Genomic DNA, 227484 nt, shown 5'->3' on the forward strand with positions numbered 1-227484 from the left:
TGCGCCTGCGTCCACGGCCGTGCGGCATGGCCGAGCGTATTGAGCGGCGGCGCTTCCCAGCCGTCGACGATGCCGCCGTCGAATGCGCGGCCGCTTTGCTCGCCGCCGATCGCGTTCAGCGGCGAATGGCACGACGCGCAATGGCCGAGCCCGTCGACGAGCATCCTGCCGCGGTTCCATTGCGCGGACTGCGCGGGGTCGGGTTGAGACGCGCCTTCGCGCAGGAACAGCACGTTCCAGAACGCGACCAGCGGCCGGAAGTTCAGCGGAAACATCAGGTCGTTGGCGGGTGTCGTCGCGCGAACCGGCGTGCGGGTCATCAGGTACGCATACGCGGCGGCGATGTCGTCATCCGACATCTTCGTGAAATGAATGTACGGAAACGCCGGGTACAGCGGCTGGCCGTTACGCCCGATCCCGGTGCGCAGCGCACGGGCGAACGCGTCGCGCGACCAGCGGCCGATGCCGGTTTCCGGATCCGGCGTGATGTTGGTCGCATAGATCGTGCCGAACGGCGTCGCCAGCGGCAGGCCGCCGGCGAACGGCTTGCCGTCCTTCGCGGTATGGCACACGACGCAGTCGCCGAGCGCGACGACGCGCGCGCCGGCGCGCACCAGCTGCGGATCGAACGAAGCAGGGGCGGGCGGATCGATCGGCGCGATCGACGGCCGGATCATGATGCCGATCGCGACGGCGATGCCCGCGATCGCGATGCCGGCCGCGCCGATCCAGAGTCGTTTGTGCTTCATGCGCGCTCCAGGCGAAGTGGTGCGGCGCAAGTGATGCGATGCGCGGCAACACCGGACGATGCGCATCGGCCGTGCGTGGCCGTCCGATGCGGCCGCGACCGTCTTGCGGCGCGGCGTTGATTGGCGACGGGAATCAAGTTGTCACTCCAGCAGTCGATAACGGGCGCCGAGCGCCGTCCTGCGCGGCAGCTCGTGACCGCAGTCTACGCAGAGGCCGCGATCATGGCCTGAAGCGGCGCTGAAACGTTCTGAACGGTGTCTGGCCCCGGATCAGCCGGGCCGCGGCGCGCGGGCGGATGACGGGCGCGCTGTGTCGCGGCGGCCCCGCGCGTCGCGTCAAGACGGAATCTCGCCGGCGACGACTTCGTCCGCGTAGCACCAGATCCAGCGCTCGCCGGGTTCGATCGAGCGAACGAGCCGGTGGCCGGTGTCACGGAAATGCCGGCTCGCATGGCGATTCGGCGACGAGTCGCAGCAACCGACGTGCCCGCAGCTCAGGCACATCCGCAGATGCACCCAGCCGCTGCCCGATCTAACGCATTCCTCACAGTAGTCCTTGTCGGTGTCGAACACGCGTGCTTCGTCGAGATGCGTACAGTCGTTGGCCATCTTGCGCTCCGATGCCGGCGCGGGAGCGACGCTCGCGGCGTGGCCGGCACGCGGCCGCAAGCGGGAGGGATACGCGGCATTGTGCAGCGTCGCGTCGCGGCCGGACCTTAATTGTCATGAAGCGGCCCGCGCGGCGCGCGGCGGCGGCGTACAGTCGCGAATGCGTTCGGCCACGCCGCGGCACCGGCCGAACCGCATCCGACATCGACATCGACATCATCGGGAGGCGCTCATGGATCAACCGCAACACGTGCGGATCGTCGGTCTGCCGCGCAGCAGGGACGCGTACGCGATCCGCGATTTCCTGCAGCGGCGCATGATTGCGTACGACTGGTGCGAGCTGACCTCCGACGCCGACTGCGCGCAGGTGCTCGGCATCGCGCCGCTGCGCGACATCCGGCTGCCGGTCGTGATCTTTCCGGACGGCTCGCGCCTGTACCAGCCGACCCTGGCCGAGATCGCCGCGCGGCTCGGCTGGGTCGCGCGCCCGCGCTTCGTCGAATACGACGTGTCGATCTACGGCGCGGGGCCGGCCGGGCTGTCGGCGGCGGTCTACGCGGCGTCCGAAGGGCTGCGCGCGGTCGTGATCGAGCGCGGCGCGATAGGCGGGCAGGCCGGCACGAGTTCGCTGATCGAGAACTACATGGGCTTCCCCGACGGCATCCCGGGCGCGGCGCTCGCGGAACGCGCGCGCGAGCAGGCGGTGAAGTTCGGCGTCGAACTGCTGACGATGCGCGAGGGCGTGCATGCGACGTTCGTCGACGGCAAGATCCGCGTCGAGCTCGCCGACGGGTCGATCCTGGTCGCGCGCGCGAACATCTGCGCGACCGGCATCGAATATCGCAGCCTCGGGCTGCCCGAGGAGCCGGCGTTTCTGAATGCGGGGCTGTTCTACGGCGCCGGGTCGAGCGAAGCGCCGATGTGCGCGGGCGAGCAGGTGTTCATCGTCGGCGGCGGCAATTCGGCCGGCCAGGCCGCGATGAATTTCTCGCGGCATGCGCGCCAGGTGACGATGCTCGTGCGCGGTGCGTCGCTCGCGGACACGCTGTCGCGCTACCTGATCGACCGGATCGAGCGCACGCCGAACATCGAGGTCCGCTACCGGTCGAGCGTCGCCGCGCTGCACGGCGACGGCTGGCTCGACGCGATCGAGCTTCGCTCGGCGGATGGCACGCGCGAACGGCTGCCGGCCACGCGCCTGTTCGTGTGCATCGGCGGCGCGCCGAATACCGACTGGGCGAAGGACACCGACATCATTCGCAATCCGGACGGTTATCTCGTCACCGGCGGCGACCTGTACGACTGTCCGGCGTTCGAGCGCGTGTGGCCGCTCGAGCGACGGCCGTACCACCTGGAAACCAGCGTGCCGGGATCGTTCGCGGCCGGTGACGTGCGATCGGGATCGGTCAAGCGCGTCGCGTCGGCGGTCGGCGAAGGCGCGATGGCGGTGACCTTCGTGCACCGGTTTCTCGGCGAGGATGCGCATCGGCTCGCGAGCGCGTGACGCAGGTGCGGGCCGCTCGATGGATTCATCGTGCGTCCGCCTGCGTCGCGTCGCGCAATCCGTCCCGGGCGGCGCGCGCCGGCGGTGTCCAGCCGCCGCCCAACGCACGCACGAGACTCACCGTCGCGACGGCCAGTGCCTGCCGGCAGTGAATCAGCTGGCGTCGCGCATTCAGTGCATCGCGATCGGCGTCGATGACTTCCAGATAGCTGACGTACCCATGCGCATAACGGCTCAGCGACAGCCGCGCCGCCGCATCCGTCGCGCGCGCCGCGTCGTCGTAGCGCACGATCCGCTCCTTTTGCGCGGCGATGTCGTTGAGCGCGTCCTGCACGTCGCGCAACGCGCCGATCGCGGTGGCGCGATAGTTCGCGTCGGCTGCGTCCATGCCGGCCCGCGCGGCGGCCACCATCGCCTCGCGCTTGCCGCCGTCGAACAGCGTCAGCGCGACGTTCGCGCCGAGACTCCACAGCGAGCTGTTGCGGTCGAGAAACGACCGCAGGTCGCGGGTGGCGAAACCGCCGTCGGCGGTCAGCGTCAGTGTCGGCAGCCACGCGGTGCGCGCGATGCCCAGTTCGAGCGACGCCGCATCGGCGCGCCGTGCCGCCGCGAATACGTCCGGGCGTTGGGCGAGCAGCGCAGACGGCAGCCCGGCCGGCACGTCGGGCACTTGCACGGGCACGGGGCGCGCGTCGACGTCGAACGCGGTCGGCGACACGCCGGTCAGCACCGCGACGGCGTCGACGAGGTTCTCGCGCAGCCGGCGGCTCTCCGCGAGATCGGCATGCGCGGTGTCGAGATCGGCCGACGCGCGCAGTCCGTCGAGATCGCTCGCCGCGCCGGCCCGCACGCGGGCGGCGATCACGTCGAGCGCGGTGTGCCGCAGCCCGATCGCGCGCGTGAGCGTCTCGAGATCGTCGTCGACGTAACGCAGCGTCAGGTAGTCGACGGCCACTTCGGTCGCCACCCGCAGACGCACCGCATCGCGATCGGCCGCCGCCTGCAGCACGTTCTGTTCGCCGATGTCGGCGCCGCCGCGCAAACGGCCCCATAGATCGACTTCGTAGCTCGCGGCGACGGGAACCGACCAGTTGTGCATCGTGCGCTTCGGCAGCGCGTTGTCGACCGTGCCGGATACGCGCGTGCGGCTGAACGACGGGTCGACGCGCACGGTCGGCGCCAGCGCGGCATCGCGCACGCCGAGCAGCGCCTGCGCCTGGTCGACGCGTGCGGCCGCCGCGCGGATATCGAGGTTGTGCGCGAGCGCGGCGTCGACGAGGGTGCCGAGCTGCGGGTCGCCGAACCACGCGGGCCACGCAGCGAGCGATGGCGCGCGCGCATCGGTCGACGTATTGGTCGACGGATCGGCATGGCGGAACCCGTCGTGTCCGACCGGCACGGGCGCGAGCGGCTGCGGCGCGATCGAGCACGCGGCGAGCAGGCAGGCGGCGAGTACGGCGGCGGCGCGCTTCATCGCGATTCGCCGCCGGGTTGCAGCGTGACGACGACCGATAGCCCGGGCCGGATGCGCGGCTCCGTCGCGGCCGGGCCGTCGAGCAGGATCTTCACGGGCACGCGCTGCGTGACCTTCGTGAAATTGCCGGTCGCATTGTCGGGCGGCAGCAATGCGAACTGGGCGCCCGTCGCGGGCGACAGGCTGTCGATGCGGCCGGTGAACACACGCTGCGGCAGCGCATCGAAGCGCAATTGCACGGCATCGCCGGCGCGCACGCGGCGAAGCTGCGTTTCGCGGAAATTCGCGACGATCCACGGGTGCGGCTCGACCAGCGTGAGCAGCGCCTGGCCGGGCGCGACATGTTCGCCCGTCTCGACGGTCTTCTTGCCGACGTAGCCGTCCGACGGCGCGACGACCGCCGTGTAGCCGAGCTGCAGCAGCGCGTCGCGCAACTCGGCATCGTTCTGGCTCGCCGCGGCATCGGCGGCCTCGGCGGCGGCGACGGCGCTGCGCCGTTGCGCATCGGCCGCCGCGACGCGCGCGCGGGCCGACTTGCGGGCGGCATCGGCCGCATCGAACTCCTGCTTCGACAGCCCGCGCGGCGTCTCGCGGGTCAGTTCGCGTGCACGCGCGTAGTCGAGTTCGGCCTTGTCGGCATCGGCGTGTGCGGACACGAGCGTCGCGTCCGCCTGCTCGATCAGCGCGTGTGCGCGGCTCGCATCGGCATGTGCCTGGGCGACGCGTGCGCGCTGCGCGGCGACCCGCACGTCGAAATCGCGCCGGTCGATCTGCACGAGCGCGTCGCCCGCGTGCACGAACTGGTTGTCGTCGACGAGCACGCGTTCGACGGTGCCGGCCACGCGCGGCGAGATCACGTGCAGGTGGCCGGTCACATATGCGTCGTCGGTGCCGCGATCGCGCGCGTCGAACTCGTACACGAGCAATCCGACGAGCAGCAGCGCGATCGCGGCGATCGCCACGATCGCGGGCCGGCGCGAGCGAACGGGCGCGGCGGTCGGCGGCGCCGAAGCGGCCGGCGTATCGGCAGAAGGTGAGGTCATGGTCGACAAACTCCATCGTACGGGCAGGGTTCGATGCATCGCGTTATGCTTGCGCCAGCTTGACAGCGGGGAGCCGCTTGACGATGAACACCACGTTTGCAACCGGTCGTGCCGCGCCGGCGGCGGCGCCGGACATCCCGACGTTCCGCTCGATCGCCGCGATCGCGGCAGTCTTGCTCGGCGCGATCATCGCGACGCTGACCTCGCGCATCACGTCGCTCGGGCTCGCCGACGTGCGCGGCGCGCTCGGCGTCGGCGTCGACGAAGGCGCGTGGATCAACACCGCGTTTACCGCGTCGCAGATGTTCGTCGGGCCGCTGGCGATCGCCGCGGCGTTCATGTTCGGCACGCGCCGCGTACTGGTCGCGGGCGCCGTCGTGTTTCTCGGCGCCGAAACCGTGCTGCCGCTCTGCACGCAGTTCGGCGCGTTCGTCGTGTTCCAGGCGATCGCGGGGCTCGCGTCCGGCGTGTTCGTCCCGCTGACGGTCGGCTTCGTCGTCCGGACGCTGCCGCCGCGCCTCATTGCGTTCGGCATCGCCGCGTATGCGATGAATCTCGAGATGTCGCTGAACCTGTCGGCCACGCTCGAGGGCTGGTACAGCGAACACCTGAGCTGGCGCTGGCTGTTCTGGCAGAACGCGGTGCTGACGGTGCCGTTCATCGCGTGCCTGCTGCTGTCGCTGGCGGACGAGCCGGTCAAGCGCTTCGCGTCCGGCCTCGATGCACGCGGGATGCTGCTCGGCGCCGGCGGCTTCGCGTGCCTGTGCGTCGCGCTCGACCAGGGTGAACGGCTGTTCTGGCTGCAGTCGCCGCTGATCGTCGCGCTGCTTGCGCTCGGCATCCTGATGGTCGCCGCGTTCCTGATCCATGAGCTCGCATCGCCGCGAGCGGGCCTCGACCTCGGCTATCTCGCGCGGCCGAACATCGCGCTGCTGATCGTGCTCGTCGGCCTCGTGCGCTTCACCGTGCTCAATACGAGCTTCATCCCGTCGCTGTTCCTCGCCAGCACCTACGGCCTGCGGCCGTTGCAGATCGGCGATACGCTGCGCTGGATCGCGATCCCGCAGCTGCTGTTCGCGCCGTGCGTCGCACTGCTGCTGCAGCGCGTCGATCCGCGCCGGCTGATCGTGGCCGGCTTCGTGACGGTGGCGTTCGCCTTCGCACTCGGTGCGCGCCTCACGTCCGCGTGGGCCGAACCCGACTTCATTCCGTCGCAACTGCTGCAGGCGCTCGGGCAGACGATGGCGCTGACGTCGGTGATCTTCTTTTTCGGCAAGCACGTGACGGCGGAACACGCGTTGACGTTCGGTGCGGTCGTGCAGACGACGCGCCTGCTGAGCGGGCAGCTCGGCACGACGTCGATCGCGGTGATTCAGCGGATCAGGGAGGGTACCCATTCGAATCTCGTCGGTCTGCATGTGTCGCTGTCGGATCCCGAGACGCTCGAGCGGCTGCGCGCCGGCGCGGCGTCGCTGGTTGCGCACGGCGCCACGGTCGCGACCGGCAACCAGGCCGCCTACGCGCTCGTCGATCGGGCGGTGCGCGTGCAGGCGACCACGCTCGCGCTGGCCGACAATTTCCGCGTGGCGATGGCGTGCGCGCTCGCCGGTGCGCTGATCGGCATCCTGCTGCGGCCGGTGCGCTCGCCGTGAGCGCGGCGCGGCTGAATTTTTCTGAAAAATCCTGAACGGCACGTCTGCCGCTGCGGCATGCGCGCCGCGACGGCAGACGGCGCGCTTACGCCTGCAGGAACGCGAGCAGCTCGGCGTTGATGCGATCGGCGTTCACGACGCACATGCCGTGCGAGCCGCCTTCGATCACCTTCAACTGCGCGTGCTTGACGATCTTCGACGACAGCCGGGCCGAATCGTCGATCGGCACGATCTGGTCGTCATCGCCGTGCAGCACGAGCGTCGGCACGTCGATCTTCTTGAGATCGTCCGTGTAGTCGACTTCGGAAAACTCCTTCACGCACAGATACTGGCCGTGAATGCCGCCCATCATGCCCTGCGACCAGAACGCGTCGATCGTGCCCTGCGACGGCTTGGCGTTCGGGCGGTTGAACCCGAAGAACGGCACCGCGAGGTCCTTGTAGAACTGCGAACGGTTCTCGGCGACGTTCTTGCGGATGCCGTCGAACACCTCCATCGGCAGGCCGCCGGGGTTGGTCGGCGACTTCACCATCTGCGGCGGCACCGCGCCGATCAGCACGGCCTTCGCCACGCGCTTCGTACCGTGGCGGCCGATGTAGCGCGCCACTTCGCCACCGCCCGTCGAGTGGCCGACGAGCGTGGCTTCGCGCACGTCCAGGGCGTCGAGCAGGGCGGCCAGATCGTCCGCGTACGTGTTCATGTCGTTGCCGCGCGACGGCTGGCTCGACCGGCCGTGGCCACGACGGTCGTGCGCGATCACGCGATAGCCGTGCTGCACGAGGAACAGCATCTGCGCGTCCCACGCGTCCGCACACAGCGGCCAGCCGTGCGAGAACACGACCGGGCGGCCGGTGCCCCAGTCCTTGAAGTAGATCTGCGTGCCGTCCTGGGTGGTGATCGTGTTCATCGAATGGGCTCCTGGGTGGGCTGAAGAGGCGCTGCGGGCGGGGGTGCCGGCCGCGGCCGCCATCGCGGGCAGCGCGGCGGCCGCGACGGCCGTCGCGCCGGCAAGCAGCATGTCGCGGCGGCGCGCCGACGAAACGGCGTCGGTCTGTACGGGGTGCATCTGGACTCCTGAAATATGCGGCGCAACGATGCCGCGCGGGAGGGTGGATCGGTGACGACCGGCCGCGGCCATCCCGCCGGCAGCCGGTCCGCTTGCGTCGTCGCACGTCGGTTCGTGCCGCGTGGGCGAACGAATGCCGTCGGGAGCGTATCGCGGTGCGCCGCGCGCCGTACTGAAATCCGGCTGAATTTTCTTGAACGCGCCGCGCCACGGACGGAAATTCGCCGGGCTGCAGAAAAATTAAGCGCGCGACCGGGACTCTTCAGCGCGCGGCGACTATCGTCGACATCGGATCATCCGCGCACCTTTCGCGCCGCGCGCACGGATCCGATACCCGCACCGCCCGTCACTCGCCTGGATATGCCGCCATGGATGCCTTCAATCGCTGGGAGCACATGATCACGTTGCTCGGGCCGCCTTCCGTGGCGGGCCTCCGGTCGATGCCGATGCCGCGCGCGCGACAGGCGGACGGCCCGCGCCGCGGCCATCGCGGCGACGCGCCGACGCCGTCGAGCGGCGACATCCGCCGCCGCAGCGCGATCGTCACCGCCGAGCGGCAGACCGATTCGTCGATGCTGGTGTCGTGGAGCGACCCGACGCACTGCCGCTACGACGAGCAGCGCTGGATCAGCGCGAAGGCGCGCGGGATTGGGCGGTGCGCGCTCACCGGCGGGCCGATCCGGGTCGGCGATGCCATCTACAAGCCCCAGTGGCGCGGTGCGAAACGGCCGGCGAACTGCCGCGAGATGATTCTGGCGTCGGCGCTCGACGTGTTCGCCGCGCGACAGTCCCGGCCATGACGCCGGCAGCGCGGCGTGGCATCGGTTGCGACCGGCGCGGTACGTCGTGACGCCATCAATCTCGGAACGGAGGCGACTGCGACACGCTTGCCGATACCGCGACGAATGGCCGCAGTTTGCACCTGCCCGATCGCACGGCTGCTCGAAGCGGGAATCATTCCGCTATCGAAACGGAGCAATGATCTACTGGCGCGATAGGTGGAGCCCGCGCGCATTCGATCGACCGGCCGAATCAAACGGAAAATACGTCGAATTTTCCCGAACCGGCAAGCATATCGTCTGATATATGAAAATCATATTTACGAGCGAATCGGCAATTCGCACATGAATCGTGCGCCGCCGTGCTTCTCTTGCCGCATTCGGGTGCATAGGGCCACACGCTTGCCACACGATGTCGTCACGGCGTTTTTCGTCATTTCAAAAAATTCGATCGCTTCATTCTGATAATTTGAATCATTCTGCTACGTAAATACCGTAGCATTGACGCGAAACCGGCGCGCGGTTTAAACCGTGCGCCGTTGAATGTCACCATCAAGAAATTGCGATGATCCGAATTGGAACACTTCACGTTTTTCTCGACAGACGTGAAATTCGTTCGAACGGCAAGCTGTTGCGCATCGGTAGCCGCGCATTCGAGATTCTCGAGCTGTTGATTCGGGCGAACGGCGCACTGGTATCGAAAGACGAAATCATGCAGCGCGTGTGGCCGCACACCGTGGTGGAAGAAAACAACCTGCAGGTGCACATCGCGTCGCTGCGCAAGGCGCTGGCCGACGACCGGAACCTGATCGTGACGGTGCCGGGCCGCGGCTATCGGCTCGTCATCGAGCAACATGACGACGGCGGCGCGCCCGTGCGCCCCGCGATGTCGCGGCCGTCCGCCGCGCCCGGCGCGCTGTTCGGCCGCGAACGCATGGTCGGCGAGGTGCTGGCCGCGTTGCAGGACGCACGCATCGTGACGCTGGTCGGCGCGGGCGGCATCGGCAAGACGCGAATCGCGATCGAGGCGGCCGCGCGCGCGGATGCGCGTTTTCCCGAAGGCACCGTGTTCGTGTCGCTCGCGACGGTCGCGTGCCCACGCTTCGTGCCGGATGCGCTCGCGGGCGCGTTCGGCATCGCGCAGCCGACCGGCGCGCTGACCCTCGAAGCCGTGCTCGCCGCGGTCGCACGGCGCCGGATGCTGCTCGTGCTCGACAATTGCGAGCACCTGCTCGATGCCGCGGCGCGGATCGCGAGCGCGCTGACCGATGCGGACGACGGGCTGTGCGTGCTCGCGACGAGCCGGGAATCGCTGCGCATCCACGGCGAGCGCGTGTGCCCGGTGTTGCCGCTCGACGTGCCGGACGAAGGCGCGGCCGAACACGATGCGATGCGCGCGAGCGCCGTGCAGTTGTTCGCCGCACGCGCCCGCGCGGCCGATCCGCGTTTTCCGCTCGATGCGCGCAGCCTGTCGCTGATGGCGTCGGTCTGCCGCCGGCTCGATGGTCTGCCGCTTGCGATCGAACTGGCCGCGGCGCGTGCCGCCGTGCTCGGCATCGACGTGCTGGCGGCCCATCTCGACGATCATTTCCGGCTGCTGACGGGCGGTTTCCGCACCGCGCTCCCGCGCCATCAGACATTGCAGGCGATGTACGACTGGAGCGACCGGCTGCTGGGCGATGCCGAGCGCCTGCTGTTGCGCTGGCTCGGCGTGTTCCGCGACGGTTTCTCGATCGAGGCCGTGCGCGCGGTGGTCGGCCCGAACGGGCTGGCCGGCGCCGACCTGCTCGATACGATCGCGGGCCTCGTGTCGAAATCGCTGCTGATCCTCGAGACCGCGCACGGCGCGCCGCGCTACCGGTTGCTGACGACCACGCGCGCGTATGCGCAGCAGCAGCTCGACGCGCACGGCGACGGCGCGGCGGCCGCGCGGGCGCACGCCGGCTATTTCCTCGAGTTGTTCCGGCAAGCGGCGCATGGCGGCGGCGCGCGGGGCAGCGATCATGGCGGCTCCACGCAACTCGAGGCGGTGCGGCGTGAGCTCGGCAACCTGCGTGCCGCGCTCGACTGGGCATTCTCGGCGAACGGCGATGCGGCGCTCGGCGTCGCGCTCGCGGCCGTCGCGGTGCCTTGCCTGTTCGACCTGTCGCTCGTCGACGAATGCCGCGAACGGGCGCGCGTGGCGCTCGATGCGATGCGCGACGCCGACACCACGGCAGAGGCCGCCGATGCGCGCGTGCGCTTGCTCGCCGCCTATGCGGCGGCGCTCGCGCATACGGCCGGATCGACGCAGGCGGTGCACGACGCGTGGTCGGAAGTGCACGCGCTCGGCTTCGATGCGGCCGAGGCGGAGCTGCCGGCGCGCGACGGCTGACGGCGGATGGGCGGTGTGCCTGCCGCGCTTCAGAACGTTTCAGCGCGGCTCAAGGACACGGGCACGCGGCACGCGTAGATTGCGTGCGTAAGGCGCGGCCATTCCGGCACGCTTGCGTGGCGACCCTGTGCGCGCGCCGAGATATCGCGACGCCATTCGCCACGCGGGCGTCGCGACGCGTGCGGTGCCACCTGCGCCGCCGCGTACCCGCCCAACCGGACGAACCGCCGCATGAAACTTCCCGAATCCGACCTTTCCCGCCACGCGGCCGACCTCGGCCTGCTGTTCCTGCGCGTCACCGCCAGCGTGCTGCTGCTCGTGGTTCACGGCTTGCCCAAAGTGTTTCACTACACGTCGGAAGCCGCCGCCATCGAGGATCCGTTCCATCTCGGCCGCACGCTGTCGATCCTGTTTGCGATCTTCGCGGAAGTCGTGTGCCCGGTCTTCATGATCGTCGGCGTATGGCCGCGCCTGGCCGCGCTGCCGGTGATGATCATCACGCTCGTCGCGCTGGTGTTCGTCCATCCCGACTGGTCGCTGCGCGATGCGCAGTTCGCGTGGATGCTGCTGATCCTGTTCGGCACGATCGCGATCGCGGGGGCCGGCCGCTATGCGTTGCCGGGCGTGGTGCGCCGGCGCGAGTAACGTGGCGGCGGGCGTCGCCCGCGCCCATCATCCCGTCGCAGCGACGGCGGACCGACCGTCACGCTGCCGTCGCCATCGTTCCGTTCCGTTTCGTTCCGATATGCTGAATCTCTCCGACACGGCGCTCTACGGCGCGCCGATCGTGCTGGCCGATCTCGTCGCGTGGCGCCTGTTCGGACGCGGTCGCGGCGCGACGCGGGCGGTGTGGCGCTGCGCGGCGTTCGCCGCACTGACCGCCGTGCTGTTCGCGCACGGCGTGAGCCCGCTCGCCGTTCCCGCGTCGGCCACCGGCCTCGATCGCGTCGCGCTCCAGGCCATCTGCATCGCGTGGTGGCTGCAATGCGCGATCGTCTTCAGCCTGCTGCTCGATCATCTGCTGTTGCCGCCCGCGTGGCGCAGCCAGCGGCTCTTTCACGACATCGCCGCGGGCGTCGTGTTCGGCGCGGCCGTGGTCGCCGCGCTGGGCTACGTGCTCGGCCTGCCGTTGAGCGGCGTCGTCGCGACGTCCGGCGCCGTGGCGGTGATCCTCGGTCTCGCGCTGCAGAACACGCTGAACGACGTATTCTCCGGGCTCGTGCTGAACACCACGCAGCCGTTTCGGCTGAACGACACCGTGTCGATCGGCGAAATCGAAGGGCGGATCGTCGAAAGCAACTGGCGGGCGACGAAGCTGATCGACAGCCTCGGCAACCTGGTCGTCGTGCCGAACAGCGCCGCGGCCCGTGCCACCATCGTGAACCTCAGCGAACCGTCCGGCCTGCACGGCGTGACGCTCACGCTCGACGTCGATCCCGCGGTGCGGCCGGCGGTCGTGGTCGGCGCGCTCGAGCGCGCGGCGGCCAGTTCGCTCGACGTGCTCGCGCGCCCCGCGCCGGTTGCCGTCGTGAAGGCGTTCGGCACCAACGCGATCCGCTACGAGCTCCTCGGCTACGTCGACGCGCTGCAGAAGACGACGGCCGTGCGCAACGCGCTGTACGATCTCGCGCATCGGCATCTGGCCGCGGCAGGCACCGCGTGGCGGCCGCTCGCGAGCGCCGCGCCGGCAGCGGCGCCGGACGGGCGCGACGGGCACGATCGACGTGACGTGTCGCGCCGGTTGCTGCTGTTGCGTGCGGTGGACCTGTTCGCGCGCGTCGACGGCGACGATCTCGCCGCGCTGGCCGATGCGCTGGTCCCGCGTTCATTCGGCCAGGGTGACGTGATCTATGCGTCGAATTCGGATACGCGCGTGCTGACGATCGTCGAATCCGGCGTCGCGGCCGTATTCGTGCCGGGCCCGGCGGGCGACGTCGAGGTGCGGCGCATGGCGCCCGGCGATGCGATCGGGCAATCGGTCGTGCTGGCCGGCACGCGCCTGCATGCGACCGTGCATGCGGTGACCGCGATGACCGTGCTGCAGCTGCGCAGCGACGACCTGTCGGCGCTGATCCGCAGGAAGCCGGAGCTCGGCAGGCTGATGTGCGAATCGGTGACCGAGCACATCGCGGCCGAGGAAAGGATGATGATCCCGCCGGTCGAGAAGGCGCACGCGTCATTCAGCCTGATCGCGTGGCTCGAGAAGGAAATGAAGCGCGTGCACGATTCGATCGTCTGACGCGGGGCAGTGACCTTCGCGGGCGCCGAACGCGATCACGCGAGCTGCAAAAGGCGATCGACGAGGTCGGGGCGATCGAGTTGCTCGACCCACCACAGGAGTGCACGGCCGGCCTCGTCGCTGCGCCAGGCGAGATAGCAATGCGTGGTGTCGCGCATGCCGGTCACGCTGCGGGCGACGAGCTTGCCGTCGGCGATCGCGCGGGCGGCGATGCATTCCGGCAGCGTGCCCACCGCCAGCCCTTCGCATTGCGCATCGAGCTTGGCCGCGAGCGTCGGCACCGCGAGCGTCGGCTGGCCCGCGTCGATCGCAACCGATTGCGGCGGCAGTTCGCGCGACGTATCGCTGATCACCGCGCCGCGATACCGGACGACCGTTGCCATCGACAGCGGCTCGGGAAGCGCGGCGAGCGGGTGGGTCGGCGCAACGGCGAACACGTGTTTCAGCGCGCCGATCGGGCGCGCGATGATGTTCGGCAGTTCGGGCGGCGCGCCGGCGGCGCCGACGACGAGATCCGCGCGGCGCGAGATCAGCGCGTCCCAGGCCCCGCCGAGCACTTCGGTCGACAGCCGCAGCCGCGTGTCCATCTCGAGCGCATAGAACCGGTGCACGAACGGCCACATCGCATCGAACGGCAGGATCTCGTCGATACAGATGCGGACCTCGGTTTCCCAGCCTTCCTGCGCGCGCTGCGCCTTCATCTCCAGCTGTTCGGCCGCATGCAGGAGCCGCCGGCCTTCCTCGACGACGATGCGGCCCGCGTGCGTGAGCTTCGCGCGTCGCCCGCTGCGGTCGAACAGCATGACGCCGAGATCACTCTCGAGTTTTTGTACCAGGTAGGTCAGGGCGGACGGCACGCGATGCAGCAGTTCCGCGGCTTCGGCGAACGTTCCGGTACGGTCGATCGCATCCAGTGCTTCGAGCGCTTCGAATGACAGCTTCATCGCGAGTTCCGGGTGGAGGAGGCTGGCGCATCATACCAGCGCGTGCCGCACGAAGGGCAGCGCGCGTCATGGTGGTTTGCTAGACTGACACGCCTCGTCATTCACTTGCTTGTCTCCACTCATGACTGCGCGTCAGGCGGACAACGCTTCTTCCGATTTCATCCCGGCCGACGTCAGGCAGACCGTCGTCGCGCAGGCGCTGCCGAAGGGACAGGTCAGCATCGTCCGGCTGAAGACGCTGCGCCGCAACAGCGGGCTCACCGCGCCCTATCAACTGGAGAATTCGGATCTCATCGTGTTGCAGTTGCGCCCGTTCGGCGAACAGGATCTGTGGCTCGACGGCCGCCGCGCGCCGTTCGTGCCCTACGGCGCGGGCACGGTCACGGTTTACGATCTCGATCGCGACTGGGTAGCCGATCTGAAGGGCGCGTTCGACTGCCTGCATTTCCACATGCCGCGTCCGCTGCTCGAGGAAACGGTGGACGACCTCGGCGGCCGGCAGCGGCCGCGGCTTTACCTGCCGCCTCACCTGAGCGCGCACGATCCGATCATCCACTCGCTCGGCCAGTCGCTGCTGCCCGCGCTCGCGCGGCCGGGCGAGGCGTCGCAGATGTTCATCGATCACGTCGGCCTCGCGTTCCAGGCGCACGTGGCCCACCGTTATGGCGGCGTCAGCGAGCGACGGGAAAAGACGTACGGGAAACTCACGCCGTCGCAGGCGCGCCGTGCGAAGGAATTGCTGCTCGAGCATCTCGACGGCAACCTCGGGCTGGCCGACGTGGCGAGCGCATGCGGGCTGTCTCGCAGCTATTTCGTGAAGGCGTTTCACCAGACCACCGGGCTGCCGCCGCATCGCTGGCTCATCGTGCAGCGCGTCGAACGGGCGAAGGAGTGGATGCGCAATCCGAGCCTGCCGTTGAGCATGATCGCCGACGCGTGCGGCTTTGCCGATCAGAGCCACTTCTCGCGGACCTTCACGCGCCTGACCGGCGTCAGCCCTCGCCGCTGGCGCGCGGACCATACCTGAGCGTCGTGATGCGGGGCGGGCAAGCGAGGTCCGCTTCGTCATCCGGTATCGGAACGTGTGCATCCTGCGCGGCTCGATTCGGCCGGGTGCGGGGCGGGCGCGGTAGCGGCGATCGCACGTGCGGCGCGCGGCTTGCGCCACGCCGGCCGGATTAGCGCGCGCCTGTAGCGGTGTGCGCAGGGTGCTTATGCGTAGAAGCCGATCAGCATGTCGAGATTGCGTTGCGCGTGCGGCTCGAGCGGCGCGAATTCCGCCGATCGAAACAACGGGGCCTGCGCGCGCAGATGCTCGAGCGCCTGCTTCCGGCCGGCGCGGAAGGCTGCCGACGGTGCATCGGGATCCTGCGCCCACTCGCACGCGATTGCGCGGTCGTACTCGCGCAGCCGGTCGGGTGCGGCCGCGAGGATCGCGAGATCGGCATCGAGAAAAATTTGCGCGGCGCGCTGCAATTCCGGATCGGCGGCGAACCCGTCAGGCAGTCGGTGCGACTTCGTCGCCAGCACCAGGTCGCGGGCAACGGACACGTGCGATGCATGCGCATGCAACCAGGCTGCGTCGCAACGCGCGTGCGTGACCTGCGCGAGCCATTGCGCGCTGAGCGCTTCGTTGTCCGCATACGCCGGCAGGGTCGTCGCGTAGACGATATCGTGCGCCCACACGGCCAGCTCGATGGCCGGCCACAGCGGGTTCGCACGATACGGCGCGAGGTGAGCGAACAGTTCCGCCAGATGGGCGAGCGTGTGATAGAAGCGCTGCGGCTCGCCGTACGCGCGCTCGACGAGCGGCCACACGGCCGTCGTGCCGAAGCAGGCGTCGCAGGCGGCGCGCAGCGTGCGCGCGATATCGGGATCGCGGGCGTTCATGGCGGCGATCGGCTCGGGCGGGCGATGCGCGCAGCATAGCAAACGTGGCCGCGAGCAGGCATGCCGCTTGCGCACGCGCACGGATTGCACCGTATCGGAGGTTGCCATGAAACGAATCTGGCCGCGCTTCCCGCTGCTCGCGATCTGGGCGGTCGGGGCGCTCGCGCTGTACGCAGACCTCGCCTCGGCGGCGCCCGATGTATCGATCAGCCGCGCGGATGACGGAACGACCGCGTCCGGGCAGCGGGTGAGCCAGTACACGCTGGCGAACCAGCGCGGCGTGACGCTGAAAGTCATCACGTACGGCGCTATCGTGACCGCGCTCGACGTGCCGGATCGAACCGGCCACGTTGCCGACATCGTGCTCGGCTTCGATTCGCTGCACGACTACGAAGCGCACAACGGCAACATCCATTTCGGCGCACTGATCGGCCGGTATGCGAACCGCATTGCCGGCGGCCGGTTCCCGCTCGATGGCCGGACGTGGACGCTGCCGGTCAACGACGGGCCGAACACGCTGCATGGCGGCCCCGGCAGTTTCGACGCGAAGGTATGGACGGTCACCGGTACGCACAGCGACGCGAGCGGTTCGAGCGTCACGCTGCGCTACGTGAGCCCCGACGGCGAGAACGGCTTTCCCGGCACGTTGACGACTGACGTCACCTACACGCTGACGCGCGACAACCAGATCCGTATCGACTACCGCGCGACGACCGACAGGGACACGGTCGTCAACCTGACCAACCACAGCTATTTCAATCTGGCCGGGCAGGCGGGCGGCAGCGTCGAGCGGCAACTGATCGAGATCGCCGCCTCGCGCTTCACGCCGACCGACGAGACGTCGATTCCGACCGGGCAACTGGCGAGCGTCGCGGGTACGCCGATGGATCTGCGCCAGCTGACGCCGATCGGTGCGCATTTGCGCGACGCCTATCCGCAACTCGTCATCGCGCATGGGTACGACCAGAACTGGGTGCTCGACCAGGGCGGCCAGCCGGCGCCGGCGTTTGCCGCGCGCGCTTACGACCCGGCGTCGGGGCGTTTCCTCGAGGTGTACACGACGCAGCCGGGGCTGCAGTTCTATACGGCCAACGGATTGAACGGCAGCGTCGCGGGCAAGGGCGGGACGGTCTATCGGCAAACCGATGCGTTTGCGCTGGAGGCCGAGCATTTTCCCGATTCGCCGAATCATCCGGCATTCCCGACGACGGTGCTCAAGCCCGGCGAGACGCTGCACGAAGTGACGGTGTGGCGGGTGGGGGCGCGATGAGCCGGGGCGCGGCCCGGATCGTCTCCGCTACAGGTTGACCACGCCGCGCCCGAGTTCGATCACGCGGCCGCCCACGCCGATTTCGCCGCTCGCATTGACCGACAACCGCAACCGGCAAGGCCGGCCGACAGCGTCGCCCTGTTCGACCTGAAACGCGGCCGGCAGGTCGCGCTTCATCGCAAGCAGCCACCCGCCCAGATTCGCGCAGGCCGACCCGGTGCCCGGGTCTTCCGAGACGCTGCCTTGCTTCACGAAGAAGTAGCGCGACACCACCGTCCCCGGACGCTCGGCATCGAACGCGAAGACGTAGGCGGTCTTGCGGCCGAGGCTGCTGGTCGGCCAGATATCGAGGCAGGCGCTGTCGGGCTGCGCGCGGCGCACGGCGGCGGGATCCTTGAGCGCGACCAGCAACTGGTCGGCGCCGGTGTCGACCCAGATCGGCGACGTGAGCAGATCGTCTTCCGTGAGCCCCAGCAGCGCCGCCATCCGGGCGTCCGACAATTCGCACGGCGCCGTCTTCGGCATGCCTGCGTGCGGCGCGGTGAACGTCCACACGTCGTCATGCGCGCTCACGTCGACCACGCCGGCCTTGAATTCGAGCGCGAGATCGCCGCCGGCGCCCAGCAAGTCGCGCACGACATGCGCGGTGCCGAGCGTCGGATGGCCCGCGAAGGCCATTTCATAACCGGGCGTGAAGATGCGAACCCGCGCATGGGCGCGCTCCGACGGCAGCACGAAGGTCGTTTCGGACAGGTTGAACTGCACCGCGAGCGCCCGCATGGTCGCGTCGTCCATGCCGCGCGCATCGTCGAATACGCAAAGCGGGTTGCCGCCGAAAGTCGATTCGGCGAATACGTTCAGCAGGCGGAAGGCGTAGGCAGGCATTTGAATCTCGTGTGGGTGCGGCAATCGACGGACCGAGGGGCACGTTTGTCGGCGGCTTGCGGCAGAGCGGCGGCGACATCGCGTCGCAATGCGGTGCGTCATTGTGCCCGCAAGATGCGATGAAAGGGCGCCATCCGGGCTGGCCGTTTTTCATGCATGATCGGGGTCTCCGGTTTGCGGATGGAGATCCGGTTCGATCATTCGACTATCCGCAACGTGCAGGTTCGAGCGTGCAGGGGGACGACATGGGATCTGACGGAAGCGCCCCGGACACCGGCGGCGACCAAGCGAATGCCGGCTCGCCGCAAACGCTCCTGGACGCGATCGTCCGTGGCGTCGAAGGCCACGGCATCCCTGCCGGCACCGATTGGCCGACCGCGAAGCAACTCCTCGCGGACAACGATGGCCAGTGGAAATTCTCGGCGGTGCTGGTCCCAATCGTCGCGCGGCGCGAGCCGACGATCCTGCTGACCCGACGCGCGTCGGACCTCAGCGAATACTCGTCGCATGTGAGTTTTCCGGGCGGACGCCCGGCCGAGTCCGACCGCGATATCGGTACGACCGCTTTGCGCGAGGCATTCGAGGAAATCCGTCTCGCGCCTGATGCGGTCCGCGTGGCCGGCAGCTTGCCGATCCACAAAACCAGAAAACGCAATCACGCGATCTTTCCCGTGGTCGGCATCGTGCCGGAAACGGCGATATGGGAGGCGGCGCCCGCGGAAGTCGCGGAGATCTTCGAGTTTCCGTTCGCCGTGCTGCTGAATCCGGATCTGCTGCGGCAATACACGGACGGCGAACGCACGGGCGCATGGTACTGGGCGGAGCAGGCGCAGGACATCTGGGGCGTGACGGCGCTCATCCTGAGATCGCTCGCCGGTCTGGTGCGCGATGCCATGCGTTGACGGCATGCGTCGACGGTCGCATGCCGACGCACGTCAATGCGACGACACGAATTGCGCATCCTCGAAGGCTTCCGGAATCGCGAAGCTGTCGCGCATGCGCTGCGTTTCCTTCGCCGGCGTCAGGCCGAACAGGCGCTTGAATTCGCGGCTGAACTGCGACGGGCTCGCATAGCCGACCGCGTAGCCGGCCGCCTCCGCCGTCAGGTCCTCACGCACCATCAGCAGGCGCGCCTGATGCAGCCGTGTCGACTTCAGGTACTGCATCGGCGACACCTGCGTGATCGCCTTGAAGTGGCTGTGAAAGCTCGGCACGCTCATGCCGGCTGCGTCGGCCAGTTGCGGCACGTCGAGCGGCTGCGCGTAATCGGCATGGATCACGCGCAGTGACCGGCCGATCCGGCCGAACTGCCCGCGCATCGCCAGCGCGCTGCGCATCGCGCTGCCCTGCGCGCCGGTGAGCACGCGGAAATACAGCTCGCGCAGCAGTGCCGGGCCGAGCACCGCGGCGTCGAGCGGCCGGTGCATCGCCTCGACGAAACGCAGCACCGACGCGTGCATCGTCGCATCCATCGGCGTCGACATCATGCTCCTGGGCGCCTGCACCGGCTCCGCCGTCCCTTCGCGGTCGATCTGCGCGGCGAGTTCGGCGGCCATCGTGAAATCGAGGTGCAGGTACAGCGCGAGCAGCGGGCGCTCGGGCGTGGCGTCGGTTTCCATGCTGAACGGCACGGGCACGGACACCGCCAGGTAGTGATGTTCGTCGTACAGATAGCGCTCGCCGCCGAAGTAGCCGCGCTTGCAGCCCTGGCACACGATCACGATGCCCGGGTCGTACAGCACCGGCGTGCGCGACAGCGCGCGGTTCGAACGCAGGATGCGCACGCTCGGCAGCGCCGTCAGGTTGTAGCCTTCGTCGGGCGCCAGCGTGCGCAGCAGCGCCACCAGGCGCTTCCGGTCGCGCGGCGGCAGCGTCGGGGATCGGGCGGGGACGGGATCGGCGCTCATAGTTTTGTGCAAGAAAATCAGCGGAATCGGGCTTATTCGACGTGGATCGTCAGACTAGTATGCATGCTCCAATCGACATTCGGGAGAAGCTCACATGGCATCCGGCAAGCTCATGCTCATTACCGGCGTCAGCAGCGGCTTTGGCCGCGCGCTCGCGCAGGAGGCCCTCGCGGCGGGTTACACGGTGGTCGGCACCGTGCGAAGCGCGCAAGCGGCGCAGGATTTCGACGCACTGTCCGCGCAGGCGTTCGCGCGGGTGCTCGACGTGACCGACTTCGACCGCATCGACGGCGTCGTGGCGGACATCGAGGCGAACGTAGGGCCCGTCGACGTCCTGGTGAACAACGCCGGCTTCGGGCACGAAGGGATCATGGAAGAGGCGCCGCTCGCGGAGATGCGCCGGCAGTTCGACGTGAACGTGTTCGGCGCGGTCGCGATGATGAAGGCGGTCATGCCTTACATGCGCGAACGGCGGCGTGGCTACATCCTGAACATCACGTCGATGGGCGGCCACATCACGATGCCGGGCATCGCGTACTACTGCGGCAGCAAGTTCGCGCTGGAAGGTATTACCGAAACCGTCGGCAAGGAGCTGGCGCCGTTCGGCATCGCGGTGACGGCCGTGGCGCCGGGGTCGTTCCGCACCGACTGGGCCGGCCGCTCGATGGCGCGCACGCCGCGCTCGATCGCCGATTACGACGCGCTGTTCGACCCGATCCGCCAGGCGCGCGAAGAGAAGAGCGGCAAGCAGCTGGGCGATCCGGCGAAGGCCGCGCGGGCAATGCTCGCGGCGATCGCGGCGGACCACCCGCCCGCGCACCTGCTGCTCGGCAGCGACGCGCTGCGGCTGGTACGCGGCAAGCTGGCGGCGCTGGACGCGGAAATCCGGGCATGGGAGGCCGTGACGGTGTCGACGGACGGTTGACGTGCCGTGCCGCACGATCGTTCGCCCGTAGCGGGTTCGTCCGCGTTGTCGACATCGTCGACGGTCATTCGCAACTTGGCATCCTCGTTTAACAAACCTGTCCGATAATGGCCGCCGGCCAGTGCGCCGTTCATCCACCTCACAGGAGTCATCGCGATGCCATACGTCACAACGAAGGATCACGTCGAGATCTTTTACAAGGACTGGGGCCCGAAGGACGCGCAGCCCATCGTCTTCCATCATGGCTGGCCGTTGTCCGCGGACGACTGGGATGCGCAGATGCTCTTCTTCGTCCAGAAGGGCTATCGCGTGGTGGCGCACGACCGGCGCGGCCACGGCCGGTCGGCGCAGGTGTCGGACGGCCACGACATGGATCATTACGCGGCGGACGCGTTCGCGGTCGTCGAGGCGCTCGACCTGCGCAATGCGGTGCACATCGGCCACTCGACCGGTGGCGGCGAAGTCGCGCGCTACGTCGCGAAGCACGGCGAGCCGGCCGGCCGCGTCGCGAAGGCGGTGCTGGTCAGCGCGGTGCCGCCGCTGATGGTGAAAACCGCATCGAACCCGGAAGGCTTGCCGATCGAGGTGTTCGACGGCTTCCGCAAGGCGCTCGCCGACAATCGCGCGCAGTTTTTCCTCGATGTGCCGAGCGGCCCGTTCTACGGGTTCAACCGCGAAGGTGCAACCGTGCATCAGGGCGTGATCCGCAACTGGTGGCGACAAGGGATGGAAGGCAGCGCGAAGGCGCATTACGAAGGCATCAAGGCATTTTCGGAAACGGATCAGACCGAAGACCTGAAGTCGATCTCCGTCCCGACGCTCGTGCTGCATGGCGAAGACGACCAGATCGTGCCGATCGCGGATGCTGCGCTGAAGTCGATCAAGCTGCTGAAGAACGGCACGTTGAAGACGTACCCGGGCTACTCGCACGGGATGCTGACGATCAACGCGGACGTCCTCAACGCCGACCTGCTGGCTTTCGTGCAGGCGTAACAGTGTGAGCGCAGGCCCGCTTCGGCGGGCTGCGCTGCCATTGCGGGCCGGCGGCGCGCGGTCGCGCCCGTCGCGCTGCCGGCCACGCGGCCGGATCACCGGCCGCTGCGGTTCAGCCCGGGCCGTTGAAGCGGATGCCCGGAAACGTCAGGCGCGGCAGCCGGCTTTCCAGAAACGCGAGCAGTTCGCGCACCTGCGCGGCCTTGGCGGAATCGTCCGGCCAGACGAGGTAGTACGCGTCCCCCGTATTGACGGCGGTCTTGAACGGCAGCACGAGCTGCTTCTCGTCGATGGCCGTCGCGCACAGCGCGAGATCGCCGATCGAAATGCCGTGGCCGGCAATCGCCGCCGCGATCCCCTGTTCGAGCATGTCGAACACCTGCCCGCGCGTGATGTCCACCTCGAGATCATGGCCGCTGCCCTTGAGCCAGCGGCGCCAGTCGCGCCGGTCGGGCGACGGGTGGATCAGCTCGCACGCCGCCGGATTCGTGCGTGCGACCGTCGCGGTCGCTCGCGAGCACACCGGAATCAGCCATTCGTCGAACAGCTTCACGCACTGCGTGGCCTCGCCGAACTTGCCCGCGCCGAGCAGGATCGCGCAATCGTAGGATTCGCTGAAGAAATCGACGGTATCGACGTCCATCCACACGCTCGCGATCTGCACCTCGAACGCGGGCCGCGTGGCGCGAAACGCGGCCAGGGCGTCGAGCAGCCAGCGCATCGTGAGCGTGGACGGCGCCTTGAGCCGCAGCACGTCGCGTTGCGACTGGAACAGCACGCACGCTTCCTCGATCTGCCGGAAGCCGCGCCGCAGGCCCGACGCGAAGATGTGCGCTTCCGCCGTCACGGTCATTTTCGGGCCGTGCCGGACGAACAGCTTCCGCCCGAAGTACGCCTCGAGTGTCCTCACGTGCTTGCTCACCGCGCTTTGCGTGAGGCTCAGTTCCTCGGCGGCCAGCGTAAACGAGCCGGTGCGCGCGGCGCTTTCGAACGCGCGCAGCGCGTAGACAGGCGGGAGCGGTTTGGCCTTCATGGGTTTAGAACAGGAATAAAACTCATGTCATCCGGCAGGATTTTCCGTTTTTCAACAGCAGGCCGGGTACACAATACTTCAGAAAACCGTGCAATCCGGTGCGCTGAAGCACGATGATGCCACCGTGGCGGGCACGCGCGTCCATTCACCCCACAACTTTTTTTCATGGCACTTCATTACCCGCTGCTGTTCGCCTATCTCGCCGCGATCGTGCTGCTCATCGCGACGCCCGGCCCGGTCGTCATGCTCGTGGTCGGCACCGTCGCGCGGCGCGGCTTCCGCCAGGGGATGCTGACCGCGGTGGGCGCGAATGCCGCGAGCCTCGTGATGATCGCGGGGGCGATGCTCATGGTGTTCGGCGTCGTGCTCGTCAGCGAGCGTCTGTTGACCGGGTTGCATGTGGCCGGTTGCGTGTTCATCGCGGTGCTGGCCGTGCGGACGCTGCTCGGCGAATGGCGCGCCGGCCGCACGCGTAACGGCAACGGCGCGCGGGAAGGAGAACCGGCAGCGCAGGCGCGCGGCTTGCCGGGCGTCGTGCGCGGCTTTCTCGTCGGCATCGCGAATCCGAAGGACCTGCTGTTCTTCGTCGCGTTCTTTCCGCAGTTCGTCGGCATCACGCCGGATTCGCGCGTGAGCCTGGCCATCCTGGCCGCACTGTGGATCGCGGTCGATTTCACGATCCTGACCAGCTACATGGCCGCGATCAACCATCCGCTGATTCAGCGCAAGCAGCGCTGGATCACGGCGTCGTCGGCGAGCGCGCTGCTCGTGATTGCGCTCGCCGGGCTCGGCAGCACGATCGCGGGCGCCGCGTAAGCCCGCCGGCGATCTGCGTGACGCTTCGTTCGCTCCCACTCCTTGACCGATTTCGATCATGTCCAGCACCCGTCCGGCTTTCTCCGAACACCTCTTTTCCTATGGCACGCTGCAACTCGAACCCGTGCAGCTCGCGACCTTCGGCCGCAAGCTCGACGGTCGCGAGGATGCGATGCCCGGTTACGCGATGACGATGCTGAAGATCGACGATCCGGAAGTGGTGGCGACGAGCGGGAAGACGCATCATCCGGTGGTGGCTTATACCGGCCGGTCCGGTGACCGTGTCACGGGCACCGTGTTCGCGATCACGCCGGCAGAACTGCAGCACGCGGACGACTACGAAGTCGACGCGTATCGCCGCGATCGCGTGGTGCTCGAATCGGGCGTCGCCGCGTGGGTGTACGTGGACGCGACTTCGCCGCGACCGGCCTGAATCCGGCGCGTGGACAGGCGCGTGGCTGTCGCGCCTGCGCCTGCTAGTCGTTGCGCAGGAACACGACGTAGCCGCGGAACCACGGATTCGTCGCGAGGTACGGCGGCGCGTCCCATTCGCCGCCCTGGAGGATGCCGATGCGAAACGGCAACTGCAGCCGCGCGACGCGCGGCAGGTAGTCCGCATAGTCGGGGATCGTGCGGCGGCCCTGGTAGGTCTGCACGACCACCTCGTCGACGATCCCCCTGAGCTGGTTGACCTGGTCGGTATCGATGCGGCTGCTCCAGTCGAGCAGCCCGGTGATGCTCAGCCGGCAATCGGCGGGCAGCGTGTCGCGCAGCGACCGCAGGAATTCGAGGTACTCCTGCAGGTGGCGCGTGCGCGCATCGAAGTCGATCTGGATGCCGGTGATCGTGCGGCCCGACGCGCGCCAGCGCGTGAGCTGCGCGAGCATGATCTGCGTGACGCGCGGCGTCCAGCGCAGCGTATGCGCGCGATAGACGAGCCACACGCGCGCCTGCGGCGCGGGCGGTAGCGCCACGCCCTGCGCGATCACGCGGACCTGCGACTCGTCCCGCGGCGACGCCTCGATCTGCCCTTGCAGCACGTAGACGGCACGTGCGCCGTGCACGACCGCCTGCGGCTTCACGCCTGCCCACAGCCAGAACGCGTCGTACCGCGCGGCGTCGACGGTGCCGGCCAGTGCGACGCGTCCGGCCAGCAGCAGTGCGAGGCACGCCAGGCATGCGATGCGCGTCACGCGGCGCTTACCAGTAGTAGCGAAGCTTCTGCGCCCACGGGCTCCCCGCGTAGCTGGCCTTCAGCGTATCGAACCAGCGCTTGCGCACGTTCTTCGGTACTTCCTTGCCGCCGCATTCGTTGGAGCCGCCCGGTGCATAGCACTTGATCGCGCGGTAGTACGCGTAGGCGCGGTCGTTCGGGTTCGCCTGCGCATCGGCCATCACCGTCACGTAGCTCGACATCCGCTCGAACGGCTTGCCCGCGAACTGGGACGGCGCGGCGCCGAGCGTCGGCGGGATGCGCGTGGCGGCCGTCGTCGACGCGTTGCGCATCCACAGCGGCACCGGATCGTTTTCGAGGCCGGCCGCGGGCGGGTGCAGGCGCACGAAATCGGCGAGACAGTTCAGCCCTTTCGCATCGGCGGGATTCTGCTGGAGCACCGTGGCGATGTCGTGCGCGGACGGGCACGTATAACCGTCTTCGTTCCTGGCGCCGGCCGCGATGAACGGCTTCAGCGGATCGGCCGGCTTGCCGGACACCAGCGCGGCATCGGCGATGAATTCGGCGTAATGCGAACGCGTGAGCTCCTTGTACAGCAGCGTGTACAGCGCGGTGTCGCGCAGCGCGCCGCCGGTCGCCTGGTTTTGCGCCTGGGCGCGCAGCAGGTCCGCATTGGCCGAGCGTTGCAGCAGCACGGCGCGGATCGCGGCGTTCTGCACGGGCGAATCGTCGGCGAACGCGTCGTTGACGAGTCCGGCCTGCTCCAGGTTGATCGCGAGCGCGAGTTCCAGCGCTTCGCGCTGGAAGCGGAATGTCGCGAGCGGGATCAGGTCGCGCCACAGCTGGCGCGCCTTGTCGGACTGGCCGCTATCCTCCAGCGCGAACCCGCGCAGCGCCTGCTGGCTCAGGCCGAAGTAGTCGAGCGGCTCCGCGGGCGTCTGCGGCAGCAACGCGAGCGCGGCGTCCGGCTTGTGCCCGATCTGGACGTGCCAGGTCGCGAGCAGGTAGTCGTACAGTGCGGGCGCGTTCGCGAAGCGCGGCTTCTGCGCCTGCAGGTCGTCCAGCGTCAGCGGCTTGGCGCGGCTCGAGTCGCTGTTTTCCGACGTGCGCATGCGCAGCAGGTCGACGGTCGCGAGCACGGTCGGCGACTGGATCTGACTCGCGTCGAATTCCGACCCGAACAGCAGCTTGCTGTCGAGTTCGTTCGCGAGCTGGATCAGCGGCACGTTCGACGTCGCCGGCGACCAGCGCGCGAGCGCGTGGCCGTACAGGTCGGCCTGCTGCGTGACGTTGCCGCCAAGCCACGCGACCCGCCGCAACAGCCCGTTTGCGGAGGTCGCATAGCGCCCCTGCGGGTACACCTTCAGGTAAGTGCGAAACACCGTGTTCGCGGCGTCGAGCGACACCTTCGTCACGCGGCCGCGCGTCGGCGTGGGGCTGTCGTGGTCGAACACGTTGGCCTGCGCGGCGTTCAGCTGCGCGCGCCCGGTCATGTAGAGTCCGGTTTCCTTCAGCCACGGGTTCGCGCTGTGCGACGCGCTCGCGAACGCACGGGTCGCGGTGAGGAAGTCGGCGCGGTAGAACGCGTTCGTGCCGTCGAGGTACGCGGCGAACTGCTGGCCGAGCGGCGACTTGACCGGCGGTTTCGTCCACGCGGCGCTCGCGCCGCCGGCGGCGCAGGTCTTCTGCGCGATGTCGGCACGCGCTGCGCGCAGGCGCGCGGCTTCGTCGGCGGGGAGGCCGCCGGCACTGCCCAGTGCGTCGTTGAATGCGTCGGCGCCCGAGGTCATGCTGCGGCAGATGCTGCCTTCGCCGTCGGCGTACTGGTTCGACGGTGTTTCGGTCTGCGCCGCGCCGCCGGTCTTGTCGGGCGTCTTCTGCCCGATAGAGATCCATCCGGAAAAGTCCATCGGAAACGGCACGATGATCTGGTGGATCCGGTCTTTCGCCGGGATCGTCTTCGGGTCGGGAAACGCCTGCGCGACCTTGGTGCTGTCGACCATCATCAGCATCGCGTTGATACGCGTGTCGTTGGCGGGGCTCAGTATCGGCAGGTTGCCGCAGAAGTACGCGTTCTGCCGGAGCGTGACCGGCGCTTCGCAGCTATCGTCCGAGCTGGCATGGGCCGCCGGAATCCAGAACAGGCTGACCGCCAGCGCGGCGAACAGGTTTCGATGCAGCAATGGGCTTTTAGGCATTTTTTCTTGTGCCGGGTGTGGGGCCGCAGCGGCCGGGTCTCTCAGGTGAGGCGTTTCGCCCCGGCGCGTATCGTACCGCACTGGTCGCTTCGGCCGCGAGCGCGCGCAGGCCGGCCGATCGCCGCATCGAATGCGGGCCGGCGAAATGGAAGTCCACTCACTGTAGACGCAACGCCACCTTGAATCCGGACCGCCTGAATTAAGATGCAGCCGGCAGTGACGGACATCCGACGATAGACGACCCGTCGTCGTCGCTGCCTGACGGGGGCGGTCTGCCGGAAGCGGCGTTCGCATCGATCCGCACGACGGGGTCGATCATGATTGAGGGTGAGCGGACGCCGGTTTCCATGCCTGTTCAATAGTATTGCTTATCAATAGGCCGATCGATGCGAGGCATCGTGAGGCGAACGGCAGACGAGAGTGCGCCGGCACACGAAAAGAAGAGGATTCCGATGAAACCCATTACATGGATGGTCATGGCAGTCGCGCTCGCGCTGTCCGCCTGCGGCGGCGACGACGTCGCCACGAACGGCGGCGCGTCGTCGTCGTCGCCGAACACGCCCGGTACGCCTTCCGGCCCGACCTCGCCCGGTGGCGGCTCGAACGGCGGCTCGAACGGCGGGCCGACGGGCGGCGGCGGGACGACGCAACCGCAGGCCGGCTGGTCGAAGGCTGCCGCCGTGGACGGCAACGGGCCGGAGGGCCAGCCCAGCGTGACCATCGACGCGAGCGGCAACGCGCTCGCCACCTGGATGACCAATGGCCCGGCCGGCACGAACGGCAACGAAATGTGGGGCGCGCGCCGTGTGGCGGGCTCGGGCTGGGGCAGCGCGACGCGGCTCGACACGGGCGACGGTTCGCATGCGATGAACACGCTGACCGGCGTGCAGCCGAAACTGGTCGGCAATGCGAGCGGGCAGGCGGTCGCGTTCTGGACCGAATGGACGCCGGGCGCCAACACGTACGCGTTGTGGGCGCGCCCGTACAGCCCGGGTAGCGGCTGGGGCACGCCGGTCACGCTCGCGCCGGACATGGCCGGGTCGTCCTATTCGGCCGGCATGGACAACCAGGGCAACGCGCTCGTCACCTGGACGCAGTCGATCAGCCTGCTCGATACGCGCATCGCGTGGACGCGCTATACGCAGGCCGGGCAGTGGTCGCCGACGGCGCTGGTCCAGATGCCGGTGCAGAGCGGCCCGGACGCCGTGACCGGCGACACCGACAACGTGCGGCCGATGCTGTCGGTCCTGTCGTCCGGCCGGGCGGTGCTCGCGTGGCGGCAGACCAACCATACGAAATCGGCGCTGTGGACGGCCACGTACGACGCGACCAACGGCTGGACCAACGTCAACCCGGTCGTCTCGAACTCGAGCCTGTTCACGACGATCATCTCGCCGGTCGCCGGCATGGACGCGAAGGGCAACATCACGCTGGTCTGGGGGCAACTCGACGTGACGGGCGGCAAGCTCTACAACGCCACGATGTCGCAGCGCTATGTGTCCGGAACCGGGTGGCAGCCCGCGCAGCCGGTCGCCCCGGCGATCGTGGTGCCCACGGGCTTCATCGCGACGCCGATGCTGACCGTCAACGAAAACGGCGTGGCCGCCGCGATGTGGGCGGAAGGCGGCGCGGTGCTGCAGGCGAGCGTGTCGGACGCCAGCGGAAACTGGGGGCCGCTGCAGAAGCTGACGGAACACCTGAACGGGGCGGCGCTCCAGTACCCGCCGCTGGTGATCGACCCGGCCGGCAACGTGACGGTCGCCTGGGAGGACACGGGCACGCCGAACGCGTCGGTTCTCCTCGTGGCCGGCTACCGGAACGGCGCGTGGAGCACGTCGACGGCGGATCCGCAGGATGGAACGTGGCCGGCGCTGGCCGTCAACGCTGCGGGGGCGATGGCGCTCGTCTGGCAGGGGTTTGCCGCGAACATCGGCAGCCAGATCCAGTCCAGTTTTTATACGCCGGGCTCGTAATCGTGTCGCGTCGGGCATTCGAAGGAGAAGCCATGAAGCAAGTCTTGCAGTGCACCGTTGCTACCTTGCGGACCGCGCTGGGCGCGGCGGCCGCCGGCCTCGTGTTGTCCGCGTGCGGTTCGACGCAGATGAACATGGTCGACGTGCAGACGTCGACCGCGAAGACGCTCGGCCTCGCGTCGTCGGACGAGATCACGATTGCCAACGTGCAGTACGGGAAGAAGGACGGGCTGGGTGGCCAGAAGGTGGGTTACGACGCGACGACCGGCAAGGGGCGGCGTTTCGGCTGTACGGTGTTCATGATTCCGGGGCTCACGCCGATCGATCGGCCGACGTACAACAACTGGGAATGCCATCCGCAACGCTGATGGCCGCGAGATCGACGGCGCCCGTTGCAGGGCGCCGGTCGGCCGCTTGTGTGGACGACATGCCGCGCCGGCCTTGCGCCGGCGCAATTTGGTCCGATAATCGACGAACCGATCTATCCTCCCGTGTCGGCTCGATAAAAAAACTGTCATGGATCAAGCGGCATTCGTCCCTGTTTTCAAGTTTCGCACGATCGACTACCCCGAACAGGACCGGTTCCACGTCTGGGTCAAGGACATGCTGTGCGACTACCGTCTCGATGACGACGGCGGCCACGGCGCGTTCGACGCGGAAGCGAGCGGCGCGGCGCTCGGCCCGCTGATCCTGTCGGGCCGGCAATGGCGGTCGCGCGCACCGGCCTATCGGGTCAATCGCACCACACGGCGAATCCGGCTCGACGGCCAGGATTCGATCCGCTTCACGCTGCTGCTCGGCGGTCGGCTGGCCAGCTACACCGGCGGGCCCGAACTGGTCAAGCGCGCCGGCGACGTGTTCGTCTACGACGTCGCGCAGGTCAACGACTGCCGGGTCGAGGCCGGCGACGTGATCAGCCTGGTCGTGCCGAGGTACCTGCTGCCGAGCCATGCCGCACAGGCGCACGGCCAGACGCTGACGAGCGGCGTGGGGCGGCTGCTGGGCGACCACCTGCTGTCGCTGTTCCGCAACCTGCCGACTCTGCGCACGCAAGAGATCCCGGGCATCGTGCAATCGATGTTGCTGCTGCTGGCCGCGGCCGTTTCACCCACCACGCAGGCGCTGCACGACGCACGCGGCCCGATCGACGGGGCGCTGGCCGAGCGGGTCCGGCGCTACATCGACGTGCATCTGCTGGAGCCCGACCTCGATCCCGACCGGATCTGCCGCGACATCGGCGTGTCGAGAGCGCGGCTCTACCAGCTGTTCAAGGAGGACGGCGGCGTGATGCGGCAGATCACGCGCCGGCGGCTGCGCCATGCGTACCACGTGCTGGGCGACCCGCAGCGCCGGCATCAGCGCATCGCGGAAATCGCGTGGGCGCACGGCTTTCCCGACGAGAAGTATTTCCACCGGCTGTTCAAGGCGGAGTTCGGCCACACGCCGAAGGAAACGCTCGAGTGCGCGACCGCGCCGGTTCTGCTGCCATGCGATGCGACCGAGGATCGATGGGCGGACGGCGGCCGCCTGACGGGGTGGACGTTGCCGTTCGGCGTGCTCACCAACTGAGCGGGCGGGGCACGCCGGCCGTCGCACGGCGGTTCGTGTCGTGCGTCACGCGTACGCGCTGCTCGCCACACCGCCTTCATCGACATCGTCGATCGCGGCCCGCAAGTCGTCGATCGCCACCATCAGCTCGCGGACCTGCTGCAACGACGGGTACTGGTGCAGCACCGCATGCCATTGCGGCAGCGTCAGCAGCGCGTGCCAGACCACACCGAGGCCGTCCGGATCGGCATCCGGCCGCTGCGCGAGCGCGCTCGCGTATTCGAGGCTCGCCTGCGCCGACAGCAGCTGCATCCGGCTGGCGGCGCCCAGCAGGCGCGGCGTCGTGTCGGCGGACGCATCGCAGCAATAGAGCACTTCGCGTGGCAGCGTCGCTTCGTCGGTCGTCAGCGCCCGCAGCGACGCGCCGTGCACGCGCACCGTGCCCTGGTGCGTCTCGAACGCATAGAGCGTGTCCGGGTCGGCCTGCGCGAGCAGGTTCAGGCCGCGCAGCAGCCGCGGCAGATCGGTCGTCGCGGCATCCGCGGATGCTTTCGCTTCGACGAGGAAGCGCACGTTCCAGGCGGGCGCCGGGTCATCGCCGCGCGGGCGTTCGAGCAGGATCGCGTCCCATTCGGTTTTCGCGCGATCGTGGCGGCCCGGAATCGATGACGGCACGCGCATCGACGTCACCACCCGGTACGTGCGGCGTGCGTCGACGGCGTCGAGCCGGCGCGCCAGCGCGTCGAGCGCCTGCGCGGCCAGCGCTTCGACGGCCGCGCCGCGCTGCTGCGACGCGACGCCCTGCGCGACGGCGACGGTGCTGCCTTCGAGCGGGCCCTGGCGCACCCACAGCGCCCGGTAGCGCCGCACGTGCTCGTCCGATGCCAGTGCGGCGACGCGCAGCATGCGTTCGAGCGCGGGGCTGTCTTTCAGCTTGACGATGTCCTGCTCGAACGCGGCGTCGGTCGCCATGTCGGGCAGCGCGAGCAGGTGCAGCAGCGTGTCGTGCAGTTCCGCCCACGACGCGGCGGTGGCGGCCGCATGCAGCCGCGCGAGGCCGTCGCGTTGCCAGGGGCGGGCGCTGCGCTCGAGCTTGGCCGGGTGCGCGATCGCGTTGACGGCCGAGTGCAGCGCGCGACGGTCCTGCTCGGCGTGCGCGGACAACGACGCGTATTCGCGCACGCTCGGCGCATCGTGCCGCAGCACCGCGGCCTGAAAGGCGGGATCGCCGGCGTGCGTGTCCATTGCATCGCGGATCATCCGCGCGAGGGCGTCGATGAAGCGCTGCCGTAGCGCCGCGTCGGGCGTCCGTCCGTCGCTTCGCATCCGGCGCGCTTCCTCGATCACGATCGCGAGCGTGGCGGCCGGGTTCGCGGCGTCGGCCGGCGACAGCGTGCTGTCGAGCGGCGGCAGCCGGTAGCGGCGCGCGACGGTGCGCAGGGTTTCGTCGAGCAGGGCGGGAAGCGGTGTCAGCGACATGGTCGGTATCGGCTTGAAGGCGATGCGCGGGCCCGGGGGTAGGGTGTGGTGGACGCGATGATGATGTGCAACGTTATCACGCCGGGTCGGTCGGCACGACGGCGCAGGCGTACCTGCGCGTCAGCGATCGGCGCAACCACTCCCGCACACCCCACGCATCACGCCGTCAACGTCACCGACAGGCTGCCGAGTTCGCCGAAGCGCACCGTCAGCGCATCGCCGAGCGGCACGTCGATCGCGCCCGCGTACGAACCGGTCGTCACGATCTGTCCGGCGCGCAGGGGATCGCCGCGCGACGCGAGGAAATTGACGAGCCATACCAGCGGCTTCAGCGGATCGCCGTCCGGATGGCGGCCGTCGATCGTGCGGTTCAGCGCGCCTTCGAACGACAGCGCCAGCGTCTCGAGCGGCACGTTCAGCCCGTCGGGCACGACCGGGCCGACGCACAGCCCCTGGTTGAATTGCCCGTCGGCCAGCAGCTCGAACTTCGACGCGCGCGTGGGCTCCGCATAGCGGCAACCGAGCACTTCGAGCACGATGCGCACTTCGCGGATCGCGGCGCGCACGTCCTGTTCGTCGTACGGCTGTTCGCGTGCAGGCAGGTCGCGATCGAGCACGAACGCGATTTCCGGTTCGATCCGCACGATCGGGCCGCCGACGACGCGGTACGGCGCATCGGCCTCGCGGATCGTCGACGCGAAGATCGGCGCGAGGATCACGCGGTCGGGCGGCGGCAGCGCGCATTTCCAGCCGCCGACGGGTTCGCCGAGCAGGTCGGCCACGCGCTGCTGGATCGCGAGCGCAGTCTCGACGTCCTCGGGGCGCAGCGCATCGGGCAGCAGCGGGCCGGGCGAGCCGGCATGGCGGGCGGCGACGAGATGCTGGGCGGCGCCGTCCACGCGTTCGGTAGTCGTTGTCATGTCGGTTGAGCGAGTTGAATGTGGGCCGGCAAATAAGGGCCGGACGAAAGTCGCACATTCGATGATAGCGCTTTCGGCACGATGACCGCTCGATCCCGCTGCGTCGGCTTTCGTGTCAGCCGGGTTTGCGACCTGGCCGCAAGCGAGCGGTAGCGGCATCACGTCGCGACGCTTTGCCGCACGGACGGTGTCCGGTCGACCTTGATCGCCATCAACATTCGAACCTGCCATCCGCCGATGATGGTGACAAGGCCGCGCGATCGGAACGCGTGGCAACTCACCCCAGCGAGGTTCGCATGTACGAGAAGATCATGGTGGCCGTCGACGGCAGCGCTTCGTCGAAGCAGGCGCTTGCCGAGGCAGTGAAGGTCGCGCTGGCAGGCGACGCACACGTCAGCGTCGTGTATGTGGTGGACAAGTCGGTGCTGTTCACTTACGCGGGCCGTTTCGATCCGCACGCACTGGTCGAGGAGATCCGCGACGACGGGCGCAAGGTGCTGCGCGAAGCCGAGCAGATCATCGCGCTGGCCGGCGCGAAGGGCGAGGCCGAACTCATCGAGACCGAAAGCATCGGCGAGGACATCGCGGAGCGCCTGCAGCGCTATGTGAAGGAAGGCGGGTTCGATCTCGCGGTGGTCGGCACGCATGGGCGGCGCGGGATCCGGCGCGTGCTGCTCGGCAGCGTCGCGGAGCGCTTCGTGCGCGGCTCGAAGTGCCCGGTGCTGCTGATTCGCGGCGACGATGACGACGTCGCGGCTACCGTCGCGGCTGCCTGACGCGGCGCGCGATGATCCGCCGCCAGTCCCGCGTCGTCGTCGCGGCGATCGCCGTGTTCGTGTCGCTCGCGGGGATGATGGCCGTCGTGTCGGGGCTGCTGTTCGACAACGCGATGGCGCTGCACGGCGGCGCGATCGCGCTGGTCGTCGGCGTGGCCGGCTTCGTCGTAATGCTCAACCCGGGCGCGAAGGGCGAAGAGTGAGGCGGGCAGGCCCGCACGGCTGCTTGCGTCCGAGCGGGCGGGAGGCAGCCGGCAACCGCTTTCCGCAAGACCGGCGGCAGTCGCTGCCGCGCGGCTTTTCCACTTATTCGCTGGCGGTACCCGGCGCGTTCGTGTCGTCCTGCCCGATCCGTATCGCCAGCCGCTTCAACGTTTCCGCCAGCTCGTCGTTCTTCGGCTGAGTCTTCCGCGCCTGCGCGAACGCTTCGCGCGCTTCATCCTGGCGGCCCAGTTTCCACAGCACTTCGCCCTTGTGCGTCAGCCCGGTCGCATGGGCTTCGCTTGCGTCCTTGTCCGTGTCGCCGCCCTTCGCGAAGATCGCAATCGAGCGGTCGAACCACGTCAGCGCCTCGTCGTTGCGGCCGAGGCGATACAGCGCCCAGCCCTTGCTGTCGAGCGCATACGCATCGTCCGGCGATTCCGCGAGATGCGCGTCGATCATCGCGAGCCCGCGCTCGACTGCGACGCCGGCGTCGGCGAGCCGATAGCCGATGTCGTTCCGGCGATCGTCGGGAATCCTGTCGAGATCGAGCGCGGCGGCCACGCGCCCCTCATCGCGTTCGGCGATCGCGAGCGACAGCAGCTTGGCGACGATCTGCTGCCGCAACTCGCTGCTGATCCGGTCGCGGTTGGCGACCAGGCTGCCGAGGTATTGCGTGTAGAGGTCAGGCGCGCCCGGCGCATTCGCGCTGTTCGCGATCGTCAAGCCCGCGCCCGCGCACCAGTCGGTGTCGGCCGACCCGGCCAGCGTGCCGGCGTAAAGATTGACGTTGCGCGGCGTGCGCGATTGCGCGTAGTAGGTGTAGCCGTTCGCATCCGAATAGCCGCACGCCAGGTATTCGTTCTCCACGTCCAGCACGTACGGGAAATGGCCGATCGGTGCCGAGCCGCCCGGCTCGACCAGCCGGAACGATTCGCCGAGATCGCCGTCGCCGACGATCGGGTTGAACACCCATTGCTTCTCCGGATGCAGCTTCGGCAGTCGGATCCGGACGGTGCGCCCGGCCGCGTCGGTCGTGCCGAAGATCACGCTGTCATGCTCCTCCGGCTTGACGGGTAGCCCCGCGATGACCTGACCGGGCAGGAACAGCCGGTAGCGCGCATTCGGCAGCGGCTGGTGCGTGACGGGGTCCCGCAGCACGAACTGGTGAACGTAAGCCCCTTTTCCGAGCGACGCGGTCGGTGCGATGTAGGTGCGTGCGTACGCGGCGGGCAGGGCGGTGCAGCTCAAGGCCGCGGCAACGAGCGCGGCGAGAAGGCGGGATGTCATGAAATGGCGGTTCTTGTTGGTAAAAGTGTGATTGACCGACGGCCGGAATTGCATTGGACGACCCACGCAGCCTTTGATATCCGGCTGCGCATTCCGATACGGATGGCCGGATCGTCCAGCGCAGTTCAACGCGGAACCCGCCCGTCGCAACGTGATGCGAAGAAGCGGCGGGCGGATGACGCGGGAATGCAGCGCGCAGCATAGCAGGCCACGTTGAGCGTCCTGCGTGTGAACGCGTATCTCGCCCGGAACCCCACGCGCGACGTATCCGGCCGCGCGCGCTTCTGTCAAACTCGCGGTCATGAAACCGCGCCTCGCCTCACCGTCTTCCTCCGATTCCGCGCCTGCGCCCGCAGGCTTTCCCGACGCCGACGAACTGGCCGCGCTGCGTGCGTGGTACGCGGGCATGACCGTGCGCCAGGCCGTCGAGCGCTACCTGCCCGATCGGCTCGGCGAAGGGCGGTCGGCGCGCGGCGTGATCGGCGGCATTCGCCGCCGCCTCGTGCGCGTCGCGCGGCAGGTGGGCCGGCCCGATCTCGCGGAGCGGCTCGGTCATGCCGACGGTGAGCGTAGGCAGGAAGCGAAGGCGGCCGCCGAAGCGATCGGCCTGCTGCGTCATGCGCGTGCGCCGGTTCCGCAGATCAGCGACGACGTCGGCCTGTGGCTGCCCGCGCGTGCGGTCGGCGCGCTGCGTGCGCACGGGATCGCGACGCTGGCCGATCTCACGGTGCGGATTCCGCGCCGGCGCCAGTGGTGGCGTGCGATCGCGGGCCTCGGCATGGCCGGTGCGCGGCACATCGAGGCGTTTTTCACCGCGCATCCGGCGTTGACCGAACGGGCGCGCGCACTGATCGCGGCGACGCCGCGCGGCGCCATCGTGCCGTGGGAGCAACTGAAGCTGCCGCACGAGGTCGACGGCTCCGCCGGCACCTTCCGCGCGCCGCGCGCGACCAGCACGCTCGATGCGGACAACGATTACGCGGCCGTGCACGCGTGGCTGTCGCTGCACGAATCGGCCGCGACGCGGCGGGCGTACCGGAAGGAGGCCGAGCGGCTGATCCTGTGGGCGATCGTCGAGCGCGGCCGCGCGCTGTCCTCGCTGACGACCGAGGATGCGGTCGCGTATCGCGCGTTCGTGCGGCGCCCGACACCGCACGAGCGCTGGGTCGGGCCCGTGCGGCCGCGCAGCGCGCCCGACTGGCGGCCGTTCTCCGGTGCGCTGTCCGCGCGCTCGGCCGCCTACACGCTGTCGGTGCTCGGCGCGCTGTTCCGCTGGCTGATCGAGCAGCGCTACCTGCTCGCGAATCCGTTCGCGGGCGTCAAGGTGCGCGACACGCGCGGCCCGAACGCACTCGACACGTCGCATGCGTTCACCGAGGGCGAGTGGCTGCTCGTGCGCACGATCGCCGACGGGCTCGAGTTCCGCAAGGGCACGCCGGCCGCGCCGCAGTCGGGCTGGACGCCGGCCGCCGCGCAACGGCTGCGCTTCATTCTCGATTTCGGCTATGCGACCGGGCTGCGCGCGAGCGAGCTGGTCGGCGCGACGCTCGGCGACATCGAGACCGATGCGCACGGCGACGCGTGGCTGAAGGTGATCGGCAAGGGCAGCAAGGCCGCGCGCGTCGCGCTGCCGCCGCTTGCGCGCACGGGGCTCGACCGTTTCCTGGTCGCACGCCGGCTGCCGGTCACGCCGTCGCGCTGGCGGCCCGACACGCCGCTGATCCCGAGCCTCGCGGAAGACGGTGCGGCCGCGATCACGAGCGTGCGGCTGTGGAAGGTGATGCAGCGCTTCTTCGCGCAGACGGCCGATCAGGTCGATGCCGACAACCCCGCGCTCGCGCAGAAGTTGCGGCAGGCCAGCCCGCACTGGATGCGTCATACGCATGCGACGCACGCGTTGGCGCGCGGCGCGGAGTTGACGACCGTGCGCGACAACCTGCGCCATGCGTCGATCTCGACGACGTCGATTTACCTGCATGGCGACGACGTGAAGCGGGCGCGGCAGATGTCGAGCGCGTTCGCGGCCGACAAGTAACGGCGTCGTGCCGATCGGGCGGAAGCTGGCCGCGCGTCGTGAGCCGGAAAGGCTCGCAGCCCGTGCCTGAATGCGCGTTCCGCAGACGAATGGATGACGCACGGCCACCTCTCTGCCAATCAGGCGGAACGGTCGGCCACCCACTGCGGTCATAAACTTTTTCAAAGGAACAGCGATGGCATCGAGCCAAGGCACGGTCGATTTCATCGTCGAGCAGATGGCGGCGGCCGGTACGGTATCGGCACGCAAGATGTTCGGCGAATACGGCATTTATTGCGACGGCAAGATGGTCGCGCTCGTCTGCGACGATCGGCTGTTCGTCAAGCCGACGGCAGAAGGCCGCGCGTTTCTCGGCACGTGCGAAGAAGGTTCGCCGTATCCGGCCGCGAAGCCGCACCTCGTCATCGCCGGCGAGCGCTGGGACGATCGCGAATGGCTGTCGGCATTGATCCGTATCACCGCCGCGCAGTTGCCGGTGCCGGTGAGGCGGCGCCGATAAGGGTTCGTTCGCGTGCCATGTTGCGCTGCGGCCAGGCGTATTCTGTGTCACATGTGCGCGACCATCGCGCATCCGGTGGGAGCACAAGAATGAAGACATCCGGACATCCGCGCGGCACGTGGCTTGCTCGCCGCGCCCGGCACGCGCTCGTCGCGGCCCTGTGCGTGGGCTGGAGCGCGCTGTCGTTCGGCGCGGACGATGCGGCGACCCTGCTCGAACGTTACCGCAGCCTCGGCCCGCAACTGAAGGACAACGCGTTTCACCGGCCGCTGGTGCTCGAATCGGCGGAAGCGTCGTCGTCGCTGAAGGGCGACATCTACGCGGTGGTCGACTATCCGTATGCGGTCGTGAGCGGCCAGCTCGACGATCCCGCGCAGGGCCCCGCGAACTGGTGCGCGGTGCTGATCCTGCACTTGAACACGAAGTATTGCCACGCGTCGACCGGCGGCAACGGCCCGGTGCTCGACGTGAACCTTGGCCGCAAGATCCAGCAGAAGCTGCCGGACACCTACCGCGTGCAGTTCCGCTATCGCGTGGCGGCCGCGACGCCCGACTATTTCCAGGTCGACCTGACCGCCGACAGCGGCCCGATGGGCACGAAGGATTACCGGATCGCGCTGGAGGCCGTGCCGGTCGGCGCGTCGCGCACGTTCCTGCATCTGACGTATTCGTATGGCTTCGGCACGGTGGGCCGCATGGCGATGAAGACCTACCTCGCGACCGTCGGCAGCGACAAGGTCGGCTTCACGACCGTCAGCGGCGGATCGGCCGCGCAGCCGCAGTACGTCGGCGGCGTGCGCGGGCTGCTGGAGCGCAACACGATGCGCTACTACCTCGCGATCGACACGTATCTCGCGACGCTCGACAAGCCGCTCGACCAGCGCCTCGCGCGCTGGTTCGATGCGACCGAGCAGTATCCGCAGCAATTGCACGAGGTCGAGCGCGGCGCCTATCTGCAGATGAAAGCGCAGGAGGTGCAGCGGCAGCAGGCGGCGCGGTAGGCGGTGCATGCGTGACGGCGCGCGGCCTACCGCGCCCGGAAAATGCTCTCCAGCACGACTTACTTCAGTGTGCGCACGGCTGCTTCCGTGCCGGAAGTAGGGGCCAGTTCGGCAACCACCTTGAGCGGTACCTCGCCCACCCCCATCGCACGGTCGATCAGCAAGTCGTCACCATGTTGGGCCAGCAACGCCTGCAATCGGCCGAACTCGCCACACCAGAGCGTTTCGACATCCTTGTCGCGGGCCACGTCGCGATTCGCGACGAGGGAGACGGCCCGAACCTGCAGGCGACCGGCTTGCGCCTGACCGCCGACTTCGACGCCATAATCCGGCAGCGAAGCTTTCTTGACGACGACCCGGCCGTCCTTCGCCCATGCGGTCGCCATGCCCTCATGCACTTCGTAGCCGAGTCGCGCCAGACCGTTCAGGATCGCGTTGCGCCGCGCCTCCGCTGCCTGTTGCTGCCGCACCTGCGTGATCAGGTCCTGTCCGGTTCGGGTCAACTCGGCCACGATGTCCGGCGCGGTGGCGAGATCGCACTGTCGAGCGCGTTCGACAAAAATCGTCGCGTCTGCCGTGTGGCAAGCCCGAATCTCCGCCGTCAGTTCTTCCAGTGCCGCGATCGCCGCACGACGTGCACGGGCGGCCTCGATTGCACTCGACAGGTCGAGGATCAGGCTGTCGAGCAACAGGTTCTTGCGCGCGTCGTTCAGCTCGTCTTCGAGCGCATCCAGTCTCGACGAAAACCCCGCAACGGCTTGCGGATCCAGAAATACCCGTGCCTCCCCGATCTGTCGATCGACACGGTCGATGGACGGATCACGAGACGCCGCTCGTTGCGCGGCCTTCCAGGTCTCGAAGTCCGCCGATGCTTCGGCGGGCATCAGTCGATTCGCCAGCGCCCGTTGCGCATCGGTGAGTGTGCGTCCAACAGCCGGCGTCAGAAGGGCGAACCCTTGCGCCAGCAGCGCATCGGCCTGCTCGAGCAGGTCGCCCGAGCGCAGGCGATCAAGCTGGCCGCGGAGTTCGGCCGGAATTTCGATCCCTTTCGCTTCCAGCGCGCCGAGCAAGGTCGTCGCGCCGTGCCGTCCTTGCCGCCGGCGTTTCGCTGCTTGCTCGGCCTGCTCGACTGCCACCTGTTGACGCCGGGCGAGATCCGCCTTCAGGAAAGCCATCTCGTCGGGCACTTTCTTCTGTAATTCCACGAACGCGTCGGCGGCGATCATTGCGGCCAGCGCTTCACGTCGAGCCCGGGTTGCCGCGATCTCGTCGTCCGATAGCACGCCGGTACGTCGGCCTTCGGCAATCCAGGTGGCAATGGCCTGGTCGAGGCGCTGCAGATGTCCTTCGCAGATCGCGACGATTTCCTCCCGCGTCACGATCCTGACGACTTTCGGGCCGCTCATGCCATCACCTCCTGGTTCAGTGCCTGCGCTACGGCTGCTTTCAGGCGAGCCTTCTCTGTCTCCGGTTCGTGGTACCAGGCTTGCGACGAGACGCGATGCAGCGTCGGAATGGCGCGCCCCAGCACGGACGGCCGCCAGATTTCCCGCGCACGCGCATGTTCGAGCAGGGGATGACGCGGCGCATCGCACTCGATGCCGATCGCATAAAGGCCGGTTTCCGGATCGGCGATCGCAAAATCGAGCCCGAAGGCGTCGCCTTCCTGGGCGGGCACCGGCGACAGGCCGAGTTCCTGCAGATAAGCCAGCACATCTTCCGCGAAGCCGTCGACGCCACCGGTCTGCCGCAACTTCGCATGCGCGCGCTCGCTGCTCATGCGGCCAAGCAACGCGCGGCCGGCGGGCAGTTCGCCGTTCGACATCGCGCGTGCGTATTCCATATAGCCTTGAAGATAATCGCGCGGAATCGCCGGCTTGCGCTGCGTCGTGAGCATGTCGGAGATCTCGCGGATCGGCATCGACGTGATGAGCACGACCTTGTGGCGCGCACGCGTCACGGCCACATTGAGGCGCCGCTCGCCGCCGCTCTGGCCCAGCACGCCAAACATGCGCCGGAAGGTGCCCTGGCCGTTGCGCCCGAAGGTCGTGGAGAAGACGATGATGTCGCGTTCGTCCCCCTGGACGTTCTCGACGTTCTTCACGAACACGGCCATGTCCTCGCCGCGATCGGTTCGCTCGAGTTCCTCGCGATACGCGTCGCGGAATGCTTCATCCTCTTCCGCGCGCTGCTCCAGGCGCTCCAGAATGAGGTCGGCTTGCTTGCGGTTGAACGTGACCACGCCGACGGACGGACGCTGCGCGTAAGGCTGTTGCCACAGTTGCGCCAGATAGGCGACCACGCGATCCGCTTCGTCGCTGTTGGTCTGCTGCTCGTAAAGGCCATTCACCTGGATGAGTTCGAGCGGCTTGACCTCGCGCACCGTGGCATCCGGATGGCGAACCGGCACGCTGAGGTTGTTCTCGTAGAACGCGGCGTTGGAATAGCCGATCAGCTCTCGATACGCCGAACGATAGTGAATCTGCAGCGTCGACACGGGCAGTGCGCTCCGTGCCAGTTGCAGCACGTCAGGGCAGTCCTTGATTTCGCGCCGGTTCCAGGTGTCCTCGAAGCGCTCGCGTTCGTCTTCCGTCGCGCCCTCGTCGGGTTGCTCGCCGTCGAAGATGTCCGTCTCGTCGCTGTCCGCCCGGCTCGAAAAGAACGCCGTCGGCGGCATTTGCTTCTCGTCGCCGCTGACGATCGACAGGTTGCCGCGGAACAGCGTCGGAATCGCGTATTCCACCGGCATCTGCGAGGCCTCGTCGTAGACGACGGAATCGAACAGCCCGGATTTCAGCGGCAGTACGCGGCTCGCGACGTCGGGGTTCATCAGCCAGACCGGCCGCAGCGCCATCAGGCCCAGCCCCGTCCCGAGTTCGATGAATTCGCGCAGACGCCGGGAGCGCCTGCCGGTCAAGCGCGTCACGTCTTCCCAATCGCGCGCCGAACCCAGTCGGCCGTGGTCGATGCCGTTGCGAAGCATCTCGCGGTTCAGGCGCCGCATTTCCGCGTCGGCGGCCGCGAGTGCTTCGATCTTGGCGGCCGTTTCGCTCTGGTCGAGCAGCAACTCGGGATGGTCCTGCTCCATGCGCCGCTTCCATCCGAGCCGCGCCTCGCGGTTGATCATGCGCCGCACGGCGTCGTCGAGGCGTTCAGGCGGCAGACGTGTCAGCGCGTCTTCGTGGTCGCGCATGATCGCAAATACGTCGAGTGCGTCGGCGCTGACATGCCGTGCCCGGGTGCGGAATTGCTGGTACGCGGCCAGCGTCGGCAACGCATCGCCGATTCGGTTCAACGGCGCCTGATAACTGATGTTGTCGGCGATGGCCTGCCGACACGCAGTGACGAGTTCTGCCGAGAGCCACTCGTCGAGCAACCTCAGCGCCCGCAGACTATGCTGGCGCGCGTTGTGCCGCACGAACGCGGTCTCGAAGCCGTCGAGCAATTGTTCGACGGGCGCCCGGTCGCCCGTCATCACGGCCGAGTCGAATTCGTCGCCGCGGGGCGCGATCGCCAGATGCTGCGCGAGTTCGCGGATCTCCTCGAGCTGGCGCAGGCGGGTCAGGCAGGCATCGGCGAGCGCAGGCCCGCAGGCGGGTTCGACCGTCTCGAGATGCAAGGCCCGGCTGATCGTGTTCAATGTGTCGCGCAGCGGCCGCCAGGTCTGTTCGAGCCGGCTGGCGGCCAGCAGCTTGCGGAGCGTCTCGTCGGTTGCGGGCGCGCCGCAGCCGGTGACGAATTTCATCAGGCGGCCACGCCGCAGATACGTGACCGGGTTAAGGCGGCGCAAGAGCGACGGGGCGCGAGTCGCCAACGTCGCCTGGGCCTCGAGCTTGCGGAGCGCGGGATCCGGCAGGTGCGCGACGGCAGCCGACAGCACCGCGTCGAAGCCGCTGGTGTCGACGGCCAACAGATCGCGATGCAATGCACCGAGCGCCGTGTAATACCGATGGCCTTCCGCATCGGCATTGTCGGCCGGTCGGAACAAGGGCAGCCATTGAGCCAGCCGTTTGCGTTGCGTCTCGTCCAGCGCGACGAGGCGGCCGGCGTTGGCATCGAGCCACGCCCGATACGGGGCGGGGTCGTCGACATCGAAGCGCGCGGGATGCGCGGCGAGCGTCTCGATCCGCAGGCGCTCCGCTTCGCGGAAATCAGCGAAGGCCGCGTTGAACGCGTCGAGCGTGGCGGCATCGGTCGCGAACGATTTCAATTGCGCCAGCGGGCTGCCTTCGAACTTCGACGGTAGCCAGTAGCGGGCGAGCGGTGCGCAGTGTTCTTCCAGCGTGGTCAGTGCCGAAATATCCAGCGTGGCAAGCCGGGTACGCAACTGCGGCACGCTGACGGGCGGCGTGCCGGCCTCGAGTCGGATCAATTCGCCGAGCAGCCCCCGATAGCTGAGGCCGGTCGATTCGTCGACGCGATGCAGCGCGGCATGCTGGCGATCGAGTTCGCCCTCGAGGGCCTCGATTCTCGCGGCCATGCGTTCACGCTGGCGTATCGAACCGTGGTCGAACACGGCACCGTGAAAGATCGCATCCAGTTGCTCGCGGACGGCTCGAATCGTCGGCTCGCGATCCTTGTTGACGTCGTTGAGCATCACGATGCGATCGCCCAGGCCTTCCGCGACGAGACGCTTGCGAACGACTTCCAGTGCCGCATGCTTCTGGCAGACGATCAGCAGGCTCCGGCCTTGTCCGATCGCGTCGGCGACCATGTTGACGATCGTCTGGCTCTTGCCGGTACCCGGCGGCCCTTCGACCAGCAGGCCGGGGCCCTGACGCGCCTGCAGGATGGCCGCTTCCTGCGACGGATCGCTCGCCACCGTCAGGAATCGGTCGAGCTCGGTCGACTTGGCCTCGGACGCATCGTAGTCGGATTTGTCCTTGAGCCGCAGCATCGATTCGAGCGCCGTGCCGGACGGCGACAATTGCTTGAGCTGACGCAGATCCTCGCCGATGGCCTGGCCGGCGAAGTCGACGTGAAAGAGCACGCCGGCGCAGGCGAGACGCGTCGCGCCGGCGGGCAGGTCGAGGGTCGGCGGCGGCAGCGCGCCGAGTTTGCGGCTTTCCACGTCGGCCAGCAGGCCGAACGCATCGACCACGTCGGCTGCTTTCAACGCGGAACGTCCGAGCACCTCGTCGGCTGCGACACGCCACGCCTTGACGGCTTCGCGTCCCAGCAGGCCCTCGAGTGCGGGATTCAGGCGAACCTCTTCGCGCTCGCCGTCAAAAGCCATCGCCACCTGGCGTCGCGTGCCGAGTTCCATCAACAGTTTGACCGGCCACAACAGCACGGGGGCGATACGAGGGCGCGTCGTGCTGCGATGATCCTTGTAAAGCAGGAACGGGAAACCGAGATAGAGGCCGTCGATGCCGGTATCCCGCTTGTAGAGCGAGGTCTGCCGGTACAGCGTGTTCAACCGGCCCTCGAGCGTTCCGTTTGCACCGAACACGGCCGGGTCCACCGATACCGTCTGGACATTGCGCTGGAGCAGATGGTCGAGCAGTGCGGTGCTGGCGAATCGCTCGCCGTTCAGTTCGTGAAGATCGACGCGCCCCGTGGTCTTGCCGATGGTCATCCGTACCAATGGGCCGCGCAAGACGGTCGTGGCGACTTTTTTCTCGAAGAAGTCGAGGATCTGCGACACGTATTGCTGCTTCTGCGGCTCCAGCCACTGCTCGGCGGGCACCGACAGCAGAACGACCACTTCGTGCAGCGGCAAGCGACGTTCCAGCCGGAACTGCTCCGCCCATTCATCGACTGTCGGGTTGCCGGTGCGCGCGAATCCGGCGATGCGGTCGTCGACGGCATGGAACAGGTCAACGCGCGGCAGCGCAAGCGCGGTCCGGGCAGCCTGGCGATCGAAGACCAGAATCTGCTCTCGTTCCGCGATGGCCGCCGCCTGGTCGAGGATCTCGTCGACCGAGCGAAACTGCGAAATGGCCGCGCTCAGCAGAACGATCAGGTCTTCCTCGCTGAGAACGCGGCGTTCCGACAGCGACAGCAGGCCGTGATGATCGGAATCCGGCAACAACAGGCGTCGCTCTTCCCATTGCGCGCCCAATTGGGCACGCGACGTGGAAAGCAGCGCGATGCGCACCAGGTCCTCGTTCAGTTCGATGCCAAGCTGCGCGGCCCGGTGTCGTACTTCATCGGCTCGAGCGCGTAGCCTGGACAGCCAGCTTTCCGTGCCCAGCCGCGCCAGGAACGTCGGCACCGGCCCGGTCACCAGGTCGTAACCCTCCAACGGGTTGTGCAGCAACCAGCCGGGCGTGACGATGTCGCCGCGCAGAATGAGCGGCATGTCGGGATTCAGCAGCTTGAGCGCGATCATCAGGCGGCCATCGTCATCGACGCCGTCGAGTTGCGCAACCTGGCGCAGGCCGGCCAGCACTTTCGCATCGGCACCGGCTTGTTCCGCCCAGGTCAGGACGACGCCGCGATTCAGGTGATCGCGTGCCGCTTCCCAGTTCTCGCGCTCCGCCGCGGCGAGCGCGAAGATCGCCGGCTTGCGATATTGGCGGGCGCCCAATGCGATGCTGGCGCCTTCGTCGCCATCGGCATCGATCGTCGCCGCCGATGGTGCATCGACCGGTTTGCCGTCCAGCCAGGCCTTGACTTGCGGCCATTGCCAGCGTTGATGTCGATCGCGCGCGAGCAGGCCGCGCAGCAGCAGGTGAAGCGACGGATCCAGGTCGTCCGGCAGCGTGACGCCGTTGGCCAGCACGTGAATCAGAAACGCGCGCGGGTTGATGCCCTCGAAGCAGCGTCCGTCGGTCAGTTGCTCGAGCAGGATCATGCCGAGGCTCCACCAGTCGGACGCCGCGGCGACACCGCCGGCAATGGCCTCGGGCGCCATGTAGCGCGTCGTTTCGAGCGGCGAGACGATATCGAGATCGAATTCGGACAGCCGTGCCGAACCGAAGCCGCTGATGACGAGATCCAGCGGTTCGCGGCTGCGCACCAGCAGCGTGCCGGGCCGCAGGTCCCGATGCCGCAGCCCCACGTCCGAAAACGCCTGCAAGGCCTGGCCCAGTTCATCGACGACATGGCGGATCGTCGCGCTATCGCGGACGGCCATGCCGAGATCCGCCAGCGTCCCGCCGCTCATCTCCTCGGCGACTTCGTACGCACGTTGATCCCAGCGTCCGGTAGCGATGATCTCCGGCACATGCTCGCGCGGCAGGCGGCGCACCACGTCGTAGACCGCCGGATCCGGTTCCGCGCCCGGTCGATACAGCGTCAGGACGGCTTGCCGGCCGGTCCCGTCCTGCTGGGCCACGTAGCGTTCGCGCACGCCATCCGTGCTGGAAATCTGGCGCAACAACCGCCAGCCGTCGATCCGCGTTTCTTCGACGGGCGGCGGCGCGTCCTCTGCCGAGCGGCCGGCAGGACCCTCGTCGCCGGCGCCGAGCGGCTGGGCGGCGGCGGGCATGGCCGGATCCGCGCCGCATTCGAGGCACATGAGGTCGCCGTCGTTCATCGGATGGCCGTTCGTGCACGACAACGAGGGCGGCAGGGCAGACCCGGGCACGTCCGCAGCCACTTGCTGGCTAACCGTCTCGACCGTGACCACATCCTGGGGGCGCCAGCCGTTTGCCCGGATCGGTACGCCTGACAAATCCCAGTTGCAAACGGCATCGCCGACCGTGCCGGCACAGTACCACTCGTCCACCGACCGCTCGGTTCGGCAATTCGGGCAAAAACGCATCATGGCTGACATTTCCTGTCTTATCTGTTTCTCGCCTTGTCGGCACTGATCCGGACGTGATGCCCCTGATCGGTCAAAAGGTCTCTCAATCGATGAAAATCGTCCCGGCCCGGTATCCCCGCGAACCAGACGCTACCGTCCTCGTCGAACATGACATCCAGCGCCTTGCCGCTGTGCGGCGGCGCGCGCTCGTACTGCGCAAAGCGCGCGTGGCCGAGGGCCGTCAGGCAATGCAATCGCTGGTTGTCGCTGCCGCGCAGCGCGCGTGTCTGCGGCGCGTCGATGTCGAACGGATCGGAGATCAGCGCATCGATCAGGCCGTCGGCGCGGGCCAGCGTATCGGCCAGGGATTCGATCGGGTAGCCGCTGTAGACGAGGATGTCGCCCGCCGACAGTTGCCGCAGGCCATGCAGGAGCGCAATCAGCGCATCGGCCTGCTCGAACGGCTCGCCGCCCGAGATCGTGATGCCGGTGGCGTCAGGCAGCCAGGCTCGGACCTGGGCCAACAGCGCATCGACGGTGGTTTCGCCCCCGGCATGTGCCCAGGTATCCATCGAAATACAGCCCGGGCATCGGACCGCGCAACCCTGAAACCAGATGCCGATCCGCTGCCCCGGCCCGAGCGTCGTCACGGGAAAGTGCAGGCGCGAAACACGGATGTCCATGGCCTACTGCTTTTGCAACTGGAACGAACCCGAGTCGATGCCCGAGATGACGAATCGATCGCCGGCGGCCGCGTCCTGATCGAACAGGCCGCGTGCCAGCGGGTTGAGCAGGTGCGCTTCGATCTGGTTGCGGATGCCGCGCCCGCCGTTGGACAGATCGCCGAGGCATTGCGCCTGGAGCGCGATCCTGGAACTGGCGTCCAGGTCGACGGCGATCCCCTGGGACGCGACGTCGTCGAGCACGGCACGCACCATCTGCTCGAAGATCTCCGTCGCGACATCGTCGCGGATGAAGTCGAATACGATGATGTTTTCGCCGATGCGGTTCAGGATTTCAGGCCGGTTCAGGACCAACTTGAAATGCTGCTGGATTTCCCCGAGTACCTTTTTCTGGATGTCCGCAAAGGCGTTTCCTGGATGGATATTCGCGACGCGCTGACCCGATTCGTCCTGGCGGTAAATGCCGAGATTCGACGTGAAAACGATCAGCGCTTCGGAAAAATACACGCGGTCGCCGCGCCCTGACGTCAGCACGCCGTCATCGAGGATTTGCAGAAATTTGTCGAGAATGCGCGGATGCGCTTTTTCGATTTCGTCGAAGAGCACCACGCTGAACGGGCGTTCGCGAATCGCATTCGTCAATTCTCCGCCGACGTCGTAGCCGACGTAGCCGGGCGGCGCGCCGATGAGTCGCTGGTCGGCGTGTTCCGCGCTGAATTCCGACATGTCGAAGCGGATGTAGGCGCTTTCGTCGCCGAACAGCAGGCTCGTGATCGTTTTGGCGAGTTCGGTTTTCCCGACGCCGGTCGGACCGGCGAGGAAGGCGACACCGCGCGGCCGGTTGCCTTTCCGTTGAGAACCCACCCCCGTCATGGCGCGCTTGACGAGATCGAGCATGTGCGTGACTGCATGCGCTTGGCCTTTGACGCGGCGGCGAATGAATGCGTCGGCGTGACGGATCTTGTCGCGGTCGATTTGCTGCCACGGATCCTCGGTGACGCCCACTTTATAACGTCGCACGGCGTCGGCAATTTTATCGAGGGGCACCTGCTCGACGCGGGCGAGCGTGGCGATCGCATTCATGTCGGCGAGCAGCAATCCCTCGGAGCCGTCGACGAAGGCGGATGCCGCCTCGGCCAGATGATCCGGCGTAGCGGCCTGCGCACCGGGTACGCCGCGCAGCAATGCACCGGCCAACGCGCGACGGGCGGCACTGTCGGGTTTCGACACGGGAATATGCCGGATGCGCGGATTGTCGATCAGCAACCAGTCCGGCAGATCGCCTTCCTTGTCGACGATCCAGATCACGGTATTGAAAAACGGACGTCGCAGTTCTCCCGCGGGGCGGGGGGCCGCCATATGTGCCAGCACCAGGGCGCGTGTGAACAGCGTGTGCTCGGCCGGGTTCAGCGTTTCGGCGCGAATCGCCAGTCGAGAAGCAAAATCGACGACGAGGGCAACCGGCGGGCCGGGCAGCGCGACCAGGCGTTCAATGCATGCGGTGAGTACATCGATGCCGCCCGGCGCCGTGCCATCGACCGGTGTCAGGCCGAGACGTCGCAGGGTTTCATCGGGAGGCTCCGTGGGCGATACCCGGCTATCGGGCACCGTGAAGCCTGAAACCGGATTCCAGACGACCAGCTGCGCATAACCCGCCTCGCGGAGATTGTCGCCGAGCGTATTCACCAGCGACTGCGCCGTCACCACGTCGGGGGCCACTTCACAGGCCTGCAAATCGCGGACGTTTCCCGAGAGCACGAACTGGCTTTTCAACGGGAGGAAACGCAGCAGATCCCGTAACCATCTGGGTTTGACGTAGGCAGGCATGTCGTGATGGTGCGCAAAGAAAGCGAAAGCAAAACGTTATCATAGCCGCCCGACCGATATATACCGAATGAATAGGGCGATCGGAAACGCGTCGATCGTTTTATCGGCGTCGAGAAATGAATCTCGACGGCGCTATTCATTTTCCGGTTTAGCCCAGCAACCCCGCGACCACATCGACGATCCGCTGCAGCAGCGCTTCGTCATAAGGCAGCCACGGCACCGCGCGCAGCGGCGACGGCGGCGGTTCGATCGCGGGTTCGACGGGTTCGCCGTCGCGCGTCACGCGCCCGGTCGCGCAATGCACCGACCACGCGCCGACGCGCACATGGCGTTCGTCGAGCGTCACCCGGCCTTGCGCGATCGGCTCCGCGAACACGAGCGCGAGCACCTGCTTGCGATGCCGCGCCATCGCGCCGAGCGGCAGGTCGGACAGCCGGTGCAGGCGCTGCTCGCGCGCGTTCCGCGCGGCGCGCTGGCGCACCGGGTCCGCCGGCGTGTCGGCCGCGCGCGGCGCTTCATCGTCGAGCGCGAAGGCGGCGACGCTGACGAGCAGGTCGACCGCGCGTGCCACTTCCGAGAACACGACGGGATCGATTTCACCGATCGGCGCGGCCATCCAGCGCCGCTCGTGCCTGCGTTCGACGTGCAGCCGGCCCGATGTGCCCTGGCCGTCCGTGCCGGGAAAGAGCCGCGCGGCGACGCTGAAGGTCGCGCGCACGTCGCCGAACTCGCGTGCCAGGCCGTCGTCGTACGCGCGGATCGACCAGCCTTCGCGGCGCGCGACGCCGAGCAGCCGGCGGCTTGCGAGGACATGACCTTCGAACATCGCGGAATGACTGGTCGCGGTGTCTTCGTCGGCCGGCACGTAGAACTCGCGGAACGCCTGCCGAACGGGCTGCCGGATCGCACGGCCGACGATCGCGCGCTGCCACGCGAGCCGCTCGTCAGCATCGGCCAGCAGCGGATGCCAGAGCCGGATCTCGCTGTCGACGTCGAGTTTGCACGCCACGCCGGCGGCGTCGCGCAGTACGACCTTGCCCTTCGCGATATCGGGCATGAACGAGACCGTCGCGCCGTCGCGCGCGCGTGCCTGCCAGATCGTGCGGGTCGAGAACGCGGCGCCGGCCGGCGCATCGACGAGGCGCTCGCGCCATTCGGCATGGCCGAGCGTCATCGACTGCCAGAAACCCGCTTCCATGCAGGTGGCGAGCATCGTGAGCTGCTTCTTGTCGGGTTTCGCGTCGAGCGTCATGCGCAGCGCGGTGTGCGGTCGTTCGCCGAGCGCGCGTTCAGCGGGCTTCAGGTTACGCGCGAGCTTCTTCTGCACGCCCGCGTGGCGCACGGCGGCCAGCGCATCGCGCAGCGCACGCACGCTCTCGGGTGTCGGGATCGTCTCGACCGCATGGCCGAGCGCGATCGCGAGCGATTGCGACGGCGCGGTTTTCGCGGCGGTCGGCGCGACGCACACGCCGGTCAGCAGCGGCCCGATCAGCGGCGGGAGCCACGGCGCGTCGCGATAGGCCGCGACGCGCGCCGCGCGCGCGACGACCTGCGCGTCGTCGGTCGTGAACGCGCGATCGGCCTGATAGGGGACGTCACCCGCGTGAATCGCGGCGACGTGCCGCGCGGCGTCGGTCAGCGTGTCGCGCGCGAAGTCGACGTAAGCGGGCTCTTCCGCGAGCGTGGCGGCCGGATCGTCGGCGTTGAACCACAGCCGTTTCGGCGCGAAATAGCCGTCGTTCGTCGCGGCCAGCGCGAGCAGCGCCGCCGGCCCGAGTTCGGGCAGCACGTCGAGCTCGCGCACGCGCGCCGGTGAATCGGCGTTCAACTGCGCATACGCGTCGCGCAAGGCCGTGATGTCGCGCTGGCCGGCGAACGCGTGCAGGGCATATTTCCCGTACACGGAGAGTCTTTGCAGGCCGTCGTTCTGCGGTTCGCCGAGGATGCGCGCGAGTTCGGCCTGCAGTGCGGGCGCGGGCAGCGCGTCGAGACACGACAGTTCCTGTAACGCGCGCTGCCACGCGCCGGCCGGAATGTCGCGGAACAGTTCGAGCGCGGCTTCGGCGTCGACGAGCGGCGCGAGCTCGAGCGCGTCGATCTGGGTGCGCAGCCAGCGCGCGAACTCGGCGCGCGGATCGTCGTACGCGTAGTCGTGTTGCGCGACGTATTCCTCGGTGCGGCGCAGCGCGGGCCACACCGCGCCGAGCGCGTGCGCGTCGAGCGTCGACAGGTCGAGCGGCGCGCCGGTGAAGCGCGGGTGGTCGGCAGTGCCGGTCAGCCGCGCGACGAGCTGGTCGACGAGGGGCGGGTGGACGGATTCGGTCATGAGGTTGGGCGGCCCTCGCGTGGCGGGATCGGATCGGCTTGGGTGGTGTCGTGGCGTCAGCGCGGCCGCAGGCGCTCGACCATCTCGTGGATGACGATATGGCGGATCGCGCGCAGCAGGTGCATCTCACCGCCGAGCGTCGCCGTGAGTTCGGGGCGGGCAGTCTTCATCGCGTCGTTGTCGGCGGCGATCTCGAGCAGCAGCGCGTCGGCCTGCACCGGAATGCGCGCGAGCAGTTCGTCGATGTGGCGCTGCGCGGTCGCGCGCGTCAGCCCGAGCGTCGCGCCGGCCTGGTCGAGCACGTCGCGCGTGAAATCCGCATAGCGCTGCACACCCGCGACGGGCCGCGTGAATTCCGTCAGGTCCGGCCAGCGGCTGCGCGCGCTGTAAGTCGCGGTTTCGTAGACACCGTCGCACAGCAGGTCGTAGTGCGGTGCCAGCGCGAGCCCGCTGTCGGTGACGAGGAAGCTCAGATTCTTCAGGTGTGAATCGCCGTTGCCGACGACGATGCAGAACACGAGCCAGCGGAACAGGCGCAGGCGAACCGGTGCGGGCGCGCGGCACGCGTTGGCGAGCGTTGCGAGCGCGTCGAGCGACCAGCCCGTGTATTTCATCGTCGCGGGCAGGTTGAGCGCCTGGCAACCGTCGATCGCGTGGCGTCGTTCGACGCCGGTATCCGTCTGCGCGCGGTCGAAGCGGCGGATCACGTACACGGGCGCCGGCACGTAGCGGCGCTCGACCTCGGGCACGTCGAGGCCGACGCGGCGCGCGAGCGTCATCACGAACCACTCGTTGATGACCGAATGCGGATAGTCGTGCGCGTGCGGATGATTCGGCTTCAGGATGTGCGTCGACACCGCCTGGCCGCTCGGCTCGAACAGCGCGCCGTCGCGCAGCACGACCGGCAGCTTGTGCTGCGCGCCGGCGAGCGACATCTTCTTCGGCGCGTCGTGCGTCAGCGGCACGGCAGGCAGGTGGCGGATGCGCGCGTCGAGTTCGGTATCGTCGAGCGGGCGCAGGCGCGTGTCCTCGTCGGCCGTGTCCACCGGCAGGCGCAACGTCACCGAGCCGGCCGATTCGCGTCCGTAGTGCTCGAGCAGCGCGAACGCGTCGCCGATGTCGGGCAGGCCCGCGTCACGCGCCAGCAGCGCCCGCACCGATTCTTCCGGCAGCAGGTTGTCGAAATACCACTGGACGGGGCGGGTGGTCGCGCCGTCGCGCAGCACGCCGGCCTGCAGCGGGAGATGCGGGCTCAGCGCGAAGCGGGACGCCTGCGCGAGCCACGACGGCGCGTATTCGAACGCCCACAGATTGCGGTTTTCATGCAGCGTGCCGATTGATTGGCCGTCGATGGCGGCGACGAGGGTGCGCTCAGTCATGCGACACGTCCTCGCCGGCGGGGCGCGCGTGGTCGGGTACGGCTTCACCGGCGTCTGTCAGCACGCGGCGCGCGATCTCGATTGCACGGGCCGAGGCCTGACGGCCGGCGTCGGTCGTCCTGATCCGCGGGCGGCGCGTGTCGTCCGTCCCCACGCCGAACGCTTCGACAGGCGACAGCACGAGACGTGCGGCCGAGAGCACGCGTGCGGCCGCGCGGGTGGGCGGCGCGGATTCGCCGGCCGGGGCCGGGTGCGCGGCGTCCGCGCGCAGCAGCAGGCGCTCGGCCGCGCGCCGTGCACGCACGCCGGCCCGATGGCTCGCGCGCGCCGACTGGCGTTCGAGCAGTTCCTCGCTGGCGTCGGGAATGTCGACGACGACCCGAACGCCGAGCCCCTGCAGGATCTGGAACACCTTGGCCCACTGGATGGTGTCCGCGCCGCGCTCGGCCTTGACCATGAACGACTCGCTGACGCCGACGCTGCCGGCCGCGTCGTCCTGGCGCAGTTGCTGCACTTTCCGCGCGGCGCGGATCACGCCGCCGATGTCGGATGCCTGTTCGATCGTGTATCGCATGGTGGGCCCTGCTACCGTTGCCGGCTCGGCAGGATAAAAACTGTGAGATCAAACAGTATTGCATCTCAATGGAAGAATTCAAGCGTAAACCGTGCGATCGACGAGTTTTGGCTCATAAGCGACGATGTTGAGAGAAAAACTGTTAGATCGAACAGTTTTTACTTCCGAATGACCGGCAACGTGTACCGGCCGCCCCGCGGCCGCAGGGAGGCATCTGCGGTTCGTTGTCATGCCCTGAAAGCCACGCGCGCCGTCCGGCGTCGCTGCGCGCGATTTGCCGGCATCGCGGCCCATTTCATAAGACGTACAGTTCTCCCGCGATGCGCGATGCGCGCCGAACTGTACTCTTGTTCGCGCGATCGATGTGTGTACTCGTCGCCAACTGTTCTGCTCTTAAGATTCCATCATCAAGTGCACAGTGCCGCAGATCCAGTCGTACCGGAACCCTGTCGGCGCATCTTCAAGAGAGAGCCAGTGCGATGGAAAAGGCAAAACCGGAGGGAAAGATCAGGAATCACGACGGCCCGGCCGGCGGGCGAAACACGGGCGTGTCGGACGCAAACGGCGGGGCAGCCCAGCTGCGCGAGCCGGCGGGAGGCACGCGATGAAACTCTATGAAAAACTCGCGGACGACATCGAGCGCCTGATCCGCCAGGGCGTGTACCGGCACGGCGACCGGATTCCTTCGGTGCGGCAGGCGAGCCAGCAGCACCGGATCAGCATCACGACCGTGCTGCATGCGTATCTGTTGCTGGAAAGCCGCGGGCTGCTCGAAAGCCGGCCGCAGTCGGGCTATTTCGTGAACCTGCGACGCGACGACAGCCATGCGCCGGTGCGCGAGCTGCGGCCGTCGAAGCCGATCGCGATCTCGTCGTCGGTCGACGTGAGCCGGCTGGTGCTGTCGACGCTGCGCTCGATCGGTACCGACGACGCGGTGCCGCTCGGCTCGCCGTATCCGGACCCGAGCCTGTTTCCGTTCGAGAAGCTGAACCGCTATGCGTATGCGGCCGGCCGTGACAAATCGCTGTGGGGCGTGACGGACGGCTTGCCGCCGGGGCATCCGCGGCTGATCCGCCAGATTGCACGCCGCTACCTGGAAAACGGGATGTCGGTGGACCCGAACGAGATCATCGTGACGGTCGGCGCGACGGAGGCGATCAACCTGTGCCTGCAGGCCGTTGCGAAACCGGGCGACACGATCGCGGTGGAGTCGCCGACGTTCTACGCGATGCTGCACGCGATCGAGCGGATGGGAATGAAGGCGATCGAGGTCGCGACACATCCGGAATACGGAATCGACATCGCGGCGCTGGCCGCGATCGCGAAGTCGCAGCCGATCGCCGCGTGCATGGTGATGCCGAACTTCCAGAACCCGCTCGGCTTCCAGATGCCGGACGAACGCAAGCGCGAGCTGGTCGAATTCGCGACGAAGACCGGGATGCCGCTGATCGAGAACGGCGTGTACAACGAACTGTATTTCGGCGATGCGCATCCGAGTTCGCTGAAGTCGTATGACCGCAGCGGGATCGTGCTGCACTGCTCGTCGTTCTCGAAGAGCCTGACGGCCGCATACCGGATCGGCTGGGCGTTGCCGGGCCGCTATCGTGACCAGGTCGAGAAGCTGAAATTCCTGAACACGCTCGCGACGCCGTCGCTGCCGCAGCTCGCGATCGCTGAGTTTCTCGAACGCGACGGCTACGAGCATCACCTGCGGCGCCTGCGCAAGGCGTATGCGCAGCAGGCGAACCTGATGCGCGCGATGGTGTCGCGGTTCTTTCCGGAAGGCACGCGCATCTCGAGCCCGGCGGGCGGGTACGTGCTGTGGGTCGAGCTGCCCGCGCAGATCGACGCGATGCGGCTGTACCAGCTCGCGCTGGAGCAGGGGATCACGATCGGGCCCGGCTACATGTTCTCGATCACGGACAGCTACCGGAACTTCATCCGGTTGAACTACAGCAGCCCGTGGTCGCCGGAAATCGAGCAGGCGGTGATCACGGTCGGGAAGCTGGCGGCGGCGTGCATGCGGTGAGCGGGCACGCGCGGTATCGTGTGCTTCAACGACGAAGCCGGCCTGGTGCCGGCTTTGTCATTTCGACGGCATGCAGCGGTGGCCGCGCAGAAGCCATCGCCGGCCGGGCGCTCGCAATCGGGTGCCCCGGAGGCTTGCGTGACCGAGGTTAACCCCCCGTCACCGGCGGGAAAAACGCCACCTCGCTGTCCTCCCGCACGACGAAGCCCCCCGTCACCATCTCGAGATTCACGGCGGCCCGCACGGGCCGGTCCATCCGCAGCGCTTCCGCGCTGCGCGCGTCGCGTGCGGCCAGCGTGTCGCGCAGCGCGTCGACGGTGAGTTCGCGCGCATCGATCTCGACGGTTTCTTCATCGATTGCCAGTTGTTCGCGAATGCTTGCGAAGTATTTGATCGTCAGTTTCATTGCGTTGTCTTCAGAAGGAGCGGCGGAATCGGAAACACGAAGCGAACGCAATCAGCCCCAGCGCCGCATCGCCTGGTCGTCGTGCGCTTTCGCCTCGACCCAGCCGGACACACCGTCGTGGCGGATCTCCTTCTTCCAGAACGGCGCATGGGTCTTCAGGAAGTCCATCAGGAATTCGCACGCGTCGAACGCGGCGCCGCGATGCGCGGCGGCCACCACGACCAGCACGACCGTCTGGCCGAGCGGAATGCGCCCGACGCGATGCACGATCTTGATCGTTTCGAGCTGCCAGCGCGCGCTGGCTTCCTCGACGATGCTCCATAGCGCCTGTTCGGTCATCGTCGGATAGTGCTCGACCTCGAGCGCGATCACGTCATCGACGTCGCCTTCGTTGCGCACCACGCCGAGGAAATTCACGACCGCGCCGACATTCGGATTGCGAACGATCGGCGCGAGCTCGGCGCCGGCATCGATCGACGCGTACTGGACGCGCACTTCGAAGCCCGCGGCAATCGACGGTGGCGGTTCGGGATGCGGGTCGGTCGCGTTGTCGGGCGCGGGGCTGCCCGCGTGCAACGGATCGTCCGGCAGACCGGCACGGGATTCGGTGAAGCTCGTCATGACGATTCTCCTGTAGGCGGTGCGGCCTGGGGCGCGCGGCGGCCCCTCAGCCGCCGACCAGCGACATGCGCACGGTCGGATAGGTCTTGCCCGGCGCGCGGGCAGGCCGTGCGGCCCGGCGCTCGGAATAGCGGTCGTCGCGGTGCGTCCAGCGTTCGCGCACGGCGGCGGCGAGGTCGGCGCTCGACGCTGCGTCGTCGAGCCATGGCCGCAGATCGGTGCCTTGCGTCGCGAACAGGCACGTGTAGAGCTGCCCGTCGGCCGACACGCGGGCGCGCGAGCAGGTGCCGCAGAACGGATGCGACACGCTCGCGATGAAGCCGACTTCGCCCGCGCCGTCGATGTGCGCGCAACGGATCGCGGTCGCATCGTGCGCCGGTTCGCCGACGAGCACGAGCGGATAGTGTTCGTCGATCAGCTCGCGCATTCGCGCGGCCGGCACGACCTTGTCGCCGGACCAGAAGCTCGCGCCGCCGACGTCCATGTATTCGATGAAGCGCACGGCCACGCCGGTGTGCCGGAAGTGCCGCACGAGCGGGAGGATCTGGTCGTCGTTCGCGCCGCGCTCGATCACCGCGTTGACCTTGACCGGCGCGAGCCCCGCCGCCTGCGCGGCCTCGATGCCGGCCAGCACGCGCGACACGGGCACGTCGGTGTCGCTCATCCGGCGGAACACCGCGTCGTCGAGCGCATCGAGGCTGACCGTCACGCGCGACAGGCCCGCGTCGCGCAGCGTGCGCGCCTTCGCGGCCAGCAGCGAGCCGTTGGTCGTCAGCGCGATCTCGACGGGCTTGCCGTCGACGGTCGTCAGCGCGGCGAGACGTTCGATCAGCGCTTCGAGGTTGCGGCGCAGCAGCGGCTCGCCGCCCGTGATGCGGATCTTTTCGACGCCGAGCGACGTGAACGCACGGGCGATCTTTTCGAGTTGCGCGAACGACAGCCGCTCGGACGACGGCATGAACGCATAGTCGGCGCCGAAGCTTTCGCGCGGCATGCAGTAGCCGCAGCGGAAGTTGCATTGATCGATTACGGACAGGCGCAGGTCGCGCAGCGGGCGGCCGAGCGTGTCGGTCGTGCGGGGGAATGCGCCGGGCGATGCGCCGCCGGATAGTGCGGCAGCGGCCGGCGCGGCGGAAACGATGGCATTCACGATCGGTTCGTCGGCCTGCAAGAAGTAAGCGGTGGGGCGTCGCCGGTCGGCCGTGCGTGTGCGGATGGGCAGGCGCACGGCGCGTGACGAGCCTCATCGTGAGGATAGTCCGCGGGGTTTTCGCGGCAGGGACACAATCGCGCCCGAATTGCAGGGATACAGTTCGTCGTACGACCTGCGCGACGGCGAAGGCCGTGAATCGGGCGGGTGAGGGTCATCGCGCTCATGCAAGCCAGTGCGCGAATTCGTAATACGGTACCGCGTCGCCGCACGCGATGCGCTGCCCGGCCGGCAGCCGCGCGAGCCCGCTCGCCTGCACGAGCGACTGCAGCGTGCCGGCGCCTTGCTGGCGCAGCGTGTCGAGCGCGGGCGTGCCGTCGAGGCCGACGGTGCAGTGCACGCGCACGAAGCGTTCGCGCTGCGGATCCGGTTCGAAGTCGGCGTCGATCGGCAGCGACGGCACGATCGGCAGGCGTGCGCTGCGCCCCTGCAGGCGGCGGATCAGCGGCGCGACGAACAGCGCGAACGCGGTCATCGCGGCCCCCGGATTGCCGGGCAGCAACACCACCGGCCGCGTGTCGAGCCGGGCGAGTGCAACCGGCTTGCCCGGCTTCATGCGCACGCCGGCGACGATGAACGACGCGCCGAGCGCGTCCAGCGCGGGGCGCAGCAGATCCTTGTCGCCGACCGATGCGCCACCGACGCAGATCACCAGGTCGCAACCCGCGTGCAGATCGCGCAGCGCACGATCGACGGCGGCCGCGGTGTCGGCCGCATGCAGGCGCATCGCGACTTCGGCACCGGTTCCCGAAACGAGCGCGGCGAGCATCGGCGCATTGCTGTTGTAAATCTGTTGCGGCGCACGCGGCTGCCCGCACGCGACGAGCTCGTCGCCGGTCGTCAGGATGCCGACGCGCAGCGCCGGGCGCACGTCGACGCGCGCGAACCCCTGCGCGGCGGCCACGCCGACGTGCATCGGGCCCATGCGCACGCCGGCCGGCACGAGCCGGTCGCCGGCGCGCACTTCCTCGCCCTGGCGGCGGATGTGCGAGCCGCTGCGCTGCGGCGCGTCGAACGCGACCCAGCCGTCCTGCTCGCGTGCGTGTTCCTGCATCACGACGGTGTCCGCGCCGGGCGGAATCACGCTGCCGGTGAAGATGCGTGCGGCCGTGCGCGGGGCCAGCGGCGCCGGCGTGTCGCCTGCGTAGCAGCGCTGCGCGACGTGCAGCGGCTCGCCGTGCGCGAGATCCGCGTGACGCACGGCGTAGCCGTCCATCGCACTCTGGTCGGCCGGCGGCTGGTCGAGCACGGCGATGAGCGGCGCGGCCAGCACGTGGCCGGCGGCTTCCGCGACCGGGACGGACGTGGTGGCGCCGAGCGGCGCGAACGCAGTGGCGAAATGCTGCTGCGCGGTGTCGAAATCGGTCAGGGGTTTCATCAGGAGCGCGCCGGATGCGCTTGAGCGAGCGCGGGTTGATCGGGTTGAGAGGGCTGAGCGGCGTCGGGCGACACGTACTCGACGAAGCCGTCGTTGCGGCAGAAGCCGACCAGCCGGACGCCGGCTTCGCGGGCGACGTCGATCGCGAGCGAGGTCGGCGCCGAGATCGTCGCGATCATCGGGATGCCGACCCGCGCGGCCTTGCGCACCAGTTCGTAGCTTGCGCGGCTGGACAGGAACACGAAGCCGTCATGCAGGTTCGCGCGGCGCCGCGCGAGCCGGCCGATCAGCTTGTCGAGCGCGTTGTGGCGGCCGACGTCCTCGAACACGTCGAGCACGTCGCCGTCGCGGTTGCACCACGCGGCCGCATGGATGCCGCCCGTCTCGCGCATCAGCGTCTGGTGGGCCGGCAACGCGCGCGCGGCACGTTCGATCGCTGCCGCGCCGATACCGGCGGCCGTGCCGGCGGCGGCGATGCGCGGCGGGTGCAGGTCGAGCTGCGCGATGCTTTCGATCCCGCAGACGCCGCAGCCGGTGCGGCCGGCCAGTGCGCGCCGGTGCGCCTTCATCGCCATGAATGCCTGCTGCGACACGGTCAGCCGCACTTCGGCGCTGCCCGCACGGCATTCGCTTTCGAGGTCGAACACGTCCGATGCGCGCTCAACGATGCCTTCGCTCAGCGCGAAGCCGAGGCCGAACACGTCGAGGTCGATCGGGGTCGCCATCATGACCGTGTGCGCAATGTCGTTGAACACGAGTGCAACCGGCGTTTCCTCGACGACGCTGTCGACGGTGTCGCGCGCTTCGCCGGCACGGTGGCGCGTCACCTGACACGCGGTGCTGCCGGTCGGCTCGTCGCGGCGGATGCAGGACTCCATGCGGTTTTCTCCAGGCGGATCGGCCGGTGGGCCGGCCGGGTCGGGCAGGTACGCCGGACCAGGGGAATCGGGATGCTGCCGGGCGGGCGCGGCCGAGGGGGCGCGCCGTCGCTTCCGGCAGGCGTTTCATGGGATGTTAAGGGGGGTGACAGGCACGCCGGATATACAGCGCTGCAACGCCGAAAGCAGTACAGCTGACCCTCCCGCAGGCACGAAATGTGTTTTCCGTGCACACATCTTCGGCGGCGTAAGCAGCACAGTTTCAACGCACGTTCGAACGATTGCGAGTATCGTTGCAAACGCGATATCGTCATTCACGCTTCGATGCCATGCGAGTGACCGTTTGTGTTCGCATGTGTTGTCGCCAAGCCGTCGCGCGATTTCCTGCTTCGAGCGTACGTCCTCACAACCACGAGCAAATTACGGTCATGGAAATCTTCGATGCGTTCCATCTCGCCCGCTTGCAATTCGCGTTCACGGTGTCGTTCCACATCGTGTTTCCCGCGATCAGCATCGGTATGGCGAGCTTCCTGGCAGTGCTGGAATGGCGCTACCTCGTCACCGGCGATGCCGCCTACAAATCCATGTTCCAGTTCTGGTCGAAGATCTTCGCGATCGGCTTCGGGATGGGCGTGGTCTCCGGCGTCGTGATGGCGTACGAGTTCGGCACCAACTGGGCCGGCTTCTCGCGCGTCGCCGGCAACATCACGGGCCCGCTCCTCACGTATGAAGTGCTGACGGCGTTCTTCCTCGAAGCCGGCTTCCTCGGCGTGATGCTGTTCGGCTGGCAGCGCGTGAGCCCCCGCGCACACTTCTTCGCGACGCTGATGGTCGCGGTCGGCACGCTGATCTCGACGTTCTGGATCCTCGCATCGAACAGCTTCATGCAGACGCCGCAGGGCTACAAGATCGAGAACGGCCTCGTCGTGCCGGTCGACTGGTTCAAGGTCGTCTTCAACCCGTCGTTCCCGTACCGTCTCGTGCACATGACGATCGCGGCGTTCATCGTCGCGGGCTTCATCGTCGCCGCGTGCGGCGCGTGGCACCTGCTCAAGGGGCGCCGCGACGAGCCGGTGAAGCGCAGCTTCTCGATGGCGCTGTGGATGCTGCTGATCCTCGCGCCGATCCAGATCGTCGTCGGCGATGCGCACGGGCTGAACACCCGCGAATACCAGCCGGCCAAGATCGCGGCGATCGAGGGGCTGTGGGAAACCGAGAAGGGCGGCACCGCGCTGAACCTCTTCGGGTTGCCCGACATGCAGGCCGAAACCACGCGCTATGCGATCCAGGTGCCGCACCTCGGCAGCCTGATCCTCACGCACAGCTGGGACGGCGAGATTCGCGGGCTGAAGGAATTCCCGCCGCAGGACCGCCCGTATTCGCCGATCGTGTTCTGGACGTTCCGGATCATGGCGGGCCTCGGGATGCTGATGCTGCTCACCGCGCTGCTCGGGCTGCTGCTGAGAAAGGGCGGGCGCCTGTATGAAACGCGCTGGTTCCAGTGGTTCGTCGTATGCATGGGGCCGTCGGGCATCCTCGCGCTGCTGGCCGGCTGGATCACGACCGAGGTCGGGCGTCAGCCGTGGACCGTGTACGGCGTGCTGCGCACCATCGATTCGGTCGCGCCGCTGAGCGCGCAGCAGGTCGGCGTGTCGCTGCTGATCTTCGTGGTCGTGTATTTCCTGGTGTTCGGAACGGGTATCTATTACATGATGAAACTGATGAAGCGCGGGCCGGCTGCCCAGGCCGGGTATATCGAGCTGCACCGGCATCCGGGGCTGCGCAAGAGCGCGCTGTCCACGCCGCTGAACGTCACCGAAGCGGAGTAAGCCATGCACATCGATCTTCCTGTCATTTGGGCCGCGATCATCGGCCTCGGCGTGTTCATCTACGTGATGCTGGACGGCTTCGATCTCGGCATCGGCCTGCTGTTTCCGTTCTTCGACGCGAAGGCCGAGCGCCAGGTGATGCTCGACACTGTCGCACCGGTGTGGGACGGCAACGAGACGTTCCTGGTGCTCGGCGGCGCGGGGCTCTACGGCGCGTTCCCGGTCGTGTATTCGACGCTGCTGCCGGCGAACTACCTGCCGCTGGTGCTGATGCTGGTCGGGCTGATCTTCCGCGGGGCGGCGTTCGAGCTGCGCGCGAAGGCCACGCGCACGCAACACATGTGGGATCTCGCGTTCATCGGCGGCTCGGCGCTGGCCGCGTTCTGCCAGGGGATCGTGCTCGGTTCGCTGCTGCAGGGCATCAAGATCGAGAACAACCAGTTCGCGGGCGGGCCGTTCGACTGGCTGTCGCCGTTCAGCCTGCTGTGCGGGATCGGCGTGCTCGTCACGTATGCGACGCTCGGCTGCGGCTGGCTGATCCTGAAGGTCGACGGCGAGCTGCAGCGCAAGATGCGGTTGCTGATGAAGCCGCTCGCGGGCGTGCTGCTCGCCGTGATGGGCGTGGTCAGCCTGTGGACCGTGATCGGGCTGCCGGCCGTCGCGCACCGCTGGTTCGGCAGCGGCAACCTCGGCTGGTTCCTGCCGGTGCCGGTGCTCGTCGTCGCCTGCGTGTGGGGCATCTTCCACACCGTGAAGCGCGAGCACGAGGCCACGCCGTTCCTGCTGACGCTCGCGCTCGTGTTCCTCGGCTACACGGGGCTCGTGATCAGCATCTGGCCGAACATCGTGCCGCCGTCGCTGTCGATCTGGGACGCGTCGTCGAGCCACTCGAGCCAGCTGTTCGCGCTCGTCGGCACCGTGATCGTGCTGCCGATCATCCTCGTGTACAACGCGATGCAGTACCGCGTGTTCCGCGGCAAGGTGCGCGAGGGCGACATCGGTTATCACTGAGCGGCCATCACTGAGCGGCCATCGATGAACGCCGCATGATGTGACGGGCGCGGCGGGCGCTGGCGTGGGCGTATCATCACGCGCAGCGCGGCACACGTGCCCGGCATTCACCCGACAGCGGCCCGCCACGCGCGGGCCGTTGCGCATCGGGCGCAGGCGCGCCGTACGATGCATCCCTTGGCAGTCGAGAAAACACCATGATCGTCCGACCACAACAAAACTGGCTCAGGATGCTGTTCGTCTGGAACGGCTCCGTGCTGCAATCGATCATTCCGCAGCTCGTGTTCATGGCGATCGTCAGCACGCTGGCGGTCTTCACGAACGGGCGCATCTTCGGCGAGAAGATCCCGCTCAACACCGCGCCGTTCACGCTGTTCGGGCTCGCGCTCGCGATCTTTCTCGGGTTTCGCAACAGCGCGAGCTTCGAGCGCTTCAAGGAGGCGCGGCATCTGTGGGGCAACCTGCTGATCGCGGCGCGTACGCTGACGTCGCAGTTCAATCGCTACCTGCCCGACAGCGTGAGCGACGCCGAGCGCAATCGGCTGGCCGACCTGCTGATCGCGCTCACCTATGCGCTGAAGCATCAGCTTCGTCATACCGATCCGACCGCAGACCTGCAGCGCATTCTCGGTGCGGAGCGCACGGCCGAGCTGGGAGGCAAATGCTTCAAGCCCGTCGCGATCCTCGACGAGCTGCGCGGCGGCATCGTCCGCGCGCTGGGCCGTGCGCCCGGCAGCGACGCGACCTGCTGGATGTTCGAGACGCAACTCGACGAGGTCGGCAAATCGGTCGGCGGTTGCGAACGCATCCTGTCGACGCCGATCCCGTTCTCGTACAGCGTGCTGCTGCATCGCACGGTGTATGCGTATTGCGTGCTGCTGCCGTTCGGCCTTGTCGATTCGACGGAGTTCTTCACGCCGTTGATCTGCGTGTTCATCTCGTACACGCTGATCGCGCTCGAGGCGATCGCGAGCGAGGTGGCCGAGCCGTTCGGCCTCGCGCCGAATGCGCTGGCGCTCGATGCGATCACGCGCACGATCGAGCGGTCGGTGCTCGAACTGGGCGATCGCCCGCTGCCGGAGGAATTCGTGCCGGCGTCGACGTACCAGATCACGTAGGCGGGGGCGCGCAAGCGCGAAAGTGGCGGATCGCGTCGGGCGCTAGAATGGCGCTTGCCTGTTCTTCGGACCTGACGCAATGACCCTCGTCGATACCTATCTCGCCGGCCTGCGCGCGGCGCTGCCCGACACCGACAACGCCGCGCTTGCCGCCGCCAGGGGCGCGACGCCCGCGCAACTCGACGCGCTGCGCGCCGTGTATCCGCAGTGCCCGGCGAGCCTGATCGAACTGCTCGGCAAGCTCGACGGGACCTACCGGCGCGACTACGACGGCACGACGGTCAAGGTGCTGGTGCTGGGCTCCGACGTCGACGAATACCCGTATTTCCTGCTGTCGGCCGCGCAGATGCTCGAGAAAGGGGCGAAGTACCGCGACAGCATCGCGGAGATGTATGGCGACGACGCAAACGACGACGGCGAACTCGTCGATCCGCGCATCGACATCGCGCTGCCGCTGGGCCGGCGGCTGTGCTTCTCGCATTGCGTGAACAACGGCGGCACGTCGCAGCTCTACCTCGACTTCGACCCGGCGCCGGGCGGCAAGGTCGGGCAGGTCGTGCGCTTCCTGCACGATCCCGACAACTATGCGGTGATCGCCGACGACTTCGACGGCTATTTGCGCAAGCTGATCGACGGCGGTTATGCGTTTGTCCTCGATTGCGACGAAGAATAGCGGCGGGGCGTGGCTGCCCGTTCAGGAGAGGTTGAAATGCGCATCTACGTGACGAGTATTTTTGTCGACGACCAGGACAAGGCGTTGACGTTCTATACCGACAAGCTCGGGTTCAAGCTGAAGAACAACGTGCCGGTGGGCGAGTACCGCTGGCTGACCGTGGTGTCGAAGGACCAGCCCGAGGGCACCGAACTGCTGCTCGAGCCGAGCCACCATCGCGCGGTCGGGCCTTACAAGCAGGCGCTGTACGAGGACGGCATTCCGGCGGCATCGTTCCAGGTCGACGATCTCGATGCGGAGTTCGCGCGGCTCAAGGCGCTCGATGTCCGCTTCACGCTGGAGCCGATGGACGCCGGGCCCGTGCGCGTCGCGGTCGTCGACGATACGTGCGGGAACCTGATTCAGTTGATGCAGATGAAGTGAAGTACGGCGCCGCCGCGCGGGGCATTCACGCGGTTGCGACCGGCGGCGCATCGTGCATCCAGCTGCGCTCCTGCGTGCGGCTCCGGATGCGCCACCCGCATTCGGTTCGCACCAGCAGGTCGCGATACCAGAGCCCGACGAAGCACACGCGATCGTCGCCGGCATCGTCGGCCGAGATCATCACCGCCTGGCCGGCCGTTCGCGCGGTCGCGGCGTCGCCGTCGACGACCAGCAGCGACGTCGAGATCGTGTGCTGCGTGCCGCGCATCGCCGACGTCACCTGTTCCAGATAGGCGGCAACCTCCGCGCGATGGCCGACCGGGCCGCCGAACGCCGAGTAATCGAGTGTCGCGTTGGCCGCGAAGAGGCGCTCGAATTCGCGCCAGTCGTGGCGGTCGACGGCGTGGCAGTAGCGGGTCAGCAGATCCTGGATCTCCATCCGGTCGATCGTTTCCTGTGGCGTCATGGTGTCGTGGGTGGGTGGATGACGGGGAAACGATAGCGGGGGCGAGTGGGTGCGGCATCGGCGGAGTGGACTAAGGCGACTAGGGACTCACGATCGGTCGAGCAAGTGTAGGGGGCTGCCGGCGCCGATCATTCGTTGATTGCCTCCGAGTCCCACTTGCCCAGTGAGATCGCCTTGTACAGCATGTTGACGGTCAATGCTTCCCGTTTGAACGTATGGGGTTTCCTGAGCAGGTACTTGCGCACAACGTGATACAGGATCCCTTCACCTTCCATCAGGAAGTACCGTCCGAAATCGTAGTCGCCGCGATCCACCTCGAATCGCGTGAAGAATCGATCCATGAAGATGTCGGCATCGTCGCCGGTTTGTCCGAGATCGTCGGATACGGAGGTATTCCCGGTAATCTGGCGTTTGCCCGATACGGCGGTTTCCTCACGAACGAATGCTTCCAGTTTTTCCCACAATTGATGGTCGTCCATTACAGAATCCTGTCCTCCGGTTTTGCAATCTGGTTGTACCGGGAAACGGTGTTCCGGACAATATGGAAGGCATCTTTGGCGAGCAGGACCCAGCCAACGCCTGGCACAGTCCGGCCAACGAATACCGCGAGGCGATGAGTCAGGATCACGCGCAGATTCTTGATGCTTTGTAGCGTGACGGTCGGAAGTACCTTGCGTTTGAATTCATGCCGGAATACCGACCGTGCCATCACCGATGCAACGGAGGTACCTCGGGTTGCCCCGAGCGGCTTGGCGCGAGTCGGAAGGATCGGCAGGCCGGAGAGAATCAGAATAACGGCTTCTACATCGTCGATTCCGGCCTGATTGCACGTTTCATCGATGGCGATCAAGAAGAATAGTTCGGTCGGACTCAGGTTTTGCTGGTTCTGGTAGCGATAGGTATTCACTTGGTGCCCTCGGGGCGCAGGCGAAACAAGCCACATGTGCTGCACGCTTCGCTGGCCGTCTTTGTAATTGGTGGGCCACGTTAGCGAGACCGTCATTGCAGGTCAATTTCGGACTGAGGGCATGCGTGTGGCTTGCGATGGCTCGAGCGCTCGGGTGCGAACTGCCCGAAGCCTGCAGTTGCTGCGCTGTTGCCGGTGAGCGGCGAGGAAACGATCTCGGCCGGTGCGGTTCCCGATGCGACGGAAGGCTTGAACCGAAAGGTTTCCAAGTGTCGCTGGCCGTGCTCAGGGCCAATGCCCGTCTTGACAGCGGTTTCGTGCTGCATCCGTATGGGCGCGCAGCGAGCCGAGGTGCTGACCGAATGTCGCGCCCCGGTCGCACGGACGCTGGCGGGGAGGGTCGGTCGAGGCGAAACAGGCATGAGTGTGTAGACTCACGCTTATTCAATGGAGCAAACCCCATGCAATTGCTTGATCACGTATCCATTGGCGTGCCGGATATTGACGTTGCGCGCCCGTTCTACGACGCCATCATGGCCGCGCTGGGCGCAGCCAAGGTCTATGACCGGCCGACCGCGCTCGGCTATGGCGAACGCTGCAATGCGAACGACACCGCGTCGACTTTTCTGGCGGTCTATCTGGATTCCGCCGAAGTCGGCATGAGCAAGCGGCACTGGTGCTTCAAGGCCGCGAGCCGCGAGCAGGTGGATGCGTTTTTCAATGCCGGCCTGGCGACGGGCGGGCAGTCCGACGGGGAGCCCGGCTTGAGGCCGCATTACCACGGCGATTACTACGGCGCGTTTCTCGTCGACCCGGCCGGTAACAGGGTGGAAGCGGTGTGCCACGCGGCCGTGCCGACGCACGCATCGTGATGAGGTTGCGGTGGCATCGACGCTCGCTTGCGCATGTGACGCGGTGCTGACCGCCGCGCACCGGGCCGATACCGTCCGGCGCGCGAAGCGGGTTCGCACTGCCTGCGCCGCTCAATCGAAGTAGTTCAACCCCATCGCGCCCTTCACTTCCGCGAGCGTCGCGCCGGCGACGTCCCGCGCGTGCATCGTGCCGCGCTTCAGGATCGCCATCACTTCGGCCTTGTCGGCCTCGAATTCGCGGCGGCGTGCGCGGATCGGCTCGATCAGCGCCTGCAGCCGCTCGTTCAGCACGCGCTTGACGACGCTGTCGCCGAGCCCGCCACGACGATAGTGGGCCTTCAATTCGTCGACTTTCTGCTCGTCGGGCTCGAACGCGTCGAGGAACGTGAACACGACGTTGCCCTCGACCTGGCCGGGATCGCTCACGCGCAGGTGGTTCGGGTCCGTGTACATGTCCTTCACGGCCTGCGTGATCTCGTCCGGCGTCGAGCCGAGCGTGATCGCGTTGCCGAGCGACTTGCTCATCTTCGCCTTGCCGTCGATCCCCGGCAGCCGCGTGACCGGCGACAGCACGGCCTCGCATTCGACCAGCACGGGCTGCTCGACGGTCGCGTTGAAGCGGCGCACGAGTTCGTTGGTCTGCTCGATCATCGGCAACTGGTCGTCGCCGACGGGTACGTGGGTTGCCTTGAACGCGGTGATGTCGGCCGCCTGGCTCACCGGGTAGGTCAGGAAGCCGGCCGGGATGTCGCGCTCGAAGCCGCGCAGGCGGATCTCTTCCTTGATGGTCGGGTTGCGTTCGAGGCGCGCGACCGTGACGAGGTTGAGCAGGTACTGCGACAGCTCGGCGAGCTCGGGCACCTGCGACTGCACGACGATCGTCGAGATCGCCGGGTCGATGCCGACCGCGAGATAGTCGAGCGCGACCTCGATCACGTTCTCGGTGACGCGCTGGCTGCGGCCCATGTTGTCGGTCAGCGCCTGCGTGTCGGCGAGCAGCAGGAACTGCTTCGCTTCATGCTGCATCTGCACGCGGGCGCGCAGCGAGCCGATGTAGTGGCCGAGGTGCAGCGGGCCGGTCGTGCGGTCGCCGGTGAGGATGGTCGGTCGGGTCGGGTGGGTCATGTTGGTCGTGGCTCCAGGTTATCGAAGCCGCCAGCCATGGTGTCTGCGCAGAAACGCAAATGCCGCCATCGCTGGCGGCATCACGTTTGGGACATGCAAAAGGAAACGGGCCGCCTGGGTCAGGCGCGCCACCAGCAATGCACGTTCGGCGAGGCGGGTCGGGTTTCCATTGCGTGAGTATAGCGTAGTGCGGGGACGGATGGCCGGGCGCGTCAGCGGATCACCGACTCCATCGCGAGGTACGCGGTTTCGGCCGACGGCCACAGCAGATATAGCAGGCCGGCCATCAGCAGCAGCGCGCCGGCGCGCGCCAGCGGCGTGCGGTCTTTGTGCTGCGGGGGGCGGGGGGGCTGCTTCGAGTTCTTCATGCTTTCAGACTTGCCGGCGCGAAAGGCGCCGCTCCAACGGTTGCTGCAACGGGTCGGGTAGGGCGACGCCGGGTGTTGCGGATTTGACGGGGGCTGTGGGGCACCGTGTTGCCTGGGCTGGACGGCACGGATGGCGGGTCGAGGTCCATTAAAAGGGATCGATCGGGTATCCTGTGCTCGCTTTCCATGCCGAGGCGACCGGCATCCTACCAGTTTGGCGATGTGTGCATAGTCAAGAATTGTCGGAGAGGCGTGCGGCCGGAGGCGACACCTCCGACTCGCTGTGGTCCACAACGCTTGCGGCGCGTAGTGCGCGGAGCCATTGCCGGTGATTGCGACGACTGGCTCCCGTCCTGGCCTCGGCGATAGGCCGACCGCCGTTCCCTGACCCGATCCGAGGATGGGGCCCGAGCTACATCGAAAGTAAACTGCTGCTGATGATGATCGACGACAGTTTCTTCACGTTCGGGAGCGCCGACCGGCTTCCTGCATCCGTCCCATGATGAGCGTGCGACAGGCGTTCGCTTTTCCTGAGTAGGCTTCCCAAATCGTGCTAAATCAATTGCGTTCGACTCCCGCCAACCGTATCGGCTTGACCCGGTTGGTTTCGGCTTTCCTGTTCATTGCATGCGCAGCCTGCTCAATGAACGATTCTCTTCCTCGCAACATGTCGTTGACCGCCTTCAACCCTCATCGCACAGCGTTTGAGTGCAAGCACGAGGTTGACGTGGCGCCCCCGCTCGATCCCGAGGCCGATCGATGGAACCAGCAGGCAATGGTGCAGACCAGCGCGCTGTTGTGGCCGAACCAACGCGATTACAAGGGCGCTGTCGATTTGTGGGCGAAGGCGGCCGAGCGCAAGCACTGGAAGGCAATGCTGAATCTGGCGAACGCCTACGCCCAGGGGGAGGGGGTGGATCGTGATTCCGAACATGCCCTGCAGATCACCGAACAGGCGATGAAACTGGGTATTCCGGCGGCCTACGATCTGATGGGTACGTATTACATGGACGGGATGGGCGTAAAACAGGATGCCAGCCGCGCCTATGCATTCTGGCAATTGGCCGCCGATAAGGGCAGTCCGAGTGCGATGGCGTATCTGGGTGGCAAGATGGACGCGCTCTACGACGACCCCAAGGCGGGGTTCTGGGGCAACCGCAAGATCGCACTCCAGATGCTTGAATGTGCGGTCGCGCAGGGCAACGGGCGTGCGGCGTATGTGTTGGGAACGACGATCGCGGGCGATCGAGCCGAGTTGGGCGAGAACAACGAACGTGCGCTCAAGACGTTGCATGCGGGCGTGAAATTCGGTAGCGCCGAGAGTGCGGGATATTTGTTCGGTGCGTTCGATGATGGCGATCCGGTAGCCGGTGGCGTGAAGGATCGCGCTCGCGCCGAGCGTTACAGCGTCCTTGCCGATCGCCTGGAACGCGACCCCGACCTGCGTCTGCCGAACCTTGACAAGATGGTGCCGCTGCCGCCCGCCAAACTGCCCAAATGGGACGGCAAAAAGGAGACGTTGATCGACGCGGCGAAGGCGGTGACGTCTGCGCCGGCGTCGCCGGCCAAGGCCGCCGTGCCTCCCGTGTCGCTGCGTACGGGGCGCGCGCACGTGCCCGATGGCTAACTGCTGCCGGAGAAGCCGCAGGTCACCGTGCCTCCGCAGGCGGAAACGACTGCCGCTCCTGACGGTGGTTACTGGCTGGCACAACTGAAATATCCGATCGCCGAACGTCGCTTCGCCTCCGGCGATCCGGTGTCGCGGCACGCGCGCGTGCCTGGTGGCGGGCATCTGGCAGGCCGATGTGGCGGACGATCATCCGTTGGCGGTCACGTTCAACCCGTAGTATCGCCAGGCCTACGTCATGCAGAGCGACACGTTCCCCGATCTGCGAGGCGGGCCGCTGACCAACGAACTAGGCAGGGACATCCGGAAGATCGGGGCGCAACTCGGCCTCGATCTGATCGATGGTCGGGAGGCCAGTCTCAAGTGAGGGGGGAACCTCACGCATAAGCTGATATTCAGCCACGCCCATCGGTTGAGTCACGCCGCGGAGCGCATATTCCGCGACAAGCCGATTCTTCTCCTTGCACAGAAGCAAGCCGATGGTTGGCTGGTCTTCCGGCGCCTTGACCTGCGCGTCGAGCGCGGAAAGGTAGAAGTTCAGTTGTCCCGCATACTCCGGCTTGAACGGCGGCGTTTTCAGTTCGACGACGACATAGCAGCGAAGCTTGAGATGGTAGAAAAGCAGATCGATGAAAAACTCGTCGCCGCCAACCTCCAGCCGGTACTGACGCCCGACGAATGCGAACCCGGCGCCCAGTTCGAGCAAAAAACGAGTGATGTGCTGCGTGAGCGCACGTTCGATATTGCGCTCTTGTGCGTTCTCGGTCAGGCCGAGGAAGTCGAGGATATAAGGATCCTTGAGCGCGTCGCGGGCGAGATCCGACTGCGGAGGCGGCAGCCGGTCGGCGAAATTCGTCACGGCGTTGCCGGCGCGCGCATGGGCGGCCGTCTCGATCTGCATGGTCAACACGCTGCGCGACCATCCGTGCTCGAGCGACTTTTCCGCGTACCAAAGCCGCTGCGGGGCGTCATCAAGCTTGTCGAGCAATGTCACAACGTGAGACCACGGTAATTGTGCAACGGGCTGTTGCACAAATTCCGGCCGCGGAAAAGCTTGTGCGAGGGCGCGCATGTACTTGAGGTTGCGCGGAGAAAACCCGCGCATGTCAGGAAACGCTGCCTTGAGATCACGCGCAAGTTGGTCGACGACGCCGGCCCCCCAGCCCTGTTTTTGCTGCCGATCGAGAATATCGCGACCGATCTGCCAGTACAGTGAGACCAACTCGCGATTTGCGCTGGCGACGGCCCGCTGCCGAGCGCGCTCGACGCGCTGCTTGAGCTCGGTGAACCAGTGACGATAATCCTCAGCCCATCCAAGTGTGCTGAGTTTCAGACATGCAGCGACAAAATGCGCTCATGCTATTGACGCTCGCGGCTCCTTCACGAGGTGCAGCCGAAGTCGCGGATGGTGGGCCGACGATCAGCCTCACCGAACCTTCTTGTGGCCGGTCTAAGGATGATCGGTTGTTCATCTGACCGAGGCGTTGTATGCCAACGTTCCCCTCCGCTTGATAACCGAATACGATTGAGGCAAATCAAGCAGATTTCGCATTGCTGCTAGACACGCCAATTGCTTCTCGTGAGCGTGCGAGAAAGCCACCCGCACCGCTCGCCACCCCCACTACCCCCAGCTTTTTGTTCGTCAACACCAACAAAAATCATCATTTCGCGCCTGCCTGCGCATCAGCAGAATGTCTCCATTCCAACTCACGCGACAACCCGAACGTCGCGCCGAGCCGCACTTCCGAAGGAGACAGCCGTGGCAGTCGAAACAACCTCAATCGATACGCTCGTCGTCGGCGCCGGTCAGGCCGGCGTGGCCATGAGCGAGCACCTGGGCAAGCTGGGCGTACCGCATCTCGTGCTGGAGCGCAGCCGCATCGCCGAACGCTGGCGCACCGGGCGCTGGGATTCGCTGGTCGCGAACGGCCCCGCATGGCATGACCGCTTCCCCGGCCTCGAATTCGACGGCCTCGATCCCGATGCGTTCGCAACGAAAGACCAGGTCGCCGACTACTTCGAAGCGTATGCGCGCAAGTTCAACGCGCCGATCCGCACCGGCGTCGAGGTGAAGCAGGTCGTGCGCAATGCCGGCAAGCCGGGTTTCATCGTCGAGACGTCCGACGGCACGATCGAGGCGAACCGCGTGGTCGTCGCGACCGGGCCGTTCCAGCGCCCGGTGATTCCGCCGATCGCCCCGGACGACGCCCGCCTCGTGCAGATTCATTCCGCCGACTATCGCAACCCGGCGCAGCTTCCGGAAGGGGCGGTGCTGGTGGTCGGCGCGGGGTCGTCGGGCGTGCAGATCGCCGACGAGCTGCAGCGCGCGGGCCGGCAGGTCTACCTGTCGGTCGGCCCGCACGATCGGCCGCCGCGTGCGTATCGCGGCCGCGATTTCTGCTGGTGGCTCGGCGTGCTCGGCGAATGGGACAAGGAAGTCGCGACGCCCGGCCGTGAGCACGTGACGATCGCGGTGAGCGGCGCGCGCGGCGGCCACACGGTGGATTTCCGCAAGCTCGCGAACCAGGGCGTGACGCTCGTCGGGCTGACGAAGTCGTTCGACGGCGGCGTGGCCGTGTTCGAACGCGATCTGGCGATCAATCTCGCACGCGGCGACGAGAACTACCTGTCGCTGCTCGACGCGGCCGACGCCTATGCGGCGCGCAACGGCCTCGACCTGCCGGAAGAGCCGGAAGCCCGCCGCATCCTGCCGAACCCCGACTGCGTTGCGCATCCGATCCTCGCGCTCGACCTTGCCGGCGCGGGTGTCACGTCGATCATCTGGGCGACCGGCTATGCGGTCGACTACGGCTGGCTGAAGGTCGACGCGTTCGCCGACAACGGCAAGCCGCAGCACCAGCGCGGCGTGTCGAAGGAGCCGGGCATCTATTTCCTCGGGCTGCCGTGGCTGTCGCGGCGCGGCTCCAGCTTCATCTGGGGCGTGTGGCACGACGCGCGGCACATCGCCGACCACATCGCGATCCAGCGCACCTACCTCGAGTACCACGACGCATCGCAGCGCCGCTCGACCGCGCACGCGGAACAGGACGGCGCCGCGCCGCATGCCGACGCGCAGCCGCACGCCGATACGCAGCCGCTCGCCGATACGGTGAACTGACCGAACCCCCGCCGCCTGACGCACCGCGTCTGCTTCCGGTGCGGCGGCGTGACCCCTGACGACTGAAGGATTCCGATGAGCCAACCCACCCACACCCGTATCCGCATGTTCAACACGAAGGATACCTACCCGAACCAGACGCTCGACAACGACCTGTGCCAGGCCGTGCGAGCCGGCAACACCGTCTACGTGCGCGGCCAGGTCGGCACCGATTTCGACGGCACGCTGATCGGTCTCGGCGATCCGCGCGTGCAGGCCGAGCAGGCGATGAAGAACGTCAAGCAACTGCTGGAGGAAGCCGGCAGCGACCTCACGCACATCGTGAAGACGACGACTTACCTGATCGACCCGCGCTATCGCGAGCCGGTGTACCAGGAAGTCGGCAAGTGGCTGAAGGGCGTGTATCCGATCTCGACGGGGCTCGTCGTGTCGGCGCTCGGCCAGCCGCAGTGGCTGATGGAAATCGACGTGATCGCCGTGATCCCGGACAACTGGCAACCGAACCGCGCGTAGGAGGCGACATGACTTTCTCCATCGTCGGGCGTTGCCCGGAGACGGGCCAGCTCGGCATCGCGATCAGCTCGTCGAGCATCGCGGTGGGCGCGCGCTGCCCGTGGGTGCGCGCGGGCGTCGGCGCCGTCGCGACGCAGAACATCACGCTGCCGGCGCTTGGGCCCCAGATCCTCGACCTGATCGAGCACGAGCAGCTCGCGCCCGCCGCGGCGCTCGATCGCGCGCTCAGCGCGAACGGCTGGAGCCAGTACCGGCAGGTCACGGTGATCGACGGGCAGGGGCAGACGGCGTGCTTCACCGGCAAGGAAGCGCTCGGCACGCATCACGCGGTGCAGGGCGAGCAATGCGTGGCGGCGGGCAACCTGCTGGCCGCGCCGGCCGTGATCGACGCGATGGCGCGTGCCTTCGAACAGGCGCCCGGCCTGCTCGCCGATCGCCTGCTGGCCGCGATGCACGCGGCGATGGCGGCCGGCGGCGAGGCGGGGCCGGTGCATTCGGCCGCGCTGAAGGTGGCCGGTGACGTGACCTGGCCGATCGTCGACCTGCGTGTCGACTGGGCCGACACCGATCCGATCGGGCAGCTCGATGCGCTGTGGCAGGCGTATCGGCCGCAGATGCAGGACTACCAGACGCGCGCGCTGAACCCCACCGCCGCGCCGAGCTACGGAGTGCCGGGCGATGAATGACACGTCGAGCCGCGCATTGCTGGAACGGCTGATCGGTTTCGCGACGGTCAGCCGCGAGTCGAACCTCGAGATGGTCGCGTTCATCCACGACTATCTCGCGGGCTTCGGCGTCGAGAGCGAATTGTTCTACAACGCGGAACGGACGAAGGCGAGCCTGTACGCGACGATCGGGCCGCGCGATCGCGGCGGCATCGCGCTGTCGGGCCATACCGACGTGGTGCCGGTCGACGGGCAGGCGTGGACGGTCGAGCCGTTCCGGCTGACCGAGCGCGACGGCCGCCTGTACGGCCGCGGCACGGCCGACATGAAGGGCTTCATCGCTTCGGTGCTCGCGGCCGTGCCGGCGTTCGTCGCCCGGCCGCTGGGCATGCCCGTGCATCTCGCGTTCTCGTACGACGAGGAAGTCGGCTGCCTCGGCGTGCGGCCGATGCTCGATGCACTGGCCGCACGCGCGCACCGGCCGCGCCTGTGCCTGATCGGCGAGCCGACCGAGCTGAAGCCGGTGCTCGGTCACAAGGGCAAGCTCGCGATGCGCTGCCACGTGAAAGGTGCCGCGTGCCACTCGGCGTACGCGCCGTCGGGCGTCAACGCGATCGACTATGCGGCGAAGCTGATCGGCCGGCTCGGCGAGATCGGCGCAGCGCTCGCGCGGCCGGAACGGCACGACGAACGATTCGATCCGCCGTTCTCGACCGTGCAGACGGGGCTGATCAAGGGCGGCCGCGCGCTGAACATCGTGCCGGCCGAATGCGAGTTCGATTTCGAGGTGCGGGCGCTGCCGGATTTCGATGCGCACGACGTGCCGAGGAAGCTGCAGGACTATGCGGAATCCGAACTGTTGCCGAGAATGCGTGCGGTGCAGCCCGATACCGACATTCAACTGCAGCCGCTGGGCGCGTATCCGGGCCTTGCGACCGCGCCGGACAGCGAGGCCGCGCGTCTGCTCGCGATGCTGAGCGGCTCCGATGCGTTCGGCACGGTGGCGTTCGGCACCGAGGGCGGGCTATTCGGGCAAGCCGGCATTCCGACCGTGGTGTGCGGGCCCGGCAGCATGGACCAGGGGCACAAGCCCGACGAGTTCGTCACGCTCGACCAGCTCCACGGCTGCGACGCGATGCTGGCGCGGCTGGCCGCCCATCTTTCCGCAGCCGCCTGACGCGGCACGCCTGACCGACGCGCACGCACCGCCTCCCGCGGCGCGGGCGCTTTCGTGTTCCTTCCGGTTCCTTCAGGTTCCTTATCGCACCGTTTCCGCGACGATCTGCGCGAGCCGCTCGCGGCAAAAATCGACGAACGACTGCGCCTGCTTCGTGAGTTGCCCGCGCTTCAGCCGTGCACTCACGAGCCCCGACGGGCTCACCGTCTCGCTGAGGCCGATCGTCACGACGCGCTGGCCGTCGTACGTGTATTCGGAATGCGGGCGCGTGACGAGCAGCGAGAAGCCGAACCCCTGGCCGACCATCCCGCGCACCATCTCGATCGACGGCGATCCGAACACGATGTTCGGCGTGAGCCCGAGTTCGTGAAAGAGGCTGACGAAATACGTGCGGCTCGGCTGCACGTCGAGCAGGATCATCGGCTCGACACAGAGGTCGCGCAACGACACGTGCGTCTGGCCCGCGAACCGGTGATTTTCCGGCAGCAGCACGTACGGCTGCTGCGGCGGCATCAGCGGCTCGGTCTCGATCGTGCCGTCGAGATCGTGGTCGTACATCAGCGCGAGATCGAACGTGCCGGACGTCAGGCCCTGCACGAGTTCCTGCTGGTCGCCGTCGCGCAGCCGGATGTTCACGCCCGGGTAGCGCTCGCGAAAGCCCGCGATCAGTTGCGGCAGATAGAGCGGCGCGACCGTCTCGAAGCAGCCGATGTCGATCTGCCCGGTGACCACGTCGTTGTCGGCGAGCGCGTTCTGTTCGAATTCGTGCGCGATGCGCAGCAGCTCCTGCGCCTTCCGGTAGAAGCGCGTGCCGCTCGGCGTCAGCGACACGCCCTGCGCGTGATGGCGGATGAACAGCTTCACGCCGAAGCTTTCCTCCAGACCCTTGATCGCGCTGGAGATCGACGGCTGCGCGATGAACAGCTGGCGCGACGCCTCGGCGACGCTGCCGGATTCCACCGTCGTCACGAAGTATTTCAGTTGCCGCAAAGTGTAGTGAGCCACAAGCACCTCTGATGCACGGCCCCGGCGTGCCGCCGCGGGCGCAATCTGTCCATGGTTTGCGTAGCACCTTACCTGAAAGCCCCCCGGCGCCGAAATGTCCGCTGCAGAGCTTTTTCGTATGTCCCGGAAATATTTTTAGTATTTTCCGGTCGCGCGGGTCGTGGCGCACCATCGTCTCCAACCTGGATCAAGAAGCAAACGAAGCGGCCGCGCACGCACCGGCGGGACATGGCATCCGCCCCCGCCCCCGCATGCGCATCGTCCGCTTCGCTCGACCCGCCGCGCGTGCACGCGGCGCGTCGTCGCTCGCGTATCCGGACCCGATTGCCGGCGCGCCCCCCAACGCGCGCCGGCTGACACGGCAAGCGCGCATCGCCGCGCAGGACAGGAGACATCACCATGACGAACGTGGACCGCAACGCGTCCCCGATGATAGAGAAGCACACGATCGGCTACGTGCCGCCCGCGGAGCGCCACGGCAAGGTGCGCGACCTGTTCACGCTCTGGTTCGGCGGCAACATCGCGCCGCTGCCGATCGTGACCGGCGCGCTCGGCGTGCAGCTCTTCCACCTGAACCTGATGTGGGGCATCGTCGCGATCGTCGTCGGCCAGGCGGTCGGCGGCGTGCTGATGGCGCTGCATTCGGCGCAGGGGCCGCAGATGGGCATCCCGCAGATGATCCAGAGCCGCGCGCAGTTCGGCTCGTGGGGCGCGCTGCTCGTGACCGTGATCGCGGCCGTGATGTACGTCGGCTTCTTCGCGTCGAACATCGTGCTGGCCGGCAAGTCGGTGCACGGCATCGCGTCGTCGGTGCCGGTGCCCGTCGGCATCGTGATCGGCGCGGTGGGCTCGGGGCTGATCGGGATCGTCGGCTACCGGTTCATCCACATCCTGAACCGGATCGGCACGTGGGTGCTCGGCATCGGCATCCTGGTCGGCTTCTGGATGATCCTCACGCACGTGACGACCGACGATTTCCTGACGCGCGGCGGCTTCAACTTCGCCGGCTGGCTCGCGACGGTGTCGCTGTCGGCGTTGTGGCAGATCGCGTTCGCGCCGTACGTGTCGGACTATTCGCGCTATCTGCCGGAAAATGTCGGCGTGGCGTCGACGTTCTGGGCGACCTATCTCGGCTGCACGATCGGCTCGACGCTCGCGTTCATCTTCGGCGCGGTCGCGGTGCTCGCGGTGCCGGCCGGCGCGGACGCGATGGATGCGGTCAAGCAGGCCACGGGCCCGCTCGGCCCGCTGATGCTCGTGCTGTTCCTGCTCAGCGTGATCAGCCACAACGCGCTGAACCTGTACGGCGCGGTGCTCGCGGTGATCACGTCGGTGCAGACGTTCGCATACAAGTGGATTCCGACCGCGAAGGCACGCGCGGTGGTGTCGGTCGTGATTTTCGTCGCGTGCTGCTACGCGGCGATCGGTGCGTCGACGAACTTCGTCGGCAACCTCGTCGATCTCGTGCTCGCGCTGCTCGTCGTGCTGGTGCCGTGGACGGCGATCAACCTGATCGACTTCTACGTGATCCACAAGGGCAAGTACGACATCAAGTCGATCTTCATGGTCGATGGCGGGATCTACGGCCGCTTCAACCCGCAGGCGCTGCTCGCGTATGCGATCGGCATCCTCGTGCAGATTCCGTTCATGAACACGCCGATGTATGCGGGCCCGATTCCCGCGCATCTCGGTGGCGCGGACCTGTCGTGGCTGGTGGGGCTCGTGCTGACGTCGCCGCTGTACTACTGGCTCGCGACGCGCGACAGCGCGTACCGGCGCCGGCAGACGGGCGCGACGATGCCGCCGACGGCGGCGCGGTAACGACGGGGAAGGAAGGGGGCCATCGCATCCGTTCAGACACGGTGGCCCGTTAGTACGTCAGACCACCGCCGAGCGCGCGACGCGCACCGGCACCGACTTGTACGACGGCGTGCCGCTTTCCTTGTCGATGTAGTCGAGCGGCACGAGCACGTTCGCTTCCGGGTAGTACGCGCCGACCGACCCCGGCGCGATGTCGTACTCGATCGCGGTGATCTTCTCGAGGCGCAGCGCGCGACCCGATGCGGTGACCGTCTCGATGTCGACGAGGTCGCCGTGTTCGAGCCCGTACTTCGCGAGATCGGCAGGGTTCATGAACAGCACGTCGCGCCGGCCGAACACGCCGCGATAGCGGTCGTCGAGCCCGTAGATCGTCGTGTTGTACTGGTCGTGGCTGCGCAGCGTGATCAGCCGCAGCACCTGCTCGGCGCCGAGCACGTCGGCGTCCTCCTTTACGCCCTTGTAGACCGAGAACATCGCCTTGCCGGTCGGCGTCGGCCACACGCGCTCGGTGGGCGGCAGCGGCAGGCGGAAGCCGCCCGGCGTGCGGATGCGCTCGTTGAACGCCTCGAAGCCGGATACCGTTTTGTCGATCAGGTCGCGGATGCGGTCGTAGTCGGCGATCAGGTCGAGCCACGCGACCTTGCTGGCCGGCAGCGTCGCATGCGCGATGCCCGCGACGATCGCCGGCTCCGAGCGCAGCTGGTCGGACGCAGGCTTGAGCTTGCCGGCCGACGCGTGAACCATCGACATCGAATCCTCGACGGTGATCGACTGCCGGCCGGTGGCCTGCATGTCGAGCTCGGTGCGGCCGAGCACCGGCAGGACGAACGTTTCCTTCGCGACCAGCAGGTGCGAGCGGTTCAGCTTGGTGCCGAGATGCACGCTCAGGTCGAGCTTCGCCATCGCCGGGAACGACTGTTCCGGATCGGGCAGCGCGACCGCGAAGTTGCCGCCGAGGCACAGCAGCGCCTTCGCGGTGCCGTCGATCATTGCCTGCATCGCCTGCACGGCGTCATGCCCGTGATGCGCGGGCGGCGTGAAGCCGCACACGTCCTCGATCTTCTTCAGGAACTCGGCCGACGGCTTCTCGGTGATGCCGACCGTGCGGTTGCCCTGCACGTTCGAGTGGCCGCGCAGCGGGCACACGCCGGCGCCGGGCTTGCCGATGTTGCCGCGCATCAGCAGCAGGTCGGCGATCAGGCGGACGGTTGCGGTGCCCTTGTTGTGCTGCGTGACGCCCATCCCGTACGTGACGATCGTCGCGTTCGACTTCGCGTACGCGAGCGCGACCTGTTCGAGCTGCGCCTGGCTGAGCCCGCTCGCGCGCTCGATGTCGTCCCACGACGTGGCTTCGAGGTCGGCCGAGAACGCGTCGAAGCCGTTGGTGTGCTGCGCGATGAAGTCGCGGTCGAGCACGTTGCCGCGCTCGGCTTCGAGCTGCAGCAGCGCCTTCATGATGCCCTTCAGCGCGGCCGCGTCGCCGCCGGCGTCGACCTGGTAGTACGTCGATGCGATGCGGGTCGAGCCGAACGACGCCATCTCGATCATGTCCTGCGGATCGGCGAAGCGTTCGAGCGCGCGCTCGCGCAGCGGGTTGAACACGATGATCGGCACGTTGCGGCGCGCGCACTCGTGCAGCGTGCCCATCATCCGCGGGTGGTTCGTGCCGGGGTTGTGGCCGATCGAGATGATCAGCTCGCAGTGGTCGAAATCCTCCAGCGATACGGTGCCCTTGCCGATGCCGATCGACTGCGGCAGGCCGACGCTGGTCGGCTCGTGGCACATGTTCGAGCAGTCGGGGAAGTTGTTGGTGCCGAGTTCGCGCGCGAACAGCTGGTACAGGTACGCGGCTTCGTTCGACGCGCGGCCGGACGTATAGAACTCGACCTGGTCGGGCGGCAGCGCGCGCAGCACTTCGCCGATGCGCGCGAACGCGTCGTCCCATTCGATCGCGCGGAACGTGTCGGTCGCGCGATCGTAGACGAGCGGATGCGTGAGCCGGCCCATGTTCTCCAGTTCGTAGTCCGACATGCGCAGCAGCGACGACACGGTGTTCGCCGCGAAGAACTCGGGCGTCACGCGCTTGGTCGTCGCTTCCCACGTGACGGCCTTCGCGCCGTTCTCGCAGAACTGGAACGTCGACTTGTGTTCCTTGTCGGGCCAGGCGCAGCCGGGGCAGTCGAAGCCGTCGGGCTGGTTGGTCCGCATCAGCACGATCGGCGCCTCGATGGTTTCCATTTGCGTGCGCACCGCATCGGCTGTCGCGCGAAGCGCGCCCCAACCACCGGCGGGCCCGTCGTACTTCCTGATGCCTGGCACTTCGCGTCGATTTGTCATGTTGAATCTCCATCAGCCTTACCCGGTGCGGGCGGCTCGGTTTGCGCCGTGTCGCGGCGTGGGGCGGCTCCGTCCGGTGGACGGAGCCGGTCATGCATGCCCCGGGCGTGCGGGGCATGCTGTTTTTCAGTGCGCGTCCTTCTTCGCGCCCGACGACTTCTTGCCGGACGCTTTCGCGGCAGGCGCGGGCGGCGGGGCGTCGGCGGGCGTGTCACCCGTCTTCACATCGTCGCTGGCCTTGGCCGCCTTGCCGTTCGGTTTCGCCTTGCCGTCGGCGTCCTTCTTCGCGTCCCTGGTCTCCTTCGCTTCAGGCGCGGCGAGCTTGGTGAACTTCACTTCGTCGCTGGCCTTGTCGTAGTCGACCTCGCACCGGTCGCCCGACTTCAGCCGGTCGGCGAGGATCTCCTTCGCGAGCCGGGTCTCGATGGTCTGGCGGATCTGGCGCTTCAGCTCGCGTGCGCCGAACTCCGGCTGGTAGCCGGCTTCGGTCAGGTGCTCGACGAGCGAATCGCCCATCACGAGCGTGATGTCCTGCGCGGCGGCGGTGCGCACCACGCGGTCGAGCTGGATCTGCACGATCGCGCGGATGTTCTCCTTCGACAGCGCGTGGAAGACGATCACCTCGTCGATCCGGTTCAGGAACTCGGGGCGGAAATGGCCCTTCAGCACCTGCATCAGTTCCTCGCGGATCGCCTTGTCGGTCTTGCGCGCGGCTTCCGGCTGCGTGAGGTTGTCCATGATGATCGCGGCGCCGAGGTTGCTCGTCGCGATGATGATCGTGTTGCTGAAGTCGACCACGCGGCCCTTGCCGTCGGTCAGGCGGCCGTCGTCGAACACCTGCAGCAGCACGTTGTAGACGTCCGGATGCGCCTTCTCGATCTCGTCGAGCAGGATCACGCTGTATGGGCGGCGCCGCACGCGCTCGGTGAGCTGGCCGCCTTCGTCGTAGCCGACGTAGCCGGGCGGCGCGCCGATCAGCCGCGCGACCGCGTGCCGCTCCATGTACTCGGACATGTCGATGCGGATGATCGCCTGCTCGTCGCCGAACACGGTCTCGGCCAGCGCCTTCGCGAGCTCGGTCTTGCCGACGCCCGTCGGCCCGAGGAACAGGAACGTCGCGATCGGACGGTGCGTCTGGCCGAGCCCCGCGCGCGACAGCCGCACGGCATCGCTGACGGCCACCACCGCGTCGCTCTGGCCGACCACGCGCTCGCGCAGCTGCTCTTCCATCTTCAGCAGCTTCTGGCGTTCTTCCTGCGTGAGTTCGGAAACCGGGATGCCGGTGAGCCGCGACACGACCTCGGCCACCGATTCGACGGTGACCTCGAGCGTTTCGGAGCCCGTCTTGCGCTGCCACGCCTCCATCTTCTCGTCGACGGATTTCTGCTTCGCGTTGATCTGCTCCTCGAACTGCTTCGCTTCGTCGAAGCGCTTGCGCGACGTGGCGTAGTCCTGCTCGCGCTTCAGTTGCGCGATCTGCGCTTCGCCTTCCTGGATGTCGACCGGGCGCGAGGTCGCGCCGATCCGCACGCGCGCGGCGGCCTGGTCGATCAGGTCGATCGCCTTGTCGGGCAGGAAGCGCGACGTGATGTAGCGATCGGCGAATTCCGCGGCCGCGACGAACGCGTCGTCGGCGAACGTCACCTGGTGGTGCGCCTCGAGGCTGTCGCGCAACCCGCGCAGGATCACGATCGTCTGCTCGACGCTCGGCTCCGGCACGAACACCGGCTGGAAGCGCCGTTCGAGCGCGGCATCCTTCTCGATGTACTTCTGGTATTCGTTGAGCGTCGTCGCGCCGATCAGGCTCAGCTCGCCGCGTGCGAGCGCGGGTTTCAGCACGTTCGCGATGTCGAGGCCGCCTTCGCCGCCGCCCTGGCCGGCACCGACGATCGTGTGCAGCTCGTCGATGAACAGGATCAGTTCGTCCTGCTTCGCAGTGACTTCGTCGATCAGCTGCTTCGCGCGCTCCTCGAACTCGCCGCGATACTTCGCGCCGGCCACCATCGAGTTGATGTTGACTTCGACGAGCCGCTTGTCGCGCAGCACCTCGGGCACGTCGCCGTTGACGATCCGCTGCGCGAGCCCTTCGACGATCGCCGTCTTGCCGACGCCCGGCTCGCCGATCAGCACCGGGTTGTTCTTCTTGCGACGTGCGAGCACCTCGATCGTGCTCTCGATTTCCTGCGCACGGCCGAGCACCGGGTCGAGCTTGCCCTGGCGCGCGATCGCGGTGAGGTCGCGGCCGAACTTGTCGAGGTTCGGCGTGCCGGTCGGCGCATCGACGCGGCCGTCCTCGGCGCCTTTGCCGACCACCTTCACGACCTTCTGGCGCAGCGCCTCGGGCGTCACGCCGTATTTCTTCAGCAGCGTGCCGGCGACGCTGTCCGGCACCGACGCGAGCCCGATCAGCAGGTGCTCGGGGCCGATGTACGAGTGGCCGAGATCGCGCGACGCCTGGAATGCGTACTGCACGGCCTTCTTCACGCGCGGCGAGATCGACAGCTTGTCGAGCGGCGCATCGGGATCGGCCGTGCCGGTGTGCGCATGCGCGTCGATGTACGACTTGATGTCCTCCGGCGACAGCTTCAGTTCCTTCAGCAGCGCGGCGCACACGTCGGTGTCCGCGAGCGCGTACAGCAGGTGTTCGGAATCGAGCTCGCTGCGGCGCAGCTCGTGCGCCTTCTCGGCCGCGCGTTGCAGCAGCTCCAGCGTCTGCTCGCTGAACGCGTCGGTCGGGTCGACCGATTCGCGCGGAATCTCGGCGGCGAGCGGCGATTCGTCGTCGAGCCCGCCGAACAGCGACGACGAGCCGCCACCGCCGAGCAGCGAATCGAACGGGTTCAGCATGCTCTGATGCCGCATCAGCTGACGGAAGTGGTAATCGCAGATCGAGATCGTCTTGCGCTCGCCGTCCTGCATCACGGTTGCGCGCGCGACGGCGGGCCGCGCGTGGCAGATATCGCAAAGTGCGGGCATGGTGGTCTGGCTCCTGTCGGTGAAAGTGGGTCGAAGGGTGAAGTCCCGATGCGGTGCGGCGCTTGGGCGCTTCCGACCGCGAACGCACGACACGCGGCACGGCGGCGCGCGGGCGGCACCGGTGCGGTCACGCAGCGCGCGTCGGCGTCGTGCACGGTCGCGGTCAGGGCGGCAAGCGTGCGTGCCGGGAGGAGCCCACGGCATCGCTTCGACTGCGTTCAAAATAGCGAATCGGCGGAGGCTATCCAAGGCACAGTTCTGCACCGGCCCGGCCGTGAATTGCACCCTCGCATGCGCGCGCGCACGGGCGGCAAGGAGTACAGACGGGCGGGCGCACGGCGCCACGGGCGTGCGCGGCGTGCGCGGCGTGTGATGACAGGAAGCGGAAGCGGGCGGCGCGCGAACGGATCGCGGTGCGACATCGGCGCGCAGGGCGCCGGTTATCGGGGGATCAAAGGCAGCACGGATGGGGCGGCGCGACGGAAGCGCGGCAGGGGGCGCGGCACGGGGCGCGTGCCGCGAGCGGCCAAGCGCCACCACGCACGCACCGCAGACGATGCGTGTGGGGCGGCCGCTGGCGAGGGCGGGTTGCACGGTCCGGGCCGGACACGTCGCAACCGTGGCGTGCCGCGGTCAGTCCGGGAGGGGCATCGCCAGCCGCTGCCGGGCGATCCGCTTCACGTCCTTCGACAGTGCCGCATCCGGCAGGCCATTGGCCCAGACGGAGAACGAATCCTCGATCAGGTTGCGCGTGTCGGGCGGCAACTCCGCCAGGACCAGCGACAAGACGGTGAACAGCACGGCGGTGTCGCCGGCCTGGCTGCTCGCGTTCGCGTCGACCGCCTGCTTCAGGTGGTCGACCGACGCCTGCAGCGCCTGCAATGCCTCATTCGACTCGCTCATCACACACTCCATGCAAGATGGGTTTGATCGGCGACGAACATGCGGCCGGCGGGGCGGCCGCTCGCGCGCGACACCCGGCGGGCATCGCGCGCGGGCAACCGCGGTCAGGCCGCCGTGCCGGCCTGCGGCGCCACGGCCACCGATGCTTCGCTCGTGAGCATCAGGAACGTGAACGTTTCGCGCAGGTACAGGCGGACGACCTTGTCGGTATGGCTCGTGTAGCCGATCGATACGTCTTCCCCGAGGTGCAGCTCGTAATCGCCGCCGCGCGTGGACAGCACGCAGCCGCCGCTGATCGCCGGCGCCCAGATGATCTCGCCGCTGACGATTCGCTTGATATGGCCGAGGACCGGATAGCCCTGGTCGCGCGCTTCGCTGAGCGCCGTGTACGCATCCGAGCCGAGCACGACCGAGTACGGGCCGTCGACGCCGGCAAGCCGCAATGCCTCGAGCGCGTCGCTGATCGCGTCGGGGTAGGCGGCGACGTCCGCCGGCAGCGTGAGCTTGCGGTTCGACGTGCCTTCGCGGATGCCGAGAATGCCGGCGGCCGGGTAGCCGTCGAAAATCGCGCCGTCTTCGGCGAACGCGAGCCGCTGCGCGGCGTCCTTCGCCGGTTGCCAGTCGGCGTCGCGCGCGCCGCGCTCGACGCTGTCGATCGCATCGCGGCTCAACTCGAACGGCACCGTCAGCTCGACGATCGTGCGGACTTCGCGCAGCCGCGCATTCACCAGCTCGCGCGGGGCGGCGACGTCGACGAGGTGCCCGGTGCCGACGGCCGACAGCTCGGGGCCTTCGGGGCCGTCGACATCGACGACGCGGCGGCCGGCCACCGATCGTTTGAACGTGCGTGCCACTTCCTCCTCGATTTGCTCCCAGGCGGAGGACGAGATCGGGGCGAGTTCGCGGTGCAGGTTATTCATGGGTTTGGGTTGCCTCACGTCAGCGAAAACACTTCATGGTGGCCGATCGGCTGACGGACTGCGTCTGGGCCCGGCAGGCCGATCGAGGACGAAATGCATATTAGCAGGCTCTATTGACACCGCTGCAGCACAAATCGAAACGACACGCTGCGGTGGCGCAACTGTTCTGCAATTCACGTGCGGGGAGAGGGTGTGCGCTTGTGCTGCACGCCGCGACGGATGGCGATACCCGGGGGCGCGCCGGCGCCCGCGTCGCTCGGGCCGGGCTCGACGGCGTGCCGAACCCTTGGCGGCCGACGGCCGATCGCGTGTCGTGCATTCTTACGAACATTCATCCGGCAGGGGTTCCGGACGCCGGGGCTCGGCCGCGTTCAGTTGCCGGGGCCGAGCCCGGATGAATCATAGGCGCAGTCTATTGAAGCTTCGCAACGAGTGAAGGGCGTGCATGGCGCCACCATGCGTCTCGTCCGGCGCGGGGTAGGCGCGCCGGACTGCCCTTGGTGATGATGTGCGTTACGACGGCACGCCTTTCAGCGAGCCGATCGTCAGCGAGCCGTCGCGATGCGGCGCGGAGGATGCCGGTTCCGGTTCCGGCTCCACGGCGTCGGCGGCCGGCGCCGCGCGATCGGCGAGCGCTTCGAGCAGGTCGGCGGACGGCACGAAGAACAGCGAGCCGGTGACCGCGCGGCTGTAGTCGAGCAGGCGGTCGTAGTTGCCGGGCGGGCGGCCGACGAACATGTTCTCGAGCATCTGCTCGATCGGCGCCGGCGAACGGGCATAGCCGATGAAGTAGGTGCCGAATTCGCCCGCACCCGGGCGCCCGAACGGCATGTTGTCGCGCAGGATCTTCACTTCCTGGCCGCCCTCGTCGAGCGTGGTCAGCGAGCTGTGCGAGCACGACGGCTTCACGTCCGGCGCGAGCTCGATGTCGGCGAGCTTGGTGCGGCCGATGATGCGCTCCTGCGTCTCGACCGCGAGCGCGTTCCAGCCGGCCATGTCGTGCAGGTACTTCTGCACGATCACGTAGCTGCCGCCGGCGAATTCCGCGTCCTCGTCGCCGATCACCGTGAAGTCGACCGCCGCGCGGCCTTCCGGGTTCTCGGTGCCGTCGACGAAGCCGATCATCGCGCGCTGGTCGAAATTGCGGAAGCCGTGCACCTCGTCGACGACCGTGACGGCATCGCCGAGCGCGCCGAGCAGCTGCGTCGCGAGTTCGAAGCACAGGTCCATCGCTTCCGCGCGAATGTGCAGCAGGATGTCGCCCGGCGTCGCGACCGCGACGCGCTGGCCCGCGCCGAATTCACGGAACGGATGCAGCGCGGCGGGGCGCGGGTTGCCGAACAACGCATCCCACGCGTCGGCGCCGAAGCCGCACACGCAGGTGAGGTTGCCGCCCGGCACGCGCTTGCCGACCGAGCGCACGAGCGCGGCGATGTCGCCGCACCATGAGCGGATCGTGTCGGCGTGATCGGCGCCGGGATTGATCGTCGCCACGAGGAAGATCGCGCTGCGCGTGATCGTGCTGTGAACGTTTTGGGGGAGCGGGGGAGGTGTCTGCATCGTGGGCTGCCGGTCAGTCATGTCGGGACGGAAGTGCCGTGGCGCGCGAGGGCGAACGGTTGAACTGTGTCATGCGACTGTTCTCTTTGTGTCACGCGGATGAAGGACGCAGTGCGGGCATCCCGCAACGGGCCGCAGCGGTGGCGGCCGCACGGGGCGCGCGACCTGCCTGCCCCGCGTGACGTCGTCGAGCAAGCAATCTAGCAGCTTCGACCGGTCTTTGGAACACGAATCGCCAAACTGTCATGCGAATCCGTCAAACAGGGCCGGATTTTGGCCGGCGCCCGCTCAGCTGTACTCCTGGCCCATGCGGCGCTGTGCTCTTGAGCGTGCGTGCGGCGTGCAGTAGATTAGGTCCCGCTGCGCCGCCACGAGGAGCGTCATCATGAACCTGCTGGAAGCGATGCGTGTGTATGTCGCGGTGGTCGAGCATGGCGGCCTGTCCGGTGCGGCGTCCGAGCTGCAACTCGACGAAGCGCAGGTGAGCGAACGGATCGACGGCCTCGAACGGTATCTCGGCTGCCGCCTGCTGCTGTGCCGCGACCACGACGACGTCGCCTGCACCGATGCGGGTGACGCGTTCCACGTGTGCTGCCGCCGGACGCTGTCCGCGGTCGAGCAGGCGACCGGCGCGGCCGGCCCGCGTGTGCAGGACAGGCCGGATCGGCCCGACGCGCACGATGCCGTGCATGCCGCCGCGCGCGACGCGACGTTCCCGCCGCCGCCCGGCGCCGCTCATGCCTCAACCCAGCGACTGTCACCTTGAATACGACCTCCATTCCCTGCTCGCCCGCCGAGCGCATCCGCCGCCGCTTCGGCCATTTCCTTCACGCGGCCGAACTGGCCGGACTGATCGTGATCGGGCTCGCGACCGCGTTCGCGATGGCGCAGGAAGCGTGGAAGGTCGTGCTCGCGGGCGAGGTGTCGCTGACCGACCTGCTGCTGATGTTCCTGTATCTCGAAGTGCTCGCGATGGACGTGCGCTACCTGCGGCTCGGCCGCTTGCCCGTGCGGTTTCCGCTGTTCATTGCGATGACGTCGCTCGCGCGCGACCTGATACTGCGCGGCGCAACCGACAGCCCCGAGCGGATGCTGATGACGACGGTCGGGATCGTGCTGCTCGCCGTCGGCGTGCTGATCCTGAGTTTCGGCCAGCACCGCTTCCCGGCCGACGTCGCCGATGTCGAGGACGATGCGCAGGCGCGCCGGTAACGCGCGGCCGGCCGCATGCATTTTCGCTGTCCCTGCAAGGAGGGAGCCGGATGAGCACACATTCCGTTGAATCGAAGCGGGCGATCGAGCTGCAGCACGCGGCGTCGGACGCCTACCGGCTGGCGCGCGACACGCGCGACGCCGATCCGGCGCTCGCCCGCGCGCCCACCGTCACCGGGTTGCAGCGAGAAGCTGCGTACGCCTATGCCGACGCGGCACGTGCACGCGAGGCGGCCATCGGCATCTGAATCGAACCTTGGCGTGCCGCATCGGTTGCGGCGCTGCCACTGACCCTCCCACCGAGCGAGGTATCGCATGACCAAGCAACTGATCGTCGCCGTGTTCGGCACCGTCGACACGGCCCGCCAGGCCGCGAACGATTTCGAGGCGCTGTCGGAGAAGGACGAAGGATTCCACATCGAGAACGGCGGCGTCGTCGAGAAGGACGCGACCGGCAAGCTCGCGGTCCTCCACGCGGAATCGCGGCCGTTCAAGGGCGGCTTGCTCGGCCTGCTCGCCGGGCCGCTCGGCGTGGTCACCGGCATGGCGGCCGGTGCGGGCGCCGGCATTCTCGCGGAAGCGGCCGGCAACGCGCTGCTCGACGGCACGTTCGTCGAGACGGTGGCGGCGCGGCTCGTGCCCGGCAGCGTCGCGATCATCCTGGAAGCGAAGGAGGACACGCCGTTCTCGGTCGACAACGTCGTGACCGGATTCGGCGGCAAGGTGTTTCGCCAGTCGCTCGACTGAGCGTGTCGTCGTCGAACCGTAAAGGGAGAACCGCATGCACATCGAACAATCGTACCGGCGCTTCGACATCACGGCGACGCTGTCGCCGCTGCCCGGCCACGGCAACCGCGCGATCGCGAGCGTCGAGGTGACGACCGACGATCCGGCCCGCCTCGCCGATCTCGGCACCGGGCAATTCCTGCAGATCCGCAAGTGGGTCGAGTCGAACGACATCGCGTTGCTGACGGTGGTGTTCGACGAGTGCAAGGTCGCGATCGATCACTACGCGGACAACGTCGACGACGCTTGAGCGCACGCGGGGCCGGCGCATCAGCCGGCTTCACGTGACTGGCCGCCCGACGGCCGCCGGCAAACCGCGACGACGCACGCCGGCACCGCGCCCGGCGAATGCTTGCCACGCGATCGCGCGGGGCCGTTTGCGGTCGCGTTCGAATCTGTTCACCACGCCGGCCGGATTTCACGTTTCCTCGCCAAACTGTCACTTACATTCGTCGAAATGACGCAGTAGGATGCCGAACCTTGTCTTGATGAGATTCGCATTGCTATCCGCCTTCAATTTCGATAACGGACGAGGTTCGCACCGGGACGCCCGCGCCCGGGCACGGCTATCCGGCTTCGTGCACCGGCGCGGCCATGCCGCCCGTGCATCGCACGCCGGTTCACCGCTGGCGGGGCGAGGCGGATGAAGCTCTACGAGAAATTTGCAAACGACATAGAGAGACTCATCCGGCAGGGCGTATATCGACACGGCGATCGTGTTCCTTCGGTGCGGCAGGCGAGCCAGCAGCACCGGATCAGCATCACGACCGTGCTGCATGCGTATCTGTTGCTGGAAAGCCGCGGGCTGCTGGAGAGCCGGCCGCAGTCGGGCTATTTCGTGAACCTGCGACGCGACGACAGCCATGCGCCGGTGCGCGAGCTGCGGCCGTCGAAGCCGATCGCGATCTCGTCGTCGGTCGACGTGAGCCGGCTCGTGCTGTCGACGCTGCGCTCGATCGGCACCGACGACGCGGTGCCGCTCGGTTCGCCGTACCCGGACCCGAGCCTGTTTCCGTTCGAGAAGCTGAACCGCTACGCGTATGCGGCCGGCCGCGACAAGTCGCTGTGGGGCGTGACGGACGGCTTGCCGCCGGGGCATCCGCGGCTGATCCGGCAGATCGCGCGCCGCTACCTGGAAAACGGGATGTCGGTGGATCCGAACGAGATCATCGTGACGGTCGGCGCGACGGAGGCGATCAACCTGTGCCTGCAGGCGGTCGCGAAACCGGGCGACACGATTGCAGTGGAGTCGCCGACGTTCTACGCGATGCTGCACGCGATCGAGCGGATGGGAATGAAGGCGATCGAGGTCGCGACACATCCGGAATACGGGATCGACATCGCGGCGCTGGCCGCGATCGCGAAGTCGCAGCCGATCGCCGCGTGCATGGTGATGCCGAACTTCCAGAACCCGCTCGGCTTCCAGATGCCGGACGAGCGCAAGCGCGAGCTGGTCGAGTTCGCCGCGAAAGCCGACCTGCCGATCATCGAGAACGGCGTGTACAACGAACTGTACTTCGGCAACATGCATCCGAGCACGCTGAAGTCGTTCGACCGGCACGACATCGTGCTGCATTGCTCGTCGTTTTCGAAGAGCCTGACGGCCGCGTACCGGATCGGCTGGGCGCTGCCGGGCCGCTATCGCGAGCAGGTCGAGAAGCTGAAATTCCTGAACACGCTCGCGACGCCGTCGCTGCCGCAGCTCGCGATTGCCGAGTTTCTCGAACGCGACGGCTACGAGCATCACCTGCGGCGGATTCGCAAGGCCTATGCGCAGCAGGCGAACCTGATGCGCACGATGGTGTCGCGATTCTTTCCGGAGGGCACGCGCATCTCGAGCCCGGCGGGCGGGTACGTGCTGTGGATCGAACTGCCTGCGCAGATCGACGCGATGCGGCTGTACCAGCTTGCGCTGGAGCAGGGGATCACGATCGGGCCCGGCTACATGTTCTCGATCACGGACAGCTACCGGAACTTCATCCGGCTGAACTACAGCAGCCCGTGGTCGCCGGAGATCGAACAGGCGGTGATCGCGGTCGGCAAGCTCGCCGCCTACTGCCTCGACTGAGTGAGCCGCCGCGCGTCGCGTGTCATGCGGCACGCGCGCGGCGTCACGTCAGCCGGTACGACTGCGCGCCCGTTCCCGCGAGCGTGCCGCCGTCGACGATCAGGTATTCGTTGCGGATCGGCTTGCCGTCGAACCAGCACTGCAGGATCTCCAGCGTGCCGGCCGCGTAGCGCGCCTGCGCGGACAGCGACGTGCCCGAGATATGCGGAGTCATCCCGTTGAACGGCATCGTGCGCCACGGGTGATCGGCCGGCGCCGGCTGCGGAAACCACACGTCGCCGCCGTAGCCCGCGAGATGTCCGGACGTGACGGCATTCACGACCGCGTCGCGGTCGACCAGCTTGGCGCGCGCGGTGTTGATCAGGTACGCGCCGCGCTTCATGCGCGCGATCATCGCCGCGTCGAACAGGTGCTCGGTCGACGGGTACAGCGGAATCTGCAGGTTGACGATGTCGACGGCGCTCGCGAGTGACGCGGCATCGGCGTGATACGTGAGCCCGAGTGCCTGCTCGATCGATGCATCGAGCCGGTGGCGTTGCGTGTAGTGCAGCTGCAGCCCGAACGGCTGCAGCCGGCGCAGCACGGCGAGCCCGATGCGCCCCGCGCCGACCGTGCCGAAATGCATCCCTTCGACGTCGTAGCTGCGCGACACGCAATCGGCGATGTTCCAGCCGCCTTGCTGCGCGATCGCATGCGACGGCAAGTAGTTGCGCACCAGCGCGAGCGTCGTCATCACCACGTGCTCGGCCACGCTGATGCTGTTCGAGCCGGTGACTTCGGCGACGGTGATGTGCGCGCGCGCGGCGGCGTCGAGATCGACGTGATCGGAGCCGATGCCGGCCGTCAGCGCGAGCTTCAGCTTCGGCGCGCGGGCGATCCGTTCGGCCGTCAGGTACGCGGGCCAGAACGGCTGCGAGATCACGATGTCCGCTTCGGGCAGCCGGCGCTCGAATTCGGAGTCGGGGCCGTCCTTGTCGCTCGTGACGATCAGCGTGTGGCCGTGCGCTTCCAGATAGGCGCGCAAGCCGAGCGCGCCGGACACCGAGCCGACGAGTTCGCCGGGACGAAAGCCGGGCGGGCCGGCCGGCGTCGGCGCGGTCTGCCCGTCCGCGTAGTGCGTGATGACCGGAATCGCATCGCGCACGTAGCGCGGCGGATAGCCGTCCACGGGATCGGGGTAGAGCACGCACAGGACGGTGGCCATCGGGTAGTACTCCTGGTGACGGGGAGAAGGCGGCACGCGGCTTGCGCGGGAGGCGCGGCGTGCGTCGCGGGCCGCTGCCGTGTTGCGCCGCAACGTTGATGACGTTCTACGCCCGTCATGGATCTCGTACAAGCTACAGTGCGTGTTTGCGTGCGCTGCGGGGACGTCTGTACCTGTTCTTTTCAGGAGGGATGTCGATAATGGGATCGTTACCTGACTTTTCGGGAGCCACGTCATGACTGCAAGCGACGATTCGTCGTCACGCCCCGATCTCACGCAAGGCATCGCGCTCGACGAGCTCGCCGACGGCGCAATGATCGAGGGCCATGTCGGCGATGCAGCGGTGCTGCTCGTGCGCCGCGCCGATGAACTGTTTGCCGTGGGCGCGCAGTGCCCGCACTACGGCGCGCCGTTGGCCGACGGCCTGCTGGAAGGCGACACGATCCACTGCCCGTGGCATCACGCGGCGTTCTGCCTGCGCACCGGCGCGCTGCTGCGCGCGTCCGCGCTCGACGGGCTGCCGTGCTGGCGCGTCGAACGCCGCGACGGCCGCGCCGTCGTGCTCGATGAGCGGCCGGCCGCCGCACCGCCCGGGTTGAATGCCGCCGGACTGCCCGCGTCGGTGGTAATCGTCGGCGGTGGCGCGGCTGCCATCGCGGCCGCGGTGACGCTGCGGCAGGAAGGCTATCCGCATCCCGTCACGCTGCTCACGGCCGATGCCGATCCGCCGTACGACCGGCCGAACCTGTCGAAAGACTATCTCGCCGGCACGGCCGATGCCGACTGGCTGCCGCTGCGTGCGCCGTCGTTCTATGCGGACCATCACATCGACGTGCGGTGCGGCACACGCGTCGTACGCATCGACCCAGCGCAGCAGGCGGTCGAACTGGCCGACGGCAGCCGCGTCGGCTACGGCGCGCTGCTACTTGCAACGGGTGCCGAGCCGAACCGGCTGACCGTGCCCGGCGCGGATCTGCCGCACGTGTGCGTGCTGCGCTCGCGCGCCGATTGCGACGCGCTGATCGGCAAGCTGAAAACGGCGCGTCGCTGCGTCGTGGTCGGCGCGAGCTTCATCGGGCTCGAAGCGGCCGCCGCGCTGCGCACGCGCGGGCTCGACGTGCAGGTCGTCGCGCCCGATGCGCATCCGATGGCGCGCGTGCTCGGCGAAGCGCTCGGCAGCACGATCCAGGCACTGCACGAGTCGCACGGCGTCGTGTTCCATCTCGGTGCGACGCCCGCGCGGATCACGCCGGACAGCGTGACGCTGTCGACCGGCGCCGTGCTGCCGGCCGATCTCGTGGTGGTCGGCATCGGCGTGCATCCGAACGTGGCCCTCGCGCAGGACGCGGGGCTGGCCGTCGACCGAGGCGTGACGGTCGACCGCTTCCTTCAGACGAGTGCGCCCGGCATCTACGCGGCCGGCGACATCGCGCGCTGGCCCGATCCGCTGACGGGCGAGCGGATTCGCGTCGAGCACTGGGTCGTCGCCGAGCGGCAGGGCATCGTCGCCGCGCACAACATGCTCGGGCAGCAGCGGCCGTTCGACGCGGTGCCGTTCTTCTGGAGCCAGCATTACGACCTGACGGTCAACTATGTCGGGCATGCAGAGCAATTCGATCGTGTCGAGATCGATGGCGACCTCGCCGCGCACGATTGCTCGATCGCGTACTGGCGCGGCAACACACGGCTCGCGGTCGCGACGGTTGGCCGCGATCTCGACAGCCTGAAGGCGGAAGCAGCATTCGAGCGGCAGATTGCAGCCGCGTGACAACGGTATGACGACACGATTCGAACCTGGAGGCGCGATGAATCCCGATGTGCGTGCACGTTTCGAAACCGAGTTTGCGCCGCGCATCGCGGCGCGCGTGCTCGGCCTGTATCAGCCTGGCGAAGTGAGAGTGGACGTCGTGCCGCACGACGGGCAGGGCAGCCCGACCTGTGTCGACGTGATCGGCCTCACGTCGACGGTCGGCTTGCCGAACCGGCTGAACGCGCGGCTCGCGTGGCGTGACGATGCGATCGATGCGTTGCTGGCCGAGCCCGACCGCAGCCGCTTCGACCGCTACCTCGCGGCGCTGCCGGTCACGATCGAACGCTGGCAGATGGAGTTGCCGGTCGATTTCAGCACGCGCACCCAGCGCGATCGCGAGATCCTGATCGGCGATCTGGATTTCGATGCGTGAAACGCGCCGTGCGATGCATGCGGATGAGCCGGTTGCCGCTAGCGGTCGCGTGTCTTGATGATCACGCGGCCCTGGTCGATGCCGCCGCGCAGGGCTTCGTCGCACGTGAGCCATTCGGGTGTGACGAGCTCGGGCGCGGGCAGGTCGACCGGCGCGCCGTCGCGGAAGATCCGCACCTGCGCGACCCACGCGCCGTTCGCGTTGCGCGTCGCATCGACGCGAATCTCGTGATCCATGAAGGTGTCGGTGGCTTGCATCGGTCGGGGCCCTCCGTCGTGCGTGAACGCGGTGCGTCGATCGTAGCAGCATGGCGTGCGCCGTGCATCCGGAACGAAACGGAACCTGCGCGCGATTCGACGCACGTGTCGACGCGCGAGACGGGAGCGAACCTGTGGCCTTCGACCTGACGTTTTCCATCAAGGTGTTCGCGGCGCTGTTCGCGATCATGAACCCGATCGCGAACATTCCGGTGTTCCTGTCGCTGACCGAAGGCGCGGCGGACGGCGTGCGCCGCAAGGTCGCGCTGACGGCCGCGATCGGCGTGACGGTCGGCTGCATCGTGTCGGCGGTGGCAGGCGGCGCGATCCTGCATGTGTTCGGCCTGACGATCGACGATTTCCGCCTCGCGGGCGGGCTGCTGGTGCTGCTGATCGCGCTGTCGATGCTGCACGGCGCGCCGAGCCGGCAGCATTCGCCGGGCGACGACGAAGGCGCCGATCCGGCCGCGGCCGAGAGCGTCGCGATCTATCCGCTGACGATCCCGTTGCTCGTCGGCCCCGGCACGATCGCGACGATGATCGTGCTCGGGCATGGCGCGTTCTCGACCGGGCAGGAATTCGCGTTCGCGCTCGGGCTCGCCGCGTTTCTCGTGTTGCTGGCCGTCTCGCTGCTGTCGGCACCGCTGATCGGCCATTACCTGTCGCCGCGCGTGACGGCGGTGACGCAACGGCTGATGGGGATGATTCTCGCGGCGATCGCGATGCAGATGATCGTCGCGAGCCTGAAGGCCGCATTCGGGCTGCCGCACTGAGTGCCGCCCATCTCGAACCGGCCGCCTGATTTCATGGAGTCGTTGATGAATACGTTGATCGTGTTGTCCTATCCCGACCTCGCGGCCGCCCATCGCGCGCTCGCCGAACTCGATACGTTGCGCGACCGGCACGTCGTCGCGCTGTCGGGAGTGGCGATCGTCGAGTGCACGGCCGATGGACAGTTGCGCGCGCATGCGGTCGACCCCGATCGCACGCCGCCCGCGTCGCTGCTCGACAGCGTGGTCGAACATATCGAATCGTCGCTCGACGCATGGCGCGAGAAGCCGGTGGACGACGCACTGATCGACCGCGTCGCGCGCAAGGCGCGCCCCGGCACCGTGTCGCTCGGGCTGGCCGCGACGCAACTCGATATCTACGCGCTGAGCACGGCGCTCGCACCGTTCGGCGGAGACGTGATCGACACGACGCTGTCGATCGACGACGAACTGAAGCTCGTCGAAGCGATCTCGAAAGCGCGCGACGGCGGCAGTCAGGCCTCAACCGACTGACGGTTCGACGAAGCGGATAGAGCGCTCGATGGTCGGCAAGTCACGCGCCAGGGTCTGAATCGAACGCACGCTATCAAGCGGCCACTCTCGTCATCCGAGAATTCCGACATGCGAAAAATCAGATCGGAAAGTTTGACCGCATGGCGCGTCAACGTGCACAAAAGACGGGATCCGGGCGACTTCACGCTACATGATCGCCTTGAAGCGATGGCATTCTTACCGATTGCCGCGCATTGAATCTGGCAATGCAGGTCACGAGGGCGGATAGATTTATTCGATGACCGGCGAAAGCGCGACATGCCTCTCCTATACTCACAGAGACGCTTTTCACGGGAGGACAGCCCATCCGCACGAGTGCATCGATCAAGCCATATCGTCGTGCGACCGACGGCCGGACCTCGCTACAATCCGCCGCGGTCCCGGCAGGCAAGCACGCCGGGCCGCCTCACAAGGAGCCACGATGCCCTACGTCCTGATCGTCGAAGATGACGCCGACACGCGGACGATGCTCGCGGCGCTCGCGCGCACGCAGCAGCTTGCATGCGACACGGCCGCGACGCTCGAGGAAGCGCGCACGCTCGTGTCGACGCATCCCCCCGATCTCGTGCTGTGCGATCTCGTGCTGCCGGACGGCAACGGGATGGATCTGTTCGATGCGTTGCCGAAGCATTCGCACTGCGAAATGGTGCTGACCACCGGCCACGCAAGCCTCGAAACCGCGATCGACGCACTGCGGCGCGGCGCGACCGACTACCTGGTGAAGCCGCTCAACATGCAGCGGCTGAACAGCATCTTCGCGCGCGTGCCGCGCACCACCGCACTGCATGAAGAGATTGCCGAACTGCGTTCGGAGCTGCAGCGCCTCGGCCGTTTCGGCCGCATGCTCGGTAGCTCACCCGCGATGCAGACCGTCTACGACGCGATCGGCCGCGTGGCGCGCACCGAGGCATCGGTCCTGCTGACGGGCGAATCGGGCACCGGCAAGGAGCTCGCCGCGCAGACGGTGCACGACCTGAGCCTGCGCCGCCGCGGCCCGTTCCTCGCGGTGAACTGCGGCGCGATTGCCGCGAACCTCGTCGAGAGCGAGATGTTCGGTCACGACCGCGGCAGCTTCACGGGCGCGGAGCGCCAGCACAAGGGCTTCTTCGAACGCGCAGACGGCGGCACGCTGTTTCTCGACGAGATCACCGAGATGCCGCTCGAGTCACAGGTCAAGCTGCTGCGCGTGCTCGAGACCGGGCGCCTCACGCGGCTCGGCTCGACGCGCGAGATCGATGTCGACGTGCGCATCGTCGCGGCGACCAACCGCGATCCGGAAGCCGCGATGGCCGACGGCAAGCTGCGGCCCGACCTGTTCCACCGGATCAACGTGTTCCCGATCCCGCTGCCGTCGCTGCGCGAGCGCGGCGACGACATCCCGATGCTGGCCGACGCATTCCTGCAGCAGTTCAACGCCGAAAGCGGCCGGAACCTGCGCTTCGCACCGGCCGCGCGCGATGCGCTGAAGACCTATGCGTGGCCCGGCAACGTACGCGAGCTGCGCAACTTCGTGCAGCGCGCGAGCATCTTCTGCGACGCGGACGTGATCGATACGCTGCCGCCGCCGATCATGGACGAACTGTCGAACCTGGCCGATTCGCACGAGGATCGTGTGACCGTGCCGTTCGGCACGTCGCTCGAGGAAGCCGACCGCAAGCTGATCCTCGGCACGATCGCGCAATGCGGGGGCGTGAAGGCGCAGGCGGCCGAGGTGCTCGACGTCAGCCTGAAGACGATCTACAACCGGCTCGCGCAGCTCGAAGACGAAGTGGACAAGCCTGAATCCTGATGCCGCCGCGACCGACCCGCCGGCAGGAGTGTGATCGATGATCGACATTTCGCGGACCCGCGCCGGCAACTACGTCACGGCCGTGATGCTGGTTGCGATCGCCACCGTGCTGCAGGCGCTCGCGATCCGCTTCGGCGGCGTGAACCTGCCGCTCGTCCTCTACTATCCGCTGCTCGCGGGCGCCGCGTGGGCGACGTCGTTCCTGTTCGGGATGGCCTCGACGGTCGTCAGCGGCCTGCTCGTATGGACGCTGTTCCTCTCGGATCCCGCGGCCTATACGCAGCCGCTGCCCGATCGGCTCGTGCGGCTCGGCACCTTCGTGCTGATCTGCGCGCTCGTCTGCGCGATCGCGTCGATGCTGCGCCACGCGCGCTTCACGAGCGATGCGGCGCTACGGCGTGAAGCGGCCGCGCGCCGGCGGCTCGAAGCCGTGCTGCAGGCGTTGCCGCATGGCGTGATCGCCACCGACACGAACGGGCGGCTCACTTACCTCAACGCCGCCGCGGCCGCGCTCGTCGGCTGCCGGCCCGACGATGCGATGGGCCGCGCCGCGCGCGACGTGCTGCGGATCGCCGATCGCGACGGCCGGCGCGTTCAATCGACACCGCTCGATCTCGCGCTCGGCGGCGAGGGTGTCACATCGGATCGCCACTGGCTGCAGGCGGAAGGGAGCGAGCCGGTGCCGATCGTCGAGGTGGCCGCGCCGCTCGGCGATGCGGACGGCAACGTCGACGGCGCCGTGCTGCTGCTGCGCGACGCCGGTGCCGACCGTTCGCGGGCCGATGCGTCGCGGTTGCAGCGCGCGGTCGTCGACGCGTCGCCCGACGCGATCGTCGGCATCGATGGCGACGGCCGCATCGTCAGCTGGAACCCGGCCGCGCAACGCATGTTCGGCTACGACGAAAGCCAGGCGCATGGGCGCATGTTCGAATCGCTGGTGGCGATGCGCTGGCTGAAACGCAAGCCGCTCGTGCAGTCGTTCGACGACATGCACGCGGCGGTCGGGCCGATCGACCTGCTGTGCGTGCGGCGCGACGGCCGGCGCTTCCGGGCGACCGTGTCGGCGGGCCCGGTACGCGGCGACGTGCGTGCCTCCGTCGCGTTGTCGCTGACGCTGCGCGAAGCCGGCGCGCAGCGCCGCCGCGACCTGCGCGCGCAGCGGTCGCTGCAGGGCGCACGCGATGCGCGCGATCAGGCCGATACGTCGAACCGGCTGAAGGACGAACTGCTCGCGACGGTGTCGCACGAGCTGCGCACGCCGCTGAACGTGATCTACGGCTGGGTCGAGGTGCTGCGCAATTCGGGCGACAGCGCGCTGCAGCAGCAGGCGGTCGACGCGATCGACCGCAGCGCGCGTTCGCTCACGCGGATGGTCGGCGACATCCTCGACGCGTCGTCGCTCGCGACCGGCAAGCTGCAGCTCGACGCGCGGCCGGTGGACGTCGTGCGGCTGTTCTCCGATTCGGTCGGCGCGTTCCAGACGGCCGCGTCGTCGGCCGGCATCGTGCTCGAATTCGACTGTGCGGCGTCGACCTGCGTGGTGTCGGGCGATGCCGAGCGTTTGCGGCAGATGCTGTCGAACCTCGTGTCGAACGCGCTCAAGTTCACGCCGTCCGGCGGCAGCGTGACGGTCGGGCTCGCCCGCAACGATGCGCGGGTGGTGCTGACCGTGAGCGACACGGGGCAGGGCATCGTGCCGGCGTTCCTGCCGTACGTGTTCGACATGTTCCGCCGCGCGGAGGATTCGCCGGCGTCGTCGCGGCGCGGGCTTGGCCTCGGCTTGTCGATCGTGCGGCATATCGCCGAGCTGCACGGCGGCGGCGTGACGGTCGAGAGCGCGGGCCGCAATCGCGGCGCGACGTTTACGGTGACGCTGCCGGCCGGCTGGCAACCGGTCGGCGCGATGGCGTGGGGGAATGCGCACGTGGACGGCCATCGCGCCCCGTTGACGCTCGATACGCAACGCATCCTGATCGTCGACGACGATCCGACGACGCGCGAGAGCCTCACCGCCGCGCTGACGACGTTCGGCGCGGCCGTCGCGATCGCGTCGACGGGGCGCGAAGCGCTCGCGGTGGCCGCCGACCTGCGGCCGACCGTCGTGCTGTCCGATCTCGCGATGCCCGACGGCGACGGCTTCTGGCTGCTCGACGCGTTGCGGCGCGCCGTCATGAACGGCGGCGGCGGGCCGCCCGCCATGCGGGTGCTCGCCGTGACCGCGCATGCGGGCGTGGCCGACGAACGCCGCGCGCTCGAGGCCGGGTTCGACGGCTATCTGTGCAAGCCGGTCGACGTGCGCGAACTGGCGGACAAGATCGTGCGCGTGACGAAGCAGGACGGCTGACGCGGCGGCCGTCCGTCATTGCCCTGTTGCGACGGCCCGTTTCGGTGATGCGGGGCCGGCCTCGACCGGCGGCCGGCAGGCTGCATCGCGCGCGGCATGCGATGCGCCATCACGTCCGCTTCGGCTGCGACACGCCTTCGAGCGTGTTCGCGACGTCGTCGCGCGCCGGGCCGGTCGAGCGCGTCGCGATGTCCGCGAGCGACAGCATCCCGACCAGCCGCTTGTCGTGATCGACGACCGGCAGGCGCCGCAACTGCGCATCGGCCATGTAATGCTGGATCTCGTCCAGCGAATCGTCCTCGAAACACCATTCGATCGGGCCCGACGCGACTTCCTGGATCCGCGTCTCCGGCGGCTTGCCGACCGAGATCGCGCGCACCGCGAGGTCGCGGTCCGTCACCATCCCCACCAGCCGGTTGTTGTCGCATACGGGGAGCGCGCCGATGTCGTAGCGCTCCATCAACTGCGCGGCATGGCGGATCGAATCGGTCGGCGCGATGCGCACGACGTCCTGCGACATGATTTCGTTGACGCGATGCATGACGACCTCCTGGCGGGTTGGATGGGGTGATTCCTCTGCGGATTCGGCAAACCGCATGCCGTGCGGCACGCTCGGCTCGTGATTCGCCGGCGCATTTGCGCGGGTTCTGATGCGGCCTTTCGTCATGCGTATCGCGTAATGCCGCCCGTCGCGCGGAACATGTCCTCGAGCGGCGGGGCGATAGGGCATTCCGAATGACGAATGGCGCGTGCGCCTGTGATCCCGGTGCTTTCGCGGCGGCGACGGATCGGTGCGTCGTTCGTGCATTGGCGCGTCATGGCCGGGCCGGGTCGCATCCTTCATGGCAACGCGCCCGCGGACGACGAAGACGCGAACGTTTCCGCAACGACCATGCCCGCGCTCGGCACGCGGCACGCGACTTGCCGTATCGACGGGGAACACGACGAAGATGACGACGACCACGTGCGGCGCGACCCGTGCCGGCTGCGCACACACCACACGGAGGCACGATGACGATTCCAAAACGGCGAGAGGGCGTGCGCTACGAGCTCAACGTTTGCGGTGGCGGGTTCGATTCGGTGAAGAGCCACTTCCAGGAATGGAAGAGCGAACCGCTGATCTACCGGCCCGAGCGCCGGATGTTCGAGGGCAAGGCGGACGTACGGCCGCTCGGGGAGGAGACGTTCGGCTCGACCGAGCCGGCGCGATTCGCGCTGCAGCGTGCGTGCGAGCCCACCGACACGTATGCGCTCGCGGCACGCGTGCGCGACGACGGCCGCGAGCTGTGGCTCGTGATGGCCGCGTACGACGCATAGCGGCGCGCAGGCAGGCATCGCGGCGACCGACGGTGGTCCCAAACGCGCGGCACACCGCGGGACGATGTGCTTGACGCGTGAACGGACGGCACGTGGATTGCGAATTGGCGGGGACCTGCCCAACCGATTCCGCGGCTGCCGCGGATGTCAGGAGGTGTTCGATGAAACCGATCCGCACGATCCGCACGGGCGCATGCCTGCTGGCCGCCGCGTGCGCGCTGGCTGCATGCACGCAACCTGGCCCCTACGGCGCGCGAGGCGCGCCGCCCGCGCCGCCGGGCGCCCACCCGCCGTCGCCGGGCACGACGATGCCCGACGCCAATACGCGTTACGAGACACGGCCGTCGCCGGGCAACACGTTGCCGCCGGGTGCGACCGGTGGCGACCCGGTCGACGTGCCGCCACCGGGCCCGAACGGCACGCCGGGCGACCCGACGCTGCCGGGCACGCCGCCGCCGACGCAGTACTGATACATCCCACAGCCGGCGCGACGCGGGACGGTGCGCGAAACGCGTGCCCAAAACTTGCCGACAGCTTGTAAAAAAGCGGCCCCCGACGCGCTGCAAGACGGGGTACGAACCTGCGCGAGCCGCGACGCGGTGCGATCGCGCCCTCTGGCATGGAAGCTGCATCAATCCTGACCGAATACGAAACGAAACCCGTGAAACGTCAGGAGGACCATCGATGTCCGTCTCGCTTGCGCTGCAGATGCGACAGCATCTGGCACTTACGCCGAGGCTTCAGCAGTCGCTGCGGTTGCTGCAGTTGTCCTCGCTCGAATTTCAACAGGAATTGCGGCAGGCGCTCGATCAGAATCCGTTCCTCGAGGATGGCCAGGGAGACGAGGAGGCTGCCGCCGATGCCCCCGGCCAACCGGCGGAAGCCGCCGCGCCCGAAGCGGCCCCCCAGCCTGACGACGCTCGCCCGCAGGACGGCGAAGCCCCCGAAGTGCCGGAGGTGTCCGAGGTGTCGTTGACGGCCGCGCCCACGCCGCGCGGCACGAGCCGCCAGGGCGACGATGCGGGCGGCCAGTCGCCCGGCGAGTGGCTGGCCGCGGAACCGTCGCTGAATCAGCAGCTGCACGATGCGTTGCGGCTCTATCCGTTGAACCGGCGTGACCGTGAAGCCGCGCGCCTCGTGATCGACGCGCTCGACGACGACGGCTACCTGCGCCAGGAACTGGGCGAACTGCTGGTCGCGGCCGACCCCGCGCTGCTGCTCTCCGAGCAGGATCTCGCGATCGCACTGCGGCTCGTGCAGATGCTCGACCGCCCGGGCCTGGCCGCGCGCTCGCTGTCCGAGTGTCTCGTGCTGCAACTCGACGCGATTCCGGCCGGCACGCCGGCGCTCGCGGAAGCGAAGGCAATCGCGCGCGAGCATCTCGAGCGTCTGGCCCGCCGCGAGACGGCCGAGATCCAGCGGCGGCTCGGCTGCGACGCGCCGACGCTGCAGGCGGCCTGCGCGCTGGTGCGCGGGCTCGATCCGCGCCCCGGCAATCATTACGGCAGCACGCGCGGCGACTACGTGGTGCCCGACGTGATCGTGCGCCAGGTGCGCGACGAGTGGATCGTGACGATCAACCCGGCCGTGCTGCCGCGCGCGCGGCTGCATGAACGCTATGCGACGCTGTTCGCGCAGTCGAGCGGCGAACGCGATTCGCCGCTCGGCCAGCAGCTGCAGGAAGCGCGCTGGCTGATCCGCAACGTGCAGAAGCGCTTCGAGACGATCCAGCGCGTCGGCGAATGCATCGTCGCGCGGCAGCGCGATTTCTTCCGCTACGGCGAGATCGCGATGAAGCCGCTCGTGTTGCGCGACATCGCCGAGGAACTCGACCTGCACGAATCGACCGTGTCGCGCGCGACGGGCAACAAGTACATGGCCACGCCGCACGGCACGTTCGAGTTCAAGCATTTCTTCCCGCGCAAGCTCGAGGCGGCCGGCAAGGGCGTGTGCTCGGCGGCGGCCGCGAAGGTGCTGATCCGCGACATGATCGCGGCCGAGCGGCACACCGATCCGCTGTCCGACGTCACGCTCGCGCAGAACCTCGCGGGCCGCGGCATCCTGCTCGCGCGTCGCACGGTGACGAAGTATCGCCAGGCGATGAAGATTCCGCCGGCTGACCTGCGCCGCCGCGACGCCGCATGACGGCGGCCCGGGCGAGCCTGTCGCGTGCACGTGCCGACCGTCGCGTCGACGCGTGCGCCCACGACAGGCGCGCAACCATGCCGGCAAAGTCTCAAGCCCGGCAGAGCGCGGCGGGCGCCGTGCTGTCGGCCGGGCGCGGCAACACGAAAATGCGGGACCTCATGCCGTCGGCGAAGCCGATGGCCAGGTCGATGAGCGAAAAGGAACGTGAAAAAATGGCGTCCACGCCGCGATGCGGCAAACCGGAGCACAAGCACGATGCGTGACCGGCGACGACGTGTATTGACCACTGCTGCCATCCAGGAGGTATCCATGCTGCGATACGCGGTCATCTTCTTCATCATCGCGATCGTCGCGGCCGTGTTCGGCTTCGGCGGGATCGCGGCCGGCGCGGCCGAGATCGCGAAGATCCTGTTCTACATCTTCGTCGTGATCTTCCTCGTCACGCTGCTGCTGGGCGTCGTGCGACGATGAGCGGCGCACCCATCCGGTCGCAGCGCATCGCGGAACTCGAGCATGCGCTCGCGATCGGCTTTCCGTCGGAATCGACCGTCGTCGTGCACGCGGACGACGCGTCCGGGCGGCTGACGATCCAGGTCTCGTGGGTGCGTGTGCCGTCCGACGAGGACGCGCGCGAATGGCGTTGCACGGTCGACCTGCGGTTCGAGCCGGACGTGATCACGCGCTATGCGTCGCTCGGCGCGGCCGACCGGCTGCGCGTGCGCACGGTTCTGTGCGACCGCGCGCGGCGCGCGGTGGACGAGCGCAAGCCGCGCGTCGAGGAGGCGGTGATCGAATGCAACGTCGCGCTCGACGTGACGCGCGCCGAACTCGACGCGGCGCTGCGCGCGCCCTGACGCCGCTGCCGCTCGCGGGGCGGCGGCGCGGCGATCCGCGTGGCTGCTGCATCCCGAACGCGGCGAGCGCATGTCGATGTCGATGCTTCCCTCACACCCCTGCGGCGCCACCGCCCGCGTGGCGGCCTGATTGCGTGGCAGCGCGCATCGTCGTGCACGCGTCAGCGCCGATGCTGCAGCCGGTGATACCAGTTCATCAGCGGCGTCGCGGTGATCCCGTGCGCGATCACCGATGCCGACACGACGGCCAGCACGGGGGCCGAGAGCGGACGCACCGCGGCGGAGGGCCCATGTTCGAGCGCGAACAGCAGATAGTAGAACGAGCCGATTCCGCGGATGCCGAACCATGCCATCAGCCGTCGCTGCGCATGCGTCGCGCGCGAACCGGTGAGCGTGACCAGCACCGCCAGCGGGCGCACGGCGACGAACAGCACGACGGCCAGCGAGGCCGCGCGCCACGTCAGCAGCGGGCCCGGCAGCGTCATGAGCACGCTGCCGATCATCGTCATCACGAGGGCTTCGGCGATCCGTTCGAGCTCGATCGTGAAGCCGAGCACCGATTCGGCCATGAACGCGTGCGCTTTGTCCGGATGCTTCTCGGTGGCGACGACGTCGGACGAATCGATCTGGCCGATCACGTCGCGCGGCGCGCGATCGCCGCTCGCGCGGTGCTCGACCCGGCGCATCGCGACCCCGGCCGCGAACGTCGCGATGAACCCGAATGCATGCGCGAACTGCGCGGCGCCGAACGACAGCACGATCAGCGCGAGCGCGAAGAAGCCTTCGAGGCCGAGCGCCTGCGCGTGGCGCGTGCGCAGCCAGCCGATCGTCTTCGTCGTGATCCAGCCGAGGCCGCCGCCGATCGCGGCCCCACCGGCGATGCCCCACAGCGCGGTGAGCGCGAACGCGCCCGACAGCGGCGGCAGCCCGTGCGTCGTGCCGGGTGCGCCGCACAGCGCGAGCCCGGCCAGCGCGAACGGCAGTGCGATCCCGTCGTTCAGGCCGCCTTCGCCCGACAGCGCGAAGCGTACGAGATCTCGATCGCCCGGGTCGTGCACCTGCACGTCGTGCGCGAGCACCGGGTCGGTCGGCGCGAGGATCGCCGCGAGCAGCAGCGCGGGGCCCCAGTCGAGCCCGAGGGCGAGCATCGCGCACGCGGCCAGCAGCGGCACGGTGAGGCCCATCGCGAGCAGGCCGAGGCGGCACGGCACGTGCCACAGCCGGTCGGTGAGCGGCACGCGCAGCCGCAGCCCGATCGCGAACAGCGAGACGAGCAGCGCGATCTCGACGATTTCACGCAGCAGCCGTGCATCGCGTTCGAGATCGAGATCCAGCAGGCCGGCGCCGGCCGGGCCGAGCACGACGCCGAGCACGAGATAGATCATCGCGGTGCTGACGGGCAGGTGGCGCAGCGCGGACGTCGCGACGCCCATGCCCATCAGCACCGCGCCGACGATCAGGTACCAGAGCGTCTCGTGCATGTGTGCCGTGGCAGGCCGATCAGGGGGGCGCGCGCCGTCAGGGCTTGCGGCCGAACGCCTCGCGCAGCTTCCGCTTCGCGCGTTCGAGCGTGGCGCGGCGCGTTTTCGGCAGGTTGCGGCCCGCGCGGTTCACGTAGAAGTTCAGCATCGACATCGCCGACTGGAATGGCGACCCGTGGCGGCGGCGGCTGTGTTCGGCCGAATGCTTCAGCGACGCGGCGATCGCGGCCGGGTCATCGGACTTGAAAATATTGGGTTCGATGTCGAGCGCATCGCTTTTTTGCGTGACGTCGGCGGACCAGCGCTTGCGGTGGTGCGGGTCGGTGCCGCGGGCGCGGCCCGGGCGTCGCGTCAGGTGCTTGCCATGCGCGTGGGTAGCGGTAGCGGAAGGCATTAAGTCGGCTCCATTGGGGTGACAGGGACGTAGTGACGGTGGCGGCGCAAACCGCGTGCCGCGCGGCGCGCGTGATCCGGACGACGAACCCGTGCCGGCCGCGGCACGGGTGTTGCTGCACAAGACGGGCTGGACGTGCCATCCCGCCAACACGCAGGAGGACATCATGCAATCGCATTCCCGGATCTGGCTGGAAAACGACGAGATCGACAACGATGCCGATGGCGACATGATCGACGCCGACGATCTCGATACGACGGTCCATGTCGACGTCTCGACGGGCAGGATCATGTTTCAGGCGGCGTGGGCGGAGGCGGCCGACCCGCCGCCCGAGACCGCGCGGCATTCGGTCGTGCTCGTGCTCGACTGCGACACGATGGAGCGCTATGCGGATCTCGACGAAAGCACGCGGATGCGCGTGCACGCGATCCTGCACGCCACGGTGGAGGACCTGCTCGAGCGCCTGCCCGACGAACACGTGACACTGACGGTCGAGCTGACCGATGCGATGCTCGACGCCGCGCGCCGGCTGCAGTAGCCGCGCCGATCGGCCTTTCGATACTTGATTTGCGCGCGCGGACGGGTTGGCAGGCACGCCGCTTGCTGCGCGACTGGCACGGCACGACACGTGCCACCACGTGGACGGAGGGGCTCATGAGCGGCAGATTCGGGCATTGCAGGCTAGCCATTCTCGCGATCGGGGATGCGCCGGTCGATCGCCTTTCGGCGCGGGGCGCCTGAGACGATGGCCGCCGATTCCGCCCGCCGCGTGACGCTGGTCGACGAGCCGCCCGTGTTCGACGGGGCGGCGCTGCAGTTGCGTTTCGTCGTCGATGTCGATGGCGAGCTGCAAACCTGCGCCATCACGGTCGAAGCGCTGGAAGATCATTTCGGCGCACGCTCCGCGCTGGAGGCCGACTTGCGCGATGCGTTCGAACAGGGCCGCGCGCGCATCGCAGCCGCCTGCGCCGACGTGCTGGGCGACAGCAGCGGCGGCGGCAACGGTGACGGTAACGGTAACGGCGGCGTGGTGCTGCACAGCGGCTATTTCCGTGCGCCGGCCGGTCGTGCGCGAGCGAGCCTGTTCCGGTCGCGGCGATCCTGACCCTGCTGGCGTTCCCGGCATGGGGTGCGCCGGTTTGCCTCCCGCTGGTTTGTCTCCCGCATTACACGCCGTTGAAAACTTTGCACCGCGCACGGGCCGCCGTGTGGTGCCACATCGTGCCGCGCGCAAGCGGCACGGATAACGAGGGCGCCACGCAACCCGGCATGGTCCCTGCATGCATTGCTGCTCGCCGGCGCGCATCTCGCGCAGCCGCCAACGGGGAACGAGCATGCTGACCGCCCATGAATTCGCCACGCTGCTCCTGGTGCATCGCGCACCGGAGCAGATCCAGATCGACCGCGAGGATGTCCTTGCGCTGGTCGAACAGCACCTGATCGTGATGCAGCACGACGACGCGTCCGGCGAGCGCCGGCCCGCGTTGACGGCCGACGGCCTGTCGGTCGTGCAGTGCGTGCAGCGCAACGACGCGCGAGAGCCCGATGTCACCGACGCGTGACGGGTGGATGCGGGGTTTCCGGTGAGCGGCTAGCTGCGGATTGCCGGCGGGCGTGTTGTCGTGAGGCTTGCTTTATTGTCCGGCCGGTCGTTCAGGGCGGTATCGATCAACGATCGCGGCATCCGTGGAGTCGCCGTCGCGAAAGGCCGAGAATACTGCTTCGACGATCGCGGGCCAGATACCCGGCTGCTGCAAGACGGGCATTTCCTTCGGCCCAGCCAATGCGCAAAACCGATTATGGAAGCTCGTTTCGGGCGTAAATCGATTTTGGATGTACAAAAACGATTACACGCAGGCTGTCTTGCACAAATTTGATTTTCCCTGGCAACTGGGGGTACGAGCAAATGCGCGATGCTCGTGACTAAAGACAAACGCCACGACTTCCCGGAATTTCATCGGCGGAAACGAGCGTGCGCTGGACGATCACGATTCGCTCGTTGGACGCGTAGCCACCAGCACGGCAACCGGTAGCGCGGCCAGCCAGTCACCGAGCTTGATCAACCCTCCCGGCACGTCGACCGCATCCCCCGCCTCCAGTCCATCCATCCACGGCCCGTCGATATCGCGTGGCAGCACGACCGCCGTATCGCCCCATTGCGCCGGTTCCACGCGCGGCAATTCCGGTGGTTCGCCGAGCAACCGGCCCGCAAGCCGTGTCGCGACCACCACCACGGTGGCCTCGTCGCTGCAGCGCGCGAACGCCACCGCATGACGCCCGAGCCGGCCGCGTACGCGCAGCGGCACGTACGCGCCGTCCGCGAACGTCGCCGGCCATCGCGCGCGCAGCGCCAGCATGCGCTCGACCAGCGCCCGCTTCACGCGCGCATCGGGCCACGTCGCCAGATACGACGCGACCGGCCCGTCGACCCGCTCGGCCGCGAGCGCGGCGAACGGCACGTCGCGGCGGTTGTCCGGATCGACGAGCGAGTGATCCCATGCTTCAGATCCTTGATACAGGTCGGGCACGCCGGGCGATGCCATTCGCAGCATGGCCTGCGTCAGGCTGTTGACGACGCCGGCCGGCGCGATCCGCGCGACGAACGCATGGAGCCGATGGACGAAGTCGCCGGCGCCACGCGGCTTCAGGATCGCGCGGACGAACGCTTCGCAATCGCGCTCGTAGCGAATATCGGGCGCGAGCCAGTCGGTGTGACGCTTCGCCTCGCGCAGCGCTTTCGTCTGCCACTGCACGACGCGTTCGGTGAGCGCCGTGAGCCCCGCCGCGTCGTCGGGCGCGAGTTCGGGCGGCCAGCAGCCGACGAGCGTCTGGTACAGCATCGCCTCGGCGGCCGGCCCGGGTGCCCATGCGAGGTCGCGATGCGCGCCGCCGCGATGCGGCCGGTTGAGCGCGGACCAGTCGAGCGATACCGCGCGCCACGCGTCGGGCATTTCGCTGAGCACGGCGAGCCGCGCACGCGCGTCTTCGCCGCGCTTGTGGTCGTGCGTGGCGGTGGCGACGAGCCCGTGCGGCACGGTGCGCGCGCGGCGCCGGTTGCGCGCATGGAACGCGCCGCGCGACAGGCTGAAGTCGCCCGCGTCGGCACCGACTTCATTGCGCGACAAGAGCCGGCCGTAACGATAGTGAGCCGTATCCTCGACACCCTTCGCGGCCAGCGGCGCGGTGAGCTGCGCGAACGCGACGCGCGCCGCGTGCAACGCGGCGGCATCCGCGCGCGGCACGCGTGCGACCGGCAACCCGAGCCAGGTGGCGACGTGATCGAGTGCGAACCGGTCGGCAGGATCGACGGCCTCGACCGCCCGTTCGTACGCTTGCGCGAGCACGCGACGGTCGGCGTCGGCGGGTTCTTCGTCCTGCACCGGATACATCCGGTACACGGGCAACTGCACCGCGAGTTCCCCCAGTACGCGCCGAATCGCGATCCGGCTCACGTCGCGCGTCGCGGGTGCCGCACGCGCCACGCCGTGCAACGCCCGCGCGGCGCGCGCATGCTCGACGGCGAGCTGGCGCATCAGCACGCGCCGCTTGCCGTCGAGCGCTTCCTGCGCGAACGTGCGCGACGAACCCGACACGTGCGCCCAGTGCGCGGCGAGCGGCGCGGCGCCGGCCGGATCGTGCAGCAGCGCGCCGACATCGTTCATGAAGTCGTAGCCGGTCGTGCCGTCGACAGCCCAGTCGGCGCGCAGCGATTCGCCGGGCGCGAGGATCTTCTCGACGACGATGTACGGCCGCGCGTCGCGTTGCGCGGCCAGCCGCTGATGCAGCCGCCGGCCATACGCGCGCGGATCGGCGAGGCCGTCGACGTGATCGACGCGCAGGCCGTCGATGTAGCCGGCCGCATGAAGCCGCAGCGGCAGCGCATGGACGGCATCGAACACCGCATCGTCGTCGACGCGGACGGCCGCGAGCGTCGCGATGTCGAAGAAGCGCCGCCAGTTCAGCTCGTCGGCGGCCGTGCGCCACCACGCGAGCCGGTAGTGCTGGCGTTCGAGCACCTGGTGCAGGCAGGCACGCGAGCGCGCGCGGCGCGGATCGGCGCCGCGCAGCACCGCGTCGAGCGCATTCGGGCCGTGCGCGGCCGCGTGATCGCGCAGCGCCGCATGCGCGGCGGCCAGTCGCGTGCTGTCGCGCGGCGGCGCGGCGTCGAAGCGTTCGGCGAGCGCGTTCAGGTCCGCGCGGTTCGCGAGGCGCAGGAGCTCCGCGTAGGTGGCCGCGGCCACCGGCAGCCGTCGCCCGGGACACGACACGAAGAAGCGCCCGGTGGCCGGATCGGCGTCGAGCGTGATGTCGCCGGCCGCGAGCGCTTCACCATACGGCGTGCCGAGGCAGGGCAGCAGCACCTTGCCGTCGAGCGCCGCGTCGGGCGGATGCCAGTCGATGTCGAAGTGGTGCGCGTACGGGCTCGCGGGGCCCCATTCGAGCACGTCGTTCCACCAGCCGTTCGACGAACCGCCGACGCCCATGTGGTTCGGCACGATGTCGACGATCACGCCCAGCCCGTGCGCGCGCAACGCATCGACGAGCCGGACGAAACCGGCTTCGCCGCCGAGCTCGGGGTTGAGCGTGCCGTAATCGACGGTGTCGTAGCCGTGCCGCGAACCGGGTTCGGCCGTCGCGACCGGCGACAGGTACAGGTGGCTCACGCCGAGCCGCGCGAAATAGCCGGCGTGCGCGGCCGCGTCGTCGAACGTGAAGCCCGCATGCAGCTGCAGTCGCAGCGTCGCGCGTGGCGTCATGGGCCGGGCTCCCGCGAACCGCGTGCGCGCACCACGGCCGCGATGCGGTCGCGCACGTCGGCGTCGAACAGCGTGTCGATCGCGCGCGGCAGGCGCTGCCGCCAGTTCGGGTGCCCGCAGGGCGGCCCCGGCAGGTTCGGCTGCGTGTCCAGCGCCAGCAGGTCCTCGAGCGGCAGGATCGCGAGCGGCGACGGGCTGCGCGCGACGTACGCGAGTATCTCGGCGACAGGCGGCGCGTCGGCCTGCGGGGCGGCGTCACCGGCCGGCGCGCAGCCTGCTTCCTGCAACGCTCGCCACAGCGCCGCGCGTTCGGTGGCGCGTGCAGCATGCGCGGCGACGACGTCGGGGTCGACGGCGGGCGGCGGGGGGGCGGGGCCGGCTTCCGGAGGCGGCGTGGTGTCCGCGGTGTCGGGCGGGGCGGCGGCGCCGGGCACGGTCGTGTGCCGATCATCCGCGCTCGCTTCATCCGGCGGTGTGGGCGGCGCTGCGTCACGCGCCTCCGCGTCGTCGGACTGCTGCGCCGCCTCGGCCGCGATTCGACGCCAGGCCAGATCGACTCCGCGCCACCAGCCGGCCACGGTCGGCAGATCGTGCGTCGAGGGCATCGCGATCGCGTCGCGATCCCATGCGGACGGCGGCCGGAAGGCGCCGCCGGCGTCGCGCTCGAACCACAGCACGCGCATCCCGGCGATGCCCTGCGCGCCGAGCCGTTCGCGGAAGCCGGGCGGCACCGTGCCGAGATCCTCGCCGATCGCGAGCGCGCGATAACGGGCCGCCTCGAGCGCGACGAGCCGCACGAGATCGTCGACCGGATAACGCAGGTACGCGCCGTCGCGCGGCGAGCCGCCGTCCGGCACGATCCACATCCGCGCGAAGCCGAGCACGTGATCGATGCGGATGCCGCCCGCATGGGCGAACGCCGCGCGCAACAGCTCGACGAACGGCACGAAGCCTTCCGCCCGCAGCGCGGCGGGCGTCCAGGTCGTCACGCCCCACGCCTGGCCGGCCGCATTGAACAGGTCGGGCGGCGCCCCGAGCGACACGCCGCGCAGCAGCGTCGCGCCGTGCGCCCACGCGTCGCTGCCCGCGCGATCGGAGCCGACCGCGAGATCGGCGATCAGCCCGGTGGCCATGCCCGCGCCGCGTGCCGCGTGCTGCGCGTCGCCGAGCGCGCGCGACGCGCACCATTGCAGGTACGTGTGGAACGCGACCGTGTCGGCATGGGCGTGCGCGAACGCATCGACTTCAGCCGATCCCGGTTCTCGCCACGGCGCCGGCCATTTCCGCCAGTCAAAGCCCGCCCCGTGCTCGAGGCAGAACGCCTGCAATGCGTCGAAGCGCGCGTGCGCCTCGAGCGCCGCACCGCCCGCGGCGCGAAACCGCTGGAAGGTGTCACGCGACGGGTCGTCGCTGGCGCGCCATGCGTCGAAGCACGCACGCAGGCGCCGCAGTTTCAGCGGCAGCACGTGCGGCCAGTCGATCAGTGGTGCGTCGGCCGCGGCGCCGGTTGCGTGAGGCACGGCCGCGGCGCCCGGCACCGCGTCGCAGTCGAGATACGCGACGTTGTGCCAGCGCCGCGACGACGGCGAATACGGGCTGTCGTGCGCGGGCAGTGCCGGAAAGCCGGCGTGGGTCGGGCTGATCGCCACCGCCTGCGCGCCGTGCCGCGCCGCATGCGCGGCCAGCCGCGCGAGCGCGGTGTAGTCGCCCGCGCCGTCGTCGCCGGCGCGGCGCAGGCTGTAGAGCTGCGCCGCGATGCCCCAGCGGCCGCCCGCATCCGCCGCGCGCGGGTCGACCGGTTGCGGGCGCGGCGGCGCGATCGTGAGCCCGATGCGCTGGTCGCCGACGTCGAGCGCGTGATAGCCGGGGATCGCGAGCGGCGGCAGCGTGCCGTGTTCGCCTTCGCCGCCGACGCGCCCGTCGACATGCCCGCCCGCTTCGAGCGTGATCCGGAAGCGCGCGCCGGGCGGCGCGATCGCGGCCGGCAGGGTGGGCGGCAGGCCCGCGTCGCCGGTGACGATGCGCGGGGCCGCCGCGTTCGCGTCGGCGAGCGCGGCGGCGCTTTCCACCCGCTGGGCCGCCGTGCCGCACGGCCAGCCGAGCGCGTCGACGAGCCTGACGAGGGCGTCATCGTCCACCCGCCGCGCGATGCCGCCCGCATCGGTCCAGTCGGTTTCCAGGCCGGCCGTGCGCGCGAGTTCGGTGATCGACACGTCGGCCGTCATGATCGGCCCTGCCCGTTCATGCGGTGCTGCCGCGCATCGTGGTTGACCTCGCCGTCGCGCCACGCGATGCACGCGCGGGGCGGCAGCCGCAGGTCGCGCAACCGGTCGCGTGCGCGCGGCGGCGTCTCGAACACGATCTTGCCGACCGGCAGCGCGGGCAGCACCGCGTCGTGCGAGCCGAGGTTCAACGCGATCGTCAGCGTGCTGCCGTCGCCGAGGCGCCAGCGCGCCGCAAGCGCCTGCGGGTCGCCGTCGCCCGCGAGCAGGTCGACGCCGAGTGCGCTGGCGCCGGGCAGGTTCGGCGTCACGAGCGCCGCACGCACGGTCAGTGCGCTGCGGTAGAAGCGCCGCCAGGCGTCGGTGTCGGGCGTGGTTTCGTCGCTGCTGCCGTGCAGCGTCGAACGCACGAACGTCGCGATGTCGTTCGGATCGGGAATCGCGTCGCGATGCGCGGCGTCGGCGAACGCCGGAAAGGCCGCGAATTCGCGGCGCCGGCCCTCGCGCACCGCGTCGGCGAGCGCGCCGCGATAGTCGGTGAAGAACTGGAACGGCTGGGTGCTGCCGTCTTCCTCGCCCATGAACAGCAGCGGGATCGACGGCGCGAGCAGCAGCAGCGCGGTCGCCGCGCGCACCGCGTCTTCGTTCGCGAGCGTGCGCAGCCGTTCGCCGAATGCGCGGTTGCCGACCTGGTCGTGGTTCTGCAGGAACGCGACGAACGCGGTCGGCGGCAGGTGCGCGCTCGGTTCGCCGCGCGGGGCGCCGTCGTGCAGCGGCGACGGCTCGCCCTGGTACGCGAAGCCTTCGCCGAGCGTGCGCGCGAGATGGCGCAGCGGCGCGTCGGCGTACGCGCGGTAGTAGCCGTCGCGCTCGCCGGTCAGCAGCACGTGCGCGCTGTTGTGGAAATCGTCGTTCCATTGCGCGTCGAAACCGCCGGGCCCGAGCAGGCTCGCCGCGTTGCGCTCGTTCTCGAGCACGAGGTGCACATGGCGCGTGTCGCCCGCGTACGCGCGCACGCGGCGCGCGAGTTCGCGCAGCCACGCGTCGTCGTCGATCGCGTGCGCGGCATCGATGCGCAGCCCGTCGAAACGGAATTCGTGGAGCCAGTACAGCGCGTTCTCGATGAAGAACGCGCTCGTCTGCTCCCGCGAAAAGTCGATCGCCGGCCCCCACGCCGTTTGCCGGTCCGCGCGAAAGAACGCGGGCGCGTAGCGCGGCAGCAGGTTGCCTTGCGGGCCGAAGTGGTTGTAGACGACGTCGAGAAACACCTGCAGCCCGAGCCCGTGCGCGGCATCGATCAGCGCCTTCAGTTCCTCGGGCCGTCCGTACGACGGATCGGGCGCGAACGGCAGCACGCCGTCGTAACCCCAGTTGCGCGCGCCGGGAAACGTGTTGACGGGCATCAGCTCGATGGCGGTCACGCCGAGCACGGCGATGTCCGGCAGCCGCCGCTCGACGCTTGCATGGCCGCCGAATGCGCCGATGTGCAGTTCGTACAGCACCGTTTCGTGCCACGGGCGGCCGCGCCACGCGTCGTGGCGCCAGCGGTACGCAGCGGGATCGACGACCTGGCTCGGGCCATCCACGCCGCCGGGCTGGAAGCGCGACGCGGGATCGGGCACCGCGAGATCGCCGTCGAGCCGGTAGCGATACAGCGTACCGGGGCCGCACGGCACGACGGCCTCGAACCAGCCTTCGCCCACCGCGGTCATCGGGACGGCGGGCCGGTTTTCGCCTTCGATCTCGACGGCGGCCGTGCGGCTCGCGGGCGCCCACAGCCGGAAGCGCGTGCGGTCGGCCTCGACGCAGGTCGCGCCGAACGACGTGTCGAACGCGTGCGAACCCGATGGACGGGCGGGGCGTGATCTCATGTCGGGTCTCCCGGAGACAGGTCGGTCGGCACGGCGGCCACCGCGATCGCGGCCGCGTGCGCGGCGACGTCGAGGCCGTCGGCCGGCCACGAGCGCGGGCCGGCGTCCGGCGTGGCCGTGTCGACCAGCACGCGATAGTCGAGCGCCGGCGCGGGCGGCGCGAACACGACCGTCTCGGACGACGCGTTCAGCATCACGAGCAGCGCCTCGGTGCGCCCGGTGCGGCCCGTGCCGACGCGGCGCATCGTCAGCGCGCGGCGCTCGCGGTCCTGCCACGCGGGCACGGTCATCGCGTCGCCGCGCTCGTCGAACCAGCCGATCTCCGCCATGCCCCGCGCCGCTTCGCGGTCGCCCGACGGATAGCGCGGCGTGGACATCACCGGATACATGCGTCGCAGCGCGGCAAGCCGCGACACGAAGCGCATCAGCGTCACGGCTTCGTCGCCGCGCGCCAGCTCCCAGTCGAGCCACGACAGCTCGTTGTCCTGGCAGTACGCGTTGTTGTTGCCGTGCTGCGTGCGGCCGAACTCGTCGCCGGCCACCAGCATCGGCGTGCCGAGCGCGGTAAACAGCGTCGCGAGCATCGAGCGCGCGACCCGCGCACGTACCGCGCGGATCGCCGGGTCGTCGGTCGGCCCCTCGACGCCCCAGTTCGCGGTGCAGTTGTCGTCGCGGCCGTCGCGGTTGTCCTCACCGTTCGCGTCGTTGTGTTTCGTCGAATACGACACGAGATCGGCGAGCGTGAAGCCGTCGTGCGCGGTGACGAAGTTGACCGACGCCCACGTATGGCGCCGCTGGTGGTTGAACAGGTCGGCCGACCCCGCGAGCCGCGCGGCGAGTTCCGGCCGCTGGCCCGGGTCGCCGCGCCAGAAGCGCCGCACCGTGTCGCGGAAGCGGTCGTTCCATTCGGCGAAACCGGGCGGGTGGCGGCCCAACTGGTAGCCGCCGGGGCCGAGATCCCACGGCTCGGTGATCAGCTTGCGCTGCGCGAGCACCGGGTCCTGCCGCAGCGCGTCGAAGAACCCCGCGCCCGGATCGAAGCCGTGTTCCTCGCGACCGAGCGTCACGCCGAGGTCGAAACGGAAGCCGTCGATGTTGAACGCGGTGGCCCAGTAGCGCAGCGAATCCATCACCATCTGCACGACGCGCGGATGCGACAGGTTCAGCGTGTTGCCGCAGCCGGTCTCGTCGACATGAAAGCGGCGGTCGTCCGGCCTCAGCCGGTAGTAGCTCGCGTTGTCGAGGCCGCGCCACGACAGCGTCGGGCCGAGCTCGTTGCCCTCGCACGTATGGTTGTAGACGACGTCGAGCACGACCTCGATGCCGGCCGCATGCAGCTGGCGGATCGCGATGCGCATCTCGTCGAGCCGCCGCGTCGCGAGATACGCGGGCTCCGGCGCGAAGAACGCGGCCGTGTCGTAGCCCCAGTAGTTGCGCAGCCCGCGGTTCACGAGCGCGCGCTGCTGCAGGAACGCGTGGACGGGCAGCAGCTCGACCGTCGTCACGCCGATCGACAGCAGGTGATCGATGAACGCCGGATGCGCGAACGCCGCGAACGTGCCGCGCTCGGGCGGGCGCAACCCGGCACGCCGCATCGACGCGCCGCGCACGTGGGTCTCGTAGATCACCGTGTTGCGCCACGACACGCGCGGGCGCCGGTCGGTGCTCCAGTCGAACGCCTCGTCGACCACCACGCACTTCGGCATCGCGGGCGCCGAGTCGCGCCGGTCCATCGACAGGTCCGCGCGGTTCGAATGCAGGCGATAGCCGAACAGCGCGTCCGACCAGCGGAACTGGCCGACCAGCTTGCGCGCATACGGGTCGAGCAGCAGCTTGGTCGGGTTGAAGCGATGGCCGTGCTGCGGCTGGTACGGGCCGTCCGCGCGAAACCCGTACACGGTGCCCGGATGCGCGTTGGGCAGGTAGCCGTGCCAGATCTCGTCGGTGCATTCGGGCAGGTCGAGGCGCGCCAGCTCCTTGCGGCCGGTCGGATCGAACACGCACAGCTGGATGCGGTGCGCGTGCGCGGAAAACACCGCGAAGTTGGTCCCGAGGCCGTCCCAGGTCGCGCCGAGCGGATAGCTGCGGCCGGATTCGAGACGGGCGGGCAGGGCGGTCGGCATGGGGCGGATCTCCGTGTCCAGGGTGCGGGAAATCAGGCAGGGCGCAGCCATAGCGTCGCGAGCGGCGGCAGGCGCAGGGTGGCCGACCACGCCTCGCCGTGCGCGGGCACGGCTTCGGCCCACACGGCGCCGTCGTTGCCGGCGTTGGTGCCGCCGTACGGCGCGGCATCGGTGTTCATCAGTTCGCGCCACTGTCCGGGCGCGGGCAGGCCGACGCGATAGCTCGCGCGCGGCACCGGCGTGAAGTTGCAGACGGCGACCACCCGATGCCCGGCATCGTCGCGCCGCGCGAACGCGAACACGCTGTTGTCGCGGTCGTCGCCGATCAGCCAGGAGAAGCCGGCCGCTTGGCAGTCGAGCGCATGCAGCGCCGGCTCGGCCGCGTACGTGCGGTTCAGGTCGCGCACGAGCCGCTGCACGCCGCGATGCGCGGGCGCATCGAGCAGGTCCCAGTGCGGCGTCGCGTCGTGCGCGAACTCGGCCCATTGCGCGAATTCGCTGCCCATGAACAGCAGCTTCTTGCCGGGGTGCGCCCACATGAAGCCGAAGTACGCGCGCAGCGTCGCGAGCCGCTGCCACGCGTCGCCCGGCATCTTCGCGACGAGCGAGCCCTTGCCGTGCACGACCTCGTCGTGCGACAGCGGCAGCACGAAGCGCTCGGAGAACGCGTAGACGAGCCCGAACGTCATCCGGTCGTGGTGATAGCGGCGATGCACCGGGTCTTCGCGCAGATACGCGAGCGTGTCGTGCATCCAGCCCATGTTCCACTTGAAGTCGAAGCCGAGCCCGCCGTCGCCGGTCGGCGCGGTGACGCCCGGCCACGCGGTCGATTCCTCCGCGACGGTGACGACGCCGGCCGGCGCGGCCGCCCCGTGCAGCGTGTCGTTCAGCATGCGCAGGAACGCGACCGATTCGAGGTTCTCGCGGCCGCCGTGCACGTTCGGCACCCATTCGCCTTCCGCGCGCGAATAGTCGCGGTACAGCATCGACGCGACCGCGTCGACGCGGATGCCGTCGACGTGATACCGGCGCGCCCACGCGAGCGCCGAGGCGGCGAGGAACGCGCCGACTTCCGTGCGCCCGACGTTGAACACGCAGGTGTGCCAGTCGGGATGCAGCCCTTCGCGCGGGTCGGCGTGCTCGTACAGCGCGGTGCCGTCGAACTGCGCGAGGCCGTGCGGATCGTCGGGGAAGTGCGCGGGCACCCAGTCGACGAGCACGCCGATGCCGGCCGCGTGCGCGCGGTCGACGAAGCGCGCGAAGCCGTCGACCGGCCCGAAGCGCGCGGACGGCGCGAACTGCGCGAGCGGCTGGTAGCCCCACGAGCCGCCGAACGGGTATTCGGCGATCGGCATGAATTCGACGTGCGTGAAGCCCATCCCCTTCACGTACGGAATCAGCCGCTCGGCGAGTTCGTCCCAGGTCGCGCTGCGGTTCATTTCCTCGGGCACGCGTTGCCACGATTCCGCATGCACCTCGTAGATCGACCACGGCACGCGGTAGCGGTCGGCGTGCGGCCGCGCGTGCATCCAGCCGTCGTCGTGCCACGCGAACGCGTCGAGCGCCGCGACGTCGGCGACGACCGACGCCGTGCGCGGCGGCGCCTCGGTCGCGCGCGCACAGGGATCGGCCTTGTGCGGCAGCACGCGCCCGTCGGCCGCGCGCACCTCGTATTTGTAGCACTCGCCCGCGCCGATGCCCGGCACGAACAGCTCCCACACGCCCGACGGCCGCCGCAGCCGCATCGGATGGCGGCGGCCGTCCCAGCCGTTGAAATCGCCGACCACCGACACGCGCTGCGCGTTCGGCGCCCAGACCGCGAAGCGCACGCCGTCGGTGTCGTCGATGCGCGCCGGCGCCGCGCCGAGGCAGTCGAGCACCGCGGCCGGGTCGCCGGCGGAGAAGCGGGCGAGCACGGCGTCGTCGAGCAGCGTGCCGAACGCATACGCGTCGTCGATCACCTGTCGCGCGTCGGGCCAGTCGATCGCGAGCAGATAGTGGGGCGCGCCGCCGTTGCGCGGGATCGTCCCCGCGAAGCAGCCGGCGCGATCGACGCACGCGAGCGCGCCGAGGTCGGCGCCTTCCGGCGACAGCGCATGCACGCTTTTCGCGCCGGGCAGCAGCGCGCGCACGACGACCTCGCCGGCCTGCCCGTGTGGGCCGAGGCAGGCGAACGGATCGGGATGACGGCCGGCGAGCAGCGCATCGATGTCGGATCGTTCGAACAGCGTTTCAGTCATTGCGTGCCTCCGTCGTCGGATGCGCCGCCGTCGCCGAGCAGCCGTTCGACCAGCGCGGCGAGCCCGCCGACCGGCACGCTCAGCCAGTCGGGCCGGTTCGCGGCTTCGTAGCACAGCTCGTACGACGCCTTGTCGATCAGGAACAGCGCGAGCAGGCGATCGGCGTAGCGCGGGTCGATGAAACGCGCGGGGGCCTGCTCGGCGGCCATGCGATAGCAGTCGACGAAGCGGTCGGCGGCGGCCTGCCCGAAGCGGTCGAACAACGCACGCTTGCGGCCGGCCGCCTGCGGCGGCGCCTTCTCGATCGCGAACTGCGCGGTCGCGCTCACGTACGACAGCGACCGCAGCAGGCCGGCCACGTCGCGCAGCGGATGCGATTTCGCGCGGCGGTGTTCGAGCGGGCGCGCCGGCTCGCCTTCGAAGTCGATCAGCAGCGCGTCGCCCTGCACGTCGAGCACCTGGCCCAGATGGAAATCGCCGTGGATCCGCATGCACTGCGCATCGAGCGTGCGCGGCACGAGCTCGCCGAGCGCGCGCACGGCCGCGTCGCGCGACGCGAGCAGCGTGTCGGCCGCCGCGCGCATGGCGGGATCGAGCGCATCGAGTCGCGTGTGCAGCACGTCGAGCGCGTGCTCGAACGACGCGATCGCGTCCGCGCACCAGCCGTCGACGTGTTCGGGCGTTGCATGCTCCGGCGCGAACGCGGGATCGTCGGACGGCTGCGCGAGCGCGACGTGCAGCTGGCCGAGCCGCGTGCCGATGATCCCCGCGAACGCCGCATAGCCGAGCAGCGCGTCGGGTTCCTCGTTGGCGTCGTCGGTGTGCTCTTCGTCAGCCGCCGGCAGCGCGAGCTCGTCCACCGCGCGCCGCAGGAAGTCGAACGAGCGCGTCCACGCGTCGCCCTGGTTGTCGACGTAGCGCTGCAGGATCGCGACCGTGTGCGGCGTGCCGTCAGGATCGACGTGCACGACTTCGCCCGCGAGCGTCGCGGTGTTCGGGTAGCCGATCCGCGTCAGGTACCGGCTCATTTCCGCTTCCGGATGTACGCCGTGCGCGACCTTGCGCACCAGCTTCAGCACGATCGCGTCGCCGATCACGAGCGAGCTGTTGCTCTGCTCGGCCGCGAGCCAGCGCACTTCGGCGTCGTCGCCGGGATCGAGTGCGGCGAGCGCGTCTTCCGGCAGGAACGCGAGCCGGCCGCCGTCGGTGGTCGGCACCGTCGCGCCGTCGCGTAGCTTGCGCAGCATCCCGTGCGCGAACGCCGGCAGCGCGAACGCGTCGGTCAGGTAGCCGACCGAGTGGCCGCGCCGCACGCGCGCCAGCGCCAGCTGCGTGAACAGCGGCTGCGAGGTTTCACCGCCCCACGCGGCCGCGAGCGGCACGACGTAGCGTTCGACGTCGCCCGTCGCACCGGATTCGACCCAGGCCTCCGCATACTGGAACGGTTCGCCCGGCACCGGCGTGACGACGTTCAGCCGGGCCGTGCCGATCGCGCGGTCCTTCGACGCGAACCAGCGCCGCCGCGCGAGCCACGAGGGCAGGGCATCGTGCGCGAGCACGTGCAGCTGTTCGACGTTCGGCCGTGTATCGCCGCGTCGCATCACGAGCGTCACGTATTCGGGCAGCGGCTCCGCGTGCGGCTGCCGCCACGACGGCTCGCGGCCGTGCTCGGCGAGCACGAACCACAGGAATCCGTACGGCGGAAAGGTCAGCAGGTACGTGAGCTGCCCGATCGGCGGAAACGGCGAATCCGACGTCATCTCGATCGGCACGCGGCCCGCGAATTCGGACAGGTCGAGCTCGACGGCCTGCGACGCCCGCGACAGGTTCGCGACGCACAGCACCGGATCATGGCCGTCCAGCTCGCGCAGGTACGCGAGCACCTTGCGGTTCTCCGGGCGCAGGAAGCGGATCGTGCCGCGTCCGAACGCCTGCGACGCGCGGCGCGTCGACAGGATCCGGCGCGTCCAGTTCAGCAGCGAATGCGGGTCGCGCGTCTGCGCCTCGACGTTGACCGCGTCATAGCCGTACAGCGCGCCCATCACCGGCGGCAGCACGAGCTGTTCGGGGTCGGCGCGCGAGAAGCCGCCGTTGCGGTCCGACGACCACTGCATCGGCGTGCGCACGCCGTCGCGGTCGCCGAGGTGGATGTTGTCGCCCATCCCGAGCTCGTCGCCGTAGTAGATCACCGGCGTGCCGGGCATCGACAGCAGCAGCGAGTTGATCAGCTCGATGCGGCGCCGGTCGCGTTCCATCAGCGGCGCGAGCCGGCGCCGGATGCCGAGGTTCAGCCGCGCGCGCCGGTCGCTCGCATAGGTCTGCCACAGCAGGTCGCGCTCGGAGTCGGTGACCATCTCGAGCGTCAGCTCGTCGTGGTTGCGCAGGAACACGGCCCACTGGTTGCTCGGCGCGAGTTCCGGCGTCTGCCGCATGATGTCGACGATCGGGAAGCGGTCCTCGCTCGCGATCGACATGTAGATGCGCGGCATCAGCGGGAAATGGAACGCCATGTGGCATTCGTCCTCGTTGCCGAAATATTCCTGCACGTCTTCCGGCCACTGGTTCGCCTCCGCGAGCAGCATCCGGTTCGGATACTCGGCGTCGATCGTCGCGCGGATCCGCTTCAGGATCGCGTGCGTCTCGGGCAGGTTCTCGTTGCTGGTGCCTTCCCGCGCGACGAGATACGGCACCGCGTCGAGCCGCAGCCCGTCGATGCCGAGGTCGAGCCAGAAGCGCATCACCTGCATCACCTCGCGCACGACGGCCGGGTTGTCGAAGTTCAGGTCCGGCTGGTGCGAATAGAAGCGGTGCCAGTAGTACTGGCCGGCGATCGGGTCGTGCGCCCAGTTCGACGTTTCCGTATCGAGGAAGATGATCCGCGTGCCCGCGTATTTCGTGTCGGTGTCGGACCACACGTAGTAGTCGCGATGCGTGGAGCCGGGCTTCGCGCGGCGCGCGCGCTGGAACCACGGATGCTGGTCCGACGTGTGGTTGATCACCAGCTCGGTGATCACGCGAATGCCGCGTGCATGCGCTTCGCGGATGAAGCGCCGCACGTCGGCCAGCGTGCCGTAGTCGGGATGCACGTCGCGATAGTCGGCGATGTCGTAGCCGTCGTCGCGGCGCGGCGACGGGTAGAACGGCAGCAGCCAGATCGTGTCGACGCCGAGTTCGGCGATGTAGTCGAGCTTCGCGATCAGGCCGGGGAAATCGCCGATGCCGTCGTTGTTCGAGTCGTAGAACGACTTCACGTGCACCTGGTAGATGATCGCGTCCTTGTACCACAGCGGATCGTCCGCGCAGAGCGCCGGCGCGCGGCGGCGTGCGCGGCGCCGGCGCGGGGTGCCGGCCGGCGCCAGCGACGGGAATTGCGCGCGGCGTACGTCGTCGAGGGAATCTTCGCGTTTCATCATCCGTGGGCTCCCGAGGAGGGCCGGGCGTCGCCCGGTTCGCGCGCCGCCGCCCGCGCGGCGCCTGGAGACGGCGTGAGCCGCCAGATCGCATACGGGCGCACATGCGGATCGAGCGAGACGTACTGGCGATGCCCGCGCCAGGTTTCCGCATGCGTGGCGTCCTGTTCGAGCGCGTCGAGCGGTTCGCCGTCGACGAGCCCCAGGCCGCGCCACAGCGACGCATCGAGCGTGAAGTTCGTGACCTGCGGATGCCACGGATCGGTGCTGATCGCGACGACCACCACGCTGTCGAACGCCGGCGTCGCCTTCACGAACACGAGCACCGCGTCGTTGTCCGCGTCGGCGAACGTGAGGCCGAGATGGGTCTGCAGCGCCGGGTGCGCGCGCCGCGCGCGGTTCAGCCGCGCGACCTCGGCGCCGATATGCGCGGCCTTGCTCCAGTCGCGCGCACGCAGCTCGTACTTCTCCGCGTCCGCGTATTCCTCGCTGTCGGGCAGCGGCGCCGATTCGCCGAGCTCGAAGCCCGAGTACAGGCCCCACGAGCCGGCCAGCGTCGCCGCGAGCGCCGCGCGGATCACGAACTGCGTGCGCGGCGCGTTCTGCAGGTGGCGCGGGTTGATGTCGGGCGTGTTGACGAAGAAGTTCGGCCGGAAGAACTCGCGCGCCGGGCCGGTCGTCAGCTCGGTCAGGTAGTCGATGAATTCGCGCTTCGACTCGCGCCACGTGAAGTACGTGTACGACTGCGAGAAGCCGACTTTCGCGAGCCGATACATCATGGCCGGCCGCGTGAACGCTTCGGACAGGAACACCACGTCCGGATGCCGGCCGCGCACGTCGTCGATCATCCACGCCCAGAACGGCAGCGGCTTCGTGTGCGGGTTGTCGACGCGGAAGATCCGCACGCCCGCGTCGACCCAGAACAGCACCGCGTCGCGCAGCGCGAGCCACAGGTCGGGCAGCGCGTCCGGCGCGTAGAAATCAGGGTTGACGATGTCCTGGTAACGCTTCGGCGGATTCTCCGCGAAGCGCAGCGAGCCGTCGGGCCGCCACGCGAACCAGCCCGGATGCGCGGCGAGCCACGGATGGTCGGGCGAGCACTGGATCGCGAAATCGAGCGCGATCTCGAGCCCGTGGCCGCGCGCGGCATCGACCAGCGCGCGGAACGAGTCGAGCGTGCCGAGCTGCGGATGCACGGCCGTGTGGCCGCCGTCCGGCGAGCCGATCGCGTAAGGGCTGCCGACGTCGTCGGGGCCGGCCTTCAGGCTGTTGTTGCGGCCCTTGCGCGCGGTCGTGCCGATCGGGTGGATCGGCGGGAAATACAGCACGTCGAAACCCATGTCGCGGATGCGCGGCAGGTGCGCGATCACGTCGTCGAACGTGCCGTGCCGGTGCGGATCGTCGCTCGCCGAGCGCGGAAACATCTCGTACCAGCTGGAGAAGCGCGCCGCGCGGCGCTCGACGTCGACCGGGAAGGTCGTCGTGTCGTGCGTGACGAACGGGCGGTAGCGCAGCGCCGCGAACGCGTCGGCGAGCGGCGCCGCGCCGAGCTGCGCGAGCCGCGCGTCGGCCGGCGCATCGTTGAATTCGGCGACGAGTCGTTTCATCTGCGTGAGCACGCGCGTATCGCGCGGATCGGCGAGCTTGAGCGCGGTCGCGAGCAGCAGCTGCGCTTCGCGCAGTTCGAGCGTCACGTCCTGGCCGGCCGCGTGTTTCTTCGCGACATCGTGGACGAGCGAGGCCCAGTCGTCGCGCCAGGCAATCACGCGAAATTCATGGCGGCCGAGCCTGTCGAGCGCGACGCGGGCGTGCCAGCCGTCGTTCGGTTCGGCTTCGAACGGGATTTCGCGCCAGTCGTCGTCGCCGGCGGCGCGCCACTGCAGCGCGGCCGCGAGATGCGCGTGCCCGTCGGTGAAGATCGATGCGTGGACGACGAGCGTCTCGCCGATTACGCGCTTGACCGCGAAGCGGCCGCCGTCGACCGACGGCTCGACGCGCTCGATCGCGATCCGTTCGGCCGCGAGCGCCGCGGACAGCGCACCGCGCTCGTGTGCGGCGTCGTGGCGGGTCGTGACGGGCGGCGCCCGCCACGCATGCAGCAGCGCGTACGCGCCGGGGTCGAGCGTGAACGGTTCGAGCGCGGCCGGCGGGTGGGTTTGCGTGCCGCCGTGCGTGGCGACATGCGTGAATCCGCCCGGCACGCCGGGCAGGATCGTCGCGGGGTCGACCGTCACCGCTGCGTCGAGCTCGGGATTCAACGCGATCAGCAGCGCCGCTTCGTCGTGTTCGAGCGACGGCCCGGTGCCGCGCAGCAACGCGGTCGCCGGCGCGCCGGGCGCGCTCAACTGCGCGATTTCGCCGCGTGCGGCCGCCACAGGCGTGGCGCGGCGCCACGCGTTCGCGTCGGCGATCGTGCCCGACAGGTCGAAGCGCGCGCGCTCGAACGCGGCGCGGTAGCGCGCCGCATCGGCGTCGCGCGCCATCAGCGGCACCGTGACGCCGCGCTCGAAGCCCATCGGCACGAGCCAGCCGGTGCCGACGGCGGCAGCGGTCCACAACGCGCGGCGATAGGCGCGTACGACGAGGTCATCCGACGCGCCGGGCCAGTCGTCGGCGAGGCGCGGGCCGTCGAACGCGTCGGGAAACGCGATCGGCGCGCCGATGCGCCGCAGCAGCCGGTGTTCGTCGACGAACCACGGCGCGCGCAGATCCCACCAGCGCACCGATGAAAACACCGCGTCGAACCCGGCGCCTTCGAGCTGCGCCAGCGCGTCGCGCGCATGGCCGGGCACGCCGGCGAGCACCGCGGCGTCCGGGCGCGTACGGCGCAGCGCCGCGCGCCAGCCGGGCCACCAGTCGGCCGGCAAATGATGCGGCGCGTCGATCAGGAAGCCGGCCGCGCCCGCATCGGCGAACGCGGCGAGGTGCTGGCACCACCACGCGGACAGCGCATCGCGCGCGGCTTCATCGCCGAGGTTCGCGTGGGCGACATCCAGCGCGTGCGCGGTGCCGCGCGGATCGATCAGCGCATCGTCGTGCGTGTGCTCGACGTACCAGTCCGGATGCTCGGCACGCAGTGGGTTCTCGCGCGCGACCCGATCCGGCACGACTTCGAGCAGCAGGCGCAGCCCGTGGCCGTGTGCGAGCTGGGCGAGCCGCGAGAAGGTTTCGAGCGCGCTCGCGCGGGTCGCGAACGCTTGGGACGGCCGCCGGAAATCGGCCACGTGGCGCGGAAAGCCGGCGACGCTCGCGGCCCAGAACGCGCCGACGAGCACATGATCGAAGCCCATGCCGGCGACATGCGCGAACGTCTGCGGCCATGCGTCGAGCGGTCCGACGAGGCGGGCGTCGCAGAAGTAGAGGTGCGGAGAAAAGGGCGGCGTGGAGTCCATGGCGCGGGCGTACGGGCGGCAGTCAATGACGCCGGTTCGCCGCAACACGTGTGCCTGCCGGGTGGTTTCCCGTGGGGCAAGGGCGGGTGGGAGACCCGCGGCGGCGGGGACTGTCGTTTTTACATGACCGCTGGGTACTGCATGCACTTACATGCGCGGCACCGAGCGGATATCCGTGCTGTCGCCCGTGGCACGATCGTCATCGGCTTCGGGAAGCGGCACGCCGGGGTCGCAGCGCGTGCGCGCACGAACGCCCGCAGCAGGGCCACACGCGCATCGCGCCCGTGCGCGCCGCAGGTGCACGGGCCGTCGACGAAGGTCGCGTCGCATTCGACGTCGTCGCCGTGCCGTGCGATTCGAAGATCGTCGACACGGTCGAGCACCGCGCCCGCATCGGACCACGACGTCGACGGCACGAAACACGTGTCGAGCCGCCTGAGTGCGTCGCATGCAGCCGTCACGACCAGGTGCGGTGCGACTGCGGTGAAACGCAGCGTGTCTTCGTCGTCGGCGCACAGCGCGCGTGCACACCAGTAGTCGAGATCGTTTCCGTCGAGTGCGTCGGTTCGCATGGGCCGGCTCCGTCCGATCAAAACGGGCTCACCGCGCAAGCGACGTGCCCGCTGCGGGGCGTCGCGCGCGTCCGGCACGATCACCATGCGTCGATGTCCCGGTTGCTGTCGATTCGCTGCAGCAGCACGTCGCAACGTTCGCGCAGCGCGTTCAGTTCCGGTGAATCGGCGTCGAGCCGCACCCGTTCGCCGCTGTCGGGATCGCGGTTCGCGATCGCGATGTCGTAGATCCCTTGCGCGATCGTCGCGGACGCGTCCGCGATCCTGACCCGCGCAAGCCATCCGCATTCGGCGTGATGGCACGCGAGCCACATCCGCTGCACGTCGACGAGCTGACCGGTCGTGAGCCATGCGCCGGACCGCATGCGCGCAGCCAGCTGGCTCGTCACGAGATAGGAGAGCAGATCGGTCGTTTGAGTCACAACGAGGCTCCTTGGCGAAGGGTCGGGACGGTCGATCCGCGAGCCGGGTCGCGGGAGCGGAGCCGGGGAAGGCGTCGGTGCGCGGATCGTCGTCCGGTTGCAGGGGGAACCGCTTCGCGGGCTCGCGGTGCGTGCCCGTGGCGATCCGGTGCGCGAGCGGCGCGCAAACCGCGTGCCTGCGGGGGTACCGGGCACGACCCGTGCGCGCCGGGCCGACGGGGCGCGCGGCGATCATGCGGCGCGTATTTTTTGCATCGCCATCGCAGATAGGCACAGGAGGCCACCTTGCAAAATCAACAGGACGCACAGATTCGGGACCCGTATCGCGGGCACGAGATACGCGTGTGGGCGCGGCGCAACGACAGCGGCGCGTGGCGTGACGAGGTGCAGGTGTATGTGGGCGGCGAGCGCATCGAGCTGGTCGCGCCGGCGGCCGATGGCCCCGACTGGATGACCGAGAACGAAGCGCTGCTCGCGGGTGTCGAGCGGGGGCGCTATCTGATCGACAAGCGCATTGACGACGATTGAGCTGCGCGGCGGCCGCCTGCCGGTTCGGCGCAGGCGTGGCCGGTGGTCGTTCGCGGCCTGACGAAACCGACGGCGCACTGGCGCAGGCGCCGTCGGCGAAGCAGGCGTTTCAGGGCCGCGCTGCAATCTCGTCGAGATGCCACAGCAGATCGGCCGGATCGTCGTACACGCGCAGCGCGCCCGCGCGTTCGAGTTCGTCGCTGCCGTACCCACCCGACAGCAGCCCGACGCCGAGCGAGCGGCAGCGGGCGGCGGCGAGCATGTCCCAGATGCTGTCGCCGACCACGACCGTGTGTTCGATCGGCACGTTCAGTTGCGCGGCGGCCGTCAGGAACAGGTCGGGGTCGGGCTTCGCGTACTTGACCTGGTCGCGCGTGACTACCACGTGCTTCGCCGGATCGACGCCGAGCGCCTCGAGATTGATGGCGGCCGTTTCCATCCGCCCGCTGGTCGCGATCGCCCAGCGAATGCCCGCCGCCGACAACGCGGCCAGCAGTTCGCGCGCACCCGGCAGCGGCCGGACCTGCGCGCGCAGCCGCTGGTACGCGGCCGCATGGAGGCGCGCCAACCGCTCGACGCGCTCGGCGTCGAGGTCGCCCGACGTCTCGCGTAGCAGCTGATTCAGGAACAGGCCGCCGCTCATGCCGATCTTGCGGTGGATGCGCCACACCGACAGTTCGATGCCTTCGGCATCGAGCGCTTCCTTCCACGCGAGCACGTGCTGGTAGACGCTGTCGACGAGCGTGCCGTCGAGATCGAACAGAAAAGACGTTTCAATGCGCATGTGTACCTCCTGGCTCGAAAGGGGTCGAGCGAACGGGTCGTGAGAAGCGTGTGGGCACATTATCGGCGCACGGCCGTGTCATGACCATGTCCCGCGGCCCACCGACGCCCCCCGCGCCGCGCCGTGTCATGTGCCGCTGGTACAATCGCGGCGATCGCCGGGCCGGGTTCTCCGCGCCGCGCGCCCCCAACCCTCGTCTCGCCGATTCCAGGTATGGCTACACCGGACGCCGTCAGTTCCAAGCACTCGTGGTGGGGTGTCCTGACCCTGGCACTCACCGCCTTCATCTTCAATACCACCGAATTCGTGCCCGTCGCGCTGCTCAGCGCGATCGGCGACAGCCTGCACATGCAGCCGACCGACGTCGGCCTGATGCTGACGATCTACGCGTGGGCCGTGGCCGTCGTGTCGCTGCCGCTGACGCTCGCCACGCGCCACGTCGAGCGTCGCAAGCTGCTCACGTGGGCGTTGCTGGGGTTCATCGCTAGCCACGTCGTGACCGGCGTCGCGTGGAATTTCGCGGTGCTGATGGTTGGCCGGCTGGGCATCGCGTGCGCGCATGCGGTGTTCTGGTCGATTTCCGTGCCGCTGGCCGTGCGGCTCGCGCCGAGCGACCGGAAAAGCCGCGCGCTCAGCCTGCTGGCGATGGGCACGGCGATCGCGATGGTGGCCGGCATTCCGCTCGGGCGCGTGGTCGGCGAGACGTTCGGCTGGCGCGTCACGTTCCTGATCATCGCCGGCGCGGCGGGCGTCGCGTTGCTGCTGCTGCGCGCGACGTTGCCGGTCTTGCCGAGCGAGGGCGCCGGGTCGCTCAGCAGCATCGGCGTGTTCCTGCGCAAGCCCGCGCTGGTGGCGCTGTACGCGATCACCGTGCTCGTCGTGTCCGCGCATTTCACGTCGTACACGTACATCGAGCCTTTCGTCCAAAGCGTGAACCACGCGAGCAGCAGCCGGATCACCTATGTGCTGATCCTGTTCGGCGTCGCCGGCATACCGGCCGCGATCTGCTTCAACCGCCTCTATCCGCACCGGCCGGACGACTTCCTGCTCGGGTCGATCGTCGCGCTGGCGGGATGCCTGCTGATCCTGTTCCCGTGCGCGCTGAACATCGTCACGCTGTCCGTGCATACGCTGGTCTGGGGCGGCGCGATCGTCTGCTTCGGGCTGGCGATGCAGGCATGGGTGCTGAAGCTGGCGCCGGAGGGAACCGACCTCGCGGTGTCGATCTTCTCCGGGCTGTACAACGTCGGGATTGGCGCGGGCGCGCTGATCGGCAACCATATCGCCGGCGACTTCGGGCTGCCGTGGGTCGGCACGTTCGGCGGCGTGGTCGGCGCGGTGGCGGTCGGGATCGCGTGGCTGGCGCTGCGGCTGCATGCGAGGCAGGCGGTGGCCTAGGGCCTGTTCACGCTAATAACGGGCTTGCGGACGTGCCTCGCGCGTTGCCCGTCATGCAACCGAGTAGCCGCCGTCGGCCACGAGCGCATGCCCTGACACGTAGCTGGAATCGTCCGACGCGAGGAACGCGACGATCGTCGCCATCTCCTCGGCGGAGCCCCAGCGTCCTGCCGGTGTCGATGCGGCGAATGCCTGTTGCGCCTCTTCCGACGGCCAGATGCCGCGATGATGGAACGGCGTTTCGATCAGCCCCGGGCACAGTGCGTTCACGCGCACGCCGCGTTTGAACCATTCGATCGACGCGGTCTTCGTCATCCCGATCACCGCGTGCTTGCTCGCGATATAGACCGATGCATTCTCGAAGCCGATCAGCCCGCCCATCGACGCGTTGTTGATGATGCTGCCCGACCCCTGCCGCAGCATGATTTCAGCGGCGTACTTCATCGAGTTGAACACGCCGCGCACGTTCGGTTCGAACACCCTGTCGAACCGCTCGGCATCCTGCTCGAGCAGCGGCGCGAACACGCCTTCCGTGCCGGCGTTGTTGAACGCGATGTCGAGGCGTCCGTAGGTTTCTACTGCGAAATCGAACAGCTTGCGCAGATCGTCTTCGTTCGCGACATCCGCGACGAAGGTCTTCGCTTCGCCGCCGGCGGTCACGATTTCGTCGACCAGTCGATCGAGCTCGGGTTTGCGCCGCGCGGAGACGACGACCTTGGCGCCGCGCCGCGCGAGTTCGATCGCGGACGCGCGGCCGATGCCGGAGCTGGCGCCCGTCACCAGGGCGATGCGGCTGTCGAGTTGGGTCGGTTTCGTGCTTGCGTTCATGATGAGATTCTCCAGAGTGAGGGATGAAAGCGGCGCAAGGGGCTGAGTTGAATCGGTTGAGATGCACGCTTGATGGGCATTGTGGTCGCTCGTCGATCGTAAAAAAATGGAACAATGGCGCATTCAGAATTCCCGTTTCGGGAATGAAAAGCGCTGCCGCATGCGCGTGCCACGAGGGTTCTCCATGCTCAACCGACTCGACATCCTGAAGATCTTTTCCGCGGCCGCCGCGGCGCCCACGTTCCGCGAGGCGGCGGCGCGCCTCGGCGTGTCGCCGCAAGTCGTGACGCGCGCGGTGCGCGAACTGGAGGAGATGCTCGGCGAAACGCTGTTTCACCGGACGACGCGGAGCATCCGGATCACCGCGTTCGGGCAGGCGTTCGCCCGTGACGCGCAGACGGCGCTGGCGGCCGTCGACGGGCTGTTCGGCCCCGCGACCGGCCAGGCCGACGAGCCGGTGGGCGTCGTGCGGATCACGGCGCCGTCGGGCATGGGGCGTCGTTACGTGCAGCCGATCCTGAGCGATCTCATGCAGCGGTATCCGGGGCTCGTGCCCGACTTGCGGCTGTCGGACGTGCCTTCGCCGGTGGTCGACGAGCAGATCGACATCGGCGTGCGCGTCGGGGCGATCGGCGACAACCGCTTCGTCGCGCGCATGGTCGGGCCGTTGCCGATGTGGATCGTCGGCGCGCCGTCGCTGATCAGGCGGCTGGGTGAGCCCAAAAATCGCAAGGAACTCGAATCGATGCCGGTCACGTGCCTGATCGATCGCGCGAGCGGCCGCGCGTGGCCGTGGATGTTTCGGGGGGAGCACCAGTTCGTTCCGCCTTCACCGGCGTATCTGACCGACGATACCGAGGTGGAGATCGAGGCCATCTGTGCGGGGGTGGGGCTGGGGCAGTGCTCGGAATACCTCGTCCGGCCGTACGTCGACAACGGGCGCCTCGTGCGGCTGCTGCCCGGCCTCGAACCCGAGCCGTGGAAGCTGCACGTCTATCGGCCGCGGCGCGGGCCGATGCCCCGGCGCATCCGGGTCGTGTACGACGAACTGGTGGCGAAGCTCGCGGACGCGACATGGCGAGGGTAGGCAGTGCGGCCGGGCTACGGATCGCGTTGGCGTGAAGCGGTGTCAACCACCACTCGACGACGTCGGCGCACCTGCGAAACGGTGACGTGCGAGTAACGTGCATCGCGCGCGGCCATCCGGCCCGGCGTGGTCGCGCCATTCGCCGTTCACCGCCATGCATGCGGCAAGCCGACATATTGCGGCATCATCATGGAGCCGACGCACCGGCACCCGGTGCCCGATATTCGACAGGAGACTGTGCATGCCGATACCCCGGATTGAAACCCGCGACGCGATGGGCGACCCCGATGTGGTCTATCTCAACCCGGATCACGTGCTGTGGATGTCGCAGCCGACCGCTGCGCAGCGGCGCCCGGGCGGCACGGCCATTCGCGTGGACGACCGCGTGAAGGGCGGTTCGTTGCTGATGGCCGACAATCCGCCCGCCGCGCAACTGCTGCAGGATCTCGGGCCGTTCGTGACGGTGACGCTGGCGAACCCGTCGTCCGACTATCCGGACGGTCTCGTGCATGTGCGTGCGCAGGCGATCGTCAAGATCGCGACGGACGACCACGACAAGCCGCTCGCCGAGCGCACGCTCGGCTGGGTGCACGTCAAGGATGGCTCCGCGTTCAAGGTCCGGGATTACGCCGGCGTGGCCGCGCAATGGCAGGCGTCGGTGGGGGCTGCCAGCCGCTGAGTGGAGCTTCACGTTGGCGCTATAACGCAGCGGCTCGGTGTGCCGCAGTGGGCCGGCCGTCATTCCCCCAGGAGTTTTGCCAGCCCGTTTCTTCGTTCCAAATTACAGCCCAGTTTCACAATGATCGTTTCACTCACTGGTGGTAAGCCTGTAGATGAGCGACCAGTCGAGATTGAGGAGCGCGTCGCGATGCTCAATCTCGACGCGTCAAGCGGGTACGAAGGCGATGAAAATCAGCCGCGGAGAATAAGGTCAATTATTTTGCAAATAATTTTGACATCACTCCCCACCCCAAAACCACCGTCATAAGAAGGGCGATAAATCCATTTAATTTAACCATCTTAAAAATCGTTTCATCTTTTACTTTCGCTATATTTATTCCGAAAACGATTCTAAGATATGCGTCCCACATTTTGCTGGTGCGAACAAAATTCACCACTTGCTCAGTCAATATCAGCATTAAATATGCCATAACAACAAGGGCAAAGGAGGAAAAAAGAAGTGGATAATTTGTCATGCCCTACCAACCAAAAGAAGATTGATATACCGGAATGCTATATCCCGGCGAGCCACCCGGGGCAGAAAATCCGAATCCGACTCTTCCCTCGAGATCTCCGGGCGTGCCTGGTGAAGATAGTGCTGGCCCGGACCCATACTAGCAGTGGCGTCAAACCCGCCTGTATGAAGAGCCGACGCAAAAGACTGACGGGCGGACGTGCCGCCCATCGGTAGAAAAGGGGGCTATATACGTCGATACGCAATGCGTCGATCCGCCAGGTAACATGGCGCATCGCGACGCACCCAAGCTCGTTCGGGCCTTCGCCGCGACACCCCCGTCGAAGCGCTCGATGCAGGTGTTCTCCACCGGCTTGCCGAGGAACCGCCCGTCATGAACCTTTCCGCGTCCGAAATCACCCCGGAGGAACTCCGGCTGTTCGGCGACACCGTCGCCCGCCTGGAAGAACTGGGGCCGGTCGTCGACGTGAGAACGGTCGTGCTGCCCGCGATCACGCAGCTGCTCCGCGCCGATTTCGCCGCGTCGTTCGATTGCGACGAACACACCGGCCTGTGGCGCAACGGCTTCTCGTACAACCTCGATCCGTTGCAGATCGCGCGGTACGAAGCGTGGTTCCAGCATATCGATCCGGTCACGCCGCCACTGCGCGCGCGCCGCGTGGCGACCTGCGTCGACGAGGTGGTGAGCCGGCGCGAGCTGGAGCAGACCGAGTTCTACACCGATTTCCTGTGTCGCGACGGCATGCACCACGGCATCAACGTCTATGCGTTCGACGGCGCGACCCACGTCGGCGACCTGCGCATCTGGCGGGCGCAAGGGCGGCCCGATTTCACCGAACGCGACAAGCTGCTGCTGAACGGCATCGAGCCGTTTTTCCGGCGCGCGCTGCTGCGGCGGCGCCATGCGTGCGCGGGGCTGACCGAGCGCGAGAGCGACGTCGCGCGGCTGGTTGCCGCCGGTTATACCGACAAGGACGTCGCGCGCACGCTCGGCATCGGGGTGCCGACGGTCCGCACGCACCTGCGGCGCGTGATGGCGAAGAAGGGCGTCGCCAACCGCGCGAGCCTGGCGGCCGCGCTGGCGTAACGGCGGGTTGCATGGCCGTCGGCCGGGGTCATCCATTGTGATGATGGGCGTCAAAATCGGCGCGCCCTACCTTGTGACGATCCCCCGTGACGAGGAACGACGACGATGCCCACCCTGGGAACCCTGACGCTCACCGAAGCCCGGCACGCGATCCTGCGCCGTGAGTTTTCCTGCGTCGAATACGCGTACGCCATGATCGAGCGGCACGCACGCTGGCGCTACCTGAACGGCTTTACGTGCGTCGACGATGCGCGGCTGCTCGCCGAAGCGGCCCGCTGCGACCGCGACCTCGCGACGTCGTCCACCCCGCACGCGCTGCTGGGCCTGCCGATCGCGATCAAGGACAACATCGACACCGCGTGCCTGCCGACCGGCAACGGCACGCTGGCGCTGCACAACCGCGTGCCGCCGCAGCATGCGCCGGTCGTCGCGCGGCTGCTCGCGCAAGGGGCGCTGATCGCGGGCAAGGCAAACCTGCACGAGCTGGCGTTCGGCGTGTCGGGCAACAACCGTGTGACGGGCGCCGTACGCAACCCGTACGATTTCAACCGGATTCCGGGCGGCAGCAGCAGCGGCTCGGGCGCGCTGGTCGGCGCGGGCGTGGTGCCCGCCGCGCTCGGGACGGACACCGGCGGCTCGGTCCGGATTCCGGCTGCGCTGTGCGGTGCCGTCGGCCTTCGCCCGACGGTGGGGCGCTACCCGTCGGGCAGCGTGGCGCCGATTTCGCGCACGCGCGACACCGTCGGCCCGATCGCGCGGTCGGTCGAGGACATCGCGCTGCTCGACGCGATTCTGTCCGGCACCGGCGCCCACGCGCCCATGTCGCTGCCGACCCGTGGCACGACACGCTCCGTGCGCCTGGCGGTCCCGCGCACGACGTTCTGGCGCGGCCTCGCTCAAGATGTCGAAAGGGTGGCGAATGCCGCGGTGGCGAAACTGGCGCAGGCGGGATTCGAGTGTGTCGATATCGACCTGAACGACTATCCGGGGTTCTTCGACGATGAGCCGGCCATCATCGCGATGTACGAATTCCGGTCATCGATGCACGCGTATCTGGTCGAGAACGGCTACGACCTGTCGGTCGACGACATCGTCGCGAACGTGGGGAGCCCGGACGTCGCGAAGATCGCCCGCCATATCACCGGCCCCGACGGGATCGGCGAAGCGGCGTACCGCACCGCGCTCGACCGGCGTACGCGGTCGCGTGCCGCGTATCGGCAGTGCCTCGCCGACAGCGGCGCCGACGCGCTGGTGTTTCCGACCACGATCGCCACCGCGTGCCCGATCCCGGCGGGCGACGTGATGATGCTCAACGGCGAGCCTGCGTCGGTGTTCGCGACTTACATCCGGAATACCGAGCCGGGCAGCAATGCCGGCGTACCGGGCATGACCGTCCCGGCCGGCCTGACGGCGGCCGGGCTGCCGGTCGGCCTCGCACTGGATGGGGCGGCCGGCACCGATCGCGAACTCATCGCGGTCGCGCTGGAGGTCGAGCGGGTGCTCGGGCGGCTACCGGCGCCGGATGATGGATTCGGGGTGGAGGGCAGGTTGGGTGGGGACGCGGGTGTCGATGGGGAGTCGTGATGCGGTGCCGCCGCGCCCCGGGGGTGGTGCGGCGGTTGAATTGCCGGAGCCGGTGAGGCTCGCCACGAAGCCGGTCGGCATACGCATGAGGTGACCTGCGGTGACGCCGGGCCCTTCGCGCACCCAACCCGATGCGCAAGCACCGCTGACGTGAATCCCGCCGGCGCCGCAGCGTCTTGACCCGACAACCGGTCGAACCAACGCACGCGAAGCCGGCCGCCAACAGCGCATATCGAGAAACCTGCCCCCGAGCCCCCCGAGCGAGGCATCAGGAAAACCCTGACAGCGGCCCATCGAGGCCGCTTTTTTGCGTCGCCGCGCGCATGGCGGCCGATGCCTTTCGCGTATCCGGCCGTCCGCATCCCGGTTGACCGCTCCTCTCGATCCAGCGCGGCTCCCCGGCCATATTGCCTGTCATTGAGGGTATGGTGACAAGCTAAATCAACCGAATATCCGCGAATTTCAATACCTGCGAGGTATTGAAATGACCGCCTAAAAGTATTGGACGCTCGATCTGGCCGAGACGTATAAATCGCCTCAAGAACTTCACCTCCACGGCGTGCCCCATGTCCTCCGTCACCATCGAACGCATCGAAACCCGCCTCGTCGACCTGCCGACGATCCGTCCGCACAAGCTGTCGGTGGCCACGATGCATGGCCAGACGCTGATGCTCGTGAAGGTGTGCTGCAGCGACGGCGTCACGGGCCTCGGCGAAGGCACGACGATCGCCGGCATGGCGTACGGCCCGGAAAGCCCCGAGGCGATGAAGCTGGCGATCGACACGTATCTCGCGCCGGCGATCATCGGCAAGGACGCGACGCGCATCCAGACGCTGATGGCCTTCCTCGGCAAGCTCGCGAAGGTCAACCACTTCGCGAAGAGCGCACTCGAAACCGCGCTGCTCGACGCGCACGGCAAGCGGCTCGGCGTGCCGGTGAGCGAGCTGCTCGGCGGCCGCCGCCGCGATCGCCTGCCGGTCGCCTGGACGCTCGCATCGGGCGACACGGCCACCGACATCGCCGAAGCCGAGCGGATGCTCGACCAGCGCCGCCACAACGTGTTCAAGCTGAAGATCGGCGCGAAGTCGCCGGAGACGGATATCCGCCACGTGGCCGAGATCAAGCGGGCCGTCGGCGATCGCGCGTCGGTGCGTGTCGACGTGAACATGGCGTGGAGCGAAACGCAGGCCGCGCGTGCGATTCCGGCGCTGGCCGATGCCGGTTGCGAACTGGTCGAGCAGCCGGTGGCTTCGGCCGCGGCGCTGGCGCGCCTGATGCGCCGCTTCCCGGTCGCGCTGATGGCCGATGAAATCCTGCAGGGCCCCGACAGCGCCTTCGAGATCGCGAAGCACCACGGCGCCGACGTGTTCGCGATCAAGATCGAGCAAAGCGGCGGCCTGTTCGCCGCGCAGCGCGTCGCCGCGATCGCGGATGCGGCCGGCATCGAGCTGTACGGCGGCACGATGCTCGAAGGCGCGTTCAGCACGGTGGCGTCCGCGCACCTGTTCGCGAGTGTCGCGAACCTGCAGTGGGGCACCGAACTGTTCGGGCCGCTGCTGATCACCGAAGAGATCCTGACGCAGCCGCTCGATTACAGCGACTTCGAACTGACCGTGCCGGACGGCCCGGGCCTCGGCATCGAACTCGACGAGGACAAGGTCAGGCGTTTCACCCGCGACGGGCTGACGAAAGTCGCGCGATAGATAACCCGAGCCAGGCAAAGGCCGTCATTCCCCCAATACACGTGGAGACACCATCATGAGCGTCAAAGTTTTCGAGTCCCGGGAAGTGCAGGATCTGCTGAAGGCCGCGTCGAACGCGGGCGCGAACGGCACGACGGGCGGCAACGCACGCACGCAGCAGGTCGTGCTGCGGCTGCTCGGCGACCTGTTCAAGGCGATCGACGATCTCGACATCACGCCCGACGAAGTGTGGGCCGGCGTCAACTACCTGAACAAGCTCGGCCAGGACGGCGAAGCGGCGCTGCTCGCGGCCGGCCTCGGCCTCGAGAAGTATCTCGACATCCGGATGGATGCCGCGGACAAGGCGGCCGGCCTCGACGGCGGCACGCCGCGCACGATCGAAGGGCCACTCTATGTGGCCGGCGCACCGGTGCGCGACGGCGTGTCGAAGATCGACCTCGACGAAGACGACGGCGCGGGCCCGCTCGTGATCCACGGCACGGTCACGGGCCTCGACGGCAAGCCGATCGCGGGCGCGGTGGTCGAATGCTGGCACGCGAACTCGCACGGCTTCTATTCGCACTTCGACCCGACCGGCAAGCAGAGCGATTTCAACCTGCGTGGTGCCGTGAAGACGGGTGCCGACGGCAAGTACGAATTCCGCACGCTGATGCCGGTCGGCTACGGCTGCCCGCCGCAGGGCGCGACGCAGCAGCTGCTGAACGGCCTCGGCCGCCACGGCAACCGCCCGGCGCACGTGCACTTCTTCGTCGACAGCCCCGACCACCGCAAGCTGACGACGCAGTTCAACATCGACGGCGATCCGCTGATCTGGGATGACTTCGCGTATGCGACGCGCGAGGAGCTGATCCCGCCCGTGGTCGCGAAGACCGGCGGCACGGCGCTCGGCATGAAGGCCGATGCGTACCAGGACATCGAGTTCAACTTCGTCCTGACGCCGCGGGTGCAGGGCAAGGACAACCAGATCGTCCACCGCCCGCGCGCAGCCGCGACGGCGTAACCACCCGCCGGCACGGCGCGAATACGCCGCCGCCGGCCGGGTTCCCGCGAGATTCAACCGATTACCGATGCGAGCGTGCTTGCAGGACGCGGCACGCGCATGGGAGGAGCCAACATGTCCGCCACGATCGACCAAGCCACCGACCTGGATCACCTGCTCGCCACCGCCGTGCAGGACGACAAGGAAGCCGGCGTATTCCGCTGCCGCCGCGACATCTTCACGAACGCCGAGCTGTACGAGCTCGAGATGAAGCACATCTTCGAAGGCAACTGGGTGTACCTGGCGCACGAAAGCCAGATCCCGGCCAACAACGACTACTACACGACGTGGATCGGCCGCCAGCCGATCGTGATCACGCGCGACAAGACCGGCGAGCTGCACGCAGTGATCAACGCCTGTGCCCACAAGGGCGCGATGCTGTGCCGCCGCAAGCACGGCAACAAGGGCAGCTTCACGTGTCCGTTCCACGGCTGGACCTTCTCGAACACCGGCAAGCTGCTGAAGGTGAAGGACGAGAAGACGACCGAGTATCCGGTGCAGTTCAACACGCACGGCTCGCACGACCTGAAGAAGGTTGCACGCTTCGCGAACTATCGCGGCTTCCTGTTCGGCAGCCTCAGCGCCGACGTGCTGCCGCTCGAGGACTACCTTGGCGAAGCGCGCGTGATCATCGACCAGATCGTTGACCAGGCGCCGAACGGGCTCGAGGTGCTGCGCGGCAACTCGTCCTACATCTACGAAGGCAACTGGAAGATGCAGATGGAGAATGGTTGCGACGGCTACCACGTCAGCACCGTGCACTGGAACTACGCGGCGACGATGGGCCGCCGCAAGGAAGACGGCACCAAGGCCGTCGACGCGAACAGCTGGAGCAAGTCGGTCGCGGGCGTGTACGGCTTCGACAACGGCCACATCCTGCTGTGGACGCAGACGATGAACCCGGAAGTGCGGCCGGTGTACCTGCACCGTGACGAGATCAAGGCGCGCGTCGGCGACGTGCAGGCGGACTTCATCGTCAACCAGACCCGCAACCTGTGCGTGTACCCGAACGTGTTCCTGATGGACCAGTTCAGCACACAGATCCGCGTGGTGCGGCCGCTCGGCGTCGACAAGACCGAAGTCACGATCTTCTGCTTCGCGCCGAAGGGCGAGAGCGAGGCCGACCGCACGATCCGGATCCGCCAGTACGAGGATTTCTTCAACGTGACGGGCATGGGCACCGCCGACGATCTCGAGGAATTCCGCGCATGCCAGGCCGGTTACGCGGGCATCACGGCGATGTGGAACGACCTGTCGCGCGGTGCGCCGTTGTGGATCGACGGGCCCGACGAGAACGCGAGGAAGATGGGGCTGAACCCGCGCATTTCCGGCGAGCGCAGCGAGGACGAAGGGCTGTTCGTGTGCCAGCACGAACACTGGGTGCACGTGATGCGCGATGCGCTGAAGAAGGAACGTGGGGAGGTGGCAGCATGAGCTTCGATTACCGGATCATTTGCGCGGCGCTGTATCGCGAAGCGCGCCTGCTCGACGATCGTCAGTGGGACGCGTGGCTGACCTGCTACACGGAGGACGTCACGTACTGGATGCCCGCATGGGACGACGACGATCGGCCGACCGACGATCACCAGAGCCAGATCTCGCTGATGTACTACCCGGACCGCGGCGGCCTCGAGGATCGCGTGTTCCGGATCAAGACCGAGCGCAGCGGCGCATCGACGCCCGAGCCGCGCACCAGCCACAACGTGACGAACGTCGAGGTGCTGGCCGAACGCGACGACGAGGTGGACGTGCGCTACAACTTTCACACGCTGAACCACCGCTACCGCGTGACCGATCACTTCTTCGGCACGATGTTCGTCACGTTGCGCCAGGTGGGCGATGAGCTGCTGATCTCGTACAAGAAGATCGTGCTGAAGAACGACTACATCCGGCAGGTGCTCGACGTCTATCACGTCTGACGCCCGTTGTTTCGTCATCAAAGACAAGGAAGTGGAGGCGACGCCATGTCCAGCTACAAGATTGCACTGAATTTCGAGGACGGGGTAACCCGCTTCATCGACTGCAAGGCCGGCGAGAAGGTGCTCGACGCGGCCTTCCGCGCGAAGATCAACCTGCCGATGGATTGCTCCGACGGCGTGTGCGGCACCTGCAAGTGCCGCGCCGAAAGCGGCAGCTACGACCTCGGCGACGATTACATCGACGACGCGCTCACCGAAGACGAAAAGGACGGCGGCCTCGTGCTGACCTGCCAGATGGTGCCGCAAAGCGATTGCGTGATCGCGGTGCCGACGTCGTCGGTCGCGTGCAAGACCGGCCAGAGCAGCTTCGCCGCCACGGTGACGAAGGTCGAGCAGCACAACGACGCGGCCGTCGTGCTCGAACTGGACGTCGGCGCGGCCGCGCCCGTTTTCCTGCCGGGCCAGTACGTGAACATCGACGTGCCCGCGAGCGGGCAGCACCGGTCCTACTCGTTCTCGTCGGCGCCGGCCGATGCGAAGGTCAGCTTCCTGATCAAGAAGATCCCCGGCGGCGTGATGAGCACGTGGCTCGAATCGGCGCAGCCCGGCGACACGCTGGAACTGCACGGGCCGCTCGGCAGCTTCTACCTGCGCGACGTGCAGCGGCCGCTGCTGTTCCTCGCGGGCGGCACGGGGCTGGCGCCGTTCCTGTCGATGCTCGAGGTGCTCGCGCGCGCCGGGTCGCAGCAGAAGATGCACCTGATCTACGGCGTGACGCGCGAGCTCGACCTCGTGCTGGTCGACGTGATCGAAGCCTACGCGGCGAAACTGCCAAACTTCAGCTTCGCGACGGTCGTCGCGGATGCGGCGTCGAGCCATCCGCGCAAGGGCTGGGTCACGCAGCATATCCCGGCCGAGGCGCTGAACGACGGCGACGTCGACGTGTATCTGTGCGGGCCGCCGCCGATGGTCGACGCGGTGCGCCAGTATTTCGACGACGAAGGCGTGAAGCCGAACAGCTTCCACTACGAGAAGTTCACCCCCAACGTCACGGCAAAGGCGGCGTGATCATGCAACGATTCTCTGGCAAGGTCATCGTCGTCACGGGCGCCGCGCAGGGCATCGGTCGTGGCGTCGCGCTGCGCGCGGCGGCCGAAGGCGGCAGGGTGCTGTTCGTCGATCGCGCGGATTTCGTCGCCGACGTCGCGGCCGAAGCGACCGGTGGCGAGACGGCCGGCTTCGTCGCCGATCTCGAAACCTACGACGGTGCGCATGCGGCGATCGCGTACGCCGCGCAGACGTTCGGCGGCGTCGACATCCTGATCAACGGCGTCGGCGGCGCGATTCGCATGCGCCCGTTCGCCGAATTCGAGCCCGCGCAGATCGATGCGGAAATCCGCCGCTCGCTGATGCCGACGCTCTATACGTGCCACGCGGTGCTGCCGCACCTGCTCGCGCGCGGCGGCGGCACGATCGTCAACATCTCGTCGAACGCGACGCGCGGCATCCGCCGCGTGCCGTACTCGGCGGCGAAGGGCGGCGTCAATGCGCTGACGGCAGCGCTCGCGATGGAATACGCGGAGCACAACATCCGGGTCGTGGCGACCGCGCCGGGCGGCACCAGCGCGCCGCCGCGCCGCGTGCCGCGCAATGCGGCCGGTGACAGCGAGCAGGAACAGGTATGGATGGGCGAGGCGGTGCGCCAGGTCACCGAGTCGACGTTCTTCAAGCGCTACGGCAGCCTCGACGAGCAGATCGCGCCGATCCTGTTCCTCGCGTCCGACGAGGCGAGCTACATCACCGGCACGGTGCTGCCGGTCGCGGGCGGCGATACGGGTTGAGCGATGTGTCGTGGCGCCACCTGCACGTGTTCAACCTGTGTTCATCGACAACCCACCGGTCGGCGCCAAGACGCCGGCCACGGAGACCCTCATGCGTGATCGCAAAGCCATCGTTCCGGCGGGAATGGAAGCGGTGTACGAGAAAATCGGCTATGCACCGGGCCTGAAGGTCGGCGATACGCTGTACGTATCCGGCCAGATCGGCCGCGATGCGGCGATGCAGCTCGTCGAAGGCCGTGAAGCGCAGATCGTGCAGGCGTTCGAGAATCTGAAGCTTGTGCTGGAGGCGGCGGGCGCATCGTTCAACGACGTGGTCGACCTGACGACCTTCCATACCGACATGCGCGACCTGCCGTTGTTCATGCAGGTGCGCGACCGCTACCTCGCGGCGCACCCGAAGCCGGCGTGGACTGCGGTCGGTGCGCACATGCTGGGCGGCGCGCCCGGCTATATCGTCGAGATCAAGGCGGTGGCCGTGTTGCCGGCGTGATGGGCGCAGATGAGGAGCGGGCGCGTGGTGCCTTGGTCCGCGCATCGAATCGGCTCGTCGCGTGCTGACCGGGAGCGACAGGCTTCGCGACGCAAGACGGCATCCTGACGAAATCCTTTCTCTCGACCCGCGGCGTGAAGCGTCATGCGTCGGTCAGCGACAAGTCGCGCGAGTTCGTTTATGGTGCGAGGGAACGCCGCGTCGTTTCTTTCCTTACGCCGGGAATCCGCGATGAAATGCCTGCCACGCGCCATCCTCGCCGCCCTCGCTGTCACCGTCGCGCAAGCCGTGCTCGCCCAGGCGCCGGGCACGGTGCGACTCGAAGACATGACCTGGACCGAACTGCGCGACAGCATCCGGGCCGGCAAGACCACGATCCTGATTCCGATCGGCGGGACCGAGCAAAGCGGCCCGTACGTCGCACTCGGCAAGCACAACGCGCGGGTCAGGGTGCTGTCCGAGCGGATCGCGGAAGGGCTCGGCAACGCGATCGTCGCGCCCGTCATCGCCTATGTGCCCGAGGGTGGCTATGCGCCGCCGACGTCGCACATGCGCTTCCCGGGCACGATCACCGTGCCCGACGACGTCTTCGAAAAGACCCTCGAATCCGCGGCCAACAGCTTCCGCGTCCATGGCTTCACCAACATCGTGTTCCTCGGCGACCACGGCGGCTACCAGAACGACATCAAGCAATCCGTGGCCCGGCTGAACAAGTCCTGGGCCGGCACGGGGGCGCGCGCGTTCGTGCCGGCCGCGTACTACGGCACCAGTTCCGACGGTTATGACCAGATCCTGCGCGAGCACGGCGTGCCGGGCGCGGAGATCGGCACGCATGCGGGGCTGGCCGACACGGCGCTGCTGCTGGCGGTCGAGCCGCGCATGGTCAGGGTCGACAAGCTGCGCAACGCCGCGAAGCCGGGCGCGGTCGACGGCGTCTACGGCGGCGATCCGCGTCACGCGAGTGTCGAACTCGGCCGGCTGGGCACCGACGCCATCGTGTCGCGCACCGTCGATGCGATCAGAAAGGACATCGCCGGCCGCTGACGCAGCCGCGCCATCGCGCTACCTTTGTCGTCGTTCCCTTCAATCGAACCGGGACATCGTCATGCAACCGCGCTTCCTCCGTCATCTTCGCTTCTCACGTCCCGCGATCGTCATCGTGGCGGCGCTGGCCGTCGGTGCCCGCGGGGCGATCGCGGCGGCTGCCGTCGCGACCGTACCCGGCATGCCGCCCGTCCTTCATCCCGACAACCTGTACAGCGAGGCGCAGGCCGGCCGCATGAGCGCGGCGGTAGCGGGCGCGTTGCCGCGCATCTATGTGCCGAACCTGAGATCGAACGACGTCTACGTGATCGACCCGGCCACGTACCAGGTCGTCGACCGGTTCGCCGTTGGCCGCAGTCCGCAGCACGTCGTGCCGGCATGGGACCTGCAGACGCTGTGGGTCGCGAACAATGCGGAAGGGCGAACCGACGGCAGCCTGACGCCGATCGATCCGAAGACGGGCAAGCCCGGCCAGCCGGTGAGCGTCGACGATCCGTACAACATGTATTTCACGCCCGACGGCCAGGACGCGATCGTGGTGGCCGAAGCGCATGCGCGTCTCGACTTCCGCGACCCGAAAACGATGGCGCTGAAATCGAGCCTCGATGTGCCGCACTGCAAGGGCATCAACCATGCCGACTTCTCGATCGACGGCCGGTATGCGCTCTTCACGTGCGAGTTCGGCGGCAAGCTGGCCAAGATCGATTTCGTGAACCGCAAGGTGGTCGGCTATCTCGAGCTCGACCGGAAAGGAATGCCGCAGGACATTCGCGTGTCGCCCGACGGCAAGGTGTTCTATGTCGCCGACATGATGGCGGACGGGGTCTACGTCATCGATGGCGACGCCTTCACGAAGATCGGCTTCATCCCGACCGGCGTCGGGACGCACGGCCTGTACCCGAGCCGCGACGGCACGAAGCTCTATATCGCGAATCGCGGCTCCAATCGCGTCCATGGGCCGCGTCACGGCAAGGGCAGCGTCTCGGTGCTCGATTTCGCGACCCGCCAGGTGGTCGCGACCTGGCCGATTCCCGGCGGCGGCAGCCCCGACATGGGCAACGTCAGCGCGGACGGCACCACGCTGTGGCTGTCGGGCCGCTTCGATGACGTCGTCTACGCGATCGACACCGCGAGCGGCGCGATCCGGTCGATTCCCGTCGGCATGGAGCCGCACGGCCTGACGGTGTGGCCGCAGCCGGGCCGCTATTCGCTGGGCCATACGGGAAACATGCGGTAGGGCGGCGGCCGGTCAGCGCGTACCGGCACGGCCGCTCGACACGCGGGCCGCATGGCTCGCCGATGAAACCCGCACACGCAACCGGCGCGCGTGGCCGCCGTCGCGGCGGCCACGTGGCGTCCCAAACGGAGAAAGCCGATGACCGAACGTCAGTCCCCCGAAACGACGCCTCCGCACCCGGAGCCCAGCGCGCACGATGCGCTCGAACATTTGCTCGGCAGCCTGCACCGGCATGGATTCCTGCATTTGGCGACCGAGGTCGTCAGCGCGAACGCGCGGCTGGCCGACACGTTCGTCGATGCGCTCGACAAGCCGGGCATGCAGAGCGGCATGCAGAATCTCGCGGTGCTGTTGATGGCGCTGTCGCGCATTCCGCCCGAGCAGTTCGGCAAGGCCGTGTTCGCGGCCGCCGACGCGCTGCATCACGTCGGCGCGTGGCAGCCGGCGCAGCACGAGCATGTCGCACCGGGCGTGCGCGGCGTCTACCGGCTGCTGCACGACGAAGCGCTGTGGGACGCGCTGACGCCGTTGCTGGAAGGGTTGAAGGTGTTCGCGCAAGGGCTGGCGCGCGCCCCGGAGACGCCCGTGACCGCGCCCGGCGAGAAGACGACGGGCACCTGAGCGCAGCGCGTCAGTCCCACGCGTGCTTGCTGAACTGATAGCCCTTGCCGCGAATCGTCTTGATTCGCTTCGGTTCCGTCAGGTCGTCACGCAGCTTGCGGCGCAGCTTCGAAATGCGGCCGTCGATCGAGCGGTCGAAGCCGTCGAACTCGATGCCGCGCAGCAGCAGCGTCAGGTCTTTTCGGCTGACCACCTCGCCGGCGCGGCAGACGAGCGCCCACAGCAGGTCGAACTCGGTCGACGTCAGGCGGGGTGCGCTGCCGTCGGGAAGACGCACCTTGCGATCGGCCCGGTCGATCGAAAACTTGCCGAACTCGAAACGATGAGGCGATGCCGGCTCGACATCGTCCGGGCGCATGCGCACCCGTCGCAGGTGAGCCTTGATCCGCGCGAGCAGGATGCGCGGCTCGATCGGCTTGTGGAGAAAGTCGTCCGCGCCGAATTCCAGGCCGAGCAACTCGTCGAACTGTTCGTCGCGAGCCGTCATCATGATGACGATGCCGTCGTACTGCATGCGTGCGTCGCGACAGATCTCGAAGCCGTCCTTGCCCGGCAGGTTGATGTCGAGCAGCACCAGGTCGGGGTGACGCGCGACGATCGTGGCGACGGCGTCGGTGCCGTCGAACAGGCGGTCCACCTCGTACTGATGCGTGCGCAGATAGTCTGCGATCAGTGCGGACAATGGGACGTCGTCTTCGACGAGCAGGATTCGGATGGGCATCGCTAAACAAGGGGGTGAAACGGGAAAGTGGCGAGCGTTCAAGCCCAGTCCGACCATGGGGTGGCTGAAGAGACGCGCATGATACGTCCAAACAATCCGGTGGAATGTGGCGAAATCTGCATCGCTCGACCGCCCGGTCCGCACGCGAATCACCCGGCCCAGGCAGCCAGGCAAATGGGCGAAGGGGTGGAATCGTGTCGTCGCGGAACGGGGCGACGGTTGGGCGATAAGGTCGGGCGTGGAATCCGGTTAAAGGCCGGCAATGATCGCTGGCGCGATGTCGTTCGCACGAAAACGTTTGCGGAAAAATGGCGCGTGAAAAGCACGCCCGCCCGCGCCGCAAGCCGGTAAAGATTGCTCGACATATCATTACAAAATATTACGAAACGGGCAACGGACAGGTCCTTACAATCGTGGCGACTCGGTGGCGAGCATGACGCACGCCGGCTTCCGGCCGGCCGCCGAAGTGAATGCCAATGCGATGGCGGTGACTGACAGCGTGCCATTGCTCGCGTGGTGCGTCCGTTCGGTGCGGCACTGTCGGTGCCTCGACGCGCGCGAAACAATGTCGACGTCACCCCGCCTTCCAGGCGGCAAACGTCTGACCGGCACGATGCTCTGATAGGAATGCGAAATGACGCCGCTTCAAATCATCCGGAGTCTCGATTCACTCACGAACGCGATCGAAGTCGCGGTCGCCCACGCCGACTGGAGCGAGGCCGTCCGGGCAGCGGAAACACGTTCGGCGTTCTTGACGGCGCTATCACCCGATCAACCCGACGAGGTTCACGCGGCGATCCGGAGAATGCGGGAGATCGATATCCGGATCTCGATCACCGCACGGGAAGCGCTGGAGGCACGCGTCGCGGAGAGCCGGAAGGCGTTGTACGAAACCCGGCCGCCGTCGCCCGGGGCGGATGCCATGGCCGCCCGATCCCCTTCGTGGCGCTCAGCCATTTCACGGCGCTTCGCGCCGTACACGCATTGACACGGACAGGTCCTTGAACATGCCGGTCAGGTCTCAACATTTCGGTGGCGGTATGCGATTTCGAAAACGCATCAGTTATGTCGATGCAACACGGTGGTTCGCGGATGGCGACCACGATCGGGTGGAAACCCGTGAAGGCGGACGCGCGATCGCCACACCGGAAGGCTGGCGTTCGGTGAAGTCGGGTGACTGGATCGTGCGCGATGATTGCGGCAACTGCTGGCCGATGGACAACGGGCTCTTTACGAGCCTGTATGAACCGGTCGTGGAGTGAGCGGCGAGGGCGCGCGGGTGCCGTCCATACGGTACGCCTTCGTCACCCGTACGCCGGCAGCCTATCGGCGCGCGCGCGAAAACAGCAATGAGTCGGTATCGTTGAACCGGATCTGCACCGGCTCCCCATAACCCGCCTTTTCCGCCACGCGGATCGACGCGACGTTGGTCGGCGCGATCAGGCACACGCTGCGCTCGAACCGGTGTTGCCCGTCGAGCCATGCCAGCGCGGCCGAGAGCGCCTCGGTCGCGTAACCCTTGCCGTGCGCCCACGTCGCAAGGGCCCAGCCGGCTTCCGGCACGCCGCGAATCGACGGCTCGATGAGCCGGTGGAAATCGGCGAAGCCCAGATCGCCGACATAGCGGCCCGACGCCTTCTCGCGAATCGCCCAGTACCCATAGCCGAGCAGCGGCCACAGCCCGCGATACGCGAGCATGCGCATCCACGAGTCGCGCGGCGCGGACGGCTTGCCGCTGAAGATGTGCTCGACGACCTTCGGCTCGGCCCACATCGTGGCGAGCGCCTCGAAGTCGCCGAGCGGATGGCCTTCGAGGATGAGACGCGGCGTATCGAGAACGGGCGGGGAGGAGACAGGCGGCATCGTGGCTTCCGGAGAGGAGGGGCATGGGACGGTCAGGCCGTCAGCATGTCGATGCCGCGCTGGTTGGGTTCCGTTCGCGCACCGGCAGGCAGATCGGCCGGCGATGTTCCTCGGCGAGCGACGACGTGCGATTGACGGCAGGCGATTGACGGCAGGCGACGGCGGCCCGCTGCGAGCGGGCATGTCCAATTCGGCAAGACAGGGAGCCGGAATGATAGCAAAACCGTTGCACGAACAGGCTGCGGTGCGGGCGGCCGGAGATGATGCCACCGCATCGACGACGTCGCACGGGAAGCGGGCGCAATTCTATCGGCTTCCCGCGCGATAGTCGGACTTTCATGCGGTGCGCCGCCCTTCCGATGTGCCGCCGTCACTCGACATGATGCTCGGAAGGATCAAGTTGATTCGCGGCCGCAGGCGGTCTACTTCCGGTTCTTCAGGAAGGTCCGGCCTTCGGCCGTGATCGAGGCGCCCGAGCGGCCGTGTGCGGGATGGCTGACGAAGCCCGCGCTGACGAGTTCGCTCGCGATCGACCAGCCGAGCGCCGGTGCGTCGCGCCCGTAGCGGACGTCGGCGAGGCGTTCGAGCGCCCAGATGGCGGAGGCCGACAGGTTCGGGGTGTTGGACGTGAAGTTGTCGCTCATCGCTTCCTCGTGAAAAGGGGATTCGGGGTGGGCGGGATGCCGTGACATCGGGTGGCGCGCCGGTCAGCGCGCTTGCAGCACGGGCAGCAGCGCCTGCAGGGCTGCCTCCTCGTCGGGGCCGGTGGCCAGCACCTGTGCGGACGTGCCGCCGTGCACCTGCAGCGCCGCGACGGCGGCGCTGTCCTTCGCATCGCTGCTGATCCCGTTCGCGATCAGCAGGATGTCGCTTTCGAAGCCGCGCGCCGCGTCGGCGGCGGCTGCTCGTGCGGCGTGGCCGCGGTTGCGGTTCCACGCGGGGCCGATTTCAACGAACACAACGGTTGCCACGATGTCGGAGAGCCTCTGGACGGAACGTCGGGATCGGTGTGCGGCGCCAGGCCGGCGGTGCGCCAGACAGGCGAGAAACGCGCTGTTCCGCATGACTCCGGAACGCCGGCAGCGCTGCCGGGGCATGCGCATCCTGCGTGGATGTGCCGGCATTCTCGGTGAAACGGGCCGCAAGTCCGGCGAACGGCGCGAAAACGCCCATTATAATACAGCAGCCAAGATATGTGTATTGCATTATAATGCCGTGTGCGCCGAAGGCGGCTCGCCGACCCGTCGGCACGTGCCTTCAGGCGGGCCGGGCGACGCTGCCAGCGCGCCCGGCCTTTTTATCGACGACTCAACTCCCCCTGAATGGAAGCCGCAATGAACGCCGCCCCCGCCTGCCCGCAATGCGCGATGGAAAACACTTACCCGGACGGCACGCTGACCGTATGCGCGGACTGCGGCCATGAATGGTCGGCCGGCGCCGGCGCCGAAACGGGCGACGAACCGGCGGGCGACGTCGTCAAGGACGCCAACGGCAACGTGCTGTCGGATGGCGACTCGGTCGTGCTGATCAAGGATTTGCGCGTGAAGGGCTCGTCGATCACGCTTAAGATGGGCACCAAGGTCAAGAGCATCCGGCTCGTCGGCGGCGATCACGAGGTCGACTGCAAGACCGACATGGGGGGCTTCATGCTGAAGGCCTGCTACCTGAAGAAAGTCTGAGCGCGCACGCTCCAATCGACTGTCAGTAACTGACTGCCCGTTCATGGCCGAGGATCGAATTTCCTACGACGCGTTCGTCAGGTTCCTGGCGACGCCGCTGAACGACGGCCGGCCGTTCGTGCTGGAGACGCAGCACGCGCTTTCGCTGCACTTCGACCATTTCGGCACGCAGAGCTTCATGTCGCTCCGGGATCCGGGCCGGCTCGAGCTCGGCTATACGCGCGTGATGATGGGCTTTCTGCTGCTGCAGCCCGAGCCCGCGCACATCTGCATGCTCGGGCTCGGCGGTGGTTCGCTGGCGAAGTACTGCTACCGGCACTTGCCCGGCGCGACGATCGACGCGGTCGAGATCAATCCGGACGTGATCGCGCTGCGTGACGCTTTCAGGATTCCCGCTGATGACGGCCGGTTCACGGTGGTGTGCGCCGACGGCGCGGATCATCTGGACAGGGCGGATGTCCGGACGGACGTGATCCTGCACGACGCGTTCGTCGCCGACGGCATGCGTGGCCGCTGTACGGGCGCCGCATTCCTCGCCGCATGTCACGCGCGCCTGAGCGAAAACGGCGTGCTGGCAATCAACTTCATGGACGACGATCCCGCGCTGCCGGAGCATCTCGAGCAGTTGCGATCCGTATTCGGCATGTCGTATACGCTGGCGCCGTGCGGCGACGACAACAACTTCATCGCGTTCGCATGGAAGGGTGGCAGCCGGCTGCCGTCGCTGCGGATCCTGCTCGAACGCGCACTGGCGTGTGCGCGGGCCGGCGAGCTCAAGCTGGCGGCCACGGCGAGGCGGATGAAGGCCGGGGAGAGCGTCGACCCGCAGCGGCTGGTGATGCGTGCGCGGCCGCAAGAGCGATGGGAAATCGGCGCGTAGCCTGCAGGTAGGCGCGGCCTGTACGGCCGCCTTTACTTCACGCGCTTGCCGAGCGCGCTCTTGGTCTTGTACGTTACGCCGTGGCGGTCGAGATACTCGCGGATCAGTTGCCGCACGACTTGCGACGGCGTGAGATCCTGCTCCGCGCAGAGCATCTCGAAGGCTTCCTTTTTCGCGGGATCGATCAGGACGGTCAGGCGGGCGGTTTTCGTTTCCATTGCGGGGCGAGGGTGGTCGGTATGTTAATCAAATTATAATCGATCCGCCTTCGGCGCCACCGCCGAAAGCGCGCTCCCGGTGCGCGATCAGCGCCTGCTGCGGAGCAACGCGAGCAGGTCGTCGATCACCGGCACGATCGCGAGCGTGACGAGCACCGCGGCAAGCGGCACGGTCGATACGTAGCCGACGTGCTTGAAGCCGATCGCGCCGGCCAGGCCGCCGATGAAGAACGACGCGAGCATCGTCGCGTGAATCCGCAGTTTCGAGCGGTTGGCGACCACCGCATGCGCGTCGACGTCGACCGCCGACCGGTTCCAGTAGAACAGCTTCCCGAGCTCGATGCCGAGGTCGGTCACGATGCCCGTCATGTGCGTCGTGCGGATCTCCGCGCCCGACAGCTTCGTGATCGTCGCGTTCTGCAGCCCCATGATGAAGCACAGCAGCGTCACGGTCACCGGCACGAAGAAGGTTTCCCACAGCGCGAGGTGGCTGCCGAGCAGCCCGAACAGGAGCAGCAGCGCGGCCTCGACCAGCAGCGGCAGCATGAACTGGCTGTGCAGGCCGCGACGGCGGCCCCAGTTGACGAGGATCGCCGAGCAGCTGGCGCCGATCAGGAACGACCCCAGCGAGCTGATGCCGGCCAGCGCGAGCCGCACGTCGCCGAGCGCCGTCTGGTCGGCGATCGCCGACACGATGCCGCTCATGTGCGACGTGTATTGCTTGACCGCGAGGAAGCCGCCGGCATTGGCCGCGCCGGCGACGAACGCCAGCGAAAACCCGAGCTGACGGTTCGCGGTCGCGCTGCGGTGTTTTCCCGTCAGGTTTCGAAAGTACTGCGCTGGCATAGGGGCTCAGGGGCTTCGCTCAATCGCCGCGAATCGCGGGCACGGACGTGACGACCGGCACCGGACGGCAGGGCGGGCACGCCGCCTGCCCACAGGTGCCGGGTCTCTCGAATCATGTGACGAACATGATAATGCCATTATCATACTCTGTTAGTTGAATAGGGCTTTCAGTACAATGTCATCCGGCGCGGCCTGACAGCGGCCCGACTGCGGCTTCGCTGCCGCACGGCCGCGCCGCCCGCCTTCGCGATCACTTCTGCCCACCGCTTCATGACCCCGATCAAGTTCATTCTTCGCTATACGGCGATCCCGTTCACGGCCATCGTGGCTGTGGTGATCTGGACTGTCATACCATCGTCGAAAGAGATCGATGCGAGACAATATGCGGCGCTGTCGCGCGCGTACGCGAGTTTCCCGCTGCCGTTCCGGCGCGAGATCTCGGAAACGATGGACCACGGCCGGATCAACGACCGGCGCTACCAGGCGCTCGTGCGCGATTCGCTGGGCAATGGCGTCGCGCTGGACTGGCCGGCGTCGGGCGTCGGCGCGCTCGCCGACGAGCGGCACAAACTGGCCGAACTGCTTCAGGCCGATTCCGATCTTCAAGGGCATCACCAATGAAAACTCTGCTGGTTTCCGTGGCATTCGCGATGATCATCGCGAGCCTGATCTTCGCGCTGTATTTCATGAATCACGATCGCGGCAAGTCCAAGCGGATGGCATGGTCGCTCGCGGCACGCGTCGGGCTGTCGGTCACGCTGTTCCTGTCGCTGCTGATCGCTTACAAGCTGGGCTGGATCGAGCCGACCGGGTTGCCGATCGGGCGCTGAAAGGCGAACGCCCCGTTGCATCCGGGGCGTTTGCGCAAATGCGAGTTTGGATCTCCCATCGATCTATTGTGATAAGAAAACTTATCGTGATGATGGGGTTGTGTGATCCAAAATCAGGTTTCGCACGACGCGCGACAGAGACTGCCCACGCTGCAACGGCAGCGCAGGGGCGTTGACACGGGTCTTCGCGAGACCACGGCCAGTGACAAACCTGAATTCGCGACGTGCAGCCTCATGAATTCACGAGACCTTCGCACCTTCCGGCCAACGTTGAACGGCTAGGTGACAACCTTGCTTCGCAAACCGCGACAATTTCATTCTGGTCAACGCTACCCGGCACACGGCACCGCGCGCGCAACAGTTGTGATGCGCAGAGGCCCCATGGACAAAGCCGCCGCGCTCGCTCGCCGAGCGCGGCGTGCTACTCTCGCGAACGGCACCGGCCAGGACAGTTCAGTGGTGCGCGACCCGTCAACATGGTGGATTCACGCATATGTACTCGATCTTGCCTGCGTTCGTATCTGCGTTGTTTCTCGGGTTCGGCCTCTACGTGCTGGCCACCAAGGGGCTCACGCGGGTATCCGTCCCGTTCGCCCTGATGTGCGCGACGACCTTCGTCTGGCAGGGAACGTGGGCCTTCCTGTTCCAGACCACCGACTCGGACGTCGCCAACGTGCTGGTCAAGGCCGGCTATCTGTTCATCCTTTTTCTGCCGACGACCTTCTATCATTTCGTGACGGAAATCGTGTCGCGTCGGGACGAGCGGCCGATCATATTCGCGTCCTACGGACTCAGCGTCCTGCTGGCCGTGCTGCTGGTCACGAGCAATGCGGTCGTCGATGGATTCCGCCCGCATTTCTTTGGCCCGTATCCCAAGGCGGGCCCGCTGCATCCGTTGCACGTCGTGCAGACGGTACTCCTGGTCTGCCGCAGCGGTTGGCTCCTGATCGAGGCAAGACGTCAGGGGCGGGCGCGAGACGTCCGGCAGTTGCTCACGCAATGCCTCGTCAGCCTGGGCCTCTACTCGCTCGCGGCGACCGACTATGCGGTGAACTACGGCGTCGACTTCTATCCGGTGGGGGTGCTGTTTATCGCGATCAGTCTCGGGATACTCGCGACGTCGATCGTCCGCTATGGGCTGATGGGTCCCTATCTGCTGGCCGCGACGGTCGCGCACGAAGTGGCCACGCCGCTGGCGGCGATCGGCCTGCACGCGGACGAGCTGCGCGCTGTCCTGCCGGAGCTGCTGCGCGGGTATCGGCTGGCGGTGCAGCACCGGTTGTGCGCCGACGGTTTGTATCCCGGACAGCTGGAGCGGCTGCCGACGCTTGCGTCGTCGATCCGGCGCCAGGTCGACACCACCAGCACGGTGGTCGAGATGTCCCTGGCGTCCTTTACGCTGGACCGACTCGATCGCCACAGCTTCGCGGCCTATCCGATACGGGCCTGTGTCGACGCCGCCGTGGATCGCTTTCCGTTCCGTCCGGGTGAGCGGGACCGCGTATCGGTCGACGCGATCGATACGGACATCCGGTTTTTCGGCTCCGACTCGCTCGTGATCTTCGTGATCTTCAATCTGCTGAAAAATGCCCTGTACGCGATCCACGCCAACGGCCGTGGGCAGATCGAGATCGACGCGCATCGCAGCAACGGTTACTGCGTGGTGCGTTTCAGCGATACGGGGCCGGGCATCGCCCCTGATGTGCTCCCTCAAATTTTCGACGCCTTTTTCTCGACCAAGTCGCACGGTCGCGGCGCCGGCATGGGCCTGAGTTTTTGCCGCCGCGCATGTGAAGCGCTCGGTGGCACCATCACGTGTGAATCCGTTCCCGGCATCCGCACCACGTTCACGATCCGGCTGCCGGAGCCCGGGGCGCCGGCGGACCCGACACTGAACGGTCCGCCGGCGCTCCCCCCGCGCTATCGCATCGGGTAGGGCGGTCTCACATTCAGTTCGCGGCGGACGGCAGGATCAGCTCATACGCCTTGACCCGCTCGATGATGCCCGGCGGAAACCGGCGGATCCGCTTGTCGGAACCGGCAAACACGATTTGCTGATACCCCAGCGACACCTGCCGCCCGTCCACGTAGAAGCGAAACAGCAGGTAGGCCGAACATTGCCGAACCTCGAACGTATTGAGAAAGCAATCGACACGCTGGAACGGAAACGTCTCATGGACGTATTCCTGATGCGCGCGCTTCGTCACGAATGCCCCGCCGGCCCCCATCAGGTTGTTGTGGATGCATTCGTGAAACCAGCGTTCACGGCACACGCCCTGCCATTCGAAATAGCGTGCGAAATAGGTATTCATGAAGGCATTGGAATCCTTGAGGTAAATGTCCACCACATGATGGAAGGTTTTCTCGGAAATATGGGCCGTTTCGTTGGAAAGGACGTGAAGAATCGCGTCGCGCGTCAACATGGATAACTCCTTGAATCGCTACTGGCGGTAGCGGCGCATTCCTTCAACGAGAAGGAATGGCCCGATTCTCCCCGTGCAATTCCGCGGAGCGGTGCAGTCGAAACGTGCCGAATTAGCGAATGAAGAGCAGTTGATGTGCGTCGCACTTTCGCCGGATAATTGCCGCGATAATCATTCGCGGCAAAGCGTCTCCGTTGCCGCATTTTCTTTTGCTGATTTATCGAGACCCTTATGCAACCCTTCGTCAGGCAGCCGGTGCTTTACCCCGTGTCCGTGGTATTTGTCGACGACAATCCGGATTTCCTGCAGGCGCTGCGGGGCGCATTTCCGGACGAACGCCTGAACCACTTTTTTACGCACCCCCGGGCGGCGCTCGACTTCGTGTCGTCGCGTGACGCGGAGATACCCCCCACGGCTGCGGACTATTTCGGTGCGGAGAAAACCGGCGGGAATGCGATCGGCGAGGATGCGCTCGCCGATCCTGCCCGATTCGAGGCGGTGGGCGCGGTGGTCGTCGACTATTCGATGCCGGAGGTCGACGGCATCCAGTTCCTGACCTCCATCCGCAACGCGAACTGCATGAAAATCCTGCTCACCGGCATCGCCGACGAGCGCGAGGCGGTGGCCGCGTTCAACGCGGGACTGATCGATTGCTATCTGAAGAAAACCGACGTCGAGATGGCGCGCAAGCTGGCGAGCGCGCTGGACGACGCGAAACGCAAGTGCTGCGCGGCCCGCGGGCACATCAGCCTGCATGAAGCGGGAGCGACCTACCGGGATCCACGGATCGTCAAGCTGATCGATGAGGTGGCCGCGCGGGAAGGCATCGTCGAATACTACTGGCGCCCCAATCAGGACGCGGTGCTGATGTTCGATGCCGCCGGCGCGCCCAGTGTATTTCTCGCCTGGAGCGAAGAGGACTGGGCGTTCCACTGCGATATCGTGTCCGACGCGGGCGGACCGGCCGAATTGCGCCAAGGCATGGAAGCGCGCCGCATCATGCCGCTATTCTGGCCATTTCAGGCCTATCGGCCGGGCCTCGCGGACATTCGCCGTGCGGCCCCGCTTCCCGTTCCGGGATGGCATGGCACGTTTTATAGCTGGATCCGGCTGGATGATCCGGCCACCGAGCACGAACTGCCTACATTGGCAAAATGGCGTCACGCGTAAAGGATCATCCGCTCATTTTCAAACGGGCGGTGCTGTCGTCGTCTCGGTAGCCACTCAAACTGGAACAATCCCTGTCAATGTTGTCAGTTATCAGCGGCGCGGGATTTTGTTTCAATACACACCTTGTTCCGAGGGCCACCCAATATTCCAATAGACGGCACATCCGTTCAGTGCAGACCGTTGACCAACGGTCTGCACGCGCTCTCAATATCGATCGATTCTCGATCTGATATTGTCACCACCCTTCACAAAAGCTGCAGCGGCAAACGATCCGCAAAATTTCCGACTGATGCGTTGAAGCGCGTTTTCACGGCGCGTCGATTGAGCTCGTTTGCCGGAATGCGTCCGCCGGGCCCGTCATGCATTGAAACGGACGCCCTCAGGCGCCCAACCCCATTAATACGCGCCGGAATGCGGCAATCGAACTGAAATCGAAAGCCGTGCAGTGATCGTCGCGAAATGCGGGATCGGACCCGCATCCGATCGAGCGGTATTTCAACGGCCTGTTATCCGCCCGACTCCGCCCGACTCACTCGCAAAGTCATGGCGATACGCGCGGGGCGAGCAGCCCACGATGCGCTTGAATGCATGTCCGAACGCGCCATCCGAGTCGTAGCCGAGCCCAGCACGCGAATGTCCTGAAGGGGCCGTGCACGTACCCGACCCGGCGACGGAATCGTGACGGCCGCCGCGATCGGCCGTTTTCGCACGTGAGCCCGCCGTCCGCCGCCGCGCCGTATGCGGGAGCAGCGATCTTTATCAGCGCAGCAGATAAACGTATCGGAATCGCTTCGTTGACGCCGTCCGGCACGCACTCGTAGATTCGCGTTTTTGACCGAATCAGGAGCCGTGCCGTGACGACTACCGCCATCCGCGACGACGCATCGCTTTGCGCCGGGCATCCGCCCGCGTCGCGGCCGCGCGTTGCGGCGCAGCACTTCGACATCGTGCCGTTCGATGCGCCGCTCGGTGCCGAAGTGGTCGGCGTCGACCTGTCGCAACCGCTCGACGCCGGCGACTTCGCGCGCATTCATCGCGCGCATCTCGACCATCACGTGCTGGTGTTTCGCGACCAGCGCATCACGCCGGACGAGCACATCGCGTTCAGCCGCCGCTTCGGCCCGCTGCAGATCCACGTGCTTCACCAGTTCGCGCTCGCCGGCCATCCGGAGGTGCTGATCGTGTCGAACGTCGTCGAGAACGGCAAGCCGATCGGGCTCGGCGACGCGGGCCATTTCTGGCACTCCGACCTGTCGTACAAGGAGAAGCCGAGCCTCGGCTCGCTGCTGCATGCGCAGGAACTGCCGGCCGAAGGCGGCGACACGCTGTTCGCGAACATGCATCTCGCGTGGGACACGCTGCCGGCCCATCTGCGCCGCGCGGTAGAAGGGCGGCGTGCCGAGCATACGTATCTCGCACGCTATGCGGAGCTGCAGGCGCGCAATCCGTGGCGGCCGAACCTGTCGCCCGAGCAGATCGCGCAGGTTGCCGCGGTCGTGCATCCGGTCGTGCGCACGCATCCGGAAACGGGCCGCAAGGCGCTGTTCGTCAGCGAGCATTTCACGACGCGCATCGTCGGGCTGCCCGACGACGAAAGCCGCGCGCTGCTCGACGAGCTGTTCGCACACAGCGTGCGTGCCGAGCATGTGTACCGGCACCCATGGCGCGAGCACGATCTCGTGTTCTGGGACAACCGCTCGCTGATGCATCTCGCCGCCGGCACGCCCGACCATCTGCGCCGCAAGCTGTACCGCACGACGATTGAAGGCGACGCGCCTTTCTGAGCCACGTGCCGCGTCAATCTTCCGCCCCATCCTGACTGGAGTTCCGATGCCGTTCTCGTTTTTGCCGGCGCGCCGCGCGCTGGCGGCCGCACTGACCGCAACGCTTGCGTTCGCCGGCGCACTCGCCCCGCAAGCCGCGCACGCGGAAGGCCGCATCCGCATCGCCGAGCAGTTCGGCGTCGTCTACCTGATGCTGAACGTCGCGCGCGACCAGCAGTTGATCGAAAAGGAAGGGCGCAAGGCCGGCCTCGACATCAAGGTCGACTGGGTCCGGCTGTCGGGCGGCGCGGCCGTGAACGACGCGCTGTTGTCCGGCGCGGTCGACATCGCGGGCGCGGGCGTCGGGCCGCTGCTGACCGTGTGGGACCGCACGCGCGGCCGGCAGAACGTGAAGGGCGTCGCGTCGCTCGGCAATTTCCCGTACTACCTCGTCAGCAGCAACCCGAACGTGAAGACGATCGCCGACCTGAGCACGAAGGACCGCATCGCGGTGCCGGCGGTCGGCGTGTCGGTGCAGTCGCGCGTGCTGCAGTATGCGGCCGCGAAGCAGTGGGGCGACAAGCAGTTCGACAAGCTCGACGCGCTCACGCAGGCGATTCCGCATCCGGACGCGACGGCTGCCATTCTGGCGAACAGCAGTGCGATTACCGGCCACTTCGGCAATCCGCCGTTTCAGGAGCAGGAACTCGCCGGCAACCCGAATGCGCACATCGTGCTGAATTCCTATGACGTGCTCGGCGGCCCGAGCTCCGCGACGGTGCTGTATGCCACCGAGAAATTCCGCGACGACAACCCGAAGACCTATCGTGCATTCGTCGCCGCGCTGGCCGATGCCGCGCGCCAGATCGCGGCCGATCCCGAGCGCGCGGCCGATACCTATATCCGCGTGAACGCATCGAAGATCGATCGCGCGCTGCTGCTGAAAATCCTGCGCAATCCGCAGGTGCAGTTCAAGACCGCGCCGCAGAACACGCTCGCGCTCGCGCAGTTCATGCACCGCACCGGTGCGATCCGCACCGAACCGAAGTCGTGGCGCGACTACTTCTTCGACGATCCGGCGACGGCCGGCGGCAGCTGAGCGGAGCCGCTTCGACGCCGCGATCGACGTTTATGCGTCGGTGCGGTTTCGATATGGGCAATCGATGGTTGGTCCGCGAAAGGTCTGGCCGCATGCTGATGCTTTACCCGCAAGAGATTCGATCGTGAACGCCACTTCTCCCCGAACCTGGCTGCCGCCGTATGCGGCACGCGGCGGCGCGGCGCCTGCCGTCCACCCCGTGCCCGACGCGCAGGTCGCCGGCCGGCCCGCGCCGGATGCCGCGCAGGCTGGCGCGCACAGTGAACGCCTGCTCGCCATCGACCGGGTGAACCTCGAATACCGCAGCGGCGCGCGGATCGTGCGCGCGACCCACCAGGTCAGCTTCGACGTGTATGGCAGCGACCGCTTCGTGCTGCTCGGCCCGTCGGGGTGCGGAAAGTCGACGCTGCTGAAGGCGATTGCCGGCTTCATCGAGCCTGTATCGGGTTCGATCGCGCTCGACGGTCGGCCGGTGCGCGGGCCGGGCCCTGACCGCGTCGTGGTGTTCCAGGAGTTCGACCAGTTGCCGCCGTGGAAGACGGTCGTCGAAAACGTCGCGTTTCCGTTGCGTGCCGCCGCCAGGTTGTCGCGCGCCGAAGCACGGGAGCGCGCGCTGCATTATCTCGACAAGGTCGGGTTGAGCGGGTTCGCCGACGCCTATCCGCACACGCTGTCGGGCGGCATGAAGCAGCGCGTCGCGATCGCGCGCGCACTGGCGATGCAGCCGCGCGTGTTGCTGATGGACGAGCCGTTCGCCGCGCTCGACGCGTTGACGCCGCAAGATGCAGGAGGAACTGCTGCGCCTGTGGGACGAGTTCCGTTTCACGCTGCTGTTCGTCACGCATTCGATCGAGGAAGCGCTCGTCGTCGGCAACCGGATCCTGCTGCTGTCGCCGCATCCGGGCCGCGTGCGTGCGGAACTCAACAGCCACGAGCATTCGCTCGACAACGTCGACACCGGCGACTTCCGCGACAACGTCGCGCGGATCCATCGCCTGCTGTTCGATACCGACACGACCCGCGTCCCGACGACGGAGGCATCTGCATCATGAGCACGATCGATCCGGCCCTGCCGCCGCTACCGCCCGTGCGCGCCGAATACGAACGCACGCTCGACACGCTGCCCGACGCCGAACGTGCCGTGCCGGCTCCGCTGTGGCGTCGCGTCGCCGGTGCGGGATGGTTTCGGCGCAGCGTCATCGCACTCGTGCTGATTGCCGCGTGGGAGATCGTCGCGCGCATCGTCGCGAACGATCTGCTCGTGCCGACCTTCGGCGCGACGCTGGCCGCGTTCGTGCAGGGCATCGAGTCCGGCGAACTGCTGGTGAAGACGGGCATCTCGCTGTCGGTGTTGCTGCGCGGTTACGCGCTGGGCGTGTTCTTCGCATTTGCGCTGACATCGCTCGCGGTATCGACGCGCATCGGCCGCGACCTGCTGGCGATGCTGACGTCGATGTTCAATCCGCTGCCGTCGATCGCGTTGCTGCCGATCGCGCTGCTGTGGTTCGGGCTCGGCACCGGCAGCCTGCTGTTCGTGCTCGTGCACGCGGTGCTGTGGCCGCTCGCGCTCAGCATGTATACGGGCTTCGCGGGCGTGCCGGCCACGCTGAAGATGGCGGGGCGCAACTACGGCCTCACGGGCCTGCGCCAGATCGCGCTGATCCTCGTGCCGGCCGCATTGCCGTCGATCCTGTCGGGCCTGCGCGTCGGCTGGGCATTTGCGTGGCGAACGCTGATCGCGGCCGAGCTGGTATTCGGCGCGAGCGCGGGCCAGGGCGGGCTCGGCTGGTACATCTTCCAGAACCGCAACGAGCTGTATACGGATCGCGTGTTCGCCGGCCTCGCGGCCGTCATCGTGATCGGCCTGCTCGTCGAGAACCTCGTGTTCGACACGCTCGAACGCGTGACCGTGCGGCGCTGGGGCATCCAGCACTGATGTCACCGCACGCGGCAATTCCCGGCGCATGCATAACGTAAGCTGAAATCGGCTTTTCACGCGCGCCGGGTGCGTCCCTATACTTTGCGATGCTGCGCATGCGGCGGTTCGCGCATGTCGCGATCGCGCTGCGCAGCGCCCGATCTTCCCGAACAAGGACTTGCCGAATGACTGCCCGTGATGCCGTCGATCCGCGCGACGCGTTGCGCGACGCGCTTGCCGCGCTACCCGATCTCGCAAGCGCGATCGGGCAGGATGCCGCGCAACGCGAGGCGCGTCGCGAACTGCCGTTCGAGGGGTTTGCGATCTTCCGCCGCTCGGCGCTGGGCGTGCTGCGGATTCCGGTGGAGCGCGGCGGCCTCGGCGGCACGCTGGTCGATCTGTTCGATACGATCGCGACGCTGGCCGCCGCCGATTCGAATCTCGCGCACGCGCTGCGGATCCACTACGACCAGATCGAGACGCTGCGGCTGTCGCCGCGCACACCGTTCAACGACGTGCAGCTCGAGCGGGCGCTGGCCGGCGCGATCTTCGGCGGTGCGTCGACCGAGCGCGGCACGTCGCGGCCCGGCGAGAACACCACGGTGTTGCGTCGGGACGGCGATCACTATCGCGTGACGGGCCGCAAATACTATTCGACCGGCACCGCGTTTGCCGATTTCGCGCGCATCAACGTGGAGAACGAGCAGGGTGACGCGGTCGCCGTGATCATTCCCGTCGCGCGGGACGGCGTGCAGGTGCTCGACGACTGGGACGGCATGGGCCAGCGCATGACCGCGAGCGGCAGCCTGCTGCTGAACGACGTGCAGGTGTTCGCGGATGAGGTGGCCGCGCGCGACGGCTCGACGCTCGTCGGCCGCCATTGCGGCGCGCTGCGGCAGCTGCATCTCGTCGCGACGGGGGCGGGCATCGTGCGCAACGTGGTTGCCGATGCGCGCCGCTACGTGCTCGGGCACGGCCGCCCGGTGCTGCACAGCCCGGCGCCGACCGCACGCGACGATCATTTCATCCAGCAGGTCGTCGGCGAGCTGTCCGCGCACAGTCATGCAATCGACGCGCTCGTGCGCGAAAACGCGCGGGCGCTCGACCGTTCCGCCGACGCGATCGAAGCCGGCGATGCCGATGCACATGCGCTGGTGCTCGACAGCGCGCTCGCGACGGCACGCACGCAGCTCATCGTCAGCAAGCTGGCGCTGCATGCGGCGGAGCGGCTGTTCGAGGTCGGCGGCGCGTCGGCGACGGCGCGCGAACACAACTTTGACCGGCACTGGCGCAACCTGCGCACGATCTTCAGCCACAACCCGTTGCTGCACAAGGCGCGCGTGATCGGCGACTACGAGCTGAACGGCGTGACGACACACCTGACCGAAGGCCGCGTGTTCTGACCTGGCCGCGCGCGCGGCCCTCTTTTCCGGAAACCCTTCCCGATGACGACCCGCACCGGACACCTGCATCTCGGCGCATTCCTGTACCCGACCGGCCATCACATCGCCGCGTGGCGCCATCCCGGTTCGCAGGCCGACGCGGGCGTCGATTTTCGCCACTACGTGCGGCTTGCCCAGGCGGCCGAGGCCGCGAAATTCGATCTCGTGTTTCTTGCCGACGGCGTGGGCACGCGCGGCGACGACGTCGAGTTCCTGAGCCGCACCGCGCACAGCTACGTCGCGCAGTTCGAGCCGCTGACGCTGCTGTCGGCGCTCGCGGCCGTTACCGAGCGAATCGGCCTCGTCGGCACCGCGTCGACGAGTTTCAACGAGCCGTTCCACATCGCGCGCAAGTTCGCATCGCTCGACCACATCAGCGGCGGTCGCGCAGGCTGGAACCTCGTCACGTCGTCGAGTGCGCACGAGGCGCGCAACTTCAATCGCGATACGCATTTCGATCATGCCGAACGCTACGCGCGCGCGGAGGAGTTCGCGGATGTCGTGCGTGGCCTGTGGGATAGCTGGGACGACGATGCATTCGTGCGCGATCGCGCATCGGGCCGTTTCTTCGATCCGCACAAGCGACACGTACTCGACCATCGCGGCCGCTTCTTCCAGGTGCGCGGGCCCTTGAACGTCGCACGACCGCCGCAGGGACACCCGGTCGTCGTGCAGGCCGGTTCGTCGCCGGCCGGTACGCGGCTGGCCGCGCGCACGGCCGAAGTGATCTTCACCGCGCAGCAGACGCTCGACGACGCGGTCGCGTTTTATGCGGACGTGAAGGGCCAGCTCGCGGCGTTCGGCCGCGATCCCGATACGCTGAAGATCATGCCCGGCGTGTTTCCGGTGGTGGGCCATACCGAAAGCGAAGCGAAGGAGAAATTCGACGCGTTGCAGTCGTTGATCGACCCGACGGTCGGGCTCGCGCTCGTCTCGGGCCTCACCGGCGGGTTCGACCTGTCCGCGTATCCGCTCGACGGCCCGATTCCGCCGCTGCCGGAGACGAACGCCAGCAAGAGCCGGCAGGCACTGACGATCGAGCTCGCGCGCCGCGAAAACCTGACGATCCGCGAACTCTATTTGCGAGTCGCAGGCGCGCGCGGCCACTGGCAGCTCGTCGGCACGCCGGAGCAGATCGTCGACCAGCTCGAAGAGCGCTTCGTGCGTTACGGCGCGGACGGCTACAACGTGATGGCGCCGACGTTGCCCGGTGGCCTCGACGATTTCATCGCGCTGGTGCTGCCCGAGTTGCGCCGCCGAGGGCTGTTTCGCGACGACTATGCGGGCCATACGCTGCGCGAGCATCTGGGGCTGCGCCGGCCCGTACGCCACGACACCACCGCCCGTACCGAAACGGCTGCCTGACGTCAGCGCCGCAGACCAGCATCGCGCAGTAGCGGCAGCACGCGCTCACCAAAGAAGTCGAGCTCGGGCTTGAAGTCGTAGAAGCTCAACTGGATGCCGTCGATGCCTGCACGGTGCAGGCGCACGATGGTATCGGCGACTTCTTCCGGCGAGCCGGTGATCGAGATATTGCCGCCGATCGCGCGCGAGGCAGCCTGCGAGCGCTGTTCGAAGCCGCCTCGCCACGCATGCGCGTCACTGTCGAAACGGTGGAAGCTGCCTTCGTCCGCATGCGCGACGATCGCGTCGCGGTACGCACGCGCTTCCGCCGCCGTCTCGCGGCAGATCACGAGCGGGTTGAGCAACGTGCGGATCGTTCGGCCGCGCGCCGCGGCGGCTGCCTTCACCCGTGCGGTATGCGCGGGCAGCGCAGCGATCGCGTGCTCGGCATCCGTGCCGGCCGGGCTCGTGACGAACACGATGTCCGAGTAGCGTGCGGCGAAATCGATGCCCGCATCGGAGCCCGTCGCGTTGATCAGCAGCGGGCGACCGTAGCGCGGCTTCGGCGTCACGAATGCGCCGCCCAGCCGCCAGCTCGACAGCACCGGCGTGTAGCTGAAATTGTCCGGTTGCGCCCACAACTGCTGGACCGCGTCGAGAAATTCGGCGGCCATTTCGTAGCGCCGGTCGTGTTCGATCCGGTTCCAGCCGAACATCTCGTGCTCGATCGCGCGGTGGCCGGTCACGACGTTGATCCCCCAGCGCCCGCGCGAGATGTGATCGAGCGTCGCGGTGAACTTCGCGAAATGCAGCGGATGCCAGGGCCCGTACAGCACGTGGCTCGTCGCGACGAGGATGATCCGTTCGGTGCGCGCGGTCAGCGCGGCCAGCGTCATGAACGAGTCGAGCGCCTGGCCGTCGAACACACCGCCGTAACCGCCTTTCGGCAGCCACTGCGACAGCGCGAACACGAGATCGAAGCCGAGTGCCTCCGCGCGCGCGACCAGGTCGGCGTTGTAGTCGAAGGTCCAGTCGGTCGTGCGCGGCAGCGTCGACGCGCTCCAGCCGCCGGCCTGGATCGGCAGGAACAGCCCGAGCATCAGCGGCTGCGCGAGGACACGCGAGACGGGGCTGTCGGGGAAATCCGCCGGTGAGCGCACGTCGACGAACGGCGACGGCGCGACCGGAGCGGCGAGGGACGTGTCGCTCATGAAGGCTTCCTTGCGGGTTGGACATGTAGCGGACGACAACGCGCGGCACGTGCGGCGGCGAATCGCCCGGGTGTCATGCACGATGTGCGTGCGCGCGGTTCGAGCCGCGTCATAGCGTGCCGGGCCTCGGATCGGACACGAACCCGTCGCGGTTCGGCATCCGCACGCGTGGCAGCGTGCGCGCGTCGAGCCGTGCATCGGCGGGCACGATGCCGTTCAGATGGAGCACATAAGCGGTGACCGCATAGACTTCGTCCGCGCTCAGCGATTGCGGCGCGTTGTACGGCATCGCGCGGCGGATGTAGTCGAACAGCGTCGTCGCGTACGGCCAGTAGCTGCCGACCGTCTTTTTCGGCTTGGCGCTCGCGAGCGAGCCCAGTCCGCCGACGAGCGGATCGCCGACGCCGCCTTCGCCGCCGGCACCGTGGCACATCGCGCATTTGTCCGCGAACACGTGAGCGCCGCGCGCGACCGTGCCCGAGCCGGGCGGCAGGCCGCTGCCGTCGGGCGCGACGTCGATGTCCCACGCCGCGAGCGCCGCGCGGTCGACCGGCTGGCCGAGACCGTAGCCCGCGCCGAATGCGCTCGGGACGCTCAGGGATGCGACGAGCAGGCAGGCAAGCGGCTTACGCATTGCGCACCTCGCCGTCCGTGCCGATGCGCCAGTTCTGGATACCGTTGTAGTGGTACTGCGAGTTGACGCCGCGAGCGGCGACGAGCGCCTCGCGGGTCGGCTGCACATAGCCTGTGTCGTCGGTGGCGCGGCTTTGCAGGTCGGCCGGCTCGCCGTTCCAGATCCAGTCGGCTTCGAAGCGCGTCAGCGCGCGATCGCGCACGTCGCCCGCGAGTCGAGCGGGCCGCCAGGTGCGGCCACCGTCGGTCGAGACGTCGACCGCGCGAATCCGGCCGCGTCCCGACCACGCGTAGCCGCCGATCGGGTAATAGCCGTGCGCGGCGAGCCGATGGCCGGCCGACGGCCGCGTGATGACCGACTTCGCATCCATCTCGAACACGAACTGGCGCGCGCAGCCGCCGGGCAGCAGGTTCGTGTATTTCGACGTTTCCTCGCGCGTCATCTCCGGCGCGCGCACCAGTTTCAGCCGCCGCAGCCACTTGATGTTCGTGTTGCCTTCGAAACCCGGCACGATCAGCCGTACCGGATAACCGTTCTCGGGGCGCAGCCGCTCGCCGTTCTGCGCATAGACGACGAGCGCGCGCTCGAGGATCCGGTCGAGCGGCAGGCTGCGCGTCATTGCCGCGCCGTCGGCGCCTTCGGCGAGCAGCCAGCGTGCGTCCGGATCGATGCCGGTTTCGTCGAGCAGCGTCGACAGCCGAACGCCTGTCCAATCGCAGCACGACAGCAGCCCGTGCGTGAACTGAACGGGCAGCCCGCTCGGGCCGTTCCATTCGCTGCCGGTGTTGCCCGAGCATTCGAGGAAGTGGATCCGCGACTCGGACGGAAAGCGCAGCAGGTCGTCGATCGTGAACACGCGCGGCTCGCGCACGAGGCCGTGCACGACGACGCGATGACGCTGCGCATCGATCTCCGGCACGCCCGCATGATGACGCTCGTAGACGAGGCCGTTCGGCGTGATGTCGCCGAACAGGTCGGCGAGCGGCGTCATCGACGAGCCGGAGCCGGGCAATGCCGGCGTGCGGGCGCTGCGGCGGATCACGTCGCGTTCGTGCGGCCCCGGCACGCCGTAGGGCGGCGACAGTAGCGGCGCACCCGGTTCGCGTGTCCATGGCGGCACGTCGAGCGGGGAGCGCGGAGAGAGCGGGGCGAGCGGCTGGCTCGCCAGCGCGCCGCTGGCAGGCAGCATCGCTGCCGCCCATCCGCCGGCGAGCCGGCGCAGTGCTGCGCGCCGGCCGCTGCGCGGTGGGTGGGGCGGGAAACGGGAGTCGGTCATGGTCGAACGCGTATCGTGCGCCGGGGCAGCACGCGGGGAAACGCCCATTCTCGGCAACCGAACCCGGTGCGACAAACAACGATTCCCGCTTTGCTTATCGCACCACGCTGCACCACGCTGCACCGCGCCCGATACGCTCGCCGTCAGAACTTCACGCGCAGCCCAGTGACGAACGCGACCTGGCGGTTCGTCGACGACGCGCTGCCGATGTTCGAGATCGCCGCGATCTTGCGATAGCCGCCCGACGTTGCCGTGCTCGCGTCGCCGGCCGCGAGCTGGTAGATGCCGGACAGGTAGATATCGGTGCGTTTCGACAGCGCGTAGTCGAACCCGAGCGTGAACTGGTGCCAGCGCGGTTTCAGCGTCTGGCCGCCGGTGCCCGGCAGGCCGCTCGCGCGCCCGTCGGTGAACGTATAGACACCGATCAGCGTGGCGGCCGGCGTGAGCTGGTAACGCGCGTTCACGTCGTAGTTGTTGAACTTGCGCGACGAGCCGTCGAGATAGTTGAGCTGCGTGTGGCTCCACGCAAAGCCCAGCGTCGCAGGGCCGAGCGCGTAGTTCGCGCCGACCACGCCGATCTGCTGCTTGAGCACGCCGCCGTTCAGCCCGTAGAAGAATCCGCCGCTGTAGTCGTTGCCGGTGGTGGAGGTCGCACCGCCCACCGCGCCGCTCGTATTCGACGTCGAATTCGGATGATTGATGCGGACATAGCCGGCGCCCACCGACAACGGGCCGTTCACGTAGTTTGCCGACGCGCCCCACGCGTTGTTGTTCGAGAATCCGGTGCCCGCGCCACCGTTGGCCTGGTTACTGAACGCATAGAGCAGGTCGGCCGTGAAGCCGGCGATCGTGTCGCTGCGGAACTTCACCGCGTTGTTCAGCCGGAAGCTCTGGTTCATGTTGTCGTTGTCGCCCACGTGCGTGGCCGGCGACCAGAAGCCGGACCCCGAGTACTGCGCAACGAGGTCGGTGATCGGCTCGTACTGGCGGCCGAAGGTCAGCGTGCCGAGCCCCTTGCTGGCGAGGCCCACGTATGCGGAGCGGCCGAACAGGCGGCCGCCCTGGCCGAGCCCGCCGTCGCTCGGCCGGAACCCGCTTTCGAGCGTGAAGACCGCCTGCACGCCGCCACCGAGATCTTCCACGCCTTTCAGGCCCCAGCGGCTGCCGCTCAACTTGCCGCTCGTCTGCTGGATGTTGCTCGCGCCACCCTGATTGTTCGTATAAGCGAACCCGGCATCGACGACGCCGTACAACGTGACCGAACTCTGCGCATGCGCGCTGACCGAACCGATCGAAACCAAACCCAGGACTACCGTTTTTTTGATCATGACTATCCTCTTTTTTATGGGTACATCTGCGAGGATCACGATCCTATTGATGACGGTGGTGCCGGCGAACGGTCGATCCGTGGTTTGCAAATCGCTGCGCGGCCGATTTGCAATATGAGTTGCCGCAAGCCCTGCATGTGCGCCGCGATCGCGTCCGGCACCCATGCTGCGGCGAACGTATCGCGCGAACGGCGAACGTCGAGCACCGGATACACGCGGGCGCCGTCATATCGATCGATGAAATCGTTCGATGTCCGCACTACCGGCGGCCCGGCGTGCGATGTTTTTACGCTACGCCCGCTGTGCGGCGCGCGCCTGATGCGCTACGTGCGGCCGCATATCGATTCCGCAAAACGTTGGTAGGGCCGTGCGACGCATGCCGGTAGAGTCGGGCATCCGGCCTGGGGCCGGCATGCTCCGGGAACGGAAGGGCGCCCAAGCGCATTCATCCCGGCTGAACCACGAACAAGGGAGCCGTCTGTCATGAGTCGCGATGTGCTGTTTCTGCTGGAACCGGGCTTTGCCGATCCGAAGCATCCGGGCCAGCGCTTCGTCTGCCCGCATGGACTGTCGATCGAGGGGCTGCTCGCGAGCGCACCCGATCGCGCGAGTCGAATCGACGTGAAACGTGTCGGCTTCGAGCGGCCGCGGCACGCGGTGGTCGACGCGCTCGACGATGCGCACCAGGGGCTGCCGGTCCTCGTGCTCGGCCGCGACCAGCCGGCGCCGGACGACGCGCAGACGCTCGGCGACGTGCGCTTCGTCACCGACGCGCGCCGCATCCTCGAACTGCTGGCCGAGCGCCACGGATTTCCGGTGCTGCATTGACGCAGCGCTTTTCACTTCCCGTTTGATCGACCGACAGGAGCATCCGATGTCGTCAATTTCGGCGGCACGTCGCCGTTTGCTGCTCGCCGGTGCCGCGGTGGCGGCGGCGCCATGGGCCGCGAAGGCCGCGTTCGCCACGCCCGCGGTCAGCACCGATCTCGCCGGCACCACGTTGCGCGTCGCAACCTACAAGGGCGGCTGGCGCGCGCTGCTGCAGGCGGCCGGGCTGGCCGACACACCGTACCGGATCGACTGGCGCGAGCTGAACAACGGCGTGCTGCACATCGAGGCGCTCAACGCGGATGCGCTCGACATCGGTTCGGGCAGCGAAATTCCGGCCGTGTTCGCCGCGCGACAGAAGGCCAACGTGCGGCTCATCACCCGCGTGCGCGAGGACCTGAACAACCAGGTCACGCTCGCGCGCAAGGACACGACGATCCGCAGCATCGCGGACCTGAAGGGCAAGCGTGTCGGGTACGTGCGTGCGACGACGTCGCACTACTTCCTGTATCGCCAGCTCGCGGAGGCCGGCCTGAGCTTCGACGATATCCAGCCGATCAACCTGTCGCCGGCCGATGGCTTGTCCGCCTACGATCGCGGCGACATCGACGCATGGGCGATCTACGGCTACAACGGCCAGCTTGCGCGCAATCGCTACGGTGCGCGCGTGCTGAAGACGGGGAAGGGCTATCTGTCGGGCAACTTTCCGGTCTATGCGAACCCGCGCACGCTCGACGATGCGCGCCGTCGCGCGGCGACGGGCGATCTGCTGCTGCGGTTTCGACGCGCGTATGCATGGGCGAACACGCATTTCGGCGACTATGCGCTCGTGCAGAACCGCGAGACGCGCGTGCCGGTTGCCGATCTCGTCGCGATGTTCGACCAGCGCAGCGAAGACTACGCGCTGCTGCCGGTGACGCCCGACGTGGTGGCGCAGCATCAGCAGGTCGCGGATGTGTTCGCGCGGATCGGTGTGCTGGATGGGCCGGCCAATGTCGCGCCGCTGTGGGATACGTCGTTCAACGCGCTGGTCGCGGCGACGTGAGCGGGGGTAATGAGAAGGCGGCCTGAGGGCACATGTGCTTTCGGGAAACGCTGCTTTCCCTTCGTGAGCGAGGCTTCACGCCCTGCGCGGACCCCGATGGGAGATTTTCTCGACCGGGTCAGGCGAACGTCGTCGCGACCATGATGCCGAACACGACGCCGATCGCGATTCCGCACAGCCGGCCGTAAATCGACGCGCGCACATTGTCGTCGAGCACGAACGGCGAGCGTTTGTGCTTCCATACCGTGCTGAATGCGACGGGGCGCGTCAGCAGCGTGATGCACGCGATCAGCACCGGCGTGGCGATGAGCATCGCGATGCGCGGCCCGTTCCAGTCGACGCCGTGCATCGCCAGCGAAACGATCGCGGCAAGCGGAACCTCGACGCACAGGCCCAGCAACGAACCGTTGACGAAGGAATCTCCGGGGGACTGGAACATGATCGGTCCTGGCGTTCGGATGTAATCGGCGCCCGGCTCGAGCTCCCGAAGATAAAAAACCATGGCCGTTGCCCAAGGTCGATCGACCGCATTCGACATTAGCCACGATGACGGGCGGATAGTACGGCAAATCATTCGCACGTTGGCGGGTATTCAAGCTATTTAACAAATGTCCCGGTTAGGCGCGCATTTTCGCGCTCAGGGCCGCCCGGACATCGTCGACTGGATCCGACGCGATTTCAATCGACAACCGTACTTCCTTGAATACGAAACCCTGCGCGCCGCTGTATGGCATGCCGTGCAGGGTCACCCGTGCCGAGCACGCATGTCAGATTTTGACAGTTCTTGACAGCTGGAGACCAGTGCAGCGCTATGATCTAACTCTTTGTTGGACGGGCATCCTGGAGAACCTCCCATGAGTTTGGCACGCTCACTCAGCGTCGGTATCACAATTGGCCTTCACCACGCGGCGGAGAGTCTCTGGGTCAACGGCATCAAGCAGAACGCCTTGTATCTGATGAAGCTCTTTCAACACTCGCCTCTTGGCCATCAGGTCACCCTCGTCAACACCACGAACGTCCGGATCACGTCGGAACTTCCGTGGGATACCACGCAGTATCCGATACGCTCGTTCGACGATGCGAAAGACTCGCTCGATGTCCTGATCGAACTCGGGGGGCAAATTGACCAGCAGCAAACCGCGTATCTGCAGGCACGCGGTACAAAAGTCGTGAGCTATTGCTGCGGTCCGGAATACGTGCACATGATGCAGGCCATGATTTTTGGCAGACGGCATGCGGAAACGGTATTCATCAACCAACGTTATGATCAAGTGTGGATCATCCCGCAAGTTGTCGATACCAGCGCGAGCTACTTCAGCGTATTACGACGCCAGCCGGTTCGTGAAGTCCCGTTCGTTTGGGACCCGATGTGCGTCGAAGAGCGGTCGGCAGCGCTTCCGCATCGCGGGGAGTATCGTCCAACCGGGCAATCGAAGCGCCTCTCCATCATGGAGCCGAATATCGACGTTACGAAGTTTTGCCTCTATCCGCTCTTGATTGCAGAACTGGGCTATCGGAAGTTTGGCGAAAAGATATCTTACGTGCACGCGACGAACACGGAGCATCTTGCAAAAAACAGCCCCGAATTTGTTGGCATCGCGCACCACCTCGACCTGGTGAGAGACTCAAAGATAAGCTTTGTCGGCTATTACAACACCCCTCAATTTCTTTCGGAACATACCGACATTGTAATATCCCATCAATCAGGGCTTGCGCTGAATTACTTCTATTTCGATGTGTGCTGGAACGGGTATGCATTGATCCATAACGCATACCTCTGCCGTGAGCTTGGTTATTTTTATAATGGACAGGATGCGGAGGAGGGTGCACTGCAACTCGGGCAGGCAATCGATTCGCACGATGAGAAATGGGTTGACTACAAAAATCGACAGCGCGAATTTATCGGTGGATTTCTGTCGACAAATTCGAGACAAATCGAATCATACGACAGGCTCCTGATCGGTCTTTTTGATTAAATTCACGACATTTCACTGGGAAAATCAGTAAGCCGCTGACTGAAGCGGAGTGAAGTTTGATTCGGAATGGGCGTGTCGCTGCCGCCTCGAGGTCGGTATTGACGGCGAGCCGGTAGCATCAAGTGGAGCGACGTTGGTCTTACACGTTGAGTGCGCTATTCGCTGATCAACGCTTATCTCGAACAGCACGCTCGCTGCCGATGTGCCTGCTTGATGTCGACTACCATACCGCGCTCTGGCCAGACAATGCCGCCGCCATTTCCGATATCGGGCTGCTCCAGTCACCCAATGTCGCTTGCCGATACAGCTGCATGGACCTGTACCACGGCGTATCGCGATGGCTGTTGGACCAACGCTCATCGCATGCAGCCGACAGCAACACCCACACGGGCCGTCCGAATGCTCCAGCGAGGTGGGCCGGTCCTGTATCCACGGCAATCAACAAATATCATTTATTTGACATAATGCTGATGATCAATTTTTTTAATTGTAGTAGCTAAGTTCAAATGTCCGTTCGGGACGTGCGGCCGTACGGCTGAACCTGAACGTGCGCCAGGTGGAACGGCTGGTCATCAGGTATCGAGAGCACGGACCTGGCGGCTTTGCTCCAGGCCCGACGGCGCCGTACACGCATGCCGCACGCGGTCGCCCTAATGCGCGGTGCGCCGCAACATCGTCGTGTCGTAACCGAGCGCCCGCACCCGTTCGACGAGCGCCGCGACCTGTTCAGCGGAAGGCTTCGCATCGCGCGTCAGGATCCACAGGAACCGCCCCGACGGTTCACCGACGATCGACCACGCGTAGTCGTCGGCGCGATCGAGCACCCAGTAATCGCCGAAGAAGAACGGCCCGAAGAACGACACTTTCAGCTTTGCGCCGCCGCTGTCCGCCACGATCCTTGCGCGGCCGTCGGCGCTTCGCGCGCGGCCGTCCGGCCCGCCTTCGCGGCAGGTATTGCGCACGCCGACGAGACCGTCTTCCCGCTTCGCATAGTCGGCCGTCACGCCGTCGCATCCGCGCTCGAAGCGGTTTTCGTACCGCGCGAACTCGTACCATCTGCCGACGTAGCGATCGAGATCGACGGATTTCGCGGGTTGCGGAACGTGTGCATTCCCGCTGGGCCCGCCGGCGAGGCCTGCACATCCCGCCAGCACCAGGGCGGCGCCCGCCACGATCACGCCCGCGGCCCACAGCGGTCGGCCCACGATACTTCGCTTCATTGAATGACTCTCCAGACACGAAACCCGCTCATTGTGCACGCAACCGACGGTAGTCGGCCGCATTCGCCGCACGTTGCGGCTGCCTGAATCCGCGCGGACGCGTCGCTCGTATCTGGTTGAAGAGATCACAGCGGGCGTTGCGCTGCACAACGTGCAGCGGACGTGCCACCGATCGTTCGATCACATGCATCCGGGAGTGCTATATTTCGCTCGACATTCACATCATGGCGATCCGCGCCATCCACTTCGCATGAGCGACACGCCAGGCGGTGCCAGCGGCTTCGATCAGTCAGCCCCTTCGCGCGATGCCGATGCGGATGTCGCGCGCCGCGAACATCTGAACCGGGTGATGCTTCAGGCAGCATCCGGCGATCAGGCGGCTTTCGCGGAGTTGTATCAGCTGACCGCGTCGCGGGTGTTCGGGACAATCGTGCGCATGCTTCACGATCACGGCGAAGCCGAGGATATCCTCCAGGAGGTCTACACGACCGCATGGCGCCGCATCGACACGTTCGACCCGACGCGCGGCGGCGCGATGACGTGGCTGATCACGCTGGCACGCAACAAGACGATCGACCGCTTGCGGCAGCATCGCGACGCGCAACTCGACGACGAACAGGCGCTTGAGCTTCCCGCCGATGATCCAACGCCCGCCGCGCTGGCGGAGGCCTCGCAGGAGCGCCAGCGCCTCGAGCGCTGCCTCGCGCAACTCGATCCGCAGCAGGGCCGCGCGGTGCGCGAGGCCTTCTTCAGCGGCGCGACCTACAGTGAGCTGGCAGCGCGACTGCGTGTGCCGCTCGGAACCATGAAGAGCTGGATCCGGCGCAGCCTGATGCAGCTGAAGGTGTGTCTGGAGCAATGAATACGCCGGCCGATCACGATCCCGAATTGCGCTGCGCCGAATACGCGCTCGGCGTGCTCGACGCAGACGCGCGCCGCGAGCTGGAGCAGTCCGCCGCTCGCGATCCGGCGTTGCAAGCCACGCTCGAGCGCTGGCAGCGCCGCCTCGCCCCGCTCGCGGACGACGTCACGCCCGTCGACCCGCCCGCGCGAACCTGGACGAGAATCCAGCACCAACTGGGCTTCATCCCGCCGCCGCGCCCACGCGGCGCTGCGCCATCCGCCGGATGGTGGAACAGCCTGCGACTGTGGCGCTGGGTCGGCATGGGCGCGAGCGTGGCAGCGCTCGGGCTGCTCACGGTCAACGTGATCCGGGTGGGTGAAGCGCCGCCGCGCCCCGCTGCCGAAGACAGCCACTACATGGCGGCCACGCTGGCACAAGCGGATGGCGTCGCACGGTGGACCGCCACGGTCGACTTGCGGCGTGCCCGGATGGTCGTGGTGCCCGCGAACACGCCGCCGGTCGCCGCGGACCGCTCGACGGAGCTCTGGCTGATTCCGCCGAATGCGAAGCCGATCTCGCTCGGCGTATTCGCGTCGAACGCACCGGCGTCGATGACGCTGCCGCAAGCGATCGCCGCGCGACTCGATGCACGCGCGGTGCTCGCCGTATCGCTCGAGCCTCACGGCGGCTCGCCGAGCGGCCAACCCACCGGGCCGGTGCTCGCCACCGGCGCGATGCACACCACTTGACGCGCGCAACGCGCGCTCGCCCTGTAAACGCAAAGCGCGGCGGCGTGCCGCCCGCTGCCGTCTCTCTCGACGACATCACGCATCTCGTCGCATTCGTCTGCATCCGATCGGTCGCCGGCTCCGTATAAAGGGTATCGCGCCCTCGGAGCCCGTATGCCCGCCGTCGTCGTTGCCCTCCTCGCCTTCGTCGGACTGATCCTGTCCTTCACGGCGGTGTGGATTATCCAATTGCAATCCCGGAACGCCGGGATGATCGATCCGGTCTGGGCCGCGACGCTGGGCGGCGTAGCCGTGTTCGTCGCCGTGCTGGCGACCGGCCCGGAATTGAATCGTGCGCTCGTCGCCGCCGGCGGCGGCATCTGGGGGCTGCGACTCGCGCGGCACCTGTGGCGGCGCAATCGCGGGCAGCCGGAGGACCCGCGCTATCGACAGTTCCGCCTGCAGTGGGGCGACGCCGCACCGCGCAACATGTTCTGGCTGTTCCAGTTGCAAGCGCTGATCTCGATGCTGCTGTCGATCGCGTTCTTCATCCCCGCCTACAGCGCGGCAGCCCCGTCCCGGTTCGCGATTGCCGCGGCAGTCGCGATCTGGATCGCCGCCGTCGCCGGAGAGACGGCCTCCGACCGGCAACTCAAGCGGTTTCTCGCGGATCCCGACCACGGCGGCCAGGTCTGTCGCGCCGGTTGGTGGCGCTATTCGCGGCACCCCAACTATTTTTTCGAGTGCGTGCACTGGCTCGCCTACACGGCCCTGGCGATCGGCATGCCGTGGGGCTGGCTGACGCTGTTGCCGCCCGTCCTGATGGCATGGCTGCTGCTCAAGGTATCCGGCTTGCCGCTGCTCGAAGCGCGTCTGGTGCAAAGCCGGCCGGGCTACCGCGAGTACATGCGCACGACCAGCGCCATCGTTCCGTGGCCTCCGAGGCCGGCGCCCAGCCCTTCCCCCACTCGATCCGATCACCCTGACGACCGGAGCACGCGATCATGACCGCTACCACCTCGCCACCGTCGCCGGCCTCGGTGGCGGCACCCAACGACACCTGGCTGATTCGCTGCTGCGAGCGCGGCTGGCTGCCGGACCGGCTGATCCGGGCCGGCATGCGCTCGCTCATGCGGCAACGCCTGCGCGCCGAACACGCGTATGACGGCGAACAGCGCGCGGCGGCCCACGACACGCTGGTGCGTGAACTGGGCGCGAGCCCGATCGCAATCGAGACGCTCGCGGCGAACACGCAGCATTACGAAGTGCCCGGCAGCTTCTTCGAGGCCCATCTCGGCCCGCGGCTCAAATACTCGTGCGGCTATTACCCGCGTGGCGACGAAACGCTGTCGCAGGCGGAGGACGCGATGCTTGCGTTGTACGCGCAGCGCGCGAGACTGGCGGACGGCCAGCGCATGCTCGACCTCGGATGCGGCTGGGGTTCGCTGTCGCTCTGGCTCGCCGAGCGGTATCCGGCGGCGCAGATCGTCGGCCTGTCGAATTCGCACGGCCAACGCCACTTCATCGAGCGATGCGCGGCGCAGCGCGGGCTGACGAATCTGCGCATCGTGACCGGCAACGTGGTGGAGTTCGACTTCGATCCCGCGGACGCCGGCTTCGACCGCGTGCTCTCGATCGAGATGTTCGAGCACATGAAGAACTACGGGCAACTGCTCGCCAAAATCGCGCGCTGGATGCACGACGACGGCAAGCTCTTCGTGCACATCTTCGCGCACAAGCTGCTCGCCTATCACTTCGCGGTGCGCGACGACACCGACTGGATGTCGCGCCATTTCTTCACGGGCGGGACGATGCCGTCGGCCGACCTGCTGCTGCGGTTCCAGGACGACGTGCGCATCGCGCGCCAATGGTGGCTCGACGGGACGCACTACGCCCGCACGGCCAATCAGTGGCTCGCGTCGCTCGATGCGGCGCGCGACCGGATCATGCCGATTTTCGAGACGGTCTACGGCGCCGACGCCCGCCTCTGGTTCCAGCGCTGGCGGATGTTCTACATGGCGGTCGCCGAGCTGTTCGGCTATGCCGACGGGCAGGAATGGGGCGTCGCCCACTATCTGTTCGACAAGCGCCGGGTGCTCGCATGAGGGCCGCGATCCCGTACCGGGTTCTCCGCCGCGTCGCCGCCACGGTCGTGACGGCGCTCGCGATCGGGGCCGCCGGGTGCTCGGGCAGCCCGCCGAATCTGAATCCGCGCGCCGCCGTTCCGCTGTCGACCGTACCCGTCGACTTGCCGCGCTACATGGGCCGCTGGTACGTGATCGCGAACATCCCGTATTTCGCGGAACGCGGCTTCGTCGGCAGCCGGGCCGAGTGGCGCCTGCGTGACGACGGCCGGATCGACGACGCATTCGTCGGCTTCGACCAGCCCGAGAAGCACTATCGGTTCGTCGACGCCGTCAAGCCCGGCAGCGGCGGTGGCGAATGGCGCGTGCGGCTGTTCTGGCCCGTGTATGTCACGCAACTGACGCTCTACGTCGACCCCGACTACCGGTACACGATCCTCGGCTACCCGGGCAAGACGCTCGGCTGGATCTTCTCGCGCGCGCCGACGATGGACGAGGCCACCTATCGCTCGCTGCTCGCCCGGCTCGATGCGATGGGTTACGACACATCGCGCTTCAGGCGGGTGCCGCAAACACCGGACCAGCTCGGCAAGCCGGGCTTCGCGTCGCCCGGCGATCGCGAATGAACACCGCACCTGCATCCGCCGCGCGCGGTGCGTCGTATATGAGCACAGGTGATTCCAGAACCTGCTCTTGTGACTGACGGAGACCCTTCGCGATGCACCCGGAACTTTCAATGTCGCGGCCCGGCCGGCGGATCGCCGTCGTCGGCGCCGGCATCGCGGGCCTGGCCAGCGCGTACTTGCTGGCCCGCCGTCACCGCGTGACGCTGTTCGAGGCCGCCGACTATCTCGGCGGTCACACGCACACGGTCGACGTCGATCTCGACGGCGCACGCCACCCCGTCGATACGGGCTTCCTCGTGTTCAACGACCGGACCTATCCGAACCTGGTCGCGCTGTTCGACGAACTGGGCGTGGCCGCCCATTCGACCGACATGTCGTTTTCGGTTTCGGTCGACGGCGGCCGGCTCGAATGGGCCGGCAGCAACCTGAACACGGTGTTCGCGCAACGCCGCAACCTGTTCTCGCCGACCTTTCTCGGGATGTTGCGCGACATCCTGCGCTTCAACGCGTCCGCGCACGCTCACCTCGAATCGGCGAGCCGGCAGCGTCTTTCGGTCGGGGAACTGCTCACGGCCGGCGGTTACGGCGCCTCGTTCCAGCATCACTACCTGCTGCCGATGGCGGCCGCGATCTGGTCGAGCGCGGCCAACGACATCCTGCGGTTTCCGGCGGCGACGTTCCTGCGCTTCTGCCTGAATCACGCGTTGTTGCAGGTCAACAGCCGGCCGACCTGGCGCACCGTCGCGGGCGGCGCGCGGCAGTACGTCGAGCGCATCGCCGCGACGCTCGACGACGTGCGCGTGAATACGCCGGTGCGCGCGATACGGCGCGACGACGCGGGCGTGACGGTGGCGACCGATTCAGCCGGTCACGAGCGTTTCGACGCGGTCGTGCTCGCGTGCCATGCGCCGACCAGCCTGCGGCTGCTCGCGGATGCCAGCAAGGCCGAGCGCGACGTGCTCGGCGCCGTGCGCTACCAGCACAACGTCGCGGTGCTTCATACCGATACGGCGTTGCTGCCGCGCCGGCGGCGCGTGTGGTCGGCGTGGAACTACCTGGGCGGTCGGCCGAGGCGCACGGGCGGCGAATCGCCCGTGTGCGTGAGCTACCTGCTCAACCAGTTGCAGCCGCTGCCGTTCCGCTCGCCGGTCGTCGTCACGTTGAATCCGGTCGACGAGCCCGCGCCCGGCACCCAGCTCGGCCACTACGATTACGCGCATCCGCTGCTCGATCTCGCGGCCGTGGATGCGCAGCATCGCCTGCCGATGCTGCAAGGGCGGCGCAATACGTGGTACGCGGGAGCGTGGACAGGCTACGGGTTCCATGAGGATGGACTGAAATCGGCGTTGCGCGTCGCCCGCAGCTTCGACGTCGCGCCGGCCTGGGCTTGCCCATGAACGCGCCCTTTGCCCGCGACGGCACGGCCGCCCGGCTGCTCGTCGGCACCGTGATGCATGAACGGCTGCGGCCGGTGCGCCATGCGTTCGCGTACCCGCTATTCCAGGTCTGCTGCGACGTCGAGCGGCTGGACGAGATCGACGCCGGCTGGTTCGGCATCGATCGCCGGGCCCCGCTCGCGCTCGCCTCCCGCGACTACGGCCCGCGCGACGGCCGCGCGCTCGGCCCGTGGATGCGCGATGTCCTCGCGCACGCCGGCATTCCCGCCGACGGCCCGATCTGGCTGCAGACGATCCCGCGCGTCTTCGGCTACGCATTCAATCCGGTGAGCTTCTGGTACTGCTACGACCGCGCGGGCCGGCTGCGCGCGCTGTACGCCGACGTGCGCAACACGTTCGGTGCGCACCACGGCTACCTGCTGAGTGCGATGCGCCACGCGCCGATCGAGGCCGACACCGTGCTCGTCTGCCGCAAGGCGTTTCATGTCTCGCCGTTTTGCGACATCGTCGGGGATTACGCGTTTCGCGTGCGTCAGTGCGGCAATCATCTGAGCGTGGCAATCGACTATCGCGACGACGACGGTCTGCTGCTGCGCACGGCAATCGGCATGCGGTCCGCGCCGCTGACGGCGGCACGCGCATGGCGCGCGCTGGCCCGGCAGCCGCTGAACGCGGTCAACGTCGTCATGCGCATTCATTGGCAAGCGCTGCGGCTGTGGCTCGCGCGCGTGCCGTTCCACGGCAGGACGCCCCCCGGCCGTTCTGCCGCTGCCGATTCGCCATTGTCCCGTTCGCCGGGCGCGTCGCCACACGGCCGCTCGGCGATGTCCGATCACGAGGCTCGCCCATGACCTTGCTGCGCCTGCTGTCTCCCGCCCCGCAACCGGCGATGCCGCTCTCGGCCCGGTTGTTCATCGCGCTGCTCCGGCAAATCCACGACGGTCACCTGACGCTCGTGACGCCCGAAGGCGCGCAGCACGTGTTCGGCGATCCGCACTGCCGGCCGGCCGCGACGCTGCAGGTCCGCGACTGGCGGGCGTGCCGTGCGATCCTGCGCGCGGGCGACATCGGATTCGCGGAAGCGTACCGCGCCGGCTGGATCGACACGCCCGAGCTCGTCGCGCTGCTGCGTCTCGCGATCCGCAACCAGCCGGTGATCGCGAAGACGGTGACCGGCGGCCGCCTGGCACGCCTCTGGTACGCGCTGCGTCACCGGCTGAGGATGAATACGCGGGCCGGCAGCCGCCGCAACATCCACGCGCACTACGATCTCGGCAACGACTTTTACGGATTGTGGCTCGACGACACGTGGACGTATTCGAGCGCATGCTTCGACGGCGACGCGCAGCGTTCGCTCGCCGACGCGCAAACGGCGAAGTATCAGCGCATCGTCGATTCGCTCGGCCTGCGCGCCGGCATGCGCGTGCTCGAGATCGGCTGCGGCTGGGGCGGGTTCGCCGCGCATGCCGCACGGCAAGGCATCCGCGTGCATGGCGTCACCGTCTCGCAGGCGCAATACGCGCTGGCCCGCGAGCGCATGGCGCGCGACGGGCTGTCCGATCGCGTCACGCTCGAATTGCGCGACTATCGCGACGTCGACGGTCAATACGACGCGATCGTGTCGATCGAGATGTTCGAGGCCGTGGGCGAAACGTTCTGGCCGGTGTACTTCGACACGCTCAGGCAGCGCCTGAAGCCCGGTGCTCGCGCGCTGATTCAGTCGATCACGATCATCGAGTCGCTATTCGACGCATATCGCACGTCGAGCGACTTCATTCGCGAGTTCATCTTTCCCGGCGGAATGCTGCCGAGCCCGGCGCGTTTCGTCGATGCCGCGCGGCGGGCCGGCCTGGCCGCCGAACCGGTGTTCGCGTTCGGTGACGACTACGCGCGCACGCTGCGCACCTGGCGCGCCGCGTTCGAGGCGCGCATCGACTCGGTGCGCGCGCAACGGTTCGACGAGACGTTCATCCGCACCTGGCGCCTCTATCTCGCCTATTGCGAAGCGGGATTTGCCGAGCGGCGGACCGACGTGATGCATTTCATCGTGTCGCCGGGCGGCTGACATGAGGCGCCGGCTTGCGATGCTCGCCGCAGTCGCGGCCGCGGCGCTTGCCGCACCCTTGTTCGCCGGCGCGAACTGCGTCGACGACATCTCATCGGCGCGACTGATCGGATCCGGCCGGTTCTGCATACTGGGCATCTGTCTGTACGATGCCCAGCTGTGGGCGCCCCGGCCCCCGGGCGCGTTCGACACGCCGTTTGCGTTGTCGCTGGCCTACCGTCATGACGTGAAAGGCGAACGGCTCGTCTCGACGGGCATGGACGAGATCGAGCGCCTCGCAACCGCGCCGTTGCCGGCTGCGACGCTCGATGCATGGCGCCGCGATATCGAACGGGCGTTTACCGACGTATCGCGCGGCGACGTGCTGTGCGGCGTGTATGTGCCCGAGCGCGGCGCACGCTTCTACACCAACGGCCGCCTCACGGCCGAAGTGACCGACCCGGCGTTCGCGCGTGCATTCTTCGCGATCTGGCTCGACCCGCGCACGCGGGCAAAATCGTTGCGCCGTCAGTTGCTGGGCGACGATCCGCGCTGATTCGACAGTGAGCGATGGCGACTGATCCAGTGTATCGACGCGGCAACGTTGCTCGGCCGGGCAGTGCGTCAGAGATCCGTCTCGACGTGTGATTCGCCATGGCCAACAAGATGCACTTGCCCGAGAAGACCTGCGAGACCTGCGGCTTGCCTTTCAGCTGGAGAAAGAAATGGAAAGCCGCGTGGGACGAAGTCCGATATTGCTCGGAGCGTTGCCGTCGGAATCGGCGGCCGCCTTCCCGCATGAAGACGAACGCTGAACGTCGTTGACTTCGCGTTGATGATCCGGTCGCGAGCAGCGCGCGGGCCCGGATAGCGCTTCGATCTGGCCGAGACGGAATGCTCGCCCCTGTTTCGGGCAACCGGGATCGATCGGCACCGGCGCGCGCAGGCGCGCTCGTGAGCGCGGCCCTCCACCTTCCCCTTCCCCACGGCCGTCTGGATTGCAGCATGCCCGGTTGCCTCCAGGCGGTTCACGCCGCCCTGTCTCAGTTGCACGACGCTGGCGGGAATGCGCGGTCATGTTCGTTGGCGTAAACGGCCGCAGGCCGGATCCTGCTGCATCGACTCGAAAATGTGCGACACGATTGATTCACGTATCGAAATCGCCCCCTTCCGGCGTACTTTCTGGCTCATCCCCACCGGTCGTTGTCGCCATAGCGTTGACCCTGAAAGTCGTTTCGCATGCATCAAAGACCCGCAATGCGCTTGCAGAAATAAGCATTCACGTGCTGAAAGCGCAATTTTCCGATGCTGAATCGACAACTGACGCATAAACCTCCAGCACAAATTATTTCATGAATCACTTTTCCGCTTCACTTCCCGGAAAATTTGCATACAATCCAGCTGTGCCGCATGAATCGACCGAGGGAGGCCCCGTGCCAACACGCAATCACGACATCAAGCCGCGCCGGTTTCCGGCGTGTCCGGCTTCATTGATGGCGCGCGTGTCCGTTGCCCCGGCACGCAGCCCGTCGCACCACGTCGGTGCGGCGCCCGACCGGTCGATCGCATCGCGCTTGCGGGTCGCCGCGCAGCAGCGCGGCCAACGCTGCCGGCGCCGCTCGCCGCAGCTGACCGACGGGTGTGCAAGCGCCTGCCTGAACGGCGCACTGCCCGAACGGCGATCGAACACCGTCGCGGCTCGCGCGTGTCCGACGCTGCTCGTCACGGGCGGCCTGACTGCCTCCGACGAAACGATCGAGCAATTCGGCCTGCACGTCAGCGAGCGCGTCGAGTCGGTGTCGCGGGCGCTCGTACAGCCAGGCCTGGCTGTCGACGCCCTGATCGCCGAGGTCTCGTCGTTGCATATGGATCTGGCCATTCAATTCGTGTCGCTGGCGCAGGCTCGCCGTGTCCGCGCGGCCGCGATCATCTATGCGTACGGCAGCGCGCAGGCCCTCTCGTTGATCCGCCTTGCAGGGTTCCACCTGTTTCACTCGGTCGGCGGACGTATCGACCAAACATACGTCCTGACCCAGTTGCAACAATCCGCCGCCGTCATGCTCGCAGCGAAGCCGACGGCGAACGACCCTATGTTGTGGTTCCGCCGGGACGTCGGCGGCTGCGCCCCGCCAACGCCAGTCGGTCCGTCGTGCGGGATCAGGACCGGATCTCCGGTGACGCTGCCGGGCCGCCATGCACGCCCGCGTGCGCGCAGGTGAGCGTCACCCGGTCGGCGCGTCGTCGAAACAGCGGCGGCGTTCGGCCGATTTTTACGCAAGGAACACAGGGAAATCACCGCATCGCCTCAGTCGCGATCCATCGCATGACCCCCTAACCTCGAGAAAAGAACCGAAATGGGCAATCTGATCGACGCTCCCGAGCACACCCTGACTGCGATCGACGAGGGCATTCCCCTGTCGCACCTCATCCGTCGTCGGCTCGAGAGCGCGGGCGCGCGCTTCCATGCAAACGACAACATCGCCGCGCACCTGCGCGACGGCGAGCTGGATGCTCTGCAGAACGAAGTGGCGCAGGGAATGGAAGCGGTGCTGCGCTCGCTCGTGATCGATGTCGACAACGACCACAACACCCGCGAAACCGCGCGGCGCGTCGCGAAGATGTTCATCCGCGAAGTGTTCGCGGGCCGCTACGACGCGGCGCCGTCCGTCACCGAATTTCCGAACGTCGAGCGGCTGGACGAGCTGCTGATCGTCGGGCCGCTGCGCGTGCGCAGTGCCTGCTCGCATCATCTTTGCCCGATCATGGGCCGCATCTGGATCGGCGTACTACCTAGCGCCGCGTCGAATCTGATCGGCCTGTCGAAGTACGGCAGGCTGGTGAACTGGGTCATGACGCGTCCGCAGATCCAGGAAGAAGCAGTCAAGCAGATTGCCGACCTCCTCGAATCGCGCATCTCGCCCGATGGGCTTGCCGTCGTCCTCGAGGCCGAGCACTTCTGCATGCATTGGCGCGGCACCAAGGACGACCAGGCAAAAATGACCAACAGCGTGATGCGCGGGAAATTTCTCGCGGACGCATCGCTTCGCCGAGAGTTTCTCGCCTTGTTGTCCGGAAAGAATGCGTAAAGCGCACGACTGGCATTCGTGACGAATGTGCCGGCACCGTGCCCGGCCATGAGCCGCGCCCGCTCGTCACCGCGTGCGCGCAACAGCAGGACGCGCAAAGCCATACGGAGTTCCCGATGAACGGTTCGCACGATTCACTCCGCCCGTCTTCCGGCCAGGGGCGATCGACGACGCTGCATTCAGGCAGGCAGCCACGCCGGGGCGCGTCCCGCGGGCGGTCGTGCCCCGGCGGCAGAACCGAATTCACCGCCGATGCGGTCGTTCAGCCCGACGAATCACCCAACCCGCATGCGGAACTCGACTCGTTGCTGTCGCTCGTCGCCGCCGGCGACGAGCACGCGTTCGCGCAGCTGTATCGACTGACGGCGGCGCGGCTGTACGGGGCGATCGTCCGGATGATCCGCGACCGCCACGAAGCGGAAGACCTGCTTCAGGACGTGTTCACGACGGCGTGGCGTCGCGCCGATTCATTCGACGCCGGACGCGGCACGGCGATGACCTGGCTGATGACGCTCGCACGCAATCGGACCATCGACCGGATCAGGCAGCGCCGCGAGCTTCCGCTCGACGACGAACTGGCGCTGTCGATCCCCGACGAAAACCCGACGCCCGATCTCGGTGCGCAGGCGAGCCAGGAGCGCCTGCGTCTGGAGCGCGGGCTCGCGCATCTGGGCAAGCGGCAGGCGTATGTGCTGCGCGAAGCGTTTCATGGCGGCGCGTCCTATGCGGAGCTGGCCGAACGCATGCAGGTGCCGCTCGGCACGATGAAGAGCTGGATTCGGCGCAGCCTGATGCGACTCAAGACGTATCTCGAGCCATGAGCGCGTGAATCACTTCGCGGTTCGAGGACACTCGAAACACCTCCGCGCGTCCTGACCAACCTCGCGACACCGAGCGGTGCCGCTCCGAAGCATGCTGCCGGCTCGCGCTTCACGAACCACCTTTTCGGACGAAAGCCCGCCGATTGAATCACTTTCCTGCTTCGTATTTCACGCAAACTGCGTACAATCCCGAGACAACAGCAGGTCGACTTCAGGAGAGCAACGATGCCCCCTCGCAAGGATCGCGATACGCCGCACCGCTATCGCAGCGGCGAGGCCGCGCGCCTGGCGCGCATGCCGGCAGCCACGCTGAGAATCTGGGAAAGGCGCTATGGCGTGATTGCTCCGCCCAAAACGCCGTCCGGACAACGGATGTACTCGGACGACGACGTCCAGCGAATTCGTTTGCTGAAAACGCTCGTCAATCAGGGCCACGCGATCGGGTCCATCGCCAGCCTGAGCCGCGAGGAACTCGAGGCGTTGTCGTTGACGAATACGCGTGACCCGTCGTTTCACGAGACAAGCGTGCGCCTCGCGGTCGTCGGCGCGCTTTCGATTCCGGAATCCGCGATAGCGCGCATGGGAATCCGGATCGCCGCGCGAATCGACTCGATCGACGACGCGAGCGCGCATGCGGGTACGCCAGTCGACGCCCTCATCGCGACGACCACGTCGCTCCATGAGGATGTCGTTTCGCAGCTCGCTGCCGTGGCGCAACAGCTCAACGCGCACGCCGTGGCCGTCGTGTACGCGTTCGGCACGGCAGAGGCGGTCGAGCTGGCGCGTCTGTCGGGGTTCGAGCTGTTCCGGTCGACGGAAGGCCAGACCAACCCGATAGCCATTATGTCGAGACTGGCGCAAGCCGTCGTCAAGTCGCGCCAATCGAATGACGCGGATCGCGGGCTTTGGCTGCGCACGCGGCGACGCTTCGACGACGCGACGCTCGCGTCGCTCAGCGGCCTGTCCACCACCGTCAAATGCGAGTGTCCGCGTCATCTCTCCGAATTGATCATGCAGCTCGGTGCGTTCGAGCGATACAGCGACGAATGCGTGTCGCGATCGCCGGCCGATGCGCTGCTGCATCGCCACCTTGGAGACGCGGCGAATCGGGCAGCCGAATTGCTCGAGACGGCGCTGGCCGTCATTCTTCGCGAAGAGGGATTAGGCGGAACCACGCCGGAACTGAAGGCGCTGTAGCGCGGCAAGCGCCGCCGGCCGTTGCGGCCTGGCCGCGACGACAGGTGGCGATGCGCTTTCGCGTGCAATGCGGGGCTTGCCTCGATCACTGAGCCGAAACCGAAGCCCGAGCCGCTGCGGCAGGCGACGTCGGCTGTCTGCTCGTGGTGCCGGCATTCGACGCATTCGCGACGCGATCCACGAACGCGGAGAGATCGTCGAGCACGGACGCCACGCCTCGCAACGGCGCGCCCAGAACGCCGACGATCGACGCATGGCTCACGTTCCTGTAACGCATGACCACGACGGTATCGCCCCTGTCTTGCAACGCGCGCGCGAAGCGGGTCGTGTTGCCGGGCTCGACCACCGTGTCGTTCTCCGCGACGGCCAGCCACATCGGCGGCTCCGTACCCTGGATGAATCGAATGGGCTGGCTCGCGGCGCGCGCTTCCTCCGGGAAGATCCTTTCAAGCGTGGTGTCCCGCAGCGGTAGGAAATCATAAGCCCCGGCCAGGCCAATCACGCCAGCGATATCGCTCTTGCGCATCTCCTGTGCCGCCAGATAGCGGCCGTCGGTCGCAAGCAATGCGGCAATCTGCGCACCCGCGGAGTGCCCCATCAGAAACAGGCGACGTGGATCGCCGCCGAACGCAACTGCATGCTCGCGTGCCCACGCCACCGCCTGCGCCGCATCGTCGACGAAACCGGGAAAGGTAGTCGCCGGATACGTCCTGTAGTCGGGTAAGACGGCAACAAAACCCCTCGACGCGAGCGCCTCTCCCACGAACAGATAGTCCTTGCGCTCGCCGGACTGCCAGCTTCCGCCGTAAAAGAACACGACCACCGGGGCGCCCGCACTCGCATCGGCCGGCCAGTGATGCAAGACGCGCGTGGGCAAGTAGACGTCGAGCACGTGGCGTTCGCCGGATCCGTACGGGATACCGGCGAAAAGGCTGAACGTGTAGCTCGGCGTCAGCGCATTCAGGAGCCGCACCGGGCTACACGCGGCGAGGAGACCGGCCGCGAGCAGCACCGACAGGACGGCAAGTCCGACTTTCATGTTCATGAATATCCTCACACCTGACGATTCCGACCGCATCCGCCGCCTTGTATGTCGTTTACGGAGCTTGCGCGCAAGCGGATGCATGCATCGCACGGCAGCCGCCCCCCCTTAACGACATCCCGATCTTCCCTGCGCAAGTGCATCCGTCCGCAATGGAGCGTCGTATGTGAAATGGATAGATGAATCAGCGCGGAATGCCGGCAATCGCTCCGTGCGACGCAATCGTACGGCGGTGGATCCGCTCGTCGACGATAGCGAGACCTGTCTGCCATGAACGTTCTACCTGCCGTTTTCCCCGAGATGCAACGTCGACGGTGCGGCATGGCGAGCATGCCGTTACTGATCCCGCGCGAACGATCATGAGAAGCACTCCCAATCAACTGACTTCCCGCACGCAAAAGTCTGGGGTCGCTCGCGTATACGTCTATCTCGCGACCACCCAAACAGGATGGCTGGTCTGCGTGATGACGGCCGCATCGCATCACGCCGCGTGGGGCGTCACCTATGCGCTGATCGCGACAGTCGGCCATCTTCTCTTCGCGCGTCGACCCACATCCGAGGCGCGGATTGTGATCACGGTCACGGTGTCCGGATGGTTATGGGACAGCGCCGTTGCCCATTCCGGCCTGCTCGTGTACCCGGACGGCGTTTTTCTCAAAGGGACAGCGCCGTACTGGCTCGCGGGGTTGTGGGCGCTGTTCGCGATTCAACTCAATACCGTGCTGCACTGGCTTCGAGCGCGACCGCTCATCTCGGCGCTCGTCGGCGCGATCGCCGGCCCGGCGTCCTTTCGCGCTGGTGCGGCGCTGGGAGCCGTTCATTTCAAGGATCCGGCCGCAGCGCTCGTCGTTGTCGCAACCGGCTGGGCGTTCATCTTGCCGGCCGCGCTTGCGATTGCAAGCCATTGGGATGGCGTAACGCCTCATTCTCCTGCGCCAACCGGCGCAGACGACATGAACGACGCCCGCGCCGGATAGAGCCGGGAGCCTCGCAAGCCGGCTTTATCTCCGATCATGCGAAGCACGCGAATCGTTCGCATTGACGATGCCAAAAATGAGTCGTTGAACAAGTTCTTTAGTGAACTCGGATGGAGAAAATTCTCGTATTCCCTGCTCCATCACTGCAAACCCGCCGCTGCATCCGCTCTCGCGCCTCCATCGTATCTGCGTATGTCATCCAGCCAAGATGCTTGGCGTCCCACCTCGGGAAATGGCGTCGCGATGGCATCCAGAGGAGACAACTCATGAAGCTTTTCATCGGTATCGTCGTTGCCGCAGCGGCGCCGTTCGCGCTCAGCGCCTGCGGAGGCGGAGATGACATTGCGCCCGTGGCGGCCCAACATCCGGAGAATCAGGCCATCTGGGCCGCGCTCGGCGGTGATTCGGCTGCCCCCGGCGTGGTGGCCGGCGTGGTCAATGCAGCTGTCGCAGGCCTGTTGGCGGACCCGGTCGAAGCGCCCTATTTCGCGGCGGTAACCGGTAATGCCAGCCACAGCAGTGCCGCCCATGACACGCCTGCGCGGCTTGAAGCATGTCTTACGCTGCAGTTTGAATCGCTCCTCGGCGGTCCGTACACCTACCCCGGCCCCGTCAAGGTGGCCGGAGACATCGACGCTCAACCGGAGATGTGTCAAGACATGACGACAGCCCATAACGACGTCGGCGTTCCAGGCTGCGTGTTCGACCAGTTCATGGTGGATCTCGTCGCGACGCTGCAAAGCAAACTCCCGGCCGCAGACTTTGCCGCACTGACGTCGACGACAAATGGAACGTACACGCTCACCGAGAAAAACTCGGCCGGCATCCCGGTCGGCACAAAATTCCAGTTCAGTGCGGTGCCTATCCTCTTCAATTTGCGTAATACCATCATCAGCGCCACACCCGGCGGCCCGGTGTATCTTCCGCCGACGGTTGCGACATCATGTACGGGCTGACAGCGGTGCGAAGCACCCACGTGATCGCGTGGGTCGCTACGGCACTCTCCGTGAGTGTTGCCGGCATCGGCTGGTTGCACACGACCCAAGGGCGACGGCTCCTCAACGAGCTGGGCGTGAAGTGTCCAGTGGATTCCGTCGATTCCCGAACGGTGCTGTCGATTCGGAACAAAGCCATTTTGCAGGAGAAAGGTGTATCAGCGGCCCCGCAACGTCCCGCGTTCGGCCTGCAGCTTGATCGCAGTACGGAAGCGGACGTGCTGGAAAAAATGCCGCGATACAACGCGCAGTGCGTCGAATTGACCCGAGGCTTACGCTACCTGCGCTGTCGAGGCGTGCCGGCGGAAATGCTCGGCTCGACCGGCCCACCCGTGAGCGAAATATGGTTCAGTTTCGCGCCGGATCGCACGTTGATGGCCATCAATGTGTACCGTCGCGACATGTCCGTGGAGGAAACACGACTGAGCTGGCAGATCGCCGTCCGGCATCTGCACGATGTGCTCGGCGCACCCACATCGGTGTCGGGAGATACCACGCTGGAATCGCTGATAGGCAAACCCGTGGCGGTTGCACGGGTAAGCTACGCCTATTCGGATTACGTAGCGACGGTCACCGCATCCCACCTGCCATACGGGGGATTGGCAGTCCGCGAGCAGTACATGTCTGCCGCGGTCAAGCAGGAAGGATAAACCGGGCTCGTGAACACGATGCTCGATGCCGCCATCGAAGCAATCGATCGCAGCAACAGCCGGCCTGTGGTCCATTCGGATCGCGGCGTGCGTTATCGCTGGCCAGACCGGCTTACCGGGATGCGTGAGGCCACCTCGAGCAACCTCGGCCGCCGCACAACCTGGCCGACTCTCGGCGCATCCTCGCGCAGCGTTAAAATAGCGCCCCTTCTCACAGGAGACGAAAATGTCCTGGTTCGTTTACGAAGTGCCCGAATACCACGAAGACGCTGCGCGCATCGAGCCCTTCAGTGACCTGCGTAGCCGCGTGCTGCAAATCAGTGGCCCGGCCATGGCCGACGAACTGGAAAGCGTTCGCGAGAACGCCGCAGCGACGGTCGACAGCCCCGAGCGTCCGTTGCGTACGCCGGAAAATCCGCATGTCTTTCCGATTCCTTACGCCGATTCCATGATCCTGGTCGGGTTCATCTTCGATCTGAAACGCGAATTCCGGCAGCTAGTCGTGTCACCGGTGGAAATGCCCTGGCTGAAAGACGCATAAATGGTGAGCGGGCCTGGTTGGTCCACCGCTGATCACGCCGCCGCGACGAATGACGGTCAAACGTCATATTATGATATTTAAGGATCGCTGAAAGAATGACCCGGGCAGCGAGGCAGCCATGCGTCGCCCGCGCTTGCCGGAACCTGTCGCGGGGCGTATGGTTAATTTCTCTATCGCCCTGTTCCGGGAGATATCAAAATGGCTGCCATGCAATCCGCGGCCACGCCCCTCTCCGACGAGGAAGCCCGGCGCCAGTTACGCCGCGCCGTCATCGCCAGCACGATTGGCACCACGATCGAATGGTATGACTTCTTCCTCTACAGCACGGTCACCGGCCTGGTCTTCGCAAAGCTGTACTTCCCGCAATCCCACCCGCTCGTCGGTACGCTGCAGGCGTTCCTGATCTATGCCGTCGGCTTCGTCGCACGACCGGTCGGCGCGGCGATCTTCGGCCATTACGGCGACCGCATCGGCCGCAAGGCCACACTGATCGTGACCCTGTTGCTGATGGGGCTCGCCACGTTCGCCGTGGCCTTCGTTCCGACCTACGCCGCGATCGGCATCTGGGGCGCCGTCATCCTCACGGTATTGCGTTTCATCCAGGGCGTCGGCGTAGGCGGCGAATGGGGCGGCTCGGTCCTGATGTCGATGGAGTGGGCGCGCACCAATGCGCATCGCGGTTTCGTCGCGTCGTGGCCGCAGTTCGGCGTGCCGGCGGGCTTGTTTCTCGCCAACCTTGCCGTGCTGGCCATGAGCTGGTTTTCCGGCAACGCATTCCTGACGTGGGGCTGGCGCGTGCCGTTTATCCTCAGCGTCGTGCTGGTCGCGATCGGGCTCTATATCCGCCTGAATATTCTCGAGACACCGATCTTCGCGAAGCTGCTGGCCGAGCGCCGGATCGAGAAGACACCGATGCTCGAAGTGCTGCGCAAGCATCCGCGGGATATCGTGCTGTCGGCGTTTGCGCGGATGGCCGAACAGGCGCCCTTCTACATCTATACGGCGTTCGTGTTCACTTACGGGATCACGGCGCTGGGCGTCACGCGCGAACTGCTGCTGGCCGCGGTGCTGGCCGCCTCCGTGGTCGAGTTCGTCACCATTCCGCTGTTCGGGCACGTGTCGGATCTGATCGGCCGGCGGCGGATGTACATGATCGGCGCGGCTGCCGTCGGCGTGTTCGGATTCGTCTACTTCGCGATGGTCGATAGCCGGAACCCGGTGTGGATCTTCGTGGCGATCGTGTTGTCGCTGGTCCCGCATTCGATGATGTATGGGCCGCAGGCTGCATTGATCGCCGAATCGTTCACCGGGCGGCTGCGGTATAGCGGCGCGTCGATGGGTTATCAGCTCGCGTCGGTCATTGCCGGTGGCCCGGCGCCGCTGATCGCGACCGCGCTGTTTGCCTACTACCACTCGGGGTATGCGATCGCGGCGTACGTGCTGGTGTGTGCGGTGCTGAGCGTGGTCGCCGCGTCGAAGCTCGGCGACTATACGAACAAGGATATTTCGCGGGAATACGACGACGCTCGGGGATTGGGCGATCACGGGCACGCGCCGCCGGTCACTTGACGAACGGGCCCGCTCAGGCCGGCGCTGACGCCTGCAGCCGCGATCCTATCGCGTCACGGGCGCGAGATGGACATGGCTTGCGGGCGCATCGAGACTGCTTTGGCGGCCGACATGCCGCGAGACGGCGCCGGGCGCCGCAGAACAGCGACCCGCCCCGTCCGGCGCGGGTCTGACAGGACGCGATACGCGAGCCGAGACGTTCGTGATCCGGCGCTCGCCGTCCGGCGAACGCGTTCCATCTCGATCGAAATGGGGAGAGTCGCCGGACGGCGCGTTCGCCGCTATCGCGCAGCGGCTCGCCCGGCGTAACCGGATTATCGTTCGCTGACCTTCACGCGTGGTTGCCATTCGGCCTCGGCGCCCTGCGTGCCTTTCAGATGAGCAGGCGTCGCGTCCTGCGTGTGCGCGTCGAGGCGGCGCGCCGCCTCGGTGTCGAGATGCCGGCCATCGAACGTCGACTGGCGACGGGTAATCATGTTGATGCGAAGGCGTTTTGCCGCCATGGTCGGTATTCCTTGAGAAAACGGTACCTCGCCGACTGGCGAAGTGCCATAGATTTACGCGAGAAAGATGTCGCTGCGATGACGCGGCGCGCGAGGCGAATCCCCCGCCATCGCCTTGCTTGCCGCATGCACCGCAGCGGCCGGCGCCCGGGCCGCCTGCTCCATCGCCTCAAGGTAGCGGTGGACGCAAGCCACTCGTGATGGACAACAAGCAGCGCTTCGAGTTCAGTTTGCTCGGTGGTCGCCAAGGTCACGCGTCACCGCTCTGCGCTCCTTCGTCCTTTTGCCGTTCCAGATGAACACCCGTGCCGGTCGTTGCACGAATGAATCGGCTCGTGTCGAATACCGAAACCGAACGGCACCAGCAACGCATCGAAGGCCGACATGCGGGGTGGGACGCTGAGCCAATCGATCTTTTTTGCGACGCCCGAGCCGCCTGGTGGACGTCATCCCGGCACAAAAATCCCCACGGCTGCAATTGCCATTGCAAGTGTTGCAAGCCACCCTCCCCACGCAAGCGGCCCCGCAATGGCGAATTCGCCCATGACCCGCTTGCTCCGAGCCATCAGCATCATGATGACCATGATGGGGACCGCCGTTACCCCGTTGATCACGGCGCTCCAATACAACGCGCGGATCGGATCGAAATGCATGAACGTGATGGCAACACCACCCACGGTCGCCAATGCGATGACCGCATAGAATTCTCGCGCGAGCGTCAACTTCAGGGCGAGGCTATTGCGCCAGCGGAATGTGCCGGCCGCCGCGTATGCGGTCGATCCGGCGAGCACCGGCAGCGCCAGCAGGCCGGTGCCGACGATCCCGAGCGCGAACAGCATATAAGCGAAGCGACCCGCGATCGGCGCAAGGGCCCGCGCGGCGTCAGCCGACGTCTTGACCTCGATGTGGTGCGCATGCAGCGTAGCCGCTGCGGTGAGCACGATGAAGAAGGCAATGACATTCGATACGCCCATCCCCAGCCAGGTATCGAAACTGATTCGGCGCAGTTGCGCCGGGGCCTGGTGGGGAACGCGGCGAAGCGGCCCCTCGCGCGGCGCGGATTGCAGTTCCTCGACTTCCTGCGAGGCCTGCCAGAAGAACAGGTACGGGCTGATGGTCGTGCCGAGGACAGCGACGACCGTCGTGAGGTAGTCCGATTGCAGCACGATATGCGGCCATACGATCGCGCGGGCCACCTCGGTCCACTGGATCGGGACGATCAACGCAACCGCCACATAAGCGAGCAGGATCAGCGCCGTCCACTTGAGAAGGCGTGCGTACCGTTCATAGGGAACGAACACCTGAAGCACGACCGACAGGCCACCCAGCCCAACCACGTAGAGCTGGTGCGGCCCGGGGAGCAGCAAGCCGGCCGCGGCGCCCATCGCCGACAGGTCGGCGGCGATGTTGATGACGTTGGCGATCATCAGCAGCACGACCGCGCTGTAGAGCAGCCACATCGGGTAGTGAGCCCGCATGTTCGATGCAAGCCCCTTGCCGGTCACTCGCCCGATCCGCGCGCTCACCAGTTGGATGGCCGTCATGAGCGGGTAGGTCAGGAGGAGGGTCCATAGCAATTCGAATCCGAACTGCGCGCCGGCTTGCGAATACGTACCAATGCCCGACGGATCGTCGTCGGCCGCGCCGGTAATCAAGCCGGGGCCAAGGCGACGTACCCAGTTCGGGCCGGCGGGCTTAGGCGCGGTTTTCTCGAATTCGAGCGGTTCAGGGTCGTTCATGATGGCGGCCTCCCGATACGGCCTCAGCAATTCACGTACCCGTCCAATACGGTCGCCATCCGATACGCGCGGTGGTTCGATCCTCGTGGATCACGCGAGGCCTCCCCCTCACGCTTGTTTCTGCGTGATGTTTCGAGTCACGCTGGTCGGGCGGGACGGCCGCTTGTTGCGGGGTCCGCCTGCCCTCCATCGGGATATCGATCGCGACCGGGTCGCTGCACGGTGACGCTGCGGGCGATCCGGCTGGAGGCCACCGCACCGCCCCGTGCCGGCCCGGCCCGGCCGATCATTGGATCGGCGACGTCGTACCCAGCTTCTCCGACAGCATCCGCTCATACACGCCGAAGTGCAGATCGACCTCCTTTTGCGTGACGGGCGTGACCGTGATGTTGATCTGGTCAGGCAGCAGGCCCAGCACCACCGCCACGGCCGCTTCGAGTTGCGGCGCACAAAACTTGTCCTCCGCCATCGTGGTGCCAACGACGACGTCGTAAGTCTTTTCCTGCCGGCAGACGACCTCGACGAGCCGAGCCCGCGCGCTCATGTTGTTGTCGATCGCCAGCCGGACGACCTCCGCCACGGTGCGCATCGACTCGGTCGGAAACCCCCTCGTCGAGCGCAGCCGAATACGGTGTCTGCCGAGCGTAATCCAGTCCGTGTCGAATTCCATGGCGCCCTCCGTAACGCAGTACCGATTCGCCGCGATGATAGGGTCCAGCGCGACAATTTCAAGGGCAAAAAATGAGGGTTTTCCCCTTGAAATTCTCCGCAGAATTCCTATCTTAAGTTTCGCTCAGGCAGACGCGCGGGTCGCTTCATTCCGCGCGCTGCGTGTTTCGATTTGTTTGCCATGCAGTCCGGCAGGCGAACTGGAGCGCGTAGGCCCGTTCGCCTCCATGCTGCGACAAGCCAGGAGGACAAGATCATGAGCGATCTCTATTTCGGAACCGACCTCTTCAGCGAGTTCGACCGCCTGCAGCAACAGATGGCGCAACGCTTCGGCGGTTTCCCGTCCAGCATTCGCGCGAGCCGTTTCGGCACGTTCCCTCAGATCAATATCGGCGCGACAGACGATTCAATCGAGATCGTCGCGTTCGCGCCCGGCGTCGACGCCGCCGCGCTCGATGTGTCGATCGACAAGGGGCTGCTGACCATTGGCGGCGAACGCAAATCGGCACAACGCGACACCGGGGGTGAGCGGCGCACCTATGCGCAAGAGCGCTTTGCCGGAACGTTCCGGCGGGTCATCGAGCTGCCCGAGGCCGCCGATCCCGACAAGGTCCAGGCGCACTACGAAAACGGGTGTCTATCCATCAGTATTGGCAAGCGTGAATCGTCCAGGCCGCGTGCCATCGCTGTCCAGTAAGAGAAGGAGCCGATCATGAAAGACACTACCCAACTGGCGGAACGCGACGCGTCCGCCGTTGCGCGTCGCGATACCGAACAGGCCGTGCGCCGGATGACACTCGTGCCGGCCGTCGACGTCTACGAGGACAGTCAAGGCGTCACGCTGTGGGCCGATTTGCCCGGCGTGACGAAGGACAAGCTGGACGTGAAGGTTCACGACAGCAGCCTCCTGATCGAGGCCGAGGCCGTGGTGCCGACGCCGGCCAATCTGCGGCTTCAGCATGCCGAGGTTCGGGAGCCGCATTTCGCCCGCACGTTTACGCTGTCGGCGGATCTCGACTCGTCCAGGATCGAGGCGAGCCTTCAGGACGGGGTGCTGAAGCTGACCATCCCGCGCCGCGACGAAGCGCGTCCACGACGCATCGAAATCAAGACCCGCTGACGCGTCATGAGCCAAGGCGCAGCACGCGCCCCTCCGTCGACGCAGAACAGGATCAGCGACGCTTCGCTGCCTGAGTCGACGCAGGCGTATGGGTGAGGACACGCGCTCCGGATCCGCACGATCCCCGTGACGCGAATCACGGCGCGCGTGTCCGCACCGGACGGCTACGCCAGGCTCAAAACAGACTGGAGATCAATCGGAGGACGCCATGAATGCCGATCCGAAAAAGTGGAACCCGTTCAAGTTCCTTCGCGGGGCCACCCGCAAGTCCGATCCGGAAGGCCCGGACAGTCCGCCGACAGGCGAGCCGGGGCGTGCGTCATGGCCCGACATTTCGCGACTGTTTTCACGAGAACCATGGCGCGCCATGGAGGAATTCCTTCATGACCCGTTCGCCGGCAACGGCGCGCTCGAACGGTGGTTTGGCGACTTCAGTTCATCGCGCTTCCAGCCGCGCATCGACGTCGTCGATGAAGGCCCGGTGCTGCGCGTGACCGCCGAACTGCCCGGAATGGAGCGCGAAGATCTGAAGGTGAGCGTCGAGGATGGCGCCATCGTGCTGCGCGGAGAGAAAAGGCAAGACGTGCGCAGTGAAGAAAACGGTTGCTACCGGCTGGAGCGCGCCCATGGAAGCTTCGTGCGCACGATCCCGATGCCGGACAATGCCGACCCTGAGCACACCTTGGCAAAATTCGACAACGGTGTCCTCACGTTGACCGTACCGAAATCGGAGCCGGCCAGGCCCACCAGTCGCACGATCGATATCGGCTGAGCGGGTTTCCCGTGCCATCGACGCGATCGAGTCAGGAGGACAACTGATGGATGTCGACGCGCATCATGCCCCGCGTGTCGCTTGGAACCGGCGGGGCCGATTCAGTCTTCCTCCATCAGATAGCGAATCACGAGTGCCGGATCGGCGATATCGAGAATCAGTCGGCGCAGAATCCGTCGGCGCATGTGGTCCGCGTCGAGGCTCCAGGGCGCCCCCTTCTCGTTGAGATAACGGGTGATGGCGTCCCGGTGATCCGCGTTTGCCGGCAAATCGAGCCGAACAGCCAGCAGTCCTGCCACGACGTCGTCAAGCTCGATGTCGAGCGGCTTCGAGTCAATGCAAAGTTCGAGTTTCATGTCGATCATCGGCAAAAAGGGGCGCCGCATGAGGTGAGGCAGCCTGCGGCGCCAAACGACTTGCACCGGCCGCGACTGTTGGCCGGTGCGTACACGACCCGCTGCCGGGGGTCAGTGCTCGAACTCAGGTGCGACCGACTGCCCCGGTTTGGGGTCTTTCGGCGCTTCGGCGACCGTTGCGTCCGTCGTCAGGATGAGCCCGGCAATCGATGCGGCGTTCTGCAATGCCGTGCGCGTGACCTTGGTCGGATCGACCACTCCCGCCTCGACAAGATCGCCATATTCACCGGTGGCCGCGTTGTAGCCAAAGTTGCCCTTGCCTTCAAGCACTTTCGCCACGACGACCGACGGTTCATCCCCGGCATTCGCGGCGATCACGCGCAGCGGCGCTTCGAGCGCGCGCAGCACGATCTGAATGCCCGCGTCCTGATCGCCGTTGGCGCCTTTCAGGCTCGTCGCCGTGGAACGCGCGCGCAGCAGCGCCACGCCGCCACCCGGCACGATGCCCTCCTCGACCGCCGCGCGGGTGGCATGCAGCGCATCGTCGACGCGATCCTTTTTCTCCTTCATTTCGACTTCGGTGGCGGCCCCGACCTTGATGACGGCCACCCCGCCGGCCAGCTTCGCCACGCGCTCCTGAAGCTTCTCGCGATCGTAGTCGCTCGTGGCTTCGTCGATCTGCGTACGGATGGACTTCACGCGCGCCTCGATGTGCTGCGCGTCGCCCGCGCCGTCGATGATGATCGTGTCGTCCTTGCGAACCTCGACGCGCTTCGCGCCGCCGAGGTCGTCGAGCGTGGCCTTCTGCAGTTGCTTGCCGGTTTCTTCCGAGATGACGGTTGCGCCGGTGAGGATGGCGATGTCTTCCAGCATGGCCTTGCGCCGGTCACCAAAGCCGGGCGCCTTGACGGCCATGACCTTGAGGATGCCTCGCATCGCGTTGACCACGAGGGTGGCCAGCGCTTCGCCATCGACGTCTTCGGCAACGATCAGCAGCGGCTTGCCTGCCTTGGAGGCCGCCTCGAGGATCGGCAGCAGATCCCGGACGTTCGAGATCTTCCTGTCGTGCAACAGGATCAGCGCGTCGTCCAGATACGCCGCCTGCTTTTCCGGATCGTTGATGAAGTAGGGGCTGACGTAGCCGCGATCGAACTGCATCCCTTCAACGACATCCAGCTCGTTCTCGAGGGACTTGCCATCCTCGACCGTGATGACCCCTTCCTTGCCGACCTTCTCCATGGCGTCCGCGATTATCTTGCCGATCGCCTCGTCGGAGTTGGCGGAGATCGAACCCACCTGCGCGATTTCCCGGTTCGTGGAAATCGGCTTGGACAGTTTGCGCAGTTCATCCAGCACGGCGGCCACGGCCTTGTCGATGCCGCGCTTGAGATCCATCGGATTCATGCCGGCGGCAACGTGCTTCATGCCTTCCTGCACGATCGCCTGCGCGAGCACGGTGGCCGTGGTGGTGCCGTCGCCGGCCACGTCGGCGGTCTTCGATGCGACCTGCTTGACGATCTGCGCGCCCATGTTCTCGAAGCGGTCCTTCAGCTCGATTTCCTTCGCGACCGACACGCCGTCCTTCGTGATGGTGGGCGCGCCGAAGCTGCGCTCGATCACCACGTTGCGGCCTTTCGGCCCGAGCGTGACCTTCACGGCATCGGCCAGCACGTTCACGCCGTCGACGATACGGGCGCGGGCGCTGTCGTGGAATTTGACGTCTTTTGCACTCATCTTGTGGCTCTGGATAGAAGTCGTTGATGCGATGTGTCACGAACACCCGGTGGGGTTCGCGAGCTGCCCGGGATCTCAGGCGGCCTGGCGGGACGCGCCGGTATCGGCCTCGAGGACGCCCATGACGTCCTCCTCGCGCATGACGAGGAGTTCCTCGCCATCGACCTTGACGGTCTGGCCCGCGTATTTGCCGAAGAGAACCTGGTCACCCGCTTTCAACTGGAGCGCGCGAAGCGTTCCATCCTGCAGCAGCCGGCCACTGCCGACCGCGACGACTTCACCCTGCTCGGGCTTTTCCGCGGCCGAATCGGGAATCACGATGCCCGAGGCCGTCGTCCGCTGCGTCTCGATTCGCTTGACGATAACCCGGTCGTAGAGGGGACGAATCTGCATTCTCATCTCCTGAGCGATTAAAGGTTCGAAAAAGGAATCCGCCTGCCGGGCATGGCGACGCAAGCGCCGCTGCCGGGCAGCCGTGCCACTGTCTGGCGGAAAGCGAAATAGAGGTGCTGGTCGCCCGCTTCAAGGGGGGCGAAATCGGCTCTTTGTAACAAATTGTTTCATCCCGCCAAGACGATGGCCGTGGCCGTCCCGCCGCCGCTCACGCCTGCCTGGCCGTGGCCTGCGCCGCCAGCGCGGCCCGCTCGATCCAGCGGATGGCCGGCGCATCCTGCTCGCCCGGCGCGGGCTTGCCGATCAGGAAGCCCTGCACCTCGCGGCAGCCGGCATCCGTGATGCACGCCAGCTGCTCCTCCGTCTCGACGCCTTCCGCGACGGTCGTCACGCCGAGGCGCTTGCCGAGATCGGCCACCGTGCGCACGACGGCCGCGCAGTCCGGACGCGTGACTGCATCGCGCACGAAGCTGCCGTCGATCTTGATCTTGTCGAACGGGAACGCGCGCAGATGCGCGAGCGACGAGAAGCCGGTGCCGAAGTCATCAAGGGCGACGCGCACGCCCATCGAACGCAGTGCGCGCAGGTCCGCGATGGCCTTGCCCTCGTCGTGCAGCAGCGCGGTTTCCGTCACCTCGATTTCCAGCCGGTCGGGCGCGAGGCCCGCGCCGGCCAGCGCCGCCGCTAAGGTCGGCGCAATCGTGCCGTGGCCGAGCTGCCCCGCCGACACGTTGACGGCAACGCGCGCACCGTCGGGCCAGCGCGCCGCCTCCCGGCAGGCCTGCTCGAGCACGAAGCGGCCGAGCCGGTCGATCAGGCCGCCGCGCTCGGCCACCGGAATGAAGCAGCCCGGCGAAATCCAGCCGGTGCGCGGATGATGCCAGCGCAGCAGCGCCTCGCGCGCCGTGATCTGGCGGGTGAGGACATCGACGATCGGCTGGTAGAACACGTACAGCCCCTGGTTCTCGTCCAGCGCGACGCGCAGCTTCGATTCGAGCGCGACCCGCTCCTGCGCGCTCGATTCCATGTCCGGCGAGAACATCCGGTAGGTGCCCTTCCCGGCTTTCTTGGCCGCATAGAGCGCCATGTCCGCGCGGGACAGCAGCGCGCCGGCGTCGTTGCCGTGATGCGGCGCCAGCACGCAGCCGATCGATGCCCCGATGCGGAACGGCCGGTCGGGCGACGGCGCATAGGGGGCGACGAGCGTGTCGACGAGCCGCGCGGCCGCACCCATCGCGCGGTCCGCGTCGGTGTCGCGCAGCAGCACCGCGAATTCGTCGCCGCCGATGCGCCCCAGCATCATCCCCGGCTCGGGGCACTGCCCGCGCAGGCGCTCCGCGACCTGGCGCAGCACCGCGTCGCCGGCCGAATGCCCGCACGCGTCGTTGATCAGCTTGAAGCCGTCGAGGTCGATGAAAAGCAGCGCGAGCAGCTTGTCCGAGCGGCGCAGGCTCGCGTCGAATTCGGCCAGGAAGGTCGCGCGGTTCGGCAGGCCGGTGAGCGAATCGTGATGCGCGAGCTGGTGAATGCGCGCCTCCGCCTCGGCCTGCTGCGTGACGATCGACCACGACAGCATCGGGCCGATGTAGCGCCCCTGGGCGTCGCGCACGGCCGAGACCTGGATGTCGAGCACTTCCGGCCCGAGCGGAATGCGGGCGCGATGCGGCAGGTTCGCCGGATCGGCGAGCAGGCGGCGCTGGTGCTGCGGGTGCGGGTGGAAGAAGTCGATCGACGCGCCAAGCGCGTCGTCCGCGCGAATCGGCAGCAGGTGCTCGATCGAGCGCAGCAGGTTGCGCGACGTCGCGTTCAGGTAGTTGATGCGGAACGTCTCCGGGTCGGCCGTCATCACGGCCACCGGCATGTCGTCGATCATCCGCATCAGCCGCGTCTGCGCCTGCTCGCGCAGACGCGATTCGTCCTGCGCGTCGACGGTGCGCAGGACGCTCCGGTAGTTGACGGAGATGACGGCGATCAGCGACGCCGACACGAAGGCCATGTTGACCGCGGTGGCGACGAGCGTCGGCTGGCCGGTCGAGATGAAGAACACGATGAACGCGACGTTGACGATCAAGGCCACGCTCAGCGCGGCCGTCCGCAGGTACATCAGGCTGAAGACGCAACCGATCATCGTGATCGCCATGTAGAACGCCACCTGGGCCTTTTGCCACGCATCGCCGTACGGGAACAGCAGCAGCGCCCAGGTGGTGAACGTCACCGCGACCGGAATCACCAGCCAGTTCGTGACCGTGAGCGCACGCATCACGGTGTCCGGCGTCGGCTCCAACAGCCGGGTGCGGTGCCAGTGCAGCAGCCGCGCGAGCGCCGCGAGCGTCATCGCGGCCGGCATCGCGACCGACAGCCACCACGGCGTGCTGCCGAGGTGCGTGACGGCAAGGCTCCAGGTGCTCGAGATGAGGATCAGGTACGACACCGGGATCTGGCCGGCGAATACCCGGTATTGCGCCGCGAGCAGGTCCGGGTTCCGGGCCGGCGCCGCGAGGCTTGCCAGTCTTGCCATCCGTGCGTAGAGGATTTTCATGTGAGCCTGCCGGCGGCAACCCGGGGGCGGGCTGCCGTGTCCGGCGTCGAGGGTTACCCGCGCGGATCCGGGTCGAGATCGGCCGCGACGGCCGATTCGGACGCAGGAACCGCCGTGCGGACGCGGTTGCCGCCGGTCAGCGCAATCTGCCCGCTGCCGACGATCTCGTTGAGGGGGGCGGGCCTGCCGAGCAGGAAGCCCTGCGCTTCGTCGCAGCCTTCGTCGGCCAGCAGCGCCAGCTGGTCGTGCGTCTCGATGCCTTCGGCCAGGATCGGAATGCCCAGGCTCTTGCCGAGCGCGAGCACGGCGCGGATGATCGCGCGATCCTGCGGTTTCGCTTCCGCGTCCGCGACGAACGACTGGTCGAGCTTGATGCGGTCGAACGGGAACGAGCGCAGCGTGTCGAGCGACGAATAGCCGGTACCGAAATCGTCGAGCGCGATGCTCACCCCCAGCGCCTTGATCTGCCGCAGCGTGTCCAGCGCACGCTCGCGGCTGGCGAAGATCGTCGATTCGGTCAGCTCCAGCTGCAGGCGCGACGCCGGCAGGCGGGTGGCTTCGAGCACGTCCGCCACGAGCGCCGTCAGGTCCGCGTGCATGAACTGCACGGCCGATACGTTCACCGCGACCGCATAGGGCGGCTCCCACGTGGCCGCCCGCGCGCAGGCCTCGCGCAGCACCCATGCGCCGATGTCCAGGATCACGCCGTTTTCCTCGGCGAGCGGAATGAACTCGGCGGGCGGAATCGTGCCGAGCGTCGCGTGCTGCCAGCGCAGCAGCGCCTCGTAGCCGCGGATCTCGCCGGTCGCGAGCGACGTCTGCACCTGGTAGTGGATGCTCAGCTGGTTGTCGGCCACCGCGCGGCGCAGGTCGGCCGCGAGGCTGCGGCGCGCGCGGACGATCAGGTCCATCGCCGGCTCGTAGAAGCAGATCGATTGCGCGATGCTGCCCTTCGCGCGGTACATCGCGAGGTCCGCGTTGTTGATGAGGATGGCCTTGGTGGCCGCGTCGTCCGGATAGATGGCGACGCCGAAGCTCGCGCCCGGCACGACCTCGTAGTCGTCCAGCCTGACCGGCTTGTAGAGCGCCGGCTCGAGCCGTTCGAGCAGATCCATCAGGCGCGTGTCGTCGTCCATCCGGCAAAGCGCCGCGAATTCGTCGCCGCCGATGCGGGCGACGAATTCGCCTTCGCGCAGCAGGTTCGTCATGCGGCGCGCGAGGATGCGCAGCACCTCGTCGCCGGCGTGGTGGCCGCGCAGGTCGTTGATTTCCTTGAAGCGGTTCAGGTCGATGCCGATCAGCGCGAGCTTCGTGCGTTGTTCCTGCGCAAGCGCGATTTCGAGGTCGAGCCGCTCGTTGAAGCTGGCCCGGTTGGGCAGGCCGGTCAGCATGTCGCTCAGCGCCAGCCGGCGCAGGTGTTCGAGCGATTCGGCCCGCACGTTGCTGTCGATCACGTAGCTCACGAGCCCCGTGCAGACGATCACGAGCGACGTGCCCGCGACCGCCAGCGCCAGCGGACGCATCTCGCTCATGTCGGTCCAGTTGCCGTCGAGCATCAGCGGCGTGATGCGCAGCGCGGACATCCCGGTGAAATGCAACGCGAGGATCGCGAGCGACAGCACGCCGGCCATCTGGTTGACGGCGTGCGGCGACGGCCGCATCGCGAGGTGCAGCGCGAGCGCGGCGAGCGTCATCGCCAGGACCACCGACGCGACCAGGTAGCCGACGTCCCACGACACGATCCCCTCGACCCGCCACGCGAGCATGCCGGTGTAGTGCATCAGCACGATCGCCACGCCGACGATCGCGCCGCCGAGCGCGGGCGCGACCTTGACGATGCGACAGGTCGTCAGCGCGAAGCCGATCGTGCTGCCCACGACCGCGATGAGCAGCGACACGAGCGTGAGCGGCAGGTTGAAGTGCACGGGCGCGCCGGCGTCGAAGCCGAGCATCGCGATGAAGTGCGTGCACCAGATCGCCACGCCGGCCGAAATGGCCGTCAGCACCTGCCAGCCGAGCCGCTGCGTGCCGGAGGTGTTCACCGTGCGCTGGAACAGGCGCGCGGTGACCCACGAGCCGCCTCCGCACAGCAGTGCGGCAAGCAACACCAGCCAGTGGTTGTGCCGATGAACGATGCACCCGAAAACTGTCACCAAAACCTTTCTTCCCCTATCCGTCGCATGGGCCGATGCCATGCCCGATCGACGCAGCGGGGGGCAATGCCGCTTCGATCAGGCGTGCCCTCCAGATATCGGCACGTGATGAATAAACTGAACGCCGTGCGCCCGGGCGCAAACGATTGCACGACAGATATTTTTTTGGGAAAAAGTGCCGGAACGAGACGGGATGGGGGAAAGGAGATTCGGGCTGCGGCGGAGGCCGAGCACATCGCGCTCGAATGGCACACCACCGGACAGGTGATCGATTGGACGGAACGCGCGCGTTCCGACGAACGGCGTGACGAGATCAGCAGGATAGACGGCGAGTGTCGTGAAAGCCGGCCGCCAAAAAATCGACCGCCTGCAATCGCAGGCGGTCGATCAACGGCTGCCCTTCATTCGCCCGGGCGTCACGTGGCTTCGACCGGTTCGCCCTTCGCCGAAGCGAAGGGTTCACCACGCGCGCGCCGGGCGTTCAACGCGCTCACACAACCGCCATCAATTCACCCCGACCGCACTCCACGCGCGAGCGACCGCGGCGCTTTCGGCCGAGTTCGTGCCATACAGGTCGTTCGCCGCCTGGATCGACGCACGACGCGCGTTCGGGTAGCTGGAGTTGGCGTTCAGATACACGGTCAGCGTCCGGTACCAGATCTTCCCGGCCTTCTCGCGGCCCACGCCGCTGAAGGTCGTGTCGCCGTTGCACACCAGTTGCGCCTTCGTCAGGCCGGTATCGGTCGACGGCACCGTCGGGCCTTCCGCGAGCAGGTAGAACAGGCGGTTGCCGACGCCCGACGTGAAATGCGGATCGTGGCGCGGATTCGACCACGAGAATCCGCCGGGCGGGTAACAGCTGAACGACCGGCCGTCGAGATCCTGCTTGTACATCTTGCGCAGGCCGCCGCTCACCACGCGCGCACCGATCACGTAGTTGCCGGGATCGTTCGGGTTGTTGGCGTAGTACTTCACGAGCGTGCCGAAGATGTCGGACGTCGACTCGTTCAGGCCGCCCGCGTCACCCGAGTAGTTCAGGTTGGCCGTGGCCTCGGTCACGCCGTGACTCATCTCGTGTCCGGCGACGTCCACCGACACGACCGGTTTCGGCAGGCTGGTGCCGGGTTGGCCGTCTCCATACACCATCACGTGCGAATCCAGCCATGCCGCATTCGCGCCGGTCGTGCCGCTGCCCGTGTTGAACACCACGTGTGCATAGCTCTTCACGCCGCGGCCGTCATTGAAGATGCCGTTACGGTTGTGCGTCGTCTTGTAGTAGTCCCAAGTCAGCGCGAGACCATAGTCGATGTCGGCGGCGACTGTCTGCCGGTCGGTGGTCGTATTGTTGCCCCACACGTTCGTGCTGCTCGTGAAGATCGGCAGGTCGGTCGCCTGCTCGACGTCGTCCGAGGTCAGCCCGCGGCCGTCGTAGACCGAGCCGGAGCCACGGCTCGGATCGAGCATCCGGTACGCGTTCGTGCCCGTCTGGTCCGTGGTGAGCGTCAGGTTGCCGTAGTACAACGAGCGGCCGGTGCCGGTCGCGGCCGCCGTCTTGATCAGGTCCTGCGCGTCGAGCACGGTGCCGGTGCGCGCATCGACGTAGTACAGCACCGCGTCGCCATGCACGTCGGTCGCCTTGCCGTACACGCGCACCGCGTAGGCCAGCGTCGGCGTGACGTCGCGTGCGAACACGACGAGTTCCGCGTCATCGACGCGGCGCACGTCCGAGTTGAAACGCGCGGCCGCGATGCGCTTGACCCGGGCAGCGCCGATGTCGGGTGCGTTGCGTACGACCGCGCGGTCGCCGACCTTGCCGATCGTGCCGGCGAGACTGATCGGCGCGAGCTGGGTCACGCTTGCCTGCTTCAACTGCCCCTTGCTCGAATGGACGACCACGTCGCCCCCGATCACGGGCAGGCCCGCGTAGAAGCGGTCGAACCGCACGTGCTCAGTGCCGTCGGGGTCGACGATCACGTCGCGCACCTGGAACTGATCGCCATCCGCCGGCGCGCTCGCCTGCGGCCCTGCGAACTTCAACGTGCGTGCTGCGCCGCCGGCTGCGAGGCTGAAGGCGGACGGGTTCTGCTGGATCAGTTGCAGTGCCTTGTCGACCGTAGCCGACGGGTCGCCGGCCTGGGCAAAAGCACTGAGACTCGCGACGGTAATCGCGGAGATGGACAGCAGACGAGACAGTTTCTTCATGTAATCCCCCGGCTTATAAGTGGGTGATGTTCGAGGAATGCATCAAGTACAGACTTTGATGTAAGACATGTCACGAACCGCAGAGGGATGCTAGAGGGTCATTTTTATAATTACAAGATATTTTCTGACAGTTTATTTTTTACTGTCATCGTCGTTAATCGAGTCATTGTTTGGTGAGAAATTTGAAATGATCTCGTCGGCCGCGATGGAGGGATCGACAAGGTTGCATCGGGGGAATGTGTCGGAGAGGCTGGCGCTGCCTGGGAAAGACCGCACGTGGCGCGGGTCGGGCAGGACGAATGAGGTAAAGCCGGGGGTAATGCTCCAGACACTAGTTGCTTTATTAAATATTTATTTTGATTGTTGCCATTGCCGGCGCGCCAATGAAACTTTTAATGGCCGTTCGATTCTCGATTTTGACGACAATGCCTTTGAATTCGTAGTGAAAGCCTGCCGAGCGGCGCACGAGGTAATGCTTTCTACGAATCTTTCGCTTGAGCGGCGCGGCGCAACCCATCGGATGTGCACGTCACACGTTCTCTTGCATCGGAAGGCTCATGCCCAGTCAGCGGTTGCGCACGCGGTTGTTGCCGAGGAACGCGCGTGCGGCCGATGCACCATTCACTGACGTCCGCTGCCTAGCCGGCCCTCACCTTGAACCGCACCACCAGCCACGTCAGCGCGCCCAGCACGAACACGGCGAGCGTCCACGTGCCGCCGTGGCGCTGCAGCACCGCGGCCGTCGCCGCGATGCCCGCCAGTCCTTGCTGCAGGAAACCGCACAACGCCATCGCATGCGCGCCGTGTTCGTGCGCATTGCTGACGGCGGTCGCCATGCTGTTGGGAAACAGCACCGCCTGGCCAAAAATCGCGAGGCAATACAGCGCGATGAAGATCCACAGGCCGCCGAAATGATCCAGCCGGCCACCCAGCCAGGACGCCAGCATCAACGTGGTTGCGAGCGCAACCAGCGCGGCACCGGCAGCGCCGCGCCGATCACATAGGCGGAGATGGACAACTCGGCGCCGCCTTGCGTCATCTTCAGTTCGCGCATGACGACAGGCAGCGACGGCAGGTACACCGTCGTCGCCATTTGCGCCATGAAGACGACCAGGCACGCCAGCGCCATCAGCGACGCAGTCGACGCGGCCGGTTCGCACGATGTACCGGCGGCAAGAACGGGTTTGTCGCTCATGCCAGCCCCCGATTCGCTCGAGACGCGGGCCTGGCCGTTACCCATCCGTGCACACATGACGGGTTGCCGTCACGGGTGCTACGCACATGCATGCTGTCCCGCAACCCGGGTTCGGTCGCCATCGTTTCTCTCTCTTGATCTTGTCGGGGTTGGCCGCCGCGGTGTGCGGCAGGATTGTCGTGGCTGGTCGTACAAAGGCGCAGGCAGCGAACAGCCGACTTCGATGTCACATTCAAATGGCCATTGCGGGACGCCGAGACTACCCGGCCCGGACACGTCTGCTCGCCCCCCGATACAGGCGCTGCCGGCACGCCGCGCCGCGTAATCACGTGTAATCGATTCTGGAAAAAAACGGTCCTATATTGGCGTCACTCTTTCGCCATGCGCCTGACTTCAGGCGGGTCGAACAGAGCCAATCAAGCGCCGGTCGCCGTTCGATCAACCTCGAGACTGACGGGGAAGCATTCAACGCTCCCGTGCGTAACGTTCGAATCAATCAGGAGAGCATCATGCCAGACATCTTCATCTGGAAGCCCAATGAAAACCAGACATACAGCACGGCGGGTACGAATGAGGTGAGCGCCCCTTCCTTTGACAAGGAAGCCGGCAAATCCTTCTCGATGATCGCTCCCGCCGGAACGTTGACGCTGCTGTCCCGGCAGTCGTCGGTATGGGGCGGAAGTTTCGACAACGACATCCCGCCCGTTGAAATCGATCTTCGTAGCGGTGCCCTCGTGATGCGCGGCATCTCCGGCGATGCGCGCGGCATCGATTTCACGATGGGCCCGTATCCGCACAAGCTCATCGGTCACCCGTTCGTCAACTTCAGGATCGTCGACGCCGCGTTCGAGGCCAGCCGTTTCGATACGGTGAATGCGGGCGGCCTGGTCCCGCCGTTGCTCGGCATGTATATCGACCTTCTCCTCGATCTGGAACTGGCCGGCGCCAGCCGCTATGACGTCTCCTGCCGGTTGTACGCCAGCACCAAGAAGCTGCGTGTCCAGGGCCAGTCCGCGGTGAATGTCCGTGCCGAAGAGATCGTGCTGACATTCAGCGAGTATGCCGTTCTGCCGGCGGCGCTGCCCCGGGTTCCGGGCAACGATTACTCGCTGCACATGGAATCGACGGGCGGCAAGATGGAGATCGCCGAATCGCGTCTCGCGTTCGGAAGGCGTGCGAAGAGCGCGATGACGAGCAAGCAGATTACGTTGCGCAAAAGCGTGCGGGTCTGGGCTCAGGACGATGCGAATGCGAAGTTCGTTACCGACGCGGTCGAGTTTTACGACAGTGCGTCGACGGCAACGTTTTCCATCTCGCACAACGCCAACGTGGAATTCGATACGTATTCCGGCGGAAAACCTTTCGATTTCCTGGGCAACAAGACGTATCCCCAGGGGTTGTTCAACTTCCAGTCGACACCCGAGTCCAAGGCGACGGGCAAGTTCACCTTCTACGGCGCCGGCAGCGCGTTCGACCAGTCGGCGATGCTGCACAAGCAGGTCGTCGCCATCGACGGAGTGCCGCAGTCGAACGACCAGCAACTCCGCTTCGAGTACGTTCGCGTCGGCAACACGCAGAACATGGTGGTGTCGCTCAAGAAGTGACCGGAAGGGTTCCGTCTTCAGCCTGCGTGTGACGGGGCCGGGCAACGGCCCGTCAGGCTGATTCGGCGTTGACCAGGCTGCCCCTCCAATGCAGATGGGTTGGCGGAGCAAGCCTGGACATCGCGAAGATTCAACGATGAACCGCGGCATTCGAGGGACCGCTTCCTGCATGAGGCACGCATGGGGCACAATACGCAGCTTCAAAAATTCAGCCGCGGTCAAACCCATGCGCTTCATCGTCGTCGGAACCAGCGGAGCGGGGAAATCCACCTTTTCCAGCGCGCTGGCGGCAGCAGCCGGCTGCCCTTGCATCGAGCTGGATCGACTCTACTGGGGCCCCGGCTGGACAGCCGTGCCGCCGGAACAGTTCGAGAGCGCCGTGCTGGCCGCGACGGCCGGCGACCGCTGGGTCGCCGACGGGAACTACAGCGCCGTGCGCGACGTGCTCTGGTCGAGAGCCACGCACGTGGTCTGGCTCAACTTCGGGCGACGGACGGTGTTCTCCCGGGTGCTCTGGCGCACGTTGAGCCGAGGGCTCATGCGCACCGAGCTTTCTCACGGCAACCGTGAATCGCTGCGGATGGCATTCTCCCGGGAGTCGGTGCTGCTGTGGTCGTACACCACGTTCGCCAGGAATCGCATCAAGTTCGCCGCCCTGCGAGACGACCCGACATTCGCGCATCTGCACTGGACGGAAATCACCCGGCCTTCGCACACCCGCGCGGTCATCGACAGGCTGGCCCGCGCCAGCGGCTGAGCGCGGCGCGACGCTTACCTGCGTCAGTCATCGAACGTGCCTTGATATGCCGGCGCGGCATCCGCGCGCGTGTTCAGTTCGAACATCACGCCGCCCGGTGCGCGGCAGAAGAAACGCGAACCGCGCCCGTTGTTGAAGACGTCCGTCACCATCTCGACGCCCTCCTCCCGGAAGCGCTCGAACAACGTGCGAACCTCATCGAGGCTCGGCAGTTCGAACCCGACGTGGAAATTCGTCGGCCATGCCGGCCTGTCGTCGCTGACGTGATCGATTACCACGTCGAAGCCCGGACGCTTGAGGATCCAGGATTGTTCCCAGCTTCCCGCGATCGTGAAACCGAGGTGCCGCTCGAAGAATCGGGCCGTCGCCAGCGTGTCGGCCGACGGGAAGCTCAGGTGGTTGAGCTTCATGGTTTGCGTAATGGCAGTCATTGCGAGTCCCTGTCATGCGTGGATCGGCGGAGGCCCCATGCCGTTCCGCCCGACGCATTCAGAATACGAGCCGGCGCTCACGTTCGACAACTCGCATTCGTGGCACGTCCGGACCGCCCGCGAACCCGCATGAAACCGGGGGCCGGGGCGCCGTTGCGATCGCCGTGGATCGCGCTATTCGCATTTGGCCGGGATGGGCCCGAACACCCTCGTTTCGCTGTGTTTGCCGTGTGAGCCCCGGGCGCAAGGCAAACGGCAGGGACTGCCACACGCGCTCGGCGCATCCCTGTCGCTTTGCGTGACGCATCAAGCGTCGATGGCCCGAGGGTGACAAACCCACCCCGGGCCACGGATTTCCCGCCAATGCCGGACATCACGACCGCTGCCCGGCACCACCGGTCAATCGGTGCTGCACGGATGACGTCAGAACTGGTAACCCGCGCCCACCACCGCGCCGAAGTCCGAACGCGTGTTGCCCGTCACCGACGCCTTGACGACCCAGCGGTTGCTTTCCGTCACGTACGAGTACCCGGCGGCGAAACCCTGCTGGCCGTGATAGTTCGACGTCGCCGCCGAGACCATCGAGCGGCCCGCGCCCGTCGGTTGCGGCAGGCCGGCCACGGCCATGGCCGATGCCACGCCGCCGTACATGTCCTTCTTCAGGTCGTTGAACGAGTTGTACACCTGGCCGATGCGCTGGTCGGTGTAGCCCTTCGCCTGATTCGACGCGGCCGACAGGTTGTCGTTCAGCTGCTGCACGTTCACCGCGTCGGTCGGCGCGGTGCCGGCCGCGACGTTCGTGACCTGGCGCTCGCTGCCCTTCGCGCCGACCGAGAACGAATTGTCGCGATCGGCGACGGAGCCCTGGCCGACCGCCACCGCGTTCTTGCCGGTTGCCGTCGCCGTCGACCCGATCGCACCCGCATCGGCTCGCGCGATCCACGTGGTGTTCGCATCGGTCGCCGCCGCGCGGATCTGGTCGTTGGCCGCGACGTTCTTCAGCGCATTGTTGAACTGGCCCATGTTGACCGCGTCGTTGTTGTTCACGCCCGCCGCGACACCGGTCAGCACGCGGTCGCCCGACGTGCCGGAGAAGTTCACGCTGGTGCCGCCGGTGTCCTTCCCGACCGTGATCGCGCCGTTCGGATCCTGCTGCTGCACGAGGCCGGCCTTGCCGTTCGCGATGTTGGTCACGTTCCCCTGCAGGTTCGTGATGTCGGTCGTGTTCTTCGCGACCTGCTGGTTGGTCGCGTAGAGCTGCGAGCCGTTCACCGCGTCCGTGCTGGTTGCGCTGAGCGTCCCCGCCTGCACGTTGGTGATGCGCGTGCCGCCGGCGCCGCCGAGGGTGATCGAGTTCTTCGAGCTGTCGTCGTACTGCACCGCGAGCGCGCCGAGCTGGTTGAGACTCGACTGCACGCCCTTCAGCTGCTTCACGTTCACCGCGTCCGTATCGTCGGTGCCCGCGGCGACGTTCTTCAGCACGACGGCCGCATTCGTGTCGCCGCCGATCAGCGAAACCGAATTCAGCCGGTTGCCGTTCGTGTCGACATCGTACTTGACGACGTTCTTCACGGCCTCGCCCGCCTGGTTGGCCACCTGCGTGATCTGCTGTTCGAGCGACGACTTCACGCCCGACAACTGGCCGCCGTTCACCGCGTCCGTGCTGCCCGCGGCGATGTTGCCGTCGGCCACGTTCGTCAGCTTCGTCGGTGCGCCGCTGCGCGCCGCGTTGTAGGCGCCGGCCTTCGGGTCGAACTGGAGCGCGTCCTGTTGCAGCCCGGCGATCGCGGCCGTGTTGCCGGCGATGTTCGTTTCGGCGTTGCCGATGCGCGTTTCGTGATTCTCGAGCGTCGTCGCGTTGCTGCCGACCCGGCCGTCGAGGTTCGTGAGTGCGTCGCCGACGTTGTTGAACGAGCCGCCGCCGACTTTATAGGCCGGCGCGCTGATCGAGCCGTCCGGATTCGCCGTTGCACCGCCGCCCAGCGCGGCTGCGGTGCCGTCGGTCGTGCGGCGCAGTTGCGCGCCGTTCACCGCGTCGGTGCTGCCGGCCGCGACGTTGCCTTCCGCGATATTGGTCAGTCGCACCGGGCTCCCGCCGTTGCCTGCACCGAGCGAAACCTGCTTCTTGCTCGCGTCGTCGTACTTCACTGCGAGCGCATCGAGCTGGCTCGTGCCGTCCTGAATTGCCGCGTTCAACTGGTCGACGTTGACCGCGTCCGTGCCGTTCTTGCCGGCCGCGACGTTGCCGATGCGTTGCGGGCCGTTGCCGCCGTGGCTCGCGTCGTATGCGCCGAGGTTCGTGTTCCACAGCAGCGCATCCTGCTGAAGCGCGGCGATGTTGCCCGTGTTCGTCGTCACCTGGTTGCCGAGCGTCGTCACGTTGTTGCCGACGGTCGTGATCGACTGGTTCAGCGTGTCGGTGGCCTTGCCGAGCTGACCGACGTTCACGGCGTCGCCCGCGGCAATGCCGTCCGCCACGTTGTGCAGGCCGACCGGCGACTGCGCGCCCTTGCCGCCGAGCGTCACGCCGCCGTGCGCATCATCGTCGTACTGCACGGCGTTCTTCGTCGCGTTGCCGATCTGGTTCGTGATCGACGTGCTCAGGTTGCCGAGCGTCGTGCTGATGTTGTTCGTCACGCTCGTGCTGAGCGACGACAGGCCGCCGTTCAGTTGGCCGACGTTCACGGCGTCGGTATTCGCGACACCGGCCGCGACGTTGTGCAGCGTCGTGCCGTTCGTGCCGGCAAACGTCACCGAGTCGAAGCCGCTCTGCCCGTCGTACTTCACGTTGCGTGCATCGGCCGCCTGCAGGTTGCTGATGTTCGTGGTTGCCGTGCTCAGCGACGTGTTGATGCCGGTGACGCTGGCCTGCAGGTTCGCGATGTTCGACGCCGCCGTCGAGATGGACGTCTGCAGCGGCGCGACGCTGCCCTTCAGCTGGCCGACGTTGACCGCATCGGTGTCGGCGACGCCGGCCGCGACGCCGTTGATCGTCGTGCCGTTGGCGCCGTCGAGTGCGATCGCCGCATGCGAATCGTCGGTGTATTTCACGACGTTCTTCGTTGCGGTCACGATGCTGGTGCTGAGGCTGTTGCCCACGTTGGTCACGCGCTGGTCGACGTTCGAGATCGTGGTCGACAGCGAATTGCCGACCGACGTCACGCGCGCGTCGACCGTGGCGATGCTCGTGCTGAGCGTGCCGTTCACGTTCTTCAGCTGCTGGACGTTGACGGCGTCCGTATCGGCCGCGCCTGCCGCGACGTTCTTGAGCTGGCGCTCGTTGCCGATCGCGCCGAACGACACCGCGCCGCCGACCGGCGCGGCCGTGCCGCCGAACACCGGCGTGCCGCCATTGTTCGCACCGACGCTGCCCGACCCGATCGCCACCTGGTTGTTGTCGTTCGTCTGCGCGCCTGCACCGATCGCGACGGATTGCGTGCCGGCGGCGCGCGTCTGGGTGGCCGCGTCATACGACGCGCCGGCCGACACGCCGTCGCTCGACGTCGGGTTGGCGCCGCCGATCGCGACCGAACGATCGCCGCTGGCCAGCGCCGAGTGGCCCAGTGCGATCGAGCTCGTGCCGTGCGCATCGGCGACGTTGCCGAGCGCCATCGAGAAATCGCCGACCGCGGCCGACTGGCGGCCGATGGCGAGCGCCGTGTTGCCTTGCGCGACGGCTACCGTGCCGATGGCCGTGGCCGAGTTCGCCAGCGCCTGCGCGCCGACGCCGACCGCGATCGCGCCGCCGCTGCTGGTGCCGCCATTGCTGCTTGCGTTCGACTGGTCGCCGATCGCGATGCCGCTGGTGCCGGCCTTGGCGTTCGTGCCCATCTTGACGTTTGCCGTGCTTACCGCCACGTAGCTCCCGCTCTTGGTCGCGACGCACAACGGGTTCGTGCCGTCGATGCACTGACCGCTCAGCGCGTTGTCCGGGTTGCCGCGATCGACGAAATTGTCCGCATGCGCGGCGCCCGAGATCAGCACACCTGCACCCGTGAACATGGCGGCGGCAAGCGCCGAAATCTGCTTCCTCTTCATGGTCTTCTGCTCCGTTTTGTAGCGTTTGGTTTGAATACGGACTACTTAGTTTTGTTGAAGACTTCAGCTGCGACTGCGATTGCGATTACGACTTCAGTGCGGAACCCGATGCCCGTGCCCGGCTCGAGCGTGCCGAAGACGGCGCGCATCGTCCGCCCGTGGCGACGGGACGTTCGAAAGTGCGGGCCCGTCGTTCGTGTGACGGCCCGTTCCGTTAATCCTGGTGATTCATTAGGAATGCATATCGTTTTATATGGGCGAATTCTCCCAGCGACTGAATCCGGAGATTCAATCCGCCGTTATGGACACCCCTGATTTGATGTCGCGCTGACCGCGACCCACCCCGCTTCTTTTATTTCATCCACGGCAACCGGATTTTCGCTTGCGCGCAACGGACATGCGCTCGGAGTCACATCAATTGATGCCTCGGACCCGAATCGCGCAACGTCCGTCACAATCCGCCGTGCCTTGCGTTGCTCGGTGCAACCCTGCACTCAAAGTTCGGACGAATTATGAGACACGAATTAAAATTATTGAAGGTGGCATTCTTTATAGATTGTAAAATTCAATATATTCAAATAGTTGCGCTAAAAACGCGCATCTCGCAAACGATTTCGCGCCATCTAAATTAATCGAGATGTTTTGTCGGGAGGATAAAATCTTTGCTGAGGCGGATTAAAGAAAAATTCCTCAAAAGATTTCCCAAAAAATATTTCTGAACTACGCGACCGCACGTGGCGGCACCAAATGAAAATGGCGGAAATGGACAGGCACCGGTATGCCGCACGCCAAACACGAATCACCATACAAGCTGAAGCAGCTGAAAAACGGATTGAAGCAGATAGAGTCAATGCGTCTGGCAAGAATTGAAATATGCCCCTACAATTCGCCTCGCATCGATACCGGCAGTCGCGCACTTTTCAGCGCGCGACGCCGGCAACGCTCCGCGCCTTTACCGGGTCAGTGATCAAAACCCGCCATGCAAGGCATTACGCCGACCGGTTGTCCGTCGTGTAGCGGGGCGAAATTCGAATGTCGATGCGCTTGTACGTCGCCATCGAGCAGCTTCCGACGATTGATCCGAACCGGGCCGGCCACCCGCAGGAACGCAGCCAGCAGTCATTCCAGAACAGGTGCACGATGCATCCATCGATCTCCGCATTGGGCGACGCCCATATCCTGATCGTCGACGATCAGCCCGACCAGCTTCGCTTGCTGATCGACATCCTGCGCGGCACGGGGTGCCGGATCAGCATTGCGTCCGACGGGCTGCAGGCGTGCCAGCGCGCGCAGGCGCTCATGCCCGACCTGATCCTGATGGATGTCCGCATGCCGCGCATGGACGGCTTCACCGCATGCCGGCTGCTTGCCGCTGATCCGCTGACGTGCGCGATTCCGGTGATTTTCCTGACCGTGGCCGGCGCGTTGCACGAGCGCCTCGAGGGGTTCGACATCGGCTGCGTCGACTATGTGGTCAAGCCGTTCGAGCCCGCGGAAGTGCTTGCGCGGATTCGCGTGCAGCTGGCGCGCGAGAAGCGCGAGCGGCCCGTCGACACGGAAAGCCCGTTCGTGGCCGGCAAGGACGACGACATCATCGTGCGCGCGGCGATCCGCCACCTGGCACGGACGCTGAACGATCCGCCGACGGTGGAGCAGCTGGCCCGCGCGGTCGGCACGCACGAAAAGCGGCTGTCACGCGCGTTTCGCGACAACCTCGGCCAGACGGTATTCGAGTACTTGCGGCACGAGCGGCTGCGGATCGCGCAGGACTTGCTGGATTCGACATCGCTCAGCATTGCCAGCATCGCGAAGGAGATCGGCTTTTCCACGCCGGCGAATTTCGCGACCGCATTCCGCGAACGTTTCGGCCTCACGCCGACCGCGTGGCGGCGCCAGCGTCACGCCGGCGAACGCGCCGTGCGCCGGGAGCCGCAACGCGACGCGTAGGCCCGCTGCGCGCGTTCGCGCCTACCAGTTGTATTTCGCGGTGGCCAGCACGGTTCGCTCGTTGCCGAACACGCAGACGGCGTACGACTGGCAACCGCTCACATAGCTGCGATCGAACAGGTTCGCGACATTCAGCCCGAATCGCCAGTGCGGCATCTCGTAGTGCAGCGCCAGGTCAACCAGCGTCACGCTCGGCACGGTCAGCGAGTTGTCGGGTGCGCCGGCCGACGCGCTCTGGTAGCGCACGCCGCCGCCGACCCCGAGGCCCGACAGGATACCCGTGCGCCAGGTCCAGTCGGCCCACATCGACGCCATCTGCCGCGGCAGCGGCACCGCCACCGGCCAGTGGTTCAGAGACGCGTCGTTCGCCTGCACGTTCCTGACGTCCTGATACACATACGACGCGACGACCGACAACTCGCGGGTGACCTTGCCGACCGCGCTCAGCTCGATCCCGCGCGAGCGCACCTTGCCGGTCTGCACGGACGTCGTGCCGGTCGGGTCGAGACTCACCGGTGTCGGCGTCGCGACGTTGGTCTGGTCGATCTGGTAGACGGCCGCACTCAACAGCAGGTTCTTGCCGGGCGGCTGCCAGCGCAACCCGGCTTCCGTCTGCTTGCCGCGTGTCGGCTTCGGCAAGCCGCCGCCGACCATCCTCACGCCGATGACGGGATCGAACGACGTCGAATAGCTCACGTACGGCGACAGCGCGGCGTCGCCCTGATAGGTGAGCCCGACGCGCCCGGAGAACGCACTGACGTCCTGCCGCGCCTGCGTGCCGGCCGTCCGGTCGTCGAACCGCGCATTGACGAAATCCTCGCGGCCGCCGAGCGTCAGCGTCCAGCGCCGCCAGCGGATCTGGTCCTGCGCATACACGCCGAACGTGTTCATCGCCGTGTACTGGTCGACGTGGCCGAGCGACGTCGGGCCGGAGAAAATCGCGTCCGTGACGGGCCGGTAGACGGGGTGATACAGGTTGAGCGACGGCGCCAGCGCGAGCCACACGCTGTTGGTCGTCGTCTGCCGGTCATATTGCGCGCCGAGCAGCAGCGTATGTTCGAGCGGCCCCGTGCCGAAGCGCGCCTGCGCGTGGTTGTCGATGTCGAACCGGCTGTAGTTGAGCTGGAACAGCCCCGCATAACGCATCATGTTGGTGCTGCTGCGGGGCACGTAGCCGATACCGAACACCGTCGCGTCGTCGAGCGACAGGTGCGACCAGCGCACGTCCTGGTGCAGCGACCAGATCGCATTCACGCGGTGCTCCAGCGCGTAGCCGAGCGACCACTGCTTCTTCCGGTAGTCGTTGAAGCCGGGGGCGCCCATGTAGATGTCCTGCGACAGCCGGCCATTCGGGTTCGGCAACACGGTGCCCGACGCCGGTAGGAAGTTCGACGAAATATCGCTGCCGTCCTGCAGGAACGTCGCCGATAGCGTCAGCGACGTATCGGCGGTCGGCCGCCATCGGAACGACGGCGCCAGCGCGACGCGCCGGTCGCCGTTCGGGCCGGTGACCGCGTTGCCGTCGCGCGCCACGCCGACGAAGCGGTACGCATAGCGGCCGTCCGGATCGAGCGTATCGCCGACATCGAGCATGAATTGCTTGCGCGCGTCGTTGCCGATCTGCACGCCGGCTTCGCGGACGCGCTCGCCGTCGGCGAGCTTCGTGTGCGCATCGACGATCGCGCCGGGCTCGCCCGCGCCGTACAGCACCGAGGTCGGCCCGCGCAGCACGGCGATCGAGTCGATCGTGTACGGGTCGACGCGCCAGTTCGCGATCACGGCCGTATTCGGCGCGGCGACGCCGTCGACGTACAGCGTCGGCGTGAAGCCGCGCAGCGCCGCATACCAGTCGGTGCGGCTGTCGGCGCCGAACGTCGCGAATCCCGGCACGTAGCGCAGCGTCTGGTTCAGGTCGGTCGCGCCGGTCATCTCGATCTGCTGCGCGGTCACGAGATTGACCGTTTGCGGGATCTCGGCCACCGGCGTGTCGGTCTTCGTGCCGGCCGTGGTGCGCAGCCCGACGAGCCCGCTCGACGCGCCGTCGGCCTTCCCGGTCACGTCGATCGTCGGCAGCACGGCCGCCGCCGCGCCGGCCGGCGGCGTGACTGCCGCACCCGATGCCTGCGCGTGTGCGCCGCCCGCCGCCGCCACGACCCACGCGCTTCCGGCCGCGATCGCCCTCGCGCGTCGCGCCGCACCCGTCCCCGTTACCATCGTTCCTTGCTCCGTCGTGCTGGTGGCCGATTCGGCCCGATCGCGGCGCGACGCGCCGTCGGCGTCCGCCCTGTGTTGTCTTCTTGGCGATGCAGGTTGCGCGCGAGTCGGCATGCACTGGCCCATGGCGTCGGTCGCGAGCGCAGCGATGATACCGGGCGAATAGGGCGCAGTCTCAAAAAAATGCGTCGTCGGCCGGCGCCGGGCAAGGCGGATGAAAGACGGGGACGCTAGACTGCGTGCGCGACGGGAAGCGGCCGCGGGCTGCACGGCCCGCGCGCATCAACGGGGTTCGTCGTGCCTTGGCGGACGCGCGCGTCCTGCGTCGCGAGGTTGTCCGCCCCCGGTTCGGCTTCCGTGTTTGCCACGTCATCGTCACGTCACCACCGAGGACCGTATGCGCCGCCTGTCGACTCGCCCCCTGTTCGCCGCGTGGCTCGCGGTGAGCGCACTTTGCTGGGCCATGCCGCCGGCCGGCGCCTGTGAGGTCCCGGCGGCCGTCACGACGATCGATCCGCCCGGCTACTATGACGACGCCGCCGGCTATGCGCGCGCCGTGAAGCCGATGCGCGATTTCATTTCACGGCTCAATGCGTCGGCGGACAAAGGGGACTGGTCATGCGCGGTGAGCCTGCTGGAAAGCTGGGCGCGGGCCGACGCGCTGATGGGCCGGATCACCGGTTACCAGGGCGACTACGAGCGCTCCTGGGCCGGCACCGACTTCGCGATGGTGATCCTGCGCATGCCGCGCGACGTGCGCGACGCGAACCGCGCCCGGTTCGACGCGATCGATCCGTGGCTCGAACGTATCGCGACCGCCACCCGCGATGCGCAAGCGATCAACCACCTGCACAACAACCTCGTGTACTGGGCCGGACTCGACCTGATCGCCATCGGCACTGTGACCGGCAACGCGAGCCTCGTCGATTCGGGGCTGCTGCGGGTACGCGAAGGCATCCGCGACATCGGCCCCGACGGTTCGCTGGCACGGGAAGTCAAACGCGGCAACCGCGCGCTGCACTATCACACGTTCGCGCTGCTCCCGCTCGTGTTCGCGGCGGAACTCGTGCAGCGGCGCCATATCGATCTCTATCGGGAAAACGACGGCGCGATCGGCCGCCTGGCGAACCTGGTCATCAACGCGGTCGACGATCCCGCCAGCTTCACGGCCATCACGCCGGTCAGGCAGGACCTGTTTCCGTGGACGTTCCGCGATGAACTGAGCTGGGTCGAGCCGTACTACGCGCGCTTTCACGACGCGCGGCTGCCGGCGATCATCGCACCGCGCCGCCCGTTCACCGAATGGCGGCTCGGCGGGGACGTGACGGCAGTCTGGGGCGTGTCGCTGTCGTAGCGGGAGCGGCCTGCCGCCTGAGCCGCTAGGCGCGCCCGCGCCGCATCCTGAGCGTCGCCGACGGCGACTCGCCGAACGCCCGCTTGTACTCGATCGCGAACCGCCCGAGGTGTGCGAAACCCCATTTCAGCGCGATGTCCGTCACCGACGCGAGCCCCGGCGACGCGTCGGCCAGCAATTCCTCGCGCACATGTTGCAGCCGCAACTGCCGCACGAAGCCCATCGGCGTGGTGCCGTGGCGATGACGAAAGCCGGCGAACAGCGTGCTCGGGCTGACGCCGGCGAGTTCGGCGAGCCGTTCGATCGTCAGCGGCTCGTCGAGATGCGCGCGGACGTAGTCCTCGACGCGCCGCACATAGAACGGCGCAATCGCCACCGGCAGGTGCCGCGTGCCGTTGCGTGCGCTGTTCGGGTGGCCGTGCAGCAGCAGGTTGAGCAGCGTCGATTCGAGCTGCTCGAACGCGAGCGGATGACGCAGCGGATGCGCGTCCGTCGCGATCGCGCCGGCGAGGATCGGCAGTATCTGCATCAGACACGCGCCCTGCGCCGACGACAGGCTGAATGCCGGCTCGAATTCGACCGGCGCGCGCCGGTCGTCGCCGAAATGCCGCTGCGCGTGGCGCTCCATCACTTCGCGCTCGATACGCAGGATGACTTGCGGACACGCGTCGCCCCAGCGCATCTTCAGCGGCAGCGTCGGCGAGATCAACGACGCGGTGCCCGGCGACGACACGAAACGCGCCGAGCCGCACTCGATCTCCGCGTCGCCGCGCAACGGGATCTGCAACAGGAAGAAGTGCTCGAGCGGCCCGGGCTCGATGCTGACGCCGCCGCCATAATCGAGCAGGTTCAACGACAGGTTGCCCCAGCGCGCGTGATGCATGCAGCTGTGCAGCGCGCGCGATTCGCCGGTCGGCGTGAGCCGGTGCGGCTTGAAGACGTCGGCCACGCGTGCGCGCACCTCGTCGACGTCGTTCGACTGCAGCAGCAGGTTGTCGTGATTGAAACAGGCCGTATCCGGCAACCAGCCTGTTCCGGAAAATTGCGCCATCGCTGTTCTCCCGTCATGCTCCATTGCACTCGCGCCGTGCATGCATTCCCGATGTGGGGGCATCCGCCGCACGATCCGGATAGCGCCCGGAGTATCCGGACAGTCCGGCCGCCCAAGCGCGCAAGTCCTGCATACATGACGCAAGAAGCGGGCCGTTCGCGCATCGTAGAAAACTGTGCGGGGCTTCCGCATCCGCACATACCCGCAGTCAGCCGCGCGCCCGCCCATGCGCGGCGGCCGGTGCAACAGGTTTCCGGAATTCGCGGATATCGGCCGAAGAAAGCGGATAGAAGTGCCCATTTCGTCCGCCAATACTGGGTCCGTCGCAGCAAAAAACTGGAATGGAGGGACATATGCAAGGACGTCACATCGAGATTCCGTCGCCGGACGGCGGCACGTTTCGCGCCTACCTGAGCACGCCGGCCGGCGGCAAGGGACCGGGCATCGTGCTGTGCCACGAGATCTTCGGCGCGAACGCGACGATGCGGGAAGCAGCCGACTACTACGCGGAGGAAGGCTACACGGTGCTCGTGCCCGACCTGTTCTGGCGCCAGGCGCCGGGGATCGAACTCGGCTATGCGGGAGCGGATGCCGAACGCGCAATGGCCCTTTACCGCGAATACGACGAGAACAAGGGTGTCGAGGATGTTGGCGCCACGCTGGCCGTGCTCAGGCAGCTTCCCGAATGCACGGGCGGAACCGGCGTGCTCGGCTACTGTCTCGGCGGCAAGCTCGCGTATCTCGCCGCGTGCCGGCTGCCGGACGTGGCCGCGGCGGTCAGCTACTACGGCGTCGGCATCGAGCACGCGCTCGACGAGGCGTCGCACCTGCACGGCCGGCTCGTGCTGCAGATCGCGGGGCAGGACCGCTTCTGCCCGCCCGACGCGCAGCAGCGCATTGCTGGAGCGCTGGCCGGGCGCGACGGCGTCGAAGTGTACGTGTATCCCGGGGTCGATCACGCGTTCGCACGCGCCGGCGGCGATCATTTCGACAAGGCCGCCGCGAGCATGGCCCATCAGCGCGCGATCGCCGCGTTCCGTGCCGCGCTCGGCCCGCACTACGACCTGTCCACACTGTGGGAAGCGCATCTCCAACACGAGTTCGACACACGCAACGTCGACGCCACAATGGCGACGATGGTTGCCGAACCGTACGTCAACCATATTCCGACGCTGACGGGCGGCGTCGGCTACGACGAACTCAAGCGCTTCTACACGCATCACTTCGTGCATGCGAATCCGCCGGACACGACGATCACGCCGATCTCGCGCACGGTCGGCGCGAGCCAGATCGTCGACGAGCTGCTGTTCTGCTTCACGCACACCACCGAGATCGACTGGATGCTGCCGGGCGTCGCGCCGACCGGCAAGCGCGTCGAGATTCCGCTCGTCGCGATCGTCAAGTTTCGCGGCGACAAGCTCTATCACGAGCACATCTACTGGGACCAGGCGAGCGTGCTCGTGCAGATCGGCCTGCTCGATCCGGCCGGCCTGCCGGTCGCGGGTGTCGAAACGGCCCGCAAGCTGCTCGACGAAACCGTGCCGTCGAACGGGCTGATGCGCCGCTGGCAGGACAGCGAGCCGTCGTCGGGCACGCATTGACACAACACCTTCCCCCACACAACGATTTCCGGAGACACCCCATGACTGCCCTTGCTGGCAAAGTCGCGATCGTCACCGGCGGCGCCACGCTGATCGGCGCCGCGGTCGCGCAGGACCTGAGCCGCGCCGGTGCGTGCGTCGCGATCCTCGATCTCGATGCGGAGAACGGCGCGCGCGTGGCCGACTCGCTCGGCGAACGGGCGATGTTCGTCGCGCTCGACATCACCGACGATCGCGCGATCGAGCATGCGGTCGCAGCCATCGTCGAGCGGTTCGGCGCGATCGACGTGCTCGTCAACCTCGCGTGCAGCTACGTCGACAACGGCATCCAGGCGACCCGCAACGACTGGCTCGCCGCGATGGACGTCAACGTCGTGTCGGCGGCGATGCTCGCGAAGGCCGTGCATCCGCAGATGGTCCGGCGCGGCGGCGGCGCGATCGTGAACTTCAGCTCGATCTCGGCCCAGTGCGCGCAAACCGGCCGCTGGCTGTACCCGACATCCAAGGCGGCGATCCGCCAGCTCACGCGCAGCATGGCGATGGATCTCGCGCCCGACCGCATTCGCGTCAACTCGGTGTCGCCGGGCTGGACGTGGTCGCGCGTGATGGACGAGCTGACGCACGGCGACCGCGCGAAGACCGATCGCGTCGCCGCGCCGTTCCACCTGCTCGGCCGGGTCGGCGATCCGTCCGAGGTCGCGCAGGTCGTGACGTTCCTGTGCAGCGACGCGGCGAGCTTCGTGACCGGCGCCGACTACGCGGTGGATGGCGGCTATGCCGCGATGGGCCCCGAACAGGCGGTGCCGGCCATTCCGCGTCTCGCGGAGTGACGGTTCCTCAGCACCGCTTCCCGCCATCGTTTTGATCCCGGCCGGCATTCGGCCAACCAAGGACAACCTCATGAGACGCATCGCCATCGTCGGCGCCGGCCAGTCCGGCCTGCAACTCGCCTTCGCCCTGCTCGACCAGGGCTACCACGTCACGCTCGCGACCAACCGCGACGCCGAACAGATCCGCACCGGCAAGGTCATGTCGAGCCAGTGCATGTTCCACACGTCATTGCAGATCGAGCGCGATCTCGGCCTGAACGGCTGGGAGGAAGCGTGCCCGTCCGTCGAAGGGATCGGCATCGCGGTGCCACATCCGGACGGCAACGGTCGCAAGGTAATCGACTGGTCGTCGCGGCTGACGCGCTATGCGCAGTCGGTCGACCAGCGCGTGAAGATGGCCGATTGGCTCGACCGCGTGAAGCGCCGGGGCGCGGACGTGCGCATTGCCGACATCGGCGTGCCCGAACTGGAGGAGCTGGCGCGCAGCCACGACCTCGTGCTGCTCGCGGCCGGCAAGGGCGAGATCGTCAACCTGCTCGGCCGCGACGACACGCGCAGCGCGTTCGACCGCCCGCAACGCGCGCTGGCCCTCACCTACGTGAAAGGGATGACGCCGAGCCAGCCGTATTCGCGCGTGCGCTTCAACCTGCTGCCGGGCATCGGCGAGTACTTCGTGTTTCCCGCGCTGACCACGACGGGCCCGTGCGAAATCATGGTGTTCGAAGGCATTCCGGGCGGCCTGCTCGACTGCTGGGCCGACGTGAAGACGCCCGACCAGCATCTGGACCGGAGCCTGTCGTTCCTGCAGCAGTACGTACCGTGGGAATTCGAGCGCTGCCGCGACGTCGAGCTCACCGATCCGAACGGCACGCTCGCCGGACGCTTCACGCCGACGGTGCGCAAGCCGTTCTTCCGGTTGCCGTCGGGCCGCACGGTGTTCGGGATGGCCGATGCGGTGGTCGTCAACGATCCGATCACCGGCCAGGGATCGAACAACGCCGCGAAATGCGCGAAAGCGTATTTCGATGCGATCGTCGCGCGCGATGCCGCGCCGTTCGGTGAAGACTGGATGCAGCAGACCTTCGAAGGGTACTGGGCGTATGCGCAGCACGTCGTGCGCTGGACCAACTCGCTGCTCACGCCACCGCCGCCGCACATCCTCGAACTGCTCGGCGCGGCCGGCCGGTTGCCGTCGCTTGCCGCGGCGATTGTCGACGGCTTCGACGATCCGCGCCGCTTCTCGCCGTGGTGGTTCGAGCCGTCGGCCTGCGCGGCGATGATCCGCGAACACAGCGTACGCACGGAGTGACCGACATGGAAACGACCGCTACCGATCGCCCGGCCCTCGACCCGCTGCAGTTGCGCGCCGCGTTCGGCCAATTCCCGACCGGCGTGACCGTGATCACCACGTGCGCGGCCGACGGACGCAAGGTGGGCCTCACCGCCAATTCGTTCTCGTCGCTGTCGCTCGATCCGCCGCTCGTGCTGTGGAGCCTGCGCAAGGTCGCGCCGAGCCGCCCGGATTTCGTCGCGGCCACCCATTTCGCGATCAACATCCTCGCGCACGACCAGATCGAGCTGTCGCGCCGCTTCGCGACGCCCAGCGCCGACAAGTTCGACGGCGTGCTTCACGTCGATTCGGAAACCGGCGGCGTGCCCTGCCTCGACGGCGCGAGCGCGCGCTTCGTGTGCCGCAACGTCGGCCATTACGAAGGCGGCGATCACCTGCTCTTCATCGGCCAGATCGAACAGTTCGACACGTTCGGCCGTGCGCCGCTGGTGTTCCATGCGGGCCAGTATCGCGCGATCGCCGATCATCCCGATCTTTTTCGCGCCATTTGATTAGTTATACAAATAAATATTCCAGGAGGTGGTGAACATGAAACTCGGCTCTCGCATGCTCGTCGTCGCAGGCCTCACGATCGCCGGCATGGCCGCCAGCGCGCCGGCCGGCGCAGCCGACCTGCCGGCGGTCAACCTCGGCATGACCAGCTTCCTCGACGGGATGCCGCCGGCCGGCTCCGGCTGGTACGGCACGCAGTACCTGCAGTACTACACGGCCGGCCGCGTCAACGACAATGCGGGCAACAAGGTCGGGTTGCCGAAGCAGGACATCGACCTGTTCGCAGGGCTGAGCCAGCTCGTCTATCAGTCGCCGCTGACGTTCGCGGGCATGCATCCCGGCCTCGACGTGATCCTGCCGTGGATCGCGTCCGCGCGAACCGACGACGGCATCGGCAACGTCGCGCTGAATGCACGCGCCGGCTTCGGCGACCTGCTGATCGGCCCGTTCATCCAGTTCGACCCGGTGATGGGCGCGCAAGGCCCGCGCTTCGCGCAGCGCGTGGAGTTCCAGTTCATCGCGCCGACCGGCGCGTACGATCCTTCGCGGGCGATCAATCCCGGCAGCCATGTCTGGTCGTTCGATCCGTACTGGGCAGCGACGCTGTGGCTCACGCCCAAGTGGACCGTGTCGTGGCGGCTGCATTATCTGTGGAACGCGACCAACCATCAGCCGGCCACGTCGCTCGGCCCGGACGTGACGTCGACGCAGGCCGGCCAGGCGATCCACGCGAACTTCGCGACCGAATACGAAGTGCGCCCCGGCCTGCGGCTGGGACTCAACGGCTACTGGCTGCGCCAGACCACCGACATGAAGACAAACGGGCAGGACGTGCCGGGCACGCGGGAGGCCGTGTTCGCGATCGGCCCGGGGGCCATGTATAGCTTCTCGCCGCAGGATCATCTGATGTTCAACGCGTACTTCGAAACCTATGCGCGCAACCGGCCGCAGGGCACGCGGATGGTGCTGCGGTATGTGCATCACTTTCAGTGACGGCCGCGAACGGCGACGACGTGCCCCCTCCATCGCTCACGCGCCGTGAACGTCCTCGCCGATCCGCAGCAGCCGGCCGGCGTTCGCAATCACGACGAACGTGCCAACGTTGTGCAGGATCGCCGCCCACACCGCGCCGAGCAGGCCGGTCGCGGCGAGCGCGATCACCGCGAGCGTCCACGCGAGGCCGATCGCCGCATTGGTCGTCGCCGTGCGACGGCATTGTCGGCCAAGGCGGATGCAGGTCGGAATCCGCTTCAGGTCGTCGCCCAGCAGCACGACATCGGCCGATGCGATCGCGATGTCGACGCCACGCTCGCCCATCGCGATGCTCGTCGAGCCGGCCTTGATCGCCAGCACGTCGTTCAGCCCGTCGCCGACGACGAGCGGATGCAGGCCCGCACCGATCTCGCGCATCACATAGTCGAGCTTGTCGTGCGGCAGCGCCTGCGCGACCACCGTCTCGATGCCGGTCTCGGCCGCGACCTTGCTCGCGACGCGCTCGCGGTCACCCGTCAGCAGCGTCTGCCGCGCAAGGCCCAGCGCCCGCAGTTCGGCGAGCGCATCGCGCGCATCGGGCCGCAAGGTATCCGCGAAACCGAACCACGCGAGCAGCCGCCCGTCGAGCACGAGGCCGACGAGCGGCCCGTCGAATCCTTCCGGCGGTGACGGCAAGTCACCGGCATGGTCGGCGAGCAGCGTGGGCCGGCCGAG

At 67.3% G+C, this 227484-nt stretch carries 205 protein-coding genes and 3 pseudogenes (2 of these 208 cut by a window edge); 121 read left to right on the plus strand and 87 right to left on the minus strand.

Annotated elements, in window-relative coordinates; translation table 11 throughout:
- On the minus strand, positions 1–749 hold the 5' portion of the coding sequence (locus QZM35_RS13065; RefSeq protein WP_301776082.1) for a cytochrome c. It extends 538 nt beyond the left edge of the window; the window shows 749 of its 1287 coding nt (coding positions 1–749); the start codon lies at positions 747–749; its stop codon lies off the left edge, out of view.
- Positions 750–1085: 336 nt separating this feature from the next.
- Positions 1086–1358 (minus strand): UBP-type zinc finger domain-containing protein, encoded by a 273-nt coding sequence (locus tag QZM35_RS13070; RefSeq protein WP_089430109.1) that lies wholly within the window; start codon positions 1356–1358, stop codon positions 1086–1088.
- Positions 1359–1590: 232 nt separating this feature from the next.
- Between QZM35_RS13070 and QZM35_RS13075 the strand changes: the two genes are divergently transcribed.
- Positions 1591–2862 (plus strand): NAD(P)/FAD-dependent oxidoreductase, encoded by a 1272-nt coding sequence (locus QZM35_RS13075; protein ID WP_089444085.1) that lies wholly within the window; start codon positions 1591–1593, stop codon positions 2860–2862.
- Positions 2863–2887: 25 nt separating this feature from the next.
- On the opposite strand, the gene QZM35_RS13080 is transcribed toward QZM35_RS13075, so the two are convergent.
- Entirely contained in the window at positions 2888–4336 is a 1449-nt protein-coding gene (locus QZM35_RS13080; protein ID WP_301776083.1) for an efflux transporter outer membrane subunit, read from the minus strand.
- Complete coding sequence (locus QZM35_RS13085; RefSeq protein ID WP_301776084.1) at positions 4333–5379, minus strand: HlyD family secretion protein; 1047 nt, start codon at positions 5377–5379, stop codon at positions 4333–4335. Before QZM35_RS13085 ends, QZM35_RS13080 begins: the two co-directional genes overlap by 4 nt.
- An 83-nt stretch (positions 5380–5462) precedes the next feature.
- Between QZM35_RS13085 and QZM35_RS13090 the strand changes: the two genes are divergently transcribed.
- On the plus strand, positions 5463–7031 hold the full coding sequence (locus QZM35_RS13090; RefSeq protein ID WP_301776085.1) for an MFS transporter: 1569 nt from the start codon (positions 5463–5465) through the stop codon (positions 7029–7031).
- A gap of 85 nt (positions 7032–7116) precedes the next feature.
- Here the strand turns inward: QZM35_RS13090 and QZM35_RS13095 are convergent, their stop codons facing one another.
- Entirely contained in the window at positions 7117–8097 is a 981-nt protein-coding gene (locus tag QZM35_RS13095) for an alpha/beta fold hydrolase (protein WP_089433590.1), read from the minus strand.
- A 368-nt stretch (positions 8098–8465) separates the two neighbouring features.
- On the opposite strand from QZM35_RS13095, the gene QZM35_RS13100 reads away from it, so the two are divergent.
- The 4 genes from QZM35_RS13100 (at position 8466) to QZM35_RS13115 (ending at position 13489) form a co-directional block, all read left to right on the plus strand.
- Positions 8466–8897: a DUF3331 domain-containing protein gene (locus QZM35_RS13100; protein WP_301776086.1), complete on the plus strand. Its 432-nt coding sequence runs from the start codon at positions 8466–8468 to the stop codon at positions 8895–8897.
- Positions 8898–9441: 544 nt separating this feature from the next.
- Complete coding sequence (locus QZM35_RS13105; protein ID WP_089429535.1) at positions 9442–11250, plus strand: winged helix-turn-helix domain-containing protein; 1809 nt, start codon at positions 9442–9444, stop codon at positions 11248–11250.
- Between the two features lie 231 nt (positions 11251–11481).
- Positions 11482–11895 (plus strand): DoxX family protein, encoded by a 414-nt coding sequence (locus QZM35_RS13110; protein ID WP_174970929.1) that lies wholly within the window; start codon positions 11482–11484, stop codon positions 11893–11895.
- A 100-nt stretch (positions 11896–11995) separates the two neighbouring features.
- Positions 11996–13489 (plus strand): mechanosensitive ion channel family protein, encoded by a 1494-nt coding sequence (locus QZM35_RS13115; protein WP_301776087.1) that lies wholly within the window; start codon positions 11996–11998, stop codon positions 13487–13489.
- A gap of 35 nt (positions 13490–13524) precedes the next feature.
- Here the strand turns inward: QZM35_RS13115 and QZM35_RS13120 are convergent, their stop codons facing one another.
- Complete coding sequence (locus tag QZM35_RS13120; RefSeq protein ID WP_089429538.1) at positions 13525–14433, minus strand: LysR family transcriptional regulator; 909 nt, start codon at positions 14431–14433, stop codon at positions 13525–13527.
- A gap of 121 nt (positions 14434–14554) precedes the next feature.
- On the opposite strand from QZM35_RS13120, the gene QZM35_RS13125 reads away from it, so the two are divergent.
- Positions 14555–15460 (plus strand): AraC family transcriptional regulator, encoded by a 906-nt coding sequence (locus QZM35_RS13125; protein WP_089429539.1) that lies wholly within the window; start codon positions 14555–14557, stop codon positions 15458–15460.
- Positions 15461–15645: 185 nt separating this feature from the next.
- Here the strand turns inward: QZM35_RS13125 and QZM35_RS13130 are convergent, their stop codons facing one another.
- Positions 15646–16323, minus strand: a complete 678-nt coding sequence (locus QZM35_RS13130; protein WP_301776088.1) for a hypothetical protein — start codon at positions 16321–16323, stop codon at positions 15646–15648.
- Positions 16324–16429: 106 nt separating this feature from the next.
- On the opposite strand from QZM35_RS13130, the gene QZM35_RS13135 reads away from it, so the two are divergent.
- Positions 16430–17593, plus strand: a complete 1164-nt coding sequence (locus QZM35_RS13135) for an aldose epimerase family protein (RefSeq protein ID WP_301776089.1) — start codon at positions 16430–16432, stop codon at positions 17591–17593.
- Positions 17594–17620: 27 nt separating this feature from the next.
- On the opposite strand, the gene QZM35_RS13140 is transcribed toward QZM35_RS13135, so the two are convergent.
- Positions 17621–18478 (minus strand): PhzF family phenazine biosynthesis protein, encoded by an 858-nt coding sequence (locus QZM35_RS13140; protein WP_301776090.1) that lies wholly within the window; start codon positions 18476–18478, stop codon positions 17621–17623.
- 11 nt (positions 18479–18489) lie between these two features.
- Between QZM35_RS13140 and QZM35_RS13145 the strand changes: the two genes are divergently transcribed.
- The gene (locus tag QZM35_RS13145; RefSeq protein WP_301776091.1) at positions 18490–19380 is read left to right on the plus strand and encodes a CoA pyrophosphatase; all 891 of its coding nucleotides are present in this window, start codon (positions 18490–18492) and stop codon (positions 19378–19380) included.
- A gap of 33 nt (positions 19381–19413) precedes the next feature.
- Here the strand turns inward: QZM35_RS13145 and QZM35_RS13150 are convergent, their stop codons facing one another.
- Positions 19414–20385: an AraC family transcriptional regulator gene (locus tag QZM35_RS13150; RefSeq protein WP_089433598.1), complete on the minus strand. Its 972-nt coding sequence runs from the start codon at positions 20383–20385 to the stop codon at positions 19414–19416.
- A gap of 94 nt (positions 20386–20479) precedes the next feature.
- On the opposite strand from QZM35_RS13150, the gene QZM35_RS13155 reads away from it, so the two are divergent.
- Positions 20480–21310 carry an oxidoreductase gene (locus QZM35_RS13155; RefSeq protein ID WP_301776092.1) on the plus strand — a complete coding sequence of 277 codons (831 nt, stop codon included), beginning with the start codon at positions 20480–20482 and terminating at the stop codon, positions 21308–21310.
- Between the two features lie 156 nt (positions 21311–21466).
- Positions 21467–22303 (plus strand): alpha/beta fold hydrolase, encoded by an 837-nt coding sequence (locus QZM35_RS13160; protein WP_089429545.1) that lies wholly within the window; start codon positions 21467–21469, stop codon positions 22301–22303.
- A gap of 112 nt (positions 22304–22415) precedes the next feature.
- On the opposite strand, the gene QZM35_RS13165 is transcribed toward QZM35_RS13160, so the two are convergent.
- Positions 22416–23336, minus strand: coding sequence for a LysR substrate-binding domain-containing protein (locus QZM35_RS13165; RefSeq protein ID WP_089429546.1), 921 nt, complete (start codon positions 23334–23336; stop codon positions 22416–22418).
- 165 nt (positions 23337–23501) lie between these two features.
- Here QZM35_RS13165 and QZM35_RS13170 point away from each other — a divergent pair, with 165 nt between their 5' ends.
- Positions 23502–24152: a LysE family translocator gene (locus QZM35_RS13170; protein WP_301776093.1), complete on the plus strand. Its 651-nt coding sequence runs from the start codon at positions 23502–23504 to the stop codon at positions 24150–24152.
- Positions 24153–24210: 58 nt separating this feature from the next.
- Positions 24211–24585 (plus strand): gamma-glutamylcyclotransferase family protein, encoded by a 375-nt coding sequence (locus QZM35_RS13175; protein WP_174970904.1) that lies wholly within the window; start codon positions 24211–24213, stop codon positions 24583–24585.
- 43 nt (positions 24586–24628) lie between these two features.
- On the opposite strand, the gene QZM35_RS13180 is transcribed toward QZM35_RS13175, so the two are convergent.
- Together QZM35_RS13180 and QZM35_RS13185 are read right to left on the minus strand one after the other, a co-directional pair.
- Complete coding sequence (locus QZM35_RS13180) at positions 24629–25336, minus strand: DUF3142 domain-containing protein (protein WP_174971511.1); 708 nt, start codon at positions 25334–25336, stop codon at positions 24629–24631.
- Positions 25337–25352: 16 nt separating this feature from the next.
- Positions 25353–27524, minus strand: a complete 2172-nt coding sequence (locus QZM35_RS13185) for a hypothetical protein (RefSeq protein WP_301776094.1) — start codon at positions 27522–27524, stop codon at positions 25353–25355.
- 452 nt (positions 27525–27976) lie between these two features.
- On the opposite strand from QZM35_RS13185, the gene QZM35_RS13190 reads away from it, so the two are divergent.
- The 3 genes from QZM35_RS13190 (at position 27977) to QZM35_RS13200 (ending at position 31066) form a co-directional block, all read left to right on the plus strand.
- Entirely contained in the window at positions 27977–29497 is a 1521-nt protein-coding gene (locus QZM35_RS13190; protein WP_301776095.1) for a hypothetical protein, read from the plus strand.
- A gap of 32 nt (positions 29498–29529) precedes the next feature.
- Positions 29530–29865 (plus strand): hypothetical protein, encoded by a 336-nt coding sequence (locus tag QZM35_RS13195; protein WP_089429551.1) that lies wholly within the window; start codon positions 29530–29532, stop codon positions 29863–29865.
- A gap of 148 nt (positions 29866–30013) precedes the next feature.
- Positions 30014–31066, plus strand: coding sequence for an AraC family transcriptional regulator (locus QZM35_RS13200; protein ID WP_301776096.1), 1053 nt, complete (start codon positions 30014–30016; stop codon positions 31064–31066).
- A 45-nt stretch (positions 31067–31111) separates the two neighbouring features.
- On the opposite strand, the gene QZM35_RS13205 is transcribed toward QZM35_RS13200, so the two are convergent.
- Both QZM35_RS13205 and QZM35_RS13210 read right to left on the minus strand, forming a co-directional pair.
- Positions 31112–32524 (minus strand): 3-deoxy-D-arabino-heptulosonate 7-phosphate synthase, encoded by a 1413-nt coding sequence (locus QZM35_RS13205; RefSeq protein ID WP_301776097.1) that lies wholly within the window; start codon positions 32522–32524, stop codon positions 31112–31114.
- Positions 32525–32682: 158 nt separating this feature from the next.
- Positions 32683–33444 carry a 2-keto-4-pentenoate hydratase gene (locus QZM35_RS13210; protein WP_089429555.1) on the minus strand — a complete coding sequence of 254 codons (762 nt, stop codon included), beginning with the start codon at positions 33442–33444 and terminating at the stop codon, positions 32683–32685.
- Between the two features lie 296 nt (positions 33445–33740).
- On the opposite strand from QZM35_RS13210, the gene QZM35_RS13215 reads away from it, so the two are divergent.
- Complete coding sequence (locus QZM35_RS13215) at positions 33741–34220, plus strand: universal stress protein (RefSeq protein WP_301776098.1); 480 nt, start codon at positions 33741–33743, stop codon at positions 34218–34220.
- 11 nt (positions 34221–34231) lie between these two features.
- On the plus strand, positions 34232–34423 hold the full coding sequence (locus QZM35_RS13220; RefSeq protein ID WP_089429557.1) for a DUF2964 family protein: 192 nt from the start codon (positions 34232–34234) through the stop codon (positions 34421–34423).
- 103 nt (positions 34424–34526) lie between these two features.
- Here the strand turns inward: QZM35_RS13220 and QZM35_RS13225 are convergent, their stop codons facing one another.
- Positions 34527–35711, minus strand: a complete 1185-nt coding sequence (locus tag QZM35_RS13225) for a M48 family metallopeptidase (RefSeq protein WP_301776099.1) — start codon at positions 35709–35711, stop codon at positions 34527–34529.
- A 301-nt stretch (positions 35712–36012) separates the two neighbouring features.
- Here QZM35_RS13225 and QZM35_RS13230 point away from each other — a divergent pair, with 301 nt between their 5' ends.
- The 3 genes from QZM35_RS13230 to QZM35_RS13240 all read left to right on the plus strand — a co-directional run bounded on the left by QZM35_RS13230 (position 36013) and on the right by QZM35_RS13240 (position 39246).
- Complete coding sequence (locus QZM35_RS13230) at positions 36013–37746, plus strand: site-specific integrase (RefSeq protein WP_089429559.1); 1734 nt, start codon at positions 36013–36015, stop codon at positions 37744–37746.
- Between the two features lie 175 nt (positions 37747–37921).
- Positions 37922–38245, plus strand: coding sequence for a TfoX/Sxy family protein (locus tag QZM35_RS13235; protein ID WP_089433609.1), 324 nt, complete (start codon positions 37922–37924; stop codon positions 38243–38245).
- Positions 38246–38334: 89 nt separating this feature from the next.
- Complete coding sequence (locus tag QZM35_RS13240; protein ID WP_089429561.1) at positions 38335–39246, plus strand: hypothetical protein; 912 nt, start codon at positions 38335–38337, stop codon at positions 39244–39246.
- Between the two features lie 59 nt (positions 39247–39305).
- On the opposite strand, the gene QZM35_RS13245 is transcribed toward QZM35_RS13240, so the two are convergent.
- The 7 genes from QZM35_RS13245 to QZM35_RS13275 all read right to left on the minus strand — a co-directional run bounded on the left by QZM35_RS13245 (position 39306) and on the right by QZM35_RS13275 (position 53728).
- Complete coding sequence (locus tag QZM35_RS13245; protein WP_174970875.1) at positions 39306–40652, minus strand: hypothetical protein; 1347 nt, start codon at positions 40650–40652, stop codon at positions 39306–39308.
- Complete coding sequence (locus QZM35_RS13250; RefSeq protein WP_367620786.1) at positions 40649–46960, minus strand: AAA domain-containing protein; 6312 nt, start codon at positions 46958–46960, stop codon at positions 40649–40651. Before QZM35_RS13250 ends, QZM35_RS13245 begins: the two co-directional genes overlap by 4 nt.
- A gap of 17 nt (positions 46961–46977) precedes the next feature.
- Positions 46978–47622 (minus strand): 4Fe-4S single cluster domain-containing protein, encoded by a 645-nt coding sequence (locus QZM35_RS13255; protein ID WP_089429564.1) that lies wholly within the window; start codon positions 47620–47622, stop codon positions 46978–46980.
- Between the two features lie 3 nt (positions 47623–47625).
- A complete protein-coding gene (locus QZM35_RS13260) occupies positions 47626–49449 on the minus strand; it encodes an AAA family ATPase (RefSeq protein WP_174970869.1) in 1824 nt (607 codons plus the stop codon).
- A 148-nt stretch (positions 49450–49597) separates the two neighbouring features.
- Positions 49598–51775 carry a DUF4132 domain-containing protein gene (locus QZM35_RS13265; RefSeq protein WP_301776101.1) on the minus strand — a complete coding sequence of 726 codons (2178 nt, stop codon included), beginning with the start codon at positions 51773–51775 and terminating at the stop codon, positions 49598–49600.
- A gap of 56 nt (positions 51776–51831) precedes the next feature.
- On the minus strand, positions 51832–53154 hold the full coding sequence (locus QZM35_RS13270; RefSeq protein WP_089430113.1) for a HipA domain-containing protein: 1323 nt from the start codon (positions 53152–53154) through the stop codon (positions 51832–51834).
- Positions 53147–53728 (minus strand): transcriptional regulator, encoded by a 582-nt coding sequence (locus QZM35_RS13275; protein WP_301776102.1) that lies wholly within the window; start codon positions 53726–53728, stop codon positions 53147–53149. The genes QZM35_RS13270 and QZM35_RS13275 overlap by 8 nt, the downstream gene beginning before the upstream one ends.
- A 604-nt stretch (positions 53729–54332) precedes the next feature.
- Here QZM35_RS13275 and QZM35_RS13280 point away from each other — a divergent pair.
- Entirely contained in the window at positions 54333–55757 is a 1425-nt protein-coding gene (locus QZM35_RS13280; protein ID WP_089429568.1) for a PLP-dependent aminotransferase family protein, read from the plus strand.
- A gap of 148 nt (positions 55758–55905) precedes the next feature.
- Here QZM35_RS13280 and moaD read toward each other — a convergent pair whose 3' ends face one another.
- The 5 genes from moaD to fdhD all read right to left on the minus strand — a co-directional run bounded on the left by moaD (position 55906) and on the right by fdhD (position 60250).
- Positions 55906–56163 carry a molybdopterin converting factor subunit 1 gene (gene moaD, locus QZM35_RS13285; protein WP_089429569.1) on the minus strand — a complete coding sequence of 86 codons (258 nt, stop codon included), beginning with the start codon at positions 56161–56163 and terminating at the stop codon, positions 55906–55908.
- A gap of 51 nt (positions 56164–56214) precedes the next feature.
- Positions 56215–56784, minus strand: a complete 570-nt coding sequence (locus QZM35_RS13290) for a molybdenum cofactor biosynthesis protein MoaE (protein ID WP_089429570.1) — start codon at positions 56782–56784, stop codon at positions 56215–56217.
- A 46-nt stretch (positions 56785–56830) separates the two neighbouring features.
- Complete coding sequence (moaA, locus tag QZM35_RS13295; protein ID WP_089433620.1) at positions 56831–57955, minus strand: GTP 3',8-cyclase MoaA; 1125 nt, start codon at positions 57953–57955, stop codon at positions 56831–56833.
- Between the two features lie 202 nt (positions 57956–58157).
- Positions 58158–59372 carry a gephyrin-like molybdotransferase Glp gene (glp, locus tag QZM35_RS13300; protein WP_174970860.1) on the minus strand — a complete coding sequence of 405 codons (1215 nt, stop codon included), beginning with the start codon at positions 59370–59372 and terminating at the stop codon, positions 58158–58160.
- The gene (gene fdhD, locus QZM35_RS13305; RefSeq protein WP_089429574.1) at positions 59372–60250 is read right to left on the minus strand and encodes a formate dehydrogenase accessory sulfurtransferase FdhD; all 879 of its coding nucleotides are present in this window, start codon (positions 60248–60250) and stop codon (positions 59372–59374) included. The genes glp and fdhD overlap by 1 nt, the downstream gene beginning before the upstream one ends.
- 428 nt (positions 60251–60678) lie before the next feature.
- Between fdhD and QZM35_RS13310 the strand changes: the two genes are divergently transcribed.
- The 5 genes from QZM35_RS13310 to QZM35_RS13330 all read left to right on the plus strand — a co-directional run bounded on the left by QZM35_RS13310 (position 60679) and on the right by QZM35_RS13330 (position 65304).
- Complete coding sequence (locus QZM35_RS13310; protein WP_089429575.1) at positions 60679–62079, plus strand: cytochrome ubiquinol oxidase subunit I; 1401 nt, start codon at positions 60679–60681, stop codon at positions 62077–62079.
- 3 nt (positions 62080–62082) lie between these two features.
- Complete coding sequence (gene cydB, locus QZM35_RS13315) at positions 62083–63090, plus strand: cytochrome d ubiquinol oxidase subunit II (protein WP_089433623.1); 1008 nt, start codon at positions 62083–62085, stop codon at positions 63088–63090.
- 197 nt (positions 63091–63287) lie between these two features.
- Entirely contained in the window at positions 63288–64208 is a 921-nt protein-coding gene (locus QZM35_RS13320) for a bestrophin family protein (protein ID WP_301776103.1), read from the plus strand.
- Positions 64209–64287: 79 nt separating this feature from the next.
- The gene (locus tag QZM35_RS13325; protein ID WP_301776104.1) at positions 64288–64881 is read left to right on the plus strand and encodes an SMI1/KNR4 family protein; all 594 of its coding nucleotides are present in this window, start codon (positions 64288–64290) and stop codon (positions 64879–64881) included.
- A 36-nt stretch (positions 64882–64917) separates the two neighbouring features.
- Positions 64918–65304: a VOC family protein gene (locus QZM35_RS13330; RefSeq protein WP_301776105.1), complete on the plus strand. Its 387-nt coding sequence runs from the start codon at positions 64918–64920 to the stop codon at positions 65302–65304.
- Positions 65305–65329: 25 nt separating this feature from the next.
- Here the strand turns inward: QZM35_RS13330 and QZM35_RS13335 are convergent, their stop codons facing one another.
- The 3 genes from QZM35_RS13335 to QZM35_RS13345 all read right to left on the minus strand — a co-directional run bounded on the left by QZM35_RS13335 (position 65330) and on the right by QZM35_RS13345 (position 66713).
- Positions 65330–65770, minus strand: a complete 441-nt coding sequence (locus QZM35_RS13335; protein WP_301776106.1) for a nuclear transport factor 2 family protein — start codon at positions 65768–65770, stop codon at positions 65330–65332.
- A 128-nt stretch (positions 65771–65898) separates the two neighbouring features.
- The gene (locus QZM35_RS13340) at positions 65899–66249 is read right to left on the minus strand and encodes a DUF1493 family protein (RefSeq protein WP_301776107.1); all 351 of its coding nucleotides are present in this window, start codon (positions 66247–66249) and stop codon (positions 65899–65901) included.
- A complete protein-coding gene (locus tag QZM35_RS13345; RefSeq protein ID WP_367620787.1) occupies positions 66249–66713 on the minus strand; it encodes an STM2901 family protein in 465 nt (154 codons plus the stop codon). The genes QZM35_RS13340 and QZM35_RS13345 overlap by 1 nt, the downstream gene beginning before the upstream one ends.
- A 425-nt stretch (positions 66714–67138) precedes the next feature.
- Between QZM35_RS13345 and QZM35_RS13350 the strand changes: the two genes are divergently transcribed.
- Positions 67139–67549: a VOC family protein gene (locus QZM35_RS13350; protein WP_301776109.1), complete on the plus strand. Its 411-nt coding sequence runs from the start codon at positions 67139–67141 to the stop codon at positions 67547–67549.
- Between the two features lie 111 nt (positions 67550–67660).
- Here the strand turns inward: QZM35_RS13350 and trpS are convergent, their stop codons facing one another.
- Both trpS and QZM35_RS13360 read right to left on the minus strand, forming a co-directional pair.
- Entirely contained in the window at positions 67661–68674 is a 1014-nt protein-coding gene (trpS, locus tag QZM35_RS13355) for a tryptophan--tRNA ligase (protein WP_301776110.1), read from the minus strand.
- Positions 68675–68886: 212 nt separating this feature from the next.
- Positions 68887–69042, minus strand: coding sequence for a hypothetical protein (locus tag QZM35_RS13360; RefSeq protein ID WP_174970848.1), 156 nt, complete (start codon positions 69040–69042; stop codon positions 68887–68889).
- Between the two features lie 643 nt (positions 69043–69685).
- Between QZM35_RS13360 and QZM35_RS13365 the strand changes: the two genes are divergently transcribed.
- Positions 69686–70669, plus strand: a complete 984-nt coding sequence (locus QZM35_RS13365; protein WP_301776111.1) for a DUF6396 domain-containing protein — start codon at positions 69686–69688, stop codon at positions 70667–70669.
- A 289-nt stretch (positions 70670–70958) separates the two neighbouring features.
- On the opposite strand, the gene QZM35_RS13370 is transcribed toward QZM35_RS13365, so the two are convergent.
- The gene (locus tag QZM35_RS13370) at positions 70959–72002 is read right to left on the minus strand and encodes a YhcG family protein (protein ID WP_301776323.1); all 1044 of its coding nucleotides are present in this window, start codon (positions 72000–72002) and stop codon (positions 70959–70961) included.
- A 426-nt stretch (positions 72003–72428) separates the two neighbouring features.
- Here QZM35_RS13370 and QZM35_RS13375 point away from each other — a divergent pair, with 426 nt between their 5' ends.
- From QZM35_RS13375 to argE, 4 genes are all read left to right on the plus strand, one after another.
- The gene (locus QZM35_RS13375) at positions 72429–73787 is read left to right on the plus strand and encodes an NAD(P)/FAD-dependent oxidoreductase (RefSeq protein WP_089429585.1); all 1359 of its coding nucleotides are present in this window, start codon (positions 72429–72431) and stop codon (positions 73785–73787) included.
- Positions 73788–73862: 75 nt separating this feature from the next.
- Positions 73863–74300, plus strand: a complete 438-nt coding sequence (locus QZM35_RS13380; protein ID WP_089429586.1) for a RidA family protein — start codon at positions 73863–73865, stop codon at positions 74298–74300.
- A gap of 8 nt (positions 74301–74308) precedes the next feature.
- Positions 74309–74986, plus strand: coding sequence for a DUF1028 domain-containing protein (locus QZM35_RS13385; RefSeq protein WP_089429587.1), 678 nt, complete (start codon positions 74309–74311; stop codon positions 74984–74986).
- Entirely contained in the window at positions 74979–76142 is a 1164-nt protein-coding gene (argE, locus tag QZM35_RS13390) for an acetylornithine deacetylase (RefSeq protein WP_301776112.1), read from the plus strand. Before QZM35_RS13385 ends, argE begins: the two co-directional genes overlap by 8 nt.
- Before the next feature lie 81 nt (positions 76143–76223).
- On the opposite strand, the gene QZM35_RS13395 is transcribed toward argE, so the two are convergent.
- Positions 76224–77147, minus strand: a complete 924-nt coding sequence (locus QZM35_RS13395) for a LysR substrate-binding domain-containing protein (RefSeq protein ID WP_089429589.1) — start codon at positions 77145–77147, stop codon at positions 76224–76226.
- 399 nt (positions 77148–77546) lie between these two features.
- Between QZM35_RS13395 and QZM35_RS13400 the strand changes: the two genes are divergently transcribed.
- Positions 77547–78968 carry a cytosine permease gene (locus QZM35_RS13400; RefSeq protein WP_089429590.1) on the plus strand — a complete coding sequence of 474 codons (1422 nt, stop codon included), beginning with the start codon at positions 77547–77549 and terminating at the stop codon, positions 78966–78968.
- Between the two features lie 57 nt (positions 78969–79025).
- On the opposite strand, the gene QZM35_RS13405 is transcribed toward QZM35_RS13400, so the two are convergent.
- The 5 genes from QZM35_RS13405 to QZM35_RS13425 form a co-directional block, all read right to left on the minus strand.
- A complete protein-coding gene (locus tag QZM35_RS13405; RefSeq protein WP_089429591.1) occupies positions 79026–81305 on the minus strand; it encodes an FdhF/YdeP family oxidoreductase in 2280 nt (759 codons plus the stop codon).
- Positions 81306–81431: 126 nt separating this feature from the next.
- Positions 81432–84281, minus strand: a complete 2850-nt coding sequence (locus tag QZM35_RS13410) for an ATP-dependent Clp protease ATP-binding subunit (protein WP_301776113.1) — start codon at positions 84279–84281, stop codon at positions 81432–81434.
- A gap of 633 nt (positions 84282–84914) precedes the next feature.
- Positions 84915–85184: a hypothetical protein gene (locus tag QZM35_RS13415; protein WP_089433638.1), complete on the minus strand. Its 270-nt coding sequence runs from the start codon at positions 85182–85184 to the stop codon at positions 84915–84917.
- A gap of 104 nt (positions 85185–85288) precedes the next feature.
- Positions 85289–86104 (minus strand): family 1 encapsulin nanocompartment shell protein, encoded by an 816-nt coding sequence (locus QZM35_RS13420; protein ID WP_089433639.1) that lies wholly within the window; start codon positions 86102–86104, stop codon positions 85289–85291.
- Positions 86105–86617: 513 nt separating this feature from the next.
- Positions 86618–87685 carry a Dyp-type peroxidase gene (locus tag QZM35_RS13425; RefSeq protein WP_301776114.1) on the minus strand — a complete coding sequence of 356 codons (1068 nt, stop codon included), beginning with the start codon at positions 87683–87685 and terminating at the stop codon, positions 86618–86620.
- A 364-nt stretch (positions 87686–88049) separates the two neighbouring features.
- Between QZM35_RS13425 and QZM35_RS13430 the strand changes: the two genes are divergently transcribed.
- From QZM35_RS13430 to QZM35_RS13455, 6 genes are all read left to right on the plus strand, one after another.
- Positions 88050–88430, plus strand: a complete 381-nt coding sequence (locus QZM35_RS13430) for a LysR family transcriptional regulator (RefSeq protein WP_089433640.1) — start codon at positions 88050–88052, stop codon at positions 88428–88430.
- Complete coding sequence (locus QZM35_RS13435; RefSeq protein WP_089476056.1) at positions 88427–88876, plus strand: phosphate-starvation-inducible protein PsiE; 450 nt, start codon at positions 88427–88429, stop codon at positions 88874–88876. Before QZM35_RS13430 ends, QZM35_RS13435 begins: the two co-directional genes overlap by 4 nt.
- A gap of 50 nt (positions 88877–88926) precedes the next feature.
- Entirely contained in the window at positions 88927–89124 is a 198-nt protein-coding gene (locus tag QZM35_RS13440; protein ID WP_089429598.1) for a hypothetical protein, read from the plus strand.
- A gap of 67 nt (positions 89125–89191) precedes the next feature.
- Positions 89192–89623, plus strand: coding sequence for a DUF1269 domain-containing protein (locus QZM35_RS13445; protein WP_301776115.1), 432 nt, complete (start codon positions 89192–89194; stop codon positions 89621–89623).
- A gap of 34 nt (positions 89624–89657) precedes the next feature.
- Positions 89658–89912 carry a hypothetical protein gene (locus QZM35_RS13450; protein ID WP_089429600.1) on the plus strand — a complete coding sequence of 85 codons (255 nt, stop codon included), beginning with the start codon at positions 89658–89660 and terminating at the stop codon, positions 89910–89912.
- 393 nt (positions 89913–90305) lie between these two features.
- Entirely contained in the window at positions 90306–91730 is a 1425-nt protein-coding gene (locus QZM35_RS13455) for a PLP-dependent aminotransferase family protein (RefSeq protein WP_069249479.1), read from the plus strand.
- A gap of 43 nt (positions 91731–91773) precedes the next feature.
- On the opposite strand, the gene QZM35_RS13460 is transcribed toward QZM35_RS13455, so the two are convergent.
- Positions 91774–92934, minus strand: coding sequence for an NAD-dependent formate dehydrogenase (locus QZM35_RS13460; protein WP_174970820.1), 1161 nt, complete (start codon positions 92932–92934; stop codon positions 91774–91776).
- Between the two features lie 235 nt (positions 92935–93169).
- Here QZM35_RS13460 and QZM35_RS13465 point away from each other — a divergent pair, with 235 nt between their 5' ends.
- Together QZM35_RS13465 and QZM35_RS13470 are read left to right on the plus strand one after the other, a co-directional pair.
- The gene (locus QZM35_RS13465) at positions 93170–94702 is read left to right on the plus strand and encodes an FAD-dependent oxidoreductase (RefSeq protein WP_301776116.1); all 1533 of its coding nucleotides are present in this window, start codon (positions 93170–93172) and stop codon (positions 94700–94702) included.
- 37 nt (positions 94703–94739) lie between these two features.
- The gene (locus QZM35_RS13470) at positions 94740–95117 is read left to right on the plus strand and encodes a DUF5594 family protein (RefSeq protein ID WP_089449437.1); all 378 of its coding nucleotides are present in this window, start codon (positions 94740–94742) and stop codon (positions 95115–95117) included.
- A gap of 38 nt (positions 95118–95155) precedes the next feature.
- On the opposite strand, the gene QZM35_RS13475 is transcribed toward QZM35_RS13470, so the two are convergent.
- Positions 95156–95374, minus strand: coding sequence for a DUF6566 family protein (locus QZM35_RS13475; protein ID WP_011349700.1), 219 nt, complete (start codon positions 95372–95374; stop codon positions 95156–95158).
- Positions 95375–95508: 134 nt separating this feature from the next.
- On the opposite strand from QZM35_RS13475, the gene QZM35_RS13480 reads away from it, so the two are divergent.
- From QZM35_RS13480 to QZM35_RS13495, 4 genes are all read left to right on the plus strand, one after another.
- Positions 95509–96147, plus strand: coding sequence for a MarC family protein (locus QZM35_RS13480; RefSeq protein WP_089429605.1), 639 nt, complete (start codon positions 95509–95511; stop codon positions 96145–96147).
- Positions 96148–96192: 45 nt separating this feature from the next.
- A complete protein-coding gene (locus tag QZM35_RS13485) occupies positions 96193–96657 on the plus strand; it encodes a DUF1269 domain-containing protein (protein ID WP_089429606.1) in 465 nt (154 codons plus the stop codon).
- 460 nt (positions 96658–97117) lie between these two features.
- The gene (locus QZM35_RS13490) at positions 97118–98485 is read left to right on the plus strand and encodes a sigma-54 dependent transcriptional regulator (RefSeq protein WP_301776117.1); all 1368 of its coding nucleotides are present in this window, start codon (positions 97118–97120) and stop codon (positions 98483–98485) included.
- Between the two features lie 37 nt (positions 98486–98522).
- Positions 98523–100829, plus strand: coding sequence for an ATP-binding protein (locus tag QZM35_RS13495; RefSeq protein ID WP_301776118.1), 2307 nt, complete (start codon positions 98523–98525; stop codon positions 100827–100829).
- 109 nt (positions 100830–100938) lie between these two features.
- Here QZM35_RS13495 and QZM35_RS13500 read toward each other — a convergent pair whose 3' ends face one another.
- The gene (locus tag QZM35_RS13500; protein WP_089433646.1) at positions 100939–101370 is read right to left on the minus strand and encodes a CBS domain-containing protein; all 432 of its coding nucleotides are present in this window, start codon (positions 101368–101370) and stop codon (positions 100939–100941) included.
- Between the two features lie 201 nt (positions 101371–101571).
- Between QZM35_RS13500 and QZM35_RS13505 the strand changes: the two genes are divergently transcribed.
- The 7 genes from QZM35_RS13505 to QZM35_RS13535 all read left to right on the plus strand — a co-directional run bounded on the left by QZM35_RS13505 (position 101572) and on the right by QZM35_RS13535 (position 105148).
- Positions 101572–101844: a hypothetical protein gene (locus QZM35_RS13505; protein WP_301776119.1), complete on the plus strand. Its 273-nt coding sequence runs from the start codon at positions 101572–101574 to the stop codon at positions 101842–101844.
- The gene (locus QZM35_RS13510) at positions 101841–102146 is read left to right on the plus strand and encodes a hypothetical protein (protein ID WP_089433648.1); all 306 of its coding nucleotides are present in this window, start codon (positions 101841–101843) and stop codon (positions 102144–102146) included. The genes QZM35_RS13505 and QZM35_RS13510 overlap by 4 nt, the downstream gene beginning before the upstream one ends.
- A 161-nt stretch (positions 102147–102307) precedes the next feature.
- Positions 102308–102616 (plus strand): hypothetical protein, encoded by a 309-nt coding sequence (locus tag QZM35_RS13515; RefSeq protein WP_089429612.1) that lies wholly within the window; start codon positions 102308–102310, stop codon positions 102614–102616.
- Between the two features lie 214 nt (positions 102617–102830).
- Positions 102831–104291 carry an RNA polymerase factor sigma-54 gene (locus tag QZM35_RS13520; RefSeq protein ID WP_301776120.1) on the plus strand — a complete coding sequence of 487 codons (1461 nt, stop codon included), beginning with the start codon at positions 102831–102833 and terminating at the stop codon, positions 104289–104291.
- A gap of 77 nt (positions 104292–104368) precedes the next feature.
- A complete protein-coding gene (locus QZM35_RS13525; protein WP_089430114.1) occupies positions 104369–104557 on the plus strand; it encodes a DUF3008 family protein in 189 nt (62 codons plus the stop codon).
- 46 nt (positions 104558–104603) lie between these two features.
- Positions 104604–104765: a DUF1328 domain-containing protein gene (locus tag QZM35_RS13530; RefSeq protein ID WP_011349711.1), complete on the plus strand. Its 162-nt coding sequence runs from the start codon at positions 104604–104606 to the stop codon at positions 104763–104765.
- Positions 104762–105148 (plus strand): DUF3022 domain-containing protein, encoded by a 387-nt coding sequence (locus QZM35_RS13535; protein ID WP_301776121.1) that lies wholly within the window; start codon positions 104762–104764, stop codon positions 105146–105148. Before QZM35_RS13530 ends, QZM35_RS13535 begins: the two co-directional genes overlap by 4 nt.
- Positions 105149–105309: 161 nt before the next feature.
- Here the strand turns inward: QZM35_RS13535 and QZM35_RS13540 are convergent, their stop codons facing one another.
- A complete protein-coding gene (locus tag QZM35_RS13540; RefSeq protein ID WP_301776122.1) occupies positions 105310–106629 on the minus strand; it encodes a sodium:proton antiporter in 1320 nt (439 codons plus the stop codon).
- Between the two features lie 37 nt (positions 106630–106666).
- A complete protein-coding gene (locus QZM35_RS13545) occupies positions 106667–107023 on the minus strand; it encodes a DUF3175 domain-containing protein (protein ID WP_089429617.1) in 357 nt (118 codons plus the stop codon).
- A 166-nt stretch (positions 107024–107189) separates the two neighbouring features.
- Between QZM35_RS13545 and QZM35_RS13550 the strand changes: the two genes are divergently transcribed.
- The 3 genes from QZM35_RS13550 (at position 107190) to QZM35_RS13560 (ending at position 108585) form a co-directional block, all read left to right on the plus strand.
- Complete coding sequence (locus tag QZM35_RS13550; RefSeq protein ID WP_089430115.1) at positions 107190–107561, plus strand: DUF3022 domain-containing protein; 372 nt, start codon at positions 107190–107192, stop codon at positions 107559–107561.
- 207 nt (positions 107562–107768) lie between these two features.
- A complete protein-coding gene (locus tag QZM35_RS13555) occupies positions 107769–108128 on the plus strand; it encodes a DUF1488 domain-containing protein (protein ID WP_301776123.1) in 360 nt (119 codons plus the stop codon).
- A 229-nt stretch (positions 108129–108357) separates the two neighbouring features.
- Complete coding sequence (locus QZM35_RS13560; RefSeq protein WP_089429619.1) at positions 108358–108585, plus strand: hypothetical protein; 228 nt, start codon at positions 108358–108360, stop codon at positions 108583–108585.
- Between the two features lie 423 nt (positions 108586–109008).
- On the opposite strand, the gene treY is transcribed toward QZM35_RS13560, so the two are convergent.
- From treY to QZM35_RS13605, 9 genes and pseudogenes are all read right to left on the minus strand, one after another.
- Positions 109009–111780: a malto-oligosyltrehalose synthase gene (gene treY, locus QZM35_RS13565; protein WP_301776124.1), complete on the minus strand. Its 2772-nt coding sequence runs from the start codon at positions 111778–111780 to the stop codon at positions 109009–109011.
- Positions 111777–114005 carry a 4-alpha-glucanotransferase gene (gene malQ, locus QZM35_RS13570; protein ID WP_301776125.1) on the minus strand — a complete coding sequence of 743 codons (2229 nt, stop codon included), beginning with the start codon at positions 114003–114005 and terminating at the stop codon, positions 111777–111779. The genes treY and malQ overlap by 4 nt, the downstream gene beginning before the upstream one ends.
- Complete coding sequence (treZ, locus tag QZM35_RS13575) at positions 114002–115873, minus strand: malto-oligosyltrehalose trehalohydrolase (protein ID WP_301776126.1); 1872 nt, start codon at positions 115871–115873, stop codon at positions 114002–114004. The genes malQ and treZ overlap by 4 nt, the downstream gene beginning before the upstream one ends.
- Positions 115870–117996: a glycogen debranching protein GlgX gene (gene glgX / locus QZM35_RS13580; protein ID WP_301776127.1), complete on the minus strand. Its 2127-nt coding sequence runs from the start codon at positions 117994–117996 to the stop codon at positions 115870–115872. Before glgX ends, treZ begins: the two co-directional genes overlap by 4 nt.
- A 32-nt stretch (positions 117997–118028) precedes the next feature.
- Entirely contained in the window at positions 118029–120236 is a 2208-nt protein-coding gene (gene glgB, locus QZM35_RS13585; protein WP_301776128.1) for a 1,4-alpha-glucan branching protein GlgB, read from the minus strand.
- Positions 120233–123646 (minus strand): maltose alpha-D-glucosyltransferase, encoded by a 3414-nt coding sequence (treS, locus tag QZM35_RS13590; RefSeq protein WP_301776324.1) that lies wholly within the window; start codon positions 123644–123646, stop codon positions 120233–120235. Before treS ends, glgB begins: the two co-directional genes overlap by 4 nt.
- Complete coding sequence (locus tag QZM35_RS13595; RefSeq protein ID WP_301776129.1) at positions 123646–127038, minus strand: maltotransferase domain-containing protein; 3393 nt, start codon at positions 127036–127038, stop codon at positions 123646–123648. Before QZM35_RS13595 ends, treS begins: the two co-directional genes overlap by 1 nt.
- Positions 127039–127185: 147 nt before the next feature.
- Positions 127186–127610, minus strand: a pseudogene (locus tag QZM35_RS13600) (phage protein NinX family protein).
- An 80-nt stretch (positions 127611–127690) separates the two neighbouring features.
- Positions 127691–128032 carry a hypothetical protein gene (locus tag QZM35_RS13605; protein ID WP_301776131.1) on the minus strand — a complete coding sequence of 114 codons (342 nt, stop codon included), beginning with the start codon at positions 128030–128032 and terminating at the stop codon, positions 127691–127693.
- A 285-nt stretch (positions 128033–128317) separates the two neighbouring features.
- Here QZM35_RS13605 and QZM35_RS13610 point away from each other — a divergent pair, with 285 nt between their 5' ends.
- The gene (locus QZM35_RS13610; protein ID WP_301776132.1) at positions 128318–128560 is read left to right on the plus strand and encodes a DUF6566 family protein; all 243 of its coding nucleotides are present in this window, start codon (positions 128318–128320) and stop codon (positions 128558–128560) included.
- A 109-nt stretch (positions 128561–128669) separates the two neighbouring features.
- Here the strand turns inward: QZM35_RS13610 and QZM35_RS13615 are convergent, their stop codons facing one another.
- Entirely contained in the window at positions 128670–129344 is a 675-nt protein-coding gene (locus QZM35_RS13615) for an HAD family hydrolase (protein ID WP_089433660.1), read from the minus strand.
- Positions 129345–129557: 213 nt separating this feature from the next.
- Here QZM35_RS13615 and QZM35_RS13620 point away from each other — a divergent pair, with 213 nt between their 5' ends.
- Positions 129558–130742 carry a sugar transporter gene (locus tag QZM35_RS13620; protein WP_089429629.1) on the plus strand — a complete coding sequence of 395 codons (1185 nt, stop codon included), beginning with the start codon at positions 129558–129560 and terminating at the stop codon, positions 130740–130742.
- A 51-nt stretch (positions 130743–130793) separates the two neighbouring features.
- Here QZM35_RS13620 and QZM35_RS13625 read toward each other — a convergent pair whose 3' ends face one another.
- Positions 130794–131570 carry an SDR family NAD(P)-dependent oxidoreductase gene (locus QZM35_RS13625; protein WP_301776133.1) on the minus strand — a complete coding sequence of 259 codons (777 nt, stop codon included), beginning with the start codon at positions 131568–131570 and terminating at the stop codon, positions 130794–130796.
- 184 nt (positions 131571–131754) lie between these two features.
- On the opposite strand from QZM35_RS13625, the gene QZM35_RS13630 reads away from it, so the two are divergent.
- Entirely contained in the window at positions 131755–132657 is a 903-nt protein-coding gene (locus tag QZM35_RS13630; protein ID WP_301776134.1) for a LysR family transcriptional regulator, read from the plus strand.
- Positions 132658–132898: 241 nt separating this feature from the next.
- Positions 132899–133336, plus strand: a complete 438-nt coding sequence (locus QZM35_RS13635; protein ID WP_143329919.1) for a hypothetical protein — start codon at positions 132899–132901, stop codon at positions 133334–133336.
- A gap of 256 nt (positions 133337–133592) precedes the next feature.
- Here the strand turns inward: QZM35_RS13635 and QZM35_RS13640 are convergent, their stop codons facing one another.
- Complete coding sequence (locus tag QZM35_RS13640; RefSeq protein WP_301776135.1) at positions 133593–133853, minus strand: hypothetical protein; 261 nt, start codon at positions 133851–133853, stop codon at positions 133593–133595.
- Positions 133854–134225: 372 nt separating this feature from the next.
- Between QZM35_RS13640 and QZM35_RS13645 the strand changes: the two genes are divergently transcribed.
- The 12 genes from QZM35_RS13645 to QZM35_RS13700 all read left to right on the plus strand — a co-directional run bounded on the left by QZM35_RS13645 (position 134226) and on the right by QZM35_RS13700 (position 146417).
- On the plus strand, positions 134226–134939 hold the full coding sequence (locus QZM35_RS13645) for a helix-turn-helix transcriptional regulator (RefSeq protein ID WP_301776136.1): 714 nt from the start codon (positions 134226–134228) through the stop codon (positions 134937–134939).
- Between the two features lie 105 nt (positions 134940–135044).
- Positions 135045–136523, plus strand: coding sequence for an indoleacetamide hydrolase (iaaH, locus tag QZM35_RS13650; protein ID WP_301776137.1), 1479 nt, complete (start codon positions 135045–135047; stop codon positions 136521–136523).
- A 566-nt stretch (positions 136524–137089) separates the two neighbouring features.
- On the plus strand, positions 137090–138226 hold the full coding sequence (locus tag QZM35_RS13655; protein WP_301776138.1) for a muconate/chloromuconate family cycloisomerase: 1137 nt from the start codon (positions 137090–137092) through the stop codon (positions 138224–138226).
- Between the two features lie 55 nt (positions 138227–138281).
- Positions 138282–139226, plus strand: a complete 945-nt coding sequence (gene catA, locus QZM35_RS13660) for a catechol 1,2-dioxygenase (RefSeq protein ID WP_174970753.1) — start codon at positions 138282–138284, stop codon at positions 139224–139226.
- A 114-nt stretch (positions 139227–139340) separates the two neighbouring features.
- Complete coding sequence (locus tag QZM35_RS13665) at positions 139341–140699, plus strand: Rieske 2Fe-2S domain-containing protein (RefSeq protein ID WP_301776139.1); 1359 nt, start codon at positions 139341–139343, stop codon at positions 140697–140699.
- Positions 140696–141184, plus strand: a complete 489-nt coding sequence (gene benB / locus QZM35_RS13670; protein ID WP_089429638.1) for a benzoate 1,2-dioxygenase small subunit — start codon at positions 140696–140698, stop codon at positions 141182–141184. The genes QZM35_RS13665 and benB overlap by 4 nt, the downstream gene beginning before the upstream one ends.
- A gap of 45 nt (positions 141185–141229) precedes the next feature.
- Positions 141230–142252: a benzoate 1,2-dioxygenase electron transfer component BenC gene (gene benC, locus QZM35_RS13675; protein WP_301776140.1), complete on the plus strand. Its 1023-nt coding sequence runs from the start codon at positions 141230–141232 to the stop codon at positions 142250–142252.
- Positions 142253–142254: 2 nt separating this feature from the next.
- A complete protein-coding gene (gene benD / locus QZM35_RS13680; protein WP_301776141.1) occupies positions 142255–143025 on the plus strand; it encodes a benzoate diol dehydrogenase BenD in 771 nt (256 codons plus the stop codon).
- A gap of 91 nt (positions 143026–143116) precedes the next feature.
- Positions 143117–143515, plus strand: coding sequence for a RidA family protein (locus QZM35_RS13685; protein ID WP_174932892.1), 399 nt, complete (start codon positions 143117–143119; stop codon positions 143513–143515).
- Positions 143516–143746: 231 nt separating this feature from the next.
- Complete coding sequence (locus tag QZM35_RS13690) at positions 143747–144559, plus strand: creatininase family protein (RefSeq protein ID WP_301776142.1); 813 nt, start codon at positions 143747–143749, stop codon at positions 144557–144559.
- Between the two features lie 61 nt (positions 144560–144620).
- Complete coding sequence (locus QZM35_RS13695) at positions 144621–145796, plus strand: YncE family protein (protein WP_301776143.1); 1176 nt, start codon at positions 144621–144623, stop codon at positions 145794–145796.
- 138 nt (positions 145797–145934) lie between these two features.
- Entirely contained in the window at positions 145935–146417 is a 483-nt protein-coding gene (locus QZM35_RS13700) for a DUF1641 domain-containing protein (RefSeq protein WP_089429642.1), read from the plus strand.
- Between the two features lie 10 nt (positions 146418–146427).
- Here QZM35_RS13700 and QZM35_RS13705 read toward each other — a convergent pair whose 3' ends face one another.
- Positions 146428–147138 carry a response regulator gene (locus QZM35_RS13705; protein WP_301776325.1) on the minus strand — a complete coding sequence of 237 codons (711 nt, stop codon included), beginning with the start codon at positions 147136–147138 and terminating at the stop codon, positions 146428–146430.
- A gap of 433 nt (positions 147139–147571) precedes the next feature.
- On the opposite strand from QZM35_RS13705, the gene QZM35_RS13710 reads away from it, so the two are divergent.
- Genes QZM35_RS13710 through QZM35_RS13720 form a run of 3 tightly spaced genes read left to right on the plus strand, consistent with a single transcriptional unit; the run spans position 147572 to position 148400 of the window.
- Positions 147572–147760 carry a hypothetical protein gene (locus tag QZM35_RS13710; protein WP_144025260.1) on the plus strand — a complete coding sequence of 63 codons (189 nt, stop codon included), beginning with the start codon at positions 147572–147574 and terminating at the stop codon, positions 147758–147760.
- A gap of 12 nt (positions 147761–147772) precedes the next feature.
- Complete coding sequence (locus QZM35_RS13715; RefSeq protein ID WP_089429644.1) at positions 147773–148126, plus strand: hypothetical protein; 354 nt, start codon at positions 147773–147775, stop codon at positions 148124–148126.
- Between the two features lie 19 nt (positions 148127–148145).
- Positions 148146–148400: a hypothetical protein gene (locus QZM35_RS13720; RefSeq protein WP_256978525.1), complete on the plus strand. Its 255-nt coding sequence runs from the start codon at positions 148146–148148 to the stop codon at positions 148398–148400.
- 61 nt (positions 148401–148461) lie between these two features.
- Here QZM35_RS13720 and QZM35_RS13725 read toward each other — a convergent pair whose 3' ends face one another.
- The 3 genes from QZM35_RS13725 to QZM35_RS13735 form a co-directional block, all read right to left on the minus strand.
- A complete protein-coding gene (locus QZM35_RS13725) occupies positions 148462–149001 on the minus strand; it encodes a GNAT family N-acetyltransferase (protein ID WP_089429646.1) in 540 nt (179 codons plus the stop codon).
- Between the two features lie 422 nt (positions 149002–149423).
- Positions 149424–149645 (minus strand): hypothetical protein, encoded by a 222-nt coding sequence (locus QZM35_RS13730; RefSeq protein ID WP_039371644.1) that lies wholly within the window; start codon positions 149643–149645, stop codon positions 149424–149426.
- Between the two features lie 63 nt (positions 149646–149708).
- Positions 149709–149972 (minus strand): HPr family phosphocarrier protein, encoded by a 264-nt coding sequence (locus QZM35_RS13735; protein WP_174970737.1) that lies wholly within the window; start codon positions 149970–149972, stop codon positions 149709–149711.
- Between the two features lie 363 nt (positions 149973–150335).
- Here QZM35_RS13735 and QZM35_RS13740 point away from each other — a divergent pair, with 363 nt between their 5' ends.
- Both QZM35_RS13740 and QZM35_RS13745 read left to right on the plus strand, forming a co-directional pair.
- Entirely contained in the window at positions 150336–150680 is a 345-nt protein-coding gene (locus QZM35_RS13740) for a zinc ribbon domain-containing protein YjdM (RefSeq protein ID WP_021158207.1), read from the plus strand.
- A 43-nt stretch (positions 150681–150723) separates the two neighbouring features.
- Positions 150724–151560 carry a spermidine synthase gene (locus QZM35_RS13745; protein ID WP_301776144.1) on the plus strand — a complete coding sequence of 279 codons (837 nt, stop codon included), beginning with the start codon at positions 150724–150726 and terminating at the stop codon, positions 151558–151560.
- A gap of 32 nt (positions 151561–151592) precedes the next feature.
- On the opposite strand, the gene QZM35_RS13750 is transcribed toward QZM35_RS13745, so the two are convergent.
- Together QZM35_RS13750 and QZM35_RS13755 are read right to left on the minus strand one after the other, a co-directional pair.
- Complete coding sequence (locus QZM35_RS13750; protein ID WP_021158209.1) at positions 151593–151778, minus strand: ribbon-helix-helix protein, CopG family; 186 nt, start codon at positions 151776–151778, stop codon at positions 151593–151595.
- 87 nt (positions 151779–151865) lie between these two features.
- On the minus strand, positions 151866–152624 hold the full coding sequence (locus QZM35_RS13755; RefSeq protein ID WP_089476103.1) for a YoaK family protein: 759 nt from the start codon (positions 152622–152624) through the stop codon (positions 151866–151868).
- 270 nt (positions 152625–152894) lie between these two features.
- On the opposite strand from QZM35_RS13755, the gene QZM35_RS13760 reads away from it, so the two are divergent.
- The 3 genes from QZM35_RS13760 to QZM35_RS13770 all read left to right on the plus strand — a co-directional run bounded on the left by QZM35_RS13760 (position 152895) and on the right by QZM35_RS13770 (position 155390).
- The gene (locus tag QZM35_RS13760; RefSeq protein WP_089429650.1) at positions 152895–153245 is read left to right on the plus strand and encodes a hypothetical protein; all 351 of its coding nucleotides are present in this window, start codon (positions 152895–152897) and stop codon (positions 153243–153245) included.
- On the plus strand, positions 153242–153454 hold the full coding sequence (locus QZM35_RS13765; protein WP_006489184.1) for a twin transmembrane helix small protein: 213 nt from the start codon (positions 153242–153244) through the stop codon (positions 153452–153454). Before QZM35_RS13760 ends, QZM35_RS13765 begins: the two co-directional genes overlap by 4 nt.
- 493 nt (positions 153455–153947) lie before the next feature.
- Positions 153948–155390 carry a sensor histidine kinase gene (locus tag QZM35_RS13770; protein WP_301776145.1) on the plus strand — a complete coding sequence of 481 codons (1443 nt, stop codon included), beginning with the start codon at positions 153948–153950 and terminating at the stop codon, positions 155388–155390.
- Positions 155391–155403: 13 nt separating this feature from the next.
- On the opposite strand, the gene QZM35_RS13775 is transcribed toward QZM35_RS13770, so the two are convergent.
- Positions 155404–155877, minus strand: a complete 474-nt coding sequence (locus QZM35_RS13775) for a thioesterase family protein (RefSeq protein ID WP_089429652.1) — start codon at positions 155875–155877, stop codon at positions 155404–155406.
- 231 nt (positions 155878–156108) lie between these two features.
- Here QZM35_RS13775 and QZM35_RS13780 point away from each other — a divergent pair, with 231 nt between their 5' ends.
- Positions 156109–157047, plus strand: a complete 939-nt coding sequence (locus tag QZM35_RS13780; protein WP_089433676.1) for a response regulator — start codon at positions 156109–156111, stop codon at positions 157045–157047.
- 495 nt (positions 157048–157542) lie between these two features.
- Here QZM35_RS13780 and QZM35_RS38155 read toward each other — a convergent pair.
- A pseudogene (locus QZM35_RS38155) lies at positions 157543–157668 on the minus strand (AraC family transcriptional regulator); the annotation flags it as partial.
- Positions 157669–157901: 233 nt separating this feature from the next.
- Here QZM35_RS38155 and QZM35_RS13785 point away from each other — a divergent pair.
- From QZM35_RS13785 to QZM35_RS13810, 6 genes and pseudogenes are all read left to right on the plus strand, one after another.
- The gene (locus QZM35_RS13785) at positions 157902–158831 is read left to right on the plus strand and encodes a TauD/TfdA family dioxygenase (RefSeq protein WP_089433677.1); all 930 of its coding nucleotides are present in this window, start codon (positions 157902–157904) and stop codon (positions 158829–158831) included.
- A 46-nt stretch (positions 158832–158877) separates the two neighbouring features.
- Positions 158878–159909, plus strand: a complete 1032-nt coding sequence (locus QZM35_RS13790; RefSeq protein ID WP_301776146.1) for an ABC transporter substrate-binding protein — start codon at positions 158878–158880, stop codon at positions 159907–159909.
- A 64-nt stretch (positions 159910–159973) separates the two neighbouring features.
- Positions 159974–160961: pseudogene (locus tag QZM35_RS13795) on the plus strand (ABC transporter ATP-binding protein).
- Positions 160958–161845, plus strand: a complete 888-nt coding sequence (locus QZM35_RS13800) for an ABC transporter permease (protein WP_089429657.1) — start codon at positions 160958–160960, stop codon at positions 161843–161845. The pseudogene QZM35_RS13795 and the gene QZM35_RS13800 overlap by 4 nt, the downstream one beginning before the upstream one ends.
- A 167-nt stretch (positions 161846–162012) precedes the next feature.
- Positions 162013–163230 (plus strand): acyl-CoA dehydrogenase family protein, encoded by a 1218-nt coding sequence (locus QZM35_RS13805; RefSeq protein WP_301776147.1) that lies wholly within the window; start codon positions 162013–162015, stop codon positions 163228–163230.
- A 42-nt stretch (positions 163231–163272) separates the two neighbouring features.
- Positions 163273–164634: an LLM class flavin-dependent oxidoreductase gene (locus QZM35_RS13810; protein ID WP_301776148.1), complete on the plus strand. Its 1362-nt coding sequence runs from the start codon at positions 163273–163275 to the stop codon at positions 164632–164634.
- 2 nt (positions 164635–164636) lie between these two features.
- On the opposite strand, the gene QZM35_RS13815 is transcribed toward QZM35_RS13810, so the two are convergent.
- The 4 genes from QZM35_RS13815 to QZM35_RS13830 all read right to left on the minus strand — a co-directional run bounded on the left by QZM35_RS13815 (position 164637) and on the right by QZM35_RS13830 (position 169062).
- Positions 164637–165824: an LLM class flavin-dependent oxidoreductase gene (locus QZM35_RS13815; protein WP_089433682.1), complete on the minus strand. Its 1188-nt coding sequence runs from the start codon at positions 165822–165824 to the stop codon at positions 164637–164639.
- A 109-nt stretch (positions 165825–165933) separates the two neighbouring features.
- The gene (locus tag QZM35_RS13820; protein ID WP_089429661.1) at positions 165934–166458 is read right to left on the minus strand and encodes a c-type cytochrome; all 525 of its coding nucleotides are present in this window, start codon (positions 166456–166458) and stop codon (positions 165934–165936) included.
- A complete protein-coding gene (soxC, locus tag QZM35_RS13825) occupies positions 166451–167734 on the minus strand; it encodes a sulfite dehydrogenase (RefSeq protein WP_301776149.1) in 1284 nt (427 codons plus the stop codon). Before soxC ends, QZM35_RS13820 begins: the two co-directional genes overlap by 8 nt.
- 143 nt (positions 167735–167877) lie before the next feature.
- Positions 167878–169062: a porin gene (locus QZM35_RS13830; protein WP_089429663.1), complete on the minus strand. Its 1185-nt coding sequence runs from the start codon at positions 169060–169062 to the stop codon at positions 167878–167880.
- 483 nt (positions 169063–169545) lie between these two features.
- Between QZM35_RS13830 and QZM35_RS13835 the strand changes: the two genes are divergently transcribed.
- Both QZM35_RS13835 and QZM35_RS13840 read left to right on the plus strand, forming a co-directional pair.
- Entirely contained in the window at positions 169546–169890 is a 345-nt protein-coding gene (locus QZM35_RS13835) for a DUF3088 domain-containing protein (RefSeq protein ID WP_089429665.1), read from the plus strand.
- A 46-nt stretch (positions 169891–169936) separates the two neighbouring features.
- Complete coding sequence (locus QZM35_RS13840; protein WP_089430120.1) at positions 169937–170935, plus strand: ABC transporter substrate-binding protein; 999 nt, start codon at positions 169937–169939, stop codon at positions 170933–170935.
- 118 nt (positions 170936–171053) lie between these two features.
- Here the strand turns inward: QZM35_RS13840 and QZM35_RS13845 are convergent, their stop codons facing one another.
- Positions 171054–171473: a hypothetical protein gene (locus tag QZM35_RS13845; RefSeq protein WP_301776150.1), complete on the minus strand. Its 420-nt coding sequence runs from the start codon at positions 171471–171473 to the stop codon at positions 171054–171056.
- A 316-nt stretch (positions 171474–171789) separates the two neighbouring features.
- Here QZM35_RS13845 and QZM35_RS13850 point away from each other — a divergent pair, with 316 nt between their 5' ends.
- On the plus strand, positions 171790–172911 hold the full coding sequence (locus QZM35_RS13850; protein ID WP_089429667.1) for a DUF2827 domain-containing protein: 1122 nt from the start codon (positions 171790–171792) through the stop codon (positions 172909–172911).
- 650 nt (positions 172912–173561) lie between these two features.
- On the opposite strand, the gene QZM35_RS13855 is transcribed toward QZM35_RS13850, so the two are convergent.
- Entirely contained in the window at positions 173562–174131 is a 570-nt protein-coding gene (locus tag QZM35_RS13855) for a lipocalin family protein (RefSeq protein WP_301776151.1), read from the minus strand.
- A 250-nt stretch (positions 174132–174381) separates the two neighbouring features.
- Here QZM35_RS13855 and QZM35_RS13860 point away from each other — a divergent pair, with 250 nt between their 5' ends.
- The 14 genes from QZM35_RS13860 (at position 174382) to QZM35_RS13925 (ending at position 186958) form a co-directional block, all read left to right on the plus strand.
- Entirely contained in the window at positions 174382–174993 is a 612-nt protein-coding gene (locus tag QZM35_RS13860; protein WP_301776152.1) for a sigma-70 family RNA polymerase sigma factor, read from the plus strand.
- Positions 174990–175724, plus strand: a complete 735-nt coding sequence (locus QZM35_RS13865) for an anti-sigma factor (RefSeq protein WP_301776153.1) — start codon at positions 174990–174992, stop codon at positions 175722–175724. Before QZM35_RS13860 ends, QZM35_RS13865 begins: the two co-directional genes overlap by 4 nt.
- Positions 175725–175877: 153 nt before the next feature.
- Positions 175878–176711 (plus strand): DUF1295 domain-containing protein, encoded by an 834-nt coding sequence (locus QZM35_RS13870; protein WP_301776154.1) that lies wholly within the window; start codon positions 175878–175880, stop codon positions 176709–176711.
- The gene (locus tag QZM35_RS13875) at positions 176708–177808 is read left to right on the plus strand and encodes a cyclopropane-fatty-acyl-phospholipid synthase family protein (RefSeq protein WP_301776155.1); all 1101 of its coding nucleotides are present in this window, start codon (positions 176708–176710) and stop codon (positions 177806–177808) included. Before QZM35_RS13870 ends, QZM35_RS13875 begins: the two co-directional genes overlap by 4 nt.
- Positions 177805–178413: a lipocalin family protein gene (locus QZM35_RS13880; RefSeq protein ID WP_301776156.1), complete on the plus strand. Its 609-nt coding sequence runs from the start codon at positions 177805–177807 to the stop codon at positions 178411–178413. Before QZM35_RS13875 ends, QZM35_RS13880 begins: the two co-directional genes overlap by 4 nt.
- Positions 178414–178505: 92 nt before the next feature.
- A complete protein-coding gene (locus QZM35_RS13885) occupies positions 178506–179810 on the plus strand; it encodes an NAD(P)/FAD-dependent oxidoreductase (protein WP_301776157.1) in 1305 nt (434 codons plus the stop codon).
- Positions 179807–180661, plus strand: a complete 855-nt coding sequence (locus QZM35_RS13890) for a DUF1365 domain-containing protein (protein WP_301776158.1) — start codon at positions 179807–179809, stop codon at positions 180659–180661. Before QZM35_RS13885 ends, QZM35_RS13890 begins: the two co-directional genes overlap by 4 nt.
- Positions 180658–181875, plus strand: a complete 1218-nt coding sequence (locus QZM35_RS13895) for a cyclopropane-fatty-acyl-phospholipid synthase family protein (RefSeq protein ID WP_301776159.1) — start codon at positions 180658–180660, stop codon at positions 181873–181875. The genes QZM35_RS13890 and QZM35_RS13895 overlap by 4 nt, the downstream gene beginning before the upstream one ends.
- Position 181876: 1 nt before the next feature.
- Complete coding sequence (locus tag QZM35_RS13900; protein WP_301776160.1) at positions 181877–182410, plus strand: chalcone isomerase family protein; 534 nt, start codon at positions 181877–181879, stop codon at positions 182408–182410.
- A 98-nt stretch (positions 182411–182508) separates the two neighbouring features.
- Positions 182509–182679: a DUF2256 domain-containing protein gene (locus QZM35_RS13905; RefSeq protein WP_089429678.1), complete on the plus strand. Its 171-nt coding sequence runs from the start codon at positions 182509–182511 to the stop codon at positions 182677–182679.
- Between the two features lie 527 nt (positions 182680–183206).
- Positions 183207–184073 (plus strand): hypothetical protein, encoded by an 867-nt coding sequence (locus tag QZM35_RS13910; protein ID WP_256976953.1) that lies wholly within the window; start codon positions 183207–183209, stop codon positions 184071–184073.
- A gap of 135 nt (positions 184074–184208) precedes the next feature.
- Positions 184209–184940, plus strand: a complete 732-nt coding sequence (gene folE, locus QZM35_RS13915; RefSeq protein ID WP_089429680.1) for a GTP cyclohydrolase I — start codon at positions 184209–184211, stop codon at positions 184938–184940.
- A gap of 116 nt (positions 184941–185056) precedes the next feature.
- Positions 185057–185761 carry a sigma-70 family RNA polymerase sigma factor gene (locus QZM35_RS13920; RefSeq protein ID WP_301776161.1) on the plus strand — a complete coding sequence of 235 codons (705 nt, stop codon included), beginning with the start codon at positions 185057–185059 and terminating at the stop codon, positions 185759–185761.
- Between the two features lie 225 nt (positions 185762–185986).
- Entirely contained in the window at positions 185987–186958 is a 972-nt protein-coding gene (locus QZM35_RS13925; protein ID WP_089429681.1) for a MerR family transcriptional regulator, read from the plus strand.
- Positions 186959–187043: 85 nt separating this feature from the next.
- Here the strand turns inward: QZM35_RS13925 and QZM35_RS13930 are convergent, their stop codons facing one another.
- A complete protein-coding gene (locus QZM35_RS13930; protein WP_174970643.1) occupies positions 187044–188003 on the minus strand; it encodes an alpha/beta hydrolase in 960 nt (319 codons plus the stop codon).
- A gap of 356 nt (positions 188004–188359) precedes the next feature.
- Here QZM35_RS13930 and QZM35_RS13935 point away from each other — a divergent pair, with 356 nt between their 5' ends.
- From QZM35_RS13935 to QZM35_RS13955, 5 genes are all read left to right on the plus strand, one after another.
- Positions 188360–188977 (plus strand): DUF2878 domain-containing protein, encoded by a 618-nt coding sequence (locus QZM35_RS13935; protein ID WP_089433692.1) that lies wholly within the window; start codon positions 188360–188362, stop codon positions 188975–188977.
- 266 nt (positions 188978–189243) lie between these two features.
- Positions 189244–189933: a hypothetical protein gene (locus QZM35_RS13940; protein ID WP_301776162.1), complete on the plus strand. Its 690-nt coding sequence runs from the start codon at positions 189244–189246 to the stop codon at positions 189931–189933.
- Positions 189921–190622, plus strand: coding sequence for a hypothetical protein (locus QZM35_RS13945; RefSeq protein WP_301776163.1), 702 nt, complete (start codon positions 189921–189923; stop codon positions 190620–190622). The genes QZM35_RS13940 and QZM35_RS13945 overlap by 13 nt, the downstream gene beginning before the upstream one ends.
- Positions 190623–190848: 226 nt before the next feature.
- Positions 190849–191163: a hypothetical protein gene (locus QZM35_RS13950; protein WP_046546935.1), complete on the plus strand. Its 315-nt coding sequence runs from the start codon at positions 190849–190851 to the stop codon at positions 191161–191163.
- A gap of 198 nt (positions 191164–191361) precedes the next feature.
- Positions 191362–192732 (plus strand): MFS transporter, encoded by a 1371-nt coding sequence (locus QZM35_RS13955; RefSeq protein WP_301776164.1) that lies wholly within the window; start codon positions 191362–191364, stop codon positions 192730–192732.
- Between the two features lie 314 nt (positions 192733–193046).
- Here QZM35_RS13955 and QZM35_RS13960 read toward each other — a convergent pair whose 3' ends face one another.
- From QZM35_RS13960 to QZM35_RS13970, 3 genes are all read right to left on the minus strand, one after another.
- Complete coding sequence (locus QZM35_RS13960; RefSeq protein ID WP_089429689.1) at positions 193047–193235, minus strand: hypothetical protein; 189 nt, start codon at positions 193233–193235, stop codon at positions 193047–193049.
- A gap of 446 nt (positions 193236–193681) precedes the next feature.
- Positions 193682–194974: an NRAMP family divalent metal transporter gene (locus QZM35_RS13965; protein WP_301776165.1), complete on the minus strand. Its 1293-nt coding sequence runs from the start codon at positions 194972–194974 to the stop codon at positions 193682–193684.
- Between the two features lie 286 nt (positions 194975–195260).
- A complete protein-coding gene (locus QZM35_RS13970; RefSeq protein WP_089429691.1) occupies positions 195261–195644 on the minus strand; it encodes a hypothetical protein in 384 nt (127 codons plus the stop codon).
- 255 nt (positions 195645–195899) lie between these two features.
- Between QZM35_RS13970 and QZM35_RS13975 the strand changes: the two genes are divergently transcribed.
- The 3 genes from QZM35_RS13975 to QZM35_RS13985 all read left to right on the plus strand — a co-directional run bounded on the left by QZM35_RS13975 (position 195900) and on the right by QZM35_RS13985 (position 197535).
- Positions 195900–196340 carry an Hsp20/alpha crystallin family protein gene (locus QZM35_RS13975; RefSeq protein ID WP_089433695.1) on the plus strand — a complete coding sequence of 147 codons (441 nt, stop codon included), beginning with the start codon at positions 195900–195902 and terminating at the stop codon, positions 196338–196340.
- Between the two features lie 15 nt (positions 196341–196355).
- Positions 196356–196763 (plus strand): Hsp20/alpha crystallin family protein, encoded by a 408-nt coding sequence (locus QZM35_RS13980; RefSeq protein WP_089429693.1) that lies wholly within the window; start codon positions 196356–196358, stop codon positions 196761–196763.
- Positions 196764–196971: 208 nt separating this feature from the next.
- A complete protein-coding gene (locus tag QZM35_RS13985) occupies positions 196972–197535 on the plus strand; it encodes an Hsp20/alpha crystallin family protein (protein ID WP_089429694.1) in 564 nt (187 codons plus the stop codon).
- Positions 197536–197636: 101 nt separating this feature from the next.
- Here QZM35_RS13985 and QZM35_RS13990 read toward each other — a convergent pair whose 3' ends face one another.
- From QZM35_RS13990 to QZM35_RS14025, 8 genes are all read right to left on the minus strand, one after another.
- A complete protein-coding gene (locus QZM35_RS13990; protein WP_089430122.1) occupies positions 197637–197891 on the minus strand; it encodes a hypothetical protein in 255 nt (84 codons plus the stop codon).
- 111 nt (positions 197892–198002) lie between these two features.
- Positions 198003–199625 (minus strand): chaperonin GroEL, encoded by a 1623-nt coding sequence (gene groL / locus QZM35_RS13995; protein ID WP_301776166.1) that lies wholly within the window; start codon positions 199623–199625, stop codon positions 198003–198005.
- A 75-nt stretch (positions 199626–199700) separates the two neighbouring features.
- A complete protein-coding gene (gene groES, locus QZM35_RS14000; RefSeq protein ID WP_089430123.1) occupies positions 199701–200018 on the minus strand; it encodes a co-chaperone GroES in 318 nt (105 codons plus the stop codon).
- Between the two features lie 208 nt (positions 200019–200226).
- Complete coding sequence (locus QZM35_RS14005; protein WP_089429696.1) at positions 200227–202557, minus strand: bifunctional diguanylate cyclase/phosphodiesterase; 2331 nt, start codon at positions 202555–202557, stop codon at positions 200227–200229.
- Between the two features lie 53 nt (positions 202558–202610).
- Entirely contained in the window at positions 202611–204710 is a 2100-nt protein-coding gene (locus QZM35_RS14010; RefSeq protein WP_254600118.1) for a bifunctional diguanylate cyclase/phosphodiesterase, read from the minus strand.
- 504 nt (positions 204711–205214) lie between these two features.
- Positions 205215–206912 (minus strand): M4 family metallopeptidase, encoded by a 1698-nt coding sequence (locus QZM35_RS14015; RefSeq protein ID WP_301776167.1) that lies wholly within the window; start codon positions 206910–206912, stop codon positions 205215–205217.
- A gap of 638 nt (positions 206913–207550) precedes the next feature.
- Positions 207551–207859 (minus strand): hypothetical protein, encoded by a 309-nt coding sequence (locus QZM35_RS14020; protein WP_301776168.1) that lies wholly within the window; start codon positions 207857–207859, stop codon positions 207551–207553.
- Positions 207859–208107 (minus strand): hypothetical protein, encoded by a 249-nt coding sequence (locus QZM35_RS14025; RefSeq protein WP_301776169.1) that lies wholly within the window; start codon positions 208105–208107, stop codon positions 207859–207861. The genes QZM35_RS14020 and QZM35_RS14025 overlap by 1 nt, the downstream gene beginning before the upstream one ends.
- 509 nt (positions 208108–208616) lie before the next feature.
- Here QZM35_RS14025 and QZM35_RS14030 point away from each other — a divergent pair.
- The gene (locus tag QZM35_RS14030; RefSeq protein WP_301776170.1) at positions 208617–209711 is read left to right on the plus strand and encodes a hypothetical protein; all 1095 of its coding nucleotides are present in this window, start codon (positions 208617–208619) and stop codon (positions 209709–209711) included.
- Positions 209712–209937: 226 nt separating this feature from the next.
- A complete protein-coding gene (locus QZM35_RS14035; protein WP_089429701.1) occupies positions 209938–210468 on the plus strand; it encodes a toxin in 531 nt (176 codons plus the stop codon).
- A gap of 23 nt (positions 210469–210491) precedes the next feature.
- Here QZM35_RS14035 and QZM35_RS14040 read toward each other — a convergent pair whose 3' ends face one another.
- Together QZM35_RS14040 and QZM35_RS14045 are read right to left on the minus strand one after the other, a co-directional pair.
- Positions 210492–210899: a VOC family protein gene (locus QZM35_RS14040; protein WP_174970604.1), complete on the minus strand. Its 408-nt coding sequence runs from the start codon at positions 210897–210899 to the stop codon at positions 210492–210494.
- Positions 210900–211322: 423 nt separating this feature from the next.
- Positions 211323–214937, minus strand: a complete 3615-nt coding sequence (locus QZM35_RS14045; RefSeq protein ID WP_301776171.1) for a YadA-like family protein — start codon at positions 214935–214937, stop codon at positions 211323–211325.
- Between the two features lie 1140 nt (positions 214938–216077).
- On the opposite strand from QZM35_RS14045, the gene QZM35_RS14050 reads away from it, so the two are divergent.
- Positions 216078–216884 carry a response regulator gene (locus tag QZM35_RS14050; RefSeq protein ID WP_301776172.1) on the plus strand — a complete coding sequence of 269 codons (807 nt, stop codon included), beginning with the start codon at positions 216078–216080 and terminating at the stop codon, positions 216882–216884.
- A 21-nt stretch (positions 216885–216905) separates the two neighbouring features.
- Here QZM35_RS14050 and QZM35_RS14055 read toward each other — a convergent pair whose 3' ends face one another.
- Entirely contained in the window at positions 216906–219098 is a 2193-nt protein-coding gene (locus tag QZM35_RS14055; protein WP_301776173.1) for a TonB-dependent siderophore receptor, read from the minus strand.
- Between the two features lie 397 nt (positions 219099–219495).
- Between QZM35_RS14055 and QZM35_RS14060 the strand changes: the two genes are divergently transcribed.
- The gene (locus QZM35_RS14060) at positions 219496–220452 is read left to right on the plus strand and encodes a mannuronate-specific alginate lyase (protein ID WP_174970596.1); all 957 of its coding nucleotides are present in this window, start codon (positions 219496–219498) and stop codon (positions 220450–220452) included.
- A gap of 25 nt (positions 220453–220477) precedes the next feature.
- On the opposite strand, the gene QZM35_RS14065 is transcribed toward QZM35_RS14060, so the two are convergent.
- Positions 220478–221503 carry an AraC family transcriptional regulator gene (locus QZM35_RS14065; protein ID WP_301776174.1) on the minus strand — a complete coding sequence of 342 codons (1026 nt, stop codon included), beginning with the start codon at positions 221501–221503 and terminating at the stop codon, positions 220478–220480.
- A 353-nt stretch (positions 221504–221856) separates the two neighbouring features.
- On the opposite strand from QZM35_RS14065, the gene QZM35_RS14070 reads away from it, so the two are divergent.
- The 5 genes from QZM35_RS14070 (at position 221857) to QZM35_RS14090 (ending at position 226770) form a co-directional block, all read left to right on the plus strand.
- Positions 221857–223104 carry a dienelactone hydrolase family protein gene (locus QZM35_RS14070; RefSeq protein ID WP_174970593.1) on the plus strand — a complete coding sequence of 416 codons (1248 nt, stop codon included), beginning with the start codon at positions 221857–221859 and terminating at the stop codon, positions 223102–223104.
- 41 nt (positions 223105–223145) lie between these two features.
- Positions 223146–223934 (plus strand): SDR family oxidoreductase, encoded by a 789-nt coding sequence (locus QZM35_RS14075; protein ID WP_089429707.1) that lies wholly within the window; start codon positions 223146–223148, stop codon positions 223932–223934.
- A 70-nt stretch (positions 223935–224004) separates the two neighbouring features.
- Positions 224005–225243, plus strand: coding sequence for a styrene monooxygenase/indole monooxygenase family protein (locus tag QZM35_RS14080; protein WP_301776175.1), 1239 nt, complete (start codon positions 224005–224007; stop codon positions 225241–225243).
- 5 nt (positions 225244–225248) lie between these two features.
- Positions 225249–225776, plus strand: coding sequence for a flavin reductase family protein (locus QZM35_RS14085; protein WP_089444296.1), 528 nt, complete (start codon positions 225249–225251; stop codon positions 225774–225776).
- Between the two features lie 37 nt (positions 225777–225813).
- Positions 225814–226770, plus strand: coding sequence for a transporter (locus tag QZM35_RS14090; protein ID WP_174970587.1), 957 nt, complete (start codon positions 225814–225816; stop codon positions 226768–226770).
- 36 nt (positions 226771–226806) lie between these two features.
- Here the strand turns inward: QZM35_RS14090 and QZM35_RS14095 are convergent, their stop codons facing one another.
- A protein-coding gene (locus QZM35_RS14095) for a cation-translocating P-type ATPase (protein WP_301776176.1) crosses the window boundary here: on the minus strand, positions 226807–227484 show its 3' end. 1266 nt of this gene lie beyond the right edge of the window; the window shows 678 of its 1944 coding nt (coding positions 1267–1944); its start codon lies off the right edge, out of view; its stop codon occupies positions 226807–226809.

The sequence above is a fragment of the Burkholderia sp. AU45274 genome, assembly GCF_030482505.1.
In the GTDB taxonomy this organism is placed as follows: Bacteria; Pseudomonadota; Gammaproteobacteria; order Burkholderiales; family Burkholderiaceae; genus Burkholderia.

Bases quoted from the DNA above. Each gene is read 5' to 3' on its own strand.
- QZM35_RS13235 (WP_089433609.1), top strand. From the start codon at position 37,922: ATGGCATCGAGCCAAGGCACGGTCGATTTCATCGTCGAGCAGATGGCG.
- QZM35_RS13455 (WP_069249479.1), top strand. From the start codon at position 90,306: ATGAAGCTCTACGAGAAATTTGCAAACGACATAGAGAGACTCATCCGG.
- QZM35_RS14020 (WP_301776168.1), bottom strand. From the start codon at position 207,859: ATGCTGGCGTCCTGGCTGGGTGGCCGGCTGGATCATTTCGGCGGCCTG.
- iaaH (WP_301776137.1), top strand. From the start codon at position 135,045: ATGCCCACCCTGGGAACCCTGACGCTCACCGAAGCCCGGCACGCGATC.
- QZM35_RS13165 (WP_089429546.1), bottom strand. From the start codon at position 23,336: ATGAAGGCCAAACCGCTCCCGCCTGTCTACGCGCTGCGCGCGTTCGAA.
- QZM35_RS13835 (WP_089429665.1), top strand. From the start codon at position 169,546: ATGAGTCGCGATGTGCTGTTTCTGCTGGAACCGGGCTTTGCCGATCCG.
- QZM35_RS13210 (WP_089429555.1), bottom strand. From the start codon at position 33,444: ATGACAACGACTACCGAACGCGTGGACGGCGCCGCCCAGCATCTCGTC.
- QZM35_RS13865 (WP_301776153.1), top strand. From the start codon at position 174,990: ATGAATACGCCGGCCGATCACGATCCCGAATTGCGCTGCGCCGAATAC.
- QZM35_RS13110 (WP_174970929.1), top strand. From the start codon at position 11,482: ATGAAACTTCCCGAATCCGACCTTTCCCGCCACGCGGCCGACCTCGGC.
- QZM35_RS13440 (WP_089429598.1), top strand. From the start codon at position 88,927: ATGAGCACACATTCCGTTGAATCGAAGCGGGCGATCGAGCTGCAGCAC.
- QZM35_RS13160 (WP_089429545.1), top strand. From the start codon at position 21,467: ATGCCATACGTCACAACGAAGGATCACGTCGAGATCTTTTACAAGGAC.
- QZM35_RS13185 (WP_301776094.1), bottom strand. From the start codon at position 27,524: ATGCCTAAAAGCCCATTGCTGCATCGAAACCTGTTCGCCGCGCTGGCG.
- QZM35_RS13905 (WP_089429678.1), top strand. From the start codon at position 182,509: ATGGCCAACAAGATGCACTTGCCCGAGAAGACCTGCGAGACCTGCGGC.
- QZM35_RS13190 (WP_301776095.1), top strand. From the start codon at position 27,977: ATGAAACCCATTACATGGATGGTCATGGCAGTCGCGCTCGCGCTGTCC.
- treZ (WP_301776126.1), bottom strand. From the start codon at position 115,873: ATGAGATCACGCCCCGCCCGTCCATCGGGTTCGCACGCGTTCGACACG.
- QZM35_RS14080 (WP_301776175.1), top strand. From the start codon at position 224,005: ATGAGACGCATCGCCATCGTCGGCGCCGGCCAGTCCGGCCTGCAACTC.
- QZM35_RS13970 (WP_089429691.1), bottom strand. From the start codon at position 195,644: ATGGAATTCGACACGGACTGGATTACGCTCGGCAGACACCGTATTCGG.
- cydB (WP_089433623.1), top strand. From the start codon at position 62,083: ATGCACATCGATCTTCCTGTCATTTGGGCCGCGATCATCGGCCTCGGC.
- QZM35_RS13740 (WP_021158207.1), top strand. From the start codon at position 150,336: ATGAACGCCGCCCCCGCCTGCCCGCAATGCGCGATGGAAAACACTTAC.
- QZM35_RS13260 (WP_174970869.1), bottom strand. From the start codon at position 49,449: ATGCCTGCCTACGTCAAACCCAGATGGTTACGGGATCTGCTGCGTTTC.
- QZM35_RS13080 (WP_301776083.1), bottom strand. From the start codon at position 4,336: ATGAAGCGCGCCGCCGCCGTACTCGCCGCCTGCCTGCTCGCCGCGTGC.
- QZM35_RS13830 (WP_089429663.1), bottom strand. From the start codon at position 169,062: ATGATCAAAAAAACGGTAGTCCTGGGTTTGGTTTCGATCGGTTCGGTC.
- QZM35_RS13425 (WP_301776114.1), bottom strand. From the start codon at position 87,685: ATGACTGACCGGCAGCCCACGATGCAGACACCTCCCCCGCTCCCCCAA.
- QZM35_RS13855 (WP_301776151.1), bottom strand. From the start codon at position 174,131: ATGAAGCGAAGTATCGTGGGCCGACCGCTGTGGGCCGCGGGCGTGATC.
- QZM35_RS13120 (WP_089429538.1), bottom strand. From the start codon at position 14,433: ATGAAGCTGTCATTCGAAGCGCTCGAAGCACTGGATGCGATCGACCGT.
- QZM35_RS13875 (WP_301776155.1), top strand. From the start codon at position 176,708: ATGACCGCTACCACCTCGCCACCGTCGCCGGCCTCGGTGGCGGCACCC.
- QZM35_RS13100 (WP_301776086.1), top strand. From the start codon at position 8,466: ATGGATGCCTTCAATCGCTGGGAGCACATGATCACGTTGCTCGGGCCG.
- QZM35_RS13410 (WP_301776113.1), bottom strand. From the start codon at position 84,281: ATGCCCGCACTTTGCGATATCTGCCACGCGCGGCCCGCCGTCGCGCGC.
- QZM35_RS13445 (WP_301776115.1), top strand. From the start codon at position 89,192: ATGACCAAGCAACTGATCGTCGCCGTGTTCGGCACCGTCGACACGGCC.
- QZM35_RS13205 (WP_301776097.1), bottom strand. From the start codon at position 32,524: ATGTCGCTGACACCGCTTCCCGCCCTGCTCGACGAAACCCTGCGCACC.
- treY (WP_301776124.1), bottom strand. From the start codon at position 111,780: ATGACGCCACGCGCGACGCTGCGACTGCAGCTGCATGCGGGCTTCACG.
- QZM35_RS14035 (WP_089429701.1), top strand. From the start codon at position 209,938: ATGCGCTTCATCGTCGTCGGAACCAGCGGAGCGGGGAAATCCACCTTT.
- QZM35_RS13125 (WP_089429539.1), top strand. From the start codon at position 14,555: ATGACTGCGCGTCAGGCGGACAACGCTTCTTCCGATTTCATCCCGGCC.
- QZM35_RS13940 (WP_301776162.1), top strand. From the start codon at position 189,244: ATGAAGCTTTTCATCGGTATCGTCGTTGCCGCAGCGGCGCCGTTCGCG.
- QZM35_RS13775 (WP_089429652.1), bottom strand. From the start codon at position 155,877: ATGTTGACGCGCGACGCGATTCTTCACGTCCTTTCCAACGAAACGGCC.
- QZM35_RS13240 (WP_089429561.1), top strand. From the start codon at position 38,335: ATGAAGACATCCGGACATCCGCGCGGCACGTGGCTTGCTCGCCGCGCC.
- QZM35_RS14060 (WP_174970596.1), top strand. From the start codon at position 219,496: ATGCGCCGCCTGTCGACTCGCCCCCTGTTCGCCGCGTGGCTCGCGGTG.
- QZM35_RS13695 (WP_301776143.1), top strand. From the start codon at position 144,621: ATGCAACCGCGCTTCCTCCGTCATCTTCGCTTCTCACGTCCCGCGATC.
- QZM35_RS13880 (WP_301776156.1), top strand. From the start codon at position 177,805: ATGAGGGCCGCGATCCCGTACCGGGTTCTCCGCCGCGTCGCCGCCACG.
- QZM35_RS13755 (WP_089476103.1), bottom strand. From the start codon at position 152,624: ATGCCAGCGCAGTACTTTCGAAACCTGACGGGAAAACACCGCAGCGCG.
- QZM35_RS13465 (WP_301776116.1), top strand. From the start codon at position 93,170: ATGACTGCAAGCGACGATTCGTCGTCACGCCCCGATCTCACGCAAGGC.
- QZM35_RS13965 (WP_301776165.1), bottom strand. From the start codon at position 194,974: ATGAACGACCCTGAACCGCTCGAATTCGAGAAAACCGCGCCTAAGCCC.
- QZM35_RS13130 (WP_301776088.1), bottom strand. From the start codon at position 16,323: ATGAACGCCCGCGATCCCGATATCGCGCGCACGCTGCGCGCCGCCTGC.
- QZM35_RS13275 (WP_301776102.1), bottom strand. From the start codon at position 53,728: ATGCGATACACGATCGAACAGGCATCCGACATCGGCGGCGTGATCCGC.
- glgX (WP_301776127.1), bottom strand. From the start codon at position 117,996: ATGCCGACCGCCCTGCCCGCCCGTCTCGAATCCGGCCGCAGCTATCCG.
- benB (WP_089429638.1), top strand. From the start codon at position 140,696: ATGAGCTTCGATTACCGGATCATTTGCGCGGCGCTGTATCGCGAAGCG.
- QZM35_RS13535 (WP_301776121.1), top strand. From the start codon at position 104,762: ATGAGCGGCGCACCCATCCGGTCGCAGCGCATCGCGGAACTCGAGCAT.
- QZM35_RS13700 (WP_089429642.1), top strand. From the start codon at position 145,935: ATGACCGAACGTCAGTCCCCCGAAACGACGCCTCCGCACCCGGAGCCC.
- QZM35_RS13105 (WP_089429535.1), top strand. From the start codon at position 9,442: ATGATCCGAATTGGAACACTTCACGTTTTTCTCGACAGACGTGAAATT.
- QZM35_RS13630 (WP_301776134.1), top strand. From the start codon at position 131,755: ATGCTCAACCGACTCGACATCCTGAAGATCTTTTCCGCGGCCGCCGCG.
- QZM35_RS13245 (WP_174970875.1), bottom strand. From the start codon at position 40,652: ATGAGCGGCCCGAAAGTCGTCAGGATCGTGACGCGGGAGGAAATCGTC.
- QZM35_RS13405 (WP_089429591.1), bottom strand. From the start codon at position 81,305: ATGACAAATCGACGCGAAGTGCCAGGCATCAGGAAGTACGACGGGCCC.
- QZM35_RS13945 (WP_301776163.1), top strand. From the start codon at position 189,921: ATGTACGGGCTGACAGCGGTGCGAAGCACCCACGTGATCGCGTGGGTC.
- QZM35_RS13450 (WP_089429600.1), top strand. From the start codon at position 89,658: ATGCACATCGAACAATCGTACCGGCGCTTCGACATCACGGCGACGCTG.
- QZM35_RS13850 (WP_089429667.1), top strand. From the start codon at position 171,790: ATGAGTTTGGCACGCTCACTCAGCGTCGGTATCACAATTGGCCTTCAC.
- QZM35_RS13885 (WP_301776157.1), top strand. From the start codon at position 178,506: ATGCACCCGGAACTTTCAATGTCGCGGCCCGGCCGGCGGATCGCCGTC.
- trpS (WP_301776110.1), bottom strand. From the start codon at position 68,674: ATGACCCACCCGACCCGACCGACCATCCTCACCGGCGACCGCACGACC.
- QZM35_RS13255 (WP_089429564.1), bottom strand. From the start codon at position 47,622: ATGGACATCCGTGTTTCGCGCCTGCACTTTCCCGTGACGACGCTCGGG.
- QZM35_RS13975 (WP_089433695.1), top strand. From the start codon at position 195,900: ATGAGCGATCTCTATTTCGGAACCGACCTCTTCAGCGAGTTCGACCGC.
- QZM35_RS13910 (WP_256976953.1), top strand. From the start codon at position 183,207: ATGAATCACTTTTCCGCTTCACTTCCCGGAAAATTTGCATACAATCCA.
- QZM35_RS13760 (WP_089429650.1), top strand. From the start codon at position 152,895: ATGACCCCGATCAAGTTCATTCTTCGCTATACGGCGATCCCGTTCACG.
- QZM35_RS13525 (WP_089430114.1), top strand. From the start codon at position 104,369: ATGCCGGCAAAGTCTCAAGCCCGGCAGAGCGCGGCGGGCGCCGTGCTG.
- QZM35_RS14005 (WP_089429696.1), bottom strand. From the start codon at position 202,557: ATGAAAATCCTCTACGCACGGATGGCAAGACTGGCAAGCCTCGCGGCG.
- QZM35_RS13135 (WP_301776089.1), top strand. From the start codon at position 16,430: ATGAAACGAATCTGGCCGCGCTTCCCGCTGCTCGCGATCTGGGCGGTC.
- QZM35_RS13515 (WP_089429612.1), top strand. From the start codon at position 102,308: ATGAAACCGATCCGCACGATCCGCACGGGCGCATGCCTGCTGGCCGCC.
- QZM35_RS14040 (WP_174970604.1), bottom strand. From the start codon at position 210,899: ATGACTGCCATTACGCAAACCATGAAGCTCAACCACCTGAGCTTCCCG.
- QZM35_RS13750 (WP_021158209.1), bottom strand. From the start codon at position 151,778: ATGGAAACGAAAACCGCCCGCCTGACCGTCCTGATCGATCCCGCGAAA.
- QZM35_RS14075 (WP_089429707.1), top strand. From the start codon at position 223,146: ATGACTGCCCTTGCTGGCAAAGTCGCGATCGTCACCGGCGGCGCCACG.
- QZM35_RS13175 (WP_174970904.1), top strand. From the start codon at position 24,211: ATGTCCAGCACCCGTCCGGCTTTCTCCGAACACCTCTTTTCCTATGGC.
- QZM35_RS13555 (WP_301776123.1), top strand. From the start codon at position 107,769: ATGGCCGCCGATTCCGCCCGCCGCGTGACGCTGGTCGACGAGCCGCCC.
- QZM35_RS14085 (WP_089444296.1), top strand. From the start codon at position 225,249: ATGGAAACGACCGCTACCGATCGCCCGGCCCTCGACCCGCTGCAGTTG.
- QZM35_RS13685 (WP_174932892.1), top strand. From the start codon at position 143,117: ATGCGTGATCGCAAAGCCATCGTTCCGGCGGGAATGGAAGCGGTGTAC.
- QZM35_RS13925 (WP_089429681.1), top strand. From the start codon at position 185,987: ATGCCCCCTCGCAAGGATCGCGATACGCCGCACCGCTATCGCAGCGGC.
- QZM35_RS13690 (WP_301776142.1), top strand. From the start codon at position 143,747: ATGAAATGCCTGCCACGCGCCATCCTCGCCGCCCTCGCTGTCACCGTC.
- QZM35_RS13360 (WP_174970848.1), bottom strand. From the start codon at position 69,042: ATGAAGAACTCGAAGCAGCCCCCCCGCCCCCCGCAGCACAAAGACCGC.
- QZM35_RS13820 (WP_089429661.1), bottom strand. From the start codon at position 166,458: ATGCGTAAGCCGCTTGCCTGCCTGCTCGTCGCATCCCTGAGCGTCCCG.
- QZM35_RS13920 (WP_301776161.1), top strand. From the start codon at position 185,057: ATGAACGGTTCGCACGATTCACTCCGCCCGTCTTCCGGCCAGGGGCGA.
- QZM35_RS13500 (WP_089433646.1), bottom strand. From the start codon at position 101,370: ATGCATCGCGTCAACGAAATCATGTCGCAGGACGTCGTGCGCATCGCG.
- QZM35_RS13380 (WP_089429586.1), top strand. From the start codon at position 73,863: ATGAGCCAACCCACCCACACCCGTATCCGCATGTTCAACACGAAGGAT.
- catA (WP_174970753.1), top strand. From the start codon at position 138,282: ATGAGCGTCAAAGTTTTCGAGTCCCGGGAAGTGCAGGATCTGCTGAAG.
- glgB (WP_301776128.1), bottom strand. From the start codon at position 120,236: ATGACTGAAACGCTGTTCGAACGATCCGACATCGATGCGCTGCTCGCC.
- QZM35_RS13475 (WP_011349700.1), bottom strand. From the start codon at position 95,374: ATGCAAGCCACCGACACCTTCATGGATCACGAGATTCGCGTCGATGCG.
- QZM35_RS13200 (WP_301776096.1), top strand. From the start codon at position 30,014: ATGGATCAAGCGGCATTCGTCCCTGTTTTCAAGTTTCGCACGATCGAC.
- QZM35_RS13320 (WP_301776103.1), top strand. From the start codon at position 63,288: ATGATCGTCCGACCACAACAAAACTGGCTCAGGATGCTGTTCGTCTGG.
- QZM35_RS14045 (WP_301776171.1), bottom strand. From the start codon at position 214,937: ATGAAGAGGAAGCAGATTTCGGCGCTTGCCGCCGCCATGTTCACGGGT.
- QZM35_RS13075 (WP_089444085.1), top strand. From the start codon at position 1,591: ATGGATCAACCGCAACACGTGCGGATCGTCGGTCTGCCGCGCAGCAGG.
- moaD (WP_089429569.1), bottom strand. From the start codon at position 56,163: ATGAAACTGACGATCAAATACTTCGCAAGCATTCGCGAACAACTGGCA.
- QZM35_RS13985 (WP_089429694.1), top strand. From the start codon at position 196,972: ATGAATGCCGATCCGAAAAAGTGGAACCCGTTCAAGTTCCTTCGCGGG.
- QZM35_RS13330 (WP_301776105.1), top strand. From the start codon at position 64,918: ATGCGCATCTACGTGACGAGTATTTTTGTCGACGACCAGGACAAGGCG.
- QZM35_RS13400 (WP_089429590.1), top strand. From the start codon at position 77,547: ATGACGAACGTGGACCGCAACGCGTCCCCGATGATAGAGAAGCACACG.
- fdhD (WP_089429574.1), bottom strand. From the start codon at position 60,250: ATGGAGTCCTGCATCCGCCGCGACGAGCCGACCGGCAGCACCGCGTGT.
- QZM35_RS13960 (WP_089429689.1), bottom strand. From the start codon at position 193,235: ATGGCGGCAAAACGCCTTCGCATCAACATGATTACCCGTCGCCAGTCG.
- QZM35_RS14015 (WP_301776167.1), bottom strand. From the start codon at position 206,912: ATGAAGAAACTGTCTCGTCTGCTGTCCATCTCCGCGATTACCGTCGCG.
- QZM35_RS13790 (WP_301776146.1), top strand. From the start codon at position 158,878: ATGCCGTTCTCGTTTTTGCCGGCGCGCCGCGCGCTGGCGGCCGCACTG.
- QZM35_RS13115 (WP_301776087.1), top strand. From the start codon at position 11,996: ATGCTGAATCTCTCCGACACGGCGCTCTACGGCGCGCCGATCGTGCTG.
- treS (WP_301776324.1), bottom strand. From the start codon at position 123,646: ATGAAACGCGAAGATTCCCTCGACGACGTACGCCGCGCGCAATTCCCG.
- QZM35_RS13495 (WP_301776118.1), top strand. From the start codon at position 98,523: ATGATCGACATTTCGCGGACCCGCGCCGGCAACTACGTCACGGCCGTG.
- QZM35_RS13345 (WP_367620787.1), bottom strand. From the start codon at position 66,713: ATGTGGCTTGTTTCGCCTGCGCCCCGAGGGCACCAAGTGAATACCTAT.
- QZM35_RS13805 (WP_301776147.1), top strand. From the start codon at position 162,013: ATGACTGCCCGTGATGCCGTCGATCCGCGCGACGCGTTGCGCGACGCG.
- QZM35_RS13340 (WP_301776107.1), bottom strand. From the start codon at position 66,249: ATGGACGACCATCAATTGTGGGAAAAACTGGAAGCATTCGTTCGTGAG.
- QZM35_RS13780 (WP_089433676.1), top strand. From the start codon at position 156,109: ATGCAACCCTTCGTCAGGCAGCCGGTGCTTTACCCCGTGTCCGTGGTA.
- QZM35_RS13280 (WP_089429568.1), top strand. From the start codon at position 54,333: ATGAAACTCTATGAAAAACTCGCGGACGACATCGAGCGCCTGATCCGC.
- QZM35_RS13640 (WP_301776135.1), bottom strand. From the start codon at position 133,853: ATGACAAATTATCCACTTCTTTTTTCCTCCTTTGCCCTTGTTGTTATG.
- QZM35_RS13350 (WP_301776109.1), top strand. From the start codon at position 67,139: ATGCAATTGCTTGATCACGTATCCATTGGCGTGCCGGATATTGACGTT.
- QZM35_RS13095 (WP_089433590.1), bottom strand. From the start codon at position 8,097: ATGCACCCCGTACAGACCGACGCCGTTTCGTCGGCGCGCCGCCGCGAC.
- QZM35_RS13470 (WP_089449437.1), top strand. From the start codon at position 94,740: ATGAATCCCGATGTGCGTGCACGTTTCGAAACCGAGTTTGCGCCGCGC.
- QZM35_RS13550 (WP_089430115.1), top strand. From the start codon at position 107,190: ATGCAATCGCATTCCCGGATCTGGCTGGAAAACGACGAGATCGACAAC.
- QZM35_RS13620 (WP_089429629.1), top strand. From the start codon at position 129,558: ATGGCTACACCGGACGCCGTCAGTTCCAAGCACTCGTGGTGGGGTGTC.
- QZM35_RS13290 (WP_089429570.1), bottom strand. From the start codon at position 56,784: ATGACGAGCTTCACCGAATCCCGTGCCGGTCTGCCGGACGATCCGTTG.
- argE (WP_301776112.1), top strand. From the start codon at position 74,979: ATGAATGACACGTCGAGCCGCGCATTGCTGGAACGGCTGATCGGTTTC.
- malQ (WP_301776125.1), bottom strand. From the start codon at position 114,005: ATGACGGCCGACGTGTCGATCACCGAACTCGCGCGCACGGCCGGCCTG.
- QZM35_RS13715 (WP_089429644.1), top strand. From the start codon at position 147,773: ATGACGCCGCTTCAAATCATCCGGAGTCTCGATTCACTCACGAACGCG.
- QZM35_RS13665 (WP_301776139.1), top strand. From the start codon at position 139,341: ATGTCCGCCACGATCGACCAAGCCACCGACCTGGATCACCTGCTCGCC.
- QZM35_RS13220 (WP_089429557.1), top strand. From the start codon at position 34,232: ATGATCCGCCGCCAGTCCCGCGTCGTCGTCGCGGCGATCGCCGTGTTC.
- QZM35_RS13310 (WP_089429575.1), top strand. From the start codon at position 60,679: ATGGAAATCTTCGATGCGTTCCATCTCGCCCGCTTGCAATTCGCGTTC.
- QZM35_RS13615 (WP_089433660.1), bottom strand. From the start codon at position 129,344: ATGCGCATTGAAACGTCTTTTCTGTTCGATCTCGACGGCACGCTCGTC.
- QZM35_RS13870 (WP_301776154.1), top strand. From the start codon at position 175,878: ATGCCCGCCGTCGTCGTTGCCCTCCTCGCCTTCGTCGGACTGATCCTG.
- QZM35_RS13710 (WP_144025260.1), top strand. From the start codon at position 147,572: ATGACGCACGCCGGCTTCCGGCCGGCCGCCGAAGTGAATGCCAATGCG.
- benD (WP_301776141.1), top strand. From the start codon at position 142,255: ATGCAACGATTCTCTGGCAAGGTCATCGTCGTCACGGGCGCCGCGCAG.
- QZM35_RS13195 (WP_089429551.1), top strand. From the start codon at position 29,530: ATGAAGCAAGTCTTGCAGTGCACCGTTGCTACCTTGCGGACCGCGCTG.
- QZM35_RS13530 (WP_011349711.1), top strand. From the start codon at position 104,604: ATGCTGCGATACGCGGTCATCTTCTTCATCATCGCGATCGTCGCGGCC.
- QZM35_RS14090 (WP_174970587.1), top strand. From the start codon at position 225,814: ATGAAACTCGGCTCTCGCATGCTCGTCGTCGCAGGCCTCACGATCGCC.
- QZM35_RS13415 (WP_089433638.1), bottom strand. From the start codon at position 85,184: ATGAGCGAGTCGAATGAGGCATTGCAGGCGCTGCAGGCGTCGGTCGAC.
- QZM35_RS13560 (WP_089429619.1), top strand. From the start codon at position 108,358: ATGCTGACCGCCCATGAATTCGCCACGCTGCTCCTGGTGCATCGCGCA.
- QZM35_RS13720 (WP_256978525.1), top strand. From the start codon at position 148,146: ATGCCGGTCAGGTCTCAACATTTCGGTGGCGGTATGCGATTTCGAAAA.
- QZM35_RS13335 (WP_301776106.1), bottom strand. From the start codon at position 65,770: ATGACGCCACAGGAAACGATCGACCGGATGGAGATCCAGGATCTGCTG.
- QZM35_RS13900 (WP_301776160.1), top strand. From the start codon at position 181,877: ATGAGGCGCCGGCTTGCGATGCTCGCCGCAGTCGCGGCCGCGGCGCTT.
- QZM35_RS13170 (WP_301776093.1), top strand. From the start codon at position 23,502: ATGGCACTTCATTACCCGCTGCTGTTCGCCTATCTCGCCGCGATCGTG.
- QZM35_RS13895 (WP_301776159.1), top strand. From the start codon at position 180,658: ATGACCTTGCTGCGCCTGCTGTCTCCCGCCCCGCAACCGGCGATGCCG.
- QZM35_RS13860 (WP_301776152.1), top strand. From the start codon at position 174,382: ATGAGCGACACGCCAGGCGGTGCCAGCGGCTTCGATCAGTCAGCCCCT.
- QZM35_RS13540 (WP_301776122.1), bottom strand. From the start codon at position 106,629: ATGCACGAGACGCTCTGGTACCTGATCGTCGGCGCGGTGCTGATGGGC.
- QZM35_RS13485 (WP_089429606.1), top strand. From the start codon at position 96,193: ATGAATACGTTGATCGTGTTGTCCTATCCCGACCTCGCGGCCGCCCAT.
- QZM35_RS13460 (WP_174970820.1), bottom strand. From the start codon at position 92,934: ATGGCCACCGTCCTGTGCGTGCTCTACCCCGATCCCGTGGACGGCTAT.
- QZM35_RS13325 (WP_301776104.1), top strand. From the start codon at position 64,288: ATGACCCTCGTCGATACCTATCTCGCCGGCCTGCGCGCGGCGCTGCCC.
- QZM35_RS13705 (WP_301776325.1), bottom strand. From the start codon at position 147,138: ATGCCCATCCGAATCCTGCTCGTCGAAGACGACGTCCCATTGTCCGCA.
- QZM35_RS13990 (WP_089430122.1), bottom strand. From the start codon at position 197,891: ATGAAACTCGAACTTTGCATTGACTCGAAGCCGCTCGACATCGAGCTT.
- groES (WP_089430123.1), bottom strand. From the start codon at position 200,018: ATGCAGATTCGTCCCCTCTACGACCGGGTTATCGTCAAGCGAATCGAG.
- QZM35_RS13140 (WP_301776090.1), bottom strand. From the start codon at position 18,478: ATGCCTGCCTACGCCTTCCGCCTGCTGAACGTATTCGCCGAATCGACT.
- QZM35_RS13420 (WP_089433639.1), bottom strand. From the start codon at position 86,104: ATGAATAACCTGCACCGCGAACTCGCCCCGATCTCGTCCTCCGCCTGG.
- QZM35_RS13090 (WP_301776085.1), top strand. From the start codon at position 5,463: ATGAACACCACGTTTGCAACCGGTCGTGCCGCGCCGGCGGCGGCGCCG.
- QZM35_RS13950 (WP_046546935.1), top strand. From the start codon at position 190,849: ATGTCCTGGTTCGTTTACGAAGTGCCCGAATACCACGAAGACGCTGCG.
- QZM35_RS13800 (WP_089429657.1), top strand. From the start codon at position 160,958: ATGAGCACGATCGATCCGGCCCTGCCGCCGCTACCGCCCGTGCGCGCC.
- QZM35_RS13625 (WP_301776133.1), bottom strand. From the start codon at position 131,570: ATGAACGCAAGCACGAAACCGACCCAACTCGACAGCCGCATCGCCCTG.
- QZM35_RS13490 (WP_301776117.1), top strand. From the start codon at position 97,118: ATGCCCTACGTCCTGATCGTCGAAGATGACGCCGACACGCGGACGATG.
- QZM35_RS13215 (WP_301776098.1), top strand. From the start codon at position 33,741: ATGTACGAGAAGATCATGGTGGCCGTCGACGGCAGCGCTTCGTCGAAG.
- QZM35_RS13265 (WP_301776101.1), bottom strand. From the start codon at position 51,775: ATGACCGAATCCGTCCACCCGCCCCTCGTCGACCAGCTCGTCGCGCGG.
- QZM35_RS14070 (WP_174970593.1), top strand. From the start codon at position 221,857: ATGCAAGGACGTCACATCGAGATTCCGTCGCCGGACGGCGGCACGTTT.
- QZM35_RS14065 (WP_301776174.1), bottom strand. From the start codon at position 221,503: ATGGCGCAATTTTCCGGAACAGGCTGGTTGCCGGATACGGCCTGTTTC.
- QZM35_RS13230 (WP_089429559.1), top strand. From the start codon at position 36,013: ATGAAACCGCGCCTCGCCTCACCGTCTTCCTCCGATTCCGCGCCTGCG.
- QZM35_RS13545 (WP_089429617.1), bottom strand. From the start codon at position 107,023: ATGCCTTCCGCTACCGCTACCCACGCGCATGGCAAGCACCTGACGCGA.
- groL (WP_301776166.1), bottom strand. From the start codon at position 199,625: ATGAGTGCAAAAGACGTCAAATTCCACGACAGCGCCCGCGCCCGTATC.
- QZM35_RS13845 (WP_301776150.1), bottom strand. From the start codon at position 171,473: ATGTCGAATGCGGTCGATCGACCTTGGGCAACGGCCATGGTTTTTTAT.
- QZM35_RS13155 (WP_301776092.1), top strand. From the start codon at position 20,480: ATGGCATCCGGCAAGCTCATGCTCATTACCGGCGTCAGCAGCGGCTTT.
- QZM35_RS13930 (WP_174970643.1), bottom strand. From the start codon at position 188,003: ATGAACATGAAAGTCGGACTTGCCGTCCTGTCGGTGCTGCTCGCGGCC.
- QZM35_RS13810 (WP_301776148.1), top strand. From the start codon at position 163,273: ATGACGACCCGCACCGGACACCTGCATCTCGGCGCATTCCTGTACCCG.
- QZM35_RS13725 (WP_089429646.1), bottom strand. From the start codon at position 149,001: ATGCCGCCTGTCTCCTCCCCGCCCGTTCTCGATACGCCGCGTCTCATC.
- QZM35_RS13840 (WP_089430120.1), top strand. From the start codon at position 169,937: ATGTCGTCAATTTCGGCGGCACGTCGCCGTTTGCTGCTCGCCGGTGCC.
- QZM35_RS13225 (WP_301776099.1), bottom strand. From the start codon at position 35,711: ATGACATCCCGCCTTCTCGCCGCGCTCGTTGCCGCGGCCTTGAGCTGC.
- QZM35_RS13430 (WP_089433640.1), top strand. From the start codon at position 88,050: ATGAACCTGCTGGAAGCGATGCGTGTGTATGTCGCGGTGGTCGAGCAT.
- QZM35_RS13730 (WP_039371644.1), bottom strand. From the start codon at position 149,645: ATGAGCGACAACTTCACGTCCAACACCCCGAACCTGTCGGCCTCCGCC.
- QZM35_RS13510 (WP_089433648.1), top strand. From the start codon at position 101,841: ATGACGATTCCAAAACGGCGAGAGGGCGTGCGCTACGAGCTCAACGTT.
- QZM35_RS13815 (WP_089433682.1), bottom strand. From the start codon at position 165,824: ATGAGCGACACGTCCCTCGCCGCTCCGGTCGCGCCGTCGCCGTTCGTC.
- QZM35_RS13085 (WP_301776084.1), bottom strand. From the start codon at position 5,379: ATGACCTCACCTTCTGCCGATACGCCGGCCGCTTCGGCGCCGCCGACC.
- QZM35_RS13745 (WP_301776144.1), top strand. From the start codon at position 150,724: ATGGCCGAGGATCGAATTTCCTACGACGCGTTCGTCAGGTTCCTGGCG.
- glp (WP_174970860.1), bottom strand. From the start codon at position 59,372: ATGAAACCCCTGACCGATTTCGACACCGCGCAGCAGCATTTCGCCACT.
- folE (WP_089429680.1), top strand. From the start codon at position 184,209: ATGGGCAATCTGATCGACGCTCCCGAGCACACCCTGACTGCGATCGAC.
- QZM35_RS13520 (WP_301776120.1), top strand. From the start codon at position 102,831: ATGTCCGTCTCGCTTGCGCTGCAGATGCGACAGCATCTGGCACTTACG.
- QZM35_RS13980 (WP_089429693.1), top strand. From the start codon at position 196,356: ATGAAAGACACTACCCAACTGGCGGAACGCGACGCGTCCGCCGTTGCG.
- QZM35_RS13385 (WP_089429587.1), top strand. From the start codon at position 74,309: ATGACTTTCTCCATCGTCGGGCGTTGCCCGGAGACGGGCCAGCTCGGC.
- QZM35_RS13250 (WP_367620786.1), bottom strand. From the start codon at position 46,960: ATGATGCGTTTTTGCCCGAATTGCCGAACCGAGCGGTCGGTGGACGAG.
- QZM35_RS13070 (WP_089430109.1), bottom strand. From the start codon at position 1,358: ATGGCCAACGACTGTACGCATCTCGACGAAGCACGCGTGTTCGACACC.
- QZM35_RS13645 (WP_301776136.1), top strand. From the start codon at position 134,226: ATGAACCTTTCCGCGTCCGAAATCACCCCGGAGGAACTCCGGCTGTTC.
- QZM35_RS14050 (WP_301776172.1), top strand. From the start codon at position 216,078: ATGCATCCATCGATCTCCGCATTGGGCGACGCCCATATCCTGATCGTC.
- benC (WP_301776140.1), top strand. From the start codon at position 141,230: ATGTCCAGCTACAAGATTGCACTGAATTTCGAGGACGGGGTAACCCGC.
- QZM35_RS13150 (WP_089433598.1), bottom strand. From the start codon at position 20,385: ATGAGCGCCGATCCCGTCCCCGCCCGATCCCCGACGCTGCCGCCGCGC.
- QZM35_RS13890 (WP_301776158.1), top strand. From the start codon at position 179,807: ATGAACGCGCCCTTTGCCCGCGACGGCACGGCCGCCCGGCTGCTCGTC.
- QZM35_RS14055 (WP_301776173.1), bottom strand. From the start codon at position 219,098: ATGGTAACGGGGACGGGTGCGGCGCGACGCGCGAGGGCGATCGCGGCC.
- QZM35_RS13365 (WP_301776111.1), top strand. From the start codon at position 69,686: ATGAACGATTCTCTTCCTCGCAACATGTCGTTGACCGCCTTCAACCCT.
- QZM35_RS13770 (WP_301776145.1), top strand. From the start codon at position 153,948: ATGTACTCGATCTTGCCTGCGTTCGTATCTGCGTTGTTTCTCGGGTTC.
- soxC (WP_301776149.1), bottom strand. From the start codon at position 167,734: ATGACCGACTCCCGTTTCCCGCCCCACCCACCGCGCAGCGGCCGGCGC.
- QZM35_RS13270 (WP_089430113.1), bottom strand. From the start codon at position 53,154: ATGACTGAGCGCACCCTCGTCGCCGCCATCGACGGCCAATCAATCGGC.
- QZM35_RS13505 (WP_301776119.1), top strand. From the start codon at position 101,572: ATGGCGCGTGCGCCTGTGATCCCGGTGCTTTCGCGGCGGCGACGGATC.
- QZM35_RS13655 (WP_301776138.1), top strand. From the start codon at position 137,090: ATGTCCTCCGTCACCATCGAACGCATCGAAACCCGCCTCGTCGACCTG.
- QZM35_RS14030 (WP_301776170.1), top strand. From the start codon at position 208,617: ATGCCAGACATCTTCATCTGGAAGCCCAATGAAAACCAGACATACAGC.
- QZM35_RS13765 (WP_006489184.1), top strand. From the start codon at position 153,242: ATGAAAACTCTGCTGGTTTCCGTGGCATTCGCGATGATCATCGCGAGC.
- QZM35_RS13595 (WP_301776129.1), bottom strand. From the start codon at position 127,038: ATGGACTCCACGCCGCCCTTTTCTCCGCACCTCTACTTCTGCGACGCC.
- QZM35_RS13935 (WP_089433692.1), top strand. From the start codon at position 188,360: ATGAGAAGCACTCCCAATCAACTGACTTCCCGCACGCAAAAGTCTGGG.
- QZM35_RS14025 (WP_301776169.1), bottom strand. From the start codon at position 208,107: ATGAGCGACAAACCCGTTCTTGCCGCCGGTACATCGTGCGAACCGGCC.
- QZM35_RS13635 (WP_143329919.1), top strand. From the start codon at position 132,899: ATGCCGATACCCCGGATTGAAACCCGCGACGCGATGGGCGACCCCGAT.
- QZM35_RS13955 (WP_301776164.1), top strand. From the start codon at position 191,362: ATGGCTGCCATGCAATCCGCGGCCACGCCCCTCTCCGACGAGGAAGCC.